Source organism: Aureimonas altamirensis (genome assembly GCF_001463885.1).
Taxonomy (GTDB): domain Bacteria; phylum Pseudomonadota; class Alphaproteobacteria; order Rhizobiales; family Rhizobiaceae; genus Aureimonas; species Aureimonas altamirensis.
Genome location: NZ_BBWQ01000020.1, coordinates 114,271 through 305,097 on the forward strand (window position 1 = coordinate 114,271; position 190,827 = coordinate 305,097).

Here is a 190,827-nt window from a genome sequence, read left to right on the forward strand (position 1 = left end):
CCGCCCAGTTGATCGACCACCTCATGCAGCCGATGCCCAATGGCTTCACCCGCCTGTGCCTGGCCGGCAACCACGAGCTCGTCATGCTCGATTATCTCGAAGGGCGTGGCAACCTGGAAGACTGGCTGCGTTACGGCGCAGAGGCAACGCTTGCCTCCTATGGCGTCGATACGGCGTATCTCGCAAAACTGGGGCAAGGCAATGCCGAGCGGGACATGCTGATCCGACAGGCGATCCCCGTTGCGCATCTGCAGTTTCTGCGTCAGCTGGCCATCGTCGTCGAAATGCCGGGCTTCGCCTTCGTCCACGCCGGCATCCTGCCCGACATGCCCCTCGACCGCCAATCCGACTGGCAACTGGCCACGGTGCGCAAATCCTTCGAAGAGAAAGCCCATCTGTCCGAGCGCGTCGTGGTGCACGGTCATACGCCCGTGGAGCAGCCCCTGCATATGAAGGGCAGGGTCAATCTCGATACCGGCGCCTGCTTTACCGGGCAGCTCACGGGCATCCGGCTATGGCACAACACGGGCCGGTACCTGTCCAGCCGGCCGGGCGGCAATGTGCGCCCCGCCGTCAGGGCCTGACGAAATCAGGTCTTGTCGCTGTAGTAGGCGCCGTAATGGCCGGTATACTGTTCCGGCCCAGCCGCAGAGCCATAGAGGCCAAGTTTCTGCATGTCGGTTTTCGTCAGGATGACGCCGGCGGCCTTCGACCCGATCTCGCGATGCGATTCCAGCGCGCTGCGCAGCAGCTCGCGCGGGGTGCGGCCCCATTCGGCGACGATGATGAAGGCATCGCAGATCGGCTCGAATGCCCGGGCATCCAGGAGCGCGCCGAGCGGAGGAAGGTCCACCACGACATAGTCGAAATGTTCCCGCGCCTCGCTGATCAGAGTTGCCGCTTCCGCGCCCGACAGAAGTTCCGCCGTTGGGGTGAAGTTCCGGCGCATGACGGACGGCAACAGGATCGTCTGCGTGTACTTGTCCTGCAGCAACGCACCGTGCCACGGGGTGGTACCGCCCAAGACATCGACCAGCCCCGTCTCCGGCGGCCGCAGAAGCGCGCGGCTGAGGCCGGGGTTGCGCATGTCGCCATCGATCAGCAGCGTGCGCCGTCCCGACGCGGCCAGCAGCGCCGCGAAATTGGCAGCGGTGGTGGATTTACCCTCGCCCGGCAGCACGGAGGCAAAGCCGATCACGCGGGCGGCCTTGTCCGGCAATGCCGCATCCACCATCATCCGCGCGTGGCGCAGGCTTTCCGCCGTGCTGGAGCCGGGCGCCATCGCGGCAAAGCGCATTTCGGGCGGCATCAGGGCCTCTCCCTCGCCGTTCGCCGCCGATTGGGCCGCCGCAGCGGCCACGATGCGCCGGTCGAAATACGGCAGGTAGCCAAGGAACCTCAGACCGAGCTCCGGTGCGATCTGCGCGCCGGTGCGGAAAGACCGCTCGCGGAACTCGCGCAGACCGGCGACCGCCGCCCCGCCCATCAGCCCCAGCACGAGCGAAAGGGCGATCGTCATCGTCTTCCGGGGGCTCGACGGGCTGACCGGATTGCCGGCCGGCGAGATGACCCGCGCCTTCGCGATGGGGAAGGATTGGTGCTGCGAGGCTTCCTCGTAGCGCGTCAGGAACCCCTGGTAGAGCGTCGACAGCGTGTTTGCCTGCTGCTCGAGTTCGCGCAGGCGCACCATCGCGGTGTTGGTCTCGGGCACCTGCCCGGTCAAAAGGTCGAGGTTGTCGCGCAAGGATTGCTCGCGCGACTGGGCAACCTCGAACTCGTTGCGATAGCTGTTCGTCAGTTGCTGAAGCTCGCGGAAGATCTGCTGCGTCAGCTCGGCTTCCTGGCGCCCCAGCGCAACCGCCTGCGGATGGTCGGCGCCGAACTGCTCCTCGATGCCGGTCTTGCGCTGCGCAACCTGCAAATAGCGCTGGCGAAGATCGACGATGGCCTCGGTGCCGGGCTGGTCCGCGCTGGAGATGGTGGAGTTCTGGACCGCGTTCTGAGGGCCGGAATCGACGATCGACTGGAACTGGCGATAGCGTGCCGAGGCGCGTGCCGTCTCGGCCTGCGCCAGGATCAACTGTCCATTGAGTTCGCTGAGCTGCTGCTCGGAGATCAGTTCGCCGCGCGCTGCGGTCAGGCCGTTCTCGGCCCTGAAACGCTCAACGGCCAGCGCTGCGGACTGGGAACTCGTGCGCAGCTCTTCCAGCCGCCCCTGCAACCATGCGGTGGCCTGCTGGGTCGCCTCGAAATTGGCGTCGAGCTGGTCTGCCAGATAGGCGGCCGCATAGCCCCGCGTGATATCGCCGGCCAGAATGCGGTCGTTGGTGCGGTAGGATACCTCGATCACGAAGCTGCGCCCGACGCGTTCGGCGGTCAGGCCGGACTGCAGGAGATATTGTGCCTTGCCAAGCCGCGCGTTGGCCGCCTCGGCCTCGGTCAGCTCGGGCGGGGGCGAGATGATGGAGACGACCGAGCGCAGGCCCGACTTGACCCAGCCGACAAAGGATTGCGGCGGGTTCAGGAAGGCATCGTTTTCATCCAGGCCCATGTTCTGCGCCACGGTGCGGGCCAGGCGTGACGAGCCGAGGATCTCTACCTCGTTCAACACGACGGAATCCATCTGCAGCGGATTGCGCGACTGGGGTTCGTCTTCTGCGAACCGGCTGAGATTCTGATCGAGCAGGATGCGGGTGGAGGCGGTATAGACCGATGGCGCGCTCAGCAGATACAGGCCGCCAAGCACAAGGCCGATCGCGCCGCCGATGGCCGCCAGCTTCCAGTTGCGCCGGACCATGCCCACGAGCCGGTCCAGATCTATGAATTCGTCTCTGCGGTCATCCATTCCAGACAGCGCCTGCACTTTGCCGTGCATGGGGAAATGGTTCTGGTTCATGATTCCGCCAGCGCCTTTTTCTTGTTCTGTTTCATCCGCGCCTCAGCCGGCGGCCGGACGCGCCAGCCGTTGCAGGCGCGCGGCAATGGGCATGCGCAGGTGAGCCAGCGCCATGGGGTTCGCCAGGCCCTGCTTGAGGGCCCCGCCGATGGATCTATCCTTGATGTGCCGCACGACTTCAAGGAAGGCGGCCGCATCGTCGAGGCTTTTGCGATGCGCCGCCATTGCGGCGCGCTCGGGGCCGGACAGGCGATGTGCGGCAAGAAAAGCCGCATCGGCGGCAATCAGCGCCTCTACGTGGTGCGCGTGCAGGACACGCGAGATCGAGCCCTGACGCACGACGTAGACATAGCCGGTCTCGGGCTCCACGACGCAGCGTCCGCCATGGGCCATGGCGCTGGCCAGGAAAATGAAATCCTCGCCGATCCGCAAACCGTCGGGATAGTGGATATCGTGCTGGCGCACGAAGTCACGCCGCACGATCGGCTTCATGTACCCGAAATTGAAGCGGCTGCGAAACATGCGGTTGGACAGGATGAACGCTTCCAGCGAGATGGCGGGCGTACGTCGCAGGAGCGCTTCGGGAAACATCGGGTGAGAGCGCCCATTCTCGGCGATCTCGATGTTGTCCACCACGATGGCCGCGTCCATCCTCTCGCCCCGGGCGATCATGCGGGCAAGCCTGTCCGGGCGGACACTGTCGTCGCAATCCAGAACTGCCAGCCAACGCCCCGTTGCCAGCCGCATCGCGGCGTTGCGCGCCGCGCCGGGGCCGCCGTTCTTGTCTAGGGAAACGACCTTGATGCGCGCGTCGCCTATCGCCCGCGCGGCATCGGCCGTGCCATCGCCGGAGCAATCGTCCGCCACCACGCACTCTACGCTGACGCCTTCCTGCGCCAGGGCCGAATGCAGCGCGGCGGGCAGCGTGTCGGCGGCCTTCCATGCCGCGATGATGAAGGTGACGTCAGGCTGCATCGGGCGTCTCTCCACGATGCGGCGCCGTGCCGTAATGCTCGCTCTCGCGCACGCCCAGAAGCCCAACCACCGCGCCCGCATGCAATGTGCCGCGCAGGGCATGCCGGCGGCTGGATGCCGTTGCCGGAAACGTCGCGGCGGCCATCGCCCAGCACCATCCGGCCTTGGCCGCGGCGCGCGCCATCTGGCCCGCCTGTCGGGCGGCGGAGCCCGGCCCGATGACGATGCGCGCATGGGTCTGCCCCATGCGGAACCGCCGGCGCGCCAGCCAGCCGAAGGTTGCGCGCGCCTTCGGCACCGCTTCCCGCACAAGCGCTTCCGGGGCATAGGCGATGTGCCCGCCATCGCGGGTAAGGCCGGTGAAGAAGTCGGTATCCTCGCCGCCCGTCCGGCCAAGGGAAAGATCGAAGCGGCGTCCGGCAACGCAGGGTGCCTCGCGGTCCAGAAGGACGTTGCAGGTGTAGCCGGTCAGGATCCGGCCATCGACATGCACGGGCAGGGTCGAATGAAGATCGGCCTGCCGCATCCAGCGCGGCGCATCCTCGCCATACACCGCCTCCACGGGCCCCAGCACCGCCGCGGCGCGCTGCCGGCGCGCGCCGTCGAGCAGGGCCGCGATCCAGCCCGGATCGGCCGTTTCGTCGTCGTCGATGAAGGCGATGTAGCGTCCCGATGCCGTATCGAGGCAGGCATTGCGTGCGATGGATATGTTTGCGGCCGGCGCATGGACATAGGTGACGCGGTGGCGGGACGCGCTCCGGAAGGCGTCGACGGTGGCGCGGGCGGTGGGCTCGGTGTCATTGTCCGCAACGATGACATGCAACTCCACACCGTCCGGCACGACGAGCCTGTCCAGGGACGCCAGCGCCTCGGCCAGTTCGGGCCTGCGGAAGGTGCACATGCCGATATCGACGAGAAGGCGCGCCTCGGTCATGCCGGCACCTCGCGGCGACGCGCGGGCCGGACCAGCGCCGCCCAGAAGCCGGCGGACCATGCCGCGTGCATGATCACGGCCGACAGGCCGGCCAGCACACCCTCGCCCGGGCGCCCTTGCCGAAAGCCGAGGGCCGCGCCATAGGCGAGGCAGAGCAACAGATAGGAAACCGCCGGCAGCGCGAACACCCATGCCACCGGCGCCAGCAGGGCCATGGCCAGCACCGGCGCAACGAAGACCGGTACGAGTTGGCGCAGACGCGGTCGGCCACGATGCTTCATCAGGTTCATCGCGCGGCCCTTGCCATAGCCGAAATATTGCCGCGCAAGAGCGCGAAGGCTGGCGCGCGGATAGTAGGTCATCCGCGTCCGGCCCGTCATCCAGATACGATAGCCGGCCGCACGCAGACGATGATCCAGTTCGGCATCCTCATTGTGGCTGAAGCTCTCGTCATAGCCGCCGACGGCCCGGAAGGCGGCTATGCGCATGGCGGCGTGATGCCCATGATCGACGAAGGCGCCGCCACCGCCGGCCCGGTGCGCCGACCCGCCATTGCCGAGGCGCGAGTTCTGCGCCAGTGCGGCCGCGCGCTGGCGGGCACCCTTGCCCTGCGTCACCATGGCGACGACGACGGAATCCGCTCCTGTCGCCTCCGCGTCGGCCAGCACGCTGTCTACGAAATCGTCCGGATAGTCGCCGTGGGCATCGATCCGCAACAGCCAGTCGAAACCGTCGCCATAGCGTGCGACGGCTTCGTTGATGCCGGCGCTCTGGATGCGACGGGCATTGTGGAAGAAGGAGATCCGTCCACCGGCGCGTGCCCGGATACTATCGAGCGTGCCATCCGTGCTGCCGCCATCCGCCACCACGATCTGCGCATCGAGGCGCGCCGCCGCCTCGTCGAGGCGGTCGAGCAGCGGCCCGATATGGGCCTGTTCGTTCAGGCAGGGCACGACGATCAGGCAGCGCATCAGCCTGCGGCCTCCATCACCGCGCGCCCTTTGGGCCGCGCCTCTCCGGGCAAGGCGGCCAGGCGCGCCACAAGGGCCGTGCATTCGCGCGGGCCGCATACCCAGAACGAGCGCGGACGGGCAGTCACGCGGGCCCGCTCCGCTGCGTAGCCTTCCTCAGTCAGCGGCAATGCCGCCAGCAAAGATTCCGGCGTCGCCGCATTGACAAGGATGCCGAGGTCCCGGCGCGCCAGCGTACGCCCGGTTTCCGTGCCCGACAGGGCGATCGGCACCACGCCATGCAGGCAGCTTTCGTAAAGACGGTTGGGCAGCAGCCAATCGGAATTCAGCCCTGCTTCGAAATAATCGATCGCCCAGGCGAAATGCACTTCGCCGTAGATGGCGGACAGTTCGTCCGGGTTGCGATAGGGCCCTTCGAAGCGGATGAAGGGCTCCTGCGCGACGCGGCCGTGGAAATCGTCGAACTCGCGCAGGGCCGGCCGGCCGCGCAGCACGACTTCGATGCGCCCCTCGGCCATCCGCGTGAGCTGCGACAGGATGTCCAGCGACTTGCGGCAGCGCAGGGCGCCGAACCAGCCGATGGTCCACGGCTGGCCCGGCGGCGGCCGACGCGGCTCGTCGCCTGCCGCCACCTCGCCCCCGCCAAGGTCCAGAACCTTGTTCTCCAGAAGGAGGGTCGGCAGCGTCATGCCTTGCCGCGGCTCGAAATACTCCCGCACGAAGGCGGGTGAACTCGTCATCAGCAGCGCCGCATCACCGGCAAGGGCCCGTTCGATGGCACGCATCGCGCGGCCTTTCAGCCCCTCGCCCAGAAGCAGGCGGTGGATATCGAGGCTCTCATACACAAGCGCCGGGCGCGGCCGGAAAAACCCTGTCGCACGCCGCGCCAGGGCCAGCATTTCCAGGTTTCGGGCCACGATCACGTCCGGGCGCGCAACATCGCCGAGCGTGCGGCGCAGGCTCAGCGCGGCCGTCGCCACCATGGTGATCCGCTGCTTGAAGTCGCCATCGGCCGTCACGCCCAACATGATCGGGCGGCCCGCGCCGATCCGCTCCGGAACGTCTCCACGGCAGAAGCCTGCTGTCTGCACGCGCGCGCCGCCGGCCTCAAGCATGGCAACGCGCCGTGCGACAGCCGGATCGGAAAGATCGTGGACAAGATAAAGGATCGTAGGCATGCCGTGCGGACCCCGTGCAACCTGCAGATTAGAGGCTAAGTAAAATCTTGTGGCATTGCAACATGATTGCTGCACCACAGCAATTATGCTTAGCCCCTATTGCGTGCCGGCATCGTCAAGCCGGCAGACGATGGATTCCGGATACTGGCAGGCGTCCCCCTGTGCGGTGAACGATACCCTGTCGACTTCCATAACCTTGCGGCCCTCGTCCTGGAAGCGGCCCATCCACCCCGTCAACGTGTCGGTTCCCCAAAGCGCCAGGTAGATCTTCTGGGCATTCTGCGGCAGCTTCGCAGGGTCGTCGGCCGTGTGGACGAGTTCTCCGTTGATGAACCAGCGGATACGCTCGGGCTCCCAGATGAAGGCATAGTCGTTGAAGGCGGCATCGGCGCCGCCAGCGACATCCACGAGCTTCTCGTTATTTCCGACGCCGTCGACATATTGGTTGAGCTGAACCTGCGACGGGTCCTTGCCGAGAAACTCGAAGTCGATCTCGTCGTGCGGCTTGCCGTGTGTCGGGCCGATATAGGTGAACAACGAAGAGTTGAGGCCGGAGCCGGCAACAGGCTTCATCCGCACTTCATAGGCACCGTACTTGAACTCACCGCGGGTCTGGATCTCTCCGCAGGCGTAATCCCTGTCCCCGGCCTGGCGCTTCTCGAAGGCCAGCCGCAACGTGCCGTCCGAGATGCCGATCTGGCGCTTGGACCAGGCACAATTCTGGTGGTCGCCATTGGCCCAGCCATCCGAGACGTACCAGCGCTTCAGGTCCAGCCGGTCGAAATCCTCCACGAAGGAGGTTCCGTTGCCACCCGCCCCGGCCGCCAGGGCGGCAGTCGGAGCGGCGAAAATCAATGCTGCGAGCGCAGGGATACGCATGGCGCAGGCTCCTTGTCTGGCAGGAACGCTCACCCCTCCCCGGATGGGCCGACCGCTCCGACGGCAAATCCCATGCCGTGGAAATATGCGGGATAGGCCTTTCCCTCGGGCGTGCCTGCAACCTCGTCGAGATGCAACCGGGAGCTGTGCTCGGCCTGCGGGTTCGTGTCGAAAGACTGCGCCTTGTGGTTTATGTGCGTTTTCATCACGCCACCTTTTCGTTTGCAGTCCGCCGACCGTTCGGGCAGCCAAAATCGCTCGCCATGCTGCGGTGCGGCGGACATCACTCGCCCGCGAATGCGGGCAGATTGTGACAGGAGCTGTCACGGCGAAGCGTCGTGCGGTGCGGAAGATCGTTATATTTTTGGGTGGATGCAACCCTTGATTTCGCCAACATTGTCATCCGACTCAAGGCCTGCGACAGTTTGATGCGCTGCAGCACAGGTCGGCGCAGACTACCACGGAAAGGGTTGGACGTGCCATCGGTAACCGTCGTCATACCGTTCTACCAGAAACAGTCGGGCATCCTGTCCCGGGCGCTCGACTCCGTTTTCGGGCAGTCCGGCGTCATGCCCTCCGTCATCGTCGTGGACGACGCCTCACCCGTTCCGGCAGAGCCCGAAATCCTCAATCGGGCACCATCGGAGCAGGCGCGGGTGACACTGGTGCGACAAGCCAATGCCGGGCCCGGCGGGGCGCGCAACACGGGCCTGGACCTCGTACCCGACGATACCACCCATGTCGCGTTCCTGGATTCGGACGATGCGTGGCATCCCGGGCACCTCGCAGCCGCGCTCGACGCCATGGGCCGTTTCGACGCCGATTGCTGCTTCGCCACCATCACCGGTGGCGAGAGCTTCGATTACCACTCCACGGTCGAGGCTCTGGAGGGCACGCCCGGCTTCGTCACCCTGTCGAACGAACCGCTGACGCTTGCCGCGGATGGGCTTGCCTCGCGGATGCTGGAAGACTGGTCCTACCTGCATTTGTCCTGCATGGTCATGACCCCGCTTGTGTATCGCGCCGTCCGCTTCGATCCGGAATTGCGACTGGCCGCCGAAGATATCCTCTTCATGAACGAAAGCGTGTCGATGGCCCGGCGCACCATATTGTCCGCGCACACCGGAGCCCTGCGTGGCGAAGGCGCAAACATCTTCCACGGCATCACCAACACCGCGCCGTCCTATCTGGCGCAACAGTTCAACACCCTGCGCGCGCTGAAGTTTCTGTCGCAACACGCAATGGCCGACGACGCCGGCTCGGCGGCGCTGTCGCAACGCGCCGAGCGGGCGCGCCGCGAGGCATTGTGGGGACAGGTCGCCCGATCGCGGCGCGGCAAGGCCCCGCAGCTTGCGCTCCTGGCGCGTTGGGCCCGGACGGACCCGGCCATCCTGCGCAGCGCCGTGCGGCTTTGCCTTTCGAAACTCCAGAAACAATGACCGGCGGTCAGACGACCGGCCATCCCTCGGACAGTTGCCTGTGGCGCGGCAGTTCGGCCGGGCGGCGGTCCAGGCGGCGAAGGAGCGTTTCCAGCTTGTCGGCTGCGATACCGGTGGCGATGCCCGGCAGGGCCCTAGGCCTCGAAAGGCCGGCAATCCCCGCCCGCACCAGGCCATCCGATGCCTTGTCGTCCAGGAAGCGCCGCAACTCGTAGCGTTTGCGGATATGGCCCGCATGGCGCTCGAGGGCATCGCGCACATCCGCGCCCATCGGCAGGGCCAGCAACGCAAGATCGGCCTGCCAAAGAAGCCGGAGATCCTCCGTTCGATGACGGCCGCTCAGCGAATCGGCACGCACGATCGCCGCGTAGCCGCAATGATGCACCACCTTGTACCGAGCCCCCGCCAGCAGCGCCCGCACATAGAATTCGTAATCCTCGCCGAGGCGCAATTGCTCCTGGTAGCGAAGCCCATGAGCCTCCAGGAAGCTGCGCCGCATGACCGGCTTCAGAAAGCCGATCTCCCCGCGAGAGTGGCCGCGCCGCGATACGTTGCCGTCGATGAAGCCGGCCGCGCCGAGCGTGCTTGCGGGGCGTTTGCTGGCCGCGATCTGAGGAAGAGGGTCGAGCGCGCGATCCGCCGGCACAAACAGGATATCGTCGGCTGCGAAGTCCCACCCCTCTTCGTCCAGAAGGGCATCGAAGCGGCCCGGCAACAGAAAATCATCTGCATCCAGAATCGCGATCAATGGCGAGGACGAGGCATCGATCGCCCGGTTGCGAGCCGCCGCCGGCCCGGCATTGGCGGGCTGCACAAGCACGGTCAGGCGGTTGGAGCCGTCGTCCGCAGCGCGTGCAACGGCAGCCGTATCGTCCGACGACGCGTCGTCGACGACGATGACTTCCCCGACATTCCGGTCGGCCAACGCGGAAATTATGGCCCGGGCGATCGTCGCGGAAGCGTTCATCGCAGCGATGATCACTGCGACCTTCAACCTGTCTTCCATAAACGGATTCCGCCTTCAGCTCTTTTGGTCGTCTTCGGCCAAAAGGCTGACCCGGAAACGTGGCGAGTTCAAGTGCCTTTGCCGCTCACTCGTAAAGCGGCAATTAGAAATGATTGTGAAAAACGTCGGACCCGACCTTGTGAGCATCGGGCTGAATATCGCGACGCTGGCCGTTCTCGGCGACGTTTCCTGACCGCCATACAAGAAACAATACGCCCATGAAGTAACCAACCTGGATGATGAGCGCGCAAACAAGCGTCTGCACTGCCGTTGTCCAGACAGACCCCGTCAGCCAGTAAATTGCGATAGCGAAGGCTGCGAGAGCCAGCAACATGCCACGTAAAAATAGAACGAACGACATGATTATAATACCATCATCGTGGCGAAGAACGATGCAGGTTCAACATTTGCGCCGCTTTCCTTGAGCCATTCAGGCCCTGGCTGCTCCCGGCAGCGCGGCTGTCTTTCCTCAACAGCGATCTTCTAAGGTTAGTAAAGAAACACAAGTTTTATCTCAATATGGTCCATCCGTAAGGCCAAACGCACCATAGAGCAATATGGATGCGGCCCAATAATCAATTTTTGGTAGATTTTTTTTCGCAGCGCACGCTAACCGATTTAATAAGCGGCCATTCGCAAACGTGATCCCGCCGTGAGGGCCATGTATCGTTTCTGATGTCGAAAGTATTTTTCTAGAATATACTTACACTGCGTTTACGTTGGGAACTCAGTTTTGATACGTGACAAAAAATTGTCAAATTCATCACCCTATACGGTCGGCCTTGACTGATTTTTAGCCATCCCTACTGAGGCGAATCCGACGCTTCAACTGCCCAAGTAGCCCCGCGGGTTACGGAGAACGCCAGTAAAATTATGGTCTTCCTGAAAAATTCGATAGAAAGCGCGAAAGCCTGGTTGCACTGCAACATGTTTCGCGTATGCTCGCTGTGTTCGTCATCCTCGGTTCGGAGTTTGCAACATGCGAACGGCTGATAGGCTCCTTAGCAAGCCCGCACGTCTTTTTGCGCGGTCGGAGGGGCAGACGCCGCCTATCGGCGGCGTGATCAAGCGGACATTCGATCTTACCGCGTCAATCATCGCGCTTATCCTGCTGGCGCCCCTGTTCATGATGATCGGGGCGCTCGTTAAGTCCGGCGACGGGGGAAGCATCCTCTATGGCCACAAGCGGATCGGCCGGAACGGCGAAACGTTCCATTGCCTGAAATTCCGCACTATGGTCGAGAATGGCGACGAGGTGCTGCAACGGCATCTTCGCGACAACCCCGAGGCGCTGGAAGAGTGGACCGCGACGCGCAAGCTCCAGAACGATCCGCGCGTAACGCGTGTGGGCCAGGTTCTTCGCAAGCTCAGCCTGGACGAGCTGCCGCAGATCCTGAACATCGTGCGTGGCGAGATGTCGGTTGTCGGACCGCGCCCTGTCGTTTCCGAAGAACTCGATTATTACGGGCCCGCAGCCGAATTCTACCTGGCGTCGCGCCCGGGATTGACGGGGCTCTGGCAGGTCAGCGGCCGCAACGACGTGTCCTACGCCGCACGCGTGGCCTTCGACACGCATTACGTCCAGAACTGGTCTCTTGCGACCGACCTTGCGATCATCATCAAGACGGTTCCGGCCGTCGTCGCCTCGCGCGGCAGTTACTGACCGCGCCTGACGCGGCATCCGCCGGCCTGCCAACGGGCATGCGCCGGCACAGGAGGCTTTCTTGACGCTCCGTCCCTCTTTATTCCGCCTCGCCGGCGCGCTTGTCGCTGCCGGCATATGCATGCCGGCCAGCGCCCAGGACAGCGGCGACGGCTACCGGCTCGGCGCCATGGACAAACTGCGCATCCGCGTCGTCGAATGGCAGAGCGCGGAGGGTGCGGTCCGCGACTGGAGCGCCCTTGGCGGCGATTACCTCGTCGGCCCCGACGGGTCGATCTCCCTGCCCTTCATCGGCCAGATCGAGGCTGCCGGCCGGACCCCGGCCGAGATTGCATCCGTGATCGGCGAAGACCTTCAGCAGACACTAGGCCTGATGGACAGGCCGAACGCATCGGTGGAACTGGCCGAATTCCGGCCGGTCTTCGTGGCAGGCGACGCACAGAATCCCGGCCGCTACCCATACGATCCGGATCTGACGGTGCTCAAGGCCGTCAGCATCGCAGGCGGCCTGCGCCGCGCCACCGACAGCAACATGCGCCTGGAGCGCGACGTCATCCGCGCCACGGGCGAGCATGACGTCGTCGAAGCCAACCGCAATCGGCTGATCGTCAAGCGCGCGCGCCTTGAGGCCGAGGCGGCCAACCGCACCGAGTTCGACGCGCCCGCCGAACTGAAGGGCCTTCCGGACTTCGCGTCCATGATCTCGGACGAGACGTCCATCATGGAGACGCGGCGCAAACGGCTGGACCTGCAGCTCGAAGCACTGGACGACCTGAAGCAGCTTCTGGCCAATGAGGTCGAGGCGCTGCAAAAGAAGATCGTCGCCCAGAACCGCCAGATAGAGCTGACCCGCAAGGAACTCAGCGGCATCGGCGACCTGTCCAATCAGGGCCTCGTGGTCAATTCGCGGCTTCTGGCCGTCGAGCGGACGATGGCCGAACTGGAAACGCGCCTGCTCGACTACGAGACGGCGTTGCTGCAGGCGCGTCAGGAAATCACCAAGGCGCAGCAATCGGCAACCGACCTGGAAAACGACCGGGCCGCGGAGATCGCCCGCGAGCGCCAGCAGGTGGAAGCCGACATTCGCGCCGCCGACCTGCAGCTTGCCACCAACCAGAACCTGGTGTCGGAGGCGATGGCGCAGGCGCCCGTGGCCAATGTCGGCCTGTTCAACGAGAATGTGCGGATCGAGTACAAGATCGTCCGCACCGTCGAAGGCGAACCGCGAGAACTTTCCGCGGAAGAGAACACGCCCGTCCTGCCGGGCGACGTGGTCAAGGTCGCGCTTGCGGCGATCCCCGTGAACTGACGGCAACGCCATGCGCATCGCCAGGGCATGGCTGATCGACCCGCAGCGCAACAGCCTCTACGGCGTCGCCGCGATGACGCTGTCGGTCTTCGTGTTCGCCTACTCGACCATTTTCGGGCCGATCTCGATCTTGGCCTATTACGCGCTGTGGCTGCCGCTGATCTTCGTGGATTACCGCAAGGTGCTGGGCTCTGTCGTGCTGGCGCCATGGATCGTGGCCTTCGTGGCCGTCGCGCTTTTGTCTACCTTCTGGTCCGATGCCTTCTCGACAACGGCGCGCGCCAGCGTCCAGTTCGCCACGCATGCGCTCTGCGCCCTGATCGCCGTCAATACGCTATCCGTGCGCAATCTGACGCGCGGCATCGTTATCGGGGTCGCGCTGGTACTGGTCTACTCGTTCCTGTTCGGCCACTACAGCTACGACGCGCTCGACGGAACCTACAGTTTCGTGGGCGCCTTCTCGTCCAAGAACCAGCTCGGCCTCTATGCCTCGCTCGGCGTCTATTTCGGCCTTGCGGCCGTGTTCATCCTGGGTGAACGGGGCTTGTGGCGCATCGGATGCCTCGCAGGCGTCCTGTTCTCGGCCTACGGAATGGTCGCGTCGCAATCCGCGACATCCATCCTCGCAACGGTGGCCACCGTGCTGGTAACCTACGGCCTGCGCGTCCTGCTTGCCTTTCGTCCAAGCCACCGCCGGGTCATCCTGATCGTCGCCATCCTTGCCGTCGCGGCGCTCGTGCCGGTGCTGGCCGGGGCGGGGTTCGCCGACGCCGTGCTGGGGATATTCGGCAAGGATTCCACCCTGACGGGCCGCACCTATCTCTGGGCGCAAGGCATCGCGGCCGGCAACCAGAACCCTTTAGGGGGCACGGGCTACTATGCCTACTGGGTGCAGGGTTTTCCGGAAGCCGAACGCCTCTGGTACGAATTCTACATCGCCACGCGAACCGGCTTCCACTTCCACAACACCTATATCGAACTCTATGTGGAGCTTGGTTTTATCGGCCTTCTGGTCATGACGTTCTTTTTGTACCGGACGCTGTTCGGACATCTTGGGGCGATGACGCGGGATGCGCACAACCCCACTGCGCACCTGATGTTCGGCCTCGTCACCATGTTCGTGATCCGATCCTTCGTGGAGATCGACATCATCACGCCCTATACGATCGGCGCTTTCCTCATGTTCTATGCCGCCGGGCTTCTGGTGAAGCGACGGCGCGCTTCTGCGGGCGCTCAAGCTGCGGCGGCCATGACGGCACGGCGCGGCCCGCATTCAGGAGGGTCAGAAGCGGTGGCACCCGCGCGATGATCTGCAGCGCCACGACCGAGGTTGCCAGCGCCGCAAAGGGCAGCCCGAAGAAGGTGATCGGGAACAGGTCCGACCCGTAATTGCCGAAGGCCCGCCGCAGCAGGATCTGCCCGTAGTCGAACAGGATCGCGTGGCTGCAGAAGGCGAAGAAGACATAGGGCTCCAGCTCGCGGCACAGCTTGCCGAAGCGCAGCGTGGCCAGAAGGCTTGTCAGGCGCCAGATCGCGGCCGCCATGGAAAACCGCAGCGCGATGTCGAAGGCGGTCGACGCATCCTCGCTCCAGTTGACGATCGAGCCCTGGTTCACGCGGACGACCAGGAAGACGGCGACGATCGGCAGAAGCGCCAGCGACAGCGGAGCAGCGATCCTGTCGAGGTCGTCGCGTGTCAGGCCCCTGTCCCTCAGCCACAGGCCGGCCGCGAAGAACAGCATCAAGGGCGGCCTTTGCAGCAGATGCAGCGGTTCGCCGAAGAACGCAAAGAGGAGCAGCGCGCCCGCCGTAGCCAGAGGCGCCCGCCGCAGGCCTGCCAGTAGGATCGGCGTGAACAGGCAGCAGACGAACAGATCGCGCAGGAACCACAGCGGCACGACCATCGGCCATTCCGTTATGGCCAGGAAGCCGTTGGCGAGGCCCATCGCATCGAGCGCCGGGAGCTTGTCCCATTTGCCGGTCAGCAGGCCATAACCCACGATACAGGCCAGCATGACGCTGTTCCAGGCGACAAGCGGCACCAGCAGCGTCAGTGCCTTGGACCGGTACAGCCGCAGCGTGCCGATCTTGGCGATGGTGCTTACGATGAGATAGCCGGAAACGATGCTGAGCAGGGCGACGGAGCTCAACCCCATCACCCGCGTCAGCAGAAAGTAGGCGATGTCGAACGCCCCTTCCGCCGGCCGGGCGTTGACGTCATCCGTGACACCGGCCTGAATGTGCACGAACATCATCATGAAGATGCAGATGGTGCGGCCTATGCGGATGCGGTCGGAATCCTGCGGGTCCAGGCGAGTTGCGCCCGATGCGTGCGGTGCCGGGAAAGCCATCCCACGGTCCCTCCTGTTCGGAACATGCGTCCCCGGCGCTCGATCGGCGATACGCGGAGGGAAGTCTGGTTCGTCAGTTGGGGCGGCCCCTGGACATCGATGCGGGCCGCGCGAGACGATCGGGTCATCGACCGTCTTTCGTAAGGTCGACAAAGTATGCCCGATGGAATGTGGCATCGCAATGCACAATCACTAATTGATATCGCAAGCGTTGATTCTGTCGACAGGCCGCGCGTGCGAATACGGAATGGTTCCAATTCTCACGCGCATGTTCTAACCCTTGGATAAAGCGCGCCGGGCCGGTCCGTCGGCGGCGCTCCAATGGAATGGAAAGCCCGTGCCCGAGATGCCCGAAGGCCAGAACCGTCCTGCTGGCGATACACCCCGCGTTGCGCTGTTCGTCACCTGCCTCGTGAACGTCATGCGCCCCGCCATTGCGGAGTGCACGATCGACCTTCTCGAAGCGGCCGGAGCGCGCGTCGAGGTGCCCCTGGCGCAAACCTGCTGCGGCCAGCCCGCATTCAATTCGGGCGACGAGGCCGGCGGTGCGCGGATGGCCAAGCACCAGATCCCGCTTCTGGAAGACTATGATTATGTCGTGGTGCCCTCCGGCTCCTGCGGCGCGACGATGAAGCACGAATGGCCGAAGGCGCTGGCGGGGGAGCCGCAATGGGCTGCACGGGCAGAGGCGCTGGCCGGGCGCACCTACGAGGTTCTGACCTTCCTCAGCGACGTGATGCATTTCGTGCCCAAGGCGCCGCCGCTGGCCACGAGCGCCACCTATCACGATACCTGCTCCGGCCTGCGCGAACTCGGCATCCATGATCAGCCCCGCCGCCTCCTGGCTGCCGTCGAGGGTCTGGAGATGCGTCCTTTGCCGGGGGCAGACGTCTGCTGCGGGTTCGGCGGAACCTTCTGTGTGAAATATCCCGCCATCTCCAACGCCATCGTCGGCGAGAAGGCGGACGCGATCGAGGGTACGGGGGCGGCGATGCTGCTCGGCGGTGACCTCGGCTGCTTGATGAACATGGCCGGCAAGCTGCAGCGGCGCGGCTCTTCGGTACGGGTCTTCCATACGGTGGAGGTTCTGGCCGGCGCGGCGGGCGGACCCGCCATCGGCGAAAAGGGAGACGGGCGATGAGCGAGCTGGCAACGCTTCCGCCGTTCAAGACGCGGGCCGGCGAGGCCCTGGCCGATGGCTGGCTCAAGACGGCCATCGACCGCACCACGGGCACGGCGCGCACCAAGCGCGCGGCCATCGTGGGACAATGGCCCGATTTCCAGGTGGCGCGCCAGCGTGGCAAGGCCATCAAGGATCATGTCGTCGCCAATCTCGGCCACTACCTTGCCGAGTTCGAGCGCAATGCCATCGCCAGCGGCGCGCATGTGCATTACGCGTCCACGGCAGACGAAGCCGCCGACCTGGTCGTGCGCCTGTGCAAGGAGGCCGGCGCACGCAGCGTCACGCGCTCCAAATCGATGCTCGGCGAAGAGATCGGGCTGCCGCATGCGCTGGCGGAAGCCGGCATCGAGCGTGTCGAGACCGACCTTGCCGAACATATCGTGCAACTGGCCGGCGAGCGCCCCAGCCACATCATCTGGCCGGCGCTCCACAAGACGCGCGAGCAGATCTCGGAACTGTTCAAGGCCGCCCACGACGACCCGCACGGAGAGGAGACGCCCGAGGCGATGGCCGCCTCTGCCCGACGCTTCCTGCGCGTCAAGTTCCTCGAGGCCGATATCGGCATATCGGGCGCCAACTTCCTTGTCGCCGACAGCGGCTCCGTGTGCACCGTCACCAACGAGGGCAACGCGGAGATGACCACGACGCCGCCGCGCGTGCACATCGTGACGGCCGGCATCGAAAAGCTGATCCCATCCGCCGCCCATGCCGCCACCATGCTGCGGCTGCTGGTGCGCTCCGCCACAGGCGCTGCGCTTACCCAGTACACGACTTTCCATACCGGCCCGAAGCGCCCGGGCGATCTCGACGGCCCGGACGCATTCCATATCGTTCTCGTGGATAATGGTCGCACCCGCATGCTGGCCGATCCGGCCCTGAAGGACATGCTTCGCTGCATCCGCTGCGGCGCGTGCATGAACCATTGCCCGGTCTTCAACCAGATCGGCGGCCATGCCTATGGCGGCACCTATCCCGGACCGATGGGCGCCGTCCTGACGCCCGTCTTCGACGGGCTCGAAAAATCGCGCGATCTGGTCGGAGCCTGCACGCTCAACGGCCGCTGCCGCGAAGTGTGCCCCGTCGACATCCCCCTTCCGACGCTTATCAAGGGCTGGCGCGACCGTAGCTGGCGCGAGGGACTGGAACCCGCAACCATGCGCAGCGGCGTCAAGGCATGGGTATTCCTGTCCACCCATCCGCGCCTGTATCGTGCGGTCGGCCGCCTCGGATCGCTGGCCTTGCGTATCCTCGGGCGCGGCAACGGCCGCATCCGGCGTCTTCCGCTGGCTGGCGGCTGGACGCAATTCCGCGACATGCCCACGCCCGACGGCCCGTCCTTCCTAGCCAGTCGGGCCGCGCGGCAAAGGAAAAAGCCATGAGTGCGCGGCAGGACATCTTCGAGCGCATCGCACAGGCAATCGGCCCCGCCCGGCCACCGGCAGAGATCGCGGCCGAGGCAGCCGCCCTCCTGGCCGACCCGGAGGCCGTGCGCCCCCCAACCCCGCGCGGCGACCTCGGAACGCGCTTCATGGACGCCGTCACGCGCCTGCCGCCCGGCGCCTCGGTGGAGCAGATCGACGACATGTCCGCCCTGCCTGCCGCCGTCGCCCGGCGTCTGGCTGCGATGGGCCTTGAGCCGGCGCTGAAGATCCAGCCCACCCCGGACTTTCAGGCGCTGGATTTCCAGGCCGTCGGAATCGGTCTGCGCGACGCGGTGGACGACCGCACCTCCCTGTCGCTGGCAGAGGCTGCGATTGCCGAAACGGCAAGCCTCGTCATCCGGTCGGGCCCGCATATGCCGATCCTGGATGCCTTCCTGCCGCTGCACCATCTGGTGGCCGTCCGGCGGCGCGATATCCTGCCCTACCTGGACGATTTCCTCGACCATGCCGATCTTGTCCGCAGCCGCAACGTCGTGATCGTAACCGGGCCAAGCGGCACGACAGACATCGAAGGCAGCCTCGTGATCGGCGTGCACGGCCCGGCCACGCTGCATATCTTCGTCGTGGACGAGGGCTGAGCCACCGCCATGTGGACACGCCGCTTGTCCGGGACAGACCCGTTCGAGGCAGCGCGGCGGCTGCGTCCGCTGGGCGGCCTCGCCTTTCTGGACAGCGCCGCGGCCGGGCCGCCGCTCGGCACGCGCTCCTTCGTCGCGGCAGCGCCGTTCCTGCGTTACGAGATCGATTCGCTGAACGGCGACCTCGAATCGCTGCGCACGCTTTTGGCGCGATACCGGATCGAGGCGGACGGTAGCCGTGCGATGGCCGGCGCGGCGATCGGCGCTGTTGCCTATGATTTCGCCCATCGCCTCGAAAGGCTCCGCAAGCCGCCTGATTGGGACGACCAGGCGCCCCTCGCCGCGTTCGGCCTGTACGGCACGGTGCTGACCTTCGACCACATATCCGGCCAGGCCGTCATGGCGAGCGCCGGCTTCTCGCAGGCACACGACAGGCATACGCCCGCCACCTTGCGCCGTGACGAGGCGGAGCGGCAGTTCGATCATATCGAGGCCGCCCTGGCGGCGGAGCCGCAGCCGCTGGCGCACAATCCGCCGGTTACGGGTTTTCGTTCGGATTTCACGCGCGCCGATTACGAGCGCGCCATAGCGCGCGTGCGCGCCTATATCCGCGAAGGCGATATCTATCAGGCAAATATCGCGCAGAGTTTTTCCGCCGAGCTTCCGGACGGCTTCGACGCCCTCGCCTTCCATGGCGCCCTGCGCAACCGCAACCCAGCCCCCTTCGCCGCCTATCTGGAACTACCCGAAGAGACCGTCGTGTCCTCTTCGCCGGAGCGGTTCATGGCGCTGGCCGGCGATGCGATCGAGACGCGTCCCATCAAGGGGACGGCCCGCCGCTTGCCCGATCCGGCACAGGACAGGCAGCAGGCCGAGGCGCTTCTGGCCTCGGTCAAGGATCGGGCGGAGAACGTCATGATCGTCGATCTCCTGCGCAACGACCTGTCGCGCGTGGCAATCGCCGATACGGTCGACGCCCCGGTGCTGTGCGGCCTGGAAAGCTACGCATCCGTCCACCATCTGGTGTCGGTGGTCACTGCGCGCCTGCGCCCAAACCTCGATGCACTCGACATCGTGGCGGCCTGCTTTCCCGGCGGGTCCATCACCGGCGCCCCGAAGATCCGCGCCATGGACATCATCACCGAGCTGGAGCGACGGCGGCGCGGCATCTATTGCGGCTGCATCGGCTATCTGGGGTTCGATGGCTCGATGGATTTCAACATCGCCATACGCACCGTCAGCCTTGCCGCCGGCCGGGCGCGGCTGTCGGCAGGCGGCGGCATCACCATACTTTCGGACCCGCAGGCCGAGTACGACGAAAGCCTTGCCAAGGCGGCCCGCCTTCTCGAAACCTTCGAGGCCGGCTCATGATCGTGATGATCGACAATTACGACAGCTTCGTCTTCAACGTCGCACGCTACTTCGAACGGCTCGGGCTCGATATGCGCGTGCTGCGCAACGATGCCGCCAGCGTCGACGCCATCGTCGACATGGCGCCGCAAGCGGTGGTGATTTCGCCCGGTCCCTGCACGCCGGCGCAAGCCGGCATCTCGACCGAAATCGTGCAGCGCCTGTCGGGGCAGTTGCCGATCCTCGGCGTCTGCCTTGGCCATCAGGTCATCGGAGAGGCATTCGGTGGCCGGGTCACCCATGCGCGGATGCCGCTGCATGGGCAGGCCTCGGACATTCTGCACACTGGCGAGCGGTTGTTCGCCGGCTTGCCCAATCCGGCGCGCGCCGGGCGCTACCATTCCCTCATCGTCGAGGAAACGCCGGAAATGGCGTCGTCACTGACGGTCGATGCGCGATCGCCGGAAGGCGAGATCATGGCCCTGTCGCATCGCACCCATCCGACCTACGGCATCCAGTTCCACCCGGAATCGGTGCTGACACCGGACGGGCTCGGCCTGATCGCCAACTTCATCGCCCTCGCCCGCCGGCAATAAGCCATGCCGGATCGAACCAGCGGTCGGCCGGCCCGTCATAGGGGACGCGGTTGATGTCCCAGTGCCGGATCAGCGGGGCATAGACGTCCCAGACCGAAGGGCCGCCACCGATATAGACGACCCGATCCGCAAAGCGGGACAGGACATCCCCCGGCTCGTCGCTGGAGCGGATTTCAACGATGGTCCTGTCGGCCTTCGCGAAATCGGGAAACGAGGCCACCGTGCGCGGGCCCGCCACCAGGACATGACCGCGCGTGATCTCGAAGAAGCGTTCGACGTCCTCGACGAAGGGCCGCTCGCGGGCGCCCTCCCAAGGCAGGACGCCGTTCAACCCAAGCTGGCCGCTACGGCCGATCGCGCAGATCGCGCGGACGTCAGCCATCCTTCACCCTCCCCCCATTCGGACCCCGGTCAGGCCACGGCCCGGTCGGGAAACCAACTGCAGTCTATCTCATAGTCGCGGTCGGTGAAGTCCACTTCGGCGGCGAGGCGCTCGTGATTCTTCAGCGACATCATCCGGCCTTCCCGGGCCAGATGCCCCTGATCTTCCAGGACGCGCAACGCGCGGTTGACGGACACGATGGACAGGCCGACCACATTGCCGATCAGTTGCTGCGACAGCGGCATCAGGAACCACTCCTTCTTCAGCCTGCCGGTTATGGACTGGCGCGCCCGCGTCTGCAGAAGGAAAAGCGCGACCCTGTCGCGCGGGTTCATGCTGGTCGAGGCGCGCAGCCTGTCCAGCATGGACACGCGCTCCAGCGTCACGAACGTAAAGAACAGCGCCGCCAGCCGTGGATGATAGGCAAAGGCATCGCGCAGCCCTTCCTTGGGAAAGGGGCACAGCTCGAGGTCGGTTGCGGCGGTATAGACCAGCGTCGACAGTTCGCAGCCGAGCTGGCTGATACCGACGACGTCACCCGGGTGGAAAAGCTCGGTTATGATCTGCTGCCCCTCGACATCCGTCGTGTGGGCGTAGAGCCACCCCTCCCGGACGACGAAGACGTTTCCGATGCGGGTACGCCCCCCGATCACCGTGCTGCGGCGCGGCAGACTCAGATGGTCGCCTTCCATGTGCGCCAGAAATGCCCGTTCCGCATCGGTCAGCGACAGATAGTGGGATAGCTTCGCTACCAGACAACTCGACATCCCTGATCGCCCTTCCCGTCGGTTCGCTCAAACTGCGGCCATATAAGCGGGTTTCCACCTCAGGTTGCCTAGAATCTGTCCCGTAATTAGCTGGACGGCAATGCTTTATTCGTTTGGAGCAATTTTTCGCTTGTTTAAAGCGGTTTAATGCAACTGCCGGTTGGGACGCTATAGATCGCCTATGGATGAGCTCTCGTTTCCGACATCTGGTGGCGGTACCCCGCGCAATGCCCGCGGGGAGGAAGGTGAAGATCCGCTTCCGCTCGTCCGGGCCCTTCTGTCGATCTCCAAGTCGACCCGTGCCTTTCTGGCGCTCCTTCTTTCCGATATCGGGCTGCATCTTGGCCAGGACCAGTTGATCGCCTGTCTTCAGCACGGCGAGCCGATGAGCGTATCGACGCTGGCCGACCGAATCGCGGTGCGGCCATCGACCGTTTCCAAGATGCTGGACCGGCTGGTCGAGAAGGGAGCGGTCCGCCGTGTCGTCAGCGCGCAGGATGCGCGACGCACGATGGTTCTTCTGACGGAAGAGGGCGCCGCGTTGAAGCCGCGTGTCGCGCAGGTCTGGGCGCGGCTCGAAAGCGAGCTGTCGGGCGGCATGTCGCCGGACGAGGCGCGGGCCGTCAAGGACGCCATGGCGCGCATGGACCTTCTGCTTGCGACGCGGCTGCGCCGCCATCGATAGCGCTTTCGGCGAATATTCTTTGAATCGGTTCAGAAGCCGTTCATCGCTTCTATGTATGGTGCACGCGTGCACTCTACCGGGTGCTGGATTTGTCGGGTTTTTTGCGTATGCTCACACAACGCTCAGGCTCCAATAAAAAGTCAGCCGATACATTGAGTTCTTCATTCAAGACCACAAGACGCACCGCCATGGGTTACGGCCTGGGTGGTATCATGACGGCCATCCTGGCAGGCCGCGCCTATGCCCAGGACGCCGAGCCTGCACCCACCCAGCCGACCGAGCCGCCGCAGCCGCCCGCCGCGCCCGTGCCGCCGCCGGTCGAGCCGACGATGGTGGACCTCAACGATTTCAGCTTCGACGCCCTGTCGGAAGCCATGCGGAACCGTGCGGCGCAAGCCTATGTCGAGCCGGCCAACGATCTGCCCCAGCCGATCCAGGATCTCGACTATGACGGCTATCGGCGGATCCTGTTCCGCCGCGAGCGGACGGTCTGGGCGAACGACCCGTTCAACTTCCACCTGCAGGCCTATTTCCCGGGCTTTCTCTACAAGGTCACGACGCGCGTCCACATCGGCGACGGATCGCGCTTCGCGCCCTATCCGTTCTCGGGCGCGGATTTCGAGTTTCTCGCCCCGCTCGATCCGAACGTCTACCAGAACCTGCAATTGCCCGGCGTCGCCGGCTTCCGCCTGAACTACCCGCTCGACCGCCCCGACCGGTTCGACGAGCTGGTCTCGTTTCTGGGCGCAAGCTATTTCCGCGCGCTGGGCATGGGCAATCGCTACGGCCTGTCGGCCCGTGGTCTGGCGCTGAATACCGCCACCAGCGTTGCCGAGGAGTTTCCCCGCTTTACGGCCTTCTACATCGTCCAGCCCAAGGAAGGCGACCGGACGATCCAGATCTATGCCGAAATGGACAGCCCGAGCGTCACGGGCGCCTATTCCTTCCTGATCCGGCCCGGCGCCGAAACGGTGATCGACGTCAACAAGCGGCTGTATTTCCGCCAGTCCGTCGAGCGACTGGGCGTCGCGCCGCTGACGTCGATGTACTTCTTCGGCGAGAACGACCATCCCGAGCGCGAAGACTTCCGCCCGGAAGTCCACGACAGCGATGGCCTGTTCATCGAGCGGGTCAATGGCGAACGCCTGTGGCGCCCGTTGAAGAACCCGACTGAGCTTGCGCTCAGCTATTTCGGCGAAAGCTCGCCGCGCCGCTTCGGCCTTTTGCAGCGCGACCGCGAGTTCGACCATTATCAGGATGTGGAGGCGCGCTACGAAGTCCGCCCGTCCCTGATCATCGAGCCGCAGGGAGACTGGGGCCGGGGCGTCGTCCAGTTGGTGGAGATTCCGACGGAGTCGGAGGCCAACGACAATATCGTCGCCTTTTGGGTGCCGGAAGAGCGGCCCGAGGCAGGCAGCCAGTACGAATTCCGCTATCGCATGCGCTGGGGCCTCATCGAGGAGATGCGCAGCGACGTGGCCGTGGTCCTCGGCACCTTTGCCGGGCTCGGGGGCAACGCCGCCCATACGGGCGACATCAACACCCGCCGTTTCGAGATCAATTTCGATGGCGGCACGGCAGCCAACCTGCCCGGCGGATCGGTGGTCGAGCCCATCGTGGACATTCCGCAGAATGCCCGCATCGAGCATATCGGCGTCAACCGGCTGCCCGGCGGCGGCTGGCGTCTGTCGATCGAGCTGGAAAAGCTCGACAGCGCACCCGTGGAACTGCGGGCAAAGCTGGCGGTCGGCGGACGCGTGGTCAGCGAAACCTGGCTGTACCAATGGATCGGCCAATGACCGCCAACCCCACCCCGACATCGGCGCCGCAGCACAGGCATGAGGTGCCCCTGCCGAAGGTGCCGGCCGGCGTTCTGGTTGGACGGCCGGACCTGTCGGAAGACGAGGTACGCCGCGCCATCGCCGAGCGTCTCGCATTCGAAGGTCGCAGCGGGCCCGAGCCCGACGTGGTGCTTCTGGCGGCGCGCATCGGCAAGCGCAAGGCCCTCGCATTCCTGCGCAAGCTCGTCCTGCCGCCTCCGCAAGGCAGCCTCGACATGCCGGAGCGCCCGATACTGCGGTCTCAATATGGCGTGACTCCGCGTCACTGAACGGGCATAAGGCAGCGCTCTCGACGCATTGCCGCTTGAATGGACGGGATTGGCTTGGTCATTTTCGGAAGAATCCTATTCGCGCTCGTGGCGCTGGCGCTGGCTGTCGTGGCGGGATTCCTGTTCGCCACCATCATCACGGCCAATGGCGCGACCTGGCTGCATTTCGCCCAGGTCTGCCTGCTGATCGTCTGCTGCATGTGGCTGGCCTGGGGCTTTAACACCGCAGTTGCCGGCATCTTCTTCTCCAGAGGCAAGCCGAACCGGCGCGGTGGCGTGCTGGCGCCGGCCTCGGTCAACCGTTCGGCCGTCCTGGTGCCCGTGTACAACGAAGACGCGGACGCCGTCATGGCGCGCGTTGCCGCCATGATCGAGGGCTTGCGGCGTATCCGCCGGCTCGAGGCGTTCGACTTCTTCGTCCTGTCGGACTCCACCAAGGCGGAATCCGTCGCGGCCGAGCGCAGGGCCGTCTTCGAGATCGCCGGCGCGCTGGAAACGGGGACGCATCTCTACTATCGCCACCGCGAAAAGAACACCAACCGCAAGGCCGGCAATATCGGCGAGTTCGTCACCCAGCAGGGCGGCGCCTACACCTACATGATCGTGCTGGACGCAGACAGCCTGATGCGGCCCGAGACGCTGGTCGAGATGGTTGCGCGGATGGACGACGACGACGAGCTGGCGCTGCTGCAGACACAGCCGCTCATCATCAACCGGCGCAGCCTGTTCGGCCGTGCGCTGCAATTCTCGGCGGCCCTGTACTCGCCCTTCTTCTCGCGCGGGATCGCGGCCCTGCAGGGCCGTGAAGGCCCGTTCTGGGGCCACAACGCGATCATCCGCACCCGCGCCTTCGCGCAGAGCTGCGGGCTGCCGCATCTGTCGGGCCGCCCCCCCTTTGGCGGCCATATCCTGAGCCACGATTTCGTCGAGGCGGCGCTGCTGGCGCGCGACGGTTGGAAGGTGCGTGTCGATCCAGACCTCGAAGGCTCCTTCGAAGAGGCGCCGTCGAACCTGATCGAATATGCCAAGCGCGACAGGCGCTGGTGCCAGGGCAATCTGCAGCATGGCCGGCTGATCCCCGCGCCGCGCCTGCGCTTCTGGAGCCGCGTCGCGATGGTGTCCGGCATCATGGCCTATGCCGCTTCGCCCATCTGGCTTCTGTTCCTCATCGTCTCGATGCTGGATCCCATCCTGGCGCCGGCGCCCAACTACTTCCCGGGCGACAGCCTGTTTCCCGTCTTCCCCCGCCCGGAAACCACCAAGGCGCTGCTGCTTCTGATCGGCATCTTCACGCTGCTGCTGCTGCCCAAGACGCTGATCGCCTTCCGCGCCGCCCTGTCGCACCGGGCGGCGCGCTTCGGCGGCTCCATCGCCGTTCTGGCGGGGGCCACGTGCGAACTTATCCTGACCAGCGCGCTCGCACCGATCATGATGCTGTTCCAGTCCAAGGCCGTTGCCGAAATCTTGATGGCGCGTGACAGCGGCTGGCCGTCCACCGACCGCGAGGACGAAGGCGTTCCACTGTCGGCTGCCTTTGCCGCAAGCTGGTGGATGGTCATCGTGGGCGCCATCCTGATGGTGACGAGCTACGTCTACACGCTGACGCTGTTCCTGTGGGTGCTGCCGATCGCCCTGCCGCTTGTCGTGGCGCCGCTGTTCATTTCGCTCACCGCAGATCCTGTGCTGGGAGACAAGGCACGGGCGCTTTCCATCTTCGCGACACCGTTCGAGATCGCTCCCGAACCGGTGATCCGCGCTTCCGAAGCATGGCACCAACGCCTTGCCGGCGCACAAAAAACACTATCTCAACCGCGAAGGGACCAGAGGACGGGTACGTCGGATCCTATCGAGACGCCCGCCAGAGGCTGAAAGTCGAACAGCCATGAGCCTACATGACAGCGTCTTTCTCCGTCCGGAGCGAGACTACAGGATCGATTTTTTCCGCGGCGTGGCGCTGGTGATGATCTTCATCAACCACATACCGGGCGTTCTGTGGGAAAATTTCACGAGCCGCAATTTCGGCTTTTCCGACTCGGCCGAAGTCTTCGTCTTCCTGGCCGGCGTCGCCAGCGCTTTCGCCTATGGGCGGCTCTTCCTTCAAGGTTCGCCGCTGATCGCATCGCTGAAGGCGGCCCGGCGCGCGGGCGTTCTCTATCTCGTGCACATCGCCCTTACCATGGCGGTCATCTCGCTGTTCATCTGGTTCGCGCTGGCGCTCGGCAAGGGAGATATCCTCCGCCAGATCGGGCTGGGCCCCCTTCTGACGCAGCCTCTCGATGCGCTGTACGGCATCGCCACCCTCGGCAACCAGCTCGGCTACCTGAATATCCTGCCGCTCTACGCCGCGCTGCTGCTGATGCTGCCGCTCATGCTGCTCGGCATACGATGGATCGGGCTGAAAGGGTTTATCGTCGCTTCGGTTGCCGTCTGGCTGGTCGTCGGCCTCACGCGGCTCAACATTCCCAACTACCCCAATGCCGGCGGATGGTTCTTCAACCCGTTCTCCTGGCAGCTCATCTTCGCCCTCGGCCTCTATACCGGCTTCCAGAAGCTGCGCGGCCAGCCGGCGCTGCCCTACTCGCCAAGGCTGTACGTGCTGGCGCTGGGCTTTCTGGCATTCTCCTGGGCCTTCGTCGGCTTCGGCTGGTGGTCGGTGGAGCGGATGATCCCGCTGCCGTCCCTCTTTGTCGGCTTCGACAAGACCTACATGTCCATTCCGCGCCTTCTGCACCTTATCGCGCTTGTCTACGTCTTCGCCCATGCGCCGAAGATGTCGCCTTTCAGCCGCGTCGGCGCCGCCAATCCGTTGACCATGCTCGGGCGCCACTCATTGCCGGTCTTTGCCGTCGGCACCTTCCTGTCGCTGCTGGCGCAGGCGCTGCGCTTCGGCAACGACACGACGTTGGCCTACGATACGGTGCTGGTAACAGGTGGCCTCGCCATCCAGTTCGCATTGGCGCGCTATCTCGATTGGTGGCACGTCGCCTCGAAACCGCAGAAGGCCGTGCGCGCCAACGCGGCCACGCGGACGGAGCAGCCGCGCGACGCCCAGCCCGCCAAGGCCATGGCGCCGGCCGCGCGGCGCACCCCATGACCCCAGCCGGATAAGCAAGCCAGATGTACAGCGATTCCAACCATCCGTTCTTCAAGCCGCTGTGGCGGCGCGTGCTGATCGTCGGCTCGTGTCTGGTCTGGTCCGGCTTCGAGTGGTGGAACGGCGAGCAGCTCTGGGGCGCGATCACGCTGGCGATCGCGGCCTATGGCATCTTCGCCCTGTTCATCAACTACAAGGCACCGCCCGAAAGCGAGTAGCGCCGGCTCAGTCGGCGGCGCGGTCGGAAACGCCGGCCTGCGCAAAGGTCGCCATGCCGTTGTGGCAGGCCACCGCCGCCTTCACCATCGCAGCGGCCAGTGCCGCGCCCGTGCCTTCGCCCAGCCGCATGCCGAGCGCCAGCAGGGGCACCTTGCCCATCGCCTGCAAGGCGCGCTGGTGGCCGGGTTCGGCGGACACATGGCCGAACAGGCAGTGATCGATCGTATCCGGAGCCAGCTTGTACAGGACGGCGGCGGCGGCCGTCGCCACGAAGCCGTCCACGATAACCGGCACGCGCTGCATCCGGGCCGCCAGTATGGCGCCTCCCATGGCGGCGATTTCCCGTCCGCCAAGCCGGCGCAGCGCTTCGAGCGGATCTGCGGCATGGCGTCCATGAAGGTCTATCGCCTCCTGCACGAGGGCGGTCTTGCGCGCCATGCCGGCACTGTCATGGCCGGTGCCCGGCCCCACCCAGTCGCGCGCGGTGCCACCGAACAGGGCCGCGAAAAGCGCGCTGGCCACCGCCGTATTTCCGATCCCCATTTCGCCGATGCACAGAAGGTCGGGTTCGCCCGCAAGGCACTCCATGCCGTAGGCCATGGTGGCGGCGCAATCGCGCTCCGACAATGCCGGCTCCAGCGTGATGTCGCCGGTAGGGTAGTCGAGCGCGAGGTCGAATATCTTGAGGCCAAGGTCGAACGTGGCGCAGATCTGGTTGATGGCGGCGCCGCCCGCAGCGAAGTTTTCCACCATCTGGCGCGTCACCTCGGGCGGGAAGGCCGAAGCGCCCCGCGCGGCAATCCCGTGATTGGCGGCAAAGACCGCGACGACGGGCCGGTTGACGGTGGGGGCCCGTCCCTGCCAGGCAGCCATCCATTCGGCGATATCCTCCAGCCGGCCAAGAGAGCCGGAGGGTTTCGTCAGTTCTTCCTGGCGGTGGCGTGCATCGTGCCGGGCACGTCCGTCCTGCTGCGGCATCTGCCGGACGAGGGCGCGGATATCGTCGAAGGGAAGGCCGGTGGCGGACATGAAGCGAGACTTTCGGAGTGGCACGATCTAACTGGCCGGTGATAGGCAATCGCGGCGGGCGAAGCAAACGGCTTGCATGCGGACGCCGGCGCGGCGAAAGCTGGCTCCATGATCCAGCCTGTCGCCAGCCTCCTGCGTGCCCTGTCCTTCCTCAGCCGTTTTCCGGCGCTGTCCGGGGCCTTTCACGGCGGGCCGCACCCGCTGGCAGCGGATGCGCCGTCCTTTCCGGTGGTGGGGCTGATCGTCGGGCTTTTGCCCGCCGTGCTGCTGGTACTGGCGATGGCGGCGGGCCTTGCCCCCGTTACCGCCTCCCTCCTTGCCCTGGCGCTTCTGGTGGCTTCCACAGGCGCCCTGCACGAAGACGGGCTCGGCGACACGGCGGACGGCCTGTTCGGCCATGCGGACAAAGACCGTGCGCTTGCCATCATGAAGGACAGCCGCATCGGAACCTATGGCGTTCTGGCGCTGGCATTCGCGCTTTTGCTGCGCATCGCGCTTCTGGCGGAGGTGGCCGACGCCAGTCCGCTTGCAGCGGCCTGTGCCCTGCTGGCGGCGGCAGCGGCCAGCCGTGGCGGCATGGGCCTGTTGTGGGCTTCCCTGCCGTCCGCGCGCCCGGACGGCATTGCCGACAGCCTGGGAAGGCCAACGCGGCGGCAGGGGCTCTGGTCCGTTGCGCTGGGCCTTGTATCGGGCATCCTGTTGGGCCTGCCGGCGGCCGGGCTTGCCGGCATTGCCATCGCGGCCGCGATCTCGACGGGCGTTTATCTGTGGTTCCGGTCCGTCCTGCGCCGTCGCCTGGGCGGGCAGACGGGCGACACTTTGGGCGCCTGCCAGCAGTTGCTGGAAATCGCGATCCTACTGGGCCTGGCGCTCGGCTCAGGCTGAGGCGAACACCAGCAGGACGGCAATCGCCAAAAGCGCGCTGCATGTGCGGCCATAAAGGGCCAGTGCCCGGCCGATATCGGCGATCCGCGCTTCTCTTCGGCCCTCTTGGTTAAGGCAGGGCGCATCGACCGAAAGCGCGCCATAGCGGCGCGGCCCGCCGAGCGACAGGCCCAGCGCCGCGGCCATCGCCGCCTCCGGCCAACCCGCGTTCGGAGATCGGTGCATCGGCGCGTCCCGCCTTGCGATGCGCCAGGCGCGCCGATCCACGGCGACAAGCGCGAACAACAGCGCCGTCAACCGTGCAGCGGGCCAGTTGACCAGGTCGTCCAGCCGTGCCGCACCCATGCCGAAGGCCCGGTGGCGCGCGCTCATATGGCCGATCATCGAATCCGCGGTGTTGATCATCTTGTAGGCGAAAAGGCCCGGCAGGCCGAACAGCGCCGCATAGATGAACGGCGCGATCACGCCGTCGGACGTGTTTTCCGCAAGGCTTTCGATTGCCGCCCGGCAGACACCGGCATCGTCCAGCTGGTCCGGGTCCCGCCCGACGATCATCGATACCGCATGGCGGCCATCGGCAAGCGAACGGGACAACCCGGTGGCCACCGCCGCAACGTGCTGGCGCAGGCTGCCTTGCGCCACGAAGATGGCGATGACGCAGGCTTCCAGCGCAAGTCCGGGCGGGCCCAGAAGGGAAAGGCCCCATTGCATGCCAAGCCCGATCAGGGCCGCCGCCGCCGTCAGCAGACATATGGCGACGATCCCGGCATGGCGTCGGCGCCGCTCCGGCAGGGCGGCGTCGTTCCAGGCGCGGTCGAGCCGATCGATCGCCGCCCCGAACAGCGCCACCGGATGCGGCACATGGCGCCACAGCCATGGCGGATCGCCCACAAGCCTGTCCAGAAGAACTCCCGCCAACAGGGCGATGGCCGAGCCGCCTAGCAGCATAGTGCGCCCGCAAGACGTTCGGCCTCGATCTCGTTCCGGATGTTTCCGAAGCGAAGCCAGGCCGGTTCGTATGCGAAGGGGCGTGTCAGGATATGACACGTCGCGAGCCGCTCGAAGAGCGCCGCTGCCCTGTCATCCCGGACAAGGGTAAACATCGCCGTGCCCCCAAGGATGGAAAGCCCGGCGGCGGACAGCGTTTGCCGCGTCATACGCGCCTGCGCCTCCAGCCGTGCCCTCACCGCGCCTGTCTGCGTCTCGGCCCGCAGCGCGGCCGCACCCACGGCCATGGCCGGCCCGGACACGGCCCATGGCCCGAGGCGGGCCGCGATCTGCCCGGCAAGCTCGGCGCCGCACAAGGCAAAACCCAGCCGAAGGCCCGCATATCCGAAATATTTGCCAAAGGACTTGAGTACGAGAATAGGCAGTTGCCCCGCCGTGTCGCCCGCAAGGCTGCAGACAGGGTCGGCATCGGCGAAAGCTTCGTCCACGACAAGAAGGCCGTTCTGTCTCTGAAGGCGCTCCGCCAGGGCCAGCAGCGCCGGCCGGTCGTATCGCCGCCCATCCGGGTTGTTCGGATTGACGACGACGACCAGCGATGCGTCGGCGGGCATATCATCGAGACCGGCGCATGCGACGGCGTCATGGCCCGCGAGGACAAGCGCGTGCCTGTGTTCCTCATAGGTCGGAGACAGGATCGCCGCGCGGCGCGGCGCAAACAGGTGCGGCCACAATCCGATAAGCGCCTGCGTTCCCGGCGCGGCGACGACGCTGCCGGCCGCACCGTAGAAGGCACGGGCCGCATCCACCAGCGCGGCGTCGTCGGCCGCCTCCGGCAGCCGTGTCCACGCATCCGGCGCGATCTGCGGAAGGGGCAGCGGTTGCGGGTTGATGCCGGTGGACAGATCGAGCCAGTCGGCACGCCGGCCGCCCCAGCGGGCGATGGCTGCGTCGAGGGCTCCGCCATGTTTCAACGCCGCGTCCATCAGGCGGCGCCGTCGATCACATGCAGGAAAGAGCCCATGACCCGGCCTCGATACAGGCCAAGGGGCCCCAAGGCCTGCCCCGTCGCGTCACTGGCGTGGAAAAGCCGGCCTGCATCGCCCTCCGACAGGATCGAGGCATAGTGGAATTCGTGGGCCGTCACGGCCGAAGTCCAGAAAGGCGCATCGTTTGTAGGCGTTGCCTGCCTGTAACCCAGATGCCGGCGCGGTGCCTTAAAACTCGTTTCCAACGGCAGCATGCCCAGCATCGCATGCCGGGTGCCTTCGCCGTCCACCAGGCCATCGCCCAGCACCATATAGCCTCCGCATTCGCCATAGACGAGCGCGCCCCGCATTGCCGAACCGGTCATACCGGCACGGAAGGCGGCCGCGCCGGAAATGCGCCCCGCATGCAGTTCCGGATAGCCTCCCGGCAGGTAGACGGCGTCCGCGCCGATATCCGGCGCTTCGTCGGCCAGCGGCGAGAAGAACGACAGCTCCGCACCGGCCTCCCGCCAGCCGGCCAGCAGATGCGGGTAGGCAAAGGCAAAGGCGTCGTCCCGCGCCACTGCAATGCGCGCGCCGGGCGGCGGCAGCCGGTCCACGTGCTCATTGCCGGCCGGTATCGCCGCGCGCCTGGAGACGTTCAGCAACCCATCGATGTCCAGCGCCGCCTCCAGCCAATCGGCGGCACGGTCGCACAGGCGCTCGACGGCCTCCAACTCCTGCGCGCGGACCAGGCCGAGATGGCGGGACGGGATCGCCAGCGACGGCTCTGCCGGAAGCGCCGCCAGAATGGGGATCGCCAGGGGTTCCAGCGCCGCGCGCAACATCGTCTCGTGGCGCTGGCTGGCGACGCGGTTGAGGATGAGCCCGTCGATGCCGACCGCCGGGTCGTGCATGGCGAAGCCACGCACCAGCGCCGCCACGGACTGCGCCTGGCGGGCGCAATCGATCACCAGGATAACGGGCAGACCCAGCATTTGCGCCAGCGCCGCGGCAGAGCCCCGGCCGTTGGCCGCACCATCGAAGAGGCCCATGGCGCCCTCGACGGCAAGGAGGCCGTCGCCGCGCCCTGCAAGGCGCAGGATCGTCTGCGGCTGCATGGCATACGCGTCGAGATTGACACTGTCGCGCCCACACGCGAGGCGGTGGAAACCGGGGTCGATATAGTCCGGGCCCGACTTGGCGGGCGTCACGGGAATGCCGCGCCGGGCAAGCAGGCGCAGCAGCGCCAGCGTCACCAGCGTCTTGCCGCATCCCGAAGCCGGGGCCGATATGAGAATACCCTGTCGCGCCATGATCCCCGACGCTTATAATGATCGTGATGCACAACGCCAGCCAGACCCTGCTGCTGATTGCCGGAACGAGCGAGGCGCGCGCCTTGTCGGAGGCGATCGCGCGGGACATGCCGAAGGCGCGCCTGATCGTGTCGCTTCTGGGCGCGACCGAAAAACCGGCCGCCTATGCCGGCTCGGTGCGGACGGGCGGCTTCGGCGGGGTTGCCGGCCTGGCCGATTTTCTACGCGCCGAGAATGTCACGCATCTTGTCGATGCGGCGCACCCCTTCGCCACGGGCATGCACCGCAACGCAGCGGCGGCGGCGGCCAGCACGGGCGTGCCTTATCTGGCGGTGGTCCGTCCCGAATGGCCGGCAAGGCCGAACTGGCATGAGGTCGACTGCCTGCGGGCGGCAAGTACGGCGCTGCCGCACGGCGCGAGGCCTTTCCTGGCGCTGGGGCAGCGCCATCTGGCGCCGTTCCGCCACCGCGCAGACCTGAGGCCCGTTCTGCGCATGGCGCAGGCGCCGCAGACGCCGCCGCCCTTCCCTGCAGAGATCGTCATCGGGCCGCCCTTGCGGACAGCGAACGAAGAGCAGGCGCTTTTCCGACGGTACGGCGTGACGCATCTCGTCTGCCGCAATTCGGGCGGGCAGGCCGGCATCGCGAAGCTCGACGCCGCAGAGACGCTCGGCCTGCCCGTCCTGATGATCCGGCGGCCGGCAATGGCGTCGCCCGCCCAAGCGGACAGCCTTCAGGCCGCTTTGGACTGGCTTCTGTTCGGCGAAGATAGCAACGACGGCGGCGTCGGGCGCTAGAACGTTCTGCCGCCCGGTGCGACGGCTTTGGGGCGCAGCACATGGACATGCGCGGGGTCGTACAGGGCCGAGTCGCGGAAGGCCGATGCGCCCAGCGCCCTGCCCACCAGAACCAGCGCCGTGCGCGTCAATTTGGCGTCGCGGGCCAGACGACGCATCGTGGATACCGTGCCATGCAGGAACATCTCGTCCGGCCAGCCGACGCGATAGGCGATGATGGCGGGACAATCCGGACCGTAAGCCGCAAGCGGCGTCAGCACCCTTTCGATATGCGCAAGGTTGCGAACCGACAAATGGATGGCAAGCGTGGCGCCGCTGCGCGCCAGCGTTTCCAGTTCCTCGCCCTCCGGCATGGATGACGACTTCATGGCCGTGCGCGTGAGGATAATGCTCTGGCACAGTTCCGGTATGGTCAGTTCCAGCTTCAGGGCAGCGGCCGCCGCCGCGAAGGCCGGCACGCCCGGCGTCACGTCGTAGGGAATGCCGATCGCATCCAGCCGCCGCATCTGCTCGGCCGTCGCGCCATAGATGGATGGATCGCCGGAATGCACGCGCGCCACGTCAAAGCCCTTTGTATGGGCATCGGCGATTTCGGCAATAATGTCGTCGAGCGTCATTGCCGCCGTATCCAGCACGCGCGCGCCCTCGGGCGCGGCGCGGACGATGTCCTCGGGCACCAGCGACCCTGCGTAAAGGCAGACCGGGCAGGACTGGATCAGCCGCAGGCCACGCACGGTGATGAGATCCGGCGCGCCCGGCCCGGCCCCGATGAAATGAACCGTCATGCGCGCTCCCTGGTGGCATTGGCCGTCAACGCGCTGCCCGCCTTGCCGGCATAGCCGCGCGGCGTATAGGCGTGCTCGCGCCCGTCGCCCGTGCGCATGCGCCGCGTCTGCGAAGAGCCGACGATGACGACGGTCAGCATGTCGACGTCGTCCACCCGCAGGTCCGCCAGCGATACGATACGGACCGTTTCGCCCGGCCGGCCGAGATTTGTGGCCAGCACGACCGGCGTTTGCGCCGGGCGATGCTCCAGCAGGATGGCGCGTGCGTCGGCGAGCTGGCTGCGCCGCCGCCGCGAAACCGGATTGTAGAAGGCGATCACGAAGTCGCCCTCCGCCGCTGCCCGCACTCGCCGCTCGATATCGGGCCAGGGTGTCAGCAGATCGGACAGCGATATGGTGCAGAAGTCGTGGCCGAGCGGCGCACCGGCCCGCGCCGCGGCCGCCTGCAGGGCCGAAATGCCGGGGCATACCACCACCTCCACCCGGCGGGCGGCGTCGGGCAGCTCGCCCGTGTCGATCAGCTCATAGGCCAGGGTCGCCATGGCGTAGATGCCGGCATCGCCGGAACAGACCAGAGCCACCGTGCGGCCTTCCGCCGCCAGAAGCAGGGCGTGGCGCACGCGGTCCTCTTCGGCGCCCAGCGGAAAATCGTGCCGGCGGCCCGTGCCTGGAATATCGGCCACAAGGTCGAGATATAGTCCGTAACCGACGCGGTCATCGGCCGCCTCGATGGCCGCACGCGCCTCGGGCGAGCGCCACTCCGGCGCCCCCGGCCCGATCCCCACAAGCGTCAGGCGCCCCCGCGCCCGGCCGATGGATGGTGCCGAAAGCGGCCTCGGTGCGCGCGCGATGGCGGCGGTGACCCGCCGGGACTTCACCTTCGGCAGGATCAGCGCCGCGTCCGGCCCGCCAGCGGCAAGCGCGGCGCCTTCGGCGACGCCATGGCAGCCCACTTCGGCGTAGACGATGTCGGATGGCGTGGCCAGCCGGGGCGTTTCGGCCTCCAGCGTGGCGGCATCGAAGACACGCAGCGGCACCTGGAAATGCGCCGCCACCGCGTTCAACGACGCTTCGTCGGCCTTGACGTCGAGGGTCGCCACCATGGCAAGGCAGAGCGGGCTGACCCCGGCTTGCCGCAGGGCCTCTTCGGCAAGGGCGATGGCCTCGTCCGCCGGTGCGCCGCGCTCCGCACCCATTCCGAGCACGAGCCGCTGCGGGCGGTACAGAAGTTCGCCCGGATGGGGCGCACGCCCGGCATCATCTTCCGACAGGGTCACCGCGGCATCGTCGGCGCGCGGCACCGGAAGATCGGTCAGCCAGTCGGCCTCGGCCGTGATACGTGCGGAAGCGCCGGCCAGCAAGGCGGCCATTGCCGGCTTCGCATCCTGCGGATTTTCCAGGCGCCATCCGCACGGCGGCGCGTCGAGCGCCACGCCGAAGCGCGTATCGCCGGCCGTGGTGACGGCCGCATGACCGTGAAGGGCCCCGGCCAGACGGCGCGCCATGTCGTTTGCGCCGCGATGGCCGCCCAGAAGCGGCACGATGCTGCGTCCGTCCTCGGATATCGCCAGAACCGCCGGCTCCGAACGCTTGTCGCTCAAGGAAGGGGCAAGGATGCGGATGACTGCCCCCGCCGCCATGACGGCAAGGATGGGGCAGCCCTCCAGGAAGAGCCCGCGCAGATGCCCGGCCAGCGCGGTGTAATGCACGTCCGCACCGGCGATACCTTCCGGTGCGTGAATCTCTGCCGCCAGTTCGGCCTGGATATGCCGCGCCGTCTCCATGGCCGGGGCATGAAGGATGACGATGGCGGGCCTCATGCGGCATCCCCCCGGTGGCCCACGATCATCGAGAAATAGGGCGCCGTCTCCGGCGCATCGCGCAAGGGCATGATCGTTTCCTGCAGGGTAGAGACATGCGCCAGATAGCAGCAGCCGTCCGCAAGGCCGGTACGATCCAGCAGCGCGCGGATACGCGCCAGATGCCGGCCCAGCTTGATGATGCAGAAGGCATCCGCCACGTCCAGCCGCGCGGCGATCTGCGCATCGGGCAGCGGGGCGGGTATGACGGCGAAGGTCTCGTTGCGGCGGGCCAGCGGTGTGCGCATGGCAGCCGCGGCCGCCATGGGCGATGAGATGCCGGGCACGATGTCGACGCGGAACCGCCCTGCCAGCCGCTCGAAGAGGTAGAGGAACGAGCCGTAGAAGAACGGGTCGCCCTCGCACAGAAGCGCGACGTCCTCGCCGCCTTGCAGGCGTGCGGCGATGGCGTCCGCCGCGTCGTCGTAGGCCGCCTGCCCTGGCGCGCTGTCGATACGCATGCACAGGCCGAAGCCGATCTCGGCAAGCCCGGGCCGCAGGTAAGGCGCAGCGATGGCGCGGGCCATGCTGTGCCCGCTGTCCGGCACGGGATAGGCGATTGCCGGCACGTTGGACAGAATGCGCACCGCCTTGAGGGTCAGAAGCTCGGGGTCGCCAGGCCCGAGGCCGATGCCGTAAAGCGTGCCGCTCATGCCCGCTCCGCCCCCTTGCGCAGATGCCAGTGGGTCACCGGCATCTGCGGCCGCCACCCCGTGAGGGTGCCGACCGGCGCGGCGACGCTGACGGCAAGGCGTGTGAGGTTGCCGCCGTAACGGGCATGGAACGCCAGCAGAAGCGCCTCGGACTCCAGCGTCACCGCATGGGCCACGAGATTGCCCTGGTGCGGCAGGGCGTCGAAGGCACGCGCAAAGGTGGGTTCGGACAGGCCTCCGCCGATGAAGACGCTGTCCGGTGCGGCAAACCCGTCCAGTGCGTCCGGCGCCAGCCCGTCCACGATTTCGACCGGCCCATGCGCCAGCCGACGGACATTCTCCGCCAGCAGCGCACGCCTGTCGGCGCGTGGCTCCAGCGCGATGGCGCGGCCACCCAGCCTTGCCCATTCCACTGCGATGGAGCCGCAGCCGGAGCCGATATCCCACAGGCAGGCGCCCGGACGCGGCTCCAGCGCGGCAAGCGCAAGCGTGCGCATGGGCCGCTTGGTCATCTTGCCATCATGCGCGAAGGCCTCATCGGCCAGCCCGAAGGCGCCATGCGCCGGCCGGCCGACGCAATCGACGGCGATGACGTTCAATGCAGCGCCCGGGGGCAACGAAAACGCCTCCGCCGTTGCGGACCGCGCCTGTTCACGCGCGCCGCCCAGATGCTCCAGTACGGTCATGTGGCTGGCGCCGAACCCTTCGCGCACCAGCAGCGAAGCGACTTCGCCCGGCGTGGTGCCGTCGGCGGACAGGATCAGCAGCCGGCGGCCCGCACCGAAGGATGCGGCCAGCGTGGACACCGGGCGCCCATGCGCCGACAGGCAGGCGACATCCTCCAGCGCCCAGCCAAGCCGCGCCGCCGCCAGCGAAAAGGAGGACGGCGACGGCAGCACCAGCATGGCATCGGCCGGCAGGAAGCGGCGCAGCCAGGCCACAGGGCCGAACCAGGACGGGTCACCCGATGCCAGCACGACGGTCGGCTGCCCGGCCAGTGCCTCGATGGTGGCGCGCGATGCATCGAAGGGCGAGGACCAGCGATGGCGTTGTGCGGTGGCGGCGACCCCGTCCAGCATGGCCAGATGCCGCGCCCCGCCCACCACGTGCCGCGCGGCATCGATGGCGGCGCGCTGCTCCGGGGCAAGGCACGTCAACCCGCCGTCGCCGATCCCGACGACCGTCAGCCAGGCGGGCACGCTCTCAGCCGTCCTTTTTCATGGAGCGCGGGCCGAGTGGATGTTCGGCATGCGGATAGGGATGGTGCGTATGACCGCCGCCGCCATGATGATGGTGGCCATGGCCGTGGCCGTGGCCGTTATTGTGGTGATGATCGTGGCCATGGTCGTGGTCGTGGCTATGGCCGTGGTGATGATCGTGGCCGTGATCGTGGCCGTGGTGATGCGTGTGCGCGGCATCGCCGTCGGTGCCGACGCCCTCCACGTGATGGTGATGGCTTTCCTGCGGCAGCCCCACCTCGGCCTCGAAGCCAAGCACCTGCTCGCGGTATTTGCACATCTGGCAGTTCATGTTGTTGGTGCCGACCATCACCTCGTCCAGCCGGTCGACGAAGGTTTCCACCACGAGATCGTGCGCGCCGAGATAGGGCGCCTTGATGAACTCGATATCGCCATGCCGCGATGCCACGGCGTCGGTCTGGTCGTAGATGCGCCGCACCAGGATGCCGGTGAACAGGAAGTAGGGAAACACGACGATGCGCCGGTAGCCGAGCCGGGTCGCATGTTCCAGCGCCGGCCCGACCAGCGGGAAGGTGACGCCCGAATAGGCCGTTTCGCCCCATCCGAAGCCGAGGCCCTCCCACAGCAGCCGCATGACCTTGGCGACATTGGAATTGGCATCGGGGTCCGAGGCGCCGCGCCCCACCACCACCAGCATCGTATCGTGGAGGGGCGTGCCGTCCTGCCAGCCGCCGGCCCGCAGCGCCTGCCGGATGCGGTCGCCCGCGGCGCGCACCATCTTCGGGTCGATGCCGAGTTCGCGCCCATAGCGGATGTCCACGCCGTTGGCGCTAGCATAGGTGTTCAGAACCGAGGGAATGTCGTTCTTGGCGTGGCCGGCGGCGAACAGCATGCCCGGCAGCGCCAGGATCGTGCTTGCACCGCCTTCGCGCAGCCTGTCGAGACCGTCGCGGATGATGGGCCGTGCGAATTCAAGGTAGCCGTAATCCACCGTCCAGTCGGGCAGGCGGTGCGTCATCTTGTGCGCCAGCGCCTTGAATTCGTCGACCGCGCCTTGGTCGCGGCTGCCATGGCCGCACAGCATCAGGGCGTTCATGCGCCACCTCCTTCGGCTCCGTCCTGGCCCCCGGATTGGGTCGGCCGCCACGGAATATCTCTCAGCCTCCTGGTAGAGGCACCGTATGCACGCCTGCATAGAAGCTTTCCGGCAGTCATGAAAGGCTCTAAACGCAAGCGAGCCACAGGAAGCCACTGCCCGATGTCGCCCGATACGATCGTCATTCTCATTGTCGCCGCAGCGTTTTTTGCCGGCTTCGTCGATGCCATCGCTGGCGGCGGCGGCCTGATCACCATTCCGGCGCTTCTGCTTGGCGGCTTCGATCCGCTATCCGCTCTCGGCACCAACAAGTTGCAGAGCCTGTTCGGCTCCGGTTCGGCAACCATCGCCTATGCGCGTCGCGGGCTGGTGGACGTGAGGACGCTGCTTCCGGCAGCGGCCCTGTCCTTTGCCGGCGCATGTGCAGGCGCGTTGGCGGCCATGCTGCTGCCGCCCGATCTTCTGGGCGGTATCCTGCCCTTTCTGCTGATCGCCATCGCGGTCTATTTCGCGGTCAAGCCCAACCTGTCCGACGTCGATCGGGAGCAGCGGATCTCGCCCGTCTTCTTCGCCTGCTTCTTCGTGCCGCTGATCGGCGCCTATGACGGGTTGTTCGGGCCGGGCACCGGCTCCTTCTTCATGATCGCCTTCGTGGCGCTTGCCGGCTACGGCGTCCTCAAGGCGACGGCCCACACCAAGCTGCTCAACTTCGCGTCCAATCTCGGCGGCTTCGCCATCTTCGCCTTTTCCGGGTCCATCCACTGGAAGCTCGGCCTGGCCATGGGCATCGCGCAGTTCTGCGGCGCGCGCCTGGGCGCCGCCTCCGCCGTCCGCTTCGGCGCGAAGCTGATTCGCCCGCTGCTTGTCGCGGTCTGCACGATACTCGCCCTCAAGCTTATCCTGGGTTGACGGAGATGGCCGCACGCAGCCTCATGTTCCAGGGTACGGGGTCGGACGTCGGAAAAAGCGTCCTCGTGGCCGGGCTGTGCCGCCTGTTTGCCCGTGGCGGAATGAGCGTGCGCCCTTTCAAGGCGCAGAACATGTCCAACAATGCCGCCGTGGCGCGTTGCCACGATGGCGGCTACGGCGAGATCGGCCGTGCGCAATGGCTGCAGGCCCTGGCGGCCGGCGCGGAACCCGTCACCGACATGAACCCCGTCTTGTTGAAGCCGATGTCCGACACGGGCGCCGACATCGTCGTGCAGGGCAGAAGCCGGGGCACCGCATCGGCCCTCGGTTACCAGCGCCTCAAGGCAAGCCTGCTCGACGCCGTCCTGGACAGTCATGCGCGGCTGGCGGCGGACTGCGATCTTGTGCTTGTCGAAGGGGCCGGCAGCGCATCCGAGGTCAATCTCCGGTCCGGCGACATCGCCAATATGGGCTTTGCACGCGCCGCCGATGTGCCGGTTGTGCTGATCGGGGATATCGACCGGGGCGGCGTCATCGCATCGCTTGTCGGCACGCATTGCGTATTGCCGCCGCAGGACCGGGCCATGATCGCCGGCACCATCGTCAACAAGTTCCGCGGCGATCCGGCCCTGTTTGCCGAAGGGCTGGCAACCATCGAAAGACATACCGGGTGGCCGTCGCTGGGGCTCGTTCCCTGGCTCACCACCGTCGGACGCCTGCCCCCTGAGGATTCCGTGGCGCTGGAGCGTCCGCGCCCCGGCGGCGGGGCCCGCCGCGTGCGCATCGCCGTGCCGCAGCCGGGGCGCATCGCCAATTTCGACGACCTCGACCCGCTGGCCGCGACACCGGGTGTCGAGGTCAGCTTCGTGCGCCCGGGCGAGGCGATCCCCCGGTGCGACTGCATCCTTTTGCCCGGCACGCGGGCCACCATCGCCGACCTGGCGGCCTTCCGCCGCCATGGCTGGGACACCGATATCGCGCGCCACCATGCAGCCGGCGGCATGGTCGTCGGCATTTGCGGCGGCTTCCAGATGCTCGGCCGCCGCATCGACGATCCCGAGGGGGTGGAAGGGCCGGCAGGCGGTGTCGACGGCCTTGGCCTCCTTGCCGTGGATACGGTGATGGAGCCGCGAAAGACGGTGCGCCCGGCCCGCCTGCGCGCGACGACGGGGGAAGAGCTGTCCGGCTACGAGATCCATCTCGGCCGCACCGAGGGCCCAGGCCGCAGCCGTCCCTTCGCCGTCGATGCCCATGGGCCGGAGGGCGCCGTCAGCGCCGACGGGCGCGTTATCGGCACGTATCTGCATGGCGTCTTCGGCAATGACGCCTGGCGCAGCCGCTTCCTGTCGGATCTCGGCCTTGCCGGCCCGCCGCTGGCCTACATGGCCGAAGTCGAGACGGCCCTCGACGCCGTCGCCGACGCGCTGGAGGCGGCGCTGGACGTGCCATCGCTGCTGCGGCTTGCGCGCTGACATGTTTTGTCACGCAATGGCATCTTCCGCCCGGCCGCGTCCTGGGCCAGATTGACTGGAACGTTTCCAGGCAAGGGCCCCACGCCGATGCACTCGACCATGATGGATACGCCGGCCCGTTACGGCATTGTCTCCCGCCTGTTTCACTGGGTGATGGTGGTGCTGCTGGCCTGGCAGTTCGCCAGCGCGCTGCTGCGCGTCTTCGCCGAAGACACCGCGATAGAAGGCTTCTTCTGGTCGACCCACTATGCCGTCGGCTTCACCCTGTTTCTGCTGGTGATCCTGCGTGGCCTGTGGGGGCTGGCCAATCTGTCGCGGCGGCCGGGACATGCGGCGATTCGCTTTGGCCGGCTGGCGACGCTCGGCCATCTGGTCATGTATCTTCTGATGATCGTGATCCCGTTCCTCGCCATTCTCCGCGCCTATGGCAGCGGCAGGGGGTTCGCCCCCTACGGGTTCGAGATATTCGCCGCCACGGGCGAGCGGATCCCCGCTCTGATCGCGCCAGCCAGCGCCGTGCACGGCCTGTTCGGATGGGTGCTGCTGGCGCTGATCGTCGGGCATATCGCCATGGTGGCCATGCACGAGGCGGTCTGGAAGGACAGGATCGCCGCGCGCATGGCCTGACAGGCGACGAAGGCCTGCGGCAAAGCCCGGTTCACGCCCCCATGAAGGCGCGGAAGCGGTCGGCCCAGTCCTTGTGCCAGCGCGACAGCGGCGGCCGGTTGCGGATCACGTCCTCCGCCGCCCACTGGATGCGCTTCTCGTCGATGTCGCGCGTGACTTCGTTGTCGGGGCACAGGATGTAGAAATCGCCGTCCGACAGACGCGCCATCATGAAATCCACCGTCTCTTCCGCCGTCCATGCGGCGTCGGGCTTGTCTGCCCGCCCACGTGCCGTCAGCCCGGTGAAGACGAAACCCGGAATCAGCAGTGCCGCCGTCACGGCGCTTCCCTCGCGCTCGCGCAGCTCATGCGCGAGCGCCTCGGTGAATGCCTTCACGCCGGCCTTCGACACATTGTAGGCCGGGTCGCCGGGGGGCGTGGTGATGCCCTGCTTGGACCCCGTATTGATGATCAGGCCGGGTTCGCCATGCTCCAGCATGGCGGGTCCGAATGCCCGCGTACCGTTGATGACCCCGCCCAGATTGACCGACAGGACGGCATCCCAGTTCCGTTCCTCGCCGAAGATCGACGAGCCCGGCTGGATGCCGGCATTGTTCATCAAGACGTGGATCGGCCCCAGCGTCCGCTCCAGATGCGCGGCCGTCTTCGCCAGCCCGGCCCTGTCCGTCACGTCGCAGGCGGCTGCCGCCACGTTGAGATCGCTGCCGGCCTCCTTTTCCAGAAGGTCCAGCGCCTCGGCCAGCGGCTCCATGTCCCGGTCCACGATGGCCACGTTCATGCCTTCGGCCAGAAACCGGCGGGCGGCGGCAAGGCCGATGCCGGCGGCCCCGCCCATCACGACCGCGTTGTGGTTGGGGGCGATTGCGGGGTGCGGCATGAACAACTCCGGTGGATCATTCGTTTCGGTCCCGCTTATTTCGGTCAGGTGGCCCGCATTGGCAAGTTGCGGCAGACGAGTGGACTGATTATCGTGACGGCCGATGGTCCCGTGCCGCACCCTGCGGCTTCGGGCTAAGAGGGAATGCGAAGGGCCGACCCAATCCGGGGGCCCGTATCGTAGCCGACCCCGCGACTGTAGAGCGGAGAGGTTGTTCCACCGGCATGCCGGAAACGCCACTGGGAAAACCCCGGGAAGGCAGGAAACAACCGCTGACCCGCGAGCCAGGAGACCTGCCATCGCTGAAGGGCGGCAATCCTGCCGCCGTCACGGAGGTTGAACCTTATGACCGCGCATTCCGCGTCGCAGACGCATGCTTCTTCGTCAGGGCGCATCGCAACCGCGCTCTTTGCCCTCGTTCTCGGTGCCTTCTTCGTCTACGGCGCGGGCTTTGCCGCCGCCGACGCGCTGCACGACACCGCGCACGACGCGCGCCACGCCATGGGCCTTCCCTGCCACTGAGCCGGGACAGAGGAGCGCATCATGCTGGCAAGAACCCTTATCGCGGCCCTCCTGGCCGGAATGCTGGCTGGCCTGGCGATCACGCCCGTCCAGTCGCTGAAGACAACCCCGCTCATCCTTGCCGCCGAAGTCTTCGAGGACGGCGGCGCACCTGCCCATGACCATGCTGCCGGCCTTTCCTTCGTCACGCCTGCCATGGCCCATGGCGGCGAGGATGAGGAAAGTGCAACGCTGGTGGCCAGCCGCCTCGGCGGAACGGCGATGGCCAACATGGTGCTGGGCGCCGGCTTCGCGCTGCTGCTGGCAGCAGCCAGCCTGGCGTTCGACAGGCCGCTCACGGCGCGCAACGGCGCGGTCTGGGGCCTTGCCGGCTTTGCCGTGCTGACGCTCGCCCCCGCCATGGGCCTGCCGCCGGAGCTGCCGGCAATGCCCGCCGCCGACCTCGGGGCGCGGCAGGCCTGGTGGCTGATGGCCGTGCTGTGCACCGGCGGCGGCCTGGCCGGCCTCGTCCTGTCGCGGCGGACATGGCAGCGCCTGTTCGGCCTGGTGCTGATCGCAGCGCCCCTGTTTATCCCGGCGCCGCACCCGGCAGAGCTGGCAAGCCCCATTCCACCCAGCCTGGCGGCGGAGTTCGCCGTGGCATCGCTTGCAACGTCCGCGCTCTTCTGGGTGCTGATCGGCCTGTTTTCCGGATTGGTGCTCGACGCCATCCGGCGCACCGCCAGTCCGCGGCCGGCGTGAGGCGATCCGTCTTCGTGCTCGGCGGAGCGCGCTCCGGCAAGAGCGCCTTCGCCGAGCGGCTTGCCACCGCCACCGGGCTCGAGCGGGTCTACATCGCCACGGGGCAGGCATTCGACGCCGAGATGGCGGCGCGCATCGATGCGCATCGGCGCTCTCGCGGCGACGGATGGCGCACTGTGGAAGCACCGTACGATCTGGCACAGGCTATCTGCGCCGAGGCGCGAAGCGACCGCGTGCTGCTGGTGGACTGCCTGACGCTGTGGCTCAGCAACGTCCTTCTGGCGGACGGCGACATCGCCGCCGCCATCGACAACCTTTGCTCCATGCTGGCACGGGCAGACGGGACGGTCATTCTCGTTTCCAACGAGGTCGGCCTTTCGATCGTGCCGGAAAACGCGCTGGCCCGCGCCTTCCGCGACCATTCCGGCCGCATGAACCAGAGCATCGCAGCCCTTGCCGACGAAGCCTGGTTCGTTGCTGCGGGGCTGCCGCTGAAACTGAAAGGATAGAATTCATGACCCACAAGATTCCCGCCACCGTCATTACCGGCTTTCTCGGCGCCGGAAAGACGACGCTGATCCGCAACCTTCTGGCCGATGCCGGCGGAAGGCGCATTGCCCTCATCATCAACGAGTTCGGCGATCTGGGCGTCGATGGCGACGTGCTCCGGGCCTGCGCCGGCACGGCCTGCCGGGAAGAGGATATCGTAGAGCTGACGAATGGCTGCATCTGCTGCACCGTCGCCGACGATTTCATCCCCACCATGACGAAGCTTCTGGAGCGTGACGAGAAGCCGGATCATATCGTCATCGAGACATCGGGGCTGGCGCTGCCGCAGCCGCTGGTGGCCGCCTTCAACTGGCCCGGCATCCGCGAACGGGTGACCGTCGATGGCGTCGTCACCGTTATCGACACGGCGGCCGTCGCCGCCGGCCGCTTCGCCGACGACGAGGCCCGTGTGGCGGCGCAGCGCGCGGCGGACGACAGCCTCGATCACGACAACCCGCTGGAAGAGCTGTTCGAGGACCAGATCCGGGCCGCCGACCTGGTCATTCTCAACAAGGCCGATCTGGTGGATGAAGCGGCGTTGGATGGGGTGCGCACGCAGGTCGAGCGGGAGGCCGGCCGCAAGCTGCCCATCCTGACGGCGGAAGGCGGCAAGCTGCCCGCCGATGTGCTGATCGGCCTTCAGGCCGGCACCGAACAGCTCATCGCCGGGCGCCGGTCCCATCACGAGATCCACCATGCCGACGGGCACGAGCACGACCACGAGGATTTCGACAGTTTCCTGGTCGAGCTGGGGTCGGTTGCCTCGCGCGAGGCGTTGGAAGACGCTCTCAGGACGGTCATCGCACAATACGACATCCTTCGTCTGAAGGGGTTCGCCAGTATCAAGGGCAAGCCCATGCGCCTGCAGGTGCAGGCGGTGGGCAACCGTATCGACAGCTATTTCGACCGCCCCGCCGCACAAGGCGAGGGAACGCGCCTTGTCGTCATCGGCCTGCATGACAGGCTGGACGATGCCGCACGCAAGGCCATCACCGCGCATCTGGAAACCTTGACGATATGCGCGGCGGCCTGACCCGATGCACCTGCTGCTGGCGGAAAAGGGCTCTCTGGCGCAGACGGCCGAGGCTGTCGATCTCGGCCAGTCTGCGGGCGAGATCGTCGTTCTGTCTGCCGCCGATACGGAGCTGGCTGCCCTGTCTTCGGCAGCACGCCGCCTGCAGCTTGCGCCGGGCCGCCTGCGGCTGGCCAATCTGATGCGGCTGACGCATCCCATGTCGGTCGATACCTATGTGGAGCGGACCCTGTCGCATGCCCGCCTCGTCGTCGTGCGGCTTCTGGGTGGCATCGGCTACTGGCCCTACGGCGTCGACGCCCTGCGCGCCGCCGCGCAGCGCAACGGCTTTGCCCTGGCCTTCCTGCCGGGCGACGACCGCCCGGACCCGGCGCTGGACGCTGCCGGCACCGTTGCGCCATCGGTGTGCAAAAGGCTGGCGGCGTATCTGCGGGAGGGTGGCCCCGACAACGCGATGCACTTCGTCAACGCCTGCGGAGCGGTGATCGACCAACAGGAATGGCCACCGGATGCCCGCCCCCTGCTGCGCGCCGGCGTCATGGACCGCGTATCGCGCGCCGCGCCCAATGCCCCGGTGGCATCCGTCGTCTTCTACCGCGCGCTGATGCAGAGCGGCCAGACGGAGGCGATCGAGGCGCTGTGCGAAGGCCTGGAGCGCCGTGGGCTGCTCGCCCTGCCCGTCTTCGTGTCCAGCCTCAAGGATGCCGTCACGCAGGCGACGGTGCGCCATCTCTTTGCGGCATCCCCGCCCGATGTGGTGTTGAACTGCACGGGCTTTGCCGTGTCGCCGGCGGGCCAGGCACACAGCCCGACGGTTCTCGACGAGCAGGGCGCCCCGGTGATCCAGTGCGTGCTGGCCGGCACCAGCGAAGAGACATGGGCGGACTCCGACAGGGGCCTTGGCGCGCGCGACCTTGCCATGAACATCGCCCTTCCGGAGGTCGACGGGCGCGTTCTGGCCGGGGCCGTGGCCTTCAAGAGCGCGGCGACGTGGGACGCAACTTGCGAAGTGGATGTCGTCACGCATCGCCCGCTGCAGGCCAATGTCGACTTTGCCTGTGCCCTCGCCATGCGATGGTCCCGCCTGAGGCGAACGCCGGCGGCCGAGCGCCGCATTGCGATGCTTCTGGCCAATTACCCCAATCGCGATGGCCGCATCGCCAACGGGGTCGGGCTGGACACGCCCGCCGGCGCCATTGCCGCGCTGACGGCCATGCGGCAGGCCGGATATCGCGTGGACGACCTTCCGGCCGCTGGCAACGCCCTGGTAGAGCATCTTCTTGCCGGCCCCACCAATGCCGGGATCGCCGGCCGGGAAATCCGCGAAAGCCTGTCGCTGGAAGATTATCGCGCCTTCTTCGATACGCTGCCGCAGGCCCTGCGGCAGGCGGTGACGGAGCGCTGGGGCCCGCCCGAGGACGACCCTTTCCACGTCGCCGGCACGGGCTTCGCCCTGCCCTTCGCGCGGTTCGGCAACATCGCGGTCGGCATCCAGCCTGCCCGTGGCTACAATATCGACCCGAAGGAAAGCTACCACGCGCCAGACCTTCCGCCGCCGCACAACTACGTCGCCGCCTATGCCTGGTTGCGAACGGTCTTTTCGGTGGACGCGGTGATCCACATGGGCAAGCACGGCAATCTGGAATGGCTGCCGGGCAAGGCGCTGGCCCTCTCGCAGGCCTGTGCGCCACGCGCCATCCTGGGGCCGCTGCCGCATCTCTACCCGTTCATCGTCAACGACCCGGGCGAAGGCACGCAGGCCAAGCGGCGCAACGCCGCCGTGATCGTCGATCACCTGACGCCGCCCCTGGCGCGCGCCGAAAGCTACGGAATGCTGCGCGATCTGGAAGGGCTGGTCGACGAGTATTACGAGGCCGAGCAGGGCGACAGGCGGCGGGCGGATGCGCTTCGTCCGAAGATCCTGCAACTTGCCGCCGACAGCGGCCTTGCCGAGGATGCCGGCATCGCAGGCGAAGCCGCGCCCGATGCGGCGCTTGTGAAGCTCGACGCCTATCTGTGCGACCTGAAGGAAATGCAGATACGGGATGGGCTCCATGTCTTCGGTCGCTCGCCGGAGGGCAGCCTGCGCGACGAACTCGTCGTCGCCATGCTGCGGCTGCCGAGGGGTACGGGGCCGCAGGACGCCTCGCTGATACGCGCGCTTGCACAGGATATGCACCTTGGGGATTTCGACCCCCTGGCCTGTGAATTGTCGGCGCCCTGGACCGGGCATCGGCCACAGCTTCTCAACAGCCTGTCCACAGACCCGTGGCGTAGCTGCGGCGACACCGTCGAACGGCTGGAACTCCTGTCCAGCCGGCTCGTGGCCGGCACGCTGGATATGGATATCCCCATGCCGGCCACAGCGCCGGTTTTGGCATTCATGCGCGATACGCTGGCACCCGCTGTGGACGGATGTGGACAGGCGGAACTGGCCGGCATTCTGACCGGCCTTGACGGCCGGTTTCTTGCGCCCGGCCCATCCGGCGCGCCGACGCGCGGGCGGCCGGACGTATTGCCGACCGGGCGCAACTTCTATTCCGTCGACACCCGCGCCGTTCCCACGGAAACGGCTTTTGCACTGGGGCGGAAATCCGCCGAGGCGCTGGTAACGCGCCATTTGCAGGATCACGGCGAATGGCTTCGGGCCATCGGGCTGACGGTGTGGGGCACGGCCAATATGCGCACGGGTGGTGACGATATCGCCCAGGCCCTGGCGCTTATCGGTGCCCGGCCCGTCTGGGATGGCGGGTCGCGGCGGGTCACCGGCTTCGAGATCGTGCCGCTTGCGGCCCTTGGCCGGCCACGCGTCGATGTCACCTTGCGCATCTCCGGCTTCTTCCGCGACGCATTCCCCGACCAGATCGCCCTGTTCGATGCGGCGGTGCGGGCCGTCGGCGCACTCGACGAGCCGGACGCGGAAAACCCGCTTGCCGCCCGCATGCGCGATGACGCAGCCGCATTGATGGACAGCGGCTCGACAGCGGAAGAGGCACGGCGGCGGGCGGGCTTCCGCGTCTTCGGTTCACGCCCCGGCGCTTATGGCGCGGGCCTGCAGGCGCTGATCGACGAAGGCGGCTGGGCGGACAAAAACGACTTCGCCGAAGCCTTTCTGGTCTGGGGCGGCTATGCCTATGGCGCGGACAGCGAAGGCGAGGCCGACAGGCAGGCACTGGAAACCCGTCTGTCGCAGGTCGACGCGGTGGTGCAGAACCAGGACAACCGCGAACACGACCTTCTGGATTCCGACGATTACTATCAGTTCGAAGGCGGCATGAGCGCGGCGGTCGAGACCCTGACCGGCAAGCGGCCGCATGCCTATCACAACGACCATTCGCGGCCCGAGCACCCGATTGTCCGCACCTTGGACGAAGAGATCGGGCGTGTGCTGCGCGCCCGCGTCGTCAACCCGAAATGGATATCGGGCGTGATGCGCCACGGCTACAAGGGCGCCTTCGAGATCGCCGCTACGGTGGACTATCTCTTCGCCTTCGCCGCCACGACGGGCGCCGTCCGCGACCATCACTTCGACCTGGTACATGCGGCCTTCGTAGCCGACGAGACCGTCAGCGCCTTCATGCGCGCCAACAACCCGGACGCCTACCGCGAGATGGTGGACAGGCTGGCCGAGGCGGTACAGCGAGGCCTCTGGCGCCCGCGCTCCAATGCCGCCCGCTTCGAACTCGACCGCAAGGAAACATCGCAATGACCGTAAAGAACGAAAAGATCGCCGCTTTAAGCGATGCCGAACTGGATGCGCGTCACGCCGAGAAGATGCGCAAGAAGAAGGCCGCGCGCGACAAGATCATTGCCACCAAGACGCAGGAAAAGGGCCTCGTCATCGTCCATACCGGCAAGGGCAAGGGCAAGTCCACGGCGGCGTTCGGCCTCGTCTTCCGGGCGCTCGGCAATGGCATGAAGGTTGCCATCGTGCAGTTCGTGAAGGGCAAGTGGGAGACGGGCGAGCGTCAGGCGCTGAAGCGCTTTGCCGACGACGTCACCATCACCGCCATGGGAGATGGCTTCACCTGGGAAACGCAGGACCGGCAGCGCGATATCGCCGCCGCGCGCGCGGCCTGGGAGCGCGCCAAGGCGCTGATCGCCGATGATGAGCACCAGATGGTGGTTCTGGACGAGTTGAACATCGTGCTGCGCTACGACTACCTGCCCGTCGATGAGGTCGTCGAGTTTCTAAAAACCTCCAAGCCCGAAATGAAGCATGTCGTGATTACGGGCCGCAACGCCCGGGACGAGCTGATCGACTTCGCCGACCTTGTCACCGAGATGGAGCAGGTCAAGCACCCGTTCCGCGCCGGCATCAAGGCGCAGAAGGGTATCGAATTCTAAGCCCACCGGTGGCGTGGCGCCTTCTACCGGTAGACGACCCTTGTGCCGCACATCATGTCGTGGAGCCCTCTTTTTTCCCGGGTCGCGCCGACCATCAGGACGCCGATGCAAAGGCACAGGAACGATACCATGCGGGCAACATAGCGGCCGAGGGCCAATCCGGGGCCGATCGGTTTGCCGTCGGCCCGGACGATGCGAAGTCCGAGCACCTGCTTGCCCCATGTCGCCTGCGCCGGCCGCGCCACCAGAAGGACGTTATAGGCGACGGTAATCGCGAGCGAGACGATGAAGGCTGCGAACTGCCCGATAGAGGATGGGGCGATCTGTTCCAGGAAGGATACCACGAAGGTGACGGGCAGCAGAATGATGACGTCGATCAAGCAAGCGGCCACCCTGATCCAGAAGCCGCCATATCGCACGGTCTCCGAGGAAGTTGGGGCCGAAATGCCTTCGCCCGGCACGCCCGCTGCATTCGGGTCCAGAGGAACAGTCGAAACGTCGGACATGATTGGTTTTCCCCGCAACTAGACACTGCAGGGCTTTGACCATCCAACAATCAGACTGTCAATATCGTATATCTGTTATATCTTTATGCCGGAAAGGCCAGCGGGCGTCGCCCTGGCCCATGCTCCAGTACATCCATCGCCAGACCGTAGATCCGCTGGAGTTCGCCCGGCGTCATGATCGCTTCGGGCGAGCCGCGCGCAATCAGCTTCCCCTGCTTCAGCGCCAGGATCTCGTCGCAGAAGCGGGCCGCCATGTTGACGTCGTGCAGCACCACGACCACCCCAAGGCCCCGCTCTGCCGACAGGCGATGCACCAGAGACAGAACTTCGATCTGGTGCGCCACGTCCAGAGCCGAGATCGGCTCGTCGAGCAGCAGGCATTCGGCGTCCTGGGCAACCAGCATGGCCAGCCACACACGCTGGCGTTCGCCGCCGGACAGCGTGTCCACCTGCCGGTCGGCAAAGCCCCGGATGTCGGTCAGTGCCATCGCCTCTTCCACCTTTGCGCGGTCGCCCTCGCCGAATCGGCCGAGCGCGCCATGCCAGGGATAACGGCCGAGTGCCACAAGCTCGCGCACCAGCATCCCCGTGGCAGCCGGCGTATATTGCGGCAGATAGGCGACCTTGCGCGCGAAGGCGCGCTCGCCCCAGTCGCGCAGCGGTTTGCCTTCGAAGCGGATCGCGCCCTGCGTCGGCGGCTCCTGCCGGGCCAGCATCTTCAACAGGGTCGATTTTCCGGAGCCGTTATGACCGATCAGGCCGATGACCCGGCCGGCCGGCAAGGTCAGGTCGAGCGGACCGACAAGGGTGCGGTCCCCGATCGCATAGGTCACGCCCTCGGCTGCAAACAAGGGCTCGGCGATGGCGAAACCGCAATCCGGCACATCCTGGAGCTTGGCGGTCACGCCCATCGCAAAAATCCTTCGGTTGCAACTCAGCTTTCACCACGACCGCGGCGTCGTTGCAACCGGCAGATCGCGTTACCCGCCATGCAGTTTCAGCGGCGGCCCGCGGGTCGGCGACAACAGGTCGGCCATGATGGCGACCGAGCCGCGCACCGGGCCAAGAACGCGCCATTGGTGCTGGCGCTGCAAGGCGTCATAGGCCGCGATGGCGAACTGGCCGTGGATCAGTATGTCCTGCTTCCGGCGCCCGATGATGCCGATGGCGCCCGCTCCGGCAAGCGATACGAGCCGCCCCTTGTTCTGGAAGCGGAACGACTTGACCGGCTCGTTGCGCAGGACGCGCGGCAGCGCCGCCGCAAGGTAGGCGGCCTGCTGGCTGGCCGCCTGCGCGGTGGGCGGCAATGGCCGTTCCGCACCCGCAGGAATGCAGGCCGCAGCGTCGCCGAGCACGTAGATGCAATCGTCGGCGGTGGAGCGCAGATGGCTGTCCACCTTGATCCGGCCCTTGTCGTCGTAGTCGAAGCGGCCAAGGCCGCGCAGCACCGGGTTTCCCACAAGGCCGGCCGCCCACACCGAGATATCGGCGGGCCACGCTTCGCCCTTGGCGGTGCGGATCTCGTCCTTGTCCACCACGCTGATGCGCGCGTCGGTCACCGTCTTGATATCCAGTCCGCGCAAGCGCTCGACCAGTTTTTCACGCAAGGCCGCTTCGGCGCCCGGCATCAACTCGGGCGCGGCCTCCAGAATCGTGATGTCCAGCAGTTTGCGGCCGCGCGGCACCGGACCCTTGCTGCTCCAGTCGAAGAAGGCGCGCTCCGAAGCGCGCAGGTGGGCGGCCAGCTCCGTGCCCGTCGCGCCGGAGCCGACGATCACCACATCGGCCGGAACGCCGGTGGCGCGCGCACGGATCATCGCGTTGATGAACTGCTTGCGGAAGGCGTCCGCGTCGACTGCGGCATCCAGACGGATCGCGTTCTCGGAAACGCCGGTGGTGTTGAAATCGGGCGTGACGCCGCCCAGCGCAACGACACACAGATCGTAGGTCAGCAGACGCTCCGGCACGACGATTTCGCCGGCGTCGTCGTGGATCGCGGCCAGGCGCACCGCCTTCATGGCGTGCTCGATGCCGATGACGCTGCCCTGCTCGAAATGGAAGCCGCGAAGCTGGCCGAGGACGTAAAAGGAAATCTCCGCAAGGGACGAGGATACCGTACCGGCCGCGAACTCGTGCAGGCGCGGCTTCCACAGATGCGACGTCACCCTGTCGATCAGCGTCACGTCGATGCCGCGGGCGCCGGCCAGTTGCACCGCCAGTTCCAGTCCGCCTGCCCCGCCGCCGAGGATCAGGATACGCGTCTGCCTTGCCAACTCGCTTGCCTCCCTGTCAGCCGAACAGACCTGTCAGCCCCACGATGATGAGATAGAATGCCACGATATAGTTCAGCAGTCGCGGCATGATGAGAATGAGAACGCCGGCGATCAGGGCTACGACGGGCTGGATGACGATGACGTCCATGGGAATCCTCTCCGGAATGTGTCCGTGAGGGGAGATAGGCGCGTTCAGGCCATGTACCACCCGTGGCTGGGCACTATCGACTGGCCGGTGAGCGCGTTGGAGCGGAATGCGGCGAGAAAGACCGCGACGTCCGCGACGTCTTCCAGCGTGGTGAATTCCTTGTCCACCGTGCGCCCCAGCATGACGCGCTCGACGACCTCCTGTTCGGAAATGCCGAGATCGCGCGCCTGCTCGGGGATCTGCCGCTCCACCAGCGGGGTGCGGACGAAGCCGGGGCAGATGATGTTCGAGCGAACGCCGTGCGGGCCGCCCTCGCGCGCCATCACGCGCGCCAGGCCGAGAATGGCGTGCTTGGCGGCGACATAGGCGCTTTTCAGTGGCGACGGCTCGTGGCTATGCACCGAACCCATATAGATGAGCGAGCCCGATTTCTGCGGGTACATATGGCGGATGCAGGCCTTCGTCAGAAGGAAGCTGCCGCCGAGATGGATGTCCACGACCTTGCGGAACTCGTCGTAGGGGAAATCCTCGACGGGGTGGACGATCTGGATACCGGCATTGGCGACCATCGTGTCGATCCGCCCGAACCGCTCGACGGTCCGGGCGACGCCGTCGTCGACTGCCCGTTCGTCGGTGACGTCCATGGTTATGGCGAGGGCCTCGCCCCCGGCGTCGGCGATCGCCTGCACGGTGCGGCCCGCCGCGTCGGCATCGATGTCGCTGACGGCGACGCGCGCGCCTTCATGCGCATAGGCCATGGCGATCTGGCGGCCGATGCCGGAGCCGGCCCCCGTGACGATCGCGACATTCCCCTCAAGCTGCGGCATGTGTCCGTTTCTCCCCTTCCGGCCCGGCGCGAGGATAGCCGAGCCGGAAGTGGGCCGGAAAGCAGAAAATCAGGCGTCGCGGGTTGCTTCGTCCGCCCCGGCGGACGCCGGCTCCACCGGTGCCTTCGGGCCACCCTTCGACACGCCCACCAGGGCCGGCCGCAGGACACGCTCGCCGATGGCGTAGCCGTCCTGCACGACCTCCACCACCGTATTGGCCGGTATCTCGGCGTTGGGAACCTCGAACATCGCCTGATGGAAGTTCGGGTCGAACCGCTGGCCCTTCGGCTCCAGCTTGCGCACGCCGTGGCTTTCCAGCGCCGACAGCATCGAGCGGGCCGTCATCTCGACGCCCTCGACCAGCGATTTGAAGCCGCTGTCCGCGCCGTCGCGCACCTCGGCCGGAATGGCCTGCAGGGCGCGGGAAAGATTGTCCGAAACGCCCAGCATGTCCCGGGCAAAGCCGGCCACCGCGAACTGGCGCGCATCGCGAATTTCGCGCTCGGTGCGGCGTCGCAGGTTTTCCATGTCGGCCGCGGCGCGCAGAACCCGGTCCTTGAGCTCGGCGTTATCGGCCTCCAGCGCGGCCAGCCTTTCCGCGTCGGCGGCCGCGGCGCCCTCGCCCCAGCCGGGCGTGGCGGTGTCGTCGGCAGCGCCAGCGGTCTCGGTCTTCTGTTCCACGCCTTCGTCGTGGCGCGTACCGTTTTCGCTGTTCGTCATCGTGTCAGGCTCTCCTTTGCGTGCCGCCGCCCGTGCGGCGGAACAGATCGATCCCGCCGCATATCGAATGCGGCTTCCCCAAAATCAAGATCACGGACGGCCGGCGGCGCCGCCCAGAAGCCGCGAAACCAGCCGTGCCGTGTAGTCGACCATGGGCACGATGCGGCGATAGTTGAGGCGCGTCGGCCCGATCACGCCGACGGCGCCGATGACGCGCTCGGCTCCGTCGCGATACGGCGCAATGACGAGCGATGATCCGGACATGGAGAAAAGCTTGTTCTCCGATCCGATGAAGATGCGCACCCCATCGCCCGACTCCGCCAGATCGACCAGCTCCATGATGGAGCTTTTGGTTTCCAGGTCGTTGAACAGATGGCGCAGGCGCTCCAGGTCGGCCGCGGCCGACACGTTCTCGATCAGGTTGGCACGGCCGCGCACGATCAGGCGGCTTGGCTGGTCGGCGCTGGCGCCGGACCAGACGGCGATGCCTGCATCCACCATCTCCTGCGAGAGCTTGTCCAACTCGCTCGCCGTCTGACGCCTGAGGTCGCCCAGCCGCTGATGCGCCTCGCTCAACGTCCGCCCGACGACGTTGGCATTGAGGAAATTGGCGGCCTCGACCAGCTGGGACGACGTCACGCCGGGGGGCAAGTCGACGACGCGATTCTCGACATCGCCATTCTCGCCCACCAGAACGGCGAGCGCGCTTTTGGGGTCCAGCCGGATGAAATCCACATGCTTGAGGCGCAGGTCGTTCTTGCCGGCCATCACCAGCCCGGCCCCGCGCGACAGGCCTGACAGAAGCTGGCTTGCCTCCGTCAGCAGCGTATCGACGGAGCGTGTATCGCCCAGCGAGCGGACATGCTCCTCGATCCGGGTGCGCTCGGCATCCGGCATGTCCCCGACTTCCAGAAAGGCGTCGACGAAGAAGCGCAGGCCAAGCTCGGTCGGAACGCGGCCCGCACTGACATGCGGTGCGTAGATCAGGCCGAGGGCCTCCAGGTCGCTCATGACGTTGCGGACAGAAGCGGGCGACAGGCTCTGCGTCAGAAGACGCGAAATATTGCGCGAGCCCACAGGCTCGCCATTGTCGAGATACGAATCGACGATCAGCCGGAAGATATCGCGCGAGCGATCGTCGAGCGTCGCGCCGACGCCCGTTCCGAATGGATCGTTGCTGGAGGTGGTCCTGTACTTCATGGCTCTGCCACCAACATATGCGCCCGCTGGCGCTTCCGTCCAGCGTCGAAAGATTCTACATCACGCCAAGGAATGTACAGACCACACAAGACGATACAGGACACAAGCCTTATGCGGCCATCCAAGCGTGCGGCGCACGAACTGCGCAACGTCACCCTCGAACGCGGCGTTTCCCGCCATGCCGAAGGCTCGTGCCTCGTCCGCTTCGGCGACACGCATGTCCTGTGCACCGCCAGCCTGGAAGAGCGCGTGCCCGGCTGGCTGAAGAATACCGGCAAGGGCTGGGTGACGGCAGAATACGGCATGCTGCCGCGCGCCACCGGCGACAGGATGCGCCGCGAAGCGGCATCGGGCAAGCAATCGGGCCGCACGCAGGAAATCCAGCGCCTGATCGGCCGGTCGCTGCGCGCCATCGTCGACCTTCAGGCCTTGGGCGAACGCCAGATCACGGTGGACTGCGACGTCATCCAGGCCGATGGCGGCACCCGCACCGCCGCCATCACCGGGGCGTTCGTCGCGCTGTCCGACTGCCTGTCCTGGATGGAGCAGCGCGGCATGGTCAAGCGTGCCGCCGTCCTGAAGGATCATGTCGCCGCCATTTCCTGCGGCATCCACAACGGCCAGCCGGTGATCGATCTGGACTATCTGGAAGATTCGTCCGCCGGGACGGACGCCAATTTCGTCATGACCGGCCGTGGCGGTATCGTGGAAATCCAGGGCACCGCCGAGGGTGAGCCGTTCAGCGAAGACGAGCTGAAGGCCCTCATGGACCTTGCCAAAGCCGGCATCGCCGACCTTGTCGAAAAGCAGAAGGCAGCCCTCGCCGGCTGAACGACCATGGCCCATACGCTCGACTCCGGGGCCGGCCCCCTGCTGGTCGCCAGCCACAACCAGGGAAAGATCGCCGAGATCGAGGAGCTTCTCGGTCCGCTCGGCTTCACGGTGGTTTCCGCTTCGCAGCGCGACCTGCCCGAACCGGACGAGACCGGCTCCACCTTCGAGGAGAACGCCAGGATCAAGGCTCTGGCCGCCGCGACGGCCACCGGCCTCGTCGCCCTGTCAGACGATAGCGGAATCGTGGTCGATGCACTCGATGGCGCACCGGGCATCTATTCGGCCCGCTGGGGCGGGCCGGACAAGGATTTCGCCATGGCGATGCGCCAGGTGGAAAAGAAGCTGCAGGCGGCCGGTGCGCTGAAGCCCGCGCAGCGTCGGGCCCGCTTCGTGGCGGTTCTGTGCCTTGCATGGCCGGACGGCACCACGCGCGAGTTTCGCGGCGAGGTCGAGGGCACCGTCGTATGGCCGCCGCGCGGCACGCTCGGCTTCGGCTACGATCCATTCTTCCTGCCGGAAGGCCATTCACGCACCTTCGGCGAGATGTCGTCGGACGAGAAACACGGTTGGAAGCCCGGACAGGCCACCGCGCTGTCGCACCGCGCACGGGCATTCCAGTTGTTTGCCCGCGACATGCTGGGCGTTGCGTGACACGAGGCTTCGGACCTCCGGCCGGAGGACGCATCTTCACGCCGACCCCGGCCGAGCCCGGCTTCGGCGTTTATGTCCACTGGCCCTTCTGCGCGGCCAAATGCCCCTATTGCGACTTCAACAGCCATGTCCGCCACAAGCCGGTGGACCAGGCGCGTTATGCACGGGCCTTCGAGCGCGAACTGGCCGTCATGGCGGCGCGCACGCCCGGGCGGCAGGTCACGTCGGTCTTTCTGGGGGGCGGCACGCCATCCTTGATGGACCCGTCGACCGTCGAGCGTATCCTGTCCGCGATCGCCCGCCACTGGCCCGTCGCGGACGGCGCCGAGATCACCATGGAGGCGAACCCGAGCAGCGTCGAGGCGGATCGCTTCCGTGGCTATCGCGCCGCCGGCGTCAACCGCGTGTCGCTGGGCGTCCAGGCACTCAATGATGCCGATCTTCGGCGTCTGGGGCGCCTGCATGACGTTGGTCAGGCCCTGGCGGCCATCAAGCTTGCGCGCGAAACCTTCCCGCGCCTGTCCTTCGACCTCATCTATGCGCGCCCCGGCCAGACGGCGGATGCCTGGCAGGCGGAACTCGAGCGGGCGATAGACCTCGCCGCCGACCATCTGTCGCTGTACCAGCTCACCATCGAGGAAGGCACCGTCTTCCATGCGCTGCACCGCACCGGCAGGCTCGTGGTGCCGGACGGCGAACTGTCGGCGGACCTTTACGAGGTGACGCAACAGGTGACCGCGGCGCGGGGCATGCCGGCCTATGAAGTGTCCAATCATGCCGTGCCCGGTGCGGAATCGCGCCACAACCTGACCTATTGGCGCTACGGCCTCTATGCCGGGGTTGGGCCCGGGGCGCATGGACGCATCCCCGGCCATGCCGGGCGGCACGCCACTGCCAACGAAAAACTTCCCGAGCGCTGGCTGGAACTGGTCGAGGCGCAGGGACACGGCATGGATGTCGACGAGCCGCTGGCCAGTCCCGAGCAAGCAGAGGAACTGCTGCTGATGGGCCTTCGCCTGAGCGAGGGGGTGGACCTTGAGCGCTGGCGTCAACTGTCCGGCCGCGATCTCGATGGGGGGCGCGAGGCGGAACTGCAATCCTATGGCATGGTCGAACGCCTGTCGTCCGACCGCCTGCGCGCAACGCCCGCCGGCATGCTGGTGCTGGACCGGGTGCTGGCGGAACTGGCCTGAGGGAGAGAGCCGTGGAGGAAGCAAGGCCGGATACGCGCTTCAGCCTTCTGGGGCAGGTGTTCGACGCGCCACGGCCGGAGCCGGGCCTGTACCTCGTGGCCACGCCCATCGGCAATCTCGGCGATATGGGGCTGCGGGCGCTGCAGATCGTGGCAGGAGCAGACATTCTGGCATGCGAAGACACGCGGGTGACCGCCAAGCTGCTGCAGCGCTATGGCATCAAGCGCGCCAGCATGGCCTATCACGAGCATAATTCGGAGGCCGCCGGCGCCGCCATCATCGAAGCGCTGGCCGCGGGCAAATCCGTGGCGCTGGTTTCCGATGCCGGAACGCCCATCGTCTCAGACCCCGGCTTTCCGGCCGCTCGCCTGGCCATAGCGGAAGGCTTTCCCGTCATCCCGATTCCGGGTGCATCGGCGCCGCTGGCGGCGTTGGCGGCCAGCGGCCTTCCATCGGACGCCTTTTTCTTTGCCGGCTTTCCACCGCAGAAGCAGGTGGCGCGGCGCGCCCGCTTCGAAGAGCTGGCACGGGTGCCGGGCACGCTGCTGTTCTTCGAAGCGCCACATCGCATAACCGAAAGTCTGGCGGACATGGCCGCGATGCTGGGCGACAGGCCGGCGGCTGTGTGCCGCGAACTGACCAAGCTTCACGAGACGATCTATCGTGACACGCTGTCCGGCCTTGCCCGGACCTTCGCGGCGATGGAGCGCGTGCGCGGCGAGATCGTGGTTTGCGTCGGCCCGCCCGCCCCCGAGGCTGCCGCCACCGGCGACGATGTCGATACGATCCTTTCGGGCCTGCTTCAGGAGATGAAGCCGGCCCATGCGGCGCAGGAGGCCGTCAAGTTGACGGGCCTGCCGCGGCGCGAGCTTTACCAACGCGCCCTTGCCCTCAAGGGCGGCGCGGCTTGAACGTGCCCAACCTGCGCCGGCGCGCCTTCCGCAAGGGACATCACGCCGAGGCAGTCGCCGCAATCTGGCTGCGGCTCAAGGGTTATCGCATCCTGGCGCGGCGGTTTCGCTGCCGGGTGGGCGAGGTCGATATCATCGCCCGGCGCGGCGCCGTCCTTGCCATCGTGGAGGTCAAGGCGCGCAGCGAGGTGACCGTCGCCGTGGACGCCGTGCAGAGCGCGGCGTGGCGCCGCATCGAAGCCGCGGCGGACGTCTGGCGCGTGCGTCATCCGCAGCCCGAAACACTGTCCATGCGCTACGACATCGTCGCGGTGACATCCGCATTCCGCCTGCGGCACCTGGCTGGTGCTTGGCAGCCCAACCGATACAAATGATTGCAATCGGCAGGCGTTGGCGGCTACGACACGCTCGAGACAAGTCCCGCGAGGTGTCATGAGCTTGAAGGTCGCAGTGCAGATGGACCATGTGTCGTCCATCACGATCAAGGGTGATTCAACATTCGCCCTGTGCCTGGAGGCGCAGCGGCGCGGACACAGCCTGTTCCACTATACCCCCGACCGTCTTTCGATGCGCGACGGCGTGGTGACGGCGCGGCTCGAGGCGATGCAGCTTGCCGAGGAACAGGGCCGCCACTTCACCCTGGGCGAGCCGGTGCGCACCGATCTGGCCGAGATGGATGTCGTCCTGCTGCGGCAGGACCCCCCTTTCGACATGAACTACATCACGTCGACGCATCTTCTGGAGCGGTTGCAGCCCGGGACGATCGTCGCCAACGACCCCGCCTGGGTTCGCAACATGCCGGAGAAGATCTTCGTCACGGAGTTCTCCGACCTGATGCCCGAGACCCTCATCACCAAGGATGCGGCAGAGGTTGCCGCGTTCCGCGCCGAGTTCGGCGAGATCGTGATGAAGCCCCTGTATGGCAATGGCGGTGCCGGCGTCTTCCACCTGACGCGGGACGACCGGAACCTGTCATCCTTCATGGAGACATTCGCGCTTCTGTTCCGCGAGCCCTTTATCGTGCAGCGATACCTGCCGGATGTGCGCAAGGGCGACAAGCGGGTGATCCTCATCGACGGCGAGCCCGTGGGCGCGATCAACCGGGTGCCATCGGAAACCGATGCGCGGTCCAACATGCATGTCGGCGGTCGTGCGGAGCCGGCCGACATCACGGACCGCGACCGCGAAATCTGCGCCCGCATTGGCCCCGCCCTGCGCGAGCGTGGGCAGCTTTTCGTAGGCATCGACGTGATCGGCGATTATCTGACCGAGATCAACTTGACCTCCCCCACCGGCATCCGGGAGGTTCGCCGTTTCGGCGGCGCCGATATTGCGGCTCTCTTCTGGGACAAGATCGAGGATCGCGCCTAGCCCTGGGCGTCGGGCGCGCTCAGTGATGCATTCGGCGCAGGGCCAAGGCGGACGCTTTTTCCGCTATGTCCAGGTAGCGGCTGGCGATCTCTTCGCACAGTCCGGCAAGCTCCGCGGGGCTGCCCTGCCATTCGGCGGCATCCTCGACTGCCTTGAGAGCTTCGGCCTGCGCCATGCGGACCAACCTCGCAAGAGCGGCGTCGCTGCCGCCGGTACTCTTCTTTGCCTGACTCATGATGCAGTCTCTGCCATGTTTACCGACTCCCGCATCGCCCGCTGAAAGCTGCGCACCGCCATCGCAGCGGACCGCATGCGGATCGGCCGCAACTATGCCGACCACCGAGACATAGGACAGCCGCACCCGGATTTACACCGGGTGCCGGTTCTTCAGCTCGGTGCCGGATGAGGCAGACCCGCAGCCGCGCCCATGGGCTGGATGCGACGACTCGGAAACGACGCGCTTGACGACAACATGATATCATATAGTCATCCGGATGTTTTAATCCAGGATTTGGTATTGCGATGATCGCCAGGGTGCGCACGGTGGCCTTTCAGGGCGTGGAGGCCATCCCGGTCGATGTCGAGGTGATGGTCGCACCGGGCAAGGTGGGCATTCAGATCGTCGGGCTGGCGGACAAGGCGGTTGCCGAAAGCCGTGAGCGTGTGCAGTCCGCGCTCCATGCGTCGGGGTTGGCGATGCCGCCCAAGCGGGTCACCATCAATCTGGCGCCGGCCGACCTGCCCAAGGAAGGCAGCCACTACGACCTGCCGATCGCGCTGGGGCTGATGGCCGCACTTGGCGCAATCCCGCCAGGTGAGCTTGCAGCCTATGCGGTGCTGGGAGAGCTGTCCCTGGACGGCAGCATCGTGGCGGTCAACGGTGTGCTCCCAGCGGCGATGGCCGCCAATGCAGGCGGCCTCGGCCTCATCTGCCCGCAAGCCTGCGGATCGGAAGCCGCATGGGCCAGCGCCGACATGCGCATCGTCGCCGCCCGCAACATCATCCAGATCGCAAACCATTTCCGGGGCACGCAGATCCTGGATCGCCCGACGCCCGTCAGCCGCGCCGCTTCGGTATCGCCGCTGGACATGGAACATATCAAGGGCCAGGACGAAGCGCGGCGCGCGCTGGAGGTTGCGGCAGCCGGTGGACACAACCTTCTGTTCTGCGGACCGCCGGGCTCCGGCAAGTCGATGCTCGCCCAGCGCCTGCCATCCATCCTGCCGCCATTGTCGCCGCGCGAACTGCTGGAAGTGTCGATGATCTCGTCCATAGCGGGCGAACTCGCCGAGGGGCGCCTGTCCGCCAGCCGGCCGTTTCGCGCTCCGCACCATTCGGCCTCCATGGCGGCGATGATCGGCGGCGGCCAGAAGGCGCGTCCGGGCGAAGTATCCATGGCACATCAGGGCGTGCTGTTTCTGGACGAGCTCCCCGAATTTGCGCCTGCCGTACTGGATTCGCTGCGTCAGCCCATCGAAAGCGGTGAAGCCGTCGTCGCGCGGGTCAACCACCGCATCACCTATCCGGCACGGTTCCAGCTTGTCGCGGCGATGAACCCGTGTCGGTGCGGCATGGCTGGCGAGCCGGGCCATGTCTGCGCGCGGGGGCCGCGCTGCCAGAGCGATTACCAGGCGCGCGTGTCCGGACCGTTCATGGACAGGATCGACCTGCGCATGTCCGTGCCGGCCGTGACGGTGGCCGACCTGTTGGTACAAAGACCGTCGGAAACGTCCGCCAGCGTCGCCGAGCGGGTCGCCGCCGCGCGGCAAATCCAGCATCGCCGCTATACCGCGATGGGCTTGGCCGAAGGCTACGTCAACGCCCGCTGTTCGGCCGCCGAAATCGAGGCTGCGGCCGCGCTGGATGCAGACGGGCGGTCGATGATGGCGGCGGCGGCCGACCGCCTGCGGCTATCGGCGCGCGCTTTCCATCGCGTTCTCAAGGTGGCGCGCACCCTGGCCGACCTCGACGGGGAAGAACTGGTCGGGCGGCGGCATCTGGCCGAGGCTCTCGCCTATCGCGTCGGGCCTCAGGCCACCACGGCCGGTTGAGAACCGGCAAGCAGCGCGGCAAATTCCGGCTGGTCGGCCAGGCGCACCTGCGGCCGTGGGCCCATCTGCCGGATGATATGGGCCGCCGCAGCGGCGCCCAGCGCGGCACTGGAGCCATGGTCCAGCCCGGCCGTGTAGCCGCGCAGGAAACCGGACGCGAACAGGTCGCCCGCCCCTGTCGTATCGGCGACGTCCGCAACGCGCAGTGCGGGATAGGCCGTCTGTGCGCCCCCCTCCACCACGACGCAGCCCTTTTCGCTGCGCGTCACCACGGCCACCTTGCGCGTATCGCGCCCGATGGCATCGAGTGCGGTTTGCAGGTCGCGGGTCTCGTACAGGGCCAGCGCCTCCTCTTCGTTGGCGAAGACGATGTCGACCGTGCCGGATCGCATGAGTTGCAGGAACTCTTCCCGATGCCGATGCACGCAGAATGAATCGGACAGCGTCATCGCAACGTCGCGCCCGGCGGCGTGCGCCGCGGCAGCGGCTTTCCGGATGCCGTCCTTGGCGCGGGGCGGATCCCACAGATACCCTTCGAAGTAGCAGACCTTGGCCGCGGCAACGACCGCCTCGTCGACATCCTCCGGACCGAACTCGACGCAGGCGCCGAGATAGGTGCACATCGAACGCTCTCCATCGGGTGTCACGAAGATCATGCAGCGCGCCGTAGAAGGGCCGCCGCGCAGCGGCACCGACTCGTAATGGGCGCCGACGGCGCGGATGTCGTGGGTGAAGATGCCGCCCAGCGTGTCGGCGGCGACCTTGCCGAAATAGGCGCCGCGACCGCCCAGAGACACGAAGCCGGCCAGCGTGTTGCCCGCGCTGCCGCCGGACATCTCGATGGCCGGTCCCATGCCGCCGTACAGCGCGATCGCCCGCGCCTCGTCCACCAGCGTCATCGCGCCTTTTTCCACGCCGAGCGCGTCCAGCGCTCCATCGTCGGTACGCGAAAGGACATCGACGATGGCATTGCCGATGGTCAGAAGATCGAATTCCTGCATGAACGCTCTCGTCAGGATGGGAGACAGGCGTTGGATAGCCCGTCCCGGCACATTTGGCGAGAGAAACCACCACCGCACCTTAACGCATTGATAAATATTAAATCTTGGGTTTCTTTTGGCGCCTGCCGAAATAGCGTCAAGTGGGCCACCCTGACCTATAGGTTTCGTCGATGGTTGCGCCCCTTACACCCAGCCCGTTCACAAACTCCATCTCTTACGCGCTGGTGTCGCCCGGCAGGACGGTGCCCGTCGCAAGGGGACGCTCGGTGCAGATCGATGCACCGCCGCGCGGCCATTTCAAGCTGGTCAAGCTTACCGAACGCGGCGAGGAAGCGGTCGACCGCGTCATCGCGATGTCCACCCCCGACAATGATCTCGTGCTCTTGACGGATGATGGGACGAAGATCGTCGTTCGCAACTTCTTTGCAACCGACGGTGTCTCGGTCGAGCTTCCGCAGCAGGACGGGCAGACAAGGACGCTCGACGGCTCCACGCCCCGCCCATCGCACGCCTCCGGCGGTTTCGACGTCCTGCACACCTTCGGCGACGGGCAGGCGCTGGCCAGCCTGGCGCACGACTTCGCGGCTCAGTACGACGTTCTCGCCGCGGACCGGTTCGAGCTTTCGACGCTGTCGTTGCATCACATGCCCCTGGCTGCGGGCGTATCGCCGCAGACGCTCGTTCTGGTCGGCGGGGCGCTGGTCGGCGGCGGCATCGCAGCGGTGGCGGGCGGTGGAAGTGGCGGCACCGCCGCCGCAGCGCCAGCGGCGGACACGCCCACGAACACGACCCCGCAGCAAACCCCAAGGCTGACGATCGATCCCGTCACAGGCGACAATCACCTCAGCGACGGGGAAATGGCGGGCCCGATCACCGTTTCGGGCACCGCCACGGACATCGCCGACGGTACGGTGATAGCCGTGTCCTGGGGTGCTGCCCGCCAGACCGCCATCGTGGAAGATGGGGTATGGCAGGCGGTTTTCGAAGCGGGATCGATTCTCGCCACGCGCGACTATGCGAACATCTATGCCATGACGGGACAAACCTTTGCCGGGGCCAAGGTTTCGATTGCGGCGCTCGAACGGCCAACCCTGACGATCGATGCCGTTTCGCAGGACAATCAGGTAACCGACGCCGAGCGGAGCTCGGGCGTGACGGTCAGTGGCGTCGCATCCAATGTGGAGGCCGATTCGATCGTCGTCGTCGAATGGGGCACGACGACGAAAAGCGTGACCCCATCCGGCACCGGCCGCTGGTCGGTGACATTTTCCAGAGACGAAATCCCCCAGGACACGACGGAGTCCACCTACACCGTCCGCGCCAGCATCGGCGATTTCGCAACCGCCTCGCGCGAGGTGATGATCGCGGCGTCTGGGCCGACGTCGGAACCGCTGGTGGCCCGCATCGCGATAGACGTCGTATCCGGCGACGACGCCGTAACGTACGTCGAGCGTGGCTCCGGCGTCACGGTGGCGGGCACCGCCGAAAACCTGGCGGACGGCGTCGAGGTGAGCGTCTCATGGGGACAGTCGACCCGTCAGGCCGTGGTTGAAAACCAGCGCTGGAGCGTCGTCTTCGCGCGGAGCGAGGTTCCGGTGCAGGATGCCGTCATCCATGCGGTTGCCGCAAACGGAACGCAGAGCCCGCCCACCGACAGCCGCGCCGTTTCGATTGCATACCCGATCGTGACCGCATCCGACCTCGACCGCGACATCGGTGGCTTCGCGGTCATGAGCCCGGTGACGGGACAGGGAATCGGAGCCATTGTCGCCTCTGCCGGCGACGTGAATGGCGATGGCATCGCCGATTACGTCCTCGGCACGCCCGGCCTCAACGTTACGGGGGCGCAGGCCGGCGGCGCCGTCCTCGTTTTCGGCAAAGCGAACGCCTCGGATATCCAGCTATCCTCCATCGTCGCGGGCAATGGCGGCGGGTTCGTCATCCGCGGAGAGAGCGCGGGCGACATGGCCGGCGCTGCCGTATCCACGGCGGGCGACGTCAATGGCGACGGCCTGGCGGATATCCTCGTCGGCACTGCAGGCTCCGACAGGGCCTACGTGGTCTTCGGCCGCGCAACCACCAGCTCGGTCGACCTTGCCACGGTCCGGTACCAGCTCGGCGGCTTCGTCATCGAAGGGGAAACCGGCGAGCATGTCGGGCTGTCGGTCGCACCGGCCGGCGATGTCGATGGCGACGGCTTCGACGACGTGATCGTTTCGGTGGGCGGCGGCGCGCACGCCGACCGCGCCTATGTCGTCTTCGGCAAGAGCACGACGCAGGCGGTCCACCTGTCCGACATCGCCGACGGAAACGGCGGTTTCGCGATCGAGATTCCGCAGGACACGGGCGCAGCCGCCCTTTCGGTCAGTGCCGGCGGCGACATCGATGGCGACGGCCTGGCCGACATTCTGGTCGGTGCCCCCATGGCATCCGGGCAGCCCGGCGGTGGCGGCGCCTATGTCATCTACGGTTCGACATCCGGGGCGTTCACCCACACTGCCGTGACGCAGATGGGCGGCGCTACCGGCGATACGATGTCCGATGCCGGCCAGCCGGCGGTTATCGCCGGTGGTGCGGGCAACGACACGATTTCGCTGTCGCGCGGCGGCAGCGTCGCGCTCGGCGGTGCCGGAGACGACACGCTGGTCATCGGCATCGGTTTCCTGCTGGAGGGCCTCGCCGGTGCCGTCGACGGCCGCATCTCGCATCTGGACGGCGGCAGCGGCGTGGACACGCTCAAGATCGACGGCAGCGGGATCGTCCTCGACCTGACGGCCCTTCAAAACCCAGGCACAGGGCTGCTGCATGGCGTCGGCCGCCTGTCCGGCATCGAACGCGTGGACCTGACCGGCTCGGGCGACAACCGGCTAAAGATATCCATCGACGACATCATGGACATGTCATCGGCAAACCTCTTCAATTCCGGCAATGGGTGGACGGGCCTGGCCGCGACGGAAAACCTCCATCAGATGGTCGTGGCCGGCAATGCGGGCGACAGGGTCGAGCTGGCATCCCAGACCGGCTGGAGCCTTGGCGGCGATGCGACGCTGGACGGCGTCGTCTACCACATCGTCACCAATGCATCGGCCGGCGCCGCGCTCTATATACAGGACGGAGTCACCGGACCGCTGACGATCTGATCGAGGTACTGTCGCATATGATTCTCTCTTCCGCCCGCCTTGCCCTGCGCGACATCGTCTCACCGCCGTTCCGCTCCACCTTGTGGAAGGTGCTCGGCCTGACGGCCGTGGTGCTGGTAGCCTTGTGGTTCAGCGTGCGGTGGCTTTTCGCGGCGGTGGCCATTCCGTTCTTTGCCGACTTCGCGCCGGACATGCCGGCCTGGCTCGACAATGCCGGGGCTTTTGCCGGCATCGCGGCGGGTATCGTCCTGGCGTTCCTGATGGCTTTCCTGATCGCGCCCGTCAGCGCCATCATCGCCGGCCTGTTTCTCGACGATGTCGCCGAGGCGGTGGAAAGAAAGGACTATGCAGACCAGCCGGAGGGGCGCGCCTTGCCGCTGGTGCGCGGCATGATCCTGTCCATCAAGTTCTTCGGTATCGTCATCCTCGGCAACCTCATCGCCTTTGCGCTGCTGTGGGTGCCGCTGGTCAATGTCGGCGCCTTCTTCGTCATCAACGGCTATCTGCTCGGCCGCGAGTACTTCCAGTTCGCGTGCCTCAGGTACCGTTCGGAAGACCAGGCCGCCGCCATGCGCAGCCGCAATGGCGGGCGCATCTTCATCGCCGGCCTCGTCATCGCCGCGCTCCTTGCGATCCCCATCGTCAATCTGCTTACGCCGCTTTTTGCCGCAGCGATGATGGTGCACCTGCACCAGAAACTGTCGCGCCGCGAAGGCGGCGTGCCGCAGCCCGGCCCGGCCGCCTAGCCGACGGCCGTCACCGGCGGGCGCGGCTGCTCTCCGGCAGGGCGCGTTTCCAGCGGTGTCAGCGGGGCCGGCACGTCGGTTGTCTTCACCTCGGCCTTGCATAAATCGGCTATGATGCAGGCGGGGCAGTCGGGCTTGCGCGCCTTGCAGACATAGCGCCCGTGCAGGATCAGCCAGTGATGGGCATGGCGCAGATAGCCATCCGGGATGATGCGCAGGAAATTGCGCTCGACCTCTTCCGGCGTCTTGCCCGGCGCGATGTGAAGCCGATTGCCGATCCGGAAGATATGGGTGTCGACGGCCAGCGTCTCCTTGCCGAAGGCGGTATTCAGAACCACGTTGGCCGTCTTGCGGCCGACGCCCGGCAAGGCTTCCAGCGCTTCACGCGTATCGGGCACCTGCCCGCCATACTCTTCCACCAGCGACTTCGATAGCAGCCAGACATTGCGCGCCTTGTTGCGGAACAGGCCGATGGTGCGAATGTGCTCGCGGATGGCGTCTTCGCCCAGAGCTGCCATGTCAGCCGCGTTGTCCGCCCTGGCAAACAGGCCGCGTGTGGCCCGGTTGACGCCGGCATCGGTTGCCTGCGCCGACAGCACCACTGCGAACAGCAGGGTAAAGGGGTTCGTATGCTCAAGTTCCGGCTGCGGCTCGGGCCGTTGCACGGCGAATCTGCGGAAGATCTCGCCGATCTCCGCCGGGCTGTACGGAATTTTCGGCGCGCGGGGCGCCCTCTTTCGCGCGGTCGGCGCCATGGTGTATCCTGCCTTGTCAGTCTGCCCGACAGGTGAACCGAGGATGCCGGACGAGGAAAGCGAAAACCCCAACGAGCGGCCGCTTTTCCATGCGCTGTTGACGCCCTATCGCTCGATGGGACGCACGGGGTTCACCGTCGTCATGGCCGGTTTCGGCGGCATCAGCCTCCTGACCGGCCTGTTCTTTCTGGCCGAGGGCGCCTGGCCCATCTTCGGCTTCTTCGGTCTCGATGTGCTGGCCCTGTGGATCGCCTTCCGCGTCAACTACCGCGCCGCCCGCGCGCGCGAGGAGGTCAGCGTATCGCGCACGCGCCTGATGATCCGCAAGACCTCGCCGCGCGGCGAGGTCCGCGAAGAGAATTACAACCCGTTCTGGGCCCGGTTCGACGTGCAGCGGCACCACGAATTCGGCGTCACGCGGATGGCCGTTTCCGGCCGTGGCCGCGCCACCGAGATCGGCTCCTTCCTGAACCCGGACGACCGGGAAACCTTCGCAACCGAGTTCGGCCGCGCCTTGGCGACGGCCCGGCGCGGCTGAAGCCGGCTCAGGCCTCCAGCACGTCTTTCGACGCTACCGAGGAATCGGCGTTCAGCTTGTAGACGATAGGCACGCCAGTCGCGATTTCCGCATTGACGATCTCGTCCGGCGACAGGCCCTCCAGCGCCATCACCAGCGCGCGCAGCGAGTTGCCGTGCGCCGCCACGATGACGTTGCCGCCACCCAGCACCTGCGGCTGGATGGTGTGGATGTAGTATGGCCAGACCCGCGCGCCGGTATCCTTGAGGCTTTCGCCGCCCGGGGGCGGCACATCGTAGGAGCGGCGCCAGACATGGACCTGCTCCTCGCCCCATTTGGCGCGCGCATCGTCCTTGTTGAGCCCGGACAGATCGCCATAGTCGCGCTCGTTCAGGGCCTCGCTCCGCTCCGTCGGGATGTCGGCCTGGCCGAGCGTTCCCTGGAGCAGCGACAGCGTGCGCTGCGCGCGCGACAGGTTGCTGGTGAACGCCCGGTCGAAGACCAGGCCCGTCGCCTTCAACCGCTCGCCGGCAGCCTTCGCTTCTTCCACGCCCTTCTCGGTCAGGTCCGGGTCACGCCAGCCGGTGAACAGGTTCTTGAGGTTCCAGTCACTCTGGCCGTGTCTTACGAGAACGAGGGTCCGCACCATTTGAGCTCCGTTGAATGTCAGATCGAAAGGACGTCGCGCATGGAATACAGGCCGGGCGCCTGCCCGCCTGCCCAGAGCGCCGCCTTGACGGCGCCGCGCGCATAGATTGCGCGGTCGTCGGCGCGATGCACCAGCTCGATGCGCTCGCCCTCCCCCGCGAAGATGACCGAATGGTCGCCGATGACGGAGCCGCCGCGCAGCGTGGCGAAACCGATGGCGCCGGCCGGCCGTGGCCCGGTATGGCCATCGCGCGCCCGCACCGAGGCGTCGGCCAGGGCAATCTCGCGCCCCGCGGCGGCGGCCTCGCCCAGAAGCAGCGCCGTGCCGGACGGCGCATCCACCTTGTGACGGTGATGCATCTCGGCGATCTCGATGTCGAAACCATCGGCGGCCAGGGCGCGCGCCGCGCGCTCCACCAGCACGGCCAGCATGTTGACGCCGAGGCTCATATTGCCGGATTTCACGACCCGCGCGCCGGATGCGGCGGCCTTGGCCACCGCGGCGTCGTCCTGTGCGGAAAAGCCGGTCGTGCCGATGACGTGCACCAGGCCGTGCTGCGCCGCCAGCTCGGCGACGGAGATGGAATAGGCCGGGGCGGTAAAGTCCAGGATGCCGTCGGCATCCGCTAGGACGGGCTCCAGCGCATCGGTGACGAGCGTGCCGATCTCGCCGAGGCCGGCCAGTTCGCCGGCATCATGCCCCAGCACGGAAGAGCCCTTGCGCTCGATGGCGGCAGCCAGCGTGACGCCGGGCGTTTCCTCGATGATACGGACGAGGTTCCTGCCCATCCGTCCGGCCGCCCCCAGAACGACGAGTCTCATCCTCTATCCTTCCGCATCGTCGAAACATCTACTCCCTGCGTCCGGACAGGCCGATCTCGCCGGCCGCCTGCAGGCTGTGGAACTTCGCATACAGGCTGCCACCCCGGGCAACAAGGTCGGAATGGGTGCCGCTTTCGGCGACACGGCCGTTTTCGACCACCAGGATCTGGTCCGCGCCGACGATGGTCGACAGGCGATGCGCCACCACCAGCACGGTCTTCTCGCGCATGATCTCGGTCAAGGCGCGCTGGACCAGCGTTTCCGACTGCGTATCGAGCGCCGACGTCGCTTCGTCCAGAATCAGGATCGGGGCGCCGCGGACAAGCGCCCGGGCAATGGACAGACGTTGCCGCTGCCCACCCGAAAGCGTCATCCCGTTTTCGCCCACCGGCGTATCGTAGCCGAGGGGCTGGGCCAGGATGAATTCCTCTGCCTGCGCCATGCGCGCGGCTGCCTCGATCTCTTCGTCCGTCGCGTCGAGACGGCCGTAGCGGAGGTTGTCGCGTATGGTGCCCTCGAACAGCACGGCCTGCTGCGGCACATAGGATACCTGTGCCCGCAGCGACCGCTTGGTAAAGCTGGAAATGTCCTGCCCATCGATGGTGATCCGGCCCGAAGACGGCTCGTAGAAGCGCTCGATCAGCGAGAGGATGGTGGATTTGCCGCCGCCCGATGCACCGATGATGGCCGTCGTACGGCCGGCCGGGGCGGTAAAGTCCACCTGCCGCAGCACGGGCTCTCCGGCGGAATAGGCGAAGCTGACATTCTCGAAGCGGATTTCGCCGCCGGTGACCTTCAGGTCCGGCGCGCCCGGCGCATCGGGCTTGCGGGGCTTCAGGTCCAGGATTTCGTAGATCATGCGCGCATTCACCAGCGCGCGCTCCATCTCCACCTGCAGCCGAGCCAGCCGGCGGGCCGGGTCGTAGGCCAGGAGAAGCGCGGTGATGAAGGCGAACATCGCGCCCGGCGAATGACCGTAGACGATGGCCCGGTACCCGGACCAGCCGATGACGCCCGCGACGGCAAGGCCGGCGATGGTCTCCACGATGGGGCCGGAGCGTTCGGTGATGGCGGCGATGCGGTTGGCGCGCTCTTCCGCCGCCTCGACCAGGCGGTCCGTGCGCTGGCGCAGCGGCGCTTCCATGGTGAAGGCCTTGACCACCTGTATTCCCTGCGCCGCTTCCTGCATGGAGCCGACCACCTGGGCATTGAGGTCGATGGACTGGCGCGTGGCGCGCCGCAGCTTGCGCGACAGGCGCCCGATCATGATGGCCACCGGCGGCCCCGCCAGAAGGGCGATCCCCGACAGGACCGGGTCCTGCCAGATCATCACCCCGATCAGGAAGACGAGGGTCAGAAGGTCGCGGGCCAGCGAGGTGACGGTAAGGTTCAGCGTATCGCGGACACCCGTCACGTTCTGGCTGATGCGCGCCGCAAGCTGGGCCGAGCGCGTCTCGCCGAAAAAGTCCACCGACAGCTCGGTGAGGTGGGAGAACAGGCGCTTCTGGTAGCGTGCGACGATGTCGTTGCCGATGCGGGCCAGGATCACGCCCTGGATATAGCTGGCGACGCCGCGGATCAGGAAGGCCGCGAAGACGGCAAGCGGCAGCGTCAGCAACACGGCGCGGTTGCGGTCGACGAAGATCTCGTCGATCACGTCCCGCATGATCCACGCCAGGAAAGCCGTCGACAGCGCCACGAGGATCAGGCATGCGATGGCGATCGCATAGCCCCTGACATGCGAGCGCCCGTTTTCGGCCAGGATACGCCGCAGCAACTTGAATGCCTCGCCCCTTTCCTGCCCGTCGGCCAGCGAAAGGTTCTTCTGTCTACTCACGGTCGGCTCGTCCCGTTCATCGTGCCGCTCGCTTTAGAGCATTTTATCCGCCCTGTCAGGCAGCCCAGCGCCGTCCGCTGGTTTCGAGGCCGAAGAAGCGCGGATTGCGCGCATAGGCCGCCATGCCGACAAGCGCCGCCATCGTTTCCGTCACCGCAAACAGAGGCATCTCTCGCAACAGGGCGGAATGCGGCGCCTTGTCCTCGAAGGCGTCACGCACCAGCTCGGGCTCGATCAGGGGCACGATGCGCTGGAATATCCCGCCGGCGATGTAGACGCCGCCGCGCGCCATGAAGATAAGCGCCAGATCGCCGGCAACGCGCCCAAGGCACGTGGCGAACAGGCGTACGGCCTCCAGCGCCTCTGCGTCGCCGAGGCCGGCCGCCTCCGTGACGTCGGCGGGGTCGGCATGCCGGCGCTCCACGCCGTCGGCCGTGCAGATGGCATGATACAGGTTGACGAGCCCCCGGCCGCTCAGCACCTCTTCGGCCGATACGCGCCCCTCGATCCGGTCGAGATGGGGCCATATCTGAAGGTCGCGCCCGGTTCGCGGGCCAAGGTCGATGTGCCCGCCCTCCCCGGCAACGGGAATCCACATGCGCCGGGCGCGGACGAGGCCGGCGACGCCGAGCCCGGTTCCGGGGCCAAGCACGACACGGCTGGCGCCCTCGCGGGCCATGCCGCCGCCGATCTGCTCGCGGCCCGTTTCCGGAAGGGCCGAGACGGCCAGCGCCTGCGCCTCGAAATCGTTCATCACCACGATTTCCTCAAATCCGAGATCGCGCATCAGCACCTTCGGACGCACGATCCACGGGCTGTTGGTCAGGTCGATCTCGTCGCCGTCGATAGGCCCGGCAATGGCCAGCACCGCCGAGTTGGGCTGGACGGAGGTCTTGTCCAGCACGGCGTCCTGGATGGCATGATCGATGTTGGGGTAGTCCACCGTCTTGACCACGGGGAACAGCTTCGGCTCGGCATAGGCATCCACCAGAAGCGCAAAGCGCGCATTCGTGCCGCCGATGTCGGCCAGGAGGATCGGGAAGCGCAGTGCTTCGGCGCTTGTGTGGGTCGGGGTCATATGCGGTCGGGCCTAAATCGATTGAAGATCAGAAGGGTATGGCGGAAAAGGCGTGGCAGATATCTATCGCGTTATCGTGACGGGCGTTGCGTTGGTATGGCGACCGGACCGGACATGGCCGCAGCCGATGCGACGCCGGCGCCGGCATCCAGCACGGCGGCGCAGGCGCGCGGCAGATCGGCCATCGTCAAGGGCGGCTTCGGCTTGTAGGGCGGGGCATCGGGCGGTGGCGGCTGCAGCGCGACATCGAACCACCAGTCGAGGTCGTCGCAACCGTCGTCCCGGCCCACGGCCGCCTGCTTTTCGCAGGCGCTTTCCCCCGCAGGGCAAAACATCCGGATATGGAAATGGTAATCGTGCCCATAGGTGGGGCGCACCTTGGCCAGCCAGGCGCGGTCACGTCCGGCCGTCTGGCAGAGTTTCTGCTTGATGCCCGGATGAACGAAGACCCGCTGCACCTCCGGCGCACTGGCAACGCGGCGCAGCAGCCTCAGATGTTCGGGCCGCCACAGGCTGTCATCCACATGCAGGGTCTTCGGATCGACAAGGCTTTGCGGATCGAGGCCATCGCGCTCGTCATCGCTCAGGCGGCGCTGCGGCATCGGCGTCAGGTAGACATCGGCATCAAGGCCGATCTGGTGCGATGCGTGGCCGGACGACATGGGCCCGCCGCGCGGCTGGGCGATATCCCCGATCAGAAACCCGCGCCACCCATCCTTTTCGGCAGCCTCGGCCGACAGGCGCTCAAGCAGCGCAATCATGGCCGGATTGCCCCAGGCCCGGTTGCGTGACGGCCGCGTCATCTGCCAGGTCGGACCGTCCTTCGGCATCGCCACGGCACCGGCCAGACACCCCTTGGAGTAAAAGCCGATGCTGCGGCTGGCCATGGCTGCCGGCTGCGTCCGAGCGCCGAACAGGTCCTTGGCCGCCGGCGCGGCGACGGCCGGGCCCGCAAGGACAACCAGCAAAGCGACGCCGAGCGACGCGAGGGAGCAGTTCATGATCACCTCCGCATCATGAGCCGCCGAGTGTGGCCCTGCAAGGATGCGCGGAGCTTGCTCGCGCAACCGTGCGATGTCGTCAGGCGCGCAGCGTGCCCCCGGTCGCCTTGGCCACCGCCGCCACGATCTTCTGCGAGACCGCGTCCAGATCCTCGTCGGTCAGGGTGCGCTCGGCCGGCTTCAGGGTGACTTCGATGGCGATGGATTTGCGCCCTTCGCCAAGCGACGCACCGGTAAAGACATCGAAGACGCTGACCGACGACACGAGCTTGCGGTCGGCGCCTTCGGCCGCCCGCACGAGTTTCAGCGCTTCCACTTCCGCATCCACCACGAAGGCGAAGTCGCGCCGCACCGGCTGGAACGGGGAAAGCTCCAGCACCGGTTTTGTCCGTGTGGCCTTGCGCTTGCCTTCCGGCAGCGCGTCGAGGAACACCTCGAACCCGCTATGGGCGCCGGACAGCCGCATCTTTTTCAGGACGCGCGGATGAAACTCGCCGAACTCGGCAAGCGTCACCTTCGGCCCAAGCTTCAACCGGCCGGAGCGACCGGGATGATACCAGGCGCTGGCGCCCGCCTCGACCTGCAGCCGGTCGGTGGGCACGCCTGCCGCCTCCAGCACGGCGATGGCGTCGGCCTTGGCGTCGAAAACCGAGACCGGGGCGGCGTTGCCGGCCCAGTTGCGCCCCGCGCCCGTCGGCGTGGCGGTGCCGCGCCGCAATCCCGCCGCAACGCGCAACTGCCCGGCGGGCGTGTCGTCGCGGTAGACATGGGAAACCTCGAACAGCGCCACGTCGCCGTAGCCCCGCGCCGCATTGCGCCCCGCCGCCGCCAGCAGGCTGGGCAGAAGCGAGGGGCGCATGTCGGTCAGTTCCGCGGCGATGGGGTTTTCCAGTTGCAGTTCCGGAGCGCCGCCGCCGAAGGCCACGGCCTCCTCATGCGGGATGAAGGCATAAGTGACCGTCTCCAGCATGCCGCGCGCGGCAAGAGCGCGCTTGGCCAGCCGATCGCGCACTTGCGCCGTGGTTAGAACGCGGCCCGCCACCGCCCCCTCGCGTGGCAGCGGCTGCGGGGTGATCGCATCCACGCCCGTAAGCCGCATCACCTCTTCCACGAGGTCGGCCTTGCCCTCGACATCCGGGCGCCAGCTCGGCGCGGTCACGTCGGCGCCGTCCGCGTCGTGGGCCGTAACGGCAAAACCCAGCCGCTGCAGCAACTCGACCTGGCGGTCGGGCGCGATATCCAGGCTGGTCAATCGCTTCACTTCGGTGAAAGGCAGGCGAATCCTGGCGGGTGCGTCGTCCTGGTGCGGCACGACGACCCGTTCGCTGGCTTCGCCGCCGCACAGATCGAGGATCATGCGGGTGGCAAGGTCCAGTCCCGGCTCCATGAAGGCCGGGTCGACACCGCGTTCGAAGCGGTAGCGCGCGTCCGTCACGATGCCGAGCGTGCGGCCGGTGCGTGCAATGTCCAGCGGTCGCCAGAGGGCGGATTCCACCAGCACGTCCACGGTGCCCTCGTCGCAGCCGGAATGCTCGCCCCCCATGATGCCGCCGATGGATTCCGGACCCTTGTCGTCGGCGATCACGCAGACATCCTCGTCCAGCGCATAGGTCCGGCCGTCGAGCGCCAGGATTTCCTCGCCCGCCCGGGCCTGCCGCACGGTCAGCGCACCGGAAACCTTGGCCGCGTCGAAGACGTGCAGCGGGCGCCCGCGATCGAAGGTCAGGTAGTTGGTGATGTCCACCAAGGCGTTGATCGGGCGCAGGCCGATGGCGCGCAACCGCTTCTGCATCCATTCGGGCGAAGGACCGTTGGTCACGCCGCGCACCAGCCGCAGGGCGAAGCCCGTGCAGGTGGGGCTTTGCACGTCGACCGAAACCGGGCACGGGCCAGTGCCCTCGATGCGGTCGACGGCAGCCTCCTTCAACCGGCCAAGGCCGGAGGCGGCAAGGTCGCGCGCGATGCCGTGGATGCTGGTGGCATCCGGCCGGTTGGGCGTCAGGTTGATCTCGATGACCGGGTCGGAAAGGCCGGCATAATCGGCGAAGGCCATGCCGACGGGCGTGTCGGACGGCAGGCTGATGATGCCATTATGCTCGTCCGAAAGTTCCAGCTCGCGCTCCGAGCACATCATGCCGAAGCTTTCGACACCGCGGATCTTGCCGACGCCCAGGGTGGTGTCGATGCCCGGAACATAGGTGCCCGGCAGCGCCAGCACGCCGACCAGGCCGGCCGCCGCATTGGGCGCCCCGCAGACGATCTGCAGCGGCTTGCCGCCGTTGACGTCCGGTCCTGCGTCGACGCTGAGCACGCGCAGCTTGTCGGCATCCGGATGCGGCTGTGCCGTCAGGACACGCGCGATGGTGAAGGGGCGGAACGCGGCCCGGTCGTCGACATGCTCGACCTCGAGGCCGATGGCGGTGAGGCGTTCCGTGATTTCGCCAAGGCCCGCCTCGGTATCGAGATGGTCCTTCAGCCAGGACAGGGTGAACTTCATATCGGGATCGCGATCGTATCGGAAAAGAAAGGATGGGGTTCAGTCGAGCCGGCGGGCCACGCCGCGCGCCGCCTGCCGGCTTGCGGCATTGGCATGCACGAAGCGGTAGATCGACAGCGCCAGCACGGCGAAGACGAGGTTGAGCAGGATGATCGTCGTCCAGCCCAGCGTATCGCCCAGCACGAAGCGGTCGACCAGCGTCGGCAGGACGACGCCCACGGCAAGGCTGGCCAGCGCCGCAGGCGTACGATCGAGTTGATGGTACAGGAAAGCGAACAGCGCGACGGTGACGAGGCCGAGCACATAGGCACCCAGCGATGCGACGGCCACCACGAAGGGCGTGCCGGCAAACAGCCAGGCCAGGAGGCCCGTCAGCACCGTGCCGAGCACGGCTCCGGCCAGAACCGCGATGCATTCCAGGATCATCATCTTCATCGCAATCGCCCCTTCGGTGTCAGTTGCTGCTCAGCCCGCCGAACAGTGTCGGAATATCCAGCGGCCGGAAGCCGTAATGCTCGAGCCACCGGACGTCCGCGTCGAAGAAGGCGCGCAGATCGGGCATGCCGTATTTCAGCATGGCGATCCGGTCGATGCCCATGCCCCAGGCGAAGCCCTGGAACTCATCCGGATCGAGCCCGCTGAGGCGCAGCACGTTGGGATGCACCATGCCGCAGCCGAGAATCTCCATCCAGTCCGTGCCCTCGCCGAAACGGACCTCGCCGGGACGCGAGCGGTCGCACTGGATATCCACTTCCATCGACGGTTCGGTGAAGGGAAAGAAGCTCGGCCGGAAGCGCATCTTGACCGTCGGCACCTCGAAGAAGGCGCGGCAGAACTCTTCCAGAACCCACATCATGTTGGCGATGTTGGCCTTGCGGTCGACGACCAGCCCTTCGAGCTGGTGGAACATCGGCGAGTGCGTCGCGTCCGAATCCTGCCGGTAGGTCTTGCCCGGAATGACGATGCGGATGGGCGGCTTCTGGCTTTCCATCGTGCGCACCTGCACCGGCGAGGTATGGGTGCGCAGCACCTTGCGCGTCCCGTCCGCGCCCGGGCGGAAGAAGAACGTGTCGTGCATCTCGCGCGCGGGGTGCCCCTCGGGGAAGTTCAGCGCGGTGAAGTTGTAATAGTCGGTCTCGACATCCGGACCTTCGGCGATGGCGAAGCCCATGTCGGAGAAGATCGCGGTGATCTCGTCCACGACCTGGCTCAGCGGATGCAGCCGCCCGGCCGCCAGAGACGATGGCCGCAGCGGCAGCGTGACGTCTACCGCCTCCGCCGCCAGCCGCGCCTCGATCGCCGCATCGGCAAGCGCTTCCTTGCGCTGCGTCAGGGCGTGCTGCACGCGGTCCCGCAGGCCGTTGAGGGCCGGCCCGGCCTCGCGCCGCTCGTCCGGCGTCATCCGGCCAAGGCCCTTCAGGAGCTCGGAGATCTCGCCCTTCTTGCCCAGCGCGGCCAGCCGCACGTCTTCCAGCGCGGCTTCGCTTGTCGCCGCCTCGATCTGCGAGAGGGTGCGCGCCTCGATGGCCGCAAGATCGCTCGCCATGGTCATGTCCTGCATGATTCCCCTGCCGGGTCCGTCGCGCCGCCTTGATGCCGCGCGCTACCCGCCTGTTTCTTCGATGTCATGAGCTTCAAGCACAAAGCATGCGAACGCGACAAGGCCCGCACGCGGCATGCGCGGCGGGCCTTGTCGTTTTTAACGGTTCGGGCTGCCCCGATACTGCCGGGCCGGGCCCGGCAGGACGCCTTCGTCAGGCGGCGCGCTTTTCGCCGACAGCGCGCTCATAGGCGTTGTCGTTGCCGTCCTTGAGGTAGGCGAGAGCCGCCTTCGCCTGCTCGACCAGGACCGCGAAGGCCTCCGGCTCGTGGATGGCGATGTCGGACAGAACCTTGCGGTCGACCTCGATGCCGGCCTTGGTGAGGCCGTCCATGAAGCGGGCATAGGTCAGCCCATGCTCGCGGACACCGGCGTTGATGCGCTGGATCCACAGGGCGCGGAAGTTGCGCTTCTTAACGCGGCGGTCGCGCGTCGCATACTGCTTGGCGCGGTCGACGGCGGCCTTGGCGGCGCGGATGGTGTTCTTGCGGCGTCCGTAAAAGCCCTTGGCGGCCTTCAGAACCTTCTTGTGCTTGGCGTGCGAGGTGACGCCTCTTTTGACACGTGCCATGATATCGCTCCTGAATCTCTAAACCTTGAGGTGTCCCGACCCGCTCAGCGGTCGTAGGGCATGTAGGTCTTGACGATGCGCTCGTCCGGCTTGGACAGGATCATCGTTCCGCGCGCATCGCGGATGAAGTCGTTGGAGCGTTTGATCATGCCGTGGCGCTTGCCGGCGGGCTGGGCCTTGACCTTGCCGGTCGCCGTCATGCGGAAGCGCTTCTTGGCGCTCGATTTGGTCTTCATCTTGGGCATTTTGCTCTCCTTGATGGATGTGGCGACGGCGGCGGACCTTGCAGGACCGCCGTTCGGCCTTACCGAACGTGTCGCCAAGCATTTGGAGCCGCCACGGCATGCCCTGCCGGACGGCTCTCAATTGAACGCTGGGGCTTATAGTCTGTCGCTCCCGGCATGGCAAGCCCGCATTCGCGAAGGCTCACCCAGGCCGGTGTGGGCGCGCGCGTCAGCCGCGCGGCGCCAGAACCATCATCATCTGACGGCCTTCGAGCTTGGGCTCGGCTTCGACCTTGGAAATTTCGGCGGTTTCCTCGCGGACGCGGTTCAATAGCTGCATGCCGAGTTCCTGGTGGGCCATCTCGCGGCCACGGAAGCGCAGCGTCACCTTGACCTTGTCGCCTTCGTCGAAGAAGCGGCGAACGGCCTTCATCTTGGTCTCGTAGTCATGATCGTCGATGTTCGGCCGCATCTTGATCTCTTTGACCTCGATGACCTTCTGGCGCTTGCGCGCTTCGGCGGCCTTCTTCTGATTCTCGTATTTGAGCTTGCCCAGATCGAGGATCTTGCACACCGGCGGATTGGCGGTCGGAACGATCTCGACGAGATCCAGCCCGGCCTCTTCCGCCATGGCAAGGGCATCGGCGGTCGGCGTCGGACCACGGTTCTGGCCGTCAGCGTCGATCAGCTGAATCTGCGGAACACGAATGTCCCGGTTGGAGCGCGGTCCTTCCTTTTGGGCGGGCGGGGCACGAAACGGTCTGCGAATGGTCGTTCACTCCTGTTGTTGACGACAGATGCGAAGTTGCGCGACAACGCACGCAACCCGGCCCCGGCTGGCGAACTCCCCTTTGGCAGCGCGCCGGCCCCGGGCCGATCACCTTTCCGATATAGCACGTCGCCCGGCGAGTTTCACCCATCTAGCGTACAAATTGCTTGAAGACCGACACGGAGCAGCCGGATGCAGTCACAGCCGAACGCCGAATTCTTTTCGCCCTCCGGGCCCGACGGCAAACGGCTCGCCTGGCTCGGCCACACCGGCGCGGCGCCGACAATCGTCTTCCTCGGCGGCTACCGCTCCGACATGCGCGGCACCAAGGCCGAGCGCCTGTCGGCCACCTGCGCCGAAGCGGGCCTTGGCTTCCTGCGCTTCGACTATCGCGGCCATGGCGAATCGTCCGGGCAGTTTGCGGACCTGACCATCTCGGACTGGCTGGAGGACGCCGCCGACATCGTGTCGGCCATGACGGAAGGGCCGTTGCTGCTGGTCGGGTCGTCCATGGGCGGCTGGATCGCGCTGCTTCTGGCGCAGCGGATGCGCGCACGCATGGCCGGGATGCTTCTTCTGGCGCCCGCGCCGGACTTCACCAAGCGGCTCGTGGAGCCATCCCTTACAGCCGCCGAATGCCGGGACCTTGCCCGCCAGGGCTATATCGAGCGCGCCTCGGCCTATGCGCCCGAACCGACGGTCTACACCAAGCGGCTGCTGGACGACGGACTGTCGCAATGCGTCCTCGATGGCCCGGTTGAAACCGGATGTCCGGTGCACATCATCCAGGGCATGCGCGATCCGGACGTGCCCTATACCCACGCGCTGGAGCTGGTCTCGCATCTGCCCGGAGACGGCGTCACGCTGACGCTCGTCGCCGACGGAGATCATCGCCTGTCTCGTGAGGAAGACCTCCACCGGATGGATGCCGCTGTCCTGGATCTGGCAGCCGGCAAGGCGCGCGGATAAGATTTCATTCCCGCGTGACGTTAATGTCACATTAAGGACATTCGCTTCGTCAAACTCGTGGCAATTGCGCGCCGGACCGCCTGGATCGCCGCACTTTGCACCGCAACGACGGAGCGCGGATTATTGCACCTGCTCATTCGGAAATACTCCGATCGTGTGTCCGATCTACCTCCAAATCGGACTCCTTCCACCAGCGATGATGTTGACCTTCGTCGCCCCCGGTCCGACCATTCCACACAGGGTTCGGGGACGACGAGGGGATCGGCTTCCATGGGCAGGCTGCGTGCGCTACTTGCGATTGCGATCGCATCGACCTTGTGTGCAGGTGCGATATTGCCCGCACAGGCGCGGCAACTGTTCATGCCGTTGGCCGGTCCCACCTCGCAGCCCATAGGCCATTTCGACTATTGCCGGCGCGAGCCGCAGGAATGCCGGCCGCATGCACGTCCGGTGCCGGGCCCGCCGGCGCTTTCGCCCGGCCTTCTGCACCTCGTTGCCGGCATAAACCGGCAGGTCAATGCCGACATCGAACCGGCGTCCGACTGGGCCATGCACGGACAGGAAGAATACTGGAGCATTCCGGTGAACCGCGGAGACTGCGAGGATTACGCCTTGCTGAAGCGGGACCGTCTGGTCGAGGCCGGCCTGCCGGCGAGCAGCCTTCTGATGACCGTCGTGCGCAAGCCCAACGGCGAAGGCCATGCCGTCCTGACGCTGACGACACGCGCCGGCGATTTCGTCCTGGACAATCTGGACGCGCGGGTGCGGAGCTGGGGAGATACGCCCTACACCTACCTCAAGCGGCAGGACGCAGCCGATCCGGGCCGATGGGTTCGTGTGGAGGGTGATTCGCCTGTCCGGCTAGCATCCGGGCGCGATGCCCGTGTCGTGCCGGCGGCACTGCGCTGACGGGCAAGGCCCTCAGGCCTCGTCTTCCCTGTCGGGCACTTCTTCCTCGACGCCCGGTATGACATAGGCGCCGGACAGCCAGCGGTTGAGATCTACCGATTTGCAGCGGGGCGAGCAGAACGGATAAGTGGCACGGTCCGAAGGCCGCCCGCATTCCGGGCAGGCGCGCCTGGGCCGCAGCGGTGTAACCGCGCCGGTCATTGCGCCGCCGCCGTGCCCTGCCGGAAGCCTTCGCCCTGCAGCAGCGCCAGCGTCTCGTAGAGCGGCAGGCCCACCACATTGCTGTAGCTTCCCACGAGGCGCACGACAAAACCGCCCGCCAGCCCCTGGATGGCGTAGCCGCCCGCCTTGCCGCGCCACTCGCCGCTGGCCAGATACTGGTCCATGTCTTCGCGGGTCAGACGCTTGAAGCGGACCCGCGTCTCCACCAGCCGCTGGCGAAGCCGCCCGGAAGGCCCGATGACGCAGACGCCGGTGTATACGCGGTGCGTGCGGCCGGACAGAATCCGCAGATTGGCGTGCGCATCCTCGATCAGTTCGGCCTTGGGCATCACCTGCCGCCCGACGCAGACGACCGTATCGGCAGCCAGTACGAAGCGGCCGGCCCGCTCCTGCAAGCGCTCCAGCACGGCCACGGCGGCCTCGGCCTTGCCCTGGCTCAAGCGCTTGGCCAGCGAGCGCGGATGCTCGGACCCGTGTTGCGCCTCGTCGATGTCGGCAGGCAACAGCCGCTCGGGCTCCAGGCCGACCTGCTGCAGCAGTTCGAGCCGGCGCGGCGACGCCGAAGCGAGAATCAGATGCTGCGACTGGGCCATGCGAAGCGTGCTCGGCTTACTTGAAGCGATAGGTGATGCGGCCCTTGGTCAGGTCGTAGGGGGTCATCTCGACGAGCACCTTGTCGCCCGTCAGAACACGGATGCGATTCTTGCGCATGCGCCCCGCCGTGTGTGCGATGATTTCGTGATCGTTCTCGAGCTTGATGCGGAATGTCGCGTTCGGCAGCAGCTCGGTAACGACCCCGGGAAACTCGAGAACTTCTTCTTTCGCCATGCGTGGTCCTGACCTTGGATCGGAGTTCGGCCGAAGGCCCGATGCGGGCCGGCCATTGGAACGAGTCGAGGCCGGCAGCGCACGGCGCGACCGGCCCATTATGGAAATTCACGCGCCCTAAATCGTGCGGAACGAAGAAAAATGCAAGGCGGGAATGGATTTGCCCGGACGATAGACCAGGCTCAGCCCGAAATCCTTTCCACGTCCGCGCCGCAGGCGACAAGCTTCTCTTCCAGCCGTTCGAACCCGCGATCCAGATGATAGACCCGGTTTACGGTCGTCTCGCCTTCCGCCACCAGACCGGCGATCACCAGCGACACGGAGGCACGCAGATCGGTGGCCATGACCGGCGCACCGGCAAGCCGCGGCACGCCTTCGACGCGGGCGACCTGGCCTGAAAGCGAAATCTTCGCCCCCAGCCTGGCCAGTTCCTGGACATGCATGAAGCGATTCTCGAAAATCGTCTCGGTGATGTTGGAAACGCCGCCGGACCGGGTCATCAGCGCCATGAACTGGGCTTGCAGATCGGTCGGGAAACCGGGGAAAGGATCGGTCGTCACATCGACCGGCGAAATGCCCGCGCCGTTGCGCCGCACCCGGATGCCATCGTTCAGCTCGGTGATCTCGGCACCGGCCTGGCGCAGGGCGTCCAGTGCGGAATCCAGCAGCGAGGCGCGCGTACCGGCCAGGGTGACGTCGCCGCCGGCCATGGCGGCGGCAATGGCGTAGGTGCCCGTCTCGATCCGGTCCGGCAGCACGCGGTGGCGCGCGCCCGACAGGGCCGGGACACCCTCTATGGTAATGGTGGACGTTCCGGCGCCCGAAATGCGCGCGCCCATGGCGTTGAGGCAGGTGGCGAGGTCGGCAACCTCCGGCTCGCGCGCGGCGTTCTCGATGACGGTTTCGCCCTTGGCCAGCGACGCCGCCATCATCAGCACATGGGTTGCCCCCACGGACACCTTGGGAAAGCGATACCGCGCACCGACGAGCCCGCCCTTCGCCTCGGCGACGACGTAGCCCTGGTCGATGTCGATGTCGGCGCCAAGCGCCCGAAGCCCGTCGATGAACAGGTCGACCGGCCGGGTGCCGATGGCACAACCGCCGGGCAGCGACACGCGGGCCTTGTGCATGCGGGCCAGCAGCGGACCGATCACCCAGAAGCTTGCCCGCATCTTGGAGACGAGTTCGTAAGGGGCGGTCGTATCGACGATGGTGCGCGCGGTGAAGTGGATCGTGCGTCCCTGCGAAGGGTCTTGCACCAGCCGCTTGCCCGATACCGCATAGTCGACGCCGTGATTGCCGAGAATGCGGATCAACTGCTCCACATCGGCGAGATGAGGGACGTTCTCCAGCGTCAGCGTATCGTCCGTCAGGAGCGAGGCGATCATCAACGGCAGGGCGGCGTTCTTGGCCCCGGAGATCGGAATCGTGCCGTTGAGCGCGTTACCGCCCCGAATGCGAATGCGATCCATTCTTCGATGTCACCCCTGCGTTGCGGAACAGCCAGCCTCAGTACACGAGTGCGCCATGCCGTTCAAATGCCCCCGAAATCGGGACAAAAGCTGCGCCCCTATTGTGGCCGAATGAGTACCGTTGCGCCGAAGACGAACAGCGCCGCCAGCGCGATCTTCCAGAAATCGCCCCGTTTGCGCAGGCCCGGCAGGCCCAGAGGTCGAATCACCTGCACCACCATCGCCACGATCATCAGCGCCGAAACAATCTTCGTCATGGCGCGATCACCGGTCGCTATGTCCAAGGCTGCGCTCCGGGTCCAGAATATCGCGCACCCGCTGCTTCAGCACCTTCGCCTCCGGGAAGCCGCCATCCGCCTTGCGCTCCCAGACTGGCGCGCCGTCGCAGGCGATCTCGAATATTCCGCCGGTGCCGGGCACCAGAGCTACCTCGCCGATGTCGGTGCCGAAGGTCGACAACAGCTCCTGCGCCAGCCATGCGGCGCGCAGCAGCCATTGGCACTGGGTGCAGTAGGTGATCGTGATGCGCGGCGTGTTCGCCATGGGCTGGCCTCCGGTGGGACGATACCTTCTACCCTGCGACAGTTTGTAAGTCTTGTTTATTGTTAGTGCACTAGTTATATGCCCAACATGCAAAAAACGGACGATGCCTCGCGAGCCGAATTGACGGACCTCGTCATCAAGACGAGCCGCCGCATGCGCACCCTTTTCAATGCCCGCGTGAGCGAGCAGGGGCTAACCTATCCGCGCGCCCGCGCGCTTGCCGAACTGGCCCGCCACCCGATGCCGACGCAGACGGAACTGGCCTGCCAGTTGCAGTTGGAGAGTGCGACAGTGGTTCGCCTTCTGGACGGCATGGAGCGGCTGGACCTCATCGAGCGCCTGCCCTCGCCCGGCGACCGCCGGGCCAAGATCGTTCGACTCACGCCGGAGGGCCGCAAGGCCGCGGCCGTCGTCTCGGCGGCGTCCGACGACATCCGCGACGCCGTGTTGTCCGATATCGACGACCGGGAGATCGTGGCTGCCCTGGCCGTCATGCGGCGCATGGCGCGGGCCCTCGAAGCCGTTTCCCACCCGGGAGCGTCCGACGATGACGAATGAAACCGCCGCCCCGGCCCGTCCCATCCGCACGCTTCCGCCGCCCGCGCCGTACATGGCGCGGCATCCGGCCCATGCGGCGCTGTATATCGGCGCGGCCACGCTGATCTCGCTGACGCAGGGCCTCGGCCTCAACCTGATCTCGTCCAACCTGTCCAACGTGCAGGGCAGCCTCTCGCTGACGACCACCGAGACCGTCTGGCTGATGGCCGCCTATCTGGCGCCCAATGTCAGCCTGACGCTGATGATGACGAAGATCCGCGCCCAGTTCGGGCTGCGGCGCTTTGCCGAATGCGCCATCGTCGCCTTCGTGGCGATCAGCGCCATGCACCTCTTCGTCACCGACTTCCGGTCGGCACTTCTGGTGCGCTTCTTTGCCGGCGTCGCGGCCTCGCCGCTGTCGACGCTCGCCTTCCTGTACATGCTGGAGACCTTCCCGCCCGAGAAGAAGATGACGATGGGCGTTACCTTCGCCGTCATCAACATCTCGGTCGCGATGCCCGTCGCGCGGCTCGTTTCGCCGCTGCTGACGGACATGGGAGATTTCGCCAGCCTGTTCAGCCTCGAAATGGCCATGGCCATGCTGTCGCTGGCCGCCATCTTTTTCCTGCCGCTCAATCCGCCGGCCCGCGCGCAGGTGTTCGAGCCGCTCGACTTCGTCAGCTATGTCCTGATCGCCATCGGGCTCGGCTCCATCGCCGTCACAGCCACGGTCGGCCCTTACGATTGGTGGCTGGAAGCCCGCTGGATCGGCTGGACGCTGGCCGTCGGCATCGCCGCCCTGTCGGCTGCGGGAATAATCGAGCTGAACCGTTCCAACCCGCTGGTGGACCTGCGCTGGATCCTGTCGCCGCAGATCCTGCATTTTGCCGGCATCCTCCTGCTGTTCCGCCTGATCCTGTCAGAGCAGACAAGCGGCGCGTCCGGCTTCTTCCAGGCCATCGGCCTGCGCAACGAGCAGATGACGCTTCTGTATTTCGTGATGCTGGCCAGCACCGTACTGGCAGGGCTGGTCACGGCGGCCGTCATGAAGCCGGGGCGCGCCCCGGCCATCCATGCCGCTGCATTGGCTCTCCTGTCCGTCGGCGCATTCATGGACGCGCACGCCACCAACCTGACCCGGCCGGAAAACATGCTGGTCAGCCAGTCGATGATCGCCATGGCAGGCGTCATGTTCCTGCCGCCGGCGCTGGCGATGGGGTTCATGGCGGCGATGAAGAAGGGCATGAACTATCTGCTCTCCTTCCTGATCGTCTTCCTGACCACGCAAAGCCTGGGAGGGGCTGTCGGCTCGGCCATCTTCCGCACCATCGTCACCCTGCGCGAGAAATTCCACTCGCAGACCCTGGTCGAAGACGTCGTCATGAGCGATCCGACGGTTGCGGCCCGCGTGGCGCGCATGGCGGCCGCCTACGCGCCGACGACGCCCGACCCGGCCATCCAGCAGGCCAGGGCGCTTGCCGCCCTGTCTGCCCAGGCGACCCGCGAGGCCACGATCCTTGCCTATAATGACGCATTCCTGCTGGTCAGCGGGGTTTCCGCCTTCGGCCTCGGCTGCCTCTTGCTGCATGTCCTGTTCCGGCACATCTTCCCGCCGACAGAGCCGGCGGCAAGCTGATCCAACCGAAGCAACCCCATTCCCGATACCGTCTCTTTGAAAGGCTGGAACATGCCCCGCATCTTCCGCTCCTTCGCCACCTATGTCGCCGCGCTTATCGGCATCGCCGGCGTGCTCACCGTCCTCTATGCCTGGAACCTGCCGCCCTTCGCGTCGAGCGTCCAGACGACCAACGACGCCTATGTCCGGGGCCGCGTCACCATGATGAGCCCGCAACTGTCGGGCATCGTCGCGGAAGTGCCCGTCCAGGACTTCCAGCATGTGACCGCCGGTACGCTGATCGCCCGCATCGACGACGGCACCTACCGCCAGAAGCTGGAGCAGGCCCGCGCCAATCTTTCCGGACAGGAAGCCGCACTGTCGCGCTTCGAGCAGCAGCGCCTTTCCGCCGAGGCCAAGGTGACGGCGGCTGAGGCGGCACAGAAGAGTGCCGAGGCCTCCTTCGACACGGCGGACGCCAACTGGAACCGCATCGCCCCCCTTGCCGCAAAGGGCTTCGCCCCCGGCAGCGACCTCGACCTTGCCCGCAAGTCCCGCGCCGAGGCCGACGCCGCCCTCAACCAGGCGCGGGCGCAGGTGGAAGTTGCGCGACAGGACCTCGCATCGGTCATCACCTCGCGCCAGTCGCTGGAAGCGGCGGTCGACAGTGCGAAGGCCGCCGTATTGCTGGCCGAACTCGACATGACGCATACCCGCATCATTGCTCCGGCCGATGGGACGCTCGGCGAAGTCGGGGTCCGGGTCGGCCAGTATGTCCAGCCGGGCACCGGGCTGGCCAGCCTGGTGCCGGACGACCGGTGGATCGTCGCCAATTTCAAGGAAACGCAGGTTCGCGGGATGGAACCCGGACAGCGCGTCGACTTTACCGTGGATGCCTATCCGGGCCGCGTCTTCCACGGACAGGTCGAGCGATTCTCGCCGGCCACCGGCTCGGAATTCGCGGTCCTGAAATCGGACAACGCAACCGGCAACTTCACCAAGATCGCCCAGCGCATGCCCGTGCGCATCCGGATCGACGGGCAGGACACGCAATCCGGGCGGCTGGTGCCGGGCATGTCGGTGATCGTATCCATCGATACGGCGCAGCCGATGGACAGCCTCGCGGCCGATGCCGACGGGGGAGGCGACAGCGCGGGCAGGATCGAGTAGAAGACGCCGCTCATGATGAAGGCTTCGATGATGGAACCGATCCTATCGGTCGAGAATGTCGGCAAGACCTATGCCAACGGCTTCACGGCGCTGAAACCGGTGGACCTGACCATCAGGCAGGGCGAGATCTTTGCGCTTCTGGGCCCCAACGGCGCCGGCAAGACCACGCTGATCAGCATCATCTGCGGCCTGACGAACCGCAGCCAGGGCACGGTGCGCATCGGCGGCCACGATATCGGGTCCGACTATCGCGCCGCGCGTGCGATGATCGGCCTTGTGCCGCAGGAGCTGACGGCCGATGCCTTCGAAACGGTCTGGGCGACGGTCAGCTTCACGCGCGGCCTGTTCGGCCTCAAACGCAACGACGCCTATGTCGAGAAGGTTCTGAAGGACCTGTCCCTGTGGGACAAGCGCGACTCCAAGATCATGACCCTGTCCGGCGGCATGAAGCGTCGGGTGCTGATCGCCAAGGCGCTGGCGCACGAGCCGCGGCTTCTGTTCCTCGACGAGCCGACCGCCGGCGTCGACGTGGAATTGCGCCGCGACATGTGGCGCGTCGTCAGCACCCTGCGTGATTCCGGCGTCACCATCTTCCTGACCACGCATTACATCGAGGAAGCGCAGGAGATGGCGGACCGCATCGGCGTCATCCGAGGCGGCGAGCTGATCCTGGTGGAAGAGAAGTCCCGCCTGATGGAAAAGCTCGGGCGCAAGGAACTCATCATCGAGTTGCAGGACAAGATCGCCTCCGTACCCGCCGCCCTGTCCGGTTTCGACCTGGTCTTGTCGGACGATGGCAAGGCGCTCACCTATGCCTACGCCACGGGTGGCGAAAGAACGGGCATCACGGCGCTGCTGGCCGCACTCGACGGGGCTGGCATCCGCCTGCACGACATCCGCACCCACCAGAGCACGCTGGAAGACATCTTCATCGATCTCGTCAGGAGCAGGGCATGAACTGGCGCGGCGTCCTTGCGATCTACCGCTTCGAGATGGCGCGCATGTGGCGCACCATCTTCCAGAGCATCCTGTCGCCCGTCATCTCGACGTCGCTGTACTTCGTCGTCTTCGGCGCGGCCATAGGGCGCAGCATCGGCGCGGTCGACGGCATCGACTACGGGGCCTTCATCGTGCCCGGGCTCATCATGCTGTCCTTGCTGACGCAAAGCCTGTCCAACGCCGCCTTTGGCATCTATTTCCCGAAATTCACGGGCACGATCTACGAAATCATGTCGGCTCCCGTATCGACCCTCGAGATCGTCGCCGGCTATGTCGGGGCAGCGGCCACCAAATCGGTGATCCTCGGCCTTATCATCCTTGCCACGGCCTTCCTGTTCGTGCCGCTCCGGATAGACCATCCCTTGCTGATGTTCTTCTTTCTAGTGCTGACGGCCGTCACCTTCAGCCTGTTCGGCTTCATCATCGGCATATGGGCCGACGGGTTCGAAAAGCTGCAGCTTGTGCCGCTGCTCATCGTCACTCCCCTCGCCTTCCTTGGCGGCAGCTTCTACTCCATCCGCATGCTGCCGCCCTTCTGGCAGGACGTGTCGATGATCAATCCGGTCGTCTACCTCATCAACGGCTTCCGCTGGAGCTTCTTCGGCCAGTCCGACGTGAACATCTTCGTCAGCCTCGGCATGACCTTCGCCTTCATGCTGGCCTGCATTCTCGTCATCCACCGCATGTTCGCCACCGGCTACCGCCTGCGCCCCTGAACCGGCCTACGCCTCGAACTCGAGGATAAGCTCGTCCACCGCCAGGCTGGCGCCGGGTTCGGCGGCGATGCGCTTGACGACGGCGCGCCGCTCGGCCCGCAGCACGTTTTCCATCTTCATCGCCTCGACCGTGGCAAGAACCTGCCCCGCCTCGACGGCGTCGCCCTCACGGACCGCGATGGCGGTTACGACTCCTGGCATCGGGCACAGCAGCAGGCGCGAGGTATCGGGCGCCGGCTTGTGCGGCATAAGCTTTGCCAGCTCGGCGACGCGCGGCCGGCGGGCATGCGCCCTGATGTCCACGCCGCGCCAGCGCAGGCGGATGGCACCGCCCTCAAGGCTGGTCTTGACCCGCATCTCCACGCCGTCGACCACGAAGGTCGATAGCGTATCCCCCGGCTGCCAGTCGCTGGCGATGGCGATGTCCGGCCCCTCTTCGAACCGGATGGTCTCCCCTATGGAAAGGTGAAAGCGCCAGTCGCCGAAGGTGACGACGAGGTCGGTTTCGGCGGTCGCGGCATGATGGGCGATCGTTCCGGTGATGCGGGCCGCACGCGCCGTTTCGCGGCTGCGGACAAGGCCGGCAATCGCGGCAAGGCGGCGCGCTTCCGCCTGTGTCGGCTCGACGCCGGTGAAGCCCTCCGGAAACTCTTCTGCGATGAACCCGGTGGTCAGTGCGCCGGTGCGGAACCGTTCCCGCCGTGTCACGGCCGACAGGAAGGGCAGGTTGTGGCCGATACCCTCCAGCTCGAACCCGTCGAGCGCCTCGGCAAGGCCGTCGATGGCCGCTGCGCGCGTTGCCGCATGGGTGCAGAGCTTGGCGATCATCGGGTCGTAATACATCGAGATTTCGCTGCCTTCGGTGACGCCGGTGTCGTTGCGCACCGTGACGCCGCCGGTCACCCCTTCACGCGGCGGGCGATAGCGCGTCAGCCGGCCGATCGACGGCAGGAAATTGCGGTACGGGTCTTCCGCGTAGATGCGGGCCTCCATGGCCCAGCCCTCGGCTGTGATGTCGCTTTGGCCATGGCGCAGCGGCTCGCCGGCGGCGATGCGGATCATCTCTTCCACGAGGTCGAGGCCGGTGACGAGTTCGGTCACCGGATGCTCGACCTGCAGGCGGGTGTTCATCTCCAGGAAGTAGAAGTTGCGCGCACCATCGACGATGAACTCGACCGTGCCGGCCGAGTGGTAGCCGACGGCGGCCGCAAGCGCCACGGCCTGCGCCCCCATGGCGGCGCGCGTTTCGTCGTCCAGAAAGGGCGACGGTGCCTCTTCCAGAACCTTCTGGTTGCGCCGTTGGATGGAGCATTCGCGTTCGCCCAGATGGATGATCGTTCCGTGCCGATCACCGAGAACCTGGATCTCGATATGGCGGGGCTGCTCCACGAATTTCTCGATGAAGATGCGCTCGTCTCCGAAGGCGCCGCGCGCCTCGCTGCGCGAGGATGCAAAGCCCTGCCGTGCTTCCTCGGCGTTCCAGGCGATGCGCATGCCCTTGCCGCCCCCGCCGGCCGAGGCCTTGATCATCACCGGATAGCCGATCTGGTCGGCGATGGAGACCGCCTCCTCGGCAGTCTCGATCAGGCCCATATGCCCGGGAACGGTCGAAACGCCGGCCTCTGCGGCCAGCTTCTTGGAGGTGATCTTGTCGCCCATCGCGTCGATGGCGGCTGCCGGTGGGCCGACGAACGCAACGCCGGCGGCATCGAGCGCACGGGCAAAGGCGGCGTTTTCGGACAGGAAGCCATAGCCGGGATGCACCGCATCCGCGCCCGTCGCGGCTATGGCGGACAGGATGGCGTCGATCGACAGATAGGACTGCGCCGAGGGCGCCGGCCCGATCGCCACGGCCTCGTCGGCCATGCGGACATGCACGGCATCGCGATCCGCGTCCGAATGGACGGCCACGGTGGCGATCCCCATGCGCTTCGCCGTGCGGATGACCCGGCAGGCGATCTCCCCGCGATTGGCGATCAGGATCTTCTTGAACATCGGCGCTCCCCCCATCCATGCCACCCTTCCATAGAGCGATTTCCCCTCGCAGGTAAACGCTGGTGACAGGCACGCTCAAATATGCGATCCGGCCCGCACAAGGAGATGGAACATGCGTTGGAGCCACATCGCCCTTCTGGCCGGCGCGGGCCTTGTCGTCGGCACGACGCTGGCCGCCTTTACGGCCATGGTCGGCGGGCAGGACCGGCAGCCGGCGCAGAGCGCGCCCATCTCCGTCGCCGATATCGGCGGACCGTTCACGCTGACCGACACTGCCGGAAACCCCTTCACCGAGAAGAACCTGTCGGGTCGCCCCGCCGCCATCTTCTTCGGCTTCACCTTCTGCCCGGATATCTGCCCGACGACATTGTACGAGCTGGCCGGCCTGATGGAGGCGCTCGGCCCGCAGGCCGACGCCATCGATTTCGTTTTCGTGTCGGTCGATTGGGAAAGGGACGGGCCGCAACAGGTCTCGCGCTATCTTCAGGCCTTCGACGGCCGCATGATCGGCCTGTCGGGCACGCGGGCCGAAATCGAGGCTGCTGCCGACGCCTTCAAGATCCACGTCCAGCGCGTGCCGCTGGAGGATGGCGGCTACACGATGGACCATACCGCCTCGGTACTGCTGATGGGCCCGGACGGGCGTTTCACCGGCACGCTCGATTACGATGAGCCGATGGAAACCAAGCTGGGGAAGCTGCGCCGCCTTGCCGGCGCCTGATCGCTCGAAGCATATGTGCCTATATCTTAGGCAATGAATTTAACTGTTGAGCAAACGCGCATTTGATCGCAATCGGTGGTTGACCGCACCTGTCGTGATGGGCTTACTTGCCATCATTCGAAGCGTTCTACGGAATTTGCGTAGGCGCGTTTCACGCAAAGAACACACAAGATCAAAGCGACGGTCACGGCCCATGCCGTGAGCGAGCGATGTTTCACGCCCATCGCCTGCGCGATGAACAACAGGGACTTCGACTGTCGATGATGAAATCTCTTCTTTCCGGTACGGCGTTTCTGGTGCTGTCTGCATCGCTTGCGCAGGCTCAGGACACCGAAAGCGTGCTGCGGATCGGTATGACGGCGGCTGACATACCGCGCACGCTGGGCCAGCCGGATCAGGGTTTCGAAGGCAACCGCTTCACCGGCCTCACCATGTACGACGCCCTCACCATGTGGGACCTGTCCAAGGCCGAGGAGCCCTCTGCGCTCATTCCCGGCCTTGCCACCGAATGGGCCGTCAATGACGGCGACACCACCAAATGGACGTTCACGCTGCGGCAGGGCGTGACGTTCCATGACGGCTCGCCCTTCAATGCCGACGCCGTGGTGTGGAACGTCGACAAGGTGCTCAACGAAGACGCACCGCAATTCGACGCCAGCCAGGTGGGCGTGACGGCATCGCGCATGCCGACCTTGCGCTCGGCCCGCGCCATCGACGAATACACGGTCGAGCTGACCACGTCGGAGCCGGATTCCTTCCTGCCCATCAACCTGTCGAACCTGTTCATGGCCAGCCCTGCGCATTGGCAATCGCTCTACGATGCCCTTCCGGAGGGCGACAACCGCGCCGCGCAGGCATGGGAGCGGTTCGCCGCCGGCGCCTCCGGCACCGGGCCTTGGAAGATGGACAATTTCGTGCCGCGCGAGCGGCTGGAACTCGTCCGCAACGAAGACTACTGGAACGAAGCGCGCGTGCCGAAGACGCAGCGCATGATCCTGTTGCCCATGCCGGAGGCCAACGCGCGCACGGCGGCTCTTCTGGCCGACCAGGTGGACTGGATCGAGGCGCCCGCCCCCGACGCAATCCCCGAAATCCAGGGTCGTGGCTTCACCATCGAGGCAAACGAGCAGCCGCATGTCTGGCCGTGGCAGTTTTCCAGGCTCGAAGGCTCGCCGTGGAACAACATAGACGTCCGCAAGGCGGCCAACCTGTGCATCGACCGCGAGGGCATGCGCGATGGGCTGCTGGGCGGGCTGATGGCCCCGGCCACCGGCACCGTCGAGGAAGGGCATCCCTGGCGCGGCAACCCGGAATTCCAGATCCGGTTCGATCCGGAGGAAGGCCGCCGGCTGATGGAGGCGGCCGGCTACTCGGCCGAAAACCCCCTTGCCGTGAAGACGCAGACGTCGGCCTCGGGCTCCGGGCAGATGCAGCCTTTGCCGATGAACGAATATATCCAGCAGGCATTGGGCGAATGCCACTTCGCCGTCGAACTCGACGTGATCGAATGGAATACGCTCTTCACCAACTGGCGCCGCGGAGCCAACGATCCGTCCGCCAACGGCGCCAACGCCATCAACGTCACCTACGCGGCCATGGACCCCTTCTTCGCCATGGTCCGCTTCCTGCAGTCGGAGATGGCGCCGCCGACATCCAACAATTGGGGCTTCATCGACAATCCCGACTTCGACGCGCTGGTGGACAAGGCACGCACGACCTTCGACGCCGAGGGGCGTGACGCAGCCCTTGCCGAACTGCATGCGGCCTCGGTCGATGATGCGGCTTTCCTGTGGGTGGCGCACGATGTCGGCCCCCGCGCCATGAGCCCGCGCGTACAGAACTTCGTTCAGCCGCGCTCGTGGTTCGTCGATTTCTCGCCCGTGACGATAGGCGAGTAAGCGTTCGGCGGAGGCGGCCCCCGCAGGGGCCCCTTCGCCAGATCAGGGAAGTCCGGCTCCATGCTCGTCTATGCCGTCAAGCGCCTTGTCGCCGTCGTGCCCATCGTCTTCTTCGTGGCGCTCGTGTGCTTTCTGCTGGTGCACATCGCCCCAGGCGATCCGCTCGTATCCATCCTGCCGCCGGATGCCTCCGCCGCGCTTGAGGCGCAGTTGCGCGTCACCTACGGTTTCGACCGCCCCCTGCCGGTGCAATTCGGCCTGTGGATCATGAATGCGCTGGGCGGCGATCTCGGCACCTCCATCGCATCCGGTCGCCCGGTGCTGGCCGAAGTGCTGCGCGCCGTGGGCAACACATTGCTTCTGGCGGGCGTCGCCGCACTGATCGGGTTCTTTCTAGGGCTCGGGCTTGGCCTTCTGGCCGGGTATTTCCGCGACACGATCATCGACCGGGTGGCCACTGGTATCGCCATCGCCGGCGTGTCGGTGCCGCACTACTGGCTGGGCATGGTCCTCGTCATCGTCTTCTCGGTCCGGCTGGGATGGCTGCCGGCCGTCGGCGCCGGGTCCGGCGCGTGGAGCTGGAACTGGAGCCATATCCAGTTCCTCATCCTGCCGGCCGTCACCATGGCCGTCATTCCCATGGGCATCGTCACGCGCACCGTGCGGGCGCTTGTCGGCGACATCCTCAACCAGGATTTCGTCGAGGCGCTCCGCGCCAAGGGCCTCGGCGAAGGGCGCATCTTCGCCCATGTCATCAAGAACGCAGCCCCTACGGCCATTGCCGTCATGGGCCTGCAGCTCGGCTACCTCATGGGTGGATCGATCCTCATCGAGACGGTCTTCTCCTGGCCGGGAACGGGCTTCCTGCTGAACTCGGCGATCTTCCAGCGCGACCTGCCGCTGCTGCAGGGCACGATCCTGGTGCTGGCGCTGTTCTTCGTCTTCCTCAACCTGATCGTCGATCTGGCACAGGCCGCGATCGATCCTCGCATCAAGCGGAGCTGAGCGATGTCGGTCGCAACAGAGGCCCTGCCCGTCATGCCGCCCGTCGAAAAGACGCGCGGTTACTGGCGCACCGTCGGACGCCGGCTTGCCCGAGACCGTCTGTCGATGGCCTGCCTCGGCATTCTCCTGCTTATCCTGCTGTCGGCCGTCTTCGCGCCCTGGCTCGGCCTGGCCGACCCATATCAGGGCTCGATGCTGCGGCGCCTGCGCCCCATCGGCACGGAAGGATATCCGCTCGGCACGGACGAACTCGGCCGCGACATGCTCTCCCGGCTGGTCTACGGCGGCAGGCTGTCGCTGCTGATCGGCCTTCTGCCGGTGTTCAACGCCTTCGTCATCGGCTCGCTGCTCGGCATCCTGGCCGGCTATTCCGGCGGCTGGACCAATGCCGCCATCATGCGCACCATCGATGTCTTCTACGCCTTTCCGTCGGTGCTTCTGGCCATCGCCATTTCCGGCGCGCTCGGCGCCGGCATCCTCAATTCCATCGTGTCGCTGACCATCGTCTTCATTCCGCCCATCGCGCGCGTCGCCGAAAGCGTCACGACCAGCGTGCGCTCGCTCGATTTCATCGATGCCGCGCGTGCCTCCGGGGCCGGGGCGCTGACGATCATGCGCGTGCATGTGCTGGGCAACGTTCTGGGGCCGATCTTCATCTACGCCACCAGCCTCGTTTCGGTGTCGATGATCCTGGCGGCCGGCCTGTCGTTCCTCGGCCTCGGCACCCGCCCGCCCGAGCCCGAATGGGGGCTCATGCTCAACACGCTGCGGACGGCGATCTATAGCCAGCCGCTGATCGCGGCCCTGCCCGGCCTGATGATCTTCGCCGTCTCCATCTGCTTCAACATGCTGAGCGACGGGTTGCGCTCGGCCATGGACATCAGGAACTGACTATGATCGCCTCCGCCCTAACCCCGGCCGGTGATGTCGGCGGCCGGTCGCAGCCGCTCCTGACCGTGCGCCGGCTGACCAAGCACTTCCGCGTCGGCGGCGGCCCATTCGAGAAGAAGCGCGTGGTGCGCGCCGTGGATGGCGTTTCCTTCGACGTGGCCAAGGGCGAGACAGTGGGCGTGGTCGGGGAATCCGGCTGTGGCAAGTCCACCACCGCCCGGCTGCTGATGCACCTGATGCCGCCCGACCAGGGCGAACTGATCTATGACGGTCAAAGCATCGGACACGATCTGTCGCTGCGCGATCTGCGCCGGCGTATGCAGATGGTGTTTCAGGATTCCTACGCCTCGCTCAACCCGCGCCTGACGATCGAGGATTCCATTGCCTTCGGGCCGAAGGTGCACGGCGTTGCGGATATGCAGGCCCGGAACCTGGCACGCGACCTTCTGGGCAGGGTGGGCCTGAACCCGCAGACCTTCGCGGCGCGCTACCCGCATGAATTGTCCGGCGGCCAGCGTCAGCGCGTCAACATCGCCCGGGCGCTGGCCCTGTCGCCGCGGCTCGTCATCCTGGACGAGGCGGTGTCGGCACTCGACAAATCGGTCGAGGCGCAGGTGCTGAACCTGCTGAACGACCTGAAGGCCGAGTTCGACCTCACCTATCTGTTCATCAGCCACGATCTGAACGTCGTGCGCTATATCTCGGACAGGATTCTGGTGATGTATCTGGGCGAGGTCGTCGAGATCGGCCCGTCCGAAAGCCTCTGGAACGAACCGCGTCACCCGTATACGCGCGCCCTGTTTGCGGCCATGCCGACGCTGGATCCGGACAGGCGCACGACGCAGGCGCCGATTTCGGGCGATCCGCCCAATCCGATAGATCCGCCATCGGGCTGCCGCTTTCACACGCGCTGTCCCTTCGCCGAACCGGTATGCTCGGCAACCGCCCCGGCGCTCGTCGACGTCGCGCCATTGCATCAGGCGGCGTGCCACATGGCCATATCCGGTTCGGGGCATTCGAAATCGGGAGAGGTAGCTTCAGCATGACATCACCCCTGACCAGGGAAACGGTTGCCGGTTCGGCGGCGCTGGCCGGCCATCCTGTTTCACCGCAAGACGCAGACCGTATCGCAACGGCAATCGGCCCGGCCCTTCTGGCGTTCTCCGCCGTCGAGGCGACCCTGCCCTTCGAGGCGGAGCCGGCCCGGTTCATGGCCGTGCAGATGCAAGGTGGGCAGGACGCATGAGCCATTCGAACGACCCTGCCCTGATGACACTGGCCGAGCTTGTCGCCGCCATCGCCGGCCGCCTTCTATCCTCGCGGGAGGCGACGCAGGCCTGCCTCGGCCGTATCGCCGAGTGGCAGCCGGTTCTGAACGCCTTTATCGCCATCGAGCCCGAGGAGGCCCTTCAAGCCGCCGACGCTGCCGATGCCCGCATTGCCGAAGGCAGGTCCATCGGCCCGTTCGACGGCGTGCCCTTTGCGCATAAGGACATGTTCTACGCACGCGGCAAGATCTCCACCTGCGGCTCCAGGATCCGGCGGGACTGGATCGCCGATACGGATTCCACCGCGTTGAAACGCCTGACCGATCAGGGGTCCGTTCGCCTCGGTACGTTGCACATGGCCGAATTCGCCTATGGGCCGACCGGCCATAACGCCCATTTCGGCGCCGCCGGAAATCCGTGGAACCCGCTGCATGTGACGGGCGGATCGTCGTCCGGCTCGGGCGCCGCCGTCGCCGCGCGGTTGACGCCGGCCGCGCTGGGCTCCGATACGGGCGGCTCCATCCGCATGCCGGCCAATTTCTGCGGCGTCACCGGGTTGAAGACAAGCGTCGGACGGGTCAGCCGTTTCGGGGCGATGCCCTTGTCGCACTCGCTCGATACGATCGGTCCGCTGGCGCAGACCGCAGAGGATTGCGCCCTGGTCCTGCAGGCGATCGCCGGGCCCGACAGCAGCGACCCGACGGCGCTGCCCGTGCCGGTGCCCGATTACGCCGCTGCCTGTCGGTTGGGCGTGCGCGGCATGCGCCTTGGCGTGCCGGACGCCTTCTATCTCGATGGGCTGGAACCGGCGACGGCGCGGGCTTTCGAAGCAGCGCTGGACGCCTTCCGCGGCGAAGGCGTGGAGATCGTTTCCATTTCCCTTCCCGATCAGATGCGCCTTTCGGCGGCCGGGCAGATTCTGCTGGCCTGCGAAGCAGCCGCCTTCCACCGGCGCTGGCTGGCCGAACGGCCGGAAGACTACGGCGCGCAGGTTCGCGCGCGGCTGGAAAACGGGCTGGCCATCCCGGCCGTCACCTATCTGGAAGCCCTGCGCTGGCGGGCGATCGCGCTGACGGAGCATCTGCAAGCGGTGGCCGGTGTGGATGCCTTCCTGGCGCCCGTCAGCGCCAGCGCCTCTCCCAGCATCGCGGAAAGCGATGTCGGCGGGGGGCCCAGCGCGGAGGCCGTGATCCAGAGGATCACCCGGTTGATGCGCCCGGTCAATTATCTGGGCCTGCCCGCCCTCGTGGTGCCGGCGGGCTTTAGCGATACGGGCCTTCCCATCGGCTTGCAGATCGTGGGTCGCCCCTTCGAGGAAGACCGTATCCTGCGGCTGGGCGCCGGCTTCCAGCGGGCAACAGACTTTCACCGCGCCGTGCCGCAACTGCCGGGAGACCCGCAATGACGAATGCCGTGGACGTCCGCAACCTCAGCGTCCGGTTTTCCGGCGAGCGCACCGTCCATGCCGTCAACGATGTCTCGCTGACCGTGAAGCAGGGGGAAGTGCTCGGCCTTCTCGGGGAGTCCGGCTCGGGCAAGAGCGTCACGCTGCGGGCGCTGATGCGTCTTCTGCCGAAGCGGCGCACCACCATCGGCGGTCGCATCGAGGTGTCCGGGCAGGACGTGATCCAGATGGGGGACAAGGCCCTGTCGGCCTTTCGCGGCAAGACCGTTTCGATGATCTTCCAGGAGCCGATGCTGGCGCTGGACCCCGTCTACACGATCGGCGACCAGATAGCGGAATCGGTGGTGCGGCATGAGGGTGTTTCGCGCAGGGACGGCCGCGCGCGCGCCCTGGAAATGCTGGAACGCGTCAGGATTCCGTCCGCCGCCAGCCGGCTCGACGCCTATCCGCACGAGATGTCGGGCGGCATGCGCCAACGTGCGATGATCGCGCTGGCACTGGCCTGCCGGCCCAAGATTCTCCTGGCCGACGAGCCGACGACGGCGCTCGACGCGACGGTGCAGATCCAGATTCTGTTGCTGCTGCGCGAGTTGCAGGCCGAGTTCGGCATGTCGATGATTTTCGTGACGCACGATATCGGCGTCGCGGTAGAGATCTGCGACAGGATCGCAGTCATGTACGCCGGCCAGATCGTGGAAAGCGGCGCGTTGCGCGATGTCGTCCGCGATGCCCGCCACCCCTATGCGCAGGGGCTATTGGCGTCCACCGTGCACGGCAATCCCGGCGGGTCGCGCCTGGAGACGATCCCCGGTGCGCCGCCCTCCTTGTCGGAGCCGCCCACCGCCTGCCAGTTTGCGCCGCGCTGCCGCCATGTCCGGCAAACCTGCCAGCAGATGCCACCCCCGGCCGTGGAGCTGGGGGCGCGGCGCATGGTGCGTTGTGTCCTTGCCGAGCCGCAGGGCGTGCCGGCGTGATCCTGTCCATCGTCAATCCCAACGCCACCCATGCCATGACGGAAAGCGTTGTACAGACCGCGCGCATGGTCGCCGCACCCGGCACCCGCATCGACGCTCGCACCAACACCTCCGGCCCCCTCTCCATCGAAGGGTCGGTCGACGGCGCGATGGCCGTACCGGGCATGCTGGAACTGATGCGCGCCGCCGAGGCCGAGGGCGCGGACGCGCATGTGATCGCCTGTTTCGACGATACCGGGCTGGATGCCGCCCGCTCGCTGCTGTCGGCGCCGGTCATCGGCATCGGCGAGGCCGGCGCCAGGGCGGCCGGCTTCATCGCACGCCGCTTCACGATCGTCACGACACTGTCCGTGTCGGTACCCATCCTTGAAGACAACCTCATACGCTACGGCCTTGCCGGCCACGCCACGGTACGCGCCAGTGAGATTCCCGTGCTGGAGCTGGAGGCGAACCCCGATCGCACGATGGCGCGCCTGTCGGCGGAGATCGCCGCCGCCATCGCCCATGACCGGGCAGAGGCCATAGTGCTTGGCTGCGCCGGCATGACGTCGCTGGCCACCCAGCTATCCAAGCGGCACGACGTACCGGTGGTGGACGGCGTCGCGGCCGCCATAACCTTCGCAGAGGCGCTGGTGGCGCTGGGGCTGCGCACCACCGCGCACGGGCTTTACGCCCCACCGCGTGGCAAGGCCGAAAAGGATGGGGACGCGGCGCTGGCAAACCAAAATTCCGTGTCCGAAAACACAGTTCTGTGATTAACTGACAGTTAACAGTGGCACCCTACGGTCCGGACGAGCCTTCATTACCAGTATAGTCCGACCGCCGGGTAACATGAACCAAGTTGCGACGTCTTTCAGAACCTACGTCCTGCTGGCCGTCTTCTCGGCGGCATTTCTTGCGATCTTCGGTCGACTTGTCCACCTGACCACGCTGGAGCCCGCCGAGCCGGTTCTTGCACGCGCGGCCCCGTCGCATTCAAGGCCAGACATCCTGGATCGGAACGGCGAAATCCTGGCACGCGACATCGTGATGTTCTCCGTCTATGCCGAGCCCCGCCGCGTGATCGATCCGGACGAAACGGTCGAACAGCTCCTGACCATCCTGCCCGAGCTGAATGCGGCATCGCTGTATCGACGGCTCAGCGGCAAGTCCGGCTTCACCTGGGTCAGCCGCTCGATCACCCCGGCCAAGCAGCAGGCGATCCACAATCTCGGTCTGCCCGGCATCGGCTTTCGGCCCGAGGTGCGCCGCCTCTATCCCAATGGCGGGGCCGCGGCGCAGGTGCTGGGTGCCGTCAATATCGACAATCTCGGGATCGCCGGCATCGAAAGCTGGATCGACGAGAGTGGCCTCAACGTCCTGCGGTCCGCCGGCATGGATTACCGCCGCGAGGACCTCGACCCCGTCAACCTGTCCATCGACCTCTATGTCCAGCACGCCTTCGCCGACGAACTACGCAAGGCGATCGACCATTACGACGCCATCGGCGGTGCGGGCCTGGTGCTCGACGTCAACAGCGGCGAAGTCGTTTCCCTGGTGTCCCTGCCGGATTTCGATCCGAACAATCCAACGGAGGCGCACAAGAAGGAGAACATCAACCGCATCAATGTCGGCGTCTATGAAATGGGCTCCACCTTCAAGGCCCTCACCATGGCGATGGGCCTCGACAGCACGGCCTTCAACATTCATTCCGTCGTGGATGCGACCAATCCCCTGCGCTTCGGCCGGTTTTCAATCAGCGATTATCGCGGGGAAAAGCGCCCGCTGAACATGCCGGAGGCCTTTCTCGTTTCGTCCAACATCGTGTTCGCCAAGATGGCGATGCAGGTTGGCGTCGACAGGCACAAGGAGTTCCTGCGCGCGCTTGGCCAGCTCACCCGCCTGACCACCGAGCTGCCCGAAAGCGCCGCTCCGATCGTTCCGCGCAACTGGGGCGCGGTCAACACCGCCACCATCGCATTCGGGCACGGTTTGGCCGTGACGCCGCTGCAGGCCTCCATGGGTGTTGCGGCGCTGGTCAATGGCGGCCGGCTGATCCGCCCGACCTTCGTCAAGGATACGCCGGTAGAAGACCGCATCATCGCCGAAGACGTCATATCGCCGTCCACAGGCGAGGCACTGCGCTACCTCATGCGGCTCAACGGCATCGACGGCTCCGCCCGCCGCGCCACGATTGCCGGCTACCATGTCGGCGGCAAGACCGGCACCGCCGAAAAAGTAATCGACGGACGCTACGCCAAGGGCAAGGTGATGACCTCCTTCATGGGGCTCGTTCCGGCGCACGAGCCGAAATACCTGATCCTCGTCATGCTCGACGAGCCGAAGCCCGTCGAAGGCACGCACGGCTTCCGGACGGCGGGCTGGAACGCGGTGCCGACCGCCAAGGCCATTTTGAACCGCATTCTGCCGATGATGCGCATGCCCCCGCAGTTCACCCAGCCGCAGGACCCGTTCCCCAACATCGTGCGCGCCCGGGCACATGGCCATCAGCACTTTCTGGCCGGCGCGCTGACGCAATAGGGAAAAGGGCGACACTGCGTTTCCGATCTGCAAATTGCCGATCTTGCCGATCGCGCCTATCTCGAAATCTTGAAAGCCCGAACAGGGGCGGAAAAGGACATTCGAGATGAAGAAGATCGGCTTTCTCTCCTTCGGGCACTGGTCGCCCGCGCCGGGTTCGCAGACGCGCACGGCGGGCGATGCCCTGCTGCAGTCCATCGATCTCGCCGTCGCGGCCGAGGAACTGGGCGCCGATGGCGCCTATTTCCGCGTCCATCATTTCGCCCGCCAGCTCGCCTCGCCCTTTCCGCTGCTGGCTGCCGTCGGCGCGCGGACCAAGCGGATCGAAACCGGCACCGCCGTCATCGACATGCGCTACGAGAACCCGTTCTACATGGCGGAGGATGCCGGCGCGGCCGACCTGATCGCAGGCGGGCGCCTGCAGCTCGGCCTCAGCCGCGGCTCGCCCGAGCAGGTCATCGATGGCTGGCGCTACTTCGGCTACCGGCCCGCCGAGGGGAAGACCGAGTCGGACATGGCGCGGGAGCGCACCCAAACCCTTCTCAAGCTGCTCGAAGGGCAGGGCTTTGCCGAGCCGAACCCGCAACCCATGTTTCCCAACCCGCCCGGCCTCTTGCGGCTGGAGCCGCATTCGGAGGGCCTCCGCGACCGCATCTGGTGGGGCGCGGCGTCCGATTCCACCGCCGTCTGGGCCGCCGTGCTGGGCATGAACCTGCAAAGCTCGACGTTGAAGACCGATGAAAGCGGTGAGCCGTTCCATGTGCAGCAGGCACGGCAGATCCGGGCCTATCGCGATGCGTGGAAAGAAGCCGGCCACACCCGCACGCCGCGCGTATCGGTCAGCCGCAGCATCTTCGCGCTGACCAGCGACGAAGACCGCGCCTATTTCGGACGCGGCGGCGACGCCCGCGACCAGGTCGGCGTCATCGACAGGACGCGCTCCATCTTCGGGCGCAACTACGCCGCCGAACCGGACGAGCTTGTCCGGCTTCTGGCCGAGGATGAGGCCATCGCGGAGGCGGATACGCTGCTGCTCACCGTGCCCAACCAGCTCGGTGTCGACTACAATGTGCATGTGATCGAGAACATCCTGAAGCATGTCGCCCCCGGCCTCGGCTGGCGCTGAGGTGGACGCCGTCTGATATCGAATGCGGGGTCGGCGATTATCCGGATGGAGGACCCCGGCGATATGGCTCCCGTGGCCCGGTCCGTCTATCCTGATGCAAACCGCCGCCCCGCAGACAGCGAGAACGACGATGACATGCACGGACAATTCCCTGATGCTGGGCTTCAGCGCCCCGCTCTATCGCCATGACGGGCGGCTTTACGCCGAACGGCAGACGATTTCCGGGCTTCATGCATGGAAGGAAAACTTCTCGCGTCTCGTCGCATTCGCCATCTGCCATGACGGCCCCCCGCCGGCGGGCTGGGAAGATGCCGCCGCGGGCGGATTGACCGAGCCCGGCATCAAGCTCGTGCCGATTCCCAACACATACGATCTCAAGATCCTCCTCAGCCAGCGCAAGGCGCTGTCCGAAACCATGCTGCAACTGATGCGGGATACCCACTACCACAGCTTCGCCTATGGCGGCTGGCTGGGCGATCCGGGCGAGGTTGCGGCCGCCGTCGCCAGGCGGCACGGCATCGCCCACGCGGTCTGGTTCGACAGGGTTGAGTCGCAGGTGATGAAGGCCGAAGGCGGCTCATCCCTGAAAGACCGGCTCAAGACGGCGGTCAAGATGGCCATCATGGAGCGCAACGAAAAGCGCGCGGTGCGCGGTGCGCAACTGAGCCTGCTGCATGGGGCCACGGTTTTCAATCATTTCAAGCCCATCGCCCGCAATCCGCATCAGGTGGAGGATATCCACTTCAACGCGGACGACAGGCTGACACCAGGCGAAGTCGCAGCGAAGGTGCAGGGCGCGGCCAGCGGGCCGTTGCGCATCGTGTACTGCGGCCGTGCCGCACCGATGAAGGGGCCGCTGGAATGGGTCGCCGCCCTGGCGGGACTGAAGGCGCGCGGGGTTTCCTTCAACGCCCGGTGGCTGGGTGACGGCGAACTGCTCGGCGCCATGCAGGCTGCAGCGGAAAAGGCGGGTCTGACGCAAGAAGACCTTGTCTTCGAAGGCTTCGTATCCGACCCGGACCGTGTCCGGGCCGCCTATCGCGACGCCCATCTGCTGATGTTCTGCCATTTGAGCGACGAGTCGCCCCGCAATCTCATCGAGAGCCTGCATTCGGCAACGCCGCTGATTGGCTACAAGGACCCCTATTCCGCGGGGTTGATCGACGAAAAAGGCGCCGGCCTGCTGGTGCCCCGCGGCAACCCCGAGGCCCTTGCCGACACGATCGCCGGCCTGGATGCGAACCGCGGCGTGCTGGCGACGCTGATCCGCGCCGCCGGCGCCTCGGCGGAACACCTGACCCGCGACAGCGTCTTCCGCCATCGCAGCGACGTCATCCGCAGCCAGCTCGCGGCCTGAGGCCGAGGCGCCCTTTCGGCGCCTCGGGCCGGACGATCACACGTCCAGATTGGCGACCTGCAAGGCATTTTCCTGGATGAACTCGCGGCGCGGCTCGACCTCGTCGCCCATGAGGCGGGAGAAGAGCTGGTCGGCGTCGGTCGCGTCGTTGATCTTGACCTGAAGCAGTGAGCGCACTTCCGGATCCAGCGTCGTTTCCCAGAGCTGCTCGGGGTCCATCTCGCCCAGCCCTTTGTAACGCTGCAGCGAGATGCCCTTGCGGCCCACCTCGAATACCGCATTCAGAAGATCGACCGGACCGCTGATCGAGCGCTCGGTCTCCTTGCGCTTGAGCGTCGGCGACTGCGCATAGACTTCGGCCAGCCGCGCGGCCATGCGGTTGAGCGCGATGGCGTCGGCCGAATGGATCAGCGCCGCATCGATGGCCTGCACCTCCTGCACGCCGCGCACGAGACGCTGGAAACGGTAACCGCCATCCGACGTCGACTCGCCGGTCCAGCCGCGCTCCGTTTCCTCGGCGATGGCGTCGAGCGCCTTGGCGATGCGTTCCGCCATGTAGGGCGCATCCGCGCCGCTGTCGGCCACTTCCGGCGTCAGCGCGCCCGCGATTGCGGCCTGTTCCACCACGGCCCGGTCGTAGCGTGTATGCAGGCCGCTCAGGATCTGGCGCACCGACAACGCATCGTCCACCACGCTGCGCAGGTCCTTGCCGGCCCGCGTTTCGCCGGAGGCCAGCCGCAGCAGCGCATCGTCCAACCCGCCGTCGATCAGGTAGTTTTCGAGCGCCTTCTCGTTTTTCAGGTACTGGCTCTGCTTGCCCCGCGTGACTTTGAACAGCGGCGGCTGTGCGATGTAGACATAGCCGCGCTCGATCAGCTCCGGCATCTGCCGGAAGAAGAAGGTGAGCAGCAATGTGCGGATGTGGGCGCCGTCGACGTCGGCGTCCGTCATGATGATGATCTTGTGGTAGCGCAGCTTGTCGGGGTTGAACTCGTCCTTGCCGATGGACGTGCCGAGCGCCGTGATCAGCGTGCCGATCTGGTCGGAACCGAGCATCCGGTCGAAGCGTGCGCGCTCGACGTTGAGGATCTTGCCGCGCAGCGGAAGGATCGCCTGGTTCTGCCGCGAGCGCGCGCCCTTGGCCGAGCCACCGGCCGAGTCACCCTCGACGATGAAGATTTCAGACTTGGCAGGATCGCGTTCCTGGCAGTCGGCGAGCTTGCCCGGCAACGACGTGATGTCGAGCGCGCCCTTGCGCCGCGTCAACTCGCGCGCCTTGCGGGCCGCCTCGCGCGCCGATGCGGCCTCGACCACCTTGCCGATGACGATGCGCCCTTCCTGCGGATGCTCCTCGAACCAGGTTGCCAGCGCCTCGTTGACGAGGCTCTCCACAACCGGACGTACTTCCGACGAAACCAGCTTGTCCTTGGTCTGCGACGAGAATTTCGGGTCCGGCACCTTGACCGACAGGACGCAGCTTAGCCCTTCGCGGCAGTCGTCTCCGGTCAGCGTCACCTTTTCCTTCTTGAGGATGCCCGAGGTTTCGGCGTAGCCCGTGACCTGGCGCGTAAGTGCGCCCCGGAAACCGGCCATATGCGTGCCGCCGTCGCGCTGCGGGATGTTGTTGGTAAAGGCCAGCACCGTATCCTGGTAGGAATCGTTCCACCACATGGCGGCCTCGACGGTCATGCCGTCCTTTTCGCTACGGATGACGATCGGCTCGGGCATCAGCGGCTTGCGGGCCCGGTCGAGATAGCGAACGAACGCCTCCAGGCCGCCTTCGTAGAACAGCTCGACGCGCTTTTCGTCGGCAGGCCGCTTGTCGGTCAGGATGATGCGTACGCCGGAATTCAGGAAGGCAAGCTCGCGCAGCCGATGCTCCAGCGTCGCGAAATCGAATTCGGTGCGCGAGAATGTGTCGGCGGACGGCAGGAAGGTGATGGCGGTGCCCGTCTCCGCACCGGCATCGCCCGTGACGGCAAGCGGCGCATCCGGCACGCCATGCGTGAAGGACATCTCGTGGATCTTGCCCTTGCGGCGCACCTTCATGCGCAACCACACCGACAGCGCGTTGACCACCGACACGCCGACGCCATGCAGGCCACCGGATACCTTGTAGGAATTCTGGTCGAACTTACCGCCGGCGTGAAGCTGGGTCATGATGACCTCCGCCGCCGATACGCCCTCGCCCTGATGGATATCTGTCGGGATACCGCGCCCATTGTCGGTGACGGTGCACGAGCCATCGGCGTTCAGGGTGACGGTCACATGCGTCGCGTGGCCGGCCAACGCCTCGTCGATGGCATTGTCGACCACCTCGTAGACCATGTGGTGCAGGCCCGATCCGTCGTCCGTGTCGCCGATATACATGCCGGGCCGCTTGCGAACGGCATCGAGGCCCTTGAGAACCTTGATTGAGTCGGCGCCATATTCGGCGTCGACGCCGGTGTTCGTCTCTTCAGCTTGCGACATGGGAATCCTTCATTGGCGCGGCTGCGGCACTGGCGACGAATCGCCGCTGGCCCTGCCGCGACTGCGGCTTTTCAAGCTTCCCGAATATAAGCATTTTCGGGCGAAAATGAAAGCATGGGCCAAAGCTCGACCTGGGGTTCAGGCCTTCCCATATGAGGGGGCATGGACACAATCGCAGAGCCATTCCTTGCCCCGGCCCCGACGCCCCATACCAAGCCGCTCGGGATGCTCGGTTTCGTACTGACGGCATCGCGCAATCCCATCGAGATCTGGGGGTCGCGCGCCTTCAAGGAGCCGTATCTCAAGGCCAACTGGCTGCGCGTGCCGACCGTCATCGTCAACGATCCGGCGGGCATCCGCCACTGCCTCGTTGACAATGCCCGCAACTACGCCATGCAGCCGCTGCGCCAGCGGGTGCTGCGCCCCATGCTGCGCGACGGCCTCCTGACGGCCGAGGGGGAGCTGTGGAAGCGCACCCGCAAGGCGCTGGCGCCGGTGTTCACGCCGCGCAATATCGACGGGCTGACGCCCGTCATGGCAGCCCGCAGCTCACGCTTTGCCGAAGGGCTCGCCAAGGGCGGCGAGACGGTGGACGTCGCCTTCCAGATGACGCTGCTGACCTACGACATCCTGCAGGCGACCCTGTTCTCGGACGACATCACGGGCGAGCCGAAGGAATTTGCCCGGTCCATGGAAACATTCCTGGCGCGTATGGGCCGCGTGGACCCGCTGGACATCCTCGATGCGCCCGCCTTCCTGCCGCGCATCAACCGGCTGATCGGCATGCGGAGCACCAATTACTTCCGCAAGCTGATCGCCGACACGATGGAGCGGCGCATCGCGATGCTGAAGCACGCCCCGGATGCGGCGCCTAACGATTTCCTGACGATGCTGCTGAAGGCGGACGGCCTGTCGCGATCCGAGATCGAGGACAACATCATCACCTTCATCGGCGCCGGCCACGAGACGACCGCGCGTGCGCTGGGCTGGACGCTGTATCTGCTGGCCGAGGCGCCGGACGAGCGCCGCAAGGTCGAGGAAGAGCTGGACGCCACGCTGGACGGCCTGCCCGATCCGGCGCAGTGGCTGGACAGGCTGCCGCGCACACGGGCCGCCCTGGAAGAGGCGATGCGCCTCTATCCGCCGGCCCCCTCGTTGAACCGGACGGCGCTTGCAGACGATTCGGTCGGGGGCATCGACATTCCCGCCGGGGCATCCCTGCTGGTGATGCCGTGGCTCGTCCACCGCAACGAACTCTACTGGGACAGGCCCGGCCATTTCATACCGGACCGCTTCATGCCGGGCGAACGCGAAAAGCTGGATCGCTTCCAGTACCTGCCTTTCGGCGTCGGCCCCAGGGTCTGCATCGGTTCGAGCTTCGCCATGCACGAGGGCGTCATCGCCCTCGCCAGCCTCATGCGACATCTGCGCTTCGACTATATCGGCACCGAGCAGCCCTACCCGGTGCAGAAGATCACCGTGCAACCGCGCGGCGGCCTGCCCATGCGGGTCAGCCGCCGCTGAGGCTCCTTAGATGGCGCCGCCGGCCGGTCGGTCGGCGGGCGTTGCCGGCGCTTCGTCGCCAAGCCCCTCGAACAGCGCCGTCGACAGATAGCGTTCGGCGAAGGACGGTATGATGATGACGATGGTTTTGCCCTCGTTTTCGGGGCGCTGGCCTACCTTGACGGCGGCCGTCAGCGCCGCACCCGACGAAATGCCCACCGGAATGCCTTCGATCCGGGCCAGAAGGCGGGCGTTTTCGAAGGCGTCGTCGTTGGAAACCGTCACCACCTCGTCATAGACGGCCTTGTCCAGGATCGGCGGCGCGAAGCCGGCGCCGATGCCCTGGATCTTGTGCGGCCCCGGGTTGCCGCCCGACAGGACAGGCGAAGCCTCCGGCTCCACCGCCACGATATGCACACCCGGCTTGCGCGCCTTCAGCACCTGGCCGACGCCGGTGATGGTGCCGCCGGTCCCGATGCCCGATATCAAGATATCGACGTTGCCGCCCGTATCGTTCCAGATTTCCTCGGCCGTGGTGATGCGGTGGATCTGGGGGTTGGCCGGGTTTTCGAACTGCTGCGGAATGACCGCGTTGGGCAGTTCCGCCTTCAGTTCCTCCGCCTTGGCGATGGCGCCCTTCATGCCCTTGGCGCCCTCGGTCAGGACAAGATCCGCGCCCAGCAGGCGCAACATCTTGCGCCGCTCCAGCGACATCGTCTCGGGCATCGTCAGGATGAGGCGATAGCCCTTGGCCGCCGCCGCGAAGGCAAGGGCGATACCGGTGTTACCGGATGTCGGCTCCACCAGAACGGTCTTGCCGGGCTCGATCGCGCCATCGGCCTCCAGCTTTTCCAGCATGGCGACGCCGATGCGGTCCTTGACGGAGGAAATCGGGTTGAAGAACTCCAGCTTGGCCAGAAGCTTCGCCTTCACGCCCTTTTCAGCGGCAAACCTGTCGATCCGGACAAGCGGCGTATCGCCGATCGTGTCCAGGATGGAATCGTAGACGCGTCCGCGTCCGTGCGTCCGCGCAATCTGGTCGTTGACCGTCTTGTCCATGGTGCTCTCCCGTATGCTCATGGCCCAATCTAGCCGCCGCAACGGTTTCGGCGCGAGGTTGCAGCACCACGCAACGGCGGCGAGTTGGAGAAAATTCTGCCTGACAAACGCCTCCGGACAACAATTTGTTCAGGCGGCACGCGCCTCGACCATCATGACGTCCAGCATGAACGACCCATCGTCCTCGATGGCGAAATGCCGGCGCACGGCCTGCGAGGCCCCATCCTGCAGGGCACGGATGACGCGCGCGTTCTCGTCCGGAGTGCGCATCCGCGCGATCCACACCTTGAAATCCATGCGGACACGGAACATGCGCGTACTTTCAACGATAAAGCCCGTGCGCGCCAGCATCGCCATCCACTCTGCCGGGCTGTAGTCGCGGACATGGGACGTGTCACGCAGAAGCTCCACCGCCTGCAGGTGGGTATCGGCCAGCGCCGAACCGGCCGCGACCGCATCGATGAAGACGGCCGGCGAGCCATTTTTCAAAACGCGCCGTGCCTGGCGGATGCCGCCTTCGAGATCGCCCCAGTGATGGGCGGAATAGCGGCAGGCGAGAAAGTCGAATGCGCCGTCGTCGAATGGCAGCGTTTCCGCAGCGCTTTCGACCGTCTGAAGATTGCCGAGCCCCCTGTCCGACGCCGTTGCCGCAACGGCGGCCAGCATGTCGGCGGACAGATCCACGGCCGTTACCTGCGCGGCACGGGCCGCGAGAAGATAGGCGACGTGCCCGCCGCCCGTGCCGAGGTCCAGTGCGTTTTGGGGGCCGTATGCCGCGACGATGGCCTCCAGGGCCTCCAGATCGGGCCCCGACGCGTGAACCGCGCTTGCCACGTAAGCTGCCGCCTGCGGCCCGAACTGCGATACAACATGCGTTTCATGCGCTTTCATGGCACCGCCCTCACTGTCCCGTCGAGCCGAAACCGCCGGCCCCTCGCCCGGTTTGCGTCAGATCGTCGGCCTCGGCATAACGCGCCTGCGTGACCGGCGCCACGACGGCCTGCGCGATCCGTTCGCCGCGCCGCACTTCAAATGGCGTGTCGCCCAGGTTGATAAGAATCACCTTCACCTCGCCGCGATAGTCGCTATCGACCGTGCCGGGCGTATTGAGAAGGGTAATACCGTGGCGGGCTGCCAGGCCCGAACGCGGCCGGACCTGCATCTCGTAACCGTCCGGTATCTCGAAGCACAGACCCGTCGGCACCAGCGCGCGGCCCATCGGCGGTATCTCCAGCACGTCCGTAACGGCGGCGCGCAGGTCGGCGCCCGCCGCCCCGGCACTCTCGTAAGCCGGCAGCGGCAAGTCCACGCCGTGCGGCAGGCGCTTCACCTTGACGTCGATGCTCATTCCATATCCCCCAGCATGTCGGCGAACCGGCGCGCCAGCCGCCGGGCGACCTCCGCCTTCGACAGTTCCGGCCAGTCTTCGGCACCCGCCTCCGTCAGAAGATGGACACGGTTTTGCGCACCACCCATCACATCGCCCGACACGTCGTTTGCAACGATCATGTCGGCGCCCTTGCGTTGCAGCTTGGCCTGCGCGTTGCCCATCAGGGCCGATGTCTCGGCCGCAAAGCCCACCACCAGGCGCGGCCGGCCCGGGCCGTGGGCGATCGTCGCGAGAATGTCCGGGTTCTCGGCAAGCGCCAGGGGCAACGGCCCCTCTCCGGCGCGTTTCTTGATCTTGTCGCTCGCCTGTTCCGCAGCCCGCCAGTCGGCGACGGCGGCGACGAAAACGCCGATATCGGCCGGAAGCGCCGCCTCTACCGCTGCCAGCATCTGGAGGGCCGTCTCCACCCGCACGACATGCACGCCCGCAGGGTCGGGGATGGAGACCGGGCCGGAAACCAGCGTTACCTGCGCGCCCAGTTCCGCGAGGGCCTCGGCCAGGGCGTGGCCCTGCCGCCCCGACGAGCGGTTGGCGATGTAGCGGACAGGGTCGATCGGCTCATGCGTCGGGCCGGACGTCACCACGGCGCGGCGGCCGGACAGCGGCTTGCCCCCCGGCGCAGCCAGACGGGCCTCGACGGCGGCAAGGATGGCCTGCGGCTCGCTCATGCGGCCAAGGCCGCTTTCGCCCGCTTCGGCCATTTCGCCGTGCTCGGGGCCGACGAAGCCGACACCGTCCTGTTCGAGCAGGGCCAAGCTGCGCCGGGTGGCCGGGTGGGCCCACATGGCCGGGTTCATGGCCGGCGCAAGCAGGATGGGGCATCGCGCCGCCAGCAGCACGGCGCCGGCCAGGTCGCCGGCCAGGCCGGCAGCCATCTGCGCCATGCGATCGGCAGTCGCGGGCGCAACGAGGATCAGGTCTGCCCCCCGCGCCAACCGTATATGGCCGACATCCTGCTCGTCGTCGCGCGAGAAAAGATCGTCGTAGACGCGCGTTGCCGACAGCGCCCCCACGGCCAGCGGCGTTACGAACTGGGCCCCGGCGGCAGTGAGGATGGGCGTCACCGCGGCGCCGCGCTCCCGAAGGCGGCGGATGAGGTCGAGCGCCTTGTAGGCGGCGATGCCGCCGCCGACGACCAGGAGAATGCGTTTTCCCGCGAGCGTGCTCTCCATCGCCCTACCTCAGAAGCAGGCTGGCGGCGATCACCGCCACGCCGATTGCCGTTATCCATTGCGCGATATGCCCGAACAGGATGCCGGCCTTGGTATCCTGCGCCAGTTCCTGCAGGGAATCGTCGTTGATGCGGATGCCGTTGTCGACCAGATCGGGCAGGTGCTTGCCGAGCACCTCCAGCCCGACCGCATAGTCGGGCAGCCTGCGGCCGATCTTCACGATGGCCTCCAGCACGTCGCGCACTTCCGCCAGCTTGGCCGCAGGGCCGAGTTCGCCGCGGATATAGTCCGACACGACGGGCTCGGCGGCTTCCCACATGTTGAACTTGGGATCGTAGCTTCGGGCAACGCCTTCCACCACCACCATCGTCTTCTGCAGCAGCACCAGTTCGGGCCGGGCGCGCATGTCGAAGAGTTCCGTCACCTCGAAGAGCAGGGTCAGCAGGTGACCCATGGATATGGTCTCCGCCGGCTGGCCGTGGATCGGCTCGCCGATGGCGCGCAGTGCCTGCGCGAAGGACAGCACATCCTGGTTGCGTGGCACATAGCCCGCCTCGAAATGCACCTCGGCGACGCGTCGGTAATCCCGGCGGATGAAGCCGTAGAGGATCTCCGCCAGAAAACGCCGGCTGTCGGACGACAGGCGACCGACGATGCCGAGGTCGACCGCCACGATGGCGCCGTCCGGTGCCACGAAGAGATTGCCCTGGTGCATGTCGGCATGGAAGAAGCCGTCCCGCATCGACTGGCGCAGGAAGTTCTGCACGACATTGACGCCGAGCGCCTTCAGGTCGTGCCCGGCCGCCGCGACGCCCGCGACATCGCTCATCTTGATGCCGTCGATCCACTCCATCGTCAGCACGTCGCGGCCGGTCCGCTCCCAGTCGACGGCCGGAACGCGAAAACCAGGGTCGTTGCGGATATTCTCGGCCATCTCGGACGAGGCGGCGGCCTCGAGCCGCAGGTCCATCTCGATCCGCGTGCTTTGCGCCAGCGTCTCGACGACGGCCACGGGCCGCAGGCGGCGCGACGACCGCACGAAGCGCTCCATGACCCGGGCGATGAAGGAGAAGGCATTCAACTCGCGGCGGAAGCGGGCGCGCACGCCGGGGCGGATGACCTTCACGGCCACGTCCCGCTCTCCATCCGGCGTCCGGACGCGCGCCTTGTGCACCTGCGCGATGGACGCCGCCCCGACCGGCTCGCCGAAGGTCAGGAAAAGGTCGTCTATGGTGCGGCCAAGCGATGCCTCGACCGTCGCGATGGCCTCCGCCGTCGGGAAGGGCGGCACGCTGTCCTGCAGGTGGCCGAGCTCCAGCGCCAGGCTCTGGCCCACGATATCGGGCCGTGTCGACAGGAATTGCCCGAGCTTCACATAGGATGGGCCCAGCCGGTTCAAGGCTTGCGACAGCCGCTCGGAACGCGCCTTGCGCCGCGCCGAGCGCCGCGCCACCAGGCCGGCCAACCGGTGGGCCAGCCGCGGCCCGGGCGGCAGCCCCTCGGCCGGCAGGGCCGAGATGACGCCTTCGCGCATCAGCACCCAGCCGGCGCGCAGCAGCGCCAAGATACCATAGAGCGAACCCAGCAAGGTCAGATCTTCCAGCCGGAATGGATGGCGGCGATACCACCCGAAAGGTTGCGCCAGGATACGCGCTCGAAGCCCGCGCTGCGGATCATCGACGCGAAATTCTCCTGGTTCGGGAACTTGCGGATCGATTCCACGAGATACGCATAGGAAGCCCGGTCCTTGGCCACCGCCTCGCCGATGGCGGGAATGGCGCGGAAGGACCAGGCATCATAGACCTTGTCCAGCACCGGCAGATCGACCTCGGAAAATTCCAGGCACAGGAAGCGTCCGCCCGGCTTGAGCACGCGATACGCCTCGGCCAGCGCCAGGTCGATTCGCGGCACGTTGCGGATGCCGAAGGCGATGGTGTAGGCGTCGAAATCGCCGTCCGCCAACGACAGGGTTTCGGCGTTTCCTTCCACGAAGGTCAGATTGTCCTGCAGGCCGCGCTTGGCGGCGCGTTCCGCGCCGACGCCGAGCATCGAGGCGTTGATATCCAGCACCGTGCCCTGCGCATTGCGCCGCGACGCCTCCACGATGCGGAAGGCGACGTCGCCGGTTCCGCCGGCCACGTCGACGAAACGCCAGCCCGGCCGGCGCGACGGCGCCAGCCAGTTGACCAGCGCGTCCTTCCACAGGCGGTGCATTCCTCCGGACATCAGGTCGTTCATCAGGTCGTAGCGGCTGGCGACACGGTGGAACACCTCGTCCACGCGGGCCTGCTTCTCTGCCTTGCCGGATACGGTCTCGAAGCCGTAGGAGGTTTCCATGCCATCGGCGTCGGTGATGCGGTTGCGCGACATAAGCGAAAGCCTTCTGGTTCGGGATCGGCCCCTCGATTCGAGACCGGCCGATCGCGCGGAAAGCTGTAAAGCGTTTCCCGCGCCAAGGGAAACGCGTAAACAGCCGCGTCGGCACCAACTCAGATAGGGCCATGCCTGAACTACCGGAAGTCGAAACCGTACGACGCGGGCTCGCCCCTGCCATGGAAGGCGCAACCATAGCTTCGGTTGCTCTCAACCGGGGCAACCTGCGTTTCCCCTTCGATGACGATTTCGCGCAAAGGCTTGCCGGCCAGCGCATCCTGTCATTGTCGCGCCGCGCCAAATACCTCCTGTGCGAGCTGGAATCCAACGATATCCTTGCCATGCATCTCGGCATGTCGGGATCTTTCCGCATCGAAAGGCCGCACGCCGAGGCGGACAGGCCAGGCCTTTTCCACCACCCAAAGGCGCAGGGGCGCCTGCACGATCATGTGGCCATCCACCTCCGGCGGCCGGACGGCTCTACGCCTGACATCGTCTATAACGATCCACGCCGCTTCGGCTTCATGCGTATTCTGACGCGTCCGCAGATGGCCGAGGATCCGATGTTCCGCAACCTCGGCGTCGAGCCGACGGGCAACGCGCTGTCGCCCGACTATCTGGCTTTGCGTTTCGCCGGCCGGGCCGCGCCCCTGAAGGCTGCCCTGCTGGACCAGACGATCATCGCCGGGCTCGGCAACATTTATGTGTGCGAGGCCCTGTGGCGGGCGCGCCTGTCGCCACGCCGCAGCGCTGGCTCCCTGGTGCGCGCGTCCGGGCGGCCCACGGAGCGGCTGGAACGGCTGACCGTCCACATCCGCGACACGATCGCCGACGCCATAGCGGCCGGCGGATCTTCGCTGCGGGACTATCGACAGGCCGATGGCAGCCTCGGCTATTTCCAGCACAGCTTCGCGGCCTACGACCGCGAGGGGCAGCCCTGCCGGCACGACGGCTGCGGGGGCACCATCGCGCGGATCGTGCAGTCGGGCCGCTCCACCTTCTTCTGCCCGGTCTGCCAGCGCTGAAACGCTGAATCTCGGTTGACGCTCAACGCCATATTCCCTATAAGGCGCGCCATGTTCAGCCGCTACGAGAGTCGCGGCTCCGTCCCTCTTTGTCGACCTTCGGGCTGCAATGCGGGATCACCGACATCCAGACATGCGCGCCAGCATGGCCCTTCGGGCACTGCCGGGGCGCGGCAACAGAAGAGAGACTTCGACATGGCCAATACCCCTTCGGCCAAGAAGGCTACGCGGAAGATCGCGCGCCGGACGGCTACCAACAAGGCGCGCCGCTCGCGCGTTCGCACCTTCCTGCGCAAGGTCGAGGAAGCCATCCTCGCCGGCGACAAGGCCGCCGCCACCGCAGCTCTGAAGGCATGCGAGCCCGAAATGGCCCGCGCCGCTTCGAAGGGCGTGTTCCACAAGAACATGGTTTCCCGCAAGATTTCGCGCCTGTCGAACCGCGTCAAGGCCGTCGCCGCCGCCTGATTCCTACAGGCGGAACGCTCCAATACGGAAAGCCGGGTGCAGCCTCTGCGCCCGGCTTTTTGACGTGCGTGCGTCAAACACGGGCTCTGCGTCCCTGACGCCGTATTACGCGCCCGCCATGCCCACCCGTCCAATGAACTGCTGATACCGTGCCGCCGTGCCCACTGAGCATGAACAAGGGCTCCTGGTTTCCCGGGAGCCCTTGTTCATGTCCTGGGGCTGCCTGGAAGCCGCTCCACGTTTCAGGTGAGGCGGAACGAGGCCTCTATAGCCCCACATTGGGCGGAGCCGGTCTGGCGGCCTGCGCAAGCCATGCGGCGCGTGGCCCGCCCTGCCCTTGCCTGTCAGATGGTTCGCTGCATGGATCCGGCATCCGGCATCGGAGCACGAAAAAAGGGGCTCCCGGTTTCCCGGGAACCCCTTTTCGTTACCTGGCTGCTTGCAGCCGTTCCGCGTCTTAGTTGAAGCGGAACGAAGCCTTGGCCCACACGGTGTGGAAGTCGAGGTCCGACGAGGAGTCCGTCGAAACGAAACCACCAGGACCCGAGCCGGCAACCGGCGTGTAGTCGACGCGCAGCTTGGAGTCGCCGAGGTCGGTGTAGAGGTACTCGACGCCGAGCGAGAAGTTCTGCGTCACGAGGTACTCGACACCGGCGCCGACGGCGTAACCGACATCGTCCGTGTCTTCGGAAACCGACACGTTGTAGGTGGTGCCGCCGATCGACGTGATCGCGTCGCCGAGGTAGTTGTTGCTGGTGTCGCCGTAAGCGAGACCACCCGTGGCGTACACGGCGAAGCGGTCAGCCGCATAGCCGAGCTTGGCGCGGACGGTACCGACATAGTCGATGTCCTGCTGGGCGCCGAACACGGTCGTCGAACCCGGCAGCGTGTAGGCCGAAGCCGTCGAGGCATCGATGTAGTTCAGGTCGGCGACAGCACCGATGAGGAAGTTGCCCATCTGGTAGTCGTAACCGACGTGACCACCGCCGATGAACGACGCATCGCCATCATCGCTGGAACCGATGAAGGACGAGTCCGTGGAGAACAGGCCCGAGTCACGGTTGAAGGCGACGCCGGCCTGGCCACCGACGTAGAAGCCGGTCCAGGTGAAGGCAGGCTCGTAAGCGACGATCGGAGCCGGAGCCGGCTCTTCGTAGATGACGTCCGCAGCCACGGCGGGCGTAACGAATGCGGCCGAAGCCAGAAGAAGTGCGAAACGGTTCATTGTAGAACCCCCCATGTCTGTGGCCGGATGCTGTCGGTGTGTCCGAAGGCTGGGCCGTTGCTCTTGAGTGTTGCGTACCGACTAAATGGGGTAACCGCCAGTTGAAAATAGTGGGGTTTCAGAGATCGGTACTCGGTGTTGCATATCAAACACAAGTTGTTGTTCGGCCTGCGAAACAGTAATTAACGTTGCGTTACCAGCAGGGTCCGAATATGCGTCAGAATGACGCAGATCCGACAAGTTGATGCGGTACTTTGCGTGGATGGTTAAGGGTTGATGAACACGAGATCCGGCGTTGCATCCTACACTCCCGTGCCGTGCGAGACGGCATGTGCATCCTGCGACGTCCGCGCCCTGTCGCTATGCGCGGCGTTGCGCCAGGACGACCTATCGGTGATGGAACGGGTTTCGACGGTGCGTAACCTCTTGCCGGATGAAATCCTGATCCACGAAGGCGATCCGGCCCGGCGCGTCTATACGGTGACCAAAGGCATGATGCGCCTGTCCACCATTCTTGCGGACGGACGCCGTCAGATTACCGGCTTCCTGATGCCCGGCGATTTTCTTGGCCTCGCCGACGAGGAAACGACATCCGCCACGGTGGAGGCCGTAACGCATTCGACCTTGTGCGCCTTCGCCCGTGCCGACATGAACCGGCTCCTGCATGACCATCCTCCCCTGCAGGCCAGGCTTATGCAGTTCACACGGGCGGCGCTTCGCGAGGCTCGGGACGGTCAGATCATGCTGGGGCGGCTGGCGCCGGTGGAGAAGTTATCGAGCTTCCTTCTGATGATGTCGACGCGGATGGAGGCGCGTGGCCTGCCCGCAAATCCGGTCCCCATACCGATGTCGCGGACGGATATCGCCGATTTTCTTGGTCTTACCGTCGAGACGGTCAGCCGCAGTTTCACCAAGCTGCGCAACCAGCAATTGATCCGCCTTCCCGATGCCCATCACGTGGACATCGTGGATCGGCGCGCTTTGGCGGCCGTGGCCGGCATCGACCAGGCTTAAGACCCGGCGCTCATCCGGATATACCGTCATTGATCGTCAGCACCGTGTCGATAGTACCGGCCGGCAACTCGGCATGGGTAGCGATGACGACGGTCCGGCCGCGGCATGCCCGGCGAATATCCGCGAAGAAGGCCGCTTCCGTTTCCGCGTCCAGCCCGGAGGTCGGCTCGTCCAGCAGCAGGATCGTCGCCTTCGTCAACAGAATGCGCGCCAGAGCAAGCCGCCGCCGCTCGCCTGCGGACAAACCATGTCCGGCCTCGCCCACCTCGGTGTCGAGCCCGGCCGGCAGTGCACGCACCGTGGCCTCCAGCCGCGCATCGGCGAGCGCGCGCCACAGGGCGTGTTCGTCCGCATCGGGGTCGGCGAGCAGCAAATTGTCGCGCACGGTGCCCAGAAAGATCGGCGCTTCCTGCTCCAGCAGAGCGACCCGGGCATACAAGGATGCCTGTGCGGCATCCTCTATCGATACCGCGCCGATCGAGATCGTCCCCGCGCGCAGCGGCGCCAGTTGCAGCACCGAGGCAAGCAGGGTGGACTTGCCGCTGCCGCTCGGCCCCCTGATGGCAACCACCGTGCCCTGCGGCACGACAAGGTCGAGCGGGCCGACGGGCGAAGCGCCGTTGTAGCCCGCGACCGCTGCGTCGAAACGCAACTCGCCGTCGGGCACATCCTGCACGGCCGCGTGGCGCGGAATTGGCACGCCCGATGGTCTTGAGATCTCCTGCAGGCGCTCGGCTGCGGTTGCAGCAGCGCCAAGCCGCGCGACGCTGCGCGTCAGAATAGAAGTCGTCTCGAAGCTTGCCAGAACGGCCAGCAGCAGGCCGGCCATTGCCGGGGCCGAAAGGTATCCCTGCGACACCGCCTCCATCCCCGGAACCAGCACCAGAATGAGCGCGGCGCCTGTCAACGCCTGAATGGATCCTTGAGCAAAGGCCGCCCGGCTCGCAATGCCGATCCGGGCCTTGCCGAGCGCGGCTGCCGCCGCATCGAACCCTTCAAGGAAACGGTCCTGGCAACCGAAAACGAGGATCTCGGATCGGCCATCGACGCCGTCCAGCGCCATCATGCGCAAGGCGGTCATCGCCTCCACCGCATTGCGGCCGGCGCGGCGGGTGGCCAGCGTCAGCAGCAGCGGCACACCGATGGCGGCCGCCGTGAAGGCGCCAAGATAGCCAATGGCGGCGGCCGGCAGCACGAACCAGAAGACGGCGGAAAGCACCGAGCCGGCCAGAAGCGCCGTGACCATCGGCCCGATCGCCAGAAGAAAGACGACATCCAGAGTGTCCACGTCGGCCGTCAGGCGCTGGATCAGATCTCCGCGTCGCAGCCCCTTGCCCAGCGGCCCGGCATTCGGAATGAGCCGGATGAACAGCCAGTGCCGCAATTGCGTCAGCGCCTTCAGCGTCGCGTCGTGACCGCTCATCCGTTCGCCATAGCGGGACAGGATGCGCAGCAGCGACAGGCCCCGCACCGCGGAAGACGGGCCGAACAGGTTGAACGCGGCCCCGGCGCCCGCCAGGAACGCCGCCGTCAGGAACCAGCCGGATACTGCCAAGAGTCCGACGCCGGCCGCGACTGTCACCGCTGCCATCAGCAGCGCTACTGCGAAGGCGCGATAGTGCCGCACGAACAGCGGCGCGAATGAAAGCAGCGCCCTCATGCCGCGTCCTTTCCGACCAGGCGCATCCGGGTGCCCCGCCCGGCACAGGGGATAAGCAGGCCGTCCGCGATGCGAAGGACCGTCGTCATCCGCGCGGCGGCCCCGGCGGAATGCGTCGCCATGATCAGCATCCGCCCTTTGGCGAAAGTCAGGATGTTGGCCATCAGCTCATCCTCGGTCGCGGTATCCAGATGCGCCGTAGGCTCGTCCAGCAGGATCAGCGCGGGATCGCGCAGGAAAAGGCGCGCCAGGCCGACGCGGTGCGCCTGCCCGCCGGACAGGCCGTAGCCGCCTTCGCCGATCCGCGTTTCCAGCCCGTCCGGCAGGCGCGAGGCAAACCGCTGCACCAGCGCCGCATCGGCTGCCTGCCGAATATCGGCATCCGTCGCATCGGGCCGGGCAAAGCGGATATTGTCGGCGATGGTGCCGTGGAACAGTCGCGGCGACTGGCCGATATGGCAGATTGTTTCGGCACGCCAGTCGCAGGGTGATTTCTGTACATCGGTGCCGCCGAGATGGATCGTTCCGGCCGTCGGCAGCCGCAGGCCGGCGATGGATTCGATCAATGTGGACTTGCCGCATCCGCTGGCACCGACAATGCCAAGATGGCGGTCCGCTTCGACGTCGAGGCTGAAAGCGTGCAGCAGAGGCCGCCCTCCCGGAGCTTCAAGCACAAGGCCGCGCAAGGCCAGATCGACCGGGCGCCCGGTGGCGGGCAGGCGCACCGACCCGGCATCCGGCACCCGGATATCCTCGGCATAGTGGGCTTCGATCATGGCGACGGCGGCCATGGCCCCCGCGCGGTCATGATAATGCGCCGCCAGCAAGCGGAGCGGCTGATACACTTCGGGGGCGATCAGCAGGCAGAAAAGACCGGCCGCCAGCGTAGCGCCGGCACCGGCGGAGCCGATCATGCCCAGATAGGAGAGCCCGATATAGAGTGCGACACCGGCGACGCCGAGGGCCGCGAACAGTTCCAGAACCGCCGAAGACAGGAAAGCGATGCGCAGCACCCGGAACGTACGCCGGCGCAGGGCGTCGCCGCGCGCCGTCAGCAGGCGCGCCTCGTCATCCGCCCGCCCCAGCAGGCGAATGGTCAGAAGGCCGCGCAGCCGGTCGGCGAAGAAGCCGGACAGGCCGGCCATCGCATCGGCCTGGGCGTCGCTTGCCGCCTGGGCACCCCAACCGACCAGCGCCATGAACAGCGGAATCAGCGGCGCCGTCACGAGGAAAAGCAGCGCGACGACGATATCCACCGGCAGGACGATGGCCGCGAAGGCGATAGGCAGGATCGCCGCCTGCACCATGGCCGGCAGGAAGCGGGCATAGAAGCCGTCCAGCGCGTCGACCTGCTCGACGATCGTCGATGCCACGGTGCCGCTTTCGGGCCGGATCGGTGCGAGGGGGCCCTGCAGATAACCGGCCATGATTCGCCGCCGCACCTGCCGCTTGATCGCTTCCGCGCCGCGCGCCGCCGCACGCTCGCCGAGGGCGGACAAAAGGGCCCGCGCCAGAATCAGCCCGGCCAGGCCGGCAAGTTGCGCTTGAAGGACCGCCAATGTCGCACCGCGCACCGCGACGGCGTCGACGATGCCGGCCAGAAGCCACGCCTGCCCGACAAGCAGCAGGCCGGAGGCCAGCGGCAGCACGAGGCCTGCCTTCAGCGCGGCGCCGCCATCGCCGCGGCGCGCCCGCAGCCATTGCCCGTGGCGCCGTGCCGTTGCGCGGTCGTGTCTGGAGGTCGTCGTCATGCGCGGTCATCCCGGTTCATCCGGCATACCGATAGTGCGCGCGCCCGTTACGGGCATTGATTTGGATCAATGCGGGGGCCGGGCGCCGCTCCTACACCTTCTCCCGACACCGCAACCTGCCCCGCCCGTATCGAGACCCGATCGACGGTCCGGCCAAGAAAAGCGAATGAAACCATGATCGATCTGACGGTCGTCGACCTGTCGCGGCTGCAATTTGCGGCCACGGCGATGTACCACTTCATCTTCGTGCCGCTGACGCTCGGCCTGTCCTTCCTGATGGCCATCATGGAAAGCGTCTACGTCATGACCGGGCGCGAGATCTGGCGCCGTATGACGCTGTTCTGGGGCACGCTCTTCGGCATCAACTTCGCCATGGGGGTGGCCACCGGCATCGTCATGGAATTCCAGTTCGGCATGAACTGGGCCTATTACAGCCACTATGTCGGCGACGTCTTCGGCGCGCCTTTGGCCATCGAAGGCCTGATGGCCTTCTTTCTCGAAGCCACCTTCGTCGGCCTGTTCTTCTTCGGATGGGACAGGCTTTCCAGGGTCCAGCACCTGTGCGTCACGTGGCTCGTCGCGCTGGGAGCCAACTTCTCGGCCCTGTGGATCCTGATCGCCAATGGCTGGATGCAGAACCCCGTCGGATCGACCTTCAATCCGGATACGATGCGGATGGAGATCACCGATTTCATGGCGGTTATCTTCAATCCGGTCGCACAGGCCAAGTTCGTTCATACGGTCAGCGCAGGCTACGTCACCGGCGCCATGTTCGTCATCGCGATCAGCGCCTACTTCATCCTGCGCGGCCGGCACCTGGAGTTGGCGAAACGCTCCATCGCGGTGGCCGCCAGCTTCGGCCTCGCGGCATCGCTGTCGGTGGTCGTCCTCGGCGATGAAAGCGGCTACGCGGCCACCCAGCACCAGAAGATGAAGCTGGCGGCCATGGAAGCCATGTGGCACACCGAGCCCGCCCCGGCCGGCTTCAACCTCTTCGCCATCCCGGGCGACGGGCAGAACCGCTTCGAGATCCAGGTTCCCTTCGCTCTCGGCCTGATCGCGACGCGCTCGCTGACGGGCGAAATCCCCGGCATTCTCGATCTCGTCGAGACATCCGGCCAACGCATCGCCAATGGCCTGGAAGCGTATCGTGCCCTGCAGGCCATCCGCGCCGACGGCACCGATGCCTCCGCCCGGGCGCAGTTCGCGCAGACATGGCCCGACCTTGGCTATGCACTGCTGCTCAAGCGCTACCGCGAGGACATCCTCAACGCCACGCCGGAAGAGATCACGGCCGCCGCACTCGACACCGTCCCCGGCGTCGCGCCCATGTTCTGGTCGTTCCGCATCATGGTGGCGCTGGGCTTCTACTTCATCGCCTTCTTCGCCTTCGCCTTCTGGCAGACGAGCCGGCACCGCATCGTCGAAAGCCGACGCTTCCTGAAGCTGGCGATGTTCAGCCTGCCGCTGCCCTGGGTCGCAATCGAGGCCGGCTGGTTCATCGCGGAATACGGGCGTCAGCCCTGGGCGGTCGAAGGCGTGCTGCCGACCTTCTATGCCGCCTCCGACCTGTCGGCGACCGACCTTGCGATCAGCCTCGGCTTCTTCATCACGCTCTATACCGTGCTGGCGGTCATCATGGTTCTCCTGATGCTCAAGGTCATCAAGGCCGGCCCCAGCGGGCACAACCTCGTCATGGACGCCGTCTCCGGCGCACCCGTTACGCCGAAAGGCGCGACAGCCACCCCGGACCGGCACTGAACGACGCCGCAAACAGGATATCCGAAGATGACCGATATTCCCCTCGACTATGAAACCATGCGGCTGATCTGGTGGGCGCTGCTCGGCATCCTGCTGATCGCCTTCGCGGTAACCGACGGCTACGACCTCGGCGTCGGCACGCTCCTGCCCTTCGCCGCCCGCAGCGACGAAGAGCGCCGCATCCTCCTCAACCTCATCGGCCCCACCTGGGAAGGAAACCAGGTCTGGCTGGTCCTTGGCGGCGGCGCCATCTTCGCGGCCTGGCCGGCGCTGTATGCCGTGTCGTTCTCGGGCTTCTACCTTGCCATGATCACCGTGCTGCTTGCGCTGATCCTGAGGCCCGTCGGCTTCAAGTTCCGTGGCAAGATCGCCGACCCCCGCTGGCGGGCGATCTGGGATTGGGCCCTGTTCATCGGCGGGTTCGTTCCGGCGCTGATCTTCGGGGTTGCCGTGGGCAACGTCCTCCTGGGGGTGCCCTTCGGTCTCGACGCGGCCATGCGCCCCAGCTTCGAGGGAAGTTTCTTCGGCCTTCTGCGCCCCTTCCCGCTTCTGTGCGGCGTGCTCAGCGTCGCCATGCTGACAATGCACGGCGCCGGCGTGATCGCCACCCGGACGCGTGGTGCGGTTGCGGATCGCAGCCGAACCTATGGGCGGATCGCAGCCCTTTTGACGCTTATCCTCTTCGCGCTCGGCGGATTGTGGATCGCCTACGGCATCGATGGCTACCGCGTGACCAACGCGATCGTCACGACGCTGCCCTCCAACCCGCTTGCCAAGACGGTTGCGCTTGCGCAGGGCGGCTGGCTGTCCAATTTCGCCGCCCATCCGTGGATGATGGCTGCCCCGGCACTTGGCCTTCTCGGTGCGCTTGTGGCCCTTGCCGGCCTGTCTGCCAGAAACGGCTGGCTGGCGATCGGCGGTTCGAGCCTTTCCGTCACAGGCATCGTGGCCACGGCGGGGCTGTCGATGTTCCCCTTCCTGCTGCCCTCGTCGCTGAACCCCGGCGTCAGCCTGACGGTCTGGGATGCATCGTCCAGCCACCTGACCCTGTTCATCATGCTGGTGGCGACGCTGATCTTCCTGCCGCTCATCCTGGCCTACACGACCTGGGTCTACAGCGTCATGCGCGGGCCGGTGACTGCCCAGAGCATCGAGCGCAACCCCAACGCCTACTAACAGAAAGAGCAAGTCGGCATGTGGTATTTTTCATGGATTCTCGGCGTCGGCCTGGCCTGCGCCTTCGCCATACTCAACGCGATGTGGTTCGAAATGCGCGAGGACCGGCTTCTGGCGCTGCCGGCCGATGGCCCGGCACAAGGAACGCCGGCAGCCCGGCGGAACGGCTAGTATGACCGCCGTGGAGCGTTACGCGGCCGTCTCCGTGCCGCGCTATACGTCCTATCCGACGGCGGCGGATTTCGACGCCGCCGTCGGCCCGCGCGACCATGCGCGGTGGCTGCGCGACCTCGACCCGCAGGAGCCGGTCTCCGCCTATATCCATGTGCCGTACTGCTGGCGCCTCTGCCATTACTGCGGATGCCACGCCAAGATGGCGCGCCGCGACGATGTCATAGACGCCTATCGCGACAGGCTGGTGGAGGAGATCGCGCTCGTCTCAAGCCTGTGCGGCGGCCGCATTCCGATCGACCGCCTGGCCTGGGGTGGCGGCACGCCGTCCATACTGGGCACCGAGGGGCTTGTCCGCGTCGTCGATGCGCTGGCCCGGCATTTCGACACATCGGCCATCCGGGAACACTCCATCGAGCTGGACCCGCGCCATGTGTCGCCGGAACTGTGCCGACGCCTGGCCGATATCGGTGTCGACAGGGCAAGCCTTGGCGTTCAGGACGCGGATCCGGCCGTGCAGCGGGCCATCGGCCGCGAGCAGCCCATGGATGTCGTCAGCGCGGCCATGGATAGGCTGCGCGATGCGGGCATCGCACGCATCAACATCGACCTGATCTACGGCCTGCCCGAGCAGACGGAGCGCAGCATCGTCGCGACCTGCCATGCGGTCGCCGCGCTGCGGCCGGACAGGATCGCCTGCTACGGCTATGCCCACCTTCCCCATCGACGCGCCAACCAGCGGCTTATCGATACGCAGCGGCTGCCCGGACCGGTCCTGCGCATCGCACTGGCGGAGGCCGTGTGCGGCACGCTGATCGGCCATGGTTATGGGCGCATCGGCATCGACCATTACGCCCTGGCCGACGATCCGCTGGCGCAGGCCACGCGGGCAGGCCGGCTCCACCGCAATTTCCAGGGTTATACGGACGACGAAAGACGCAGCCTGATCGGCTTTGGCGCATCGGCGATCTCGCAACTGCCCGGAGGCTTCGTCCAGAACGAACCCGCGATCGGCGCTTATGCGCGAATGGTGACGGAAGGGCGGCTCGCGACGCGACGCGGACATGCGCTTTCCGAAGACGACAGATGCCGCGCCGCCATCATCGAGGCGCTGATGTGCAACCTGCAGATCGACCTTGGCTCCGATGGAGGCCGCTTCGCCGACGAGATCGCCCTGCTGCGGCCCTATGTGGCGGACGGGCTCGTGCGCGTTGCCGGAACGCGAATCGAGATGACGGAAGCCGGCCGCCCCTTCGTGCGCCTGGCCGCCGCGGTCTTCGACCGTTATCGAACCGAGAGCGCCATGCGCTTCAGCGGAGCCGTGTGACCGGCTGCGTCATCGTACCGGCCGCCTGGGCCTGGTACTGCTGGAAGGCCGCCACCATCACATGCACGGCCAGACAGGCAAGCACGACATAGGCCATCGTTTCGAAGGTCTCTTCGAAGAAGACGCCCATCGACCATACGGGAAAGTGCGGCACCATGGCTTCGGCTGCGGCGCCAAGGCCAACCAGGGCGGCGGACAGGACGAAGGGCCAGCCGCGCAGCGACACGGCATAGGCCCAGAACTGCGGGATGAGCCGCCAGCGCAGGGCCAGATACGGCAGGCCCAGCGCCAGGAGCGCGATCGTTTCGTGCAGCCGGAACGTGTCCGTATGGAGGTATGCCGTAACCGGTCCGCTGACCGGCAGTTCCAGCTCGCGCAGGAAGAACACGATGCACAGCAGCACCATGCCGAAGCTTGCCATCCGGCCGGCGCCGCGCTGGTAGATCGCAGCACCGATGAACAGGAAGATCGACAGCGCCAGCACAACTTCCTGTGCGCGCTCGAGCGGCCCCTCCTCGATGGAGGCAGCCTCGAAACCCAGGAGGGCCGCAGCAGCGAATGCCAGCGCAAGCGTTGCCGCCAGCACAATGAACGTCCAGCCGGCAAAGCGACGCCCAACGGAGAAGGTGTTCATAAGTCCTCCATACGATGACAGCCTTATGAACGCTCATCCTTCTGTCACGCAAGGTTAAATGTTCGCCAACGGCTCACATTTCGATCGACCGGTGAATTACGATTTGACCTTCCCATGGTTGGAAGGATTACGCGTATCGCCGTAACTGGCGCCGGCCGCGCGCATGGCACGGCAGTAACGGAGTTCGACAAACCATGAAGCGATTTTTTCTTGCAGCGGCCCTCGCGGCCATGGCGGCGGGCAGCGCATCGGCACAGGACGCCGGCTCCCATGCCGGGCACGACATGTCGGCCATGACGTCGACCGATACCGAATCTCCCGCCACCAAAGCCTATATGGACGCGATGGACAGGATGCACGGTCCGATGATGGACGGTGTCGCCAATGCCGATCCGGACGTCGCCTTCGTGCTGGGAATGATCCCGCATCATCAAGGTGCGATCGACATGGCGAAGATCGTGCTCGAATACGGCAAGGATGATTTCACCCGAAAGCTGGCGCAAGAGGTGATCGCCGCCCAGGAAACCGAAATTACCGCCATGCGGGACTGGTTGAAGCAGCGCGGCATAGCGGAACCCGCTCCGCATCGATGATGTTTTCCATGACTGAAATGAAACATCCGCCGTGAATTGGTCGGAACAATGTGTCGCACGTGGCGTTGAATGCCCGAACTCAACAGGAGAGAGACGCCGTGAACATCTTTTACATTATCGGGGTTGTTGTCGTTATCATCGCAATCCTCAGCTTCCTCGGCCTTGCTTAAGATCTGCCGGAGGGGGCTCTCCAGATAATCCTCGCAAAAGGGCTCCGGACATGTCCGGAGCCCTTTTGCATTTCGCCTCTGGCGCCTCGGCTAAAGATGCGCCAACCGCATGATGGGCTGGCCGTTTCCGCGCAGCTCGGGCGATACGCCATCGCCGTTCACCGTTGCGGTTACGCGCTGGCGCAGGGTCTTGAACGACAGGTTCGGGGTGACGTCGACCGGCATGTCGAAATGGATCGTCACCGACAGCAGCGGACGGCTGCCGAGCAGCCTGACGCCGATGACCATGCCCTCGAAGGGGCGCTCGAGATACTGGCCGCCAACCCGCATGCCCACCTGAAACGGTGCAGCCGCATGCTCCGGCAAAGTGGCCCGCGCCGTATTCCAGTCACGGAAGCCATGCGCTTTGGCGACCTCTTCGAGGGCCGCCCCATGCGTCATGGCCAGGCCGGCCCGCGTGCGGTTCTCACGCAGGGATTTCGCCTCGGACTTGAGGGTCCGGGCGCTGATCGTGTCGAATGTAATGCTCATGTCGGGTCTCTCCGAACGTAGAGAGGCGGCTTCCTGCATGGGGCCCGCATTGCCACGATGCGCCCCGGAGATGACACCGATGGATCGCAAGTGAGGCTGGACTTCACCTGAGGCCCGATTTCGGGCCCGCGGGCGGCGGGTGCCAGCAACCGGAACCGAAGATGGCCAGTTCCGGCCGCTTTTTCAAGCCCCGCAGGCCCGGCCCTAGAAGCGCAGCGGACCCTTGAAGATGAAGAAGGCTCCGAGCGCGATGAAACCGAAGCCGACCAGATGGTTCAGCGTCAGGCGCTCGCCGAGATAGGTGACCGAGAATATCGCGAAGACGGCGAGGGTTATCACCTCCTGCATCGTCTTCAGCTCCGCCGCCGAATAGACGTGCGAACCGTAGCGGTTTGCGGGAACGGCGAGGCAATACTCGAAGAAGGCGATGCCCCAGCTGACCAGGATGACGGCCAGCAGCGGCTTGTTCTCGAATTTCAGATGGCCGTACCACGCGAAGGTCATGAAGACGTTGGAACAGACCAGAAGCAGGATCGGCAGGAGGCCGGGCGAGACGAGTTGCGTCATCGGACTTCAGAATTTCCCGAACAGGCGGCGGAAACGCGCGATGCGCAGACGATCCACAGGACGAGACCGCAGACGGCAAATCCGGCCAGGGTTAGATAGGCAGCCGAGAATCCGTAGGCGGAAACGATCGCGCCTGCAATGGCGGGGCTGAGGGAGGCTCCGATTCCCTGGACCGTCATCACCGCTCCCAGGCCGGCGTTGATATGGCCGGTGCCGCGCAGGATGCGCGCCACGAGGCCGGGAACGGCGACACCCAAAAGGCCGGCCCCCACCCCATCCAGTATCTGCACCGGCACGAGCGCGAAGGGGCTGGGCCACAGGCCGGCGATCAGCCCGCGTATCGGCAGGGCGATAAGCGCCGCCACCAGAAGCAGGTAATACCCGCGCCGTCCGGCCACCGCGGCAGCCAGCAACGCGATGGGGATCATCGTCAGCTGCGCGATGATGACGGTGGCCGCCGTATAGGAGACGGGATCGGCCAGCAGCGCATCCAGGGTCGAATGCTGCCTGACGGGTTCGGCGGCGGGGCGGCCGGCCGTGGCCTGGCCCGGCGGGACGGCAACCGTGCTTTCGCCTTCCGGGGTGCTCTCGCCTGCGATGGCCTGTGCGGCAACCTGCTGGCCCAGCAGCGGAAGCATGGCGCCATTGCCGAAGTGGAAGAGCATCAGCGTCGCAGCCAGAATCAGCAGCGGAGTGGACTTCCACAGGACGCCGAAGCCGGACGGCTTCTCTTCGTCGCCATCCTGGCGCTTTTCCAGCCCGCGGGCGACGTCATGGTCGATATCGGCCGGCCGAATGGTCGCAACCGCGATGATCGAGCCCACCGCCATCACCGTCATCAGAATGAATACGGCAGTGACGCCGAACTCGTAGCCAAAGAAGCCGGCGCCGGCGGCTGCGGCGACGTTGCCGGCATGGTTCCACGCCTCGTTCCGGCCAAGCTGCGCGGCCAGCCCGTCCTGCCGCACGATGCCGAGCGTCAGCCCTGCAATGGCCGGGCCTATGGCGGCGCCGGCTATGCCGGTTGCGATCTGCGATGCGGTGACGAAGGCGAAGCCGGGTGCGATCAGGATGGCGAGCGAGGCGAAGATCACCAGGGCGGCGCAGAACCCGATCATGAACCGCTTGGCCTTCGTGGCGTCCGCAAGTGCGCCGAGAGGCGTGGTCGCCAGCATTCCGGCGATGCCGCCGACCGTCATGACGAGGCCGATCGTGGCCGTGTCCCAGCCGCGCCCGATCAGGAATATGCCGAGGAAAGGCCCAAGCCCGTCACGCACGTCGGCCAGAAAGAAGTTGACGGCCCCCAGGGCCCGAACGGACCGCGAGCGGGGGCGCTGCGCCGGCATGGATGCTGCAAGCTCGGTCATCGATCGCATCTCCGAAAGGCGGCCATCGCCCGTCGTCGATGGTAGCGCCGACCGTCAATGCGCAATGGATGCAAAGGTTGCTCTCATCGGCGTGATCGCGCCGTGATCGTCAGGCAGTTGCCCCCGGAACGATGGTGAAGGACACTTCCAGACGCTGCGAGGGCTCGCTGGAAAACACCTTCTGCGCCGCGATCTCGCCGACCTCGACACGCGGCGTCAGCACGGTGGCCAATGGCAGCGGCGCCGCCCGGCCGATGTCGAGCCCGTTGTAGCCCATGATCGCCAATTGCCCCGGCACGTCGATACCGTACGCCATGCAGTGGAACAGCGCACCGACCGCATAATCGTCGTTCGAGCAGAACACCGCGTCCATGGGCACGCGCTCCGCAAGAAGCGACGCCAGGGCCGTGCGGCCGAGTTCGGTGGACGATTCTCCCACCACTTCACGGATGGCGACAAGATCCAGTCCCGCCTCGCGAAGGATCTCGCGGAAGCCGGCACAGCGCTTGGCGCTGCGCCGGTCGCTGGCGAAATCGCGGCCGATATAGGCGATCTTCCGGTAACCGCGCTCCAGAAGGTGCCGTGCGCAGGCGCGCCCCGCCTCCCGGTGCGAGAATCCGACGACGATGTCCACGCCCTCTCCGTCGAGATCCAGCAGTTCCGCCACGCGGATATGGGCGGCATCCAGCATCTGGCGCGTGCGATCCGTGTGCTCCAGCCCCACCAGCAGCAGCGCCGAGGGCCGCCACGCCAGCATGGAGGCCACCAGCGCCTCTTCCCTTTCGATCGAATACTCGCTCACGCCGATCACGGCCTGCTGGCCCGTGCGGTCGAGCTGGCGCGTGACCCCGCGCAGAAGATCGGGGAAGACGACATTGTGCAGCGACGGAATGACGATCCCAACAAGGTTCGACCCGGCCGATGCGAGTGCGCCCGCCAACCGGTTCGGCACATAGCCGAGCTTCTCCACGGCCTGCAGCACGCGGTCCCGCGTCCTGGCCGAAAAGGACCCCTGATTGCGCAGGACGCGTGATACCGTGCTGGCGCCGACGCCCGCTTCGCGGCTCACTTCCCGAAGCGTCACGGCGGACAGGTCCGCCGGTTGCCCGCGACGATCCTTCATGTCGGAACCCCTCCCCCCGGGGTGGGATGCACCGGCCCTGCATCCCATGCGACGAGCGTCCGGTTCGGGCCGCACGAAATCGTCATACTTTTTTTGGCAGCGCTGCCAGAATGCGCTTGGCAGAGTGATCGCAATTCGGTAGGCGTAACGCAAGCGCTGCCAAAAAGATGGCGCAGGAAACGGAAGCCGGACGCCGGCTCCCATACGAAATTCTGGTTCTGCGGCCGCTCCGGAAACCCGGAATGGCCGATCGGGGGAGGCTTTCATGAGCGTCATGCGCATGCCGGCGGACTGCGGGGTTTCGGCCTGAGGGCCGTTCAACGTCACACGTCGTAGCTTTTCCCCTTCCTACTGTCTTGAGGTTCCGGGCAATCGGCGTCCCGGGTCATGAATGGAAGCAGGCGCAATGCATGTACTGATGATCGGGGCGGCCGGAATGGTCGGTCGCAAGATACTGGACAAGGTGGCCGCAGAGCCCGAGGCGCTGGGCGCCGCCATCGACAAGCTGACGCTGGTCGACGTGGTGAAGCCTGCGGCGCCCGCGCAGCTTGCCGGCGTCGCAACCGGCGAGGCCGTGGATCTTTCCGAGGCGGGCGTGGCGGAACGGCTCATCGCCGGCCGGCCGGACCTCATCATCCATCTGGCCGCCGTCGTGTCGGGCGAGGCGGAAGCCGATTTCGACAAGGGCTACCGCGTCAACCAGACCGGCACGCACGCCTTGCTGGAGGCGATCCGCCACGAGGGCATGAAGCAGCCCTACAAGCCGCGTGTCGTGTATGCCTCGTCCATCGCGGTCTACGGCGCGCCTTTCGCCGAGACGATCGCAGAGGATTTCGCACTCTATCCGCTCACCAGCTACGGCACGCAAAAGGCCATCGGCGAGCTTCTCCTGGCGGATTATTCCCGCAAGGGGTTCCTGTCGGGCATCGGCATCCGCCTGCCCACGATCTGCATCCGCCCCGGCACGCCCAATAAGGCGGCCTCGGGCTTCTTCTCCAACATCCTGCGCGAGCCGCTTGCCGGGCAGGAAGCCGTCCTGCCGGTGGACGAAAGCGTCCGGCACTGGTTTGCCAGCCCGCGCTCGGCCGTCGGCTTCTTCATCCATGCCGCCACGATGGATCTTGCGCCGGTCGGCCCCCGCATCAACCTGACGATGCCCGGCCTGTCGGCGACCGTCGGCGAAGAGATCGAGGCGCTGCGCCGCGTCGCCGGCGACAAGGCCGTGCGGCTGATCCGCCACGAGCCGGACGAGACGATCCAGCGTATCGTTGCCGGCTGGGCCACCAATTTCGAGGCGCGCCGCGCGCGCGAACTCGGCTTCACCGCCGAAACCGATTTCGACGCGATCATCCGGGCGCATATCGATGACGAGCTCGGCGGGCGCATCGCGGCCTGAATCGGCAGGCGGAACGAGACGACAAGGCAAGACACGACAAGGGCATCGCAATGAGCAATGACAGGACCGGCGAAGGCAAGGTCGCCATCGTCACCGGCGGCGGAACGGGCATCGGCAAGGCCATCAGCCGCGAACTCGCGGAAGCGGGCTTCACCGTGGTCATCACCGGACGCCGCAAGGACGTCCTGGAGGCGGCCGCCGCGGAGCTGTCCGCCAGCGGCGCGGTCACCGCCGTGGCGGCGGACATTTCCCGGCCTGCCGACGTGAAGGCCCTGTTCGACACCGTCGTCGAGCGGTTCGGGCGTCTCGACCTGCTGGTCAACAATGCCGGGGTCAACGCCCCTTCGAAAGTGTTGGAGGATGTCGCCTTCGACGAGTGGAACACCGTGGTTGCGGCCAATCTGACGGGCGCCTTCCTGTGCACGCAGGCCGCCGTAAGGCAGTTCAAGGCGCAGTCGCCGCAAGGCGGACGCATCGTCAACAACGGCTCCATCTCGGCCACGACGCCGCGCCCGAATTCGGCGCCCTATGCGGCCACCAAGCACGCGATCACCGGGCTTACCAAGGCGACTTCGCTGGAGGGCCGGGCTTTCGACATCGCCTGCGGGCAGATCGATGTCGGCAATGCCGCCAGCGAGATGACGACTACCATTTCCAAGGGCGTGCTGCAGGCGGACGGCAGCACGGCAGCGGAAGCAACCATCGACCCGAAACTGGTGGGCGAGGCCGTCCGCTACATGGCCAGCCTGCCTTTGAGCGCCAACGTGCTGACCATGACCGTCATGGCCAACAGGATGCCCTTCGTCGGCCGCGGCTGACGGGAGCCCGAATTAAAGGCAAACCGCGCCGCGGGAGAGAGGCGGCGCGCTTGCGGGAGGAGCAAGAATGGCATCTGTCGATATCGTCGATGTGCGCAAGAACTACGGCGCCCACCCAGTCATCAAGGGCGTCAACATCGACATCGAGGATGGCGAGTTCGTCATCCTTGTCGGTCCGTCCGGCTGCGGCAAATCCACCCTCCTGCGCATGCTGGCGGGGCTGGAACATATCACCTCGGGCGAAATCCGCATCGGCAACAAGGTTGTCAACGATCTGCCGCCCAAGGACAGGGACATCGCCATGGTGTTCCAGAACTACGCGCTGTATCCCCACATGACGGTGGGCGACAACATGGCCTTCTCGCTCAAGCTCAAGGGCGCGCCGGCCAGCGAGATCGAAAGCCGCGTCAAGCCTGCGGCGCAGATCCTGGGGCTGTCGCATCTTCTGGACCGCTTCCCGCGCCAGCTATCGGGCGGCCAGCGCCAGCGCGTGGCCATGGGACGCGCCATCGTACGCGATCCGCAGGTCTTCCTGTTCGACGAGCCGCTGTCCAACCTCGACGCCAAATTGCGCGTGTCGATGCGCGCCGAGATCAAGAACCTTCATCAGCGCCTGACGACGACCACGGTCTATGTGACCCACGACCAGATCGAGGCCATGACCATGGCCGACAAGATCGTCGTCATGCATGACGGCATCGTGGAGCAGGTCGGCAAGCCGCTCGACCTCTACGACAAGCCGGCCAACCTGTTCGTCGCCGGCTTCATCGGCTCCCCGGCCATGAACATGGTATCCGGCCGGCTCGACCCCAACGATCCGACCCGCTTCGTGACCGGCGATGGCACGGTGCTGCCGGTGGGCCGGCCGCCGGCATCGGCCCAGGGCAAGGACCTCGTCTACGGAATGCGCCCGGAGGCGTTGACGCTGTCCGCTTCCGGCGTGCCACTGCAGGTCGTGGTGATCGAGCCGACAGGCTACGAAAGCCAGGTCGTGGCGAAGCTGGGCCAGTCCGAGGTCAGCTGCGTCTTCCGCGAGCGCGTCACCGTTGCGCCGGGAGAGACGATCCACGTCGCGATCGACCCGAACGCCATTCACCTGTTCGACGCAAAGAGCGGCCAACGCCTCGTCGACTGATCCGTTCGCCGCGCAGGATCCGGGATGGGCGCGGCACGAGGATAAGTCCCGGGGAAACGCAGGGAGGAACAAAACCCATGAAGCTCACGCGCAGAAACGTCCTTGCCGGCACCGCCGGCATCGCCGCCGGCGCGGCCCTCGGCGGTCGCTTTGGTATCAACAACGCCTTCGCACAGGCCGCGGAACCCACCTACACGCCGGAAGCCGGCGCTTCCCTGCGCGTCCTGCGCTGGGTTCCCTTCGTACCGGCCGAGGAAGAGGCCTTCCTGGCCAACACCAAGGCCTTCACCGACGCAACCGGCGTCCAGGTGCGGATCGACAAGGAAAGCTGGGAAGACGTCCGCCCGAAGGCGGCGGTGGCCGCCAATGTCGGTTCCGGCCCCGACATGGTCATGAGTTGGTTCGACGATCCGCAGCAATATCCGGACAAGCTGCTCGACCTGACCGAGCTTGGCGAGTATCTCGGCGCGCGCGACGGCGGCTGGTATCCGGGCCTCGAAGGCTACGCCAAGCGCGACGGCAAGTTCATCGCCCTGCCGCTCTGCGCCATCGGCAACGCGATCTGCTACCGCGACAGCCACATGAAGGCCGCCGGCTTCAGCGAATTTCCGGAAGATACCGCCGGCTTCCTCGAACTCTGCAAGGCATTGCAGGCCAAGGGTACGCCGGCCGGCTTCCCGCACGGCAAGGCCGTGGGCGATGGCAACAACTACGCGCACTGGCTGCTGTGGAGCCATGGCGGCAAGATGGTCGACGAGTCCGGCGCGGTCACCATCAACAGCCCGGAGACGCTGGCCGCGATCCAGTATGCGCAGGAGCTGTACAAGACCTTCATCCCCGGCACCGAAAGCTGGCTGGACGTCAACAACAACCGCGCCTTCCTGGCCGGCCAGGTGTCCCTGACGGCGAACGGCGTGTCGATGTACTATGCGGCCCTGAAGGACCCGGCGCTGGCCGAGCTTGCCGCCGACATGCGCTCGGTGAACCTGCCCATCGGGCCTGTCGGAGAATCGGTCGAGCTGCACCAGGCCTCGACCATGTCGATCTTCTCCCACACGCAATATCCGGAGGCGGCGAAGGCCTACCTGAAGTTCATCTACGGCAATGACCAGATGAACGCCTGGGTGCAGGGCGCCAACGCCTATTGCTGCCAGCCGCTGCGCGCCTACGAGAGCAACCCGGTGTGGACCTCCAACCCGATCCACGCCCCCTACTCGCGCGCCTCGGCCAGCCTGCGCCCGAACGGCTATGCCGGCCCGCTCGGCTCCGCATCGGCCGGCGCCATGGCCGACTACGTGCTGGTGGACATGTTCGCCGAGGCCGTCACCGGCCAGCGCTCGCCGGAAGATGCGATGCGCAACGCCGAACGCCGCGCCAGCCGCTACTACCGCTAAAGCCTGCATGGGGTATCGCCGGGTCCGCCTTCAAGGCGGGCCCGGCCTTCCGCCCGGCCCATCCTTCGGGGAAACGATCCATGTCCAGCATCGAGAGCGCGCCTAAGCCCTCCTTCCTCGACCGCCTGTCGCAAAGCCGGAACGGCCTCGGCCTTCTGTTCATGCTGCCGGCAGCGGTCTTTCTGATCTGCTTTCTGACCTATCCCCTGTTCCTGGGCGTCTGGCTCGGCTTCACGGATACGCAGATCGGAAGGCCGGGCGTCTTCATCGGCCTGGAAAACTACCTGTGGCTGTTCGACGACAGCGTCTTCTGGATGTCGGTCTTCAACACCATACTCTACACCACCGTCGCATCGGTGCTGAAGTTCGGGCTTGGCCTCTGGCTTGCCATCATCCTGAACGAGCACCTGCCCTTCAAGAACCTGTTCCGAGCCATCATCCTTCTGCCATGGGTGGTCCCGACCGTGCTGTCGGCGCTGGCCTTCTGGTGGATCTTCGACAGCCAGTTTTCGATCATTTCCTGGGTGCTGATGCAGTGGGGGCTGATCGACACGCCCATCAACTTCCTCGGCGATCCCAACACGGCGCGCGCTTCGGTGATCGCGGCCAATGTCTGGCGCGGCATTCCCTTCGTGGCGATCTCGCTTCTCGCCGGCCTGCAGACCATTCCGCAATCGCTGCACGAGGCGGCGGCGCTGGACGGCGCGACATCCTGGCAGCGGTTCCGCAGCGTCACCCTGCCGTTGCTGACGCCCATCATCGCCGTCGTCATGACCTTCTCGGTCCTGTTCACCTTTACCGATTTCCAGTTGATCTACGTGCTGACGCGCGGCGGCCCCGTCAATGCGACGCACCTCATGGCGACGCTGTCCTTCCAGCGCGGCATACCGGGCGGCCAGCTCGGCGAAGGCGCGGCCATCGCCGTCGCCATGATCCCCTTCCTGCTCGCAGCGATCCTGTTCAGCTTCTTCGGCCTGCAGCGCCGCAAGTGGCAGCAGGGCGGCAACGATTGAGGCACCGACAATGACCGATACGACCCAACCCGCCCCAGTCATCGACGACATCGTCGGCATGTCGCATCACGACACGCTGGCCCGCCGGATCCTGGTGATCTACCTGCCCCTGGCGGTGTTCCTTTTCGTCCTGCTGTTTCCCTTCTACTGGATGACGATCACCGCCATAAAGCCGAACGAGCAGCTCACCGACTACAATACCTACAGCCCGTTCTGGGTGGTCAAGCCGACGCTGGACCACATCCGCTATCTGTTGTTCGAGACGTCCTATCCGGGCTGGCTGTGGAACACGATCATCGTTTCGGTGGCCTCCACCTTCCTGTCGCTGGGGGCCGCCGTCTTCGCCGCCTACGCCATCGAGCGGGTACGCTTCAGCGGCGCGCGCGTCGCCGGCCTGTCGATCTTCCTGGCCTATCTGGTGCCACCGTCCATCCTGTTCATTCCGCTGGCCTTCATCGTCTTCCAGGCCGGCATCTTCGACACCCGGCTGGCGCTGATCCTGACCTACCCGACCTTCCTGATCCCCTTCTGCACCTGGCTGCTGATGGGCTACTTCCGGTCGATCCCCTTCGAGCTCGAGGAGAGCGCGCTGGTGGACGGCGCCACACGATGGCAGATCCTGACCAAGATCGTGCTGCCGCTGGCGATCCCCGGTCTCATCTCGGCCGGCATCTTCGCCTTCACCCTGTCGTGGAACGAGTTCATCTACGCCCTGACCTTCATCCAGTCGTCCGAGAACAAGACCGTACCGGTCGGCGTTCTGACGGAGCTGGTGCGCGGCGACGTCTATGAATGGGGTTCGCTGATGGCCGGCGCGCTGATCGGCTCGCTGCCGGTGGTGATCCTCTATTCCTTCTTCGTCGATTACTACGTCTCGTCGATGACGGGTGCGGTAAAGGAATAGGCCGGCAATCCGGTGGCGGCCGCATGCGGCCGCCACTGAAGCAAGTGCACTGACGCTAAAGGACGCTGCGGATCGCGAAACTGGAGTTGATTCGCAACACCCCCGGCAGGCGCGACAGGATTTCCTTGTGGACACGCTCGTAATCGCCCGCACCGGCGACTTCGAGCCGCAACAGATAATCCTCTTCGCCCGTCATCAGATAGCATTCGCGGATTTCGGGATGCTTCAGCACCTCGGCCTCGAAGCGGTTCAAGACGTCTTCCGTCTGCCGCTCCAGGCTGATCCGCACGATCACCACATGCGCATCCGCGGCCGCCGGCCCGGACACCAGCGCGGTGTAGCCACGGATCACCTTCCGATCTTCCAGAATCTGCACCCGCCGAAGGCAGGCCGACTGCGATAGGCCGACCTTTTCCGCCAGCGCGGAATTGGTCTGTCGTCCATCCTGCCGCAAGGCGCGGATAATGGCCCGGTCTATACGATCGAGGTCATGCAAATTCTTGCGAGCCTTTCGAGTTTTATGCGACGGACGAGCAAATATTCGTCTTTCCTTTTCTCATAAGCGCAAACATTCGACAATCATTCGGCCATTCTTTCCGTAGCGCGCGTCAGCGTGGAAGATCGGGACAAACGGGCCGAACGTCATGCACTTCAGCAGCTCAACCGGCAGTCCACCGCTGGCCATGGCAGGCGCCGGCATCCTGACGATCGATCTTGCCGCCATCCGGTCGAATTATCGCACCCTCTGCACGGCCGCCGGCGGCGCCGCCGTGGCCGGTATCGTCAAGGCCGACGCCTATGGCCTGGGGGCCGCGCGGATCGTGCCCACCCTGTACGAAGAAGGGTGCCGGACATTCTTCGTTGCCCAACTGGCGGAAGCGCTCGCCCTGCGCGCGGCTTTGCCCGGCGATGCCGAGCTTCTCGTGCTGAATGGGGTGCAACCGGGGCTTGAAGCGCTGTGCGCTGAGCAACGGATCATTCCCGTTCTCAATTCGCGCCCGCAGTTCGATGCCTGGCGCGCCCTTGCCCACCGCCTGGGGCAGCGCCTGCCAGCCGCGCTGCAGGCCGATACCGGCATGTCGCGCCTCGGCATGCCGCCGGAAGAGGTCCAGGCGCTCGCCGCCGATGCCACGGCGTTCGACGGCCTCGACGTCACATTGTTCATGAGCCATCTCGCCTGCGGGGACGAGCCGGACAACCCGGCCAACGCGATGCAGCTCGAAAATTTCCGGGCCCTGTCGGAACGCCTGCCCGCGGCGCGCCGGTCGCTTGCCAATTCGGCCGGGGTCTTCCTTGGAGAGGCGTATCGCTTCGATCTCGTCCGGCCCGGTATCGCGCTCTATGGCGGCGCGCCCATCCCCGGTCGGCCGAACCCGATGAAACCGGTGGCGACTGTGGAAGCGCCGGTGGCGCAAATCCGCACCGTGCCGGCCGGTGCCGGCATCGGCTACGGTTTCAGCCGCCATGCCAACGGCCCGATGCGCCTTGCCACGATCCCGGTGGGCTATGCGGACGGGTGGCATCGCAGCCTCGGCAACAAGGGGGCAGCCTGGTTCGGCGGTCATGAACTGCCCTTTGCCGGGCGGGTGTCGATGGACAGCATCATCCTCGATGCGGCGGCAGCTCCCGCGCTGGCCCCGGGCGACAGGGTCGAATTGTTGGGCCTGCACCGCAACCTCGAACGGGTTGCCGTGGATGCCGGCACCATATCCTATGAAATCCTGACGTCGCTGGGCACGCGCTTCACGCGGGTCTATCGCGATGACACCGGCAAGGGAGCCGTCGCATGAAGGTTGCAGTTCTGGGTGGCGGCGTCGTCGGCGTCACATCGGCCTGGTATCTCGGCAAGGCCGGCCACGAGGTGTCGCTGTTCGACCGCGAGAAGGGTCCGGCGCTGGAAACCAGTTTCGCCAATGCCGGTCAGGTCTCCTTCGGCTACTCTTCGCCCTGGGCCGCGCCCGGCATTCCCGTCAAGGCGATGAAGTGGCTGATGATGGAGCATGCCCCGCTGATCCTGCGGCCGAAGCCCGATGCCGCGATGCTGGGCTGGATGGCGCAGATGCTGTCCAACTGCACGGCTGCCGCCTACGCCCGCAACAAGGGCCGCATGCTGCGCGTCGCCGACTACAGCCGCGAGTGCCTGACGGCGCTGCGGGCCGAGACGGGCATTGCCTACGATGCCCGCCAGCGCGGCACCCTGCAACTGTTCCGGACGCAGATGCAGGTGGACGCCTCGGCCAAGGACGTCAAAGCGCTGGCCGCCGATGGCATCCCCTACGAGGTTCTGGATGCGGATGGCTGCGTTGCCGCCGAGCCCGCGCTGGCCCGCGTGCGGGGCAAGATCGCCGGTGGCCTGCGGACGCCGCAGGACGAAACCGGAGACTGCTTCAAGTTCACCAACGCCCTTGCCACCATGGCCGAGGCTGCCGGAATCTCGTTCCGCTTCGGCTGCACGGTCGAGCGGATCGTGGAACAGGGCGGCCGGGCCACGGGCGTCGTCGTCGATGGGCAGACCGAGGCCTTCGACGCGGTCGTCGTGGCGCTGGGCAGCTTCTCGCCCTTCATGGTGCGCCCGCTCGGCATCCGCATCCCCGTCTATCCGGTAAAGGGCTATTCGCTGACCATCCCCATCCGCGACGCGGCGCTGGCCCCCGAATCGACCGTGATGGACGAAACCTACAAGATCGCCCTCACGCGGCTGGGCGACCGGATCCGCGTCGGTGGCATGGCCGAGATTTCCGGATACAACAACGCCCTGCCGCAGGCGCGGCGGCGTACGCTGGAACATTCCGTCAGCGACCTCTTCCCCGGCGGCGACCTGTCGGCAGCCAGCTTCTGGTCGGGCCTGCGCCCGATGACGCCGGATGGCACGCCGATCATCGGCAAGACCGCGGTGGGCAACCTCTTCCTGAACACCGGTCACGGCACACTCGGCTGGACGATGAGCTGCGGTTCGGCGCGGCTTCTGGCCGATATCGTCAGCGGTCGAAGCACCGACATCCGGAGCGACGACCTGTCGACCGACCGCTACGGCAGGACATAAGGAAAAGTTTATATCCACCTTGTGCGCTGCGGCGGCCTTCTGGTAGATCGGTCGCCAATCGAGGCTCCGGAACGGGATTTTCCGTCATGACCGCACAAGACTACGTCGTCCGCGACATCGCCCTGGCCGACTGGGGCCGCAAGGAACTCACCATCGCCGAAACCGAAATGCCGGGCCTGATGGCTTGCCGCGACGAGTTCGGCACCGACAAGCCGCTCAAGGGCGCGCGCATCTCCGGCTCGCTGCACATGACGATCCAGACGGGCGTGCTCATCGAGACGCTGCAGGCGCTGGGGGCCGACGTGCGCTGGGCGTCGTGCAACATCTTCTCCACCCAGGATCACGCGGCGGCCGCCATCGCGGCAACGGGTACGCCGGTCTTCGCCGTGAAGGGAGAGAGCCTGGAGGAGTACTGGGAGTACACCGACCGCATCTTCCAGTGGCCGGATGGCCAGCCCTCCAACATGATCCTCGACGATGGCGGCGACGCCACGATGTACATCCTGATCGGCGCGCGCGCCGAAGCGGGCGACGACGTGTTGTCCAACCCCGGCAACGAAGAGGAAGAGATCCTCTTCCGCCAGATCGCCAAGCGCATGCAGGCGACGCCGGGCTTCTTCACGCGTCAGCGCGATGCCATCCGTGGCGTCACCGAAGAGACGACCACGGGCGTCAACCGGCTGTACCAGCTGCAGAAGAAGGGGCTGCTGCCGTTCCCCGCCATCAACGTGAACGACAGCGTCACCAAGTCGAAGTTCGACAACAAGTATGGCTGCAAGGAATCGCTGGTCGACGGCATCCGCCGCGGCACCGACGTGATGATGGCCGGCAAGGTGGCCGTGGTCTGCGGCTATGGCGATGTGGGCAAGGGTTCCGCCGCGTCGCTGGCCGGCGCCGGAGCGCGCGTGAAGGTGACGGAAGTCGACCCGATCTGCGCCTTGCAGGCCGCGATGGATGGCTTCGAGGTCGTGACACTGGAAGACGCCGCGCCGACGGCCGACATCGTCATCACCACCACCGGCAACAAGGACGTCGTCCGGCTGGAGCACATGCGCGCCTTCAAGGACATGTGCATCGTCGGCAATATCGGCCACTTCGACAACGAGATCCAGGTTGGCGCGCTGCGGAACCTGAAGTGGACGAACGTCAAGCCGCAGGTCGACCTGATCGAGTTTGCCGACGGCAAGCGCATCATCCTCCTGTCCGAGGGGCGCCTGCTCAATCTCGGCAACGCGACGGGCCACCCGTCCTTCGTCATGTCGGCTTCCTTCACCAACCAGACGCTGGCGCAGATCGAGCTGTTCACCAAGGGCAACGCCTACGCCAACGAAGTCTATGTGCTGCCCAAGCACCTCGACGAGAAGGTGGCGCGGCTGCATCTCGGCAAGCTGGGCGCACGCCTGACCGAGTTGAGCGGCGAGCAGGCCGACTATATCGGCGTATCGCCGCAGGGCCCCTACAAGGCCGAGCATTACCGCTACTGACGCATTCGTTGGCGGGCAGGCCACGGAAGCGATTCCATCTGCCTGCATGACGCTCTAGACTTGGGCGAATCGAGCCGGGGCGCGCGCCCCGGCGGGGACGCTCGAGGGGAATCCGGATGCAGGGTGAAACGCAGGCGGGACAACTGGCGGGTTCCGCCAGCCCGGAGATGATTCTCGCGCTTGCGGTTGCCGCCCTTTTCCTGGCCGGCGCCCTGTTGATCGCCGTCTGGCACATGCGCCAGCGCGCCCGCCTTATGGCCGATGCGGACAGGCTGCGCGGAGAGCTCGCCGACGCACAGGGCCTGGCCGACATCCGTGCCGGCATCATTGCCGCAACCGACCAGCGCATCGTGGCCTTTGCCGGACGCGACACGCCCGAGGTGCTGGGCAGCCTCCCCCGGGAATACGAAGCCCCGCGTGAAGCCGCCGCCTTCCTGTCGTTCCGGGACTGGATGCCGGCCTATGATGCGATGGCGCTGGAGCGCGAGATCGATCGGCTGCGCGCCAGCGCGGAAAGCTTCCGCCGCGAAGTCGAGCTGGCCAACGGCCGGCCGCTGGAAGTGGCCGGGCGTACGGTGGGCGCCCTTGCCGTCGTGCGCTTCACGCCCCTGTCCGGCATGCGCGAGGAACTGGCGACGCTGCGCATAGAGCGCCAGCGCACCACCGCCACGATCGAGACGATGCAAAGCCTGTTCGATGCCGCGCCCACCCCCATGTGGCTGCGCGCGCGCAGCGGCGTGCTGGTGTGGGTGAATACGGCCTTCGCCCGCAGCGTCGAGGCGGACAGCGTCGACGAGACGGTGGACCGACAGGTCGAGTTCTTCAACGCGCAGGATCGCGCCGCAATCGCCCAATCGGTTGCCGGAACAGGCGTGTTCCGCGGCGGCCTGACCGCGGTGGTGGAAGGCGACAGGCGCAATTTCGATGTCATCGAGGCGGCAGGCCCGCTTGGCTCGGCCGGCCTTGCCTCGGACGTTTCCGCGGTCGAGGCGGTGCGCCGCGAATTGAAGGCCACGTTGCGCAGCCACTCCGAAACGCTCGACCATCTGACGACGGCGGTGGCGCGCTTCGACGCCAAAACCCTTCTGATCTACCACAATGCCGAGTTCCAGAAGCTCTTCGACCTTTCGGAATCCTATCTGGACGGCAAGCCCGACCATGTCGCCATCATGGACCAGTTGCGCACGCGCGGCATCATGCCGGAAGACAGGCCGCTGCGCGACTTGAAGGACGAGATCCTGGCCGCCTACCGCGCCACGCGCCCCACCGACGCGCTCTGGCATCTGGCCGACGGACGCACGCTGCGCGTCTTCGCAAGCCCGGAGCCGCAGGGCGGCGCGACATGGGTTTTCGAAGACCTGACCGAGAAGTTCCAGCTCGAAAGCCGCCTCAACTCGCTGGTCCGCCTGCAGGGCGAAACGCTCGACTATCTGAAAGAAGCGGTCGCCGTGTTCGGCCAGGATGGCCGGCTGCGCCTGTCCAACCCGACCTTCGCGGAAATGTGGGGCCTGTCGCGCGATTTCCTGGCCGCCAAGCCGCATATCCGCTCCTTTGCCAAGGCGACGCCCTTCCCGCTGCGCAAGGGTGTGGCGGGATCGCCGTCCTGGGAGCTTTTCGCCAATGCCGTGACGGCCTTCGACGAGGGTGCGCGCTTGACGGAAAGCGGCGAATTCGAACTGGAGGACGGCCGCACCCAGAGCTACGGCATCGTGCCGCTGCCCAACGGCCAGACCATGCTGACCTTCTCCGACGTGTCGGTGGCGCGCCAGGCCGAGCGCATGCTGCGCGAGCGCAACGAGGCGCTGGAAGAGGCCGACCGCCTGAAGAACGACTTCGTCCAGCATGTCAGTTACGAATTGCGCTCGCCGCTGACCAACATCATCGGCTTCTCGGCGCTGCTGCGATCGCTCGATACCGGCCCGCTGACGGAGCGCCAGAGCGAATATCTGGATTACATCATCACCTCCACACGCGCGCTGATGACCATCGTCAACGATATCCTGGATCTTGCCTCCATCGATGCCGGCACGCTGCAGCTCGACCTGTCGGACGTCGACATCGCGCGCACGGTCGAGCAGGCCATCGAGGCGGTCGAAGACAGGACGCGGCAGGGCGATATCGAGATCGAGACCGACCTTTCGGCGGCGGGCAGCACCTTCCGCGCCGATGGCAAACGCGTGGTGCAGATATTGTTCAACCTTCTGTCCAACGCGGTGAACTTCTCTCCGGCCGGAGGGGTGGTTCGGCTGACGGTGCGGCGCGACGGCACCGATACGCTCTTTTCCGTAACCGACGAGGGGCCGGGCATGTCGCCGGAAACCGTGACCAAGGCGTTCGAGCGCTTCGAGCAGAACGCGGCAGGGGCCCGCAAGTCCGGCGCCGGGCTGGGCCTGTCCATCGTCAAGAGCTTCGTCGAGTTGCATCAGGGCGAGGTCGAGATTACCTCAAGCGCCGGCGCAGGAACCGTGGTGACCTGTCGTTTCCCGAAATTGCATGAGGCCGCGCGTTGATGGTGACAGTAGAACCCGGCCTGACCGTCCACCTGCCGGACGAAGCCGCCACCCATGCCTTCGCGCAGGATCTGGCGGCCGTCCTGCGTACCGGCGACGTCGTGGCGATGACCGGAGACCTCGGCGCCGGCAAGACGACGTTGGCGCGGGCGCTGATCCGCCAGTTGGCGGGCGAGCCGGAACTGGAGGTTCCCTCGCCCACCTACACGCTGACGCAGACCTACGAGACGGCGCCCAAGGTGACGCATTTCGACCTGTATCGCCTGGCCGACGACAGCGAGCTGGACGAGCTCGGCTTCGAGGAAGCCGCCGAAACCGGGATCGTGCTGGTGGAGTGGCCCGAAAGGGCGCGCCAGGTGCTGGAAGAGGCAAGCCTGACGATCGCCCTGCGCATCGCCCCGGACGGCGGACGCGACGCTACCCTGTCTCCGACGCCCGAGCTGGCGGTTCGGCTGGCGCGTAGCCTGGCGATCCGCCAGTTTCTGGTGGATGCCGGCTTCGACGGCGCGCACCGCATGCCCTTTCCCGCCGATGCCAGCATGCGCCGCTACGAGCGCGCCACGCATGAAGGCCGATCCATGGTGCTGATGGACGCGCCGGCGCAGCCTCCGGGCCCGGCGATCCGCGACGGCCGCGCCTATACCGAAATCGCCCATATCGCGCGTGACGTCCGCCCCTTCGTCGCCATCGCGGAAGAGCTTTCCGCGCGCGGCTTCACCGCGCCGCGTATCCTGGCGGCCGACGTGCCTGCCGGGCTCGTCCTTCTCAGCGATCTCGGCGTAGAGGGGATCGTCACCCCGGACGGCGTGCCGATCCCAGCCCGCTACGAGGCCAGCGCCCGCGCGCTGGCGCGCCTGCACGCCGAGGACTTCATCGCGCCGATCGAGACGCGGCACGGCTTTGCCTGGACGATCCCGCCTTTCGACCGTCCGGCCATGTCCATCGAAGTGGAGCTTCTGGCCGACTGGTACTGGCCCCGCCAGCACGGCGAGCCCATCCCCGATACGAAGCGGGACGCGTTCCGCGCCGCCTGGTCGACCACGTTCGACGAGCTCGAAGGCGCCCGGCGCGGCCTGGTGATGCGCGATTTCCATTCGCCGAACATCCTGTGGCAGTCCGCAGAGACCGGGTCCGCACGGATCGGCCTCCTGGATTTCCAGGACGCCATGATCGGGCCGGTCGCCTATGACCTCGCCTCGCTGGCACAGGATGCGCGCGTGGACATGCCGCTGGAGCTGGAAGAGGCGGTTTCGGCCGCCTACCTGGAAGAGGCGCAGGACATCGACCCGGCTTTCGATGCAGAGATGCACGCCGCGCAATATGCCATCATGGCGGCCCAGCGCGCGACCAAGCTTCTGGGGTTGTTCGTGCGGCTGCACGAGCGTGACGGCAAGCCGCAATACCTGCGTCACATTCCGCGTATTCAGACGTATCTGAACCGATCGCTCATGCATCCGGCCAATGCACGGCTGAAGGCGATCTACGATGATTGGGGCGTCACCGGCGCCTGACGGGACGACAGACGAGACATGACACGACAGACGACGGAACGGCCGAAGACGGCGATGATCCTGGCAGCCGGAATCGGCAAGCGCATGCGGCCGATCACCGCCACGATTCCCAAGCCCCTGGTGGAGGTGGGCGGCAAGGCCCTGATCGACTACGGGATCGAGGCCTTGCTGCGCAACGGCGTCGACCATCTGGTCGTCAATGTCCATTATCTGCCCGATCTGGTGCGTGCCCACATGCGCAAGCGCCGCAACGTGCGGGTGGACATCTCCGACGAAAGCGACGCCCTTCTGGAAAGCGGCGGCGGCATCGCCAAGGCCCTGCCGCTTCTGGGGCCGGACCCCTTCTACGTCATCAACTCGGACACATTCTGGATCGAGGGCTACCGCGACAATCTCGACCTGATGGCCGCGATGTGGGACGACAGCGCGATGGACATCCTGTTGCTCATCGCCGACATGAAACGCGCCACGGGCTATGACGGGCGCGGCGATTTCGCCATGGATGTGGAGGGACGGCTGACTCGCCTGGAAGAGCGCGACATGTCGCCCTTCATCTATGCTGGAGCCGCCATCATCCATCCGCGCGCCTTCGACGGCTTCGGCACCGAACGCTATTCGCTGAACCGCGTCTTCGACCGCGCCATCGAGAACCGCCGGCTGTTCGGCGTGCGTCTGGACGGGTTGTGGCTGACGGTCGGCACCCCCGACGCCGTCGGCGCCGCCGAGCGGGTGCTCATCGCCAGCGCGGCGTGACGGCGATGGATGGGCCGGCCTTGCGCGTCTTTTCCATTCCGCCGCGCCTGCCCTTCCTGCCGACCCTGGCAAAAGAGATCCTCGGCGGCCGCATCGTGCCCGGCGTGGGCGCCGATGCAGGCGACCCGCTGGCCCTTGCGGCCCTGACCGTCTACGTGCCGACGCGGCGCGCCGGGCAGACGCTGGCGGCCGCGCTGGCAGCCGAACTCGGCGGCGTATCGGCCATCCTTCCCCGCATCCGCACCCTGGGCGAGGAAGACGAAGCCGCAGGCTTCCGGCCGGATAGCCCGTCCACCCTGCTGCCCACCATGGAACCCCTGCACCGCCGCCTGCTTTTGGCGCGTCTGATCCGCTTCTGGAAGACGCAACTGGCCGGCGCCGCGCTCGATGTCCTCGGCGAAGAGGAACTGGTGCTTCCGGCCTCGGCGGCGGACGCCGTGTGGATGGCATCCGACCTCGCCGCCCTGATGGACGAGGCAGCCGGCGAAGGTATCGACCTCGGCGGGCTGGCGCGCATCGACATGAGCGACCGTCTGGCCGGCTGGTGGCAGTTGACGCAGACCTTCCTGTCCATCGTGACCGAGCACTGGCCGGGCGAGCTCGCGGCGCTGCAACTGGCCGACGCCGCGGCCCTGCGGCTGGAGCTCGCGCGGCAAGAGGCGGCGCGCTACCGCACCGAAGGCAGCAGGGACCCGGTCCTCGTGGCCGGTGCCGTCACCAGCGTCGGCGCGACGCTGGACCTCATGAAGGCGATCGCCGGCCTGCCCAATGGCGCCGTCGTGCTGCCCGGCCTCGACAAGGGGCTCGACGACGACGCCTTCCAGCGGGTGCGCCGCGCGCATGAAGCCGCCGCGGCAGGCCACCCGCAATACACGCTGGCGCGCATGCTGGACGGCCTGGGCGTGTCGCGCGCCGATGTCCGCGAGATCGATGGGCCGGCGGCCCCGGCCCTGCGCGCGCGGGAAACCCTTTTTTCGGAGGCGATGCGCCCCGCCGAAACCACGGAGCGCTGGCACGATGCCGCCCTGGATCTGGAAGCGGGGTTGGACGGCGTCTGCCTGATCGAGGCGGCGGACGAAGCGGAAGAAGCCTTGGCCATCGCCATCGCCATGCGCGAGGCCCTGTCTGAGCCCGGCAGCCGCGTGGCGCTGGCAACGCCCGACCGGTCGCTCGGCCGCCGTGTCTGTGCCGAGCTGGAGCGTTTCGGCATATCGGCCAACGATTCCGCCGGCCGTCCGCTGGCGGCGACGCCGCCCGGTGAACTTGTCAGTCTGGCCTTGCAGGCGTCGCTGACGCCCGGCGATCCCGTGGTGCTGCTGTCGCTGATGAAGCATCCGCTGACCCGCCTGGGGATGACGCCGGCGGATGTACGGCGCGGCGCCCGCGCGGTCGAGATCGTGGCGCTGCGTGGCGGCACCGGTGTTGCCGATGCGGCCGGCCTGGCCGCCCTGTACGAAAGGCGTCGCCGGCAGCGCGCGGACGATACGCGCGTGGCGCGCGCCGTAGAGCTTCTGCCCGAGGCAGACCTTGCCCTCGGCGCCGCGGTGGCCGAGGCGCTGGAACTAGCCTTGGCGCCGCTGACGGCCCTGCGCAGCGAGACCGCAATGGAACTTGCCCCGCAGGCGATGCAGCTCACGCTGGCGCTGGAGGGCCTTTCCGCCGACCCGGAAGGCACGCCCGCCGCCCTCTATGCGGAGGAAGCCGGGCAGGTGCTTGCCGAATGGCTGCGCGACCTCGTGTCCGCGCCGGCGACGGAATTCGCCTTCGCCCCGGCGGAGCTTCCCGATGTCGTCACGGGCTTGATGGCCGACCGGCGCGTTGCCCCGCGCGGCGGCCTGTCGCATCGCGCCTTCGTCTGGGGTGCGCTGGAAGCGCGCCTGCAAAGCGTGGACACGTTGATCCTCGGCGGCCTCGACGAGGGAACATGGCCGCAAGGGGCGCGCGCCGACGCCTTCCTGTCGCGGCTGATGCGCACGGAAATCCTGCTCGACCCGCCCGAGCGCCGGATCGGCCTGGCCGCGCACGACCTGTGGATGTCGATCGGCAACAGACGCCTGATCCTGACGCGGGCTGAGCGCCGGGGCGGCGCGCCATCCATCGCCTCGCGCTGGATCCAGCGGCTTGCGGCGGTGGCCGGACCGGACGCCACGTCCCATCTGCGGCAGCGGGGTGCGGCGTACATCGCCGAGGCGCGCCTGCTCGACACATGTGCCGAGCTTCCGCGCCATCCCCGCCCCGAGCCGCGCCCCCCCGTCGAATTCCGGCCCGACCGCATATCGGTGACCGAGGTGGAGCGTCTGGTGCGCGACCCTTATGCCGTCTATGCGCGGCGCATCCTCAAGCTGGAGCCGTTCGAGCCGTTGATCCGGGCGCCCGGCGCCGCTGAGCGCGGAACGCTGTTCCACGACATTCTGGCCGATGTCGTGTCGAAGGGGCTGGATCTGGCGGCACCCGACGCCCTGTCCGCGCTGCTGGACATAGCGCGGGCCCGCTTTGCCGCTGCGGATCTGCCGCCGGAAATCGAGGCGGTATGGTGGCCGCGCATGGAAGGGCTGGCGCGACGCTATCTGGCCTGGGAGCACGAAAGAAGCCCCCGCATCCGCACCCGAAGGGCCGAGCTGGGCGGCCGGCTGGAGCTTGCCGACACCGGGCTGACGCTGACGGGCTATGCCGACCGCATCGACCTGACGGTGGATGGCGGCGCGGAGATCATCGATTTCAAGACGGGGCTGTCGCCCTCCATCAAGCAGGCCCGCACGCTGCTTGCGCCGCAATTGCCGCTGGAAGGCGCGATGCTGAAGCTCGGTGCCTTCGATGGCCTGGCCGCCGGCACGCCCATCGCGGGCCTCAGCTATGTGCGTCTGCGCGAACGGGACTTCGTCGAAGAAGCCTTGGCCACGCCCGGCAGTGCGAAAAGCGAGGCCATCACCGTGGACGCGCTGGCCGATGCCGCCCTGGCGCGGCTGCGCGCCCTGGGCGCCGCCTACCGCAACCCCGCAAAGGGCTACCTGTCGCGGGCGCGCCCGTTTATCGCCGCCGACCTGTCGGGCGATTACGACCAGCTTGCCCGCTCGCGCGAATGGGCCATGGCCGAGGAAGGAAGCGAGGAGCAGGAATGAGCGGTCTTTCCGTTTCCGCCACCACGGTCCACGCGCAGGAGCGCGCCTCCGATCCGTCGCTTTCGGTTTTCGTGGCGGCCAATGCCGGCTCCGGCAAGACGCACGTCCTGACGATGCGGGTAGTGCGGCTGCTGCTGTCCGGCGTCAGCCCGGGCCGTATCCTGTGCCTCACCTATACGAAGGCGGCGGCGGCGGAGATGCAGGCCCGCGTCTTCGCCACCCTGTCGCGCTGGACGCGCGCCGACGACGACACGCTCGGCAAGGAGCTGGCCACCTTACGCGGCGGCACGCCGGGCGATGTCAGGGCCGCGCGCCGCCTGTTCGCCACCGCTCTGGAAACGCCGGGCGGCCTGAAGATCCAGACCATCCACGCCTTCTGCGAAGCCATCCTGCATCAGTTTCCGCTGGAGGCGAACGTACCCGGCCACTTCCAGGTGATGGACGATGGCGAAAGCGCGCTGCTTCTGGCCGAGGCGCGCCGCCTCCTGGTGGTGCTGGCCCGGCTGGACGGCGGCACCGGCGCGGACCCGGCACTGGCCGAGGCTTTTGCCGAGGCACTCGAACTTGCGGGCGAAGCCGGCCTCGACGGGTTGATCAATGCCTGCATCGCCCGGCGCGACCGCATCGGCGCCTTCATCGAAGGCAATGGCGGCCCGGAAAATGCCGTGCAGGCACTGCGGCAGGCGCTGGGCGTCGGCGACACGGACCCGCTCGCCGGCATGGTCGATCCACCGGGTTTCGATGCCGCGTTCTGCGGGCAGCTCGGCCAGGAAGCGGCGCAGGCCGGCGGCGCCACGAACGACAAGCTCTGCGACAAGCTGGCGCGCATTGCGGCCTCGCAGACTGCGCAGGAGCGATATTCCGTCCTCCGATCGCTGGTCTTCACGGCAAAGGGCGATCGCTACAAGCTCGGCAGCGTCGCCACCAAGGCCGTCGTGGCGGCTGTGCCGGAGCTTGAATCCCGGCTGGCGATGCTGGGCGACTTCCTCGACGACTGCGCCGAACGAATTGCAACCGGGCGGCTGTTTCGTGCCAGCCGCGCGGCCCTCGTGATCGCCGATCGGCTTGAGCGCGATTATCGCGCCCTGAAGCAGCGGCGCGGCAAGCTGGATTTCGAGGATCTGATCGTCCGCACGGCCGATCTTCTGCTGCGGCGCGAAGCCTCGGCCTGGGTGCACTACAAGCTCGACAGGGGTATCGACCACGTGCTCGTCGACGAGGCGCAGGATACGAGCCTGCGCCAGTGGCAGGTGGTGCGGGCGCTGGTGGACGAATTCTTCCACGGCGCCGGCGAGTCGCGCCAGCGCACCGTCTTTGCCGTGGGCGACGAGAAGCAGTCCATCTATTCGTTCCAGGGCGCATCCCCGGCGATGTTCGCACAAGAGCGGCGGCGGCTGGAGCAACTGGCCGCACGATCGGGCCAGCCCTTCCACCGCGTCGGGTTGCACCAATCGTTCCGCTCCGCGGCCGAAATCCTGTCGGCGGTCGACACGATCTTCGCCGACGAGACCCGCCGTCGCGGCCTGTCCAGCGAGGGCGAAGCCCCGGTGCACGAATCCGCGCGTGCCGCCCAGGCCGGCCTGGTCGAGGTGTGGCCAACCGTCCGGCCGCTTCCCGCCGCCGAAAGCGACGATGATTGGCTGCAGCCCATCGACCATCAGCCGCTGGACGCGCCGATCCACCGCCTGGCCCGGCGGATCGCCGGGCAGATCGAGGCCTGGGTCGGCACGCCCGTCGAAGTGAAGGGGGTGACCCGCCCACTGGACGCGGGCGACGTCATCATCCTGGTGCGCAAGCGCTCGGCCTTCGTGTCCGCCATGGGCGCCGCCATCCGGGCGCTGGGCAATCCGGCCATCCGCGTCGCCGGGGCCGACCGCCTCACCATCACCGACCATCTCGCCGTGCAGGATCTGATGGCCATCGGCCGCACCGTCGCCAACGCCGAGGACGAGCTGTCGCTGGCCGAAGCGTTGAAAAGCCCGATCTTCGGTTTCAGCGACGACGACCTGATGGCGCTTGCCCTGTCGCGCGGCAAAGGCGGCCGGCCGCAATCGCTTTATCTGGCCCTGCGCAAGCTGGCGGGCGGGATAGATCCTGCCCGGCTGCAGCCTTTCGGTGTCGATGCGCAGGCACTGGCCGGGCGGGCGCGAAGTGCCTTCGAGCGTCTGGAAACGCTGCGCGACCGTGCGGGTTACACCGGGGTCTACGGCTTCTACGCGCGCCTTCTCGGGCCCGAGGGCGGCCGCGCCGCCTTGTCTGCCCGCCTCGGCCGCGACACCGGCGAGGTTCTGGACGCATTTCTGGACCTTGCCCTGACCGCCGAGCAGGATGGACGCGCCGGGCTCGACGCCTTCCTTGCCGATCTGGCCGCCAACCCACCGGTCGTGCGCCGCGAGATGACGCCCCTGAAGGGCGAGGTCCGCATCATGACCGTCCATGCCGCCAAGGGGTTGGAAGCTCCGGCGGTTTTTCTGGTCGATCCCGGCTCCGAGCCGTTCACCGCCAGCCACGCCGCCCGCCTGATCGAGTGGGAGGGCATGCCGGGGCAACCGCCCGAAAGCCAGCCCGGCTTTCTCTGGTGTCCCGACAAATCATGCCGCAACGCCGAGATCGACAGGCTGGCGGCGCTGGAGCGCGGGCGCGCCGAGGACGAGTATCGCCGCCTTCTCTATGTCGGGTTGACGCGCGCCGCCGACCGCCTGGTCGTCTGCGGCTATTCCGGCATCCGGGAGCCGAGTGCCGACAGTTGGGCCGCCCATGTAAGGGACAGCCTCGGCGAAGCCGCCGAGGCGATCTCCGATCCATCCGGCGCGGTCGTCGCCTGGCGCATCGGCACGCCGCCGCAGGGCCGGATGGCCGCGGCGGTGCAGGCTGCGCCGGCACGTCCGGCGGCCATGGACCTGTCCCCCCTGCCGCCCGAGGAGATCGGCCCCCGCCCCCTGACGCCATCGACGGCTGGCAGCCAGACGATCGAACGCTTCGAAGGGCCGGCATGGCGCTCGCCTGTCCTGGACGGGCCGGCCGACCCGGCCTTTGCGCTTTTGCGCGGACAGATGGCCCATCGCCTGCTGCAGGTTCTGCCCGACCTTGCCGAGGAAGCGCGCGCCGATGCCGCGCGCAGCTACGTCGCGCGTTGCGCGCCGGCGTGGCCGGCCGCCGAACGCGAAAAGTTGATCGAAGAGGTGGACGCCGTGCTGAGGGAGCCGGCATTCGCCCCGATCTTCGCACCGGCCAGCCGCGCCGAGGTGGCGATTGCCGGAACCGTCGAGCTCGATGGACGCCGCCTGCCGGTGAACGGCCTGATCGACAGGCTGGCCGTGGAAGCGGACCGCGTCCTTCTGGTGGACTACAAGACCAACCGCCCCGTCCCGCAGGATGGCGCCGCCATTCCGGAAGCGCATCGCCGGCAGATGGCGCTGTATGCGGCGCTGCTGGCCCCGCTGTTTCCGGACCGGCGCATCGAGGCGGCGCTCTTGTACACCGAGGGGCCGGTGCTGCACCGGCTGGACCCGGAGGCACTGTCGCTCAAGCCCGCTGCTTGAACGCGGCCATGCGAGGTTCTAACTATGGGACAGGCCCGGCGGCATGCGTGCAGAATCGCCTCGTGCTGACGGCAATTGCAATCAATCGGCGCCGCCCCAGCGGGCCCGGCGCGAAGTGGAGCCCCCAATGGCTACGAAGAAAACCGACAAAGCGTCTTTCCAGACCGATGTTCTTCAGGCGTCCAAGCCTGTCGTCGTCGACTTCTGGGCCGAATGGTGCGGCCCGTGCAAGATGATCGCACCCAGCCTCGAGGAAATCTCGGAAGAAAACGACGCCGTCCAGATCGTCAAGGTCAACATCGACGACAATCCGGATCTGGCGGCCCAGTTCGGCGTGCGGTCCATTCCGACGCTGATGCTGTTCAAGGACGGCCAGCAGGCATCGGTGCAGGTGGGCGCGGCGCCCAAGTCCAAGCTCGTCGCATGGATCAATTCCAACCTTTCGGCATGAACGCACCGTTCACGCCTGATTCGACAACCCGCCGCGCAACGGCGGGTTGTTTCTTTTTGACATCGCGCTAATCACTCTCCGAGGCGCTCGTTCGTATCGGACACGGCGCCCGTGTCTCGGGGACGTACAGCATGCCAGAACAAACCTCCTCCGCATTCGGCCGTATCCTGCTGCGGTTCGTCGGTATCGTCGTCATCATCGCCGGCCTGTATCTTGCCGGCGGCGGAGCCTGGCTCGCCGGCCTCGGCGGGAGCTGGTACTATCTTCTGGCAGGCCTCGTCCTGCTTGCCTCCGGCGCGCTGATCGTCTCGCTCAGCCCCACCGGCACGGTGCTGTTTTGTCTCGTCTTCCTCGTCACCATCCCCTGGGCGCTGTGGGAGGTCGGCTTCGATTTCTGGCAGCTCGTGGCGCGGCTTTTCGCCATCGCGGTCGCCACCTGCCTTCTCCTGTTCCTGCATCCGACATTGCAGCGGGCCGCCGGACGGCAGCCCTCCTTTGCCCCCTACGGCGCCGGGCTGGTTCTTCTGGTCGCCATCGTGGCGACGGGCGTTGCCGCCTTCTCTCCCAAGAACGTCATCGAGCCGACCGCCAGCTACGCCGCGCCGGACACGCCGGCAGACCCCGGCGAATGGCGCGAATGGGGCAAGGACAGCTTCGGCACCCGCTTCGCCTCCATCGACCAGATCACTCCTGCCAACGTGCAGGATCTGCAGGTGGCCTGGACATTCCGCACCGGCGACCTGCCGGAAAGCACCGGCTCGGGCGCGGAAGATCAGAACACCCCCATACAGGTCGGCGATACGGTCTATGTCTGCTCCGCCTACGGCAAGGTCTTCGCCATCGACGCCGATGCCGGCACCGAGCGCTGGCGCTTCGACCCGCAGGCGCAATCGCCCAACTGGCAACGGTGCCGCGGCCTCGCCTACTGGGAGGCCGGCAACGAACCGGCCCCGGCCGCGGACACGGCGCCGCCCGCCGGCGGCGAAGGCCAGCCCGCCCCGCAGGCCGCCGATGCCGCTTTGTGCCGGGGACGCCTGTTCCTGCCCACCATCGATGCCCGCCTGATCGCGCTGGACGCCGAAACCGGACAGCCCTGCGCCGATTTCGGCCAGAACGGAACAGTGGACCTGACGGTCGGCATGGGCGAGGTCCAGCCGGGCTATTACCAGCAGACATCCACCGCGCTGGTGGCCGGCGACCTCGTGATCGTCGGCGGCCGCGTGGCCGACAATTTCTCGACCGACGAGCCCCCGGGCGTCGTCCGCGCCTTCGACGTGCGCACCGGCAACCTCGCCTGGGCATGGGACCCCGGAAACCCGGATCTGACCGGCGAGCCGCCGGCCGGTGAAACCTATACGCGCGGTACGCCCAACGTCTGGGCCGCCATGTCCTACGACCCCGAACTCGGCCTCGTATATCTGCCCACGGGCAACGCCACACCGGACTTCTGGACCGGCCATCGCAGCGAACTGGACAACCGGTACTCTTCCTCGGTGGTGGCGCTGGACCAGGCGACCGGCCAGGTGCGCTGGACCTTCCAGGGCGTTCGCCGCGATATCTGGGACTTCGACATGCCCGCCCAGCCGGTGCTGTACGATATTCCGGACGGCAACGGCGGCACCGTGCCGGCGCTGGCGCAGGTAACCAAGCAGGGCATGATCTTCCTTCTCAACCGCGAGACGGGAGAGCCCATCGCCGAGGTGGAAGACAGGCCGGTGCCGCAGGGCGACCTCGAAGGGGAAACCTACAGCCCGACGCAGCCCTTCTCGGTCGGCATGCCGATGATCGGCAACGAAACGCTGACCGAAGCCGACATGTGGGGCGCAACGCCCTTCGACCAGTTGCTGTGCCGGATCGCCTTCCGTGACATGCGCGTCGACGGCATCTTCACCCCGCCGGGCCTGGACAAGGCGTTGCAGTTTCCCGGCTCGCTGGGCGGCATGAACTGGGGCGCGGTGTCCATCGATGCCACCACCAACCTGATGTATGTCAACGACATGCGGCTGGGGCTCGCCAACTATACGGTGCCGCGCGCCGACATACCGGCCGGCGCCAGCGGCATCGAGATGGGCGTCGTGCCGCAGGAGGGCACACCCTTCGGCGCGATGCGCATGCGCTTCCTGTCGCCGCTGGGCATTCCCTGCCAGAAGCCGCCTTTCGGCACGCTGTCGGCGATCGACCTGAAGACGCACGAACTGGTGTGGCAGGTTCCGCTGGGCACGGTCGAGGATACCGGCCCGCTCGGCTTTGCCATGGGCCTGCCCATCCCGATCGGCATGCCGACGCTTGGCCCGTCGCTGGCCACGCATTCCGGCCTCGTCTTCTTTGCCGGTACCCAGGATTTCTACCTGCGGGCCTTCGACGGACGGACGGGCAAGGAATTGTGGAAAGGGCGTCTGCCGGTCGGCAGCCAGGGTGGCCCGATGAGCTACGTGTCGCCTGCAAGCGGAAAGCAATATGTCGTGGTCACCGCCGGTGGCGCGCGCCAGTCGCCCGAGCGCGGCGACTATGTGATCGCCTATACCCTTCCCTGACCCGATGGGAGCGTCATGGATCTTACCGAACGCGGACACGGGGGCGCCACGCCCTCGCAACTGAACCGGCTGCTGGGGCTGGCCGACGCGGCGGCGCCGGCGCGGACCGCCGTGGTGCATCCCGTCGACGCCGTCTCGCTGGAAGGGGCCGTCGAGGCCGCGCGCATCGGGCTGATCGAGCCGGTGCTGATCGGCCCGGCCGGGCGCATCGACAAGGCGGCCGAAGCGGCCGGCATCGACATCACCGGCATCGAGCGGGTCGACGTCGAGCATAGTCATGCCGCCGCCGAGGCCGCCTGCGCCCTGGCGCGGGACGGCAGCGTGGAGGCGCTGATGAAGGGCAGCCTCCACACCGACGAGCTTCTGGGCGCCGTGGTGGACCGCACCAAGGGCCTGCGGACCGACCGGCGCATGTCGCATGTCTTTATCATGGACGTTCCGACCTATCCGCGCCCGCTCTTCATTTCGGACGCGGCCATCAACATCGCGCCCGACCTGGCCACCAAGGCCGATATCGTGCGCAATGCCATCGACTGTGCCCACGCGCTGGGCGTGCCAGAGCCGCGCGTTGCGCTGCTGGCCGCCGTGGAAACCGTCCACCCCACCATGCCGGCGACGCTGGACGCGGCGGCCCTGTGCAAGATGGCCGACCGGGGGCAGATCGAAGGCGCCATCATCGACGGGCCGCTCGCTTTCGACAACGCCGTGTCGCCGGAGGCGGCCGAGCGCAAGGGAATACGATCTCCCGTGGCGGGGCGCGCCGACATACTGATCGTGCCGGACATCGAGGCCGGCAACATGATGGCCAAGCAATTGTTCTACCTTGCGGCGGCACAGTCCGCCGGGCTTGTGATGGGCGCCCGCGTGCCGATCATGCTGACCAGCCGTGCCGATGGGCGGCTGTCGCGGCTGGCTTCGGCGGCGGCGGCACTGCTTGTCGCGCGCCGGCAGAAAAGCGCGCGCGCCGCCAAGCAGGAAAGCCCGGCATGACACAGTGGCTCGTGCTCAATGCCGGTTCGTCCAGCCTGAAATTCGCCCTCTATGCCGACGCCGGAGCCGAGCTTATGCGCGGCGCCATTTCCGGCATCGGACACCGGCCGCGCCTGCGCATCCGCACGGCCGACGGCCAGGCCGACGAGGAGACCCTCGGCAGCGGGCCGATCGACATGGACGCCGCCGCCGCACTCGTCTTCGACCGGCTGGACAGCGGCCCGCACGGCAAGCAGGGCATTTCCGCCGTCGGCCACCGCATCGTCCATGGCGGCCAGAAGCTTGCCGGCCCGGCACGGCTGGACGCGCCGACGCTCGATTATCTCTCCACGCTGGAGCCGCTGGCGCCACTGCACCAGCCCTACAACCTCGCCATCGTCGCCGCTGCCGCGCAGCGTTATCCGGATGCGCTGCAGGTCGGCGCGTTCGACACGGCATTCCATGCCGGCCGGCCGGCGCTGCAAAAGCTGTACGGCCTGCCACGCGCCCTCATCGAAGACGGCATCATCGCCTACGGCTTTCATGGCCTGTCTTTCGAAGCCATCGCCGACAGGCTGACGCGGCGCTTCGGGCCGGATGCCGGTGGGCGCGCCCTGGTGCTGCATCTCGGCAGCGGCTCCAGCCTCTGCGCCATGCAAGGCGGGCGAAGCATCGCGACCACGATGGGCTTCTCGCCGCTCGACGGGCCCGTCATGGCCACACGGTGCGGGGCGATAGACCCCGGCGTCCTGCTGCACCTGATGCTGCGAAAGGGCATGGCGCCGGATGCGGTAGAGAACATGCTGTACCACCGATCCGGCCTTGCCGGCGTCAGCGGCCTGTCCGGCGACATGCAGGAGTTGATGGCCGCCGACACACCGCAGGCCCGTGAGGCGCTGGACTATTTCGCGCTGACCGTGTGCCGCCAGATCGGCGCGCTGACGGCAGCGCTCGAGGGCGTCGACCGTATCGTCTTCACGGCCGGCATCGGCGAAAACTCGCCCGCGGCGCGCGCCATGGTGGCCCGCCGCCTGGCCTGGCTCGGCGTCGTCATCGACGAAGCCGCCAACGAGGCCGGCACCGAGGACATATCGTCAGGACAGGGGCCCGCACTGCACGTCATCGCCACCGACGAGGAGCGGATGGTGGCGCGCGCCATCGCCGCCGTCATCGACGGCGCGTAGCCGCCTGTCGATGGCCCTTCCGCGCGTGCGCGCCCCGTCGACGGCGGTCTGCGCCTCGCCCAGCTTCTTCTGCACCTTGTCCAGCATGTCGCCGAACCGCGAAAACTCGGTCTTCACGCCGCCCAGCACCTGCCAGACCTCGCTCGACCGCTCCTGGATGGCCAGCGAGCGGAACCCCATGCGCAGCGATGTCAGCAGCGCCATCAGCGTTGTCGGTCCCGTCACGATGACCCGGCACTCGCGTTGCAGCTGGTCGATCAGGCCGGGCCTGCGCACGACCTCCGCGAAGAGCCCCTCGGTGGGCAGGAACATGACGGCGAAATCCGTCGTGTGGGGCGGCTGGATATATTTGGCGGCGATGTCGGTGGCGGCCTTGCGGATGGCGCGGTCCAGCCCCTTGGCCGCCTCGTCGACGCCTTCGGCGTCGCCGCGCTCGGAAGCGTCGACCAGACGCTCGTAATCCTCCGTCGGCAGCTTCGCGTCGATCGGCAGCCAGACCGGCTCCGCACCGTCTCCGGGCAGGCGGATCGCATATTCCACGCGCTGGCCGCTGTGCGGACGCACCTCGACATTGGTGGCATATTGCTCCGGCGTCATTACCTGCTCCAGCGCCATGCCAAGGGTCGCCTCGCCCCAGGTGCCGCGCGCCTTCACGTTGGAAAGCACACGCTTCAGGTCGCCGACGCCGGTGGCGATGGACTGCATTTCCCCGACCGACCGGAAGACCCGCTCCAGATTCTCGTTCACCGTGTTGAAAGACGCGCCGAGACGCTGCTCCAGCGTTCCCTGCAGCTTCTCGTCCACGGTCACGCGCATCTCTTCCAGCTTGGCGGCATTTTCCTGCCGCAGTCGGTCGAGCCGGCTCTCCAGGGTCTGGCGCAGCGCCTCCTGCCGGCGCTCGTTGGCCTCGGACATTTCATGGAGACGGCCGGCGACGCCTTGCAGGCCCTCGGCCTGGCGCCGCGTCGCGCCATCCAGCGTCGTCATGGTCTGCGTGCCGAGGCGGTGCAGCGATGCCCCGACCTCTTCGCGAAGGTGCCGGGCATCCGACCGCGTTTCCGAGGCGGAATGGGCGAAATCCTCCCGCATGGCGCTGAAGCCGGCCTGCGCGAAACTCTGCGTCTCCGACATGCGGGCATCGAGCTGGTCCAGCCGATCGATGATCTCATCCTGGCCAGCCCCGCCGCGTGCAACCCGCGATAGAAGCCAGAGCATGAAGCACAGGTTGAGAATCGTCAGGGCCAGCAGCGAGGCCTGCAGAATCGTGTCGGTAAGCATGGGCCAGTCCTCGACTCGAGTCGCATTGATCTCCTTTTGTTCTCATTGTACAAGGTGGTCCGTCAAGGCAGGCGCGTGGCAGCGCCGATTCCCGAAACGGAATCAACGCCTCGCACGGATTTGCGTCATGCAAACGCCACAGGAGGTTGCGGCGATTCTGCCGCAGGCCCGGACGCCACAGAATTATGCCTTGTTTATCAGTATCTTGCCGAAGGTCTGATTGAGACTTTTCTGTCATCTGCCGGGAAGTCCGGCACGGCGCGAGAGTCAAGCAAGGGGGTGCGAAATAAAGTCGAAAATTTCCTTGTCGTTTCGCGATGCGTCCATCGGAAAACGAATCCGCTGATGAATCAGCCCATTAATCAAATGGGCTACACTATGGCTTTGTCCTCCGCGCCACAGTCCCCGCGCCGCGACGTCGTTTTCCACGATTCGAAGCTTGCCCCAAACTGTCGACATGCGTAGCTTCCTCTCAGCGACAAGAGCTTGCGGAAACGAAGTGTGGGGACAACGCGTGTTTTCCAGAACAAAATTGGAAATCTGGTGTCCTTCTAAGTTCACCACATCCCTCGCTTAAGCTCTCGCAATTCCCGATCTGGCAATCGCGCGTCTCTGCCGCGTTGCCGACCCGCGTATATGGTTTCTTTTACCTGCCCGGCAAATGCCGCCGCGGCCCATGGAGAGTATCGTCGTGACGAAACCCTACAAGGACGATGTAACGGCCCGGCAGTGCTGGGACGACCTCGAAGCCGGGGGTGACGCATTCCTGATCGATGTCCGCACACTGGCCGAGTGGACCTATGTCGGCTTCCCGCTCCTGCCGGAAGCCGCCAGGGACCCGCTGTTCGTCGAATGGCAGAGCTATCCGTCCATGTCGGTCAACCCGGCCTTCGTGGAGCGGGTGGCAGCGACCGTCGAGGAGCGTGGCGGCTCGCGCCAGTCGCGGCTGTATTTCCTGTGCCGCTCGGGGGCCCGCTCCATGGCCAGCGCGGCGGCGATGTCGGCCGCCGGCTTTGCCGAAAGCTTCAACATACTCGATGGCTTCGAGGGCCCGCCGGATACCGATGGCCACCGCGGCCGCGTGGCGGGCTGGAAGGCCGAGGGCCTGACCTGGGTGCAGAAATGAACGTGGCGGGCGGCAACTGGTCGCTGGACGCGGCGAAACGCCAGCAGGCGCATACGGCATTCGACCATCACGAAGGAGCACAAACCCCGATGCGGACACTGCCGGCGCGCAACGACGACGAGGTGATGGAACGTGTTCGTGCACGGCTGAAAGCGCAGCTCGGGCAGGATATATACGCCTCCTGGTTCCAGCGCATGAAGATCGAGGCGGTGGGACGCGGTTCCGTGCAGCTTTCGGTTCCCACGGCCTTCCTGAAGACCTGGATCAACGGCCACTACAAGGACTTCCTGCAGCAGATCTTCGCCGAGGAAGTGCCGGGCACGATGCGGGTCGACATCCAGGTGCGCAGCGCGGTGCGCGCGGCGCCGCCCGCCGCCGCCTCCGTGACGGCCATGCCGGCCGCGATGCCGGTGCCCATGCCGGCCAATGACGGCGACAGGCAGATGCGTTCCGGCCTGCCCGCCGCCGCGCCTGCACTAGACCGGCCGGCCGCCGAATTCGGCTCGCCGCTCGACCCGCGCTATGTGTTCTCCGGCTTCGTCGAGGGGCCGAGCAACAGGGTGGCGCTGGCGGCGGCGCGCTCCATCGCCGAGAACGGGCCCCATTCGGTGCGGTTCAACCCGCTTTTCATCCATGCATCGGTGGGCCTCGGCAAGACGCATCTTCTGCAGGCGATCGCCAATTCGGCGCTGACGCGGGCCGACAATCCGCGCGTCGTCTACCTGACCGCCGAATATTTCATGTGGCGCTTCGCAACGGCGATCCGCGACAACCAGGCGCTCGACTTCAAGCAGAACCTTCGTGGCATCGACCTTCTGATCATCGATGACATGCAGTTTCTGCAGGGGCGCTCCATCCAGCAGGAATTCTGCCATCTCTTGAACGCGCTGATCGACAGCGCACGGCAGGTGATCGTGGCCGCCGACCGGCCGGCCTATGAGCTGGAAGCGCTGGATCAGCGGGTGCGCTCGCGCCTTGCCGGCGGTGTCTCGATCGAGATGGCCTCGCCCGATCTCGACATGCGCCGCACCATCCTCAATACCCGCATCAGCGCCATGAAGGCGGATGACCCCTCCTTCGAGCTGCCGGAAACCGTCGTCGACACGATCGCCAAACGCATCACCGGGTCCGGCCGCGACCTGGAAGGCGCCTTCAACCAGATCGCCTTCCGCCATTCGGTGGGGCAGCCGCTGTCCAGCGACCACCTCAACGACCTGCTCAACCAGTTGACGCGCAACACCGCCGAAAAGCGGGTGCGCATCGAGGACATCCTGAAATTCGTCTCGCGGCACTACAACGTGTCCCGGGCCGATATCCTCTCGGCCCGCCGCACGCGCACCATCGTGCGGCCAAGGCAGATCGCCATGTATCTGGCCAAGACGATGACCCCGCGCTCGCTGCCCGAGATCGGCCGCCGCTTCGGCAACCGGGATCATACGACAGTGCTGCATGCGGTGCGCAAGATCGAGGCCGAGCGCGCCGGAGATTCCAAGCTTTCGGAAGAGCTCGACATCATCCGCCGCATGATCGAGGAATAACATCGCCCGGGCCCGCCCGGCGCGACGGCGAGGTTCCAATTCGGCCTGCCTTGCTCTAATAAAGCGGAACGCGCCGGGCTTGCACGCCCGGCTTCCATCTAGATCGGTCTGCCCTGACGTCATGCGTATCATCATCGAGCGTTCGAACCTCCTGAAGGCACTGAGCCACGTTCACCGCGTCGTCGAGCGGCGCAACACGATCCCGATCCTGTCGAACGTCCTTCTCAAGAGCGAGGATGGCGCCCTGCGCCTGAAAGCCACGGACCTCGACATCGAGGTGACGGAGCGGGTTTCGGCGATCGACGAGCAGGCCGGCGGAACGACGGTGCCCGCCTATCTTCTGTACGACATCGTCCGCAAGCTGTCCGACGGGGCCGAGGTCAGCCTTGCCACCAGCGACGACGGCGGCCAGCTCATCGTCAGCTCGGGGCGGTCGCGCTTCCGTCTGCAGTGCCTGCCGGAAGTGGATTTTCCGGACATCACCGCCGGTGCGCTGTCGCACAGCTTCAGCCTTTCGGCCGGCGATCTGGCGCGCCTCATTGAGCGGACGCAATTTGCCATCTCGACCGAAGAGACGCGCTATTACCTGAACGGCATCTACCTGCACACGATCGAGTCCGAGGGCGATCTTCGTCTGCGCGCCGTGGCCACGGACGGCCACCGCCTTGCCCGGGCCGAGTCCGTCGCACCGGCCGGCTCCGAAGGGATGCCCGGCATCATCGTGCCGCGCAAGACGGTCGCCGAGCTGCAGAAGCTGATCAGCGACGCCGCATCGGACAGCATGGTGGCCATCGAGCTTTCCGAAGCCAAGATCCGCTTTACCATCGGCGACGTGGTCATCACCTCCAAGCTGATCGACGGAACCTTCCCCGATTACCAACGCGTCATTCCGACCGGCAACGACAAGGCCCTGACGCTCGACCGTCAGAGCTTCGCCCAGGCGGTCGACCGCGTCTCCACCATCTCGTCCGAGCGCGGCCGTGCGGTAAAGCTGGCGGTGTCCAACGGCCAGCTCGTGCTGACGGTCAATTCGCCGGATTCCGGCACCGCCACCGAGGAACTGCCCGTCGGCTACGAGGCCGACGATATCGAGATCGGCTTCAATGCGCGCTATCTCCTCGACATCACAGGCCAGCTCGCCGGCGAGGAAGCGGTGTTCATGCTGGCGGATGCCGGCTCGCCGACCTTGATCCGCGATGGCGGCGATACGGGCACGCTCTACGTCCTCATGCCGATGCGCGTCTAGGCGCATCGATGGACGAGCCCGGCCCCGGCCGCGTCACCCAACTCCGTCTCGCCGATTTTCGAAACTACACGACATTGCGGATCGACATCGACTCGCGCTTCGTGGTGCTGGCCGGCGACAATGGCGCCGGCAAGACCAATTTCATCGAGGCGGTGTCGCTGTTGACCCCGGGCCGCGGCCTGCGCCGCGCCACTTATGGCGAAATGGCACGCGTGGCCGGCAGCGGCGGCTTTTCCGTGCGCGCGGGCCTTGCCCGCCCCAATGACGAACCGGCCGATGTCCTGACGCTCATGCAGCCGCAGGCCGGCGTCGGGCCGCATCGGCAGGTGCGGATCGATGCGGTGGCGGCCCGCAGCGCCGACGAGCTCCTCGACCTGTGCCGCATCCTGTGGCTGACACCCTCGATGGACGGGCTTTTCACCGGGCCCGCCGCAGAGCGCCGGCGTTTCCTGGACCGCCTTGTCCTGACGCTGCATCCGGAGCATGGACGGCGCTCGACCGATTTCGAGAAGGCGATGCGTGGCCGCAACCGTCTTCTGGCCGAGGATCGGGGCGACGACGCCTGGCTGTCGGGCATCGAGGTCCAGATGGCGGAGCTGGGCCTTGCGATCGCACTGGCGCGGGCCGAGACGGTGCATCGCCTTGCGGCGGCCATTCATACCGGCCCGGCCGCGGACGGAACCTTTCCCCTGGCCGGACTTCAGCTCGATCCGGGCTATGGCGCGCTCGATTTTTCGCGCGCCGGCGTCGACGTGGAAGACGAGATCGCGGCACGGCTGCGCCGATCGCGCGGGCTGGACCGGGCCGCCGGCCGCACGCTCGAAGGGCCGCATCGCGCCGACCTCGTGGTGACGCATCTTGCCAAGTCGATGCCGGCCGGCCTTGCGTCCACCGGCGAACAGAAGGCGCTGCTGATCGGTCTGGTGCTGGCGCATGCCGATCTTGTGCGCCAGTCCTGCGGCGTACCTCCGATCCTGCTGCTGGACGAGATCGCGGCCCATCTCGACCCCGGCCGCCGGGCCGCGCTGTTCGACATACTCGACCGACTCGGCGTACAAAGCTTCATGACCGGCACGGACCGTGCGCTGTTCGACGCGCTGGAGGGCCGCGCGCAAATCCTTGCCGCCACCAACGGATCGCTTGCGCCATGACGATGCTCGAACCGCAAGAGCTGCAACGCTATGCCCGTCACATCATGCTGTCGGAGGTTGGCGGCGCCGGCCAGCAGAAGCTGAAGGCCGCCCGCGTTCTCCTGATCGGCGCCGGCGGCATCGGCGCCCCCGCCGCGCTCTATCTGGCGGCCGCCGGCGTCGGTACGCTGGGCCTTGCGGATGACGACGTGGTGAGCCTGTCGAACCTGCAAAGGCAGGTTCTGTACGGAACTGCCGATATCGGCGCGGCCAAGGTCGACCGGGCGGCAGCGCGGCTTACCGCGCTCAACCCCCATGTCGCGATCGAGCGCCACCCCGTGCGGCTGACCGAGGACAACGGCCCCGACATTGTGAGGGCCTACGATCTCGTCATCGATGGGTCCGATAATTTTGCCACCCGCTATACGGCCGCTGCGCTGTGCGAAGCCGCCGAAAGGCCCTTGGTGCAGGCCACCGTGCAGCGGTTTTCCGGTGCGCTGACGCTGCTTGCGCCCTTTACGACGCTGCCGGACGCAAGCCCGGCGCCGCGCCTGACAGACCTGTTCCCAGAGGCGCCGCCGGAAGGCTCGGTGCCCACCTGCGCCGAAGCCGGCATTCTGGGCGTGGTAACCGGTATCCTCGGCACCATGGCCGCCGCCGAAGCCGTCAAGCATATCTGCGGCATCGGCGATCCGCTGATCGGCCGGCTGCTGATGGTCGATGTCTTGTCGATGCGCTTCAGCGAAATCCGCTACCGGCGCTGAGGGCAGATTTCAGCCACGCCCGGGCAGGATGCGGTCCGGCGGCTTGTGCCCATCCATGAATGTCCGGATGTTGATGATGACCTTCTCGCCCATGTCCAGCCGCGCCTCGCGCGTGGCGGAGGCCATGTGCGGCAGCAGCGTCACCCGGTTGCGCTGCGCCAGCCGCACCAGCCGCTCGTCCAGCTTGGGCTGCGCCTCGAACACGTCCAGGCCGGCGCCGCCCAGCTTGCCTTCCTCCAAAAGCGCGATCAGCGCGTCTTCGTCGACGATCTCGCCACGCGCTGTATTCACGATGAAGGCCGTTTGCTGCATCAGCGCCAGGCGGCGGCGCGACAGGAGATGGTAGGTAGCCGGCGTATAGGGGCAGTTGACGGACAAGACATCAACCCTGGCCAGCATCTGGTCGAGGCTGTCCCAGTACGTGGCGGCCAGCTCGCCCTCCGTCCGCTCACTGGCACGATTGCGGTTGTGATAGTGGATATCCATGCCGAAGGCGCGGGCGCGCCGCGCGACGGCGGTGCCGATGCGCCCCATGCCCACGATGCCGAGGCGCTTGCCGGACAGCCGCATGCCCAGCATGAAATCCGGCGACCAGCCGGGCCATGCCCCGTCGTCGAGAAGGTCGCGGCTGCCCTCCACCACGCGGCGTGCGACAGCCAGGATCAACGCCATGGTCATGTCCGCCGTATCCTCGTTCAGGACGTTCGGCGTGTTGGTGACCGTGATTCCCGCCCGATGCGCGGCGTCAATGTCGATATTGTCGGTGCCCGCGCCGTATTGGGCGATCAGTTTGAGGCGCGGGCCGGCTGCGGCCAGCAGCTCGGCGTCGATCCGGTCGTTGAGGGTGGACACCAGGACATCCGACTGTTCCATCGCTGCGGCCAACTGGCGGCGCGTCATCGCGCCATCCTGCGGCGGACGGGCCACGTGGAACAACTCTTCCATGCGTCGTTCGATTTCCTGCGGCAACCGGCGCGTCAACGCCACCACCAAACCCCGCCGTTCCGTCATGTCGCTCCCGATGGTCCCTCCGTAGCCGCATGGATAGCATACTGGATGCGCGCCGACATACTCCGCCATGCATGCGATGAAAACTTGTTAACCAAAGCCATGCGACAAGAGGCAAATGCCCCGACAGGGCGAAATCGGACCAGCCAAGGGAAAGACGTGGCCAACATTCCTTTCCGCCGCATCGCTTTGACCATCGCCTGCGCCCTGACGCTCGGCCATGCCGCGCAGGCCCAGCAGGCCAATGAAGACGCCGCCGACCCGGATAAGCTGCCTTTGCCGCGCTTCGTATCGTTCAAGGCCGAGCAGGTGAACCTGCGCGTCGGTCCAGGGCGGGATTTTCCCGTGTCGTGGCGCTACTCCAAGCGCGGCCTGCCGGTGGAGATCATCCAGGAGTTCGAGCAATGGCGTCGCGTGCGCGACAGCGAAGGCTCGGAAGGTTGGGTCTATTATTCGCTCCTGTCCGGCCAGCGCACCGCCATCGCCACGCCGTGGCGCAAGGGCGAGGATTTCAAGGTTCCGGTGCGCCGTGCCGCCGCGGCCGAAAGCGGGCCGGTGGCCTTGCTGGAGCCGGGCGTCATCGTGCGTGTCGAAGAGTGCAACGGCGCCACCTGCCGGGTCGATGTCGCCGACCGCAAGGGGTTCGTCACCCAGAACGAGCTTTGGGGCGTGTACCCGGGCGAATCGTTCAACTGATCGGCAGCGGGGCCGCGCTTGCGCGCAGCCCCGTCAGAAATGCCCCGTCAGGAAAACCCGGTCAGGAAGGCCGGCGGCGCAGCCGTACGACGACATCCACATTGACGATTTCCATGCCGTCCGGCGGCGCGGGCAGATCCTGGATGCGGATCGACCCATCGGGGATATCGATCATCATGTTTTCTTCCTCCAGGAAGAAGTGATGATGGTCCGACGTGTTGGTATCGAAATAGGTGCGCTGCCCCTCGCCCGAGATCGGACGCACCAGGCCGGCATCCGTGAACTGGTGCAGCGTATTGTACACGGTGGCTAGCGATACCGGCTCGCCGGCCTTGTGCGCCTCTTCGTGCAGTTCCTCGGCGGACAGGTGCCTGTCGCCCGCACCGAAGATCAGGTTGCCCAGCGTCACGCGCTGCCGCGTCGGACGCAGCCCGGCGGCACGCAGGCGCTCGAACACGCAATAGGAAAGCTGGCGCCCGCCGGCCACGGTCTTCGCCACTGCACGCTCTTCCATCACTTCGACACCATCCGAATAACTTGACTACGATGATCCACTTTTACGGGTTTTGGCCCGCACGATCAAGAGATAGTCTTTTCCGGGTTGAAAGACAATTACGCCCACCGGCCGAGGCCTAGCGCGCGCAGGCCCGCCGCAGGGCGGCCACGGCGCGCGAGCTGCCGTCCAGCGGCATCCGGTAATGCCCGGCCGGCGAGGCCACCTCCAGGTCCTTGCCGCGCGCCAGCGCCGCCAGCAGCTCTTCGCTTTCCGCAAGGGACCGAAGCAGCACGAACACATCGCCGCCGGGCTGGGGCTCCACCCGCATCGTCATCAGGAATGCCAGCCCGTCGATCGAAAGTGTCACCGTGTAGGCGCGGCCCGGCTGGAAGCGTCCGCCGCCGCCCGGTACCGTCGTCTGGATGGTGCCTTCGCCCATGCATCGAAAGGCCGGACCGGCGCTGCCGCCATCGTAGCTTAGCTGCGGGGCCGCGCCATCCGAAAAGCCCCAGCCGGCTGCCGCAGCCGGACCACAGACGAGAAGCGGGAGAAAAAACCCGAGATACCGCAGGCGGATTCGCATTCCGTTCATACCTTATATTGCCGCGATCCGAATCGGACGGGATTTGCCACGGGGCCCACCCATGCTAAGGGGCACACCTGAAACAGTCAGGGCATCCGTCGCCTCGCCTCGCGCACGACGGTGGCAATCACTGAAGCGGAGAGAAACGGGCAGCATGATGGACACCAGACAGACGCAGTTCGGCAAGGAGGAGATTCTCGCTTGCGCCCGTGGAGAGCTGTTTGGGCCCGGCAATGCGCAATTGCCGCTGCCCCCCATGCTGATGTTCGACCGGATCACCGAAGTCACGGAAGACGGCGGCCAGTTCGGCAAGGGGTCCATCAAGGCCGAGTTCGACGTATCTCCTGACCTTTGGTTCTTTGCCTGCCACTTCCAGGGAGATCCGGTCATGCCGGGCTGCCTGGGGCTGGACGCGCTCTGGCAGTTGACGGGCTTTTACCTTGGCTGGCTGGGCGAGGCGGGCCGAGGCCGTGCGCTGGGCGTCGGCGAAGTCAAGTTCACCGGCCAGGTGACGCCGGATGTGAAGCTGGTCGAATACGGGGTCGAATTCCGTCGCGTCATGCGCTCCAAGCTAAAGCTCGGCATCGCCGAGGGCTGGATGAAGGCCGACGGTGAGGTCATCTATCGTGCCAGCGACCTGCGCGTCGGCCTGTTCCGGGACGCGGACGCAGCTTGAGCATTCACAGAAAAGAAGGGCCTTCGGCATGAAGCGCGTCGTCGTAACCGGCATGGGCATCGTTTCCTCCATCGGAAATGACGTGGAAGAAGTCGCCCGTTCGCTGAAGGAATCCCGCTCGGGCATCTCCTTTGCGCCCGAATATGAAGAGTTGAACTTCCGGTGCCGCGTGCACGGAAAGCCGACCCTGGACCCGACAACCCTGCTCGACCGGCGCGCCATGCGCTTCCACGGCGGCGGCACGGCGTGGAACCATATCGCCATGGATCAGGCGATCGCCGATGCCGGGCTTGGGGCAGACCTCGTGTCCAATCCGCGCACCGGCATCATCATGGGCTCGGGCGGCGCATCCACGCAGACCATCGTGCAGGCGGCGGAGATCACCCGCAACAAGGGTGGGCCCAAGCGCATCGGGCCGACCAGCGTGCCCAAGGCCATGGGCTCCACCGCATCGGCAACGCTGGCCACCTGGTTCAAGATCAAGGGCGTCAACTATTCCATCTCGTCGGCCTGCGCGACGTCCAACCATTGCATCGGCAATGCCTACGAGACGATCCAGGCCGGCCGGCAGGACATCATCTTCGCCGGCGGCTGCGAAGAACTCGACTGGACCCTTTCGGCCCTGTTCGATGCCATGGGCGCGATGTCCTCGGGCTTCAACGACCGTCCGTCCGAAGCGTCTAGAGCCTATGACAAGGACAGGGACGGCTTCGTGATCGCCGGCGGCGCAGGCGTTCTGGTGCTGGAAGAATACGAGCACGCCAAGGCGCGCGGCGCCACCATCCTGGCCGAGATCGTCGGCTATGGGGCGACGTCGGACGGCTACGACATGGTTGCCCCCTCGGGCGAAGGCGCCGTGCGCTGCATGCAGCAGGCCCTGGCGACCGTCGATACGCCGATCGACTACATCAACCCGCACGCCACCTCCACGCCGGTCGGCGACCGGCAGGAGATCGCGGCGATCCGCGAGGTGTTCGGCGATGCCATCCCGCCCATTTCGGCCACGAAGTCGCTGACCGGGCATTCCCTTGGCGCCACCGGTGTCCAGGAGGCGATCTACAGCATCCTGATGATGCGCGACCGCTTCCTGGCCAAGAGCGCCCATATCGACGAGGTCGATCCGGAATTCGCGGACATACCCATCGTCCGCGAACGGGTCGACAACGCCAAGATCGATACCGTCCTGTCCAACTCCTTCGGGTTCGGCGGCACCAACGCGACACTGGTGTTCCGCCGGGTCTGACCAACTGACAACAAGAGAGGGATCGGCTATGGGCGACCTGATGAAGGGAAAGCGCGGGCTCGTCATGGGCGTCGCCAATCACAATTCCATCGCATGGGGCATCGCCCGCCTGCTCGCCGCCCATGGCGCCGAAGTCGCCCTCACCTATCAGGGTGACGCTTTCGGAAAGCGTGTCCGGCCGCTTGCCGCGGAGATCGGCAGCGAAGTCCTTCTCGACTGCGATGTGGAGGATGTCGCCAGCGTCAACGCTGCCTTCGACGCGTTGGAGGAGCGCTGGGGCAAGATCGACTTCGTCGTCCACGCCATCGCCTTCTCGGACAAGTCCGAGTTGAAGGGGCTCTACGCCGACACCACGCGCGAGAATTTCGTGCGCACCATGGTCATTTCCTGCTTCTCCTTCACGGAGATCGCGCGGCGCGCCGCCGCCATCATGAACAATGGCGGCTCGCTGCTGACGTTGACCTACGATGGTTCGCAGCGCGTCATGCCGAACTACAACGTCATGGGCGTGGCCAAGGCCGCGCTGGAGGCTTCGGTTCGCTATCTGGCCGCCGATTTCGGACCGCGCAACATTCGCGTCAACGCCATTTCGGCAGGGCCGGTGCGCACCCTTGCGGGGGCCGGCGTGTCCGATGCCCGGCTGATGCTGAACTATCAGCGCCGCAACGCCCCGATGCGCCGCAACGTCACCATAGACGAGGTTGGTGGCACCGCGCTGTACCTTCTGTCGGATCTCGCCAATGGCGTCACCGGCGAAATACAGTATGTGGACGCGGGCTACAACATCATGTCGATGCCGGCACTGGACGAGCTGAAGGCGCAGGAGCGCCGCGCCGTGATCGCGGGCGATGCGGAGCCCGGAGCCGAAGTCGGCAAATAAGGGCAATCGGCCTTTTAGAAACATGAGCCTCGGCGCGTCGGCCATCGACGCGCCAGCCCCGATTATCTGCCCTTAACGCGTCGGAACGGGGGTTTCGCCGCGATAGTCGTAGAAGCCGCGCTTGGTCTTGCGGCCAAGCCAGCCCGCTTCGACGTACTTCACCAGCAGCGGACAGGGCCGGTACTTGGAATCGGACAGCCCATCATGCAGGACCTGCATGATCGACAGGCATGTATCGAGGCCGATGAAATCGGCAAGCTGCAACGGCCCCATCGGATGGTTCGCGCCCAGCTTCATCGACGTGTCGATATTCTCGACCGAGCCGACGCCCTCATACAGCGTGTAGATCGCCTCGTTGATCATCGGCATCAGGATGCGATTGACGATGAAGGCCGGGAAGTCCTCCGAAACCGTCGTCACCTTGTCGAGCTTGTCGGAAAAGGCCTTGGCCGATGCGAAGGTTTCGTCCGACGTCGCGATGCCCCGTACCAGCTCGATCAGCTTCATGATCGGAACGGGATTCATGAAGTGGATGCCGACGAACTGTTCCGGACGGTCGGTGGATGCGGCAAGCCGCGTAATGGAAATGGACGAGGTGTTCGTCGCCAGGATCGCATCGGGGCGCAATTCCGGGCAGACCTGCTGGAAAATCCGCCGCTTGACGGCCTCTTCCTCGGTGGCCGCCTCGATGACGAGATCCGCATCGCGCATGGCCTGCACGCCATCGGCGGCGACGATCCGCGACAGGGCCGCCAGCTTCGCATCCTCGGCCAGCTTGCCGGATGCGACCTGGCGCGCAAGGTTTGCCTCGATGCGCTGCAAACCGGCCTGCGCGCGCTCGTGGCTGACGTCCTGAAGCACGACGTCGAAGCCGCCCAGCGCCGCGACATGCGCGATGCCGACGCCCATCTGCCCTGCCCCGATCACGCCGACCTTGCGAATCTCGACCATTCCAGTCCCCCGGATAAATGATGCAGGCGGCCTGTGCCGCCTGCACGCATGATAATCGGCTCAGAGCTTGGATTGAAGCTCCGGCACGATCTGGAAGAGATCTCCGACAAGGCCGTAGTCGGCGACCTGGAAGATGGGCGCATCCGCATCCTTGTTGATGGCGACGATGACCTTGGAATCCTTCATGCCTGCCAGATGCTGGATGGCGCCGGAGATGCCCACCGCAAGGTAGAGCTGCGGGGCCACGACCTTGCCGGTCTGGCCCACCTGCCAGTCGTTCGGCGCGTAGCCGGCGTCGACCGCCGCGCGGCTGGCCCCCACCGCGGCACCCAGCTTGTCGGCCAGAGGCAGGATCACTTCCTCGAACTTCTCCTTGGAGCCGAGCGCCCGGCCGCCCGACACGATCACCTTGGCCGCCGTCAGATCCGGACGCTCCGAGGCCGCGACCTCCTCGCCCACGAAGCGCGAGCCGCCCGCATCGCCGGCCGCAGCGACCGCTTCCACCGGCGCGCTGCCGCCTTCGCCCGTCTCGCCGAAGGCCGCCGTGCGCACCGTCAGCACCTTCTTGCCGTCGCGCGACTTCACCGTCTCGATGGCGTTGCCGGCATAGATCGGGCGCTGGAACGTATCGGGGCCGTCCACCGCGATGATGTCGGATACCTGCATTACGTCCAGCAGCGCCGCGACGCGCGGCAGCGCGTTCTTGCCGTGGGTGGTGGCCGGCGCCACGATGGCGTCGTAGCCATCGGCCAGCCCAACGATCAGCCCAGCCAGCGGCTCGGCAAGGCCGTGCCCGTAGGCCGCGTCGTCGGCATGCAGCACCTTGTCCACGCCGGCAAGGCGTGCGGCGGCGGCGGCCACGTCCGACGCGCCCTGCCCCGCCACCAGGATGTGGACCGGCGCGCCCAGCTGCGACGCCGCGCTCAGCGCCTTGGCCGTCTCGCCCGACAGATGGGTGTTGTCGTGTTCGGCGATCAGTAGTGTCGTCATCTTGCTGCCTCCCGCAATATCAAAGAACGCCGGCTTCGGTCTTCAGCTTGCCGATCAGCTCGTCCACCGAGCCGACCTTCACACCGGCCTGTCGCTTGGCCGGCTCCGCCGTGTTCAGCACCTCGAGCCGCGGCGCGAGGTCGAGGCCCATATCGGCCGCCGACCGCTCGTCCAGCGGCTTCTTCTTTGCCTTCATGATGTTGGGAAGCGAGGCGTAGCGCGGCTCGTTCAGCCGCAGATCCGTCGTCACGATGGCCGGCAGCGCCAGCGACACCGTCTGCAGCCCGCCATCGACCTCGCGCGTCACCTCGGCATTGCCGTCGGCCACGGACAGCTTCGAGGCGAAGGTGCCCTGCGGCCAGCCCAGAAGCGCCGCCAGCATCTGGCCGGTCTGGTTGCTGTCGTCATCGATCGCCTGCTTGCCGAGAATGACGAGGTCGGGCTTTTCTTCCTCGACGATGGCGCGCAGAACCTTGGCAACGCCAAGCGGCTCGACCCGTTCGTCGCTCTTGACCAGGATCGCCCGGTCGGCACCCATCGCAAGCGCCGTGCGCAGCGTTTCCTGCGCCTGCTGCGGCCCGACGGAAACCACGACGATCTCCTCGACCCCGCCCTTTTCCTTCTGGCGGATCGCCTCTTCCACCGCGATCTCGTCGAACGGGTTCATGCTCATCTTCACATTGGCAAGATCGACGCCACTGCCATCGGACTTGACGCGAATTTTCACATTGTAATCGACAACGCGCTTGATGCAGACCAGTATCTTCATGGACCTCGGTTTTCTCCCTCGTCATGCCCTGTCGGCGCCTGCCAAAGGCATAAGCATAATTTACGTTTACGTCAAAGCTTGAACCGTTCCAGCTTTAACTCCGCGTTGCGCCGGGTACCCATAGAACATCGGCCCGGCCCTCGTCATTGGCGATGCGCGCCGCAACGAAAAGCCAGTCCGACAGGCGGTTGACATACTGAAGTGCCGGGTCGGAAACCGTCTCGCCATCCACCCTCGACAGGCCCACCATCAACCGCTCGGCCCGCCGGGCGACGGTCCGGGCATGGTGCAGGTGGGCGGATGCCGGCGTGCCCGCAGGCAGCACGAAGGAGTTCAACGGCTGAAGGCGCGCATTCATGGCGTCGATCTCGCGCTCCAGCCTGTCGACCTGCCCCTTCGTGATCGCAAGGCGCTCATATGGCAGGGGTTTGCCGGTGTCGGGCGTCGCCAGATCGGCGCCAAGGTCGAACAGGTCGTTCTGGATACGCGCCAGCGCCGCATCCGCAGGCGCATCGGCATGCAGCCGCGCCACGCCGATGACGGCGTTCAACTCGTCGACCGTGCCATAGGCTTCGATGCGCAGATCGTCCTTCGGGCGGCGCTCGCCGGTGCCGAGCGCGGTCGTGCCCTTGTCTCCGGTGCGGGTGTAGATGCGCGTCAGGCGTACCATCGGTCTCCTATCCGGTCAGCGTGCGAATACGAGAAAGATGACGATGATGAGAACGGCGATCGCCTGCAACATCACGCGAAGGCGCATCAGTTGCTGCGACCGGTTGCCGGGCCCGCCCACCAGCATGTTGCGCAGGCCCGCCACCAGCACGGCAACGACGGCCAGCATCACGGCGAGGGCCAGATAGGTCAGAAAGGAGGACATACGGGCATTCCAGTTGCTTTCCCTCGATATAGTCGGAATGGCCCGTGCTTCAAACCGGCTTGCGGGCGGGACGCATAGCCGCATGGACGCCGGCGCCGGCAATGACGAGGCCCAGCAGCTGCACCAGCGTCAGGCTTTCGCCGAACAGCAGAAACGCCATCACGGCCGTAACGCCCGGTGTCAGATACATCAGCGACGCCACCTTGGAGACGGCCCCTTCGCGGATCATGAACAGCAGCAGCAGGATCGCCCCGATAGACAGGACGACCGTCAGCCAGACCAGCGCGAAAACCAGCTCTCCCGTCCAGTCGACGGCCATCGTCTCAGTCGCAATCGCCATCAGGGTAACCGGCAGCAGCGCACCGACATATTGCAGCGCCGTCCCGGTGCGCAGATCGACCCCGCCGACGAAGCGCTTCTGCCAGACCGTCCCGGCCGAGATGGCGATGGCCGCCAGGATCACCGGCACGAGGGTCTGCCATCGGTAGACGCCGTCGGGCGACAGGTTCGGCACCACCACCAGCCCGACGCCCAGAAGCCCCAGAAGCAGCCCCATCCAATGGCGCGGCGTGATGCGCTCGCCAAGGAAGGACGCTGCCATCAACGCGGTCACGATGGGCTGCAGGCCGACGATCAGTGCGGCAATCCCGGCAGGCAGGCCGTGCCGGACCGCATAGAAGACACCGCCCAGATACAGGCCGTGGATCAGGCTTCCGGCGATGCAGGCGTGCAGCGCCGGCCTGCCGCGCGGCCAAGGGGCGCGCGTCAGCAAGACCCAGGGCAGCAGCAGGCACAAGGCCAGCGCGAAGCGCATGGCCAGGAAGGTGAACGGCTCGGCATGCGGCATCGCATAGCGCGCACCGATGAAGCCGGTGGACCAGATGAGAACGAAGAGCGCAGGAAACAGTGGGACGAGCCGGATCATGATCGGTGCCGGCAGGACCGGCCTTGGGGATGGAATTACAGGTTCCAATCCCGTATCAGGCAAAGCAGGCGGTTGAAAGCACCGACCGGTTGCCGCCCTGGTGTCAGCATCTGTTGCCACGGTCCATCACAGCGATCCACCCGCCGGTTCCATGTCCCTTATCCTGTCCATCATCGTTCCCGTCTTCGGTCTGATCGCACTTGGCTACGGTGCCGGCCGTGCCCGCCTGCTGCCGAACTCCGCACCCGAAGCGCTGTCGGCATTCGTCTTCGTCGTGGCGATGCCGACGGTGCTGTTCCGAACGTTGGCCACCGCACGCTTCGATGCCGGCAATCCGCTGGCGCTGTGGGTTTCCTATTTCGCCGGTGTCGTCGTGGTGTTCGCGCTCGGCATGCTGGTGGCGCGTCGGCTTGGCCGCAGCGACCGGCGCGCCGCCGTCATCGCCGGTGTCGGGGCGAGCTTCTCCAACCTCGTCTTCGTCGGCGTTCCCATCGCCACGCTGGCCTATGGCCAGGAGGGCCTCAGCGTCCTTGCCATGCTGCTGGCGGTCCATCTGCCGCTGATGATGATGGGGTCCACGCTCCTCATCGAGCGCGCCGCGCTTCTGGATGCGCGCGACGACGCGTCCGGCGGCGGGCAACGGCTTCCGGTCGCGGATATCGCGTTGCGGGTCGGGCGCAACCTCGTCAAAAGCCCGCTCATTCTCGGTATATTCGCGGGGTTGGCCTTCCGCCTGACCGGCCTGCCCCTGACGGGCCCGCTGGGGGACATCGTCACCCTGATGGCCGGCGCGGCCGGGCCCGTGGCGCTGTTTTCGCTGGGCCTGACGATGACGCGGTTTCGTGTGCGGGGCGACATGCCGGTGGCACTGGCGATCTCGGGGCTGGCGCTCATTGTCCAGCCGGTCGCGGTCCTCGGCGTGGGTGCGCTGCTGCTGCCGCGCGAATGGCTGGCGCTGACGGTGGCGATGGCCGCCTGCCCCTCGGGCGTCAACGCCTATCTCTTCGCCACCTATTTCCGCAGCGGCGAAGGTATTGCCGCAACGACCATCATAATGACGACGGCCCTGTCTGCCGTCAGCCTGACGGTCTGGTTGCTTCTGCTCGCATAGGGGGCAAGCCGACCATCCGGCGGATATCGGCGGGCGTCAGGCCGGCCGCGCGGAACGTCGACAGCGCCACCGACTGTATGCTTTTCGACAGTTTGCGGCCCTCGGCATCGAGGATGAGATCGTGGTGATGGTAGATGGGAGCCGGCAGGCCCAGAAGCGCCTGCAGCACCCTGTGCACCGAGGTGGCGGGCGCCAGGTCGCGCCCGCGCACCACGTGCGTTATGCCCTGCAGCGCATCGTCGACGACCACCGACAAATGATAGCTGGTGGGCACGTCCTTTCGCGCCAGGACCACGTCGCCCCACAGCGCCGGCTCGGCGAGGATCTCGGCTTCGCCGTCCTCGCCGCCGGTTTCCACGAAGGACAATGCACCGACGCGCCGGATCGCCTCCGCCATGTCGAGCCGCCACGCATAGGGCATGCCTTCGGCGATGGCCGCGCGCCGCTCGTCTTCGTCCATGTTTCGGTCGAGGCGCGGATAGAGCGGCGCGCCGTCCGGATCTCTCGGATAAAGCAAGCCGGTCTCGTCTTCCGAAGCGGCGGCAAACGCCCTTGTGTCGCCGCGCGTCATGAAGGCCGGGTAGGCCAGCCCGTCATCGGCCAGCGCCATGAGGGCGGCCTGGTAGTCCGCGAAATGCTCGGACTGCCGGCGGAAGGGCGGTGGCGGCAGCACGCCGAGCCAGGCGAGGTCGTCCACCAGCGCGGCCTCCAGCGCGGGCGTGCAACGGGCCGTATCGATATCCTCCAGCCGCAACAGCAACGTGCCGCCCGCCTCTGCCGCCAGGTCGGCGTTGATCAGCGCGCTATAGGCGTGGCCGAGGTGCAGCGCCCCGTTCGGGCTGGGCGCAAAGCGAAATACGGGCGCCGCGATGGACTGGACCATGACTCCTCTTATCTTCAGCTCCATGATTCGAAGCCTGGATGATATCAGCATAGGGCTCGACGCCCTCGCCGCCATGGACGAGCGCCTTCTGCCCGTCATCGAAAGGGCGGGCGCCTTGCCCCTGCGCGCCGGCGATCCGGGCTTGCCCGGCCTTGCCGCAACCCTGATGGGCCAGCAGGTTTCGAGCGCCAGCGCCACGGCGATCACCAGCCGGCTCGCCGGCATGGTGGACCTGAACGACGCAGCGTCCATCCTGGCCCTGGACGACACGGCGTTTCGCACCGCTGGCTTGTCGCGCGCCAAGGAGCGGACGCTTCTCGCCATCGCCTCCGCCGTCATCACCGGCACGCTCGACTTCGACCGCATCGCAGCCGCCGACAGCCGGGCTGCGATTGCCGAACTGACGGCCGTTCCCGGCATCGGCCCATGGACGGCGGAGTGCTATCTCCTCTTCTGCCTCCGCCGGGAAGATGTCTTCCCCGCCGGCGACCTTGCCTTGCAGGTGGCGGTGGCGCACGCCTTCGGGATGGAAGAGCGCCCCGGCGACAGGCCCCTGCGGGCGATGGCCGAGCTGTGGTCGCCGCACCGCTCGGTGGCCGCGCGCCTGTTCTGGGCATATTACGCGGCCGTCACCCGCCGGGACGCCACCCCTGCCGCGTTGCAACAAGACGGAAAGAGCCTGTGAATCCGTCCGCATGCCCTGTTTGTCCGGCTTCACAAAGCCGACATGATGCGCCACGATAGTGCCACAGCGAATTCTTCGGGCATGAGCATCGTATCATCGCAGGACCGGATTCGATTTTGCGAGATGCTGCTTCGGTAGAGGAGACCATCCTTGACGATCGCGGTGCATTCCGGTCTGACTCCGGCTCTGGTATTGAACGCCGATTTCAGACCGCTCAGCTATTACCCACTCTCGCTCTGGTCCTGGCAGGATACGATCAAGGCGGTCTTCCTGGACCGCGTCAATATCCTGGCCGAATACGACGTCGCGGTGCATTCGCCGTCCTTCTCGATGCGCCTGCCCTCGGTCGTCTGCCTCAAGACCTACGTCAAGCCGGCGCGGCACCCGGCCTTCACCCGGTTCAACGTCTTCCTGCGGGATCGTTTCCAGTGCCAGTATTGCGGCTCGCCGCACGACCTGACCTTCGATCATGTCATTCCGCGTTCGCGCGGGGGGCTGACCACCTGGGACAACGTCGTGGCGGCATGCTCTCCCTGCAACCTGCGCAAGGGCGGGGCCATGCCGCAGGATGCCGGCATGTTCCCGGCACAGAAGCCCTTCCAGCCCACGGTGCACGAGTTGCACAACAACGGGCGGATGTTCCCGCCCAACTTCCTGCACGAAAGCTGGCTCGATTATCTCTACTGGGATTCGGAACTGGAGCCCGAATAGGCCCTCAGCCGCGTCGCAACGCCGTTCGGAAGGCCGCGAAGGCAAGGAGTGCGGCCGCGATCACGTTCCAGCCGGCCATGGAAAGGCCGAGGACACGCAAGGCAGCCTCGCCGCAGGATGGCGGGCGGACCGCATCCAGGCTGGACAGGAGATCGCCCGTCAGGTCCATGGCGGCACCGGCGGCACAATCCGCCGGGCCTGCCCAGAACCCCCATTCGACCCCGGCGTGATAGACGCCGAGCGCCAGCGTCCAGAGCATCAGGATGCCGATAAGTGCGAACAGGCCGCGTATGATGGCCTGCGGCAGGCGCACCGACACCGCCACGATCGTGGCGATGCCGACGCCGAGTCCGATATAATAGGGCGTCCGCTGTTCGAGGCAGAGCGCGCAGGGCATATAGCCCCCCACATGCTGGAACAGGAGGGCGGTGCCTACCACGGCCCCCATTGCGAGGGTCAGGCCAACTGCGGCGACGCCCTGTCCGGCTTGCGACTGTGCCATGCTGCACTCCACGATATGTCGCGGATCGCGATAGCATGGCCGCCGCGCACCGGCAAAGGGTCAGTTGGCGGTTGCCAATGCTGCGTCGTAGCGCTGGGAAATCACGTCCCAGTTGACCACGCCCCACCATGCCGACAGATATTCCGGACGCCGGTTATTGTACTTCAGATAGTAGGCGTGCTCCCAGACATCGTTGCCGATGATGGGCGTTCCCTTATCCTCGGCCACGTCCATCAGCGGATTGTCCTGGTTGGGCGTGGTCGTGATCTCGAGTTCGTTTGCGTCGTTGACGATCAGCCACACCCAGCCCGAGCCGAAGCGCCCGGCCCCAGCCTGGTTGAAGGCCGTCTTGAAGGCGTCCATATCGCCGTAGACCGCCTCGATCGCCGCCGCGAGCTCTTCTGATGGTTCGCCGGCCGCGTCGGGCGCCACCATGCTTTCCCAGAAGAACGTGTGGTTCCAGTGTCCGCCGGCATTGTTGCGCACCGCCGCCGGATAGGTGCCGGCATTGACCACGAAATCCTCCAGCGTCACGCCTTGCAACGCCTCGTCCGCAGCCACGGCCTTGTTGAGATTGTCCACATAGGCGCGGTGATGCTTGTCATGATGAAGCGTCATCGTTTCGGCGTCGATGACCGGGTCGAGGGCGTCGGCCGCATAAGGCAGATCGCCCAGCGTGAACGGCGCCTCGGTCGTGGCGGCGTCCTGCGCCAAAGCAGGACCGGCCATCAGGCCGGCGATGATCAGGGTAGGCAAGCCTGCGAGTTTCAGCATGTTGGAATCCCTTTTGCTGCACGTCTGTGCATTGGACCGGGGAGCTAGGGCACCGCATCGATCTGCAACCGGGCATCGCGCCGCAGGGAGAACACACTTGCTTGAATTCCAGAATCCGAATCCGCCGCCGGGACCGCTTGGCAAAGTCCCGCGTTGCACTTACAGAATGCGATGGAAAGGATGCCTCCCCATGGTTGAGAATGCCGAAGTCGGTGGCGCGCCGGGGAATATATCGTCCTTTGCCGATCGTTGTGCACGCGAACCGATCCATATTCCCGGCAGTATACAACCGCATGGATTTCTGCTGGTCGTGGACGGTGCGTCGCACGCCGTCATCGCTGCCAGCGCCAATGCAGGGCCGCATCTGCGGATAGAAGGCGCCGTCATCGGAGCCAGGCTCACCGACATCCTGCCGCAGGCGCAACCTGTATTGGCACTGGACGCCGGCGAGCCGACGGACGGACCGGCCACGTTCGGCCGCGTGGACCTCGGCGGGGCGACTTACGAGATGCTGGCGCATGCGAGCGGCCGGTTCATCATCGTGGAACTCGAGGAAGCGGATGCCGAGGCGGCCGGCTCGCTCGATACGCTCTATCCGCAGATCCGCCGCTTCGTTTCGGAAAGCCGCAGCCACGCCACCCTGGAAGAGCTGAACGCGGCTGCCGCGCGCATCGTGCGCGCGCTGACCGGCTTCGACCGCGTGCTGGTCTATCGTTTCGACGCGCACTGGAACGGCACCGTGATCGCCGAAGACGGCAACGGCAAGCTTCCCTCTTACATGGACCTGCGTTTTCCGGCCGCCGACATACCGGCGCAGGCGCGGGAGTTGTATCGCCTCAACCGGCTGCGCATCATTCCGGATGCCGCCTACGAGCCGGTGCCGCTTCTGCCGGCGGACGGCGAGCCGATAGACCTCAGCTATTCGGCGCTGCGCAGCGTTTCCCCGGTGCATGTCGAGTACATGCGCAACATGGGCACCCCGGCATCCATGTCCATCTCGCTGGTCGAGGGCAATCGTCTGTGGGGCCTGATCTCGTGCCACAACGCCACACCACGCCGGGTGCCCGCCCATGTGCGCACGGCCTGCGACTTTCTTGGACAGGTCGTCGCCCTGCAGATCGGAGCGCGGCTGCGCAGCGAGGAAACCGCCCAGCGCGTCGCGCGCCATGCCATCGAGGCGCGGCTTCTGTCGGCGATGGCGTTGAGCAGCCAGTATTCGCAAGGGCTCTCGGACAGCCCGCAGGATCTGCTTGCACTGACCGACGCGGCCGGCGCCGCCGTCGTGACCAACGATCGACTGGAGATGGTCGGCGAAACCCCGGGCGAGGATGCGATCCGCGATCTCGTCGCCTGGCTGTTCCGCACGCAGTCGCATGACGAGGTGTTCTCGACGGATTCGCTCGCCGAGACCTTGCCCCGTGCCGAGGCCTATGCGGCAACGGGCTCCGGCGTGGTGGCCATCTCGATTTCGCAGCTCCACCCGAGCTACGTTGTGTGGTTCCGGCCCGAGCAGGTCCAGACCGTGCGTTGGGGCGGCGACCCCCGTAAAACCACCGACCCGCGCCAGGAGCGGCTGAACCCGCGCACGTCCTTCGAGATGTGGAAGGAAACGGTGCATCGGCGGTCCGCCCCATGGACGCCGGCGCAATTGGCAGCCGCCGCCAGCCTGCGCAATGCCATCGTCGGGATCGTCATGCGCAAGGCCGAGGAAATGGCCGGGCTGACCGAGGAACTGCGCCGAAGCAACCGCGAGTTGGAAGCCTTTTCCTATTCGATCAGCCACGATCTGCGCGCGCCGTTCCGCCATATCGTGGGCTTTGCCGAACTGCTCAAGGAGAGTTCCGCGATCGGCGAGGACAAGCGCGCCGGCCGCTATGTCGACACCATCATCGATTCGGCTTTGTCGGCCGGTCGCCTTGTCGACGATCTCCTGGGATTCTCGCAGATGGGCCGCTCGAAGCTGGTGCCGGTCCGCGTCAACATGAACCGGCTGGTCGGCGAAGTGCTGCGCATGCAGAAAACCGAAACCGGCGATCGCAGCATCGACTTTACGGTGGAGGAGCTGCCCGCCGTCGACGGTGACCCGATCTTCCTGCGGGCCGTGTGGCAGAACCTTATCGGCAATGCGATCAAGTACACGCGCGGCACGGACCCCAGCCACATCACCATCGGCGCGCAGGCCGGCGAGGACGAGGACATCTACTTCATCCGGGATGACGGCGTCGGCTTCGACATGCAATATGTCGACAAGCTGTTCGGCGTTTTTCAACGCCTGCATCGGATCGAAGACTACGAGGGTAGCGGCATCGGCCTCGCCAATGTGCGTCGCATCGTCGACAGGCATGGCGGTCGCACCTGGGCCGAAGGCTCGCCCGGCAAGGGCGCGACATTCTATTTCTCACTTCCTCGCCTTACGGAGGGCGATTGATGCCGGATATCAAACCGATTCTGCTTGTCGAGGACAATCCGAACGATCTGGAACTGACCCTGCACGCCTTGGAGCGCAGTCTTCTGGCAAACGAGGTCGTCATTGCGCGCGACGGCGCCGAGGCGGTGGACTGGCTGAAGACGACCGGCGCGCACAAGGACCGCGAGACGGGCGACCCGGCGGTCGTGCTGCTGGACCTCAAGCTGCCCAAGCTGGACGGACTCCAGGTGCTGGAGCGCATCAAGACCGACGATGAGCTGAAGCATATCCCGGTCGTCATGCTGACCGCCTCCAAGGAGGAAAGCGACCTGGTGCGCAGCTATTCGCTCGGCGTCAACGCCTTCGTCGTCAAGCCGGTGGATTTCAAGGATTTCTTCAAGGCGATCCAGGATGTCGGCGTGTTCTGGGCGATCCTGAACGAACCGCATCCACCGCGGCGGCGCGATCAGGCGATGAAGGTCACCGAGGTATGACGCCACCCCTCGGCGCGACACGCATTCTCAATCTCGAGGACAGCGATCTCGATGCCGCCCTGATCGAGGAGCATCTGCGCCTCGCAGGTATCCGCCACGAAACCCATCGCGTCTGGGACAGGGCGGCCTTCCTTGCGGCACTCGATGCCGGCGGTTTCGACCTGATCCTCGCCGATTATCGGCTGCCGACCTTCGATGGGCTATCCGCACTGGAACTGGCCCGCATCCACGCGCCCGACATCCCCTTTATATTCGTGTCCGCGACACTGGGCGAGGAAGTGGCGATCGAGGCGCTCAAGAAGGGGGCCACGGATTACGTCATCAAGTCTCGGCTGGGGCGGCTCGGCTCCAGCGTGGCGCGCGCCCTCCGGGAGGGTGCGGAGCGCCGCGCCCGCGAGTTTGCGGAGGAAGAGTCCGTCAATACGCGCAGGCGTCTCAGCGCCGCGCTCAGCGTGGCCGAAATCGGCACATTCGAGTGGATGCTCTCCGACGACACGGTGATCCTGGACGAGCGTTCGCTTGAAATCCTCGGCCTCGACGGCGCAGCCGTGCGCCTGATGGAAGAGTTCAAGTCGATCATCGCGCCGGACGATTTCGCGCGCGTGCGGGAGGCGGCCTATGCCGGACGGGGAACGCGCGAGCGCTTCGCCGTCGAGTTCCGCGTCGAGCACAAGCATGGCCTGGTGCGCGACGTGGCGGTGGTGGGCGACTGGTTCGGGGCCGAGGGAGATAAAGACGAGCGCGGCATCGGCGTCCTGCAGGATGTGACGGACCAGAAGGCCTCGCGCGAGCGGCAGGCCATCGTGGTGCGCGAGTTGCATCACAGGGTCAAGAACAGCCTGTCCACCGTTCAGTCCGTCATCAATTTCACGCTCAAGACCTCGCCGGACATGGCGGCTTTCCGCGACGGCATTTCGGCCCGCATCGCTTCCCTCGCCCGCAGCCATGCCCTTCTGACCAACGATCAATGGCGCGGCATTCTGCTGCGGGAGGTCATTTCCTCGGAACTTGCGGCCTATGATGATGGTTCGCGGATCAGTTTATCGGGACCATCGGTGTACCTGCCATCCGAATTGGCGGTCTCCTTCGCCATGGCGATACACGAGTTGACGACGAATGCCGCCAAGCACGGCGCGTTGTCCACGCGGGACGGAGCCGTGACGATCGATTGGTCCATCGACCGGGAGGACGATGTGGATATGCTGGAAATCGTCTGGCAGGAGAGCGGCGGTCCGCCCATACTCGACGAGCCCACACGCAAGGGCTTCGGCACGACGCTGCTGCAGCGCCTGCTGACGATGCAGATCGGCGGAACCGTCGTGTCCACCTTGCCGCGCGACGGGGCGCGGGTCGTTATCCGGGCGCCCTTGATGGATGTATCCCCCTCTCCCATGGGCGATGCGCGTGCAGGCCTCTGACATGAAGGACCTGTGGGCGGGCAAGCGCGTTCTCGTTGCGGAAGACAACCCGCTCGTGGCGATGGATATCGAGGATACGCTCCTGGCGGTCGGCGCACAGGTGGTCGGCCCCGTAGCCGCGGCGGCGGATGCGGTCAGCCGTTGCCTGAACGGGCCGCTGGATGCCGCCATCCTGGATTTCAACCTGCATGGAGGGCCGGTGACGCCCGTCCTGGAAATCCTGTGGGAGCGTTCGGTGCCGATGGTGATCTGCACCGGTGCCGGCCTGCCGCAGGAGGTCAGCTCGCGCTTTCCCGGCCTGCGTGTCTGCCTGAAGCCCGTGGTTCCCGAAACGCTGCTGACCCGCCTGAGCGAAGCGCATGAGGCGGTGATGGCGGGTCGCTGAGGCGGGGCCTGTCAGATATCCAGGCTGACGACGATGGGGACATGGTCCGATGGCCGCTCCCACCCCCGCGCGTCACGCAGGATTTCGACCGAGGTCAGATGCGGTGAAAGATCCGCGGAAGACCAGACATGGTCGAGCCGGCGTCCCCTGTCGGCCGCCGTCCAGTCCTTCGCGCGGTAGCTCCACCAGGTATAGACCTTTTCCGGCAGCGGCAGCGCCTGCCGCACGAGATCGCTCCAGCCCCCTTCCGCGATCACCCGAAGCAGGCCCTCGGTCTCCACGGGCGTGTGCGACACGACCTTCAGAAGCTGCTTGTGCGACCAGACATCCTCGGGGAAAGGCGCGATGTTGAGATCGCCGACCAGGATGGACGAGACGCCCGGCTCTCCCGACGCGCGCATGGATCGCATCTCTTCCACGAAATCCAGCTTGTGCCGGAATTTGGGGTTGATGGCCGGGTCCGGCTCGTCGCCTCCGGCGGGGACGTAAAGATTGTGAACCCGTATGGCCCGCTGCCCGACCGCGATCCTGGCCGAGAGGTGGCGTGCATCGCCGACGGCGCAGTAATCCTGGGTGACGACATCGTCGAAGGGCATTTTCGAAAGCGTGGCCACCCCGTGATAGCCCTTCTGGCCGTTCATCGCGATATGCGGGTAGCCCAGCGCCTCGAAACGCTCGCGCGGGAACAGGTCGTTCGGGCATTTCGTCTCCTGGAGGCACAGGACATCGGGGGCCACCTCCATGATCAGCCGTTCGACGATCGGCATGCGCAGGCGCACCGAGTTGATATTCCATGTTGCGATCTTGAAGGCCACGGGCGCTAGCACACTTTTCGGGTTCGGGCAGACAGGTTCCTTATGGACAAGGCACCCTGTCGCATCAACCCGCCGGAGGTGACATGTTCGAAGGCTTTGAAATGCGCAAGGTTGCCGGGGCGGGCGCCGATATTCACATGCGCATCGGCGGCGATGGACCGCCCTTGCTGCTGTTGCACGGCTTTCCGCAGACCGGCGCGATGTGGGCCACGATCGCGCCGGCCCTCGCACAGCGCTTTCGCCTCTTCGTTCCCGACATGCGGGGTTACGGCCAATCATCGACGCCGGACAGCAAGGGCGGCTCGGCCTATACCAAGCGCGTCATGGCGCAGGACATGGTTGCCGCCATGCAGGCGCTGGGCCACGAGCGCTTCGCCGTCGCCGGCCACGACAGGGGTGCGCGTGTCGCGTACCGGATGGCCCTCGACCACCCGTCGACCATCAGCCGGCTGGCGGTCCTGGATATTCTGCCGACGGCCGAAGTGTGGCGCCATATGAACGCCGAGGAGGCGCTCGAAACCTATCACTGGATGTTTCTTGCGCAGCCGAACCCCATGCCCGAGCGGCTGATCGGCAGTGACGCGGTGTTCTACCTGGACCATACGATCGCAAGCTGGACGAAATCGCATGCCCTGGCGCCCTTTTCGTCGGAGGCGCTCGCCGAGTACAGGCGCAGCTTCGCAAGGGGCGACTACATCCATGCCGCCTGCGAGGATTACCGCGCCGGAGCCACGGAAGACCGAAGGCTGGACGAGGAAGACCTGGCATCCGGCCGTCGGATCGCCGCCCCGACACTGGCCCTGTGGGGCAGCCACGGGATTGCGGCCTCCGTCGGGGATGTGCTGGCCGTCTGGCGCGGCTGGTGCGAAAACGTCGAGGGCGAGGCCGTCGATTGCGGCCACTTCGTCGTGGAAGAAGCGCCCGAGCCGGTGACGCGGGCGCTTGTCGGCTTCTTTTCGCAGCGCGGCTGAATCAGCCGCGCGTCTGCCCCATGGCAATGGAGTTGTAGGGGATCACGAAGACGGAGGGGTCGATGCGCACCCCTTCCTTCACGTCGTAGATCATCACCGTCGTGTCCTTGCCCTGGGCGTCGCGGATCGTCCACTGGCGCAGATCGTTGGTGTTCGGATCGAACATCATCGTGATGCGCGAATTGCCGAAGACCGACTTGTCACCCATGACGATGGTGGTCAGGTCCGGGCCTTCCTGCACGTTCTGGATATTGGCGCCCGACAGGTCGATGCGCCTGTCCAGGAGCAGCTTCATCGGCGTCTTCGACAGCGGATACAGATCCCACGTGTTCATGCGGCGATTGTTCACCGCGACCTGGCTGCCATCGGCGATAACGCGGAGCGGCTGGCCGCTGTAGTCGAAGCGGATCTTGCCCGGACGCTCGATATAGAACTTGCCCTCGGTCTGGTTTCCGGCGGCGTCGAACTGCACGAAGCTTCCGGCCATGGACTGCACGGACGAGAAGTGATCGGCCACGCGCTGCGCCACGGCGCCGGCCGACTGCGCATAGGCCGGCGCGGCCATGGGCAGCGACAGGGCTGCGGCCAGGGCGAGCGCCCGGATCGGAAGACGATTTCGCGGCCTTTTCGACACAAGTCGATTCCACATGGGGCTAACGGTCCTTTTGTCTTTGGCGTCCCTGCCTGGGAAAGGTTTCTGAATATTCCTCGCCTCGGGCAGTTTTGGGGCGCGTCTTTCCCCTCTCGATCACAAGATGGGGACGGGATGCCGCCATGCTAGTGCCGCGTCCCGGAATCCTCGTTCAGGCATTGTCTGTCGGCACCAGGATTTCGCGTTTTCCGGCATGATTTGCCGGCCCGACCACGCCCTCCTGTTCCATCCGCTCGATGATCGACGCCGCCCGGTTGTAGCCGATCTGCAGCCGCCGCTGGACATAGGAGGTCGAGGCCTTGCCGTCGCGCAGCACGATGGCGACCGCCTGGTCGTACAGATCGGCGGATTCGTCCATGCCACCGGCCGAGCCAGAGCCGCCCGAGGCGATCTCCTCCTCGTCGTCTTCCTCGAGGATCGAGTCGAGATAATCGGGCACGCCCTGCGATTTGAGATGGGAGACGATCGCCTCGACCTCGGAATCGTCGACAAAGGGTCCGTGCACGCGCTGGATACGCCCGCCGCCTGCCATGAACAGCATGTCGCCCATGCCCAGAAGCTGCTCGGCCCCCTGCTCCTGCAGGATGGTGCGGCTGTCGATCTTGGACGTCACCTGGAAGGAGATGCGCGTCGGGAAGTTGGCCTTGATGGTGCCGGTGATGACGTCCACCGAAGGGCGCTGCGTGGCCATGATGACGTGGATGCCGGCGGCACGCGCCATCTGCGCCAGGCGCTGGACGGTGCCTTCGATCTCCTTGCCAGCCACCATCATCAGGTCGGCCATCTCGTCGATGATGACGACGATGTAGGGCAGCGGCTGCAGGTCGAATTCCTCGGACTCGAAGATCGGTTCGCCGGTTTCGCGGTCGAAGCCGGTCTGCACCGTGCGCGAGATGGTCTCGCCCTTGTCGATCGCCTGCGCCACCCTGGTATTGAAACCGTCGATGTTGCGCACGCCGACCTTGGACATCTTGCGGTAGCGGTCTTCCATCTCCCGCACCGTCCACTTCAGCGCCACGACGGCCTTCTTCGGATCGGTGACGACAGGCGACAGTAGATGCGGGATGCCGTCATAGATCGACAATTCCAGCATCTTCGGATCGATCATGATCATGCGGCACTGCGACGGCGACAAACGGTACAGCAGCGACAGGATCATGGTGTTGATCGAGACGGACTTGCCGGAACCCGTCGTACCGGCAACCAGCAGATGCGGCATCTTGGCAAGGTCGGCGATGACCGGCTCTCCGCCGATGGTCTTGCCGAGCGTCAGCGGCAGCTTGCCCTTGTTCTGGCTGAAGCTTTCCGCCGCCAGCATCTCGCGCAGATAGACGGTTTCGCGCTTGCGGTTGGGCAGCTCGATGCCGATGGCGTTCTTGCCGGGGATAACGGCGACACGCGCCGCGATGGCACTCATCGACCGGGCGATGTCGTCGGCAAGGCCGATGACGCGGGACGATTTGATGCCGGGCGCCGGCTCGAGCTCGTAGAGGGTGACGACCGGGCCGGGCCGCACCTCGATGATCTCGCCCTTGACGCCGAAATCGTCCAGGACGCCCTCCAGCAGACGGGCGTTTTCCTGCAGCATCTCGGGCGTCAGGGAATCGTCGCGCGCCAGCGCACGGGGCGGCGACAGAAGGTTGATGGACGGCAGCTCGAAGAATTCCGGCTGGTACGCATGGGCGGGTTCGCCCTGATAGACGCGCGCCGGGGCCGTGTTGCGCGCCGGAGCCGAGGGCGCCGATGCCGGAATGACGCGAACCGGCTTTTCCAGCGACGGCATGGGCGCGGACGCCGGGCGCGATGGCGCGAAGCCGGGGTCCTGGCGCTCCGCACCGGTGTCGTTACCGGGCGTCCGGTTGCGCCCCAGTGTCGGGAAGGCCACGACATTGGCGGGGATGAAGTCGCG

The 190,827-nt window shown here is 66.3% G+C and carries 182 protein-coding genes, 1 pseudogene and 1 riboswitch (1 of these 184 only partly in view); of the genes and pseudogenes, 100 read left to right on the forward strand and 83 right to left on the reverse strand.

Annotated elements, in window-relative coordinates; translation table 11 throughout:
- Window positions 1–584, forward strand: the 3' portion of a protein-coding gene (locus tag AUL31_RS15145; RefSeq protein ID WP_060608464.1) for a metallophosphoesterase. Its footprint begins 226 nt before the window's first position; 584 of the gene's 810 nt are visible here — the last part of the coding sequence; its start codon lies beyond the left edge, outside the window; it ends in the stop codon at window positions 582–584.
- A 5-nt stretch (window positions 585–589) separates the two neighbouring features.
- Here AUL31_RS15145 and AUL31_RS15150 read toward each other — a convergent pair whose 3' ends face one another.
- The 7 genes from AUL31_RS15150 to AUL31_RS20370 form a co-directional block, all read right to left on the reverse strand.
- Window positions 590–2,845 (reverse strand): Wzz/FepE/Etk N-terminal domain-containing protein, encoded by a 2,256-nt coding sequence (locus AUL31_RS15150; protein WP_280137915.1) that lies wholly within the window; start codon window positions 2,843–2,845, stop codon window positions 590–592.
- A 93-nt stretch (window positions 2,846–2,938) separates the two neighbouring features.
- A complete protein-coding gene (locus AUL31_RS15155; RefSeq protein WP_244489425.1) occupies window positions 2,939–3,871 on the reverse strand; it encodes a glycosyltransferase family 2 protein in 933 nt (310 codons plus the stop codon).
- Entirely contained in the window at window positions 3,861–4,805 is a 945-nt protein-coding gene (locus AUL31_RS15160) for a glycosyltransferase family 2 protein (protein WP_060609006.1), read from the reverse strand. Before AUL31_RS15160 ends, AUL31_RS15155 begins: the two co-directional genes overlap by 11 nt.
- Window positions 4,802–5,776 carry a glycosyltransferase family 2 protein gene (locus AUL31_RS15165; RefSeq protein WP_060608470.1) on the reverse strand — a complete coding sequence of 325 codons (975 nt, stop codon included), beginning with the start codon at window positions 5,774–5,776 and terminating at the stop codon, window positions 4,802–4,804. Before AUL31_RS15165 ends, AUL31_RS15160 begins: the two co-directional genes overlap by 4 nt.
- Entirely contained in the window at window positions 5,776–6,954 is a 1,179-nt protein-coding gene (locus tag AUL31_RS15170) for a glycosyltransferase (RefSeq protein WP_060608473.1), read from the reverse strand. The genes AUL31_RS15165 and AUL31_RS15170 overlap by 1 nt, the downstream gene beginning before the upstream one ends.
- Window positions 6,955–7,050: 96 nt before the next feature.
- Window positions 7,051–7,833 (reverse strand): endo-1,3-1,4-beta-glycanase ExoK, encoded by a 783-nt coding sequence (exoK, locus tag AUL31_RS15175; RefSeq protein ID WP_060608476.1) that lies wholly within the window; start codon window positions 7,831–7,833, stop codon window positions 7,051–7,053.
- 29 nt (window positions 7,834–7,862) lie between these two features.
- Window positions 7,863–8,039: a hypothetical protein gene (locus tag AUL31_RS20370; RefSeq protein WP_156417296.1), complete on the reverse strand. Its 177-nt coding sequence runs from the start codon at window positions 8,037–8,039 to the stop codon at window positions 7,863–7,865.
- Window positions 8,040–8,309: 270 nt separating this feature from the next.
- Here AUL31_RS20370 and AUL31_RS15180 point away from each other — a divergent pair, with 270 nt between their 5' ends.
- On the forward strand, window positions 8,310–9,272 hold the full coding sequence (locus AUL31_RS15180) for a glycosyltransferase family 2 protein (RefSeq protein WP_060609009.1): 963 nt from the start codon (window positions 8,310–8,312) through the stop codon (window positions 9,270–9,272).
- A 7-nt stretch (window positions 9,273–9,279) separates the two neighbouring features.
- On the opposite strand, the gene AUL31_RS15185 is transcribed toward AUL31_RS15180, so the two are convergent.
- Window positions 9,280–10,239, reverse strand: a complete 960-nt coding sequence (locus AUL31_RS15185) for a glycosyltransferase family 2 protein (RefSeq protein ID WP_409359976.1) — start codon at window positions 10,237–10,239, stop codon at window positions 9,280–9,282.
- A 142-nt stretch (window positions 10,240–10,381) separates the two neighbouring features.
- Window positions 10,382–10,639, reverse strand: coding sequence for an exopolysaccharide production repressor protein (locus AUL31_RS15190; RefSeq protein WP_060608483.1), 258 nt, complete (start codon window positions 10,637–10,639; stop codon window positions 10,382–10,384).
- A gap of 618 nt (window positions 10,640–11,257) precedes the next feature.
- Between AUL31_RS15190 and AUL31_RS15195 the strand changes: the two genes are divergently transcribed.
- From AUL31_RS15195 to AUL31_RS20815, 3 genes are all read left to right on the forward strand, one after another.
- Complete coding sequence (locus AUL31_RS15195) at window positions 11,258–11,941, forward strand: sugar transferase (protein WP_060608486.1); 684 nt, start codon at window positions 11,258–11,260, stop codon at window positions 11,939–11,941.
- A 61-nt stretch (window positions 11,942–12,002) separates the two neighbouring features.
- Complete coding sequence (locus AUL31_RS15200) at window positions 12,003–13,250, forward strand: polysaccharide biosynthesis/export family protein (protein WP_073469370.1); 1,248 nt, start codon at window positions 12,003–12,005, stop codon at window positions 13,248–13,250.
- A 10-nt stretch (window positions 13,251–13,260) separates the two neighbouring features.
- Entirely contained in the window at window positions 13,261–14,559 is a 1,299-nt protein-coding gene (locus AUL31_RS20815) for an O-antigen ligase family protein (protein ID WP_060608492.1), read from the forward strand.
- Between the two features lie 25 nt (window positions 14,560–14,584).
- Here the strand turns inward: AUL31_RS20815 and AUL31_RS20720 are convergent.
- Window positions 14,585–15,778: pseudogene (locus AUL31_RS20720) on the reverse strand (acyltransferase family protein); the annotation flags it as partial.
- Between the two features lie 169 nt (window positions 15,779–15,947).
- Here AUL31_RS20720 and AUL31_RS15215 point away from each other — a divergent pair.
- Genes AUL31_RS15215 through AUL31_RS15235 form a run of 5 tightly spaced genes read left to right on the forward strand, consistent with a single transcriptional unit; the run spans window position 15,948 to window position 20,750 of the window.
- The gene (locus AUL31_RS15215) at window positions 15,948–16,742 is read left to right on the forward strand and encodes a (Fe-S)-binding protein (RefSeq protein ID WP_060608498.1); all 795 of its coding nucleotides are present in this window, start codon (window positions 15,948–15,950) and stop codon (window positions 16,740–16,742) included.
- Window positions 16,739–18,163: a LutB/LldF family L-lactate oxidation iron-sulfur protein gene (locus tag AUL31_RS15220; RefSeq protein WP_060608501.1), complete on the forward strand. Its 1,425-nt coding sequence runs from the start codon at window positions 16,739–16,741 to the stop codon at window positions 18,161–18,163. The genes AUL31_RS15215 and AUL31_RS15220 overlap by 4 nt, the downstream gene beginning before the upstream one ends.
- Window positions 18,160–18,804 (forward strand): LutC/YkgG family protein, encoded by a 645-nt coding sequence (locus AUL31_RS15225; protein ID WP_060608505.1) that lies wholly within the window; start codon window positions 18,160–18,162, stop codon window positions 18,802–18,804. Before AUL31_RS15220 ends, AUL31_RS15225 begins: the two co-directional genes overlap by 4 nt.
- A 9-nt stretch (window positions 18,805–18,813) precedes the next feature.
- Complete coding sequence (gene pabB / locus AUL31_RS15230) at window positions 18,814–20,175, forward strand: aminodeoxychorismate synthase component I (protein WP_060608508.1); 1,362 nt, start codon at window positions 18,814–18,816, stop codon at window positions 20,173–20,175.
- Window positions 20,172–20,750 (forward strand): anthranilate synthase component II, encoded by a 579-nt coding sequence (locus AUL31_RS15235; RefSeq protein WP_060608512.1) that lies wholly within the window; start codon window positions 20,172–20,174, stop codon window positions 20,748–20,750. The genes pabB and AUL31_RS15235 overlap by 4 nt, the downstream gene beginning before the upstream one ends.
- Here the strand turns inward: AUL31_RS15235 and AUL31_RS15240 are convergent.
- Together AUL31_RS15240 and AUL31_RS15245 are read right to left on the reverse strand one after the other, a co-directional pair.
- A complete protein-coding gene (locus AUL31_RS15240) occupies window positions 20,725–21,132 on the reverse strand; it encodes a dihydrofolate reductase (RefSeq protein ID WP_060608514.1) in 408 nt (135 codons plus the stop codon). The two genes, AUL31_RS15235 and AUL31_RS15240, sit on opposite strands and share 26 nt — an antisense overlap.
- A gap of 29 nt (window positions 21,133–21,161) precedes the next feature.
- Window positions 21,162–21,899 (reverse strand): Crp/Fnr family transcriptional regulator, encoded by a 738-nt coding sequence (locus AUL31_RS15245; RefSeq protein ID WP_060608517.1) that lies wholly within the window; start codon window positions 21,897–21,899, stop codon window positions 21,162–21,164.
- A 181-nt stretch (window positions 21,900–22,080) separates the two neighbouring features.
- Between AUL31_RS15245 and AUL31_RS15250 the strand changes: the two genes are divergently transcribed.
- The 6 genes from AUL31_RS15250 (at window position 22,081) to AUL31_RS15275 (ending at window position 28,006) form a co-directional block, all read left to right on the forward strand.
- Window positions 22,081–22,584, forward strand: a complete 504-nt coding sequence (locus tag AUL31_RS15250) for a MarR family winged helix-turn-helix transcriptional regulator (RefSeq protein WP_232413060.1) — start codon at window positions 22,081–22,083, stop codon at window positions 22,582–22,584.
- Window positions 22,585–22,772: 188 nt separating this feature from the next.
- Window positions 22,773–24,383: a glucan biosynthesis protein gene (locus tag AUL31_RS15255; RefSeq protein WP_244489427.1), complete on the forward strand. Its 1,611-nt coding sequence runs from the start codon at window positions 22,773–22,775 to the stop codon at window positions 24,381–24,383.
- Window positions 24,380–24,694: a hypothetical protein gene (locus AUL31_RS15260; protein ID WP_060608520.1), complete on the forward strand. Its 315-nt coding sequence runs from the start codon at window positions 24,380–24,382 to the stop codon at window positions 24,692–24,694. Before AUL31_RS15255 ends, AUL31_RS15260 begins: the two co-directional genes overlap by 4 nt.
- Window positions 24,695–24,748: 54 nt before the next feature.
- Window positions 24,749–26,563, forward strand: coding sequence for a glucans biosynthesis glucosyltransferase MdoH (gene mdoH / locus AUL31_RS15265; protein ID WP_244489428.1), 1,815 nt, complete (start codon window positions 24,749–24,751; stop codon window positions 26,561–26,563).
- Window positions 26,564–26,576: 13 nt separating this feature from the next.
- Entirely contained in the window at window positions 26,577–27,788 is a 1,212-nt protein-coding gene (locus AUL31_RS15270) for an OpgC family protein (RefSeq protein WP_073469373.1), read from the forward strand.
- 23 nt (window positions 27,789–27,811) lie between these two features.
- A complete protein-coding gene (locus AUL31_RS15275) occupies window positions 27,812–28,006 on the forward strand; it encodes a hypothetical protein (RefSeq protein ID WP_039195489.1) in 195 nt (64 codons plus the stop codon).
- 7 nt (window positions 28,007–28,013) lie between these two features.
- Here AUL31_RS15275 and cobT read toward each other — a convergent pair whose 3' ends face one another.
- Window positions 28,014–29,036, reverse strand: a complete 1,023-nt coding sequence (gene cobT, locus AUL31_RS15280) for a nicotinate-nucleotide--dimethylbenzimidazole phosphoribosyltransferase (RefSeq protein WP_060608526.1) — start codon at window positions 29,034–29,036, stop codon at window positions 28,014–28,016.
- Between the two features lie 108 nt (window positions 29,037–29,144).
- On the opposite strand from cobT, the gene cobS reads away from it, so the two are divergent.
- Window positions 29,145–29,921: an adenosylcobinamide-GDP ribazoletransferase gene (gene cobS, locus AUL31_RS15285; protein ID WP_073469420.1), complete on the forward strand. Its 777-nt coding sequence runs from the start codon at window positions 29,145–29,147 to the stop codon at window positions 29,919–29,921.
- Here the strand turns inward: cobS and cbiB are convergent.
- Genes cbiB through AUL31_RS15300 form a run of 3 tightly spaced genes read right to left on the reverse strand, consistent with a single transcriptional unit; the run spans window position 29,913 to window position 33,150 of the window.
- Window positions 29,913–30,869, reverse strand: a complete 957-nt coding sequence (gene cbiB / locus AUL31_RS15290; protein WP_060608532.1) for an adenosylcobinamide-phosphate synthase CbiB — start codon at window positions 30,867–30,869, stop codon at window positions 29,913–29,915. The genes cobS and cbiB overlap by 9 nt on opposite strands.
- Window positions 30,860–31,852, reverse strand: a complete 993-nt coding sequence (cobD, locus tag AUL31_RS15295) for a threonine-phosphate decarboxylase CobD (protein ID WP_060608535.1) — start codon at window positions 31,850–31,852, stop codon at window positions 30,860–30,862. The genes cbiB and cobD overlap by 10 nt, the downstream gene beginning before the upstream one ends.
- Entirely contained in the window at window positions 31,852–33,150 is a 1,299-nt protein-coding gene (locus tag AUL31_RS15300; protein ID WP_060608538.1) for a cobyrinate a,c-diamide synthase, read from the reverse strand. Before AUL31_RS15300 ends, cobD begins: the two co-directional genes overlap by 1 nt.
- A gap of 17 nt (window positions 33,151–33,167) precedes the next feature.
- Here AUL31_RS15300 and AUL31_RS15305 point away from each other — a divergent pair, with 17 nt between their 5' ends.
- On the forward strand, window positions 33,168–33,947 hold the full coding sequence (locus AUL31_RS15305) for a precorrin-6A/cobalt-precorrin-6A reductase (RefSeq protein ID WP_143190270.1): 780 nt from the start codon (window positions 33,168–33,170) through the stop codon (window positions 33,945–33,947).
- Here the strand turns inward: AUL31_RS15305 and cobM are convergent.
- From cobM to AUL31_RS15330, 5 genes are read right to left on the reverse strand one after another with little or no spacing between them, the layout of a single operon-like run.
- Window positions 33,944–34,732: a precorrin-4 C(11)-methyltransferase gene (gene cobM, locus AUL31_RS15310; protein ID WP_060608541.1), complete on the reverse strand. Its 789-nt coding sequence runs from the start codon at window positions 34,730–34,732 to the stop codon at window positions 33,944–33,946. The genes AUL31_RS15305 and cobM overlap by 4 nt on opposite strands.
- A complete protein-coding gene (gene cobJ, locus AUL31_RS15315; protein ID WP_060608544.1) occupies window positions 34,729–36,552 on the reverse strand; it encodes a precorrin-3B C(17)-methyltransferase in 1,824 nt (607 codons plus the stop codon). Before cobJ ends, cobM begins: the two co-directional genes overlap by 4 nt.
- Window positions 36,549–37,244, reverse strand: coding sequence for a precorrin-2 C(20)-methyltransferase (cobI, locus tag AUL31_RS15320; RefSeq protein ID WP_060608548.1), 696 nt, complete (start codon window positions 37,242–37,244; stop codon window positions 36,549–36,551). Before cobI ends, cobJ begins: the two co-directional genes overlap by 4 nt.
- Window positions 37,241–38,443 carry a bifunctional cobalt-precorrin-7 (C(5))-methyltransferase/cobalt-precorrin-6B (C(15))-methyltransferase gene (locus AUL31_RS15325; RefSeq protein WP_060608551.1) on the reverse strand — a complete coding sequence of 401 codons (1,203 nt, stop codon included), beginning with the start codon at window positions 38,441–38,443 and terminating at the stop codon, window positions 37,241–37,243. Before AUL31_RS15325 ends, cobI begins: the two co-directional genes overlap by 4 nt.
- A 4-nt stretch (window positions 38,444–38,447) precedes the next feature.
- A complete protein-coding gene (locus AUL31_RS15330; protein WP_060608554.1) occupies window positions 38,448–39,539 on the reverse strand; it encodes a sirohydrochlorin chelatase in 1,092 nt (363 codons plus the stop codon).
- Between the two features lie 162 nt (window positions 39,540–39,701).
- On the opposite strand from AUL31_RS15330, the gene AUL31_RS15335 reads away from it, so the two are divergent.
- From AUL31_RS15335 to AUL31_RS15345, 3 genes are all read left to right on the forward strand, one after another.
- Window positions 39,702–40,448: a TSUP family transporter gene (locus AUL31_RS15335; protein WP_060608557.1), complete on the forward strand. Its 747-nt coding sequence runs from the start codon at window positions 39,702–39,704 to the stop codon at window positions 40,446–40,448.
- Between the two features lie 5 nt (window positions 40,449–40,453).
- Window positions 40,454–41,920 carry a cobyric acid synthase gene (locus tag AUL31_RS15340; RefSeq protein ID WP_060608562.1) on the forward strand — a complete coding sequence of 489 codons (1,467 nt, stop codon included), beginning with the start codon at window positions 40,454–40,456 and terminating at the stop codon, window positions 41,918–41,920.
- Between the two features lie 99 nt (window positions 41,921–42,019).
- Entirely contained in the window at window positions 42,020–42,547 is a 528-nt protein-coding gene (locus tag AUL31_RS15345; protein ID WP_244489430.1) for a cytochrome b, read from the forward strand.
- A 31-nt stretch (window positions 42,548–42,578) separates the two neighbouring features.
- Here AUL31_RS15345 and AUL31_RS15350 read toward each other — a convergent pair whose 3' ends face one another.
- The gene (locus tag AUL31_RS15350) at window positions 42,579–43,424 is read right to left on the reverse strand and encodes an SDR family NAD(P)-dependent oxidoreductase (RefSeq protein ID WP_060609022.1); all 846 of its coding nucleotides are present in this window, start codon (window positions 43,422–43,424) and stop codon (window positions 42,579–42,581) included.
- 87 nt (window positions 43,425–43,511) lie between these two features.
- A riboswitch (cobalamin riboswitch) is annotated at window positions 43,512–43,739 on the forward strand.
- 30 nt (window positions 43,740–43,769) lie between these two features.
- Here AUL31_RS15350 and AUL31_RS15355 point away from each other — a divergent pair.
- Genes AUL31_RS15355 through cobO form a run of 6 tightly spaced genes read left to right on the forward strand, consistent with a single transcriptional unit; the run spans window position 43,770 to window position 50,616 of the window.
- A complete protein-coding gene (locus AUL31_RS15355; protein WP_060608569.1) occupies window positions 43,770–43,946 on the forward strand; it encodes a CbtB domain-containing protein in 177 nt (58 codons plus the stop codon).
- A 21-nt stretch (window positions 43,947–43,967) separates the two neighbouring features.
- Entirely contained in the window at window positions 43,968–44,687 is a 720-nt protein-coding gene (locus tag AUL31_RS15360; RefSeq protein WP_060608572.1) for a CbtA family protein, read from the forward strand.
- Window positions 44,684–45,196: a bifunctional adenosylcobinamide kinase/adenosylcobinamide-phosphate guanylyltransferase gene (gene cobU, locus AUL31_RS15365; protein WP_060608575.1), complete on the forward strand. Its 513-nt coding sequence runs from the start codon at window positions 44,684–44,686 to the stop codon at window positions 45,194–45,196. Before AUL31_RS15360 ends, cobU begins: the two co-directional genes overlap by 4 nt.
- A 5-nt stretch (window positions 45,197–45,201) precedes the next feature.
- The gene (gene cobW, locus AUL31_RS15370) at window positions 45,202–46,269 is read left to right on the forward strand and encodes a cobalamin biosynthesis protein CobW (protein WP_060608579.1); all 1,068 of its coding nucleotides are present in this window, start codon (window positions 45,202–45,204) and stop codon (window positions 46,267–46,269) included.
- A 4-nt stretch (window positions 46,270–46,273) separates the two neighbouring features.
- Window positions 46,274–49,978 (forward strand): cobaltochelatase subunit CobN, encoded by a 3,705-nt coding sequence (gene cobN / locus AUL31_RS15375; protein WP_060608582.1) that lies wholly within the window; start codon window positions 46,274–46,276, stop codon window positions 49,976–49,978.
- Window positions 49,975–50,616, forward strand: a complete 642-nt coding sequence (cobO, locus tag AUL31_RS15380) for a cob(I)yrinic acid a,c-diamide adenosyltransferase (RefSeq protein ID WP_060608585.1) — start codon at window positions 49,975–49,977, stop codon at window positions 50,614–50,616. The genes cobN and cobO overlap by 4 nt, the downstream gene beginning before the upstream one ends.
- Window positions 50,617–50,639: 23 nt before the next feature.
- On the opposite strand, the gene AUL31_RS15385 is transcribed toward cobO, so the two are convergent.
- From AUL31_RS15385 to hrcA, 7 genes are all read right to left on the reverse strand, one after another.
- On the reverse strand, window positions 50,640–51,122 hold the full coding sequence (locus AUL31_RS15385; protein WP_060608588.1) for an RDD family protein: 483 nt from the start codon (window positions 51,120–51,122) through the stop codon (window positions 50,640–50,642).
- A gap of 83 nt (window positions 51,123–51,205) precedes the next feature.
- Window positions 51,206–52,033: an ATP-binding cassette domain-containing protein gene (locus AUL31_RS15390; RefSeq protein ID WP_060608593.1), complete on the reverse strand. Its 828-nt coding sequence runs from the start codon at window positions 52,031–52,033 to the stop codon at window positions 51,206–51,208.
- 69 nt (window positions 52,034–52,102) lie between these two features.
- Window positions 52,103–53,395, reverse strand: coding sequence for an NAD(P)/FAD-dependent oxidoreductase (locus AUL31_RS15395; RefSeq protein WP_060608596.1), 1,293 nt, complete (start codon window positions 53,393–53,395; stop codon window positions 52,103–52,105).
- Window positions 53,396–53,411: 16 nt separating this feature from the next.
- Window positions 53,412–53,543, reverse strand: coding sequence for a DUF3096 domain-containing protein (locus AUL31_RS15400; protein WP_192388414.1), 132 nt, complete (start codon window positions 53,541–53,543; stop codon window positions 53,412–53,414).
- Between the two features lie 44 nt (window positions 53,544–53,587).
- Window positions 53,588–54,370, reverse strand: coding sequence for a 3-hydroxybutyrate dehydrogenase (locus tag AUL31_RS15405; RefSeq protein WP_060608603.1), 783 nt, complete (start codon window positions 54,368–54,370; stop codon window positions 53,588–53,590).
- A 69-nt stretch (window positions 54,371–54,439) separates the two neighbouring features.
- Window positions 54,440–55,090 carry a nucleotide exchange factor GrpE gene (gene grpE, locus AUL31_RS15410; RefSeq protein ID WP_060608608.1) on the reverse strand — a complete coding sequence of 217 codons (651 nt, stop codon included), beginning with the start codon at window positions 55,088–55,090 and terminating at the stop codon, window positions 54,440–54,442.
- Window positions 55,091–55,180: 90 nt separating this feature from the next.
- Window positions 55,181–56,290 (reverse strand): heat-inducible transcriptional repressor HrcA, encoded by a 1,110-nt coding sequence (gene hrcA, locus AUL31_RS15415; protein ID WP_060608610.1) that lies wholly within the window; start codon window positions 56,288–56,290, stop codon window positions 55,181–55,183.
- A 111-nt stretch (window positions 56,291–56,401) separates the two neighbouring features.
- On the opposite strand from hrcA, the gene rph reads away from it, so the two are divergent.
- From rph to gshB, 6 genes are read left to right on the forward strand one after another with little or no spacing between them, the layout of a single operon-like run.
- On the forward strand, window positions 56,402–57,121 hold the full coding sequence (rph, locus tag AUL31_RS15420) for a ribonuclease PH (protein ID WP_060608614.1): 720 nt from the start codon (window positions 56,402–56,404) through the stop codon (window positions 57,119–57,121).
- 6 nt (window positions 57,122–57,127) lie between these two features.
- The gene (rdgB, locus tag AUL31_RS15425) at window positions 57,128–57,775 is read left to right on the forward strand and encodes an RdgB/HAM1 family non-canonical purine NTP pyrophosphatase (protein WP_060608617.1); all 648 of its coding nucleotides are present in this window, start codon (window positions 57,128–57,130) and stop codon (window positions 57,773–57,775) included.
- Entirely contained in the window at window positions 57,772–58,968 is a 1,197-nt protein-coding gene (hemW, locus tag AUL31_RS15430; RefSeq protein ID WP_060608620.1) for a radical SAM family heme chaperone HemW, read from the forward strand. Before rdgB ends, hemW begins: the two co-directional genes overlap by 4 nt.
- A complete protein-coding gene (gene rsmI, locus AUL31_RS15435) occupies window positions 58,965–59,879 on the forward strand; it encodes a 16S rRNA (cytidine(1402)-2'-O)-methyltransferase (RefSeq protein ID WP_082646977.1) in 915 nt (304 codons plus the stop codon). Before hemW ends, rsmI begins: the two co-directional genes overlap by 4 nt.
- A complete protein-coding gene (locus AUL31_RS15440; RefSeq protein WP_060608626.1) occupies window positions 59,876–60,253 on the forward strand; it encodes a YraN family protein in 378 nt (125 codons plus the stop codon). Before rsmI ends, AUL31_RS15440 begins: the two co-directional genes overlap by 4 nt.
- 58 nt (window positions 60,254–60,311) lie before the next feature.
- Window positions 60,312–61,250 (forward strand): glutathione synthase, encoded by a 939-nt coding sequence (gshB, locus tag AUL31_RS15445; protein WP_060608630.1) that lies wholly within the window; start codon window positions 60,312–60,314, stop codon window positions 61,248–61,250.
- A gap of 19 nt (window positions 61,251–61,269) precedes the next feature.
- Here the strand turns inward: gshB and AUL31_RS15450 are convergent, their stop codons facing one another.
- On the reverse strand, window positions 61,270–61,611 hold the full coding sequence (locus AUL31_RS15450; protein ID WP_060608633.1) for a hypothetical protein: 342 nt from the start codon (window positions 61,609–61,611) through the stop codon (window positions 61,270–61,272).
- Between the two features lie 161 nt (window positions 61,612–61,772).
- Here AUL31_RS15450 and AUL31_RS15455 point away from each other — a divergent pair, with 161 nt between their 5' ends.
- On the forward strand, window positions 61,773–63,302 hold the full coding sequence (locus AUL31_RS15455) for a YifB family Mg chelatase-like AAA ATPase (RefSeq protein WP_060608636.1): 1,530 nt from the start codon (window positions 61,773–61,775) through the stop codon (window positions 63,300–63,302).
- Here AUL31_RS15455 and AUL31_RS15460 read toward each other — a convergent pair.
- On the reverse strand, window positions 63,281–64,303 hold the full coding sequence (locus tag AUL31_RS15460; RefSeq protein ID WP_060608641.1) for an adenosine kinase: 1,023 nt from the start codon (window positions 64,301–64,303) through the stop codon (window positions 63,281–63,283). The two genes, AUL31_RS15455 and AUL31_RS15460, sit on opposite strands and share 22 nt — an antisense overlap.
- 170 nt (window positions 64,304–64,473) lie before the next feature.
- On the opposite strand from AUL31_RS15460, the gene AUL31_RS15465 reads away from it, so the two are divergent.
- Entirely contained in the window at window positions 64,474–67,443 is a 2,970-nt protein-coding gene (locus AUL31_RS15465) for an FG-GAP-like repeat-containing protein (RefSeq protein WP_082646978.1), read from the forward strand.
- Between the two features lie 17 nt (window positions 67,444–67,460).
- Window positions 67,461–68,189 (forward strand): sulfate transporter family protein, encoded by a 729-nt coding sequence (locus tag AUL31_RS15470; RefSeq protein WP_060608648.1) that lies wholly within the window; start codon window positions 67,461–67,463, stop codon window positions 68,187–68,189.
- Here the strand turns inward: AUL31_RS15470 and nth are convergent.
- On the reverse strand, window positions 68,186–68,944 hold the full coding sequence (nth, locus tag AUL31_RS15475; protein WP_060608652.1) for an endonuclease III: 759 nt from the start codon (window positions 68,942–68,944) through the stop codon (window positions 68,186–68,188). The genes AUL31_RS15470 and nth overlap by 4 nt on opposite strands.
- Window positions 68,945–68,987: 43 nt before the next feature.
- Here nth and AUL31_RS15480 point away from each other — a divergent pair, with 43 nt between their 5' ends.
- Window positions 68,988–69,482, forward strand: a complete 495-nt coding sequence (locus AUL31_RS15480; protein WP_060608655.1) for a DUF2244 domain-containing protein — start codon at window positions 68,988–68,990, stop codon at window positions 69,480–69,482.
- 7 nt (window positions 69,483–69,489) lie between these two features.
- Here the strand turns inward: AUL31_RS15480 and AUL31_RS15485 are convergent, their stop codons facing one another.
- The 11 genes from AUL31_RS15485 to infC form a co-directional block, all read right to left on the reverse strand.
- A complete protein-coding gene (locus tag AUL31_RS15485; RefSeq protein WP_060608658.1) occupies window positions 69,490–70,110 on the reverse strand; it encodes a 2,3-bisphosphoglycerate-dependent phosphoglycerate mutase in 621 nt (206 codons plus the stop codon).
- Between the two features lie 17 nt (window positions 70,111–70,127).
- Window positions 70,128–70,931, reverse strand: coding sequence for a 4-hydroxy-tetrahydrodipicolinate reductase (gene dapB, locus AUL31_RS15490; RefSeq protein ID WP_060608660.1), 804 nt, complete (start codon window positions 70,929–70,931; stop codon window positions 70,128–70,130).
- Window positions 70,932–70,959: 28 nt separating this feature from the next.
- The gene (locus AUL31_RS15495; RefSeq protein ID WP_244489431.1) at window positions 70,960–72,768 is read right to left on the reverse strand and encodes an ABC transporter ATP-binding protein; all 1,809 of its coding nucleotides are present in this window, start codon (window positions 72,766–72,768) and stop codon (window positions 70,960–70,962) included.
- A gap of 55 nt (window positions 72,769–72,823) precedes the next feature.
- Window positions 72,824–73,846 (reverse strand): glucokinase, encoded by a 1,023-nt coding sequence (locus AUL31_RS15500; protein WP_060608665.1) that lies wholly within the window; start codon window positions 73,844–73,846, stop codon window positions 72,824–72,826.
- Window positions 73,847–73,917: 71 nt separating this feature from the next.
- Window positions 73,918–74,847, reverse strand: coding sequence for a penicillin-insensitive murein endopeptidase (gene mepA, locus AUL31_RS15505; RefSeq protein ID WP_060608668.1), 930 nt, complete (start codon window positions 74,845–74,847; stop codon window positions 73,918–73,920).
- A gap of 79 nt (window positions 74,848–74,926) precedes the next feature.
- Window positions 74,927–77,344: a phenylalanine--tRNA ligase subunit beta gene (pheT, locus tag AUL31_RS15510; RefSeq protein ID WP_060608671.1), complete on the reverse strand. Its 2,418-nt coding sequence runs from the start codon at window positions 77,342–77,344 to the stop codon at window positions 74,927–74,929.
- 39 nt (window positions 77,345–77,383) lie between these two features.
- Window positions 77,384–77,779: a hypothetical protein gene (locus AUL31_RS15515; RefSeq protein ID WP_060608674.1), complete on the reverse strand. Its 396-nt coding sequence runs from the start codon at window positions 77,777–77,779 to the stop codon at window positions 77,384–77,386.
- A gap of 19 nt (window positions 77,780–77,798) precedes the next feature.
- The gene (gene pheS, locus AUL31_RS15520; protein ID WP_060608677.1) at window positions 77,799–78,905 is read right to left on the reverse strand and encodes a phenylalanine--tRNA ligase subunit alpha; all 1,107 of its coding nucleotides are present in this window, start codon (window positions 78,903–78,905) and stop codon (window positions 77,799–77,801) included.
- 193 nt (window positions 78,906–79,098) lie between these two features.
- Window positions 79,099–79,515: a 50S ribosomal protein L20 gene (rplT, locus tag AUL31_RS15525; RefSeq protein ID WP_060608680.1), complete on the reverse strand. Its 417-nt coding sequence runs from the start codon at window positions 79,513–79,515 to the stop codon at window positions 79,099–79,101.
- A gap of 44 nt (window positions 79,516–79,559) precedes the next feature.
- On the reverse strand, window positions 79,560–79,760 hold the full coding sequence (rpmI, locus tag AUL31_RS15530) for a 50S ribosomal protein L35 (RefSeq protein WP_039195541.1): 201 nt from the start codon (window positions 79,758–79,760) through the stop codon (window positions 79,560–79,562).
- Window positions 79,761–79,968: 208 nt separating this feature from the next.
- The gene (gene infC, locus AUL31_RS15535; RefSeq protein WP_073469375.1) at window positions 79,969–80,508 is read right to left on the reverse strand and encodes a translation initiation factor IF-3; all 540 of its coding nucleotides are present in this window, start codon (window positions 80,506–80,508) and stop codon (window positions 79,969–79,971) included.
- 192 nt (window positions 80,509–80,700) lie between these two features.
- Here infC and AUL31_RS15540 point away from each other — a divergent pair, with 192 nt between their 5' ends.
- The gene (locus AUL31_RS15540) at window positions 80,701–81,477 is read left to right on the forward strand and encodes an alpha/beta hydrolase (protein ID WP_060608683.1); all 777 of its coding nucleotides are present in this window, start codon (window positions 80,701–80,703) and stop codon (window positions 81,475–81,477) included.
- Window positions 81,478–81,747: 270 nt separating this feature from the next.
- Window positions 81,748–82,386, forward strand: a complete 639-nt coding sequence (locus tag AUL31_RS15545) for a transglutaminase-like cysteine peptidase (RefSeq protein ID WP_060608686.1) — start codon at window positions 81,748–81,750, stop codon at window positions 82,384–82,386.
- Between the two features lie 12 nt (window positions 82,387–82,398).
- Here the strand turns inward: AUL31_RS15545 and yacG are convergent, their stop codons facing one another.
- From yacG to AUL31_RS15570, 6 genes are all read right to left on the reverse strand, one after another.
- Entirely contained in the window at window positions 82,399–82,587 is a 189-nt protein-coding gene (gene yacG, locus AUL31_RS15550; protein WP_060608690.1) for a DNA gyrase inhibitor YacG, read from the reverse strand.
- Window positions 82,584–83,201: a Maf-like protein gene (locus tag AUL31_RS15555; RefSeq protein ID WP_060608693.1), complete on the reverse strand. Its 618-nt coding sequence runs from the start codon at window positions 83,199–83,201 to the stop codon at window positions 82,584–82,586. Before AUL31_RS15555 ends, yacG begins: the two co-directional genes overlap by 4 nt.
- 16 nt (window positions 83,202–83,217) lie before the next feature.
- Window positions 83,218–83,436 carry a translation initiation factor IF-1 gene (gene infA, locus AUL31_RS15560; protein ID WP_019994787.1) on the reverse strand — a complete coding sequence of 73 codons (219 nt, stop codon included), beginning with the start codon at window positions 83,434–83,436 and terminating at the stop codon, window positions 83,218–83,220.
- 182 nt (window positions 83,437–83,618) lie between these two features.
- Entirely contained in the window at window positions 83,619–84,908 is a 1,290-nt protein-coding gene (gene murA, locus AUL31_RS15565; RefSeq protein ID WP_060608697.1) for a UDP-N-acetylglucosamine 1-carboxyvinyltransferase, read from the reverse strand.
- Between the two features lie 98 nt (window positions 84,909–85,006).
- The gene (locus tag AUL31_RS20535; RefSeq protein ID WP_192842530.1) at window positions 85,007–85,165 is read right to left on the reverse strand and encodes a hypothetical protein; all 159 of its coding nucleotides are present in this window, start codon (window positions 85,163–85,165) and stop codon (window positions 85,007–85,009) included.
- Between the two features lie 7 nt (window positions 85,166–85,172).
- On the reverse strand, window positions 85,173–85,451 hold the full coding sequence (locus AUL31_RS15570) for an Rdx family protein (protein ID WP_060608700.1): 279 nt from the start codon (window positions 85,449–85,451) through the stop codon (window positions 85,173–85,175).
- Window positions 85,452–85,571: 120 nt separating this feature from the next.
- Between AUL31_RS15570 and AUL31_RS15575 the strand changes: the two genes are divergently transcribed.
- Genes AUL31_RS15575 through AUL31_RS15595 form a run of 5 tightly spaced genes read left to right on the forward strand, consistent with a single transcriptional unit; the run spans window position 85,572 to window position 90,488 of the window.
- Entirely contained in the window at window positions 85,572–86,009 is a 438-nt protein-coding gene (locus AUL31_RS15575) for a MarR family winged helix-turn-helix transcriptional regulator (protein ID WP_159439812.1), read from the forward strand.
- A complete protein-coding gene (locus AUL31_RS15580; protein WP_244489432.1) occupies window positions 85,999–87,624 on the forward strand; it encodes an MFS transporter in 1,626 nt (541 codons plus the stop codon). Before AUL31_RS15575 ends, AUL31_RS15580 begins: the two co-directional genes overlap by 11 nt.
- Before the next feature lie 51 nt (window positions 87,625–87,675).
- Window positions 87,676–88,773: an HlyD family secretion protein gene (locus tag AUL31_RS15585; RefSeq protein ID WP_060608706.1), complete on the forward strand. Its 1,098-nt coding sequence runs from the start codon at window positions 87,676–87,678 to the stop codon at window positions 88,771–88,773.
- A 30-nt stretch (window positions 88,774–88,803) separates the two neighbouring features.
- Complete coding sequence (locus AUL31_RS15590) at window positions 88,804–89,730, forward strand: ABC transporter ATP-binding protein (RefSeq protein WP_060609032.1); 927 nt, start codon at window positions 88,804–88,806, stop codon at window positions 89,728–89,730.
- Window positions 89,727–90,488: an ABC transporter permease gene (locus AUL31_RS15595; RefSeq protein WP_060608709.1), complete on the forward strand. Its 762-nt coding sequence runs from the start codon at window positions 89,727–89,729 to the stop codon at window positions 90,486–90,488. Before AUL31_RS15590 ends, AUL31_RS15595 begins: the two co-directional genes overlap by 4 nt.
- A 6-nt stretch (window positions 90,489–90,494) precedes the next feature.
- Here the strand turns inward: AUL31_RS15595 and AUL31_RS15600 are convergent, their stop codons facing one another.
- Window positions 90,495–92,483: an acetyl-CoA carboxylase biotin carboxylase subunit gene (locus AUL31_RS15600; protein ID WP_060608712.1), complete on the reverse strand. Its 1,989-nt coding sequence runs from the start codon at window positions 92,481–92,483 to the stop codon at window positions 90,495–90,497.
- 112 nt (window positions 92,484–92,595) lie between these two features.
- Here AUL31_RS15600 and AUL31_RS15605 point away from each other — a divergent pair, with 112 nt between their 5' ends.
- The 12 genes from AUL31_RS15605 to AUL31_RS15660 all read left to right on the forward strand — a co-directional run bounded on the left by AUL31_RS15605 (window position 92,596) and on the right by AUL31_RS15660 (window position 105,648).
- Window positions 92,596–93,204, forward strand: a complete 609-nt coding sequence (locus AUL31_RS15605) for an SCO family protein (RefSeq protein ID WP_060608717.1) — start codon at window positions 92,596–92,598, stop codon at window positions 93,202–93,204.
- A gap of 260 nt (window positions 93,205–93,464) precedes the next feature.
- Window positions 93,465–95,102: an ABC transporter substrate-binding protein gene (locus AUL31_RS15610; protein WP_082646979.1), complete on the forward strand. Its 1,638-nt coding sequence runs from the start codon at window positions 93,465–93,467 to the stop codon at window positions 95,100–95,102.
- Window positions 95,103–95,162: 60 nt separating this feature from the next.
- Window positions 95,163–96,107 (forward strand): ABC transporter permease, encoded by a 945-nt coding sequence (locus AUL31_RS15615; RefSeq protein WP_060608724.1) that lies wholly within the window; start codon window positions 95,163–95,165, stop codon window positions 96,105–96,107.
- A 3-nt stretch (window positions 96,108–96,110) separates the two neighbouring features.
- A complete protein-coding gene (locus AUL31_RS15620) occupies window positions 96,111–96,998 on the forward strand; it encodes an ABC transporter permease (protein ID WP_060608726.1) in 888 nt (295 codons plus the stop codon).
- Between the two features lie 2 nt (window positions 96,999–97,000).
- Window positions 97,001–98,044, forward strand: coding sequence for an ABC transporter ATP-binding protein (locus AUL31_RS15625; protein WP_060608730.1), 1,044 nt, complete (start codon window positions 97,001–97,003; stop codon window positions 98,042–98,044).
- Window positions 98,041–98,244, forward strand: a complete 204-nt coding sequence (locus AUL31_RS15630; RefSeq protein WP_060608733.1) for a hypothetical protein — start codon at window positions 98,041–98,043, stop codon at window positions 98,242–98,244. Before AUL31_RS15625 ends, AUL31_RS15630 begins: the two co-directional genes overlap by 4 nt.
- Window positions 98,241–99,671 (forward strand): Asp-tRNA(Asn)/Glu-tRNA(Gln) amidotransferase GatCAB subunit A, encoded by a 1,431-nt coding sequence (locus tag AUL31_RS15635; RefSeq protein WP_060608736.1) that lies wholly within the window; start codon window positions 98,241–98,243, stop codon window positions 99,669–99,671. The genes AUL31_RS15630 and AUL31_RS15635 overlap by 4 nt, the downstream gene beginning before the upstream one ends.
- On the forward strand, window positions 99,668–100,645 hold the full coding sequence (locus AUL31_RS15640; RefSeq protein ID WP_060608739.1) for an ABC transporter ATP-binding protein: 978 nt from the start codon (window positions 99,668–99,670) through the stop codon (window positions 100,643–100,645). The genes AUL31_RS15635 and AUL31_RS15640 overlap by 4 nt, the downstream gene beginning before the upstream one ends.
- Entirely contained in the window at window positions 100,642–101,400 is a 759-nt protein-coding gene (locus AUL31_RS15645) for an aspartate/glutamate racemase family protein (protein WP_073469377.1), read from the forward strand. Before AUL31_RS15640 ends, AUL31_RS15645 begins: the two co-directional genes overlap by 4 nt.
- A gap of 76 nt (window positions 101,401–101,476) precedes the next feature.
- On the forward strand, window positions 101,477–103,165 hold the full coding sequence (locus AUL31_RS15650; RefSeq protein WP_060608742.1) for a peptidoglycan D,D-transpeptidase FtsI family protein: 1,689 nt from the start codon (window positions 101,477–101,479) through the stop codon (window positions 103,163–103,165).
- A 106-nt stretch (window positions 103,166–103,271) separates the two neighbouring features.
- A complete protein-coding gene (locus AUL31_RS15655; protein ID WP_060608745.1) occupies window positions 103,272–104,291 on the forward strand; it encodes an LLM class flavin-dependent oxidoreductase in 1,020 nt (339 codons plus the stop codon).
- A 130-nt stretch (window positions 104,292–104,421) separates the two neighbouring features.
- Window positions 104,422–105,648, forward strand: a complete 1,227-nt coding sequence (locus AUL31_RS15660; RefSeq protein WP_073469379.1) for a glycosyltransferase — start codon at window positions 104,422–104,424, stop codon at window positions 105,646–105,648.
- A gap of 36 nt (window positions 105,649–105,684) precedes the next feature.
- Here AUL31_RS15660 and gyrB read toward each other — a convergent pair whose 3' ends face one another.
- Window positions 105,685–108,120: a DNA topoisomerase (ATP-hydrolyzing) subunit B gene (gyrB, locus tag AUL31_RS15665; protein ID WP_060608748.1), complete on the reverse strand. Its 2,436-nt coding sequence runs from the start codon at window positions 108,118–108,120 to the stop codon at window positions 105,685–105,687.
- 162 nt (window positions 108,121–108,282) lie between these two features.
- Here gyrB and AUL31_RS15670 point away from each other — a divergent pair, with 162 nt between their 5' ends.
- Window positions 108,283–109,644, forward strand: coding sequence for a cytochrome P450 (locus AUL31_RS15670; protein WP_060608751.1), 1,362 nt, complete (start codon window positions 108,283–108,285; stop codon window positions 109,642–109,644).
- A gap of 6 nt (window positions 109,645–109,650) precedes the next feature.
- On the opposite strand, the gene cysK is transcribed toward AUL31_RS15670, so the two are convergent.
- From cysK to ubiE, 6 genes are all read right to left on the reverse strand, one after another.
- Window positions 109,651–110,682 (reverse strand): cysteine synthase A, encoded by a 1,032-nt coding sequence (cysK, locus tag AUL31_RS15675; RefSeq protein WP_073469381.1) that lies wholly within the window; start codon window positions 110,680–110,682, stop codon window positions 109,651–109,653.
- A gap of 129 nt (window positions 110,683–110,811) precedes the next feature.
- On the reverse strand, window positions 110,812–111,573 hold the full coding sequence (locus tag AUL31_RS15680) for a class I SAM-dependent methyltransferase (protein WP_060608754.1): 762 nt from the start codon (window positions 111,571–111,573) through the stop codon (window positions 110,812–110,814).
- Between the two features lie 10 nt (window positions 111,574–111,583).
- The gene (dut, locus tag AUL31_RS15685; RefSeq protein ID WP_060608757.1) at window positions 111,584–112,030 is read right to left on the reverse strand and encodes a dUTP diphosphatase; all 447 of its coding nucleotides are present in this window, start codon (window positions 112,028–112,030) and stop codon (window positions 111,584–111,586) included.
- Complete coding sequence (gene coaBC, locus AUL31_RS15690; protein ID WP_060608759.1) at window positions 112,027–113,244, reverse strand: bifunctional phosphopantothenoylcysteine decarboxylase/phosphopantothenate--cysteine ligase CoaBC; 1,218 nt, start codon at window positions 113,242–113,244, stop codon at window positions 112,027–112,029. Before coaBC ends, dut begins: the two co-directional genes overlap by 4 nt.
- Window positions 113,245–113,248: 4 nt before the next feature.
- Window positions 113,249–114,829: a 2-polyprenylphenol 6-hydroxylase gene (gene ubiB / locus AUL31_RS15695; RefSeq protein WP_073469427.1), complete on the reverse strand. Its 1,581-nt coding sequence runs from the start codon at window positions 114,827–114,829 to the stop codon at window positions 113,249–113,251.
- Window positions 114,830–114,834: 5 nt separating this feature from the next.
- Entirely contained in the window at window positions 114,835–115,614 is a 780-nt protein-coding gene (ubiE, locus tag AUL31_RS15700; RefSeq protein WP_060608762.1) for a bifunctional demethylmenaquinone methyltransferase/2-methoxy-6-polyprenyl-1,4-benzoquinol methylase UbiE, read from the reverse strand.
- 131 nt (window positions 115,615–115,745) lie between these two features.
- Between ubiE and mutM the strand changes: the two genes are divergently transcribed.
- Complete coding sequence (gene mutM, locus AUL31_RS15705) at window positions 115,746–116,642, forward strand: bifunctional DNA-formamidopyrimidine glycosylase/DNA-(apurinic or apyrimidinic site) lyase (protein ID WP_060608765.1); 897 nt, start codon at window positions 115,746–115,748, stop codon at window positions 116,640–116,642.
- A 195-nt stretch (window positions 116,643–116,837) separates the two neighbouring features.
- A complete protein-coding gene (rpsT, locus tag AUL31_RS15710; protein ID WP_060608770.1) occupies window positions 116,838–117,107 on the forward strand; it encodes a 30S ribosomal protein S20 in 270 nt (89 codons plus the stop codon).
- A 457-nt stretch (window positions 117,108–117,564) separates the two neighbouring features.
- Here the strand turns inward: rpsT and AUL31_RS15715 are convergent, their stop codons facing one another.
- The gene (locus tag AUL31_RS15715) at window positions 117,565–118,332 is read right to left on the reverse strand and encodes an outer membrane protein (RefSeq protein WP_060608773.1); all 768 of its coding nucleotides are present in this window, start codon (window positions 118,330–118,332) and stop codon (window positions 117,565–117,567) included.
- 276 nt (window positions 118,333–118,608) lie between these two features.
- On the opposite strand from AUL31_RS15715, the gene AUL31_RS15720 reads away from it, so the two are divergent.
- Entirely contained in the window at window positions 118,609–119,346 is a 738-nt protein-coding gene (locus AUL31_RS15720) for a Crp/Fnr family transcriptional regulator (RefSeq protein WP_060608776.1), read from the forward strand.
- 10 nt (window positions 119,347–119,356) lie between these two features.
- Here AUL31_RS15720 and cydC read toward each other — a convergent pair whose 3' ends face one another.
- Window positions 119,357–121,006 (reverse strand): thiol reductant ABC exporter subunit CydC, encoded by a 1,650-nt coding sequence (cydC, locus tag AUL31_RS15725; RefSeq protein WP_060608779.1) that lies wholly within the window; start codon window positions 121,004–121,006, stop codon window positions 119,357–119,359.
- Complete coding sequence (cydD, locus tag AUL31_RS15730; RefSeq protein WP_060608782.1) at window positions 121,003–122,757, reverse strand: thiol reductant ABC exporter subunit CydD; 1,755 nt, start codon at window positions 122,755–122,757, stop codon at window positions 121,003–121,005. Before cydD ends, cydC begins: the two co-directional genes overlap by 4 nt.
- A gap of 174 nt (window positions 122,758–122,931) precedes the next feature.
- On the opposite strand from cydD, the gene AUL31_RS15735 reads away from it, so the two are divergent.
- Genes AUL31_RS15735 through hemN form a run of 4 tightly spaced genes read left to right on the forward strand, consistent with a single transcriptional unit; the run spans window position 122,932 to window position 127,192 of the window.
- Complete coding sequence (locus AUL31_RS15735) at window positions 122,932–124,518, forward strand: cytochrome ubiquinol oxidase subunit I (protein ID WP_060608784.1); 1,587 nt, start codon at window positions 122,932–122,934, stop codon at window positions 124,516–124,518.
- A 27-nt stretch (window positions 124,519–124,545) separates the two neighbouring features.
- Entirely contained in the window at window positions 124,546–125,694 is a 1,149-nt protein-coding gene (gene cydB, locus AUL31_RS15740; protein WP_060608786.1) for a cytochrome d ubiquinol oxidase subunit II, read from the forward strand.
- Between the two features lie 18 nt (window positions 125,695–125,712).
- The gene (gene cydX / locus AUL31_RS20055; RefSeq protein WP_073469382.1) at window positions 125,713–125,865 is read left to right on the forward strand and encodes a cytochrome bd-I oxidase subunit CydX; all 153 of its coding nucleotides are present in this window, start codon (window positions 125,713–125,715) and stop codon (window positions 125,863–125,865) included.
- 1 nt (window position 125,866) lies between these two features.
- Window positions 125,867–127,192, forward strand: a complete 1,326-nt coding sequence (hemN, locus tag AUL31_RS15745; protein WP_060608789.1) for an oxygen-independent coproporphyrinogen III oxidase — start codon at window positions 125,867–125,869, stop codon at window positions 127,190–127,192.
- On the opposite strand, the gene AUL31_RS15750 is transcribed toward hemN, so the two are convergent.
- Window positions 127,176–127,826 carry a hypothetical protein gene (locus AUL31_RS15750; RefSeq protein ID WP_060608792.1) on the reverse strand — a complete coding sequence of 217 codons (651 nt, stop codon included), beginning with the start codon at window positions 127,824–127,826 and terminating at the stop codon, window positions 127,176–127,178. The genes hemN and AUL31_RS15750 overlap by 17 nt on opposite strands.
- Before the next feature lie 194 nt (window positions 127,827–128,020).
- On the opposite strand from AUL31_RS15750, the gene copM reads away from it, so the two are divergent.
- Window positions 128,021–128,419: a CopM family metallochaperone gene (gene copM, locus AUL31_RS15755; RefSeq protein ID WP_060608795.1), complete on the forward strand. Its 399-nt coding sequence runs from the start codon at window positions 128,021–128,023 to the stop codon at window positions 128,417–128,419.
- 260 nt (window positions 128,420–128,679) lie between these two features.
- Here copM and AUL31_RS15760 read toward each other — a convergent pair whose 3' ends face one another.
- The 4 genes from AUL31_RS15760 to AUL31_RS15775 all read right to left on the reverse strand — a co-directional run bounded on the left by AUL31_RS15760 (window position 128,680) and on the right by AUL31_RS15775 (window position 132,177).
- Window positions 128,680–129,120: a glyoxalase superfamily protein gene (locus AUL31_RS15760; RefSeq protein ID WP_060608798.1), complete on the reverse strand. Its 441-nt coding sequence runs from the start codon at window positions 129,118–129,120 to the stop codon at window positions 128,680–128,682.
- Window positions 129,121–129,324: 204 nt separating this feature from the next.
- Window positions 129,325–129,687: a DMT family protein gene (locus AUL31_RS15765; protein ID WP_060608801.1), complete on the reverse strand. Its 363-nt coding sequence runs from the start codon at window positions 129,685–129,687 to the stop codon at window positions 129,325–129,327.
- Complete coding sequence (locus AUL31_RS15770; protein ID WP_192842531.1) at window positions 129,684–131,054, reverse strand: MFS transporter; 1,371 nt, start codon at window positions 131,052–131,054, stop codon at window positions 129,684–129,686. The genes AUL31_RS15765 and AUL31_RS15770 overlap by 4 nt, the downstream gene beginning before the upstream one ends.
- 109 nt (window positions 131,055–131,163) lie before the next feature.
- Window positions 131,164–132,177, reverse strand: coding sequence for a LacI family DNA-binding transcriptional regulator (locus AUL31_RS15775; protein ID WP_060608807.1), 1,014 nt, complete (start codon window positions 132,175–132,177; stop codon window positions 131,164–131,166).
- A 406-nt stretch (window positions 132,178–132,583) separates the two neighbouring features.
- Between AUL31_RS15775 and denD the strand changes: the two genes are divergently transcribed.
- The 6 genes from denD to AUL31_RS15805 all read left to right on the forward strand — a co-directional run bounded on the left by denD (window position 132,584) and on the right by AUL31_RS15805 (window position 138,837).
- Window positions 132,584–133,573, forward strand: a complete 990-nt coding sequence (gene denD / locus AUL31_RS15780) for a D-erythronate dehydrogenase (RefSeq protein WP_060608810.1) — start codon at window positions 132,584–132,586, stop codon at window positions 133,571–133,573.
- Between the two features lie 50 nt (window positions 133,574–133,623).
- Window positions 133,624–134,391 carry an SDR family oxidoreductase gene (locus AUL31_RS15785; RefSeq protein WP_060608812.1) on the forward strand — a complete coding sequence of 256 codons (768 nt, stop codon included), beginning with the start codon at window positions 133,624–133,626 and terminating at the stop codon, window positions 134,389–134,391.
- A gap of 67 nt (window positions 134,392–134,458) precedes the next feature.
- Window positions 134,459–135,526, forward strand: coding sequence for an ABC transporter ATP-binding protein (locus AUL31_RS15790; RefSeq protein WP_060608814.1), 1,068 nt, complete (start codon window positions 134,459–134,461; stop codon window positions 135,524–135,526).
- Between the two features lie 77 nt (window positions 135,527–135,603).
- The gene (locus tag AUL31_RS15795; RefSeq protein ID WP_060608819.1) at window positions 135,604–136,920 is read left to right on the forward strand and encodes an ABC transporter substrate-binding protein; all 1,317 of its coding nucleotides are present in this window, start codon (window positions 135,604–135,606) and stop codon (window positions 136,918–136,920) included.
- Window positions 136,921–137,000: 80 nt separating this feature from the next.
- A complete protein-coding gene (locus tag AUL31_RS15800) occupies window positions 137,001–137,933 on the forward strand; it encodes a carbohydrate ABC transporter permease (protein ID WP_060608824.1) in 933 nt (310 codons plus the stop codon).
- A 10-nt stretch (window positions 137,934–137,943) separates the two neighbouring features.
- Window positions 137,944–138,837 (forward strand): carbohydrate ABC transporter permease, encoded by an 894-nt coding sequence (locus tag AUL31_RS15805; RefSeq protein WP_060608827.1) that lies wholly within the window; start codon window positions 137,944–137,946, stop codon window positions 138,835–138,837.
- 55 nt (window positions 138,838–138,892) lie between these two features.
- Here the strand turns inward: AUL31_RS15805 and AUL31_RS15810 are convergent, their stop codons facing one another.
- Window positions 138,893–139,333 carry an Lrp/AsnC family transcriptional regulator gene (locus AUL31_RS15810; RefSeq protein ID WP_060608831.1) on the reverse strand — a complete coding sequence of 147 codons (441 nt, stop codon included), beginning with the start codon at window positions 139,331–139,333 and terminating at the stop codon, window positions 138,893–138,895.
- Window positions 139,334–139,481: 148 nt separating this feature from the next.
- Between AUL31_RS15810 and alr the strand changes: the two genes are divergently transcribed.
- The 12 genes from alr to AUL31_RS15870 all read left to right on the forward strand — a co-directional run bounded on the left by alr (window position 139,482) and on the right by AUL31_RS15870 (window position 159,937).
- Complete coding sequence (alr, locus tag AUL31_RS15815; RefSeq protein WP_060608834.1) at window positions 139,482–140,627, forward strand: alanine racemase; 1,146 nt, start codon at window positions 139,482–139,484, stop codon at window positions 140,625–140,627.
- Window positions 140,624–141,880 (forward strand): D-amino acid dehydrogenase, encoded by a 1,257-nt coding sequence (locus AUL31_RS15820; RefSeq protein ID WP_060608837.1) that lies wholly within the window; start codon window positions 140,624–140,626, stop codon window positions 141,878–141,880. The genes alr and AUL31_RS15820 overlap by 4 nt, the downstream gene beginning before the upstream one ends.
- An 86-nt stretch (window positions 141,881–141,966) precedes the next feature.
- Window positions 141,967–143,364 (forward strand): adenosylhomocysteinase, encoded by a 1,398-nt coding sequence (gene ahcY, locus AUL31_RS15825; protein ID WP_060608840.1) that lies wholly within the window; start codon window positions 141,967–141,969, stop codon window positions 143,362–143,364.
- 116 nt (window positions 143,365–143,480) lie between these two features.
- Window positions 143,481–145,874: a sensor histidine kinase gene (locus AUL31_RS15830; protein WP_060608843.1), complete on the forward strand. Its 2,394-nt coding sequence runs from the start codon at window positions 143,481–143,483 to the stop codon at window positions 145,872–145,874.
- A complete protein-coding gene (tsaE, locus tag AUL31_RS15835; RefSeq protein WP_060608847.1) occupies window positions 145,874–147,385 on the forward strand; it encodes a tRNA (adenosine(37)-N6)-threonylcarbamoyltransferase complex ATPase subunit type 1 TsaE in 1,512 nt (503 codons plus the stop codon). Before AUL31_RS15830 ends, tsaE begins: the two co-directional genes overlap by 1 nt.
- A gap of 18 nt (window positions 147,386–147,403) precedes the next feature.
- Entirely contained in the window at window positions 147,404–148,138 is a 735-nt protein-coding gene (locus tag AUL31_RS15840) for a nucleotidyltransferase family protein (RefSeq protein ID WP_060608850.1), read from the forward strand.
- A gap of 20 nt (window positions 148,139–148,158) precedes the next feature.
- Complete coding sequence (addB, locus tag AUL31_RS15845) at window positions 148,159–151,257, forward strand: double-strand break repair protein AddB (protein WP_244489433.1); 3,099 nt, start codon at window positions 148,159–148,161, stop codon at window positions 151,255–151,257.
- Complete coding sequence (gene addA / locus AUL31_RS15850) at window positions 151,254–154,799, forward strand: double-strand break repair helicase AddA (RefSeq protein ID WP_060608858.1); 3,546 nt, start codon at window positions 151,254–151,256, stop codon at window positions 154,797–154,799. Before addB ends, addA begins: the two co-directional genes overlap by 4 nt.
- Window positions 154,800–154,926: 127 nt before the next feature.
- A complete protein-coding gene (gene trxA, locus AUL31_RS15855; RefSeq protein WP_060608862.1) occupies window positions 154,927–155,250 on the forward strand; it encodes a thioredoxin in 324 nt (107 codons plus the stop codon).
- Window positions 155,251–155,381: 131 nt separating this feature from the next.
- Window positions 155,382–157,784, forward strand: coding sequence for a membrane-bound PQQ-dependent dehydrogenase, glucose/quinate/shikimate family (locus AUL31_RS15860; RefSeq protein WP_060608866.1), 2,403 nt, complete (start codon window positions 155,382–155,384; stop codon window positions 157,782–157,784).
- 15 nt (window positions 157,785–157,799) lie between these two features.
- Window positions 157,800–158,774: a bifunctional enoyl-CoA hydratase/phosphate acetyltransferase gene (locus AUL31_RS15865; protein ID WP_060608870.1), complete on the forward strand. Its 975-nt coding sequence runs from the start codon at window positions 157,800–157,802 to the stop codon at window positions 158,772–158,774.
- Entirely contained in the window at window positions 158,771–159,937 is a 1,167-nt protein-coding gene (locus AUL31_RS15870; protein WP_060608874.1) for an acetate/propionate family kinase, read from the forward strand. Before AUL31_RS15865 ends, AUL31_RS15870 begins: the two co-directional genes overlap by 4 nt.
- On the opposite strand, the gene AUL31_RS15875 is transcribed toward AUL31_RS15870, so the two are convergent.
- A complete protein-coding gene (locus tag AUL31_RS15875; protein ID WP_073469384.1) occupies window positions 159,848–161,215 on the reverse strand; it encodes a DNA recombination protein RmuC in 1,368 nt (455 codons plus the stop codon). The genes AUL31_RS15870 and AUL31_RS15875 overlap by 90 nt on opposite strands.
- Window positions 161,216–161,482: 267 nt before the next feature.
- Window positions 161,483–161,674: a hypothetical protein gene (locus tag AUL31_RS20375; RefSeq protein WP_143190273.1), complete on the reverse strand. Its 192-nt coding sequence runs from the start codon at window positions 161,672–161,674 to the stop codon at window positions 161,483–161,485.
- A 232-nt stretch (window positions 161,675–161,906) separates the two neighbouring features.
- On the opposite strand from AUL31_RS20375, the gene AUL31_RS15880 reads away from it, so the two are divergent.
- The 5 genes from AUL31_RS15880 (at window position 161,907) to AUL31_RS15900 (ending at window position 167,019) form a co-directional block, all read left to right on the forward strand.
- On the forward strand, window positions 161,907–162,341 hold the full coding sequence (locus AUL31_RS15880; protein ID WP_200801687.1) for a rhodanese-like domain-containing protein: 435 nt from the start codon (window positions 161,907–161,909) through the stop codon (window positions 162,339–162,341).
- On the forward strand, window positions 162,338–163,879 hold the full coding sequence (gene dnaA, locus AUL31_RS15885) for a chromosomal replication initiator protein DnaA (RefSeq protein WP_244489434.1): 1,542 nt from the start codon (window positions 162,338–162,340) through the stop codon (window positions 163,877–163,879). Before AUL31_RS15880 ends, dnaA begins: the two co-directional genes overlap by 4 nt.
- Before the next feature lie 121 nt (window positions 163,880–164,000).
- Window positions 164,001–165,125, forward strand: a complete 1,125-nt coding sequence (gene dnaN / locus AUL31_RS15890; protein ID WP_060608882.1) for a DNA polymerase III subunit beta — start codon at window positions 164,001–164,003, stop codon at window positions 165,123–165,125.
- Between the two features lie 8 nt (window positions 165,126–165,133).
- Complete coding sequence (gene recF / locus AUL31_RS15895; protein ID WP_060608885.1) at window positions 165,134–166,276, forward strand: DNA replication/repair protein RecF; 1,143 nt, start codon at window positions 165,134–165,136, stop codon at window positions 166,274–166,276.
- Window positions 166,273–167,019: a HesA/MoeB/ThiF family protein gene (locus tag AUL31_RS15900; protein ID WP_060608889.1), complete on the forward strand. Its 747-nt coding sequence runs from the start codon at window positions 166,273–166,275 to the stop codon at window positions 167,017–167,019. Before recF ends, AUL31_RS15900 begins: the two co-directional genes overlap by 4 nt.
- 9 nt (window positions 167,020–167,028) lie before the next feature.
- On the opposite strand, the gene AUL31_RS15905 is transcribed toward AUL31_RS15900, so the two are convergent.
- Window positions 167,029–168,030 (reverse strand): 2-hydroxyacid dehydrogenase, encoded by a 1,002-nt coding sequence (locus tag AUL31_RS15905; RefSeq protein ID WP_060608892.1) that lies wholly within the window; start codon window positions 168,028–168,030, stop codon window positions 167,029–167,031.
- A gap of 165 nt (window positions 168,031–168,195) precedes the next feature.
- Between AUL31_RS15905 and AUL31_RS15910 the strand changes: the two genes are divergently transcribed.
- On the forward strand, window positions 168,196–168,723 hold the full coding sequence (locus AUL31_RS15910) for an SH3 domain-containing protein (RefSeq protein ID WP_060609043.1): 528 nt from the start codon (window positions 168,196–168,198) through the stop codon (window positions 168,721–168,723).
- 61 nt (window positions 168,724–168,784) lie between these two features.
- Here AUL31_RS15910 and irrA read toward each other — a convergent pair whose 3' ends face one another.
- Window positions 168,785–169,237, reverse strand: a complete 453-nt coding sequence (gene irrA / locus AUL31_RS15915; RefSeq protein ID WP_060608896.1) for an iron response transcriptional regulator IrrA — start codon at window positions 169,235–169,237, stop codon at window positions 168,785–168,787.
- 118 nt (window positions 169,238–169,355) lie between these two features.
- Window positions 169,356–169,802: a hypothetical protein gene (locus AUL31_RS15920; RefSeq protein ID WP_060608899.1), complete on the reverse strand. Its 447-nt coding sequence runs from the start codon at window positions 169,800–169,802 to the stop codon at window positions 169,356–169,358.
- A gap of 157 nt (window positions 169,803–169,959) precedes the next feature.
- Here AUL31_RS15920 and fabA point away from each other — a divergent pair, with 157 nt between their 5' ends.
- Genes fabA through fabI form a run of 3 tightly spaced genes read left to right on the forward strand, consistent with a single transcriptional unit; the run spans window position 169,960 to window position 172,601 of the window.
- Entirely contained in the window at window positions 169,960–170,478 is a 519-nt protein-coding gene (gene fabA, locus AUL31_RS15925) for a 3-hydroxyacyl-[acyl-carrier-protein] dehydratase FabA (protein WP_060609046.1), read from the forward strand.
- Between the two features lie 28 nt (window positions 170,479–170,506).
- A complete protein-coding gene (gene fabB, locus AUL31_RS15930) occupies window positions 170,507–171,721 on the forward strand; it encodes a beta-ketoacyl-ACP synthase I (protein ID WP_060608902.1) in 1,215 nt (404 codons plus the stop codon).
- Window positions 171,722–171,749: 28 nt separating this feature from the next.
- The gene (gene fabI, locus AUL31_RS15935) at window positions 171,750–172,601 is read left to right on the forward strand and encodes an enoyl-ACP reductase FabI (protein ID WP_060608905.1); all 852 of its coding nucleotides are present in this window, start codon (window positions 171,750–171,752) and stop codon (window positions 172,599–172,601) included.
- Between the two features lie 72 nt (window positions 172,602–172,673).
- Here fabI and AUL31_RS15940 read toward each other — a convergent pair whose 3' ends face one another.
- The 6 genes from AUL31_RS15940 to AUL31_RS15965 form a co-directional block, all read right to left on the reverse strand.
- Complete coding sequence (locus AUL31_RS15940) at window positions 172,674–173,552, reverse strand: 3-hydroxybutyryl-CoA dehydrogenase (RefSeq protein WP_060608907.1); 879 nt, start codon at window positions 173,550–173,552, stop codon at window positions 172,674–172,676.
- A 60-nt stretch (window positions 173,553–173,612) separates the two neighbouring features.
- Window positions 173,613–174,542 carry an electron transfer flavoprotein subunit alpha/FixB family protein gene (locus AUL31_RS15945; protein WP_060608911.1) on the reverse strand — a complete coding sequence of 310 codons (930 nt, stop codon included), beginning with the start codon at window positions 174,540–174,542 and terminating at the stop codon, window positions 173,613–173,615.
- Between the two features lie 19 nt (window positions 174,543–174,561).
- Window positions 174,562–175,311, reverse strand: a complete 750-nt coding sequence (locus AUL31_RS15950) for an electron transfer flavoprotein subunit beta/FixA family protein (protein ID WP_060608914.1) — start codon at window positions 175,309–175,311, stop codon at window positions 174,562–174,564.
- Between the two features lie 94 nt (window positions 175,312–175,405).
- On the reverse strand, window positions 175,406–175,981 hold the full coding sequence (locus AUL31_RS15955) for a cob(I)yrinic acid a,c-diamide adenosyltransferase (RefSeq protein WP_060608918.1): 576 nt from the start codon (window positions 175,979–175,981) through the stop codon (window positions 175,406–175,408).
- A gap of 15 nt (window positions 175,982–175,996) precedes the next feature.
- Window positions 175,997–176,185: a twin transmembrane helix small protein gene (locus AUL31_RS15960; protein WP_060608921.1), complete on the reverse strand. Its 189-nt coding sequence runs from the start codon at window positions 176,183–176,185 to the stop codon at window positions 175,997–175,999.
- A gap of 49 nt (window positions 176,186–176,234) precedes the next feature.
- The gene (locus AUL31_RS15965) at window positions 176,235–177,110 is read right to left on the reverse strand and encodes a DMT family transporter (protein WP_060608925.1); all 876 of its coding nucleotides are present in this window, start codon (window positions 177,108–177,110) and stop codon (window positions 176,235–176,237) included.
- 100 nt (window positions 177,111–177,210) lie between these two features.
- On the opposite strand from AUL31_RS15965, the gene AUL31_RS15970 reads away from it, so the two are divergent.
- The gene (locus tag AUL31_RS15970; protein WP_244489435.1) at window positions 177,211–178,221 is read left to right on the forward strand and encodes an AEC family transporter; all 1,011 of its coding nucleotides are present in this window, start codon (window positions 177,211–177,213) and stop codon (window positions 178,219–178,221) included.
- On the opposite strand, the gene gluQRS is transcribed toward AUL31_RS15970, so the two are convergent.
- A complete protein-coding gene (gene gluQRS / locus AUL31_RS15975; RefSeq protein WP_143190292.1) occupies window positions 178,187–179,092 on the reverse strand; it encodes a tRNA glutamyl-Q(34) synthetase GluQRS in 906 nt (301 codons plus the stop codon). The genes AUL31_RS15970 and gluQRS overlap by 35 nt on opposite strands.
- 10 nt (window positions 179,093–179,102) lie before the next feature.
- On the opposite strand from gluQRS, the gene AUL31_RS15980 reads away from it, so the two are divergent.
- A complete protein-coding gene (locus tag AUL31_RS15980; RefSeq protein WP_244489436.1) occupies window positions 179,103–179,789 on the forward strand; it encodes a DNA-3-methyladenine glycosylase family protein in 687 nt (228 codons plus the stop codon).
- A 150-nt stretch (window positions 179,790–179,939) separates the two neighbouring features.
- Entirely contained in the window at window positions 179,940–180,500 is a 561-nt protein-coding gene (locus AUL31_RS15985) for an HNH endonuclease (RefSeq protein ID WP_060608935.1), read from the forward strand.
- A gap of 4 nt (window positions 180,501–180,504) precedes the next feature.
- On the opposite strand, the gene AUL31_RS15990 is transcribed toward AUL31_RS15985, so the two are convergent.
- Window positions 180,505–181,002, reverse strand: coding sequence for a disulfide bond formation protein B (locus AUL31_RS15990; RefSeq protein WP_060608938.1), 498 nt, complete (start codon window positions 181,000–181,002; stop codon window positions 180,505–180,507).
- Window positions 181,003–181,062: 60 nt separating this feature from the next.
- Complete coding sequence (locus AUL31_RS15995; protein ID WP_082646982.1) at window positions 181,063–181,776, reverse strand: superoxide dismutase; 714 nt, start codon at window positions 181,774–181,776, stop codon at window positions 181,063–181,065.
- 190 nt (window positions 181,777–181,966) lie between these two features.
- On the opposite strand from AUL31_RS15995, the gene AUL31_RS16000 reads away from it, so the two are divergent.
- Genes AUL31_RS16000 through AUL31_RS16015 form a run of 4 tightly spaced genes read left to right on the forward strand, consistent with a single transcriptional unit; the run spans window position 181,967 to window position 186,480 of the window.
- Window positions 181,967–184,204 carry an ATP-binding protein gene (locus AUL31_RS16000; protein ID WP_060608941.1) on the forward strand — a complete coding sequence of 746 codons (2,238 nt, stop codon included), beginning with the start codon at window positions 181,967–181,969 and terminating at the stop codon, window positions 184,202–184,204.
- A complete protein-coding gene (locus AUL31_RS16005) occupies window positions 184,204–184,677 on the forward strand; it encodes a response regulator (RefSeq protein ID WP_060608944.1) in 474 nt (157 codons plus the stop codon). Before AUL31_RS16000 ends, AUL31_RS16005 begins: the two co-directional genes overlap by 1 nt.
- Window positions 184,674–186,095, forward strand: coding sequence for a sensor histidine kinase (locus AUL31_RS16010; RefSeq protein ID WP_060608947.1), 1,422 nt, complete (start codon window positions 184,674–184,676; stop codon window positions 186,093–186,095). Before AUL31_RS16005 ends, AUL31_RS16010 begins: the two co-directional genes overlap by 4 nt.
- Before the next feature lies 1 nt (window position 186,096).
- On the forward strand, window positions 186,097–186,480 hold the full coding sequence (locus AUL31_RS16015; protein WP_073469434.1) for a response regulator: 384 nt from the start codon (window positions 186,097–186,099) through the stop codon (window positions 186,478–186,480).
- 11 nt (window positions 186,481–186,491) lie between these two features.
- Here the strand turns inward: AUL31_RS16015 and AUL31_RS16020 are convergent, their stop codons facing one another.
- A complete protein-coding gene (locus tag AUL31_RS16020) occupies window positions 186,492–187,295 on the reverse strand; it encodes an exodeoxyribonuclease III (RefSeq protein ID WP_060608953.1) in 804 nt (267 codons plus the stop codon).
- Between the two features lie 83 nt (window positions 187,296–187,378).
- Between AUL31_RS16020 and AUL31_RS16025 the strand changes: the two genes are divergently transcribed.
- Complete coding sequence (locus AUL31_RS16025) at window positions 187,379–188,266, forward strand: alpha/beta fold hydrolase (protein WP_060608956.1); 888 nt, start codon at window positions 187,379–187,381, stop codon at window positions 188,264–188,266.
- Window position 188,267: 1 nt separating this feature from the next.
- On the opposite strand, the gene AUL31_RS16030 is transcribed toward AUL31_RS16025, so the two are convergent.
- Both AUL31_RS16030 and AUL31_RS16035 read right to left on the reverse strand, forming a co-directional pair.
- Window positions 188,268–188,900 carry an outer-membrane lipoprotein carrier protein LolA gene (locus tag AUL31_RS16030; protein ID WP_232413188.1) on the reverse strand — a complete coding sequence of 211 codons (633 nt, stop codon included), beginning with the start codon at window positions 188,898–188,900 and terminating at the stop codon, window positions 188,268–188,270.
- A 169-nt stretch (window positions 188,901–189,069) separates the two neighbouring features.
- Window positions 189,070–190,827: DNA translocase FtsK (locus tag AUL31_RS16035; protein ID WP_280137916.1), on the reverse strand; the 1,758-nt coding region annotated here is incomplete at its 5' end.

Bases quoted from the DNA above. Each gene is read 5' to 3' on its own strand.
- AUL31_RS15150 (WP_280137915.1), bottom strand. From the start codon at position 2,845: ATGGATGACCGCAGAGACGAATTCATAGATCTGGACCGGCTCGTGGGC.
- AUL31_RS15155 (WP_244489425.1), bottom strand. From the start codon at position 3,871: ATGCAGCCTGACGTCACCTTCATCATCGCGGCATGGAAGGCCGCCGAC.
- AUL31_RS15160 (WP_060609006.1), bottom strand. From the start codon at position 4,805: ATGACCGAGGCGCGCCTTCTCGTCGATATCGGCATGTGCACCTTCCGC.
- AUL31_RS15165 (WP_060608470.1), bottom strand. From the start codon at position 5,776: ATGCGCTGCCTGATCGTCGTGCCCTGCCTGAACGAACAGGCCCATATC.
- AUL31_RS15170 (WP_060608473.1), bottom strand. From the start codon at position 6,954: ATGCCTACGATCCTTTATCTTGTCCACGATCTTTCCGATCCGGCTGTC.
- exoK (WP_060608476.1), bottom strand. From the start codon at position 7,833: ATGCGTATCCCTGCGCTCGCAGCATTGATTTTCGCCGCTCCGACTGCC.
- AUL31_RS20370 (WP_156417296.1), bottom strand. From the start codon at position 8,039: ATGAAAACGCACATAAACCACAAGGCGCAGTCTTTCGACACGAACCCG.
- AUL31_RS15185 (WP_409359976.1), bottom strand. From the start codon at position 10,239: ATGAACGCTTCCGCGACGATCGCCCGGGCCATAATTTCCGCGTTGGCC.
- AUL31_RS15190 (WP_060608483.1), bottom strand. From the start codon at position 10,639: ATGTCGTTCGTTCTATTTTTACGTGGCATGTTGCTGGCTCTCGCAGCC.
- AUL31_RS15195 (WP_060608486.1), top strand. From the start codon at position 11,258: ATGCGAACGGCTGATAGGCTCCTTAGCAAGCCCGCACGTCTTTTTGCG.
- AUL31_RS20815 (WP_060608492.1), top strand. From the start codon at position 13,261: ATGCGCATCGCCAGGGCATGGCTGATCGACCCGCAGCGCAACAGCCTC.
- AUL31_RS15215 (WP_060608498.1), top strand. From the start codon at position 15,948: ATGCCCGAAGGCCAGAACCGTCCTGCTGGCGATACACCCCGCGTTGCG.
- AUL31_RS15220 (WP_060608501.1), top strand. From the start codon at position 16,739: ATGAGCGAGCTGGCAACGCTTCCGCCGTTCAAGACGCGGGCCGGCGAG.
- AUL31_RS15225 (WP_060608505.1), top strand. From the start codon at position 18,160: ATGAGTGCGCGGCAGGACATCTTCGAGCGCATCGCACAGGCAATCGGC.
- pabB (WP_060608508.1), top strand. From the start codon at position 18,814: ATGTGGACACGCCGCTTGTCCGGGACAGACCCGTTCGAGGCAGCGCGG.
- AUL31_RS15235 (WP_060608512.1), top strand. From the start codon at position 20,172: ATGATCGTGATGATCGACAATTACGACAGCTTCGTCTTCAACGTCGCA.
- AUL31_RS15240 (WP_060608514.1), bottom strand. From the start codon at position 21,132: ATGGCTGACGTCCGCGCGATCTGCGCGATCGGCCGTAGCGGCCAGCTT.
- AUL31_RS15245 (WP_060608517.1), bottom strand. From the start codon at position 21,899: ATGTCGAGTTGTCTGGTAGCGAAGCTATCCCACTATCTGTCGCTGACC.
- AUL31_RS15250 (WP_232413060.1), top strand. From the start codon at position 22,081: ATGGATGAGCTCTCGTTTCCGACATCTGGTGGCGGTACCCCGCGCAAT.
- AUL31_RS15255 (WP_244489427.1), top strand. From the start codon at position 22,773: ATGGGTTACGGCCTGGGTGGTATCATGACGGCCATCCTGGCAGGCCGC.
- AUL31_RS15260 (WP_060608520.1), top strand. From the start codon at position 24,380: ATGACCGCCAACCCCACCCCGACATCGGCGCCGCAGCACAGGCATGAG.
- AUL31_RS15270 (WP_073469373.1), top strand. From the start codon at position 26,577: ATGAGCCTACATGACAGCGTCTTTCTCCGTCCGGAGCGAGACTACAGG.
- AUL31_RS15275 (WP_039195489.1), top strand. From the start codon at position 27,812: ATGTACAGCGATTCCAACCATCCGTTCTTCAAGCCGCTGTGGCGGCGC.
- cobT (WP_060608526.1), bottom strand. From the start codon at position 29,036: ATGTCCGCCACCGGCCTTCCCTTCGACGATATCCGCGCCCTCGTCCGG.
- cobS (WP_073469420.1), top strand. From the start codon at position 29,145: ATGATCCAGCCTGTCGCCAGCCTCCTGCGTGCCCTGTCCTTCCTCAGC.
- cbiB (WP_060608532.1), bottom strand. From the start codon at position 30,869: ATGCTGCTAGGCGGCTCGGCCATCGCCCTGTTGGCGGGAGTTCTTCTG.
- cobD (WP_060608535.1), bottom strand. From the start codon at position 31,852: ATGGACGCGGCGTTGAAACATGGCGGAGCCCTCGACGCAGCCATCGCC.
- AUL31_RS15300 (WP_060608538.1), bottom strand. From the start codon at position 33,150: ATGGCGCGACAGGGTATTCTCATATCGGCCCCGGCTTCGGGATGCGGC.
- AUL31_RS15305 (WP_143190270.1), top strand. From the start codon at position 33,168: ATGATCGTGATGCACAACGCCAGCCAGACCCTGCTGCTGATTGCCGGA.
- cobM (WP_060608541.1), bottom strand. From the start codon at position 34,732: ATGACGGTTCATTTCATCGGGGCCGGGCCGGGCGCGCCGGATCTCATC.
- cobJ (WP_060608544.1), bottom strand. From the start codon at position 36,552: ATGAGGCCCGCCATCGTCATCCTTCATGCCCCGGCCATGGAGACGGCG.
- cobI (WP_060608548.1), bottom strand. From the start codon at position 37,244: ATGAGCGGCACGCTTTACGGCATCGGCCTCGGGCCTGGCGACCCCGAG.
- AUL31_RS15330 (WP_060608554.1), bottom strand. From the start codon at position 39,539: ATGAACGCCCTGATGCTGTGCGGCCATGGCAGCCGCGACCAAGGCGCG.
- AUL31_RS15335 (WP_060608557.1), top strand. From the start codon at position 39,702: ATGTCGCCCGATACGATCGTCATTCTCATTGTCGCCGCAGCGTTTTTT.
- AUL31_RS15340 (WP_060608562.1), top strand. From the start codon at position 40,454: ATGGCCGCACGCAGCCTCATGTTCCAGGGTACGGGGTCGGACGTCGGA.
- AUL31_RS15345 (WP_244489430.1), top strand. From the start codon at position 42,020: ATGATGGATACGCCGGCCCGTTACGGCATTGTCTCCCGCCTGTTTCAC.
- AUL31_RS15350 (WP_060609022.1), bottom strand. From the start codon at position 43,424: ATGCCGCACCCCGCAATCGCCCCCAACCACAACGCGGTCGTGATGGGC.
- AUL31_RS15355 (WP_060608569.1), top strand. From the start codon at position 43,770: ATGACCGCGCATTCCGCGTCGCAGACGCATGCTTCTTCGTCAGGGCGC.
- AUL31_RS15360 (WP_060608572.1), top strand. From the start codon at position 43,968: ATGCTGGCAAGAACCCTTATCGCGGCCCTCCTGGCCGGAATGCTGGCT.
- cobW (WP_060608579.1), top strand. From the start codon at position 45,202: ATGACCCACAAGATTCCCGCCACCGTCATTACCGGCTTTCTCGGCGCC.
- cobN (WP_060608582.1), top strand. From the start codon at position 46,274: ATGCACCTGCTGCTGGCGGAAAAGGGCTCTCTGGCGCAGACGGCCGAG.
- cobO (WP_060608585.1), top strand. From the start codon at position 49,975: ATGACCGTAAAGAACGAAAAGATCGCCGCTTTAAGCGATGCCGAACTG.
- AUL31_RS15385 (WP_060608588.1), bottom strand. From the start codon at position 51,122: ATGTCCGACGTTTCGACTGTTCCTCTGGACCCGAATGCAGCGGGCGTG.
- AUL31_RS15390 (WP_060608593.1), bottom strand. From the start codon at position 52,033: ATGGGCGTGACCGCCAAGCTCCAGGATGTGCCGGATTGCGGTTTCGCC.
- AUL31_RS15400 (WP_192388414.1), bottom strand. From the start codon at position 53,543: ATGGACGTCATCGTCATCCAGCCCGTCGTAGCCCTGATCGCCGGCGTT.
- AUL31_RS15405 (WP_060608603.1), bottom strand. From the start codon at position 54,370: ATGCCGCAGCTTGAGGGGAATGTCGCGATCGTCACGGGGGCCGGCTCC.
- grpE (WP_060608608.1), bottom strand. From the start codon at position 55,090: ATGACGAACAGCGAAAACGGTACGCGCCACGACGAAGGCGTGGAACAG.
- hrcA (WP_060608610.1), bottom strand. From the start codon at position 56,290: ATGAAGTACAGGACCACCTCCAGCAACGATCCATTCGGAACGGGCGTC.
- rph (WP_060608614.1), top strand. From the start codon at position 56,402: ATGCGGCCATCCAAGCGTGCGGCGCACGAACTGCGCAACGTCACCCTC.
- rdgB (WP_060608617.1), top strand. From the start codon at position 57,128: ATGGCCCATACGCTCGACTCCGGGGCCGGCCCCCTGCTGGTCGCCAGC.
- gshB (WP_060608630.1), top strand. From the start codon at position 60,312: ATGAGCTTGAAGGTCGCAGTGCAGATGGACCATGTGTCGTCCATCACG.
- AUL31_RS15455 (WP_060608636.1), top strand. From the start codon at position 61,773: ATGATCGCCAGGGTGCGCACGGTGGCCTTTCAGGGCGTGGAGGCCATC.
- AUL31_RS15460 (WP_060608641.1), bottom strand. From the start codon at position 64,303: ATGCAGGAATTCGATCTTCTGACCATCGGCAATGCCATCGTCGATGTC.
- AUL31_RS15465 (WP_082646978.1), top strand. From the start codon at position 64,474: ATGGTTGCGCCCCTTACACCCAGCCCGTTCACAAACTCCATCTCTTAC.
- AUL31_RS15470 (WP_060608648.1), top strand. From the start codon at position 67,461: ATGATTCTCTCTTCCGCCCGCCTTGCCCTGCGCGACATCGTCTCACCG.
- nth (WP_060608652.1), bottom strand. From the start codon at position 68,944: ATGGCGCCGACCGCGCGAAAGAGGGCGCCCCGCGCGCCGAAAATTCCG.
- AUL31_RS15480 (WP_060608655.1), top strand. From the start codon at position 68,988: ATGCCGGACGAGGAAAGCGAAAACCCCAACGAGCGGCCGCTTTTCCAT.
- AUL31_RS15485 (WP_060608658.1), bottom strand. From the start codon at position 70,110: ATGGTGCGGACCCTCGTTCTCGTAAGACACGGCCAGAGTGACTGGAAC.
- dapB (WP_060608660.1), bottom strand. From the start codon at position 70,931: ATGAGACTCGTCGTTCTGGGGGCGGCCGGACGGATGGGCAGGAACCTC.
- AUL31_RS15500 (WP_060608665.1), bottom strand. From the start codon at position 73,846: ATGACCCCGACCCACACAAGCGCCGAAGCACTGCGCTTCCCGATCCTC.
- mepA (WP_060608668.1), bottom strand. From the start codon at position 74,847: ATGAACTGCTCCCTCGCGTCGCTCGGCGTCGCTTTGCTGGTTGTCCTT.
- pheT (WP_060608671.1), bottom strand. From the start codon at position 77,344: ATGAAGTTCACCCTGTCCTGGCTGAAGGACCATCTCGATACCGAGGCG.
- AUL31_RS15515 (WP_060608674.1), bottom strand. From the start codon at position 77,779: ATGAAGATGATGATCCTGGAATGCATCGCGGTTCTGGCCGGAGCCGTG.
- pheS (WP_060608677.1), bottom strand. From the start codon at position 78,905: ATGCAGGACATGACCATGGCGAGCGATCTTGCGGCCATCGAGGCGCGC.
- rplT (WP_060608680.1), bottom strand. From the start codon at position 79,515: ATGGCACGTGTCAAAAGAGGCGTCACCTCGCACGCCAAGCACAAGAAG.
- rpmI (WP_039195541.1), bottom strand. From the start codon at position 79,760: ATGCCCAAGATGAAGACCAAATCGAGCGCCAAGAAGCGCTTCCGCATG.
- AUL31_RS15540 (WP_060608683.1), top strand. From the start codon at position 80,701: ATGCAGTCACAGCCGAACGCCGAATTCTTTTCGCCCTCCGGGCCCGAC.
- AUL31_RS15545 (WP_060608686.1), top strand. From the start codon at position 81,748: ATGGGCAGGCTGCGTGCGCTACTTGCGATTGCGATCGCATCGACCTTG.
- yacG (WP_060608690.1), bottom strand. From the start codon at position 82,587: ATGACCGGCGCGGTTACACCGCTGCGGCCCAGGCGCGCCTGCCCGGAA.
- AUL31_RS15555 (WP_060608693.1), bottom strand. From the start codon at position 83,201: ATGGCCCAGTCGCAGCATCTGATTCTCGCTTCGGCGTCGCCGCGCCGG.
- infA (WP_019994787.1), bottom strand. From the start codon at position 83,436: ATGGCGAAAGAAGAAGTTCTCGAGTTTCCCGGGGTCGTTACCGAGCTG.
- murA (WP_060608697.1), bottom strand. From the start codon at position 84,908: ATGGATCGCATTCGCATTCGGGGCGGTAACGCGCTCAACGGCACGATT.
- AUL31_RS20535 (WP_192842530.1), bottom strand. From the start codon at position 85,165: ATGACGAAGATTGTTTCGGCGCTGATGATCGTGGCGATGGTGGTGCAG.
- AUL31_RS15570 (WP_060608700.1), bottom strand. From the start codon at position 85,451: ATGGCGAACACGCCGCGCATCACGATCACCTACTGCACCCAGTGCCAA.
- AUL31_RS15580 (WP_244489432.1), top strand. From the start codon at position 85,999: ATGACGAATGAAACCGCCGCCCCGGCCCGTCCCATCCGCACGCTTCCG.
- AUL31_RS15585 (WP_060608706.1), top strand. From the start codon at position 87,676: ATGCCCCGCATCTTCCGCTCCTTCGCCACCTATGTCGCCGCGCTTATC.
- AUL31_RS15590 (WP_060609032.1), top strand. From the start codon at position 88,804: ATGGAACCGATCCTATCGGTCGAGAATGTCGGCAAGACCTATGCCAAC.
- AUL31_RS15595 (WP_060608709.1), top strand. From the start codon at position 89,727: ATGAACTGGCGCGGCGTCCTTGCGATCTACCGCTTCGAGATGGCGCGC.
- AUL31_RS15600 (WP_060608712.1), bottom strand. From the start codon at position 92,483: ATGTTCAAGAAGATCCTGATCGCCAATCGCGGGGAGATCGCCTGCCGG.
- AUL31_RS15605 (WP_060608717.1), top strand. From the start codon at position 92,596: ATGCGTTGGAGCCACATCGCCCTTCTGGCCGGCGCGGGCCTTGTCGTC.
- AUL31_RS15610 (WP_082646979.1), top strand. From the start codon at position 93,465: ATGATGAAATCTCTTCTTTCCGGTACGGCGTTTCTGGTGCTGTCTGCA.
- AUL31_RS15615 (WP_060608724.1), top strand. From the start codon at position 95,163: ATGCTCGTCTATGCCGTCAAGCGCCTTGTCGCCGTCGTGCCCATCGTC.
- AUL31_RS15620 (WP_060608726.1), top strand. From the start codon at position 96,111: ATGTCGGTCGCAACAGAGGCCCTGCCCGTCATGCCGCCCGTCGAAAAG.
- AUL31_RS15625 (WP_060608730.1), top strand. From the start codon at position 97,001: ATGATCGCCTCCGCCCTAACCCCGGCCGGTGATGTCGGCGGCCGGTCG.
- AUL31_RS15630 (WP_060608733.1), top strand. From the start codon at position 98,041: ATGACATCACCCCTGACCAGGGAAACGGTTGCCGGTTCGGCGGCGCTG.
- AUL31_RS15635 (WP_060608736.1), top strand. From the start codon at position 98,241: ATGAGCCATTCGAACGACCCTGCCCTGATGACACTGGCCGAGCTTGTC.
- AUL31_RS15640 (WP_060608739.1), top strand. From the start codon at position 99,668: ATGACGAATGCCGTGGACGTCCGCAACCTCAGCGTCCGGTTTTCCGGC.
- AUL31_RS15650 (WP_060608742.1), top strand. From the start codon at position 101,477: ATGAACCAAGTTGCGACGTCTTTCAGAACCTACGTCCTGCTGGCCGTC.
- AUL31_RS15655 (WP_060608745.1), top strand. From the start codon at position 103,272: ATGAAGAAGATCGGCTTTCTCTCCTTCGGGCACTGGTCGCCCGCGCCG.
- AUL31_RS15660 (WP_073469379.1), top strand. From the start codon at position 104,422: ATGACATGCACGGACAATTCCCTGATGCTGGGCTTCAGCGCCCCGCTC.
- gyrB (WP_060608748.1), bottom strand. From the start codon at position 108,120: ATGTCGCAAGCTGAAGAGACGAACACCGGCGTCGACGCCGAATATGGC.
- AUL31_RS15670 (WP_060608751.1), top strand. From the start codon at position 108,283: ATGGACACAATCGCAGAGCCATTCCTTGCCCCGGCCCCGACGCCCCAT.
- cysK (WP_073469381.1), bottom strand. From the start codon at position 110,682: ATGGACAAGACGGTCAACGACCAGATTGCGCGGACGCACGGACGCGGA.
- AUL31_RS15680 (WP_060608754.1), bottom strand. From the start codon at position 111,573: ATGAAAGCGCATGAAACGCATGTTGTATCGCAGTTCGGGCCGCAGGCG.
- dut (WP_060608757.1), bottom strand. From the start codon at position 112,030: ATGAGCATCGACGTCAAGGTGAAGCGCCTGCCGCACGGCGTGGACTTG.
- coaBC (WP_060608759.1), bottom strand. From the start codon at position 113,244: ATGGAGAGCACGCTCGCGGGAAAACGCATTCTCCTGGTCGTCGGCGGC.
- ubiE (WP_060608762.1), bottom strand. From the start codon at position 115,614: ATGTCGCGCAACCGCATCACCGACGCCGATGGCATGGAAACCTCCTAC.
- mutM (WP_060608765.1), top strand. From the start codon at position 115,746: ATGCCTGAACTACCGGAAGTCGAAACCGTACGACGCGGGCTCGCCCCT.
- rpsT (WP_060608770.1), top strand. From the start codon at position 116,838: ATGGCCAATACCCCTTCGGCCAAGAAGGCTACGCGGAAGATCGCGCGC.
- AUL31_RS15715 (WP_060608773.1), bottom strand. From the start codon at position 118,332: ATGAACCGTTTCGCACTTCTTCTGGCTTCGGCCGCATTCGTTACGCCC.
- AUL31_RS15720 (WP_060608776.1), top strand. From the start codon at position 118,609: ATGAACACGAGATCCGGCGTTGCATCCTACACTCCCGTGCCGTGCGAG.
- cydC (WP_060608779.1), bottom strand. From the start codon at position 121,006: ATGAGGGCGCTGCTTTCATTCGCGCCGCTGTTCGTGCGGCACTATCGC.
- cydD (WP_060608782.1), bottom strand. From the start codon at position 122,757: ATGACGACGACCTCCAGACACGACCGCGCAACGGCACGGCGCCACGGG.
- AUL31_RS15735 (WP_060608784.1), top strand. From the start codon at position 122,932: ATGATCGATCTGACGGTCGTCGACCTGTCGCGGCTGCAATTTGCGGCC.
- cydB (WP_060608786.1), top strand. From the start codon at position 124,546: ATGACCGATATTCCCCTCGACTATGAAACCATGCGGCTGATCTGGTGG.
- cydX (WP_073469382.1), top strand. From the start codon at position 125,713: ATGTGGTATTTTTCATGGATTCTCGGCGTCGGCCTGGCCTGCGCCTTC.
- hemN (WP_060608789.1), top strand. From the start codon at position 125,867: ATGACCGCCGTGGAGCGTTACGCGGCCGTCTCCGTGCCGCGCTATACG.
- AUL31_RS15750 (WP_060608792.1), bottom strand. From the start codon at position 127,826: ATGAACACCTTCTCCGTTGGGCGTCGCTTTGCCGGCTGGACGTTCATT.
- copM (WP_060608795.1), top strand. From the start codon at position 128,021: ATGAAGCGATTTTTTCTTGCAGCGGCCCTCGCGGCCATGGCGGCGGGC.
- AUL31_RS15760 (WP_060608798.1), bottom strand. From the start codon at position 129,120: ATGAGCATTACATTCGACACGATCAGCGCCCGGACCCTCAAGTCCGAG.
- AUL31_RS15765 (WP_060608801.1), bottom strand. From the start codon at position 129,687: ATGACGCAACTCGTCTCGCCCGGCCTCCTGCCGATCCTGCTTCTGGTC.
- AUL31_RS15770 (WP_192842531.1), bottom strand. From the start codon at position 131,054: ATGACCGAGCTTGCAGCATCCATGCCGGCGCAGCGCCCCCGCTCGCGG.
- AUL31_RS15775 (WP_060608807.1), bottom strand. From the start codon at position 132,177: ATGAAGGATCGTCGCGGGCAACCGGCGGACCTGTCCGCCGTGACGCTT.
- denD (WP_060608810.1), top strand. From the start codon at position 132,584: ATGCATGTACTGATGATCGGGGCGGCCGGAATGGTCGGTCGCAAGATA.
- AUL31_RS15785 (WP_060608812.1), top strand. From the start codon at position 133,624: ATGAGCAATGACAGGACCGGCGAAGGCAAGGTCGCCATCGTCACCGGC.
- AUL31_RS15790 (WP_060608814.1), top strand. From the start codon at position 134,459: ATGGCATCTGTCGATATCGTCGATGTGCGCAAGAACTACGGCGCCCAC.
- AUL31_RS15795 (WP_060608819.1), top strand. From the start codon at position 135,604: ATGAAGCTCACGCGCAGAAACGTCCTTGCCGGCACCGCCGGCATCGCC.
- AUL31_RS15800 (WP_060608824.1), top strand. From the start codon at position 137,001: ATGTCCAGCATCGAGAGCGCGCCTAAGCCCTCCTTCCTCGACCGCCTG.
- AUL31_RS15805 (WP_060608827.1), top strand. From the start codon at position 137,944: ATGACCGATACGACCCAACCCGCCCCAGTCATCGACGACATCGTCGGC.
- alr (WP_060608834.1), top strand. From the start codon at position 139,482: ATGCACTTCAGCAGCTCAACCGGCAGTCCACCGCTGGCCATGGCAGGC.
- AUL31_RS15820 (WP_060608837.1), top strand. From the start codon at position 140,624: ATGAAGGTTGCAGTTCTGGGTGGCGGCGTCGTCGGCGTCACATCGGCC.
- ahcY (WP_060608840.1), top strand. From the start codon at position 141,967: ATGACCGCACAAGACTACGTCGTCCGCGACATCGCCCTGGCCGACTGG.
- AUL31_RS15830 (WP_060608843.1), top strand. From the start codon at position 143,481: ATGCAGGGTGAAACGCAGGCGGGACAACTGGCGGGTTCCGCCAGCCCG.
- tsaE (WP_060608847.1), top strand. From the start codon at position 145,874: ATGGTGACAGTAGAACCCGGCCTGACCGTCCACCTGCCGGACGAAGCC.
- AUL31_RS15840 (WP_060608850.1), top strand. From the start codon at position 147,404: ATGACACGACAGACGACGGAACGGCCGAAGACGGCGATGATCCTGGCA.
- addA (WP_060608858.1), top strand. From the start codon at position 151,254: ATGAGCGGTCTTTCCGTTTCCGCCACCACGGTCCACGCGCAGGAGCGC.
- trxA (WP_060608862.1), top strand. From the start codon at position 154,927: ATGGCTACGAAGAAAACCGACAAAGCGTCTTTCCAGACCGATGTTCTT.
- AUL31_RS15860 (WP_060608866.1), top strand. From the start codon at position 155,382: ATGCCAGAACAAACCTCCTCCGCATTCGGCCGTATCCTGCTGCGGTTC.
- AUL31_RS15865 (WP_060608870.1), top strand. From the start codon at position 157,800: ATGGATCTTACCGAACGCGGACACGGGGGCGCCACGCCCTCGCAACTG.
- AUL31_RS15870 (WP_060608874.1), top strand. From the start codon at position 158,771: ATGACACAGTGGCTCGTGCTCAATGCCGGTTCGTCCAGCCTGAAATTC.
- AUL31_RS15875 (WP_073469384.1), bottom strand. From the start codon at position 161,215: ATGCTTACCGACACGATTCTGCAGGCCTCGCTGCTGGCCCTGACGATT.
- AUL31_RS20375 (WP_143190273.1), bottom strand. From the start codon at position 161,674: ATGTCGACAGTTTGGGGCAAGCTTCGAATCGTGGAAAACGACGTCGCG.
- dnaA (WP_244489434.1), top strand. From the start codon at position 162,338: ATGAACGTGGCGGGCGGCAACTGGTCGCTGGACGCGGCGAAACGCCAG.
- dnaN (WP_060608882.1), top strand. From the start codon at position 164,001: ATGCGTATCATCATCGAGCGTTCGAACCTCCTGAAGGCACTGAGCCAC.
- recF (WP_060608885.1), top strand. From the start codon at position 165,134: ATGGACGAGCCCGGCCCCGGCCGCGTCACCCAACTCCGTCTCGCCGAT.
- AUL31_RS15900 (WP_060608889.1), top strand. From the start codon at position 166,273: ATGACGATGCTCGAACCGCAAGAGCTGCAACGCTATGCCCGTCACATC.
- AUL31_RS15905 (WP_060608892.1), bottom strand. From the start codon at position 168,030: ATGACGGAACGGCGGGGTTTGGTGGTGGCGTTGACGCGCCGGTTGCCG.
- irrA (WP_060608896.1), bottom strand. From the start codon at position 169,237: ATGGAAGAGCGTGCAGTGGCGAAGACCGTGGCCGGCGGGCGCCAGCTT.
- AUL31_RS15920 (WP_060608899.1), bottom strand. From the start codon at position 169,802: ATGCGAATCCGCCTGCGGTATCTCGGGTTTTTTCTCCCGCTTCTCGTC.
- fabA (WP_060609046.1), top strand. From the start codon at position 169,960: ATGGACACCAGACAGACGCAGTTCGGCAAGGAGGAGATTCTCGCTTGC.
- fabB (WP_060608902.1), top strand. From the start codon at position 170,507: ATGAAGCGCGTCGTCGTAACCGGCATGGGCATCGTTTCCTCCATCGGA.
- fabI (WP_060608905.1), top strand. From the start codon at position 171,750: ATGGGCGACCTGATGAAGGGAAAGCGCGGGCTCGTCATGGGCGTCGCC.
- AUL31_RS15940 (WP_060608907.1), bottom strand. From the start codon at position 173,552: ATGGTCGAGATTCGCAAGGTCGGCGTGATCGGGGCAGGGCAGATGGGC.
- AUL31_RS15945 (WP_060608911.1), bottom strand. From the start codon at position 174,542: ATGACGACACTACTGATCGCCGAACACGACAACACCCATCTGTCGGGC.
- AUL31_RS15950 (WP_060608914.1), bottom strand. From the start codon at position 175,311: ATGAAGATACTGGTCTGCATCAAGCGCGTTGTCGATTACAATGTGAAA.
- AUL31_RS15955 (WP_060608918.1), bottom strand. From the start codon at position 175,981: ATGGTACGCCTGACGCGCATCTACACCCGCACCGGAGACAAGGGCACG.
- AUL31_RS15960 (WP_060608921.1), bottom strand. From the start codon at position 176,185: ATGTCCTCCTTTCTGACCTATCTGGCCCTCGCCGTGATGCTGGCCGTC.
- AUL31_RS15965 (WP_060608925.1), bottom strand. From the start codon at position 177,110: ATGATCCGGCTCGTCCCACTGTTTCCTGCGCTCTTCGTTCTCATCTGG.
- AUL31_RS15980 (WP_244489436.1), top strand. From the start codon at position 179,103: ATGACTCCTCTTATCTTCAGCTCCATGATTCGAAGCCTGGATGATATC.
- AUL31_RS15990 (WP_060608938.1), bottom strand. From the start codon at position 181,002: ATGGCACAGTCGCAAGCCGGACAGGGCGTCGCCGCAGTTGGCCTGACC.
- AUL31_RS15995 (WP_082646982.1), bottom strand. From the start codon at position 181,776: ATGCTGAAACTCGCAGGCTTGCCTACCCTGATCATCGCCGGCCTGATG.
- AUL31_RS16000 (WP_060608941.1), top strand. From the start codon at position 181,967: ATGGTTGAGAATGCCGAAGTCGGTGGCGCGCCGGGGAATATATCGTCC.
- AUL31_RS16005 (WP_060608944.1), top strand. From the start codon at position 184,204: ATGCCGGATATCAAACCGATTCTGCTTGTCGAGGACAATCCGAACGAT.
- AUL31_RS16010 (WP_060608947.1), top strand. From the start codon at position 184,674: ATGACGCCACCCCTCGGCGCGACACGCATTCTCAATCTCGAGGACAGC.
- AUL31_RS16015 (WP_073469434.1), top strand. From the start codon at position 186,097: ATGAAGGACCTGTGGGCGGGCAAGCGCGTTCTCGTTGCGGAAGACAAC.
- AUL31_RS16025 (WP_060608956.1), top strand. From the start codon at position 187,379: ATGTTCGAAGGCTTTGAAATGCGCAAGGTTGCCGGGGCGGGCGCCGAT.